We start from the raw sequence: 230,686 nt of genomic DNA on the forward strand, positions 1-230,686 counted from the left end.
AATACCAATTACCATATAGGCGGCTTTATTGACGATAGCTCCGTCCTGTTTTACCTTAAAGTGAATGGCGTCAAGGAAAACAACAGCATAAACCGCTTGCAAGGGGCGATTTTGCCACTCTTTGATCATCGGTACAATCTTATTGGTTACATTCGTTCCAGCATTTCTTGGATTGTGTCTGCGAATAGATCCTTTAACGCTGACTGTACGTCGTCCACTGACTTCATGTTTTTCTCTTTGATCCACTGCTTGATCTGCTCTTTTGACATCATAAAAATCTCCCAACCTTTCTACTCCTAATTGTAGTTTAGAGGTTGAGAGTTTACACAAAATATTTTACAGACTCTCGTGAAGCCAATGTGCAGAAAATTTGATCTACTGTACATCAACCCCAATTAGGCCTTCCAATTCCGTATCATATTATTTTACGAACGCCAGTATACCGGTCTTACGCTCCCCCAATGATACCGCCTATAAACGTTCACAAGACTGCCAGATTCCAGCACAACAAGAGGAAGTTTGATCGAGATGGTCGGAGATGGGAGCAATGATTGAACTTAACTAGGAACGCCTTCGGTTCGAGGAGTTTGGATTTCAACAAACCGCATTGATTCTGGATTAAGGAGTAAGTTAAAGACTGACTACATATCTTTCTGAAAATTAAGAGGTAACTAGAATTTTCTTCTTTATTATATCCCATCATGAGACAATACCTGAAGTGTAGCAACAAAAATCATTAGAGCCATTGGTTTTTTATTCAAAAGGGCGGACCAAACAGCGAATCGTAGTAGTTGTAAATGGATTGTAGTGGTATTTTTGGGAGATTCTATTATAAACTTTAGGACTAACTAATTAGGATTACAAAGGAGAGAAAACTGTGAAGAAAAGATATATGATAAGTTTTATTGCCTCTATTCTTATGATTATTTCTTCTTTAATAAGTTTGCTTCTAAGATTATCTATGTCTTTATCTATCGCTTTACCAACCCTTTTATTAGTGGGAGGAATCTGCTTCTTTATATCTGCCTTCGTATCCATGAAGAAAGAAAAGGAATAGACGAGTTTGATCGCGGAACAGAGAGTCGGAGAGCATTTGCCACAGTTCGATATACCCCCAGTCCACTTTGTCCCCCATATCCATATTTCACCAAGCATCCTCTCTGTACGGCTAGAATTGCCGCCAAGTATCCACAGGATCTGTGATTTCTTCTTTTGCAGCAATTACTCCCTACTTAATTGAGCCATCCACTTCCCAAACCCTTAAATTTTCGCAATGGTTACCATTGCGATTTCTCATTTTTTCATAAATTTCAACTATGATACTGTAAAGCAAAGAACATCGAGAGAGGAAAGGAGTGCTGCGCGTTGTTGCCATTTCGCGTCATCAACCAGAAAACGACTGAACAAATTTTGGACATGGCCCGCGTCATCGAGACGGTGGAACAAGCCTATACGCTGAAAGCCCAAAAGGAGGCTACCCTGTTCCCCATGGTTTTCTACGAATTCGAGCCGGGCAAAGCGGATATGGACATCAAGTCCGGCCATCTGACAGGCGCCAACATTTTCGGATTGAAGCTGGTCTCCTGGTTTGGAGAAAACACGGAGAAGAATCTGCCTCAGCTGATCGGAATGGTCATGGTGCTGGACAGCCGTACAGGCGCTCCACGGGGAATCCTCAGCGGCGAGCATATCACATGCATGCGCACGGGTGCAGCCGGGGGGATTGGCGCAAAATACTTGGCGAGACCTGAGTCTGAGCATCTGCTGATCGTCGGCAGCGGCCATCAAGCCCCTTTTCAAATTCTGGCCACGTTGATTGCCATGAAGCATGTAAAAAAAGTATCTGTATACAACGCCCGCTCTTACGAACGAGCCGCTGCGTTTTGCGAAAATATCCAATCCAGGCTGCTCAATATGGTCGTCTCCCAGTTTAAAGGACAGGATGATCTCTTAGGCGAGTACACGAAGCGCTGCCAGATCGAATTTGTTCCCGTAGAGAACATCGAGCAGACGACAAGAGAAGCGGACATCATCATCACCGCTACCTCCGCCCGTCAGCCGTTGATTCAGAAAGAATGGGTAAAGCCGGGAACGCATATCACCTGTGTCGGAGCGGATATGGAAGGCAAGCAGGAGATCGATGAGCATTTGTTTGCCGCAGCCCGCGTTTTTGTAGATGACGTCACGCAATCGGTGAACGTTGGAGAAATGGAGATTCCCGTAAAGAAAGGCGTCGTTGCGAAGGATGCTATCGTCGCGGAAATCGGCGAAGTGATCCTGGGCCGGACAGCCGGACGGACGTCGCCTGAAGAGATTACGATCTTTGACAGCACCGGCATCGCCCTGCAGGATTTGCTGACCGCCAATCTTGTGCTTGAGGTGGCGGAAAAGACGGGTGCCGGTACGGTAGTCGAACTCTAAAAAAGGGAGGAGTAAACAAAAGATGCAGGTAAAACCGTTTAAAGTCGAAGAGTGGATGAATGAATATGAAATGGATGCGGTCTACAACATCGCCGAGACATGCGTGGATTCTCTGACCGTGGAAGAATTGATCCGCCTGTCGGATGAGCCGGAGCGCTTTTTTGGCGAACTGGCAAAAATGAAGCTGACGTACGGTCATATCGAAGGATCGCCGGAGTTTCGCTCGCTGGTTGCGGGTTTGTACAAAACGATGAAGCCAGAAAATGTCATTTCGATGAACGGCGCCATCGGGGCCAACTTCCTGCTGCTTTACTCACTCGTGGAACCGGGGGACGAGGTCATCACCGTACATCCGACCTATCAGCAGCTGTACTCGGTGCCGGAATCGTTCGGGGCACAGGTGAAGCTCCTCGGGCTGCGTCCGGAAAACGGATTTTATCCCGATCTGGGTGAACTGAGAAGCATGGTCAGCCCGAAAACGAAGCTGATCTGCATCAACAATCCGAACAACCCGTCCGGCGCGCTCATGGGCGAAGAGATGCTGCGCGAAATCGTGGAAATCGCCCGCAGTGTGGATGCCTATCTGCTCTGCGACGAGGTGTATCGCGGACTGCATCAGGACCCCGAGGTCGTCGTTCCGTCCATTGCGGACCTGTACGAGAAAGGAATCAGCACAGGCAGCCTGTCCAAGGTGTTTTCGCTTGCCGGCCTGCGTCTCGGTTGGATTGCGGGACCGCTTGACGTGATCAAGGAATGTGTCAAGCACCGCGATTACAATACGATCAGCTGCGGCATGATCGACGACGTCCTCGCCGTGCATGCATTGAAAAACTACGACAAGATCATGGACCGCAACCTCGGAATCGTCCGCACCAATCTGCAAATTCTGGACGACTGGGTGCAAAATGAACCGCTTATCTCGTATGTGAAGCCGCAGGCCGGGACGACAGCAATGCTGAAATACGAGCTGGACATCCCGTCCGAGGAGTTTTGCATCAACCTGTTCAAAACGACCGGGGCCTTCTTGACGCCGGGAAGCTGCTTTGACATGGAAGGCTATGTGCGGATCGGCTACGCGTGCGCCACAGACGTGCTGCGCGACGGTCTGGCAAAAGTATCAGAATATCTAAGGGCCCGCCGCTAAGTGCTGGCCCTATAAAAATACAATTGATTGCATAAATATAAAAATGTTATTATTAAAAAAAGTTTAGGGAGGGGAAACTGCTTATGGCGCAACCAGAAATGAACACCAAGCCTTCGCTTTCCAAGGTGAAAGAAATAAACGTCTTCGTCTTGCTCTTTGCCGTGCTGGCGATCGCGGTCGTCTTGACCTATCTGATCCCGGCGGGCGAATACGGACGCGTGGACGTAAACGGCAGAAGCGTCGTCGATCCGCAATCATTCCAATTTATCGAATCATCTCCGGTAAAGCCGCTTGGACTCGTCAATAGCGTCCATACCGGCATGGAGGAAGCGGCGGGCATTATCTTTTTTGTTTTGATTATCGGCGGAACCTTCGGTATTTTGACAGCAACCGGGGCGATTGAGGCTCTGATCGTCACGCTCTCACGAAAGCTGCAAAACCAGGAAAAATGGCTGATTCCGATCATGATGTTCTTCTTTGCCATGGGGGGATCATTGATGGGGATGGCGGAAGAAACGATTCCGTACATAGCCATTATGATACCGCTGGCAGTCGCTTTGGGATTTGACGCGATCACCGGGGCGGCGATCGTCCTGGTGGGCGCCTCCGTCGGCTTTACGTCGGCGATCATGAACCCGTTTACGGTCGGGGTAGCGCAAGGCATTGCCGAGCTTCCGACGTTTTCCGGGGCAGCGTACCGCATTGCCGTCTTTGCCGTAATGTACATCGTCTCGGTCGGATTTGTCTACCGCTATGCGATGAAGGTGAAAAAGGACCGTTCACACGGGTTCTTCGGCAATTTTGAGGGGAAAGACGCCTCGGAGCTGCTGCGCGGCGATATTGTTCTCACGACGAGACACAAATGGATTCTCGGCTGTTTTGTGGTCAATTTTGTCGTTCTGGCCTTCGGCGTAATCAAATACGGCTGGTATATTACGGAAATTGCCGGACTGTTCCTACTTTTGGGAATTGTCATTGGGTTGATCGGGAAACTCTCGTCCAACACGATCGTAGAATCATTCATGAAAGGAGCCTCCGGCGTAATTGCAGGGGCGCTTGTGATCGGCGTTGCCCGCGCGGTCGTGGTCGTGCTAAACGAGGGCCACATTCTGGATACGATCCTCTACTATGCAGCAGCGTTGATCAATGAGATTCCGGCGACGCTGACCGCGTTTGGCATGCTTGTGCTGCAAACAATCATCAGCTTTATCGTGCCGTCCGGCAGCGGAATGGCCGCCTTGACGATGCCGATCATGACACCGCTCGCCGATCTGGTGGGCGTGACGAGACAAACCGCAGTGCTCGCGTACCAGTTTGGGGACGGGATTTCGAATATTTTCATCCCTACATCCGGGTACTTCATGGCGGGCCTGGCAATTGCCGGAATTCCGTGGATGCGCTGGATGAAGTGGATTCTGCCGTTGATCCTCCTTCAGTACGGCGTTGCCATCGCTGCAGTAGTCGTGGCCCAGCTGATCGGCTACGGGCCGTTTTAAGAAATATTGGAACAGGGGGATGTTTCGCGGACCAGCGAGCTTCCTGCCTGCATCATTTTTGCTAGGAGCGTGATTGCATGACTAGAGACTTGTGCACGCCAGAACTCGCCCAATGGGCTGTCGGCCACCGCCGCTACCTGCACCAACATCCGGAGCTGTCCGGGGTGGAATTCGAGACTGGCGAATACATCAAAAAATGTCTGCAGGAGCTGGACATCGAAATTCTCGACTTTCCCGCACCGAGCGTCGTCGGCTTTTTGAAAGGAACCGAAGGGAAAAAGACGATTGCGCTGAGGGCTGACATCGACGCGCTGCCAGTCCTGGAGGAAGGCGAGAAGGATGGCTATATTTCCAAGCGCGAGGGCATCGCCCATGTCTGCGGCCATGACGGACATACGGCCGTGCTGCTCGCCGCCGCCAAATGGCTGTCGGAAAACCGGCAGGAAGTGAAGCCGAACGTGCTGTTTTTGTTCCAGTCCTCGGAGGAAATGCTGCCGAGCGGGGCGGAAAAACTGGTGGCCCAGGGAGCGGTCGACCAGGCGGATGCGGTCTTTGGCCTGCACCTCTGGCAGCCGCTGGAGAAAGGAAAGATCGGCATCACCTACGGCGCGATGATGGCGTCGGCGGACGATTACCGCATCGTCATCGAAGGAAAGGGCGGGCACGGCTCGATGCCGCATGAGACCATCGATCCGATCTACATCGCCAGCCATGTGATCGGCGCTTTGCAGGGAATTGTCGGACGCCGGATGAACGCCATCGAGCCGGCGGTCATCTCTGTGGGTAAAATCGAAGCGGGGACGACGTACAACATCATTCCCAACCAGGCGGTCATGTCCGGCACGTTCCGTTCGCATTCGGAAGCGACCCGCCGGGCTCTGGCGGAAGAAATGAAGCGGACCGTCGAGGGAATCTGCGCCGCTTTCGGAGCAAAGGGGACGCTGGAGGTCGACTGGGGCACGCCGCCGGTGGTCAATGACAAAGAGATGAGCCAGTTCGTGGAGCAGGTCGTGACAGAAAAGCTCGGAAGCGAGCTGCTTGTTCACGTCGATCCGGTCATGGGCGGCGAAGACTTCTCCCACTACTTGCTCAAAAAGCCGGGCGCCTTTGTGTTTGTCGGCATGAACGGCGAAAAGAGCGCCTATCCGCATCATCACCCTCGCTTCGATATCGACGAAGACGTGATGCCGACAGCGATCAATCTGTTCATTCAACTCGTCAAGCAGTTTGCATAAGGACTTGCCGACAAAGGTGACCTAATAGGCTCGCCCGGCCGTTTGCACAAGGAGTTTGCCTAAGGAGGTTTTTACAGGATGCTATCCGTTTCATTTTTCGATATTGTCAAAGCGCACAAGGATTTGCAGGGCCAAGTGACGAAGACGCCGCTGCTGCGTTCGGACGCTCTGTCCGGGGCAGCAGGCGCGGACGTGTGGCTCAAGCTGGAATGCTTGCAAAAAACAGGCTCGTTCAAAGTCAGGGGAGCGCTGAACAAAATCGCTTCCCTGAGCGAAGCAGAGCTGGCCAAAGGCGTTATCACCGCTTCTGCGGGAAACCATGCGCAGGGCGTAGCCTATGCCGCGTCCCTGAAAGGCGTATCCGCCCTGATCGTCGTGCCAAAGACGGCTCCGGAGACGAAAAAGGCCGGAATCAAGAAGTACGGAGCGGAACTGATCGTTCACGGAGACAACTACGATGAAGCAGAGGCGCATGCATACCAGCTAGCGGAGGAAACGGGCAGAACCTTCGTGCACGCATTTGAAGACGACCAAATCATCGCCGGTCAAGGGACGGTCGGACTAGAAGCGCTGCTGGAGGAGCCCGATTTCGATACGATCATCGTTCCGGCTGGCGGCGGAGGCCTGATCTGCGGGATCGCGACCGCAGCCAAGGCGATCAATCCCGCGGTGAAGGTGATCGGAATCCAGACCCATGCGTCGCCGCCGTGGTACTATTCGTTCCGGGAAGGACGCCTGGTCGATGTGGAGTACAGCGACTCGCTTGCTGACGGCCTGCACGGCGGCATTACCCAGGGCAACCTGGATCTGGCGCTGAAGATCGTGGACGACATACTCCTCGTCGAAGAAGAGCACGTCGCACAGGCCATGCACTGGCTGGCAAAAGAGCATCACCTGATGGTCGAAGGCTCGGGCGCAGTCGGCGTCGCAGCCCTGCTGCAAGGGGCCGTTTCGGGCATCGCGGGCAAAAAAGTGCTGACGATCGTCAGCGGCAGCAATGTGGACGCAGGCAAGCTGGCAAAGCTGATCGCGAGGTACGAATAGGATGACGCGGATTCGGTCCATCGACATTTACGCGATTGCGCTGCCGTTGATCCGCCCGTTTATCATCGCCTACGATACGTTCCGCGAGATGCCGACGATCCTGGTCCGGCTGGAGACAGACGAGGGAGTCGTCGGATACGGCGAGGCTACTCCGGACGAGCATGTGACAGGGGAGACCTACTGGAGCACAATCGAGGTCATCAAGCATCATCTGGGTCCGGCTGTGCTTGGAGAAAACCCGTTTTCCATCGAGCGGATTCACGACAGGATGAACCAGAAGGCAAAGGGAGTCCCGGCGGCCAAGGCAGCGATTGACATCGCCTGCCACGACCTGATGGGCAAGCTGGCGGGCCAGCCGCTCTACCGTTTGCTGGGCGGCCCTTCTCACGACGAGCTGGTCATTCCTTATGTCATGAGCATTCAGCCGCCGGAGGTCATGGCCCAAGAGGCCCAAGCGGCTGTCGCCGAAGGGTACGGAACCTTGAAGCTGAAGGTCGGGACGGACGTCGCCTCAGATGTTGCCCGGGTGCAGGCCGTACGCCAAGCAGTCGGGCCCGATATCAGGCTCCGGGTCGACGTCAACCAGGGCTGGGGGTACGCCGCCGAGACCTTGCAGGCGCTGAAGCATATGGAGGCGTTGGGCATCGACTGGATCGAGCAGCCGGTTCACGCCGACGACCTGGACGGCATGGCCGATATTCGCCGAAAGACGGCGATCCCCGTGATGGTTGACGAAGGACTTTTGGGAGACAAGGAGATGCGGCAGATCACCCAGAAAAATGCCGCAGACTGGATCAACATCAAGCTGATGAAATGCGGCGGTTTGTACCCGGCAGTGCGATTGAACCACCAGGCGGAAATGGCGGGAATCCGCGTGCAGATCGGTTCGATGGTGGAGTCGGCCGTCGCCACCGCGGCGGGAGCGCATCTCTCGCTGGCAAAGAAGAATATCTGGTCCAACGAGATGGTCGGCCCCCGGATGTTTGCCAAAGACGTGGCGGATTTCCCCGTTACCGGCGACCGCATCCGGCTTGGCGAATCACCGGGGCTGGGAATAGCAGTAAACGAAGAGACTGTTGCGTCTTTGATGCGCATTCACGTGAAATTGGCATAGCATAAATGGGCTCCATCGGGTACACTTTGGGGAATAAGGAATGAGCGTTTGACGCCTTCCAATTCGGACAAAGCGAGTGTAGACGATGGAGCTTCGTAATTTAAGGACCTTTCAGGTCGTCGCCGAACATTTGAATTTGACCAAGGCAGCCGAGCATCTGGGCTACAGCCAGCCGACCATTACCCTGCAAATCAAGGCGCTGGAGAGGGAGCTGGGCCATTCGCTGTTGAACCGGGTGGGAAAGAAAACATTCCTCACCCCGGCAGGCAAGGTGGTCAGGCAGTATACGGAGCAGTTGTTTTCCGTCATGCAGCTGATGGAAGAAGAGCTGAACCACCTGAACAACCCCTTTGGCAATCTGGTTGTCGCCGCTCCTGAATTTTACTGCACCCAGTACATGCCGCACATGCTGAAGTCATATCTGGAAATGCATCCGCAGGTGAATCTGCAGGTCATTTCCTGCAGCAGCCAGGAGGCGCTGCGCAGGGTGAACAACCATGAAGCCGACATCGGCATCATCGCGGGAACATGCGATCTTTCGGATATTTATGCAAGTGTGGTGGATCTGGAGGAGTTCGCGCTGGTCGCTACGCCGGAAATGATTGCCGGGCGCAGCTTCTCCGAGGTGCTGGAGCAGTATCCGTTCCTGTCCTACCAGGAGGGCTGCAACCTCGACGGGTTTATCAGCCAGTGCCTGGCGGAGATCAACTACTCTCCCCAATCCGTCATCAAGTGCACGAGCGAAGAGACGATCAAGCGGTCGGTGCTCAATCACACAGGGGTCGCCTTTCTCAGTACCGCGCTCATCCAGGCGGAGCTGCGTTCCGGAGCGGTAGAGGAGCTGCACCGTTTTTCCCGGCGTGCCGAGACGTCGATTATTTGCCTGAAGCGGCGAAAGGACGAGGCGGCGATTGAGACCTTCGCCGAGCTGGTGACCGATGTGTGGCAAAGCGTTCGGGAAAATCAGTAGGGCTTCGTATAACGTAAAAGAGCATCTCATCCAGAGATGCTCTTTTCAGCGTCTTTGGGAGTGGGTTTTGGGGCGGGGCAAGGTAAGATCAGGTCAGGTAAGGTAAGCTAAGTTAAGCTAAGCTAAGTTAAGCTAAGCTAAGCACTGACAGCTAGCCTGTTTTACCGTAGTCCATCGAGAAAATCCCGCACTGCCCGATAGAAGCCATTCGGGTCATCAGAGTGGACACCGTGACCGCATTCTTCAAAAACTTCAAGCTTTGTATTGGGCCTGCGGGAAACCATAAGCTTGGCCTGATGAATATCCATGACAAAGCTTTTTTTTCCGTGAATAAGCAAAATGGGGCAAGTAGAGGACAGCCAGTCTTCCCACCAGACACCATTTATGTTTTGTGTAGAAATATTCATCCCTCTTAAGTCGGAGCGAAATCCCCAGCCCTGTTCATCCTCAAACACGCTTTCCGAAAAGTAATCAATGGCTCTAACCCCTGCGCGCTCCAATGATGCTCTCAGTTCCTCCAGTGACGCGGAACGGCTGGGGAGCTTTTCGGCAAAGGACATGTCGGCATTGATCTCGACACCGATGTCTTCCACAATAACGGCTCTGACGAGTTCAGGATAACGTGCAGCAAATTGATAGCCGTTTACTCCGCCTAAAGAATGCCCCAGTATGGTGACAGGCTGTCCGCCAAGCTCCGTGTCAATAAGGCTAAAAATATCATTCAGGTAGCTTTCTCTGGAGTAATCCAGATCGGGAGAGTGCTCACTCCAGCCATGTCCGCGTTGGTCCAAACCGATCACCCGCCAACCCTCGATTTTGGAGGCGAAGTCTGAGTAGGTTCTGGCATCGTTCATATGTCCGTGCAGCATCAGTAAAATTTCTTCACCCTCACCCCCGAAATCAAGGTATGAGAGCTTCATCTTTCCCGATTGAAAGTACTTTCTTGTTGGCAATCGATTGTCTTTTGCGTGAAGCATTTCCTTTCCTCCCTTTCCCATCCGAATTGAACGAAATTTGATGGCAAGTCAACTGTAACGGATAATAGTGACAACTTTTGTCATGATTTAAAAATTTGTGTACAGCTATTTGGCATATCGCTTGACTCTGCTTGATAACGAGAAATGTGCGATAACGTAAGAGCTCTTCCCTGCGATCCATGGAGCTGTTTTTGTCCCTACCGTCATATACATCTAAAGAGTTTGACTATTCAGCCTATGACAGGTATAATTTGGATAACTTTGTTAGTTAAATTAACTAACTCTTTGGTGGTGAATGGCAAAGCGTGCGTTCTTCAAAAAGAACAGGCAGCAGCAAGCTTGTCAAAAAGTGGAACAAGGAAGAGATATTGCAGCAGGTCATTTTGCATGGACAAATTTCCCGCGCCGACCTTTCCAAGGAGACGCAGCTCAGCCGTCCGTGTGTGTCGGCCCTCGTCGATGAAATGATTCAGGAAGGCCTCCTGCACGAGGTAGGCATGGGAGACTCGCGCGGCGGCCGCAAGCCGATTTTGCTCGAGTACAACTATCAGGCATACGCGATTGCCGGGGCTGTGTTCGAAGGCTCCACGCTGGATATGGCAGTAGCTGATCTGAAAGGACGGTTTTTGGGGCGTTATCAGAAGCGGCTGTCACAGCCTGGAAACGGGGAGCTGGTGATCGAGGATTTGGCCCAAGGGCTGGAGCGGCTGCTGGAGGAAAGCAGTCTTCCCGCTGACCGGCTGCTCGGGATCGGTGTCGGCCTGCCCGGCGTTACCCAGCGCGGGAGCGGTACGGTCAGCTTTTCGCCCAGCACAGGCTGGATGGGCTCGCCAATCCAGAAGACCATCGAGGAGCGCCTCGGGCTGCCTGTTATCATCGACAACGACGTAAACATGATGACCCTGGGTGAGTACGTCCGCGGCGTCGGGGTCGGCCACAGCACGGTCGTCTACATGTATGTAGGCACCGGGATCGGCTCCGGCATCATCCTGGACGGACAGTTTTACCGTGGGAGCCGGGAAGCGGCAGGGGAGATCGGCTTCATGATGATCGGTCCCGCCAATTCCAGAAAGGACGGAGCGTCGGGTGTTTTCGAGACGCATTATTCCGCTCCCGGCATCGCATGCAAGGCCAAGGGATTTCTCTCTGACCTTCAGGAAGGGTCGAGTGTCATAAAAGAGCTGATTCGGTACGCCGAGAAAGGACACGAGGAAGCCGTCCGACTTCTGGACGAAGTGTACCTCAACTGGGCATACGGAATAGCCAATATTGTCAGCATCCTGAACCCGGAGCTGTTGATCCTGAGCGGGGAGATGGTCCATATCGATGATAAAGGGGTGAAGCGGATTTCCGATTGGCTAAGTGAGTGGGTGCCCGTAGCGCCTCGTCTGGAGAAGGCTGCTCTTGGCGAACAGGCGGGCTTGATCGGTGCCGTCCACAGCGTTTTAGAGGCGTTCCCGTCCACGAGACTGCTGGACAGGTAACAGAAAAAAAGGGGGAGTTTGTTTTGAAACAGTCCAACAGCACACTGAAAAAATGGATGCGAGGCGTGTTTGCCAGCTCGCTGGCCCTGACGGTTGCGGCGTGCTCCGGCGGCGGACAGGAGGCGAAGCCGGCAGACAGCAACAATACTGGCGGGCAGCCGTCTGGCGAAGCGAAGCCTGCCGAACCGGAAGGCGACCAGAAGCTGATCATTTACACCGCACGCGACAAGAACATCTTCGAAATCGTCCTGCCCAAGTTCAATGAAAAGTATCCGAATATCGAAGTGGAGACGCTGGAGATGGGAGCGCAGCAGATTCTGGAACGCGTACGCGCCGAAAAAGCCAATCCGCAGGCCGATTTCTGGTGGGGCGGCACGCAGTCCGCTCTGAGCACGGCGGCGGATGAGGGCTTGCTGGAGCCTTACAAGCCGACGTTTGCCGACAAGATTCCGGATTTGTACAAGGACCCGCAGGATCGCTGGTATGGAGAAATGCTGCTGCCGGAGGTCATCATGTACAACTCCGAGGCGCTCAAGCCGGAGGAAGTTCCGCAAGACTGGGATGAGCTGATTGATCCCAAGTACAAGGATAAAATCGTAATCCGCAACGTTCTGCCATCGGGAACGATGAGGACCATCTACTCTGCCATGATCTACCGACAAGGACCAGACACCCCGGAAAAAGGCTACGAGTGGCTTAAAAAGCTTGACGCCAACACCAAGGAATACACCCAGGACCCGACCAACCTCTACCTCAAGCTGGACCGCCAGGAAGGCGTCATCTCTCTGTGGAATCTGCAAGACGTACTGATTCAGAGCAAACAGAACAACCATCCATACGACTTCGTCTATCCAAAGAGCGGGGCACCGATCCTCGTAGACGGCGTCGGCTTGATCAAAGGCGCGAAAAACGCGGACGCGGCCAAGAAGTTTTACGAATTCCTGTTCAGTCCGGAAATTGCCGCCCAGCTTGCCAAGGAGCGCTTCCAGTTCCCGTCCCGCACGGACATCAACAAGGACGATCTGCCTGACTTCATGAAAAACCTCGAGCTGAAGCCGCTGGAGCTGGATTGGAAGGTCATGGCGGAAAAAGAAAAAGAATGGATGCAGCATTGGGACGAAAATATCAAAGGAAAAGGAAAGAAGTAACCGGTTTCACGGACAGCGACCAGACGGGGAGGCACACAAGTCGCTCCGTCTGGCTCTTGCATAGAGGTGGTCTTTATGCGATCACTTCCGGACCGGGCCCATTTTTTTTAGGGAGGACACCTGATGAGCAGCGTAACACTGGATCACGTACACAAGCGATTTGGAAAGGCCAAAGGGGTAGAAGATGTCCACATTCATATCGAATCAGGAGAATTCTTCACGTTTTTGGGCCCCAGCGGCTGCGGGAAGACGACTACCCTCAGAATGATCGCCGGCTTTTACTACCCGACGGAAGGGCGCATCTCGTTCGGCAGCCAGGATGTGACGATGCTGCCGCCCAACAAGCGCAATACCGGGATGGTTTTCCAAAACTACGCCCTGTTTCCGCATATGACGGTGTTTGAAAATATTGCCTTTGGCTTGCAGGTTCGAAAAATGGCGAAAGCCGACATCAAAGAACGCGTGGAGAGGATCATGAAGCTGGTCCGTCTCGATGGGTACGGAGAACGCCGGATCGACCAATTGTCCGGCGGACAGCAGCAGCGTGTCGCTCTCGCCCGTGCCCTCGTCATCGAGCCGCAAATCCTGCTGCTCGACGAACCGCTGTCCAACCTGGACGCGAAGCTGCGGGAAGAGACCCGTTATGAAATCAAGCGCCTGCAAATGGAGCTGGGCATCACCACCATTTACGTGACGCACGACCAGGCGGAGGCGATGTCGATGTCAGACCGCATCATGGTCATGAACAGCGGAGTGGTGCAGCAAATCGGCACGCCGCACGAGATCTACCACCGGCCGGTGAACCGCTTCGTCGCGTCCTTTATCGGCGAAACCAATCTGTGGGAAGCGACAGTGACAGGAATTGAGGGCCAAAACGTCTATGTGCAGGTGACGCCCGACATCTCCCTGTGCGGCTCCTTGCAGCAGGCATCCCCGCAGGTTCGTTTGGCGGTCGGAGAAAAGGTAGCGCTTTCGATTCGTCCCGAAGCGGTTCGGGAAAGTGCGGGAGCGGACGGTGAGAACGTGGTGAGAGGAACCGTGGCGCTTGCCGAGTTTACCGGTGCATGCGTCAACTACGTGACCAGCGTCGGACCCCACCAGTTGAGGAGCATGTTTATCAATGAAGGAAGCGCTGTCAAACAGCCCGGGGAGGCCATTTCCCTGCACATTCCAAAGAACAGCATCTATTTTGCCGGATAAGGAGGAAAAGCGATGAGAGCAGAACTGCAGCCAGGATCGGCACCCGCAAGGCGAATGTCGTTTACCTCTTCGCCGGCATTTGTGTATGTACTGGTTTCGCCGCTGTTTTTGATCTTGCTGGCGTATGTCATTTACCCGCTCTGGGAAACGTTTGTCGCCAGCGTCCACATCGATGGCGAGACGACGTGGAAAAACTACGTCCGCTTCTTCAGTCTGGAGCATACGGCCAATCTGGAGGCGTTGTGGACCAGCATTTATATATCCGTCCTGAGCGTCATCAGTTGCGGAATTGTCGGAGTGACGATGGCTTTTTTGCTGGAGCGCTACGAATTTCCGGGGCGAAAAATCCTGTCGGTGCTTGCCTTGGTGCCGATGGCCCTGCCGCCGCTGATCGGGGTGCTCTCGTTTACGTTTTTGTACGGTGAGAGCGGCATTTTCCCACGGGCGTTCAAGGAATTGTTCGGCCTGGCCCAAGTGCCGTTTTCCTTGAAAGGGATCTGGGGTGTTGTCGTCGTTCACACCTTTACGATGTACACGTATTTCTTCATGACCGCGTCGGCGGCGATCAAGGGGCTTGACCCGTCTCTGGAGGAAGCAGCCGCAAGCCTTGGGGCAGGGCGTTTTACCGTTTGGCGGAGAGTCATTTTGCCGATGCTCACCCCTGCGCTGGTCGCCTCGTCCCTGCTGGTGTTCATGATTTCGATGGCGTCCTACACGGCCCCGCTCATCTTCGGAATCGACCGGACGATGACGATGCAAATTTATCTCTCCCGAACGAATGGAGACCTGGACATGGCGGCGGCGCAATCGACGATTTTGTCGATCGTGTCGGTAGCCTTCCTCCTGTTGATGCGCTGGTATCAGGGAGCGCGGAATTATCAAAACCAGAGCAAGGGCGTCAGCGTGCACAGAACGGAAATCAAAAGCAAGACAGGCCGCTATATCTCGATCGTGCTGGCTTTTATCGGCATCGTCATCCTGATGCTGCCCATTTTGGTGCTCGTTTTGATTTCCTTCTCCGTGGACGGCACGTGGACGGTCCAGATATTGCCGCCAAAGTATACGGTGGATCATTATCTCGACTTGTTTACCGACAAGAAAACCTGGCGTCCGATCATGAACAGCTTGGAGCTGAGCGCGATTGCCACAATCGGGATCGTCCTGTTCGGGGTGGCGGCAGCCTATGCGATGGTAAGGCTGCGTTTTCGCGGAAAGACATTGCTGGACGTCCTGATTATGCTGCCCTGGGCACTGCCTGGGACGGTCGTGGCGGTCAACCTGATCGCAGCCTTCAGCGAGCCGACCGTGTTCAGCTTCAACCAGGTGTTGATCGGCACCTTCTGGATTATCCCGCTTGCCTACTTTGTCCGCCATCTGCCGCTCGTGTTCCGTTCGACGTCGGCTACGCTGATGCAGATGGACCCGTCTGTCGAAGAGGCGGCGCGAAACCTGGGGGCTACGTGGTGGTACAGCTTCCGGCGGGTTGTCTTTCCGATGGCGTTCGGCGGGATACTGGCCGGGACCTTGCTCGCGTTTGTCCAGTGTATCGGCGAGTTCGTGGCATCTATTCTGATCTTTACCCCGCGGACTACGCCTCTTTCCGTGGCGATTTTCCAAAAGATGTACTCCTTTGAATTCGGTACGGCATGTGCATACGGCGTCTTGCAAATCGTCGTGATCATCATCGTGCTGTTCGTCTCCAGAAAACTGACCGGCGACAAGGCGGGAACGGCGGTTTAAACAGGCAAGATGCCTAGCAAGTCCGCCGTCAACTGTTGGCGCTTTGATTACTCGTGCATTTCCGTTTTGCTTCTATGGGTCAATCCGTGGCGACAGCATGAACTCCCCTGCATGAAGGCCATGATTGATAATGCAGGAATTTCCTGCAGATAGATCATCTTACAGAGGAAATGGAGGAGGGTTCATTGAAAAAGGGGACTTTTGCCAAGCTGTTTTCCGTCACTACAGCCGTCGCGCTGGCCGGCAGTCTCGTCCTGCCGCTGGCGCCCCAGACCGCTCATGCCGACCGCGGTGTCGTCGACCTGTGGAAAGCGATCAAGCCGCTGACCACGATTGCCAGCGCCATGAACACAGGCGCGCATCCCGACGACGAGCACAGCGCAATGCTGGCGTACCTGTCGCTGGGCAAGGGAGTGGACACGTCCAGCATCATCGCCAATCGCGGCGAAGGCGGACAGAACGAGATCGGCAGCGAGCTGGGCAATGCGCTCGGCATCATCCGCACGAGGGAGCTGCAGGAGGCGTCCAAGGTCACCAATGTGACGCTGGGCATCCTCAGCGAACAGATTGATGATCCCGTCTACGATTTCGGCTTCTCCAAAAGCCCGGACGAGACCCTTTCCAAATGGGGAGAAGAGGAGGTCTATGAACGGCTGATCCGGAAAATCCGGGAGCTGAGACCTGACGTAGTCATTCCCGCTTTCCTGAACGAGCCTTCTACGCACGGACATCATCGCGCCATCAATGTCATCACGGTCAGAGCGTTTGAGGACGCAGCCGACCCGAGCGTGTTTCCCGAGCATCTGGCCCAGGGGCTTTCGCCGTGGCAGGTCAAAAAGCTGTACGTCCCGGCGTCGGCAAAGGACTATGACGTCAGAGTGCCTGTAGGCGAGTATGACGAGATTTACGGAGCCTCGTATCTGCAACTGGGCGAGGAATCCCGGTTTATGCACAAGAGCCAGGGGATGGGGCGGCACTATGATGAAGGCCCGAGCTACAATTACTACAAGCTGGAAAAGTCGGTCGTCCCGGAGAATACAGGGAACACAGCAAAGGAAAAAGAACCCGATTTCTTTGAAGGCATTGCCTATACATTTGACGATCTTGCCGAGGAAGTGAAGAAAGCCGCAGGCGGTGGCAAGCTGGCAGCGGAGCTGTCCGCGCTGCAAAAGGATGCCGACCGGGTGATCGCCGCCTATCCGAGCTTCGCCAGGGTGGCAGAAGAAGTCCACGCGATGCTGGCCGACGTCAGGAAAACAAAGGCGGTTGTGGAGGCATCCGGTCTGGAGCGTGCAGTGAAGCAGGATGTGCTGCATCGGCTGGAGGTAAAAGAAAACCAGCTCAGCAAAGCGAGTGCGGAAGCGTTGTCGCTCGTAGCCAAGGTGCGCCCGGAGACGGGCGAGCTGGTCGCGGGACAGACGGCCAAAGTAACCGTAACGGCTTATAATGGCGGCCAGGTGAAATGGAGTCAGGTGAAGCTGAGCTTGCATGTCCCGGAAGGATGGAAGGCGCGGGCAACAGGTCCGACCAGCGTAAACGGTCTCGGATATAACCAGACGGCAAAAGCCGAATTCGAGGTGACGGTGCCAAGCAACGCGTCTTTGTTCCAGCCGTATCAAGAGCCTTTGATCACGGCGGATGTTGCGGTCACTGCCTTTGAAACGGCTTCTGTCACTCACGTCGTTCCTGCTGACGCGGTGGCCGTGCTGCCCGGCTTTGCCCTGTCGGTCAGCCCGGGCGCGACCGTGCTGAATACGCTCAAGCCGGAAGAGCCGATCTCGGTCAAGGTGACAGTCAAAAACTACAATCCGGGAGCAGCCAATTCCGCCATTTCGCTGGAGCTGCCGGATGGCTGGTCTGCTGAACCGAAGTCCGTGCCTGTTTCCTTCGCGGCCAAAGGTGAGACCAAATCGGCAGCGTTTACGGTGAAGCCGGGATCTTCGGTAAAGCCGGGCCAATACAAGGTAACGGCTGTCGCCCGCGGAAACGGAAAGGAAAGCCGCCAAGGCGCCCAGGTGATCCGCTATCTGCATATCGGCACCACATACTTTGTCCAACCGGCAGAGGTTGCGATCCAGGCCTTTGATCTGAACGTGCCGGAGGGCTTGAAGGTCGGGTACGTCTCCAGCGGCTTTGACAACATCGACCAATACTTGCGCCAAGTCGGGGTGGACGTCGTTTCGCTCAGCGCCAAAGACATCGAATCGGGCGATCTGAGTCAGTACGATTCGATCGTGCTGGGCATCCGCGCCTACGGATTCCGGCCGGAGCTGATTCCGAGCAATGCCCGCCTGCTCAAATACGTGGAGGACGGAGGCAACCTGGTGGTGCAGTACCACAAGCCGGAAGACAAATGGAAGCCGGAGCTGACGCCGTATCCGATCACCATCGGGACGCCGCTGATCCAATGGCGCGTGACGGACGAGAATTCCAAAGTGACGATGCTGGCGCCTGAGCATCCGATCTTCAACACGCCCAACAAAATCACGGACGAAGACTGGAATCATTGGATTCAGGACCGTTCCGCCTACAATCCGTCCAAATGGGCGAAGGAATATGTGGAGCTGATCAAAAATGGCGATCCGGGCGAGAAGGAGTTTACCGGTACGTTCCTCACCGCCACATACGGAAAAGGGACGTATACGTACAGCTCGCTCGTCTGGTACCGTGAAATACCTGCGCTGGTGCCGGGGGCGATCCGGCTGTTTGTCAACATGGCCAGTCTGAAGCAATAAATATACAGCAAGCGATCGCAAAGAAAATGCGGGATACCCGACGCAGACAAGAAAGGCGAGAGAAGCGGGAGGCTGCCGTTTGCCGGCTGTCCTCCCTGTTTCCAGCCTTGGGGAAGCTTTAACCGAAGAACGTATATCCTCTAAAAAATAAAGAAATGGCCGGAAGGAGAAACACCGATGGATACCAAAGAACGGATCTTTCAGCAGGAGGGGGACCACTTCCCTGGAAAGACGTATGTCGAAGCAGTATTGGAGCCAGCCTTTACGGAAGCCAAAACCCATCTTTTGACGCCGATGATGGCGATCAACAAGGCCCATCTCATCATGCTTCGCGAGCAGGAGCTGATCACGGATGGAGAGGCCAAACAGATCGCCCGTTCGCTGCGCGGCATCGATCTGGAAGAGCTGCGTCGCTCCTCGTACACGGGACAATTTGAGGATTTGTTCTTTCAGGTGGAGAGCAAGCTTCTGGAGCTGGCGGGTGACGTCGCGGGCAATCTGCATCTGGCCCGCAGCCGCAATGACATGGGTGTCACCATTTATCGCATGGTACTGCGCGAGAAATTGCTGGTGACACTATCGTCAGCTATCGCCCTGAAAGAGCAATTGCTCCGGTTTGCAGATGAACACGCGGAAACGGTCATGATCGGGTATACGCATACACAGCAGGCTCAGCCGACGACCATGGCCCACTATATCATGGCCGTGGTCGATTCGCTGACGCGGGATATCCGCAGGCTGATCAGCGCGTATCGGACCTGCAACCGCAGCCCGATGGGGGCGGCAGCACTGACGACGTCCGGTTTCCCGATCAGCCGGGAGCGGGTGATGAAGCTGCTGGCCTTTGACGAGCTGGTAGAGAATGCATACGATGCGATCGGAGGCGCCGACTATTTGGGTGAAGTCGCTACGGCTGTGCAGCTGGCATCGATCAACCTGGGACGTACCGTTCAGGATATGCTGCAGTGGTGTACACAGGAGTTTGCCGTATTGAAAGTGGCAAGCCCCTATGTACAGATCAGTTCGATCATGCCGCAGAAGCGAAATCCCGTCTCTTTCGAACACATGCGGTCCCTGCTGTCGTCGGCGGCTGGCAACGCCAGTACCGTTTTGACGATGATGCACAACACTCCGTTCGGCGACATCGTCGATACGGAGGACGACATGCAGCCGTACGCATGGCGCAGCCTGTCTGTCCTCGATCAGATGTACCGGCTGATGGCCTGCGTGGTAGGGACGATGGACGTCAACAAACAGGGCTTGCTGGAGCGGGCCAAGGGCAGCTTTGCCACGGTAACGGAGCTGGCTGATACCCTTGTTCGGACGGACCGCCTGTCTTTCCGCACCTCCCACCACATCGTCAGCAGAGTGGTAAAAGAAGCGATGGCACGCGGACTTCGGGCCGATGAGATCGGGCTCGATCTCGTTCAGGAGGCGGCACAGGCCGTTATCGGAAGAAACATGAGTCTGACCGAGCAAGAGCTCAGGCAGGCGCTTGATCCCGTTCATTTTGTGGCGATCCGCAAGCTACCCGGGGGTCCCAGCCCAGATGAAATGAGACGCATGATCACCCATCGCAAGCAAGAAGGCCAAACCGACTCGGCCTGGCTTGCAGCGGAGAAGGAAACAGTTCGGCAAGCTATGAGCTATCTTGATCAGATCACGTCCGAATGGAGTGAAGCATGATGACCGTGACACGCATTCCCCTCTTGGCCGTAGACGGCGGGGGAACAAAGTGTCTGGCCGTATTGGTTGACGACTCGCAACAGATCGTGGCTACGGGTCGTGCGGGCTCCTGCAACTACCAGGGGATTGGCAAAGAGCTGGCAGCCCGGGAGCTGGAGGCGGCGATACGGGCAGCGCTGCAGGAAGCCGGAGTCCGGCAGGAGACAGCGAGCGCAGACGAACCTCCATCGACTCGCCGCTCCAGCGATCGCCAGACTCGGGAGAACAGCCCTGCGCTTGGGAAGGAAACGCTGGAAATTGAATGCGCGGTGTTTGGACTGGCCGGACTGGATACCGAATACGACCGGCGCGTGATTACGGAAATGGTGGTTGCCGTCTTGCAAAAGCTGCAAGTACATGTGCGCCATTTGCTGGTGGAAAACGACGGCTTCGCCGCCCTTTTGGGGGCCACAAACGGGGAGCCGGGAATTCTCGTCATTGCTGGTACCGGTTCGATCGCCTTCGGTGTCAACAAGGCTGGCGAAACGGCCCGATCAGGCGGTTGGGGCCATCGGGTCGGAGACGAAGGGAGCGGCTACTGGATCGGCAAACAGGCCGTTACGGCTGTGCTGAGGGCAGCGGATGGACGCGGAAGCCAGACTGTACTGACAGACCTGCTGCTGCCGCATATCGGTCTTGCTCACGTAGAAGAGCTGTTTAACTGGACATACGGTTCGGAATACTCCGTCGACAAGCTCGGGGAGCTCTCTCTTCTCGTCAGCCAGGCAGCCGACCGTGGAGACTCTGTTGCCCTCGGCATTTTGGAGAGGGCGGGAGAAGAGCTGTTTCTTGCGGCCAAAGCAGTGATGGAGCGGCTGGGCATGGGCAGAGAGCCGTTCAAAATGATCCTTCAGGGAGGCGTCTTGCAAAACGATGAGCGGGTCCGTTCGATCGTCATGCAGCGAATCCGCTCGGCGGCTCCCCAGGTTGTGATCGACAAGGCTCAAAACGAACCTATTTACGGTGTAATCGCCAAAGGATTGGCATATCTCAAAGGGAGAACCGAGAGACATTGAGGTGAAAAGTATGAAACGATGGATGTTTGTGTTTCCCCATCCCGACGACGAATCTTTTGCATGTGCCGGAACATTGGCAAGGTGCCGGGACGCTGGACATGAAACGTGTCTCGTTTGCGTCACGTCCGGCTGCAAGGGGCGTCCTGGTCCGTTTCCCATCAACTGCCGGGAAGAGCTGGCCCGGCATCGGGAGCAGGAGCTTGCGCGTGCAGCCGACGTTTTGGGGATCGGAAAGCTGGAGCTACTCCGTTATCCGGATGGCGGATTGTCAGCAGTGGAGCCGGAAGAGCTTGCAGAGCGCATTTGCCAGTTGATCGTGGATTGGAAACCAAACGTGATAGTCACGTTTCCGCCGGACGGCGTGACCGGGCATCCCGATCATATCGCCGCCTCCAATGCTACCGTTGCCGCAGTGGAACGGGCGGAACAGCAACTGCAAAACGGGGAATACCCCTCGCTCTATTTCGTATCCATTCCGCATTACTACGACCATTGCCCCGACAAGGGACCGAGGCCGGCCGTCCCCATTACAGGAAAGGTGGACATCACGCTATACCGTGAACAAAAAGCGGAAGCGCTGCGTGCCCATCAAAGCCAGGAATACTCGGTCAATCGGGCTTATCCGGGCGTAATGAACGGAGACAGCAGCGTAATCGGTTGTTACGAATACTATACACTGGTGCGAGAGAGAGGCAGGGCCGTCACTCCGGTTTCCCCCGAGAAAGAGATTCCCTTGATCCACCTGTAGACTTATACTAAGGGAAAACAAATTGGTGAAGGGGGAGCGGGCTAATGAAGACGATTGGATTGATCGGCGGGATGAGCTGGGAGTCCTCCGCGGTGTATTATCGTTTGCTGAATGAGGCCGTAAAGGCGGAAAGAGGAAATTTGCATTCTGCCAAATGCCTGCTGTTCTCCGTTGATTTCGCAGAAATTGCGCATTTGCAGCATCAGGGAGAATGGGCGGAACTGGGCCGGGAAATGGTGCGTGCAGCCCAAAGACTGGAGGCCGCCGGTGCCGATATGATTGTGCTTTGCACAAATACGATGCACAAGGTCGCGGAGAAGATCGAGACACAGGTCCCGCTTCCCTTTATCCATATCGCTGACGCTACGGCTCACTCCATCAAGGCTGCCGGTTTAACGAGAGTGGGCCTGCTTGCCACCCGTTTTACGATGGAAGAGGAGTTTTACACGGGAAGGCTGAGGGACAAGCACGGCTTGGACGTGCTCATTCCTTCTGCGGAGGAACGGGAAGCCGTGCATGAAATTATTTACACGGAGCTATGCCAGGGAGTAATCCGGGAAGAGTCGAAAGGCAGGTATCTGGAAATAATCCGACGCCTGATCGAGCAGGGGGCCGAGGGAATCATCCTGGGCTGCACGGAAATCGGCCTTTTGATCGGGCAGCAAGACTGTGCCGTGCCCGTTTTTGACACCACCCGGATTCACGCGGAAGCCGCTGTCCGCTACGCTCTCGGGGACGATGCCGAATAAAAAGGAGGGGATGACGCAATCCCCTCCTTTTTTGTGGCAGCCGATTATGGAGAGTCCGCGTTTTCGACCTGTTCGAAAAGCGGCTCAGGCTTTGCTGACCTTATCCGGCAGCTTATGTAACCGATTTGGAGTGTTTTTTGGTATGGGCGATCGCTGTCTGGATATAGGCAGTCAACGTATCGATAAACGTTCGGGCTGCAAATCCCATGTATCTGTCCGAACGATGGACGATACAGATGTCCTGGCAAGGCGTCGGATCCAGAAGCGAGATGATCGCGATCTCTTTTCGGTTGAGATTTTCCAGCAGCAGTCGGGGCAGTACGCATGCACCGATCCCCTGCTCCACCAGTGTGAGCAGAGAGGACAGGGTGGTCGTTTCGATATGCGGCTGCAGACGGAAACCTTCCTGGAGACAATAACGGCTGATCACTTGCCTGACTTGATGATCCGGGGGAAACATCACCATTTTCAAGTGCTGCAGCCCGGCAAAGGGGATCGCTTTTTCCTTGGCGAGCGGGTGGTCTGCACGGATAGCCAAGGCAAATTCTTCGTGAAATAACGGCAGCACGGTCATTCGTTCAGCGGGGGGAGGCGTGGTCGTGACGCCAATGTCGATAGTGCCGCTGATGACCTGCTCCAAAACCTTCGTAGATTCGATGACGGATAAAGACAATTGCGGGTAGGTTCGGTGGAATTCCACAAGCAGAGCATCAAAGAGAAGATCCGCATCTCCGGGCAGAACCCCGATCGTGAGCGTTCCGCCTTGCACATTTTTCATTTCGGCAATGGCGTCGCGGGCATAGGCAAGATGGGAAAAAACATGGCGGCTTTGTTCCAGCAACACTTTCCCTGCTTCTGTCATCGCGATTCTTTTACCCATGCGATCAAAGAGCGGGACGCCTAACTCGCTCTCCAAAAGCTTGATCTGTTGGCTGAGATTGGACTGTGTGGTGCAAAGCTTCTCGGATGCCCTGGAAAAATGCATCTCCTCGCAAACAGCGATAAAGTACTCCAATTGTCGCAGCTCCATGTATCCCTCTCCCCGCAGTTATCATCACTTTCAGTAATCATTATAATCGGAAACTGGCGATTGTAGAGTTTTTTTGAAAAGGGTACAGTTGTTTTGACAGGAAGCACACAGTCAATAACGGAGAATGAATGGAGGAATGGTCTTATGTCTCAAAACATTGTCAACACCGCAAAATCTGTTCGGCAAATCGTCCTGCACCAGGTTCAATCCATCCCCGAGGAGCTGTTCGATGCTCAACCTCCACAGTTTACCAATACGATCAGATGGAATGTCGGCCATATCGTCTTTTGCCTGGAATCCTTTCTCTCCCTGGGCTTCCCGGACACCTCACGCCTTCCGGAGTCGTATGCTGCCTTGTTCAATACGGGGACGAAGCCGTCCGATTGGACCGCTGAGCCTCCAACAAAAGAAGAGCTTGTCGAGCACTTGTCCGAGCAGCTTGCCCGCATCGCAGAGATAGCTCCCGGCAAGCTCGAGGAACCGCTGAAGTCGCCGGTGGAAATGGGACCGCTCCGTTTTACAACAGTCGGCGAGGTCGTGAACTTTGCCATCGTCCATGAAGCGATGCATTCCTCAACCATTTCCAGCTTGCTGAAAGTCGTGCAATACGGGAAATAAACGCAAGAAAACGCTTGGATGGTCTCCAAGCGTTTTTCCATGTCATGTTCATATGCTTCTATAACGAATGGACGTGTTGCCTAGACCTCGGAAGCATGGATCTGTTGCTTTAAATCCGCCATCCGCTTTTTTCCCCATTCATACATCATCTCGACGATCGGCAGCAGCGTCATGCCGAGCTCAGTCATGGAGTACTCGACCTTCGGGGGAACTTCCGGGTATACCTCTCTATGAACGATCCCGTCTTCCATCAGCTCGCGGAGTTGATTGGTCAACATTTTATGGGATATTTTCGGAAACAGCCTCTGGAGGTCGCTAAACCGATGCGGCCCCTCAACACCCAAGTGCCACAAAATGACGACCTTCCATTTTCCGCTGATGATGGACAGTGTAAGCTCCTTTTCACAATTGAAATCGCCATTTTTGAGCTTTTCCTGAATTTCTTTTCGCAATTTGTCTGACATCGCTTCCTACGCCTCCTTCTCCAATAGTAACATTTTTGTAACCATCGAACAAAAAAGTGCATGCTTCCCGCCATGGGTAAATGACGATAGGATGAGAGTATCTTTTGAACACTTGTTCACGATCAAGGAGGACATTATATCATGGCGAAAAAAGCATTGCTTATCATACCACCAGACCGTTTCAACGAGGATGAGCTGTTCAGACCGAAAGAAGAACTGCAAAAAGCCGGTATCGAAGTGACCGTTGCCAGTACAAAAACGGGTGTGATCACAGGAGACAACGCGGGAAAAGCGGAAGCCGAGGTCATCTTCTCGGAAGTGTCGGCAAGCGACTATGATGTCGTAGCGGTGATTGGCGGTTCCGGAACCATCGACCATCTGTGGGGAAACCAGGAGCTGATCAGCTATTTGAAACAAGCGTATGACCAGAACATTCTCGTTTCCGGCATCTGCGCAGGTTCGGTAGTGGTCGCAAAGACAGGCTTGCTTTCCGGGCGCAAAGGTACGTGCTACCCTGTTGACGTGATGATCTCCGAGCTGGCTGCAAACAACGTAGAGTACGTAGCCGAGCACGTTGTGGCACACAAAGACGTGATTACGAGCGACGGTCCAGACGGAGCTGTGGAATTTGGACAAAGCCTGGTGAAAGCATTGGCCTAAGCTGGCTAGTCCAGGTTTGTGTCGAAATCCGGTTAAAAACGTAAAGACTGTCTCCCGAAAACCAGATAAGGCAGCAAGCTATCGGCCAGCTTCAAACATGTTTGTGCATGTTTGGGGCTGGTCTTTCTTTAATTGGCCAACTAAGTTACAATAAAAAACAACAAAAACAAAGTAAAAACAATTTCTTAATACTTGATTCACACGTGATTTACAAACAGCCCGTATCATGAGAGGTGATGAAAGGTTCTGAAAAGAGAGGGAGAGGTTCATATGAAGCGTTGGTTCCATCCTTTGCTTGCGTCCTTGTTGCTGCTTCCTGTCGCCGCAGGTTGCGGACAGGCTTCAGGGACACAAACACAATCACAGCAATCCACAGTCTCTGCAGGAGGTGCAGCATCAGGCTCATCCGAGCTCACCGTCTACACGGCGTTAGAAGATGACCAGATCAAGTCGTATCTGGAATCCTTCAAGCAGAAGCACCCGGAGACAAAAATCAATATCGTCCGCGATTCTACCGGCGTGATTACCGCCAAGCTCCTGGCGGAAAAAGACAATCCGCAGGCTGACGTGATCTGGGGAGTAGCGGCTACCAGTCTGCTGGTGCTGGATCAGCATGGCATGCTGGAAGGGTACTCGCCGAAAGGAATCGAGCGGGTCGCTCCCGAGTTCAAAGACACGCAGGAGCCGGCCCATTGGGTAGGCATAGATGCCTGGGAGACTGCGTTTGCTGTGAATACGGTTGAGCTGGCGAAGAAGAACCTCCCCATTCCGCAGTCCTACGAAGACCTGATCAGGCCGGAGTACAAGGGAATGATCGTCATGCCCAATCCGGCATCGTCGGGCACCGGCTACCTGACTGTTTCCGCCTTGCTCCAATTGAAGGGCGAGGAAGAAGGCTGGGCCTATCTGGACAAATTGCATGAAAACATGGCTGTCTATACCCACTCCGGCTCCAAGCCGGCAAAAATGGCTGCTTCCGGCGAGTACCCGATCGGCATTTCGTTTGGCTACCGCTCCATTACCGAAAAGCAAAAGGGAGCGCCGGTCGAAGTCGTCTTCCCGAAAGAGGGCTCGGGCTGGGATGTGGAAGCAAACGCCCTGGTGAAAAAGCAAACGATCAAACCGGCAGCAAAGCAATTTCTGGACTGGGCGATTTCTGATGAAGCGATGAAGGAGTACAACAAGAACTTTGCCATCGTCAGCGTCAAAGGGGCAAGCAGCCAGATTCCGGAGGGCTATACGGTCGATCCGCTGCAGCAATTGATCAAAAACGACCTGAAAAAATCGGCTGAGAACCGCGACAAGGTGCTGGCTGAGTGGGAGAAGCGTTTCAACCAAAAAAGCGAGCCTGCGAACTAAGAGGAGTGCGAACATGACACAATCCTATTTATCCATCCAGGGCGTGAGCAAGCGTTTTGGATTGTACACCGCGCTCGAGCATGTTTCCTTTGCCATCAGCCAGCATGAATTTATCTGCCTGCTCGGCCCCAGCGGCTGCGGAAAATCAACGCTGCTGCGGATTTTGGCCGGACTGGAGCAGCCGACGACAGGCCGCATCGAACTGCACGGACAAGATATTACCACCCGCCCCCCGGCGGAGCGGGGAACCGCGATGATGTTTCAATCCTATGCCTTGTTCCCGAACCTGACCGTTGCCGAGAACGTCGCGTTTGGCTTGCGGGAGAAAAAATGGACGCGGACCGCCATCAAGGAAAAGGTGGCGGAGGTACTGGCGATGGTCGATCTGGAGCAGGCGGGAGGCAAATATCCGGCCCAGCTCTCTGGCGGTCAGCAGCAGCGAGTGGCTTTAGCCCGGGCCATTGCGCTCGCCCCCGATGTGCTGCTGCTGGACGAGCCGTTGTCCGCGCTGGACGCCAAGGTCCGTCAAAAGCTCCGCCGCGAGATTCGGCGTCTTCATGAAGAAACAGGCATGACTACGATCATGGTTACCCACGATCAGGATGAAGCTTTGACCATGGCCGATAAAATTGTCGTGATGGACCACGGGGAGGTGGTTCAGATCGGGACGCCGGAAGATGTGTACAATCGGCCGGGCAGCCCGTTTGTCGCCGATTTCATCGGAGCGATCAACTTTTTTGAGGGAACCCGTTTTGTCGGTCATCTCCCGGATGCAAACGCGCTTTTGGCGATTCGTCCCGAGCATGTTCGTCTGCTGGATCACGAGACGGAGTGCGGTATCCCTGCCGTCGTCGAAAGCGTAGAGTTCCGCGGTTCGTTTTACCGCTTGTTTTTGCAAGTGCAGGATGAGCAGGAAGCAACAATTCCTCTTCGCCTGACGATTGATTTGCCTGCCGCATCGGCGCAGCGAATGAGAGTAAAGCGTGATCAAAAGGTACTGCTGGAGCTTCCCCTGGAAAAGCTGCTGGTATTTGAACGGGACGCTTGGAAGGGTGCAGGGTGAGGAAAATGGAGACATTGCTGCACGCAAAAAGGGAAGCGGACAAGGCCAAGCAGGAGGGGACCCGTGAAGACCTGCGCATGGATGTGGACAGCAGCGCCCGCAATAGCGCCAGCAAGGAAACGATCTTCGATGCGGGGAGCCAGGGGAAAGCGATAAAGAGGGGCGGGATCGACAAAGCCTGGCAAAAGGGCGTCCTTGCCTTGCTCGTTATGGTCCTGGGGGTCGTTGTGCTGTGGCCCTTGCTGACATTGTTTGTCCGAGCCTTTTGGGACGAACAGGGACACTTTGCAGGCCTTTCCAATTTCATCGCCTATTTTTCCACACCGTCGCTCGTCCAGTCTTTTACCAATACGCTGTACATCTCATGCATGACGACGATTTTGGCGGTTGCGCTCGCTTTTTTGTTTGCCTACGCCTTGACACGCACCAGGATGAAGGGCAAGGCGTGGTTTCGTTCCATTGCTCTCTTGCCGCTGTTTGCCCCGACGATGATGCACGGGATCGGGCTTACCTATCTCTTTGGCAATCAAGGGTTGATCACGACCGGAATTTTCGGGCTGCTGCCGTTTTCCTGGGATATGGAGCTGTACGGTGCCACCGGGATCGTGCTCGCGGAAATCGTCTACGTGTTTCCGCAAGCCTACCTGATTTTGGCCGTCTCGCTGGCCTTTGCCGACTACCGCCTGTACGAGGCGGCCGATACCCTCGGAGCGCGAGGCTGGCGAAAGTTTTGGACAGTTACCATCCCCGGCGTCAAATACGGCTTGATCAGCTCGGCTTTTGTTTCGTTTACACTGTCATTCACCGATTTTGGGGCGCCCAAAGTCGTAGGCGGGCAGTATTCCGTATTGGCGACAGATGTGTACAAACAGGTGATCGGCCAGCAAAACATGACGATGGGAGCGACCGTCGGCCTTTTGTTGATCGCGCCTGCCCTGCTGGCCTTTGTCGTGGACCGGATCGTGCAGCGAAAGCAAAACGCTGCTGTCACGTCCAAGTCGCTGCCCTATCAGATCAAGGAAAACAAGCTTCGTGACACGCTATTCTTTCTCTATTGCCTGGGAGTCACCAGTCTGCTGCTGCTCTTGATGGGAGCGGTCGTCCTGGCGTCGTTTATCAAGGTATGGCCGTATAACCTGACCTTTACTCTCGGCCATTACGACTTCTCGCAGGCAGCGGGAGCGGGGATGGAAACCTTGTACAACAGTGTGAAAATCGCCCTCTGGACGGCCGGAATCGGGACAGTCTTCACCTTTGTCGCGGCTTACGTCCTGGAGAAAATGCAGGTATGGAACAGGCTTCGCCAGGCAGGCTACTTTTTGTCCGTGCTGCCGCTCGCTTTGCCGGGCCTGGTCATTGGGCTTGCGTACATTTTCTTTTTCAACAATCCGGCGAATCCTTTGCACAGTATGTACGGAACGATCTGGATACTGGTGCTGGCCAATGTCGTTCACTTTTTCTCCGTGGCCTTCATTACGGCCACGACTGCACTGAAAAAGCTGGACCCGGAATTTGAAGCGGCTGCGGAATCGATGGGAATTCCCCAGTACAAAACATTTTGGCGAGTCACTGTGCCGCTGTGCCTGCCCGCTATCATCGAGATGGCTGTCTACTTTTTTATAAATGCGATGGTCACGATCTCGGCGGTGGTCTTCCTCTACGCGGCAGACTTCAAGCTGGCCTCCGTGGCGATCGTCAATATGGACGATGCCGGAGACGTTGCCCCGGCTGCGGCCATGTCCGTTCTGATCGTCGTGATCAATATCATTGCCCGCGGCTGCGCAGAGTGGATTTCGTTTCTTTTGAAAAAGCGGACAAACAAATGGCAGGAAAGATAACGTGTAAAAACATGCTGTCCACAAAGGCATTGCATCCAGCAGCGCCGTTCGGTTGACAGGACTTATATGTACGAGATAACGCGAGAAAGCTGGTGAACATGTGTTGAAAGCAGTTGTGTTTGATTGGGCGGGAACGATGATTGACTACGGTTGTTTTGCACCGCTCGCTGTATTTATCGAGGTATTCAAGCGACGGGGGATCGATGTCACGCCGGAGGAGGCCCGCGTGCCGATGGGCTTGCTGAAGCGCGATCACATCCGGGCGATCTGCCGGATGGAGCGGATTTGCACGCAGTGGGAAAAGCTCTACGGCAAGAAGCCGGACGAGACGGATGTGGACGCTCTGTATGCAGAGTTTGAGCCGATGATGGTTACCGTCTTGGAAAAGTATGCGCTGCCGGTCCCGGGAGCGGTGGAATTGGCAGAGCGGCTGCGCGAGCGCGGCTTGAAGATAGGCTCAACGACTGGTTATACCGCCGAAATGATGAAGATTGTGGCAGCAGCAGCCCGGGAGCGAGGATATGCGCCAGATGCGATTGTCGCTTCCGACGAAGTTCCCGCTGGCCGGCCGGAGCCATGGATGTGTTATGAAAATGCAAAGCTGCTGGGAGTCTATCCGATGAGCGCAATGGTAAAGGTAGGAGATACCGTAAGCGATATACGGGAGGGCAAAAATGCCGGCATGTGGACGGTCGGAGTCGTAAAAGGCGGGAGCGAGCTGGGCTGGTCGCGTGAACAGGTGGCAGCAGCCGATCCGGTCTTGCTTGCACAAAAAGCCGCAGAAGCAGCAGAGCGATTCAGACAGGCGGGTGCACACTTCATCATTGATGAAATCGGCAAATTGGACGAGGTGCTGGATGAAATCGTAGATCGTCTGGCGGGTGGTGAAAAGCCATGACAGCCAAGAAAAGCAAACTGCTCGCCAAAACAGAAAGCGGACCGGATAATCCATACCTGCTGCTGACGCCGGGACCGCTGTCCACCTCGCCAAGCGTCCGTGCCGCCATGCTCCGAGACTGGTGCACCTGGGACGACGATTACAACCAATTGGTCCAAAGCATCCGCCGCAGGCTTGTTTCTCTGGCTGCCGCGAAGCCGGACGGCTATACGTCTGTCCTGATTCAGGGCAGCGGAACCTTTTGCGTGGAAGCGGTGATCAGCTCGGCTGTCCCAAAGGACGGCAAGCTGCTTGTATTGACCAATGGCGCCTACGGAGACCGCATCGCCAAAATCGCAAACGTGCACGGGATTCCGATGGCGAGGATGGCCTTCGGGGAAATGGAGCCGGTGAACCCGGACAGCCTCGCGGAAAAGCTGGAACAAGATACGGCGATTACGCATGTAGCCGTCGTTCATTGCGAGACGACGACGGGGATGCTCAATCCGCTTGAACAAATGGCGCATGCCGTGAAGCGTTTCAACAAGATCCTGATCGTCGATGCGATGAGCAGCTTCGGCGGAATACCTCTCGACGCGGCAGAGCTGGGGGCTGATTTTCTCGTCAGCAGCGCTAACAAGTGCATCCAGGGCGTCCCCGGATTTGGCTTTGTCATCGCCAAAACGGCGTCGCTAGAGGCGTGCAAAGGACAGGCGCGCTCCCTCTCGCTCGATCTGTACGACCAGTGGGAAACGATGGAAAAGCAAGGCGGAAAGTGGCGGTTTACCTCTCCGACCCACACCGTTCGGGCTTTTTATCAGGCGCTCGTGGAGCTGGAGCAAGAGGGAGGCGTCGGAGCGAGAAACAAGCGCTATGCGGACAACCAGCGCCTGCTCGTTGAAGGAATGGAGGGCCTCGGCTTTTCCTGTCTGCTTCCGGCTCGCTGGCAGTCGCCGATCATCACCTCGTTTCGCTATCCCGATCACCCGGAGTTCCGCTTTGAAACGTTTTACGAACGCTTGAAACAGGCCGGGTTTGTCATCTATCCGGGGAAAATTTCGCAGGCGGAGACCTTCCGCATCGGGAATATCGGAGAAGTGTACGCCGAAGACATCGACAGATTGGTCCAGGCTGTTAAAACCAGTATGTATTGGCGGTAAGAAGAGAGAGGCGGCCGTGGCCGCAATAAGGCAATGACTTGGCGAGGCTCCAGGAAATCGGCGGGACAGGGCCAGGAATCCTTGATTGTATCGCCCAATTCCTCTACAATTCTCAGAGAGGGGAAAAATGGAACTGAACGGGTACGATTCAATCGCGAGAGGGCCAAGGACGGAGAAAGGCTGTGCTGGCTTGTCTCGCAGAATCTGATAGAACGGGACAACATACAAAAAGAATTTCCGGATAAATGGTAGAGCAGGGCAGGGGGCGTAACGGCGTGTCGTTGAACGGAGAAGAACGGAAAAAAATCATACTTCAGCTGCTGGATGCACAGGGCAAGGTGCGCACCAATGATTTGGTGGAGGCGCTGCAGGTGTCTTCGGAGTCCATCCGTCGCTATCTGGAAGAGCTGGAGGCGGAAAAGAAGCTGAAGCGCGTGTACGGAGGGGCAGTGAAGCTGCGGCAGGAGAGGGCTGAGCCTTCCCATCTGTCGCGAGAGGTGCTCAGAGCCGAGGAAAAGAAGCGGATCGGACGAGCGGCGGCAGCTCTGGTGCAGGATCAGGATACGATCATTATCGATGAAGGAACGACGCCATTGCAGATGATCGAATTCCTCGTGGATAGAAAGGAGCTGGTCATTATCACCAGCTCGGTCACTGCTCTTTCCATGCTCGTAAGCTATCAAAATCAGGGACTTCTGTCCGCCGAGCTGTTTTTTCTCGGAGGCAAAGTGAACGCCAAGCACCACCGCGTTGCGGGCCCCTTCGCCGAGAGCATGATGAGCAATTTCTACGTGGACAAAGCCTTTTTGTCCGTTGACGGCATCATGATGGACAGGGGGATCACCTGCTACGAGCTGGAGAGGGCTTTGCTTGCCAAGCGGTATATCGAGCATGCCAGTGAAGTGATCGTCATGGCCGACCATTCCAAAATCGGTACGAGCACCCTGTGCCAGGTGTCCGATCTGTCTGCGATCGACATGGTGATCTGTGATGAAGCGGCGCCGGAGGAATGGCTGTCCGACCTTGAGATGAACCGTGTAGCATGGATAAAAGCGGAATAACAGGTAAACGAAATCAAAGAGACGTGGTATCCTGAAACTAGGAGACTTCGTCTTTTTCTTTGGGCCACGAACCGCGATGGGAGGAAGAGAGATGATAGACAGACTGGACCATCTTGTGCTTACCGTAGCAGATGTAGAGGCAACCTGTGCATTTTATGAAAAGGTGCTGGGCATGACGGTTGTGACGTTTGGCGGTGGGAGGTTTGCGTTGCAGTTTGGACGGCAAAAAATAAATCTGCATCAAGCCGGGCAAGAGTTTGAGCCCAAGGCCAACAAAGCTGTTCCGGGTTCTGCCGATCTTTGTTTGATCGCTTCTGTTCCGCTGGAGCAGGTCATGGCACATCTGGAGACGTGCGGAGTCCCGATATTGGAAGGGCCGGTAGACAGAACGGGTGCTGTCGGGAAGATCCGCTCGGTCTATTTGCGCGATCCCGATCAAAATTTAATTGAAATATCGGTTTACATAGAGGCCTAGCTGCAGGTCATTACGATCACAGCAGGACAGACAGAAAGGAACGGCTTGTAACCGGGGTGGAGTATGATCGTCCCAGCTCTATTACCCATGTTTTTCAGGCTGCATGAAATGGAGGCTTGAATCAAATGGTGGACGGAACAAACAGGAATATGGACAAAACGATTGCCGAAGTGGAAGCGGTACTGGGCAAGCACAGGCCGGGAATTATGGGAGAACAGGATTTCTCCCGTTTCAGCGTACTGGTCCCGCTGGTCAGAGGGGAAGATGGGCAATTGTGTGTGCTGTTTGAAAAACGGGCTGCAACGATGCGCAGACAAGCCGGGGAAATCTGCTTTCCCGGCGGCCGGATCGACCCGGAGGATGCGTCCGAGTGGGATGCCGCACGCAGGGAGACGAGCGAGGAGCTGGGATTGCCTCTGGAACAAATTCATTTCGTCGGCATGCTCGATACGCTGGTCACCCCTGCATCCTGTATATACCCCTTCGTTGGATTTCTGGATTCCCTTGAGGAGCTGCATCCGAATCCTGCGGAAGTAGGCGAAGTGTTTTTGGTGCCGCTGGCAGAATTGCTTGCAACAAGCCCTGATATCTACCAGGCGAAAATACGGGTCGAGCCTGGCCCGGATTACCCCTACCACCTCATACCGGGCGGAGAAGACTACCCGTGGCGGTTTGGCTCTGTCTCCCACTACTTCTACCAGCTTAAGGGACGGGTCGTGTGGGGGATGACAGCACGGATTCTGACTCATTTTATCGATTTGCTGCGACGGGCAAAAGAGCTGGAATGACCAGAGAGGAGCGAGCATGTATGTGGACCGGCAACGAAGTGACAAGCAAACTCGGAATCAAACTGCCGATCATCCAGGCGGGGATGGCGGGAGGAACGACGACTCCGCAGCTGGTTGCAGCCGTCTCTCAGGCTGGCGGACTGGGCACGCTGGGAGCGGGCTATATGAGCGGCGAGCAGATTCGCACAGCGATTCGGGCCATTCGCGAACTGACCGACAAGCCATTTGGCGTCAATCTGTTCATTCCGGAAGAAGAGACAGGCAAAACAGTCCCGGGCGAAGCAGTCCGGCAGATTATGAATGAAACGAGGCGCCGTCTGGGCATCCCCGAGGACCCGGAGCTGGGAAAGGTAGCAGAGCCGTTTGAAGAGCAGATGGCCGCTGTGCTGGAAGAGCGGGTGCCTGTGTTCAGCTTTACCTTTGGCCTTTTGGACAAAAGATGGATGGCTGCGTGCAAGCAGCGCGGAATCGTCGTCATCGGCACAGCCACGACAGTACGGGAGGGCGTGGCCCTGGAAGCGAGCGGCGTGGACATGGTGGTGGCCCAGGGAAGCGAAGCAGGCGGGCACCGCGGCTCGTTTTTGCCGGATTCGCCGGACAATCTCGTCGGATTGATGGCGTTGGTTCCGCAAATGGCAGACCGGCTTTCCATTCCAGTCATTGCCGCTGGCGGCATTATGGACGGAAGAGGAATCGCCGCTGCCTTCATGCTGGGAGCGCAGGCCGCCCAACTGGGAACAGCGTTTCTGTTGACGGAAGAGAGCGGCGCCCATCGCTTGCACAAGCAGGCGGTGCTGTCGGCCAGTGACGAGGCAACGGTCCTGACCATGGCCTTTTCCGGAAAGGCGGCCCGCGGCGTAACCAATGAGTTCATGCAGCTGCTCGCCCCGTACACGGAAGAAATCCCGGCGTATCCGGTGCAAAACGCTTTGACCCGCGATATCCGCCAAGCGGCATCCAAGCAGGAGAGAAGCGAATTTCTCTCGATGTGGGCCGGGCAGGCCGGGGCGCTGGGCAGAGCGATGAGTGCGGAAGAGCTGGTGCGCAAGCTGGTGGAAGAGACGGAAGAATTGTTGGGGAAGCGGTGAGCCACCCTTTTTTGAGCTGTCAGCCGGCGGCGGATGCAAAATTGTAAGGATGGTGGCCGGTGTCCCGAAAGTCTCTCGGGTTCTCACTGTTGGACCTATCGGGCAAGGATTTATCGGACAACGAATACAATGGCTTCGCCGATTGACCAGGCGAAGCTTTTTTCTACTTTGTAAAAGTCTAATTTCGCTAACGCGATAGAGGGTGAAAGTATAAGTGCAACTAAGACCACGCCAAAAAGCTTGGCGTAGCCAAGTTTTCTAATTCCCTGCCGGCAAATCCGACATACTCTCAGCCATCGGTCAATTGTTTCGCGGATGGTTATTGGTTACAATGGATTCGTTCTTGTGGACAGATTTACGGGAGACAAAGGAGACAAAGTCGATGAAAAAATGGCTCGGACTTATTCTTGTAGCTGGATTGGCCGTTTCGGCAGCGGCTTGCACGCCGGTAGAGAAGGCACCGGAGGCAGCCATGCAAGTGAAGCCGGTCGATTTATTTGCAGGCGATGCGCAAAAATTCAAACCGTTCTTGGGACTGATGTCCGGCGCGGTTCAAGTAAAATATCGCGGAAAGAGCAACGAGATCAAAACTACGCTGGAAGTATGGGAATACGGCAAAAAGACGCAGACCCTCGGAGAGCTTGGGGAAAGCATCAGGGACAAAGATGGAAAAGAGGGCAAAGAAGAGCAATACAGCTTTGACGGGGAAGCGATCTTTTCCGTAAAGGGCAGCCAGGGAGAGGACCCGAACAAGACGCATTATGAAATCACGGTTGCCCTCATCGATAAAAACGGCTCAACCAGCAGTCAGCTTGATTGGGTCGTGGATGCCAAGCAGGTCGCCAGCAGTCCGATCGAGCTGGCAGAAGAGCTGAATTTGCAGGAAGGCGAGCGTGCCGCGGTATGGGGCATGCAGGCGACTGATGAACAAGTCATCAAGACCGTTGATTTTACACCGGAATCATTAAAAAATGCGAAATGGGCATTGCTCGTTTTCATGTCGGCCGGGTCTGAGGAAACACCAGCGCCGTAGAGTTTTTTCCCCCTGTTTGTAAAGAAATTTCGACCTACCTGCCAAAAATTTTCAAATCTATAATGATCGTACAAAGGCAAAATCAGGAAAAAAGGGGGGTCTGAAGTGAAACAGGCAATGAAACATGCATGGAAACAGGCGGGAGCCCTGTTGTTGATGTCATCGATGCTGGTCGTCGCCGCCTGTAGCAGCGGCGGCGGTGCCAGCACAAGCACACAGCCGCAGGCGCCGGCAGGTTCGACGACACCTGCCGACAATTCTGGAAGCGCTGTCAAAAAGGAAGTCACCCTTTCGCTCAGACATACGCAAATCAAGGAGACCAGCAAAACAAGACTGAAGATTCTGGAAGATGTCGTCAAAAAGACAGAAGAAAAAAATCCGGGTCTGAAAATCGAGCTGGAAGGCATGGATGAAAACGTCAACCGCGATCAAAAGCTGAAGGCGGAGATGGCGGCAGGGAATCCGCCGAAAATCTTCGAGATGTTTGGCGGAGCCGATACGAAGCTGTACGTCAAGGCAGGAAGACTGCTTGATTTGACTGACTTTCTGGTCGAATCGGGCTTGAAAGACAAGTTTGTCAACCTCGAAGAGTTCACGGTCGACGGCCGCGTCTACGGTCTGCCGATAGGCGGGTACGCCGAAGGATTTTTCTACAACAAAAAGCTGTTTGCCGAGCTGGGTCTCAGCGTCCCGAAGACATGGGATGAATTTATCGCTGTAAATGAAAAGCTGAAGGCAGCGGGAAAAGTGCCGCTTGCCCTGGCGGCCAAGGACGGCTGGGTCAACGCGATGCTGTTCAACACGATATTGGAACGAAATGCCGGGATGCCGGCCATCGAAGGGCTGGTCAGCGGCACCCACAAGTGGACTGATCCGGAAATGGTGAAGGCACTTTCCGACTATGCCTCCCTGGTGAATGCCGACTACTTTACCAAAGGGGCGCTCGGCTTGCCATACTCCGATCAGGGAGCCCAGTTCCTGCGCGGAGAGGCCGGCATGGTCTTCACCGGAAGCTGGGATGCCACTCGCTACAGCGGCGACGAGGCGGGCGATCTGAAAGGGCAGATCGGTTTCTTCCCCTTCCCGGCGGTCAGCGGAGGAAAGGGCGACCAGACCTCGATCAACGCTGGTTACTCCAACGGCTTCGGCTTCTCCAAAGACCTGACCGAGGAGCAAAAACAGATGGTCTATGCCTTTATCAAGGAGCATTTCAACGAAGAGGTGCAAAAACGGATGCTGGTCGAGGATCGGGTGCTCCCGTCGATGAAGCTGAGCGATCTGTCCGGTGCCGATCCATTGATTACCGAGGTCATCCAGACGATCAACAACGCCAGCAGCACCTGGAGAGCGTATGATGCTGTCGTGCAGCCGCCGGTCAAGCTTGCCGTGGAAAATTCCCTGCAGGAGCTGATCGGCAAGGTGAAAACGCCGGAGCAGGTAGCAGAGCGTCTGCAAAAAGAGCAGGACAAGGCCAATCAGAGCAAATAAGCATTCCAAAAGGCCATAAATCAGCATGAAAAGAGGAGCCACTTCGCCCAGTCAAGTGGCTCCCTCTCTTACCCGATCATGCTTACTGGTGAATATGGAGGCATAAAATGAACAACGTGTTGACAAGGCCGTGGCTTTTTCTTATGTTTTTGCTACCAGCAATTGGGTTGTACGTTGTATTTATGGGAATTCCGCTGGTACAGTCTCTCTATTACGCCTTTTTCCAATGGGACGGCGTGACGGAGATGACCTTTGTCGGACTGGACAACTTCGCCGGGCTGCTCGAAGATGAAGTATTTCGACGCTCCTTTTACAACAACGTGTCCTTCATCCTGTTCAGCACCTTCATCTCCATGCCGATCATCGTGGCTGTCGCTCTGCTCTTGAGCCAGGTGAGACGGTTTCAAACCTTTTACCGTACCGGCGTCTTTCTCCCGACCGTTCTCTCCACGGCGGTGGTAGGGGTCCTGTGGCTTTACATTTACCATCCGGACGCAGGGCTGCTGAACAATTTTCTGCGCCTGCTGAAGCTCGACTCCCTGACCCAGTATTGGCTGTCGGATCCCAAGTGGGCGATGATCAGCGTTTTGGTCGCCAATGCCTGGCAATGGACCGGTTTTTACGTCGTGCTGGTGCTGGCGGCGATACTGGGAGTGCCGCGTGAGCTGACGGAGGCGGCGGAGATTGACGGGGCCAATGCCTGGCAAAAAACGTGGTTTATCACGCTGCCGCTGATCCGGCCCGTCCTGGTGGTCATCTTCTTGCTCAATGTTTCCGGCTCGATGAAGGCGCTCGACATCATCATGGTGATGACAGAAGGCGGACCGTTTCAGACGACCGATGTGCTCGCCACCTACATGGTCACGAAGGCATTCCGCGAATACGAATACGGCTATGGAAGCGCGATTGCCGTCGTGATCTTTCTGCTCACGCTGCTGTTTGCCTGGATCATCCAGCGGGCCAACAAAAAAGAGCAGGAGGTGGAGCTCTGATGCGCACCTGGCTGTACCGCCGGAATGTCATTCCCCACATGCTTTTGACTGTATACGTCCTCGTCACCTTGTATCCGCTCGTCTGGCTGGCGATCTCGTCATTGAAGACGCAGCGGGAAATTACAGAAAGCCCCTGGGGACTGCCGTCGAGCTTTCAGTGGCAAAACTACGTGGAAGCGTGGAAGACGGCGAAAGTGAGCACGTATTTCTTCAACAGTCTCTACATCAGCACAGTCTCCTGCATCTTGATCGTCATCATCGGCTCGGCGGCGGCGTTTGCCATCACGCGGATGAATTTCCCCCGGTTGAGCAACTGGGTCTATCAGTTTTTTCTGCTCGGTCTGGTCGTTCCGGGCGGGGCGCTGCTCATCCCGCTCTACCGGCTGCTGCAGGAGATGAAGCTGATCGACACGCACTTGTCCCTGATTTTGATCAACGCCACATTCGCTCTGCCCGTCACGATCTTTATCCTGTCGGCTTTTATGAAGGCCATCCCGAGGGAGCTGGAGGAAGCGGCGATTGTAGACGGCTTGGGCGCGTTCGGCTTGTTTGTGCGGATCATCCTTCCGGTGACGATGCCGGCGATCGTGACCGTATTTATTCTCAACTTTATCAATGTGTGGAACGAATTCATCATGGCACTGCTGTTTCTCTCCAAGGAAACGCTGCGGACCCTCCCTGTCGGCATGTCCGTGTTCAAGGATGCGTTTCAGACAAACTACGCGCTGCTGTCCGCGGCGGTCATGTACAGTGTCGTGCCCGTCGTGATCGTGTACCTCTTTTTGCAGCGAAAAATCATTGAGGGGGTAACGGCGGGCAGCGTGAAAGGATAAGCCGTATGCTGCGTAACCTGCGCCATAAATTGATTGTCGCGTTTATCGGATTTATCATCATCCCGCTCTGCCTGCTCGGGGCAGTCACGTATGTTCTCTCGCAAAACGCCATTCAGCAGCGCTACGGCGAGCATACGGAAGAGACGCTGAAGGCTTTGGGCAGAAATCTCCAGTACGTTTTATCGGAGATTGGCAATGTCTCCGATGCCGGGATCACCAGCCCTGCCCTCCAGCCGTTTCTCACGGCCAACTCAACCTCGCAGGCCAACGAGCTTCTGGAGACGAACGAGGCGGAGATGGCACTGCGCCGCGTTTTTTTCATCCACCCGGCTGTGCAGTACGTAGCGTTGTACCGGCTCGATGGGCGCATGTTCAAAACGTTTCGCCCGCAGGGGCAGACGATTCCGTACGAGACATTTATCCATCATCCGATTGTCGGGCAGGTCATCGAGAAAAACGGCCACCCCGTGTGGATAGGTCCGTATGAACAGCCTGATCTGAGCGCAAACGACAAGGTATTTACGCAGGTGCGTCTCGTCAAGGACATGAACAACTTTGACGACAGGGCCATTCTTCTGATGGAAGTGAAAATAAACGAGCTGCACCGGATGTTTTCCCAGACGCCGCTGTCCTATCGGCAGAACGGCCGCTATCTGATCGCGAACAAGCAGGGGGCGGTTCTGTACGATTCGCGAACGGAGCTGGGCGGCACCAACCTCTTGAGGTCAGCTCCGTTTCAGCCGGATCTGGAGTATCAGAGCTATCGGGGCATGCTGCAGGACGAGGACAGCCTCTTTTCTGTCTACAAGCTGCCCGCGAGCGAATGGTACCTCGTTTCCGTCGCTTCCTGGGCGACTGTCTCCCATGACAGTACGACGATTGCCCGCTGGGTCGGCGGGGTCTTGCTGCTTTCCCTGATCGCCGCACTCCTTTTCAACATGCTGTTCGTCAACAGAATCACCCAGACGATCATTCAGATCGTGCGTTTGATGAAGCGGGCCGAGCGGGGGGACCTCACCGTTCGGGCAAAGCCGTCCGGGGACGACGAGCTGACGAGGCTGGCCGGAGGGTTCAACAGCATGGTCGGAACGATCCAGCATCTGCTGGAGGAGGTGAAGCGGGAGCAGGAGCGAAAAAAGCGGGCGGAGCTTGCACTGCTTCAGGCACAGATTCACCCGCATTTCCTGTTTAACACGCTGGAGTCGATCAATGTACTGGCGATCCAGAATGAAGGGCACAGGGTAAGCCAGATGATTTACCGGCTGGGCAATATTCTCCGCATCAGCATCAGCGACCGGGAGCACATCCCGATCAGGCGCGAGCTGGAGCATTTGCGCAGCTATCTGGAAATTCAATCGTTCCGGTTTGAAAATCTGTTCTCCTACGAAATTCAGATACCTGTTCATTTGTATGAGTACTCGATCCTCAAGCTAACCCTGCAGCCGCTCGTAGAAAACAGCATCCAGCACGGCTTCGAGGGAATCAGCCGGCCCGGATTCATCTCCATTACAGCGGAAGAGAGACAGGACTCGATTGTTCTCACTGTCCGCGACAACGGCAAGGGAATGACCGCAGACCAACTGGCCCTGCTGGCTGAGTCCGGCATGAGGAAGCAAGCGGAAGGGCAGGCAAAGGGGGCTACAGACGGCCGTCTGGCGAGGGACCGGAACGCGGAAAATGTCTCTTTGCAGGGACGCTCGGACCGCCGGGGCCTGGGCGTGGCCAACGTCGCTGACCGGATACGGATTTCCTATGGAAGGGCGTACGGACTCTTTCTGTGCAGCATGCCGGGCGAAGGGACGACGGTGCGGTGCGTGATTCCGAAGTACAGTCAGGAGGAGTTGCATGAGGCTGAACGTCATGCTGGTGGATGATGAGATTCATATTCTGAAAAATTTGAACATGGTCATCCCGTGGGAGATGCTGGATATGCAGGTCGTCTCCCTGGCGCAAAACGGGGCCGAAGCATGGGCCGCCTTTCAGGAGCATCGGCCTGATCTGATTTTGTCCGACATTCGCATGCCGATCATGGACGGAGTCTCTTTGGTCAAGGAAATTCGCGACGCGGGAGAGGCGTGCGAGGTGATCATGCTGACGGGCTTCACCGATTTTGAGTACACCCGCTCGGCGATCCGCTACGGTGTCAAGGACTACATCGTCAAACCGATCAACTATCAGGAGCTGCATGAGGTGATCGAGAGGGTAGGCGGGGAAATCCGCCAGCGCAAGCAGGCCCGCTTGCTGGAGGAAAAAGTGTGGCGGGAGTTTACCGAGCTGGCCAAGCAAAAGTACTTGTTCGATGCGCTGATGGGGCAAGCGGCAGGGCATAGCCATTACACAATCACGGGGAAAACGCAGACGTGGGGGGAGAAATATGCAGTGTTCGTCGCCGATCTGGACGATTACCCGCAGCTTGCTCGTCACTGGAGCCATGAGGAACGCAACCTGTGGAATTTTTCCGTGCAAAACGTGCTCCGCGACAGCTTTTCCTCGGTTGTGGGAAAAGAGAGTGCCTTGGTCCTGACAATGCGCGAGGGCGAATGGTGTTTGCTGGCGTTGAGAGAAAGTCCACTGGAGGAAGCGGAGATACGCTCCTGGGCAAGCCGCCTGCAAAAGGCCGTCTCCCAACACCTCGCTTTCTCGATCAGCGTCGGCTACTATACGGAAATTGTTGCCGTGCCGGAGCTTTCCGCTGTCTACCAGCAGGTGAAAAAAGCGATTCACTTCGATCTCGCACGTCACGAGAAGGCGATTTTTGCTGTAGAGCCGGAGACATCGCAAGAAAGCGCCACCGGGTACAACTGGTGGAGTCTTCTCGAAGAGCTGCTGTCCGGTTTGAAGCGGCATGACCTGGCCTCGATCAAGCGGACGCTTTCCCGCATGCGAGATGACCTGCAGCCTACGTCCAGATATTCGCTGACGCGGACGGAGCAAATCCTGCGCTATTATCTGCTCCATCTGGTGCGGGAGATGAAGGACATGCAGATTATCACCGGACAGCTTGAGGAGCTGGTCTGGATGAAGCTGGAGCGGGCGCAGGGGATCAGGGAGCTTTTGCAGGTCATTCATCAGGTCCTGGAGGACAGCATCCGGGAAAGCGTAAAAAAGAAGACCGGCGACGTGCTGATGATCAGGGCGATGGAATACATCCAAAAGCACCTCACCCGGGATTTGGGCGTAGAAGAGGTGGCCGGGCATCTCGGCATCAGCTCCAGCTACTTCAGCCTTTTGTTCAAGCAGCATACGCGGCTCACTTTTGTCGAGTATTTGACACAGCAGCGAATGGAGCGTGCCCGTTTTCTCCTGTCCATGAGCGGAAAAACCATTCATGAAATCAGCCGGGAAGTGGGCTATCCGGACCGGCGGTATTTTTCCAAAGTATTTCAAAGGAACATCGGACTTACGCCGTCGGAATACCGCGAGCAGGCAGCACAAAAAGAATGAGGGAGTGGAGCGAAATGAGAACGATCGGAGATTTGAGCTTGCGAGAAAAAATCGGACAAATGCTGGTGTGCGGCTTTGACGGCCACCAACCGACGGACGGGATTCGCGACTTGATCCGGCAATACGGGCTGGGCAACATCATCTACTTTAGCCGCAATGCCGGCTCGGTAGAACAAGTGCACAGGCTTTCAAGCGAGCTAAAGCAGTGGGCGGCAGAGCACAGCGACATTCCGCTGGGCATCGCAATTGATCAGGAGGGCGGGATGGTAACCCGTGTGACGAACGGAGTCACGCCCTTGCCGGGAAATATGGCCATTGGAGCTACCCGGGATGAGTCTGCCGCTTTTGAATTGGCCAGGATTAGCGGAAGTGAACTTCGTTTATTAGGCATAAATATAAACTTTGCTCCCGCAGTGGATATCAACAATAACCCGCTCAATCCCGTGATCGGCGTCCGCTCCTACGGGGAAACGCCGGAGCTGGTGAGCAGGATGGGGGTTGCGGCGGTTCGCGGCTTCCAGTCGGCGGGGATCGCGGCGACGGTGAAGCACTTCCCCGGACATGGGGATACGAGCGTGGACTCGCATTTTGACATACCAGTTCTCCCGCTTGATCGCAAGCGCTTGGAGCAGCTGGAGCTGGTGCCGTTCAAAAAGGCGGTGGAAGCGGGAGTAGACATGGTGATGACAGCGCATATCGTGCTGCCTGAAATCGAGCCGAAGAAGCTGCCGAGCACGTTGTCTCCCGCAGTCATTACCGGTATTTTGAGAGAAGAATGGGGCTATGACGGCATCGTGATTACCGATTGCCTGGAGATGGACGCGATCGCCGCTCATTACGGTGTGGGGCCGGCTGCCGTCATGGCAGTCGAAGCAGGAGTCGACCTGATCATGGTCAGCCACCGGTACGACCGTCAGCGGGAAGCGTTTGAGGCCCTGCTGCAAGCCGTTATAGACGGCAGAATCTCTGAGGAGCGCATCGACCGATCCGTCACGAGAATCTTGCGGCTCAAGCAGCAGCGAAAGATGGAGGAGGCCATGCTTCCCTGGGAAGCTGTCGAACCCCGGCTGGAAGCAGCGGAAGAGCGGCGGACTGCCGAGCGGATCAGCGAGCAAAGCATCACGGTCGTAAAGGATGAAGGGAAGAACCTGCCGCTGCGGAGAGGAGCGGACACATGCGTCATCTGGCCGGTGGTCAGGGCGGCCAACGACGCGGACGAACGCTACGCGGACAAGGAGACGCTCGCTTCTTACCTGAGCAGTATGGGGATGCAGATTGTTGAAAACGTCGTAGCGACGAACCCGACACCCGAAGAGATCGCACAGGCAGTCGCCTCCAGCAAAGGCTTCGGGCAGGTCATCGTCGCCACGTACAATGCCGCCTTTTTCCCCGGGCAATCCAAGCTGGTCGACGAGCTGCTCGCCGTCCACGGAAAACGGCTGATCGTCGCAGCCATTCGCAATCCGTTTGATTACTCCCTCTTTCCCGAGGCGGGGACGTATGTATGCAGTTATGAAAGCAGACCGCTCGCCATGCAATCGCTGGCACGGGTGCTCACGGGCCGCGTTTCGCCGACGGGAAAGCTGCCGGTCACGCTGTCGACAAACTTTGCCTTCGGCTGGAGAGGGTAGTTGCGTTACAATAGAGGAGGACAAGGATCGATGAACGAATTTCAAGTCAGAGCGATTACACCGGAAGACAGGGGATGGCTGGCGGGCTTTTTGGAACAGCAGTGGGGCAGTCCGCAGATGGTCTACGGGGATCAAGTGTACCATTGCGACCAGCTTCCTGGTTTTGTCGCCCTGTACGGGGAAAAGACAGCGGGCTTGGTTACGTATACAGAGACAGGGGATGGTTGGCAGATCGTCTCCTTGGACAGCCTCCGCGAGGGAATGGGGATCGGCAGTGCCCTCATGCTCGCGGTAGAGCGGGCGGCTATGCAAAATGGAATAAAGCGGATATGGCTTTTGACGACCAATGACAATCTGAACGCGCTGCGTTTTTATCAAAAGCGCGGCTACGAATTGGTCGAGGTACGGCGAAACGCTGTGGAGCAGGCGAGAAGGCTGAAGCCCTCTATTCCCGTGATTGGCACGGACGGCATCCCTTTGCGAGACGAGATCGAGCTGGAAAAGCCGTTGAAGCTGGAATAACTGATAAAGCCGGAACAGCTCATGAAGCTGGAGTTACCGTTTAAGCCGGAACAGCTCATGAGGCTGGAATACCCGGCGAGGATTGGCAAACCGTTTGCTTCCCCGTCAGTCGCAAGTCGCTCACAAGGCAGAAATCGTCTCAACACTAGCAGCATTCGCATGGAGGGATACACAATGTCAGATAGATTTGCCCTGCGGGGAAGGGTAATAACAAACGGACAGGACATCCTGGACGGACTGGTCGTGGTGAATGGCTCTGTCGTTGCGTACGCCGGAACGGCAGACGGGTACGGAGAGGAATGGCCGGAGCAAGTGGAGCGGGTGGAGAACGGCTTTATTTGCCCGGGCTTTGTGGATATGCATATGCACGGGATTGCCGGCAGCGACACGATGGACGGGACCCCTGAAGCGCTGCAGACGATTTCCCGTGCGCTGGCGGGCTATGGCGTCACTTCGTTTTTGGCGACCACGATGACCGCTCCTTATGCTGATTTGGAAAAGGCGATCCGCAATGTGGTGGCAGTATCTCGGCAGGGAATGGACGGAGCATCCATCGTCGGAATTCATCTGGAGGGGCCATGGATTAACCCGAGGTACAAAGGAGCGCAAAAAGAGGAAAATATCGCAGTCCCCAAGCTGGAGGATGTTCGCCGTTTGTACGAGCTGGCCGATGGTCTTATGAAAGTAGTGACGATCGCACCGGAACAGCCCGAGGCGACCGAAGCGATTCGATGGCTGAAGGAACAGGGGGTCGTCGTTTCCGCCGGGCATACCGGCGCCAGCTTTGACCAGGCGGGGAAAGCCGTGGAGAGCGGCGTCTGCCACTTTACCCACTGCTTCAATGCGATGACGGGCCTTCATCACCGCGAGCCGGGAGTCGTCGGCGCGGCCATGTACCACGAGCAGCTGAGCACCGAGCTGATCGCTGATGGCGTGCATGTGCATCCAGCCGTTATGCGGATTTTGTACCGCGTCAAATCGGCGGCGCGGCTCGCGCTGGTCAGCGACTCCATGCGCGCGGCCGCATTGGGCGAGGGCACGTACGATCTCGGCGGACAGGAAGTGCATGTCCGCGGTGCGGAAGCCCAACTGGCAGACGGTACCCTGGCCGGGAGCATCCTGACGCTGAACCGCGCCGTGCAAAACATGGTCGTGCTGTCGGGAGTGCCGCTTGCAGAAGCAGTGGCGATGGCATCGGAAACGCCTGCCAACATCCTTGGGCTTGGCACGCAGAAAGGAAAGCTGCAAGCCGGGTTTGACGCAGATCTGGTCGTGCTTGGGGACGATTTTGAAGTGCAATCTACTTATGTAAGCGGAAGGCTTGTTTATCGGGTGCAAAAGTAGAGTGACTGGGCGCTGTTTCCCTTTCTGCTTGGTAAGAGATTGCAGTCCAGTGATTAGCTTAATAGATAACAGTGAAAGACCGCCTAACTTATTAAGCTAAAGGCGGTCTGTTTTTGGGTAAAAATAAACTTTTAGATTTATATATTAACATTAGTCCAATATAGCCTAACTTCGAATGAGTGAAAAAAACAAGACTTGTGCATTCTTGATTAAGGCTCTATTTCGTTTTCAGACGTAAATTGCAGTAGTGTCTGGGCAAAGGTTTCAAAAATCTTATAAAGGCTACTTTATACTCGGAGGGATGCGCGAAACGACTGAAATTGCAAAGTAATGACCAAATATGGATTATTATGTAACATTCTCTCTTTTGCAACGTTAATGTAAATAGGAGGTGGTATCTACTATGTAATAACAATATGTTAGAGAATTAAAAAATATTAATTACGAAAGGTGGTAGCAAGATTAATGAAAAAATTTTTATCGTTAGGTTTAGCTCTCTCACTTGCGGTTGTTGGTAATTTTACTTTAATTGAAGGTGCATCTGCTAAAATATGTGACAACGACCCTACGTCAAGTTCAGGTTGCACCCATAATTACGATGGTTCTTGGACCTATAAAAGTGGCCAGTCAGGTAGTTATAACAAGGATCATCGCGTAATTTCAGAGCGAGGAGGTACTTGGTATGAATGGGGGATGGGGAGTCTACCAGCAGGACGTGCAACATTAGAAGTATACTTAGCAAATGCTGATTTCACAAATAGGGAAGCTATGTACTATATATTGCACCAAGGTTTGACATATGAGGAATATGTTGGTTCAGTCAATCAATATTCAGCTAGATCGGGTTGGAATGAAGTGGGGACCATGAGGCTAGATTCGGGTAAGACATGGGTTATTTTATATGGTAAGGATGAGAGTGGAAGATCAAATACCCAAACAGGTGCTGACGCTGTTTCTCTGTGATAAAAACGAATATAAATGAAAGGGAGGTTTTAACAGATGAAAAAGAAATTTGTAGCCATTCTTGCAACTTCCTTAGTAGGTCTTGGATTGACTGGATTTTATACACTGAAAGGGACTGCAGCGGAATCTACATCAAACGAAAGTAGTCAACAATACTCTTCACTTGAGGCGAACTCCACTAGTCATTCCTTGGTTTCCGTTCAAAATAAAATGCTGAATGCAATTGATCATTATCAAAGTGCTACAGGTTCTTACAGGGCTATACTGACGCCAATTGGCGTGGATGAGATAGTAGATTTTGAGGTTTATCGGGGAGCAAATCCTCGAAGCCATGTCAAAGTAATGGACAACAAGAGCAAAGTACTTAAGGAAACAGCTTTTGACGGAAACATGTTCATGTCGATTAATCATACCAATAAAACATATTTACAAAACAAAACAGCAACTCAACAGCAGACTGTGGCACTCGGCCAAAACACTCCTCGCTCATATAAAAATGATCAAGGAGAATTGGTATTCGTAAAAAGGCAGGACCCCGCTTTCTCAGGGGTGGCAAATGATGTATTATTCCCTCAAGACTATGCGTTTTGGTTAACACCTGACAATCATAAAGTAGTAGGAGAAGAAAAACTGTTAAATCGTACTTCAATCGTCATTGAAGGGGAGCATGACGATCCAATTTTGGCTGAAAAACATCAATCTACCCATTTTAAAATGTGGATAGATAAAGAAACGGGAGTATTGCTAAAATTAGTAGAGACAAATAGTAAAGATGAAGTTACGAACTCCATAGAAGTCCTTTCTATCGAGTTTGATAAACAGCAAGATGTTTCATCCTTGTCCAAAATGCAAGCTGTTCCTTCTGACTATAAAGATGTTTCGAAAAAGTTGAGGGATCGTGAAAATAGAGAGCAGAAAAAATCCGAGAAGGAAAATGAAAATTGAGTACGGAGATCATTTAGTAGGGCAGTTCCAAAAGTCTATCTGATGTAGACGAAAGGGACTGCCCTTTCTTCAGTGCGTAGGAGCTAGGCTTCCCTAAGAGTAGTTAGCCAGTTTTTTAAATCAAAACTACATACAAAAACACTTTTAATCCACGCTTTGTTTTTTCGTTGATTCACTACTCCTCTCCCTCCAAACCTGCTCCAGCCCCATCACAATCATCGTCCCAAACAACAGCCCGTTGCCCAGCGTATACCGGATGACCGACGGCAGCTCCTGAAAGACAGACGGCGGGAAAAACATCGAGCCTACACCAAAGAGCAGGCCGATCCCGATGATGGTCAGGCGGCGCTGGTCGAGCTGTGTCTGGACGAGCGATTGCAGGCCGATGCCGACCATCTGGACAAAGGAGGCGAGTACCGCCGCATACGCGACCGGGCCGGGAAGCATGGTCAGCAGCCGGATCACGCCGGGGAAGAAGGCAGCAGCAGCCATGATCAGGCAGGCCAGGAGAAACGGAATGCTGCTCCTTTGACCAGTGAGCCGAACGAAGCCGGCCGAGCCGGATAGAGGCACCATTCCAACTGTCGAGAAAAGGGCGGACAGCAGATGGGAAAAACCGCCGACTACCGAGCTGCGGGAAAGCTCCGCAGGCTCCAGTCCGGGCGTTCCCGTTTGCACCTGCTTCATCGCCGCGATGCTGGCGAAGGTGTTGGACAGCAGGATCATGACGATCAATATACTCGATGCGGCCATGCCTGGATCCCACAGCGGAGCTCCCCAGGCGAGCGCTTCGGGAACCTGGAGCAAGGTCTCGGCAGGGGCCGGATGCTTCCATATGCCCGCTATGTAGAAGGCCACGCAGCCCGTCAGGATGCCGATCAGAACCGCATAGCTTTTCACCCAGCCCTTTCCGCGAAAAGAGAGAACGAGGACTGTGGAAAAAACGAGAAGAGCGAGCAGTGCCGACGTCCAATTCGCTTTCGCCGGATTGCCGCTCACACCGGCCATTCCCTGCAAAAACGTTCCGCTTACCTGCAAGGCGAGCAGAAGCAGGTATACCCCCGATACGAGCGGAGTAAACAAGGGAAGCATGCGGCGCACCAGTCCGGTCACCCCGAACAGGATGAGCAGTACGCCTGCCGCGATCATGCCGGATTCCAAAAGCTGGAGCGTTTCGGATACATTGGCGCCGGTACGGACAGCGGTCTCTCCCATGATGATAAAGACGACGAGCCAGGTGCCAGCCGGTCCATCCACGATGGGGAACCGGTGGCCGAGCCAGCCCTGCAAAAAGGAACTGATCCCGACGATAAAAAAGGTCCGCTGCATCAGTCCGGTAATGTCCGGATCGGGCAGATGAAAGACTTGGCCGATAACGATAGGAAGGGCGACTGCATTGGCCAGTAAAAATACCAGCCATTGCAGCGCCCCGATCCCGTGGTTTAATCCTTGTTTGTTCATGTTCACTTTAGCTTATCTCCGTTTAGTCGAATTTGATTATTCGAATCGTTCGGTATGTGATTCAGGTGATCGGGTGACAAAGAGGGTCCGACGTTATTTGCGATCCGTGAACTTCTCATGAAACACGCGATCGCTTAAAAGGAAGCGTCTCTTGTTAAAAGACGGACAGCAGATGATGAGGAATCTTCTCCGCATCCACGTCTACGCAAACTTCGATTTCATGGCCTTCGCTCGGCTTGGTGCGCAGATCGGCCACAACCGAACCGGCGCAGTACACACCCTCGGTCTCGATACTGACTTTCATCGTTTGCGTGCGAACCACCCATGGCATACGCGCTACGAGAACCGTAAGCGGATCATGCGTCGGGCAAGCGCCCATCAGGTTGTCTACTTGCCAATAGAAGCGGAAATAATGCTGCAGGGCGTCGTTCATGTACTGCACGATCGGCTTGTTTTCCGGGCGGCAGTAGCCTGCGGCTGCATCGAGGTGCTGCTGTGTCAGTCTGACCTTCATCGTAACGTCCAGTCCGACCATGGTGATTTTCAGGCCGGATTTCATAACAGCCGCGACTGCCTCAGGATCGCCGCGGAAGTTGGCTTCCGCTTTCGGCGTCACATTGCCGGGAGCAAAGACCGTTCCGCCCATGATATAGACGTGCTTCACTTTTTTCGGAAGCTCCGGATCGATCTCGAGCGCTTCCGCCAGGTTGGTCAATCGGCCGAGGGTGACCAAGGTCAATTCCCCGCCCAATTCATTTGCCTTGCGGACGATAAACTGAGCTGCCGACTCGGAGAGTGCCTGCTGCTCGGAAGCGGGCAGGTCCACGTCTCCGATCCCGTTGTTCCCGTGAACGTGGGAGACCGGGCCGGCCCATTCGCGGGTGAGCGGCTTGGCAGCTCCCATGGCTACCGGGACTTCATAGCCGGGATTGGCCAGCTTGATCAAGCGCAGAGTGTTGTCAGTTGCCTGCGCCACACTGGCGTTGCCAAATACCGTAGTGATGCCTTCTACTTTGACATCTGGCGCTTTCAATGCGTGAAGGATCGCGAGAGAATCATCAATACCGGTGTCTGCGTCGATGAGCATTCTGATTACGTCTGTCATGGAATACCTCCAAAAAGTTCATTCCCCGATCAAAAGGCGATGGGGAATGGAATGAATTTACGTAAATAAAGTTTTGCGATGCTTGCGGATGGCGTAAACAACGAGCGCGACGATTGTTACGATGTACGGCACCATCTTGATGAATTGGCTCGGAATGACATTTCCGGGTGTCGTTTCGATAATCATCGTCATCGCTGTTGCCAGCGCAAACACGGCGGAACCGGCTAAAATTCCAAACGGATTGCGGTTTCCGAAAATCACGACGGCAAGCGCCAAAAATCCGGTACCGGCTGTCATGTCGCGAACGAACATGCTGGTCATCCCCATCGAGAGATAAGACCCTGCCAAGCCGGCGAAGAAACCGCTCCAAACGAGTGCCGAATACTGAATCCGTACGACCGGAATCCCGAGTGAGCGGGCTGCGCCTGGTTCTTCCCCGGTGGCACGCAAATGGGTTCCATATGGAGTGTGGTACAAAAGGTAGTAGCAAAAAACAACTGCGAGAATAGAAACCCAGACCATCAAATTATGACCGCTCAACAGCTTCCCGATGAATGGAATTTGATCCAGAAACGGAATCACGACATTGGGAATGGACACTGGATTCTCTGGTACATAGCTTCCGTGGGAATCGTACAAAATGCTCATCATCAATACTGTAATGCCGGCACCGAAAATATTGACGGCAAATCCGGTGACGATGATGTCCACGTTCATTTTCAGCGAGAAGAACGCCATTGCGTAGCTGACAATCATTGCGGCAAGCACGCCGGCAGCCATCCCGATGATCCAACTGCCTGTAGCAGAACCTGCAGCGACCGAAGTAAATGCGGATACGAGCATCAGTCCTTCGATCCCGATGTTGATTACACCGGCACGGTCGGTCATCAGACCGCCCAATGCCCCGAGCAGAATAGGGGGCATCATCCGCAGGAGGATGACAAACAGCGTTAAGTTAATGGTTTGTTCCCACAGACTACTTAGCAACGCGCTCACCTCCACGGGACGACATCAGTTTGCGCTGTTTCAGGTAAGCGAAAATCGCTTGAGAAGAGACGAAAATCACCAACAATGCTTGAATAATGATTGCCAAATCTCGAGGAACGTCGCTGTTTGCCTGCATGATCTGGCCGCCTACCTGCAAATACGCATAGAAGAAGGCCGACAGCAAAACAGCGATAGGGTGGTTGCGAGCCAAAAGAGAGACGATGATTCCGTCAAACCCGAGGCCGGCAGAAAAGTTGTCTTTCAACGTTCCGTGAAGGCCGATCACTTCGACGGTACCGCCCAGACCGGCAAGCGCGCCGCTGATGGCGATGCTGAGTATCAGCACCTTTTTCGGCTTGATGCCGCCGTACTCCGCGAACAGCGGGTTTTTCCCTACTGTGCGAAGCTCATAACCGGTTTTGGTCTTGTAGAGCAGCAGGTATACAGCCAACGCTGCCAGCAGCGCAAGCAGAAAGCCCGCGTGTGTAGGGAATCCGTCAAAAATGGGTCCCAGCTTCGCGCTCTCCTGTACGAACGGGAGACGGGCAAAGCCGCCGCTGTCCGGTGCCTTGAAAACGTAGTTCAGCAAATACGAAACAAACAGCGTGGCGATAAAGTTAAACATCAACGTAGATACGATCTCGTCGGCTTTGAAATAGGCCTTAAGCACACCGGGCAAAAAGCCGTACAAAGCGCCTCCGATCAGTGACGCCAAAACTACGAGCGGAATGTGTATCCATGGAGACATTTCCGGCAGATAGACGGCCACCAAAGCACCGGTCAACGCGCCGATATACAACTGGCCTTCCGCCCCCATGCTGAACACGCCGCTTTGAAAGACGACGACGATCGCCAGACCGGTGAAGACGAGAGGAATCATCCGGTTGAGAATCGAACCGAAGCTGAACAGCGTCGTAAATGGTTCGATCAGCAATGCTTGCAGCGCCGCGACAGGCTCATCGCTCACGAGAAAGATGACGAAAATACCGATGACCAGCGCCGCGACAATAGCCAATAAGATACCGAGGAGATCGAGGTATACTGCACTTCGCTGATTCATGTGGCACTCGCCCTCTTTTCTTGCTTTTTAACGCCCAACATGTAGAAGCCGATTTCTTCTTCGGTCAGGCTCTCTGAATTTTCCAAAATAACGGCCAGCTCTCCATTGTAGAGAACCCCGATCCGGTCGCTCAGGCTCATCACTTCTGACAGCTCGGCAGAGACGAGCAGGACCGCTGCTCCTTCGTCGCGCTTTTTGACGATCTCCTTGTGGATGAACTCGATGGAGCCGATGTCGACGCCTCGCGTCGGCTGGGCGGCGATCAGCAGCTTGGGATTTTTGGAAATCTCCCGGGCGACGACGATTTTTTGAATGTTTCCGCCTGACAGTGCCCCCGCCAGCGTATCGCGGCTCTGGGTGCGAATATCAAATTCCTGGATCAGCTTGTCCGCATGCTCATTGATTTTCTTTTGATTGAGAAAGAGACCGCGTCGAAACGATTTGTCACGATACAAATCCAGGATCAAATTTTCCTTGATAGAGGAAGTCAGGCAGGCACCTCTGGTCTGTCGATCTTCCGGAATGTGGCCAATCCCGATGTTGCGAATTTCTTCGATGCTTTTTCCTGCCAAATCTTGGCTGAGAAAGGTAATGCGGCCCTTGAAGTTTTTGCGGAAGCCGGTAATGACTTCGATCAATTCAGTCTGGCCGTTTCCTTCCACACCGGCGATGCCGAAGATTTCACCAGCTCGCACCTGGAAGGAAATATCGTTCAACACCTGCTTGCCCGTTTCTGATACATAGCTGACCTCATCGAGTGAGAGAACGGTCTCTTTGGGCTTGGCGGGCTGCTTTTCGACCCGCAACAGCACATCCCGTCCTACCATCAAGCGCGAAATCTCTTCTTTGGAGGTTTCGGAGGTAATCAGGGTAGAGATGGTTTTTCCTGCACGCAAAACCGTGATTCGGTCGGAAATTTCCATGACTTCATTCAGCTTGTGCGTGATAAAGATGATCGTATAGCCTTGTGACACCAGCTTCTTCAAAGATTGGAACAGTTCATCCGTTTCCTGAGGGGTGAGGACCGCGGTCGGCTCATCGAGAATGATGAGCCGTGCTCCACGGTACAAAACCTTCAAGATTTCTACGCGCTGCTTCAGGCCTACGGAAATGTTCTCTACTTTGGCATTCGGATCGACCTTGAGGCCGAACTCTTGAATCAGACGTTGCGTTTCCGCGATGGCTTTTTGATGGTCGGACAGGACACCCTTTGTCGGCTCGGAGCCGAGCACGATGTTTTGGGCGACAGTGAAGGAGGGGACCAGCATAAAATGCTGGTGCACCATCCCGATTTCGTATTTGATCGCATCTTTTGGACTCTTCAGAACGACTTTGTCGCCCCGGTAAAAAATATCCCCTTCGGTAGGGCTCTCAAGACCGAACAAAATCTTCATCAGTGTCGATTTTCCTGCACCGTTTTCGCCTACAAGTGCATGGATTTCGCCTTGTCGGACGGAGAACGAAACGCCTTGATTGGCTTTTGTGCCATTCGGATACACCTTGTGTATATTGCGCATTTCCAGCAGGTCAGCCATGGCGTACCTCCTAATTCATCTTGATTAATCTTGTTTAATCTTGATTTCTCCGCTGACTACTTTTACTTGAAGCTCGTCCATCTTGTCGCGGATTGCTTGCGGAACATGCTCGTTGTACAGATCGTCCTTCGCCAGGCCTACACCTTCTTCGTAAATACCGAGAGACTCGTTTTGGCCGAATGGCAGGTCGCCTTTTTTGTACAAATCGATGGCGCGGTAGATCGAGTTTCCAACGTTTTTCAGCATAGAGGTAAGAACGTGACCCGGTTGTACCATGTTTTGGTTGCTGTTGACACCGATTGCATATTTGCCGGATTCTTTAGCCGCTTCCAGACCGCCGATACCTGCAGGACCAGCAACGGTGAAGATGATGTCAACGTTTTGGGAGTTGTATTGGGCCAGGGACAGCTCTTTGCCTTTTGGCGCATTGTTGAAGTCGCCGACAAAGGAAGAGATGACTTTTACTTCAGGATCGATAAACTGTGCGCCTTGCTCATAACCAGCTTTAAAGTCGTTGATGATCGGAATGTCCATACCGCCGAGGAAGCCGATGGTTTTATCCGGGTTGGCCGCTTTCAAATCTGTGCTCGTAGTTACCATCGCGGCAAAAGCGCCAGCCAGGAAGGAGCCTTCGCGTTGGTTGTATCTCACAGAGTAGATGTTTGGCACATCGGTAATGGTTTCATCAAAATAGATGAACTTTTGCTCAGGATAACGCTTGGCCAGATCGATCGTCGTTTCTTTCATTTGGCTTGTCCCAACGACAATGACCTCGTATTTTTTGCTTGCGACCATGGATTCCAGACCGGTAGGCCAGTCGGATTGGTTAGCTCCGCCTTGAACGGTTTTTACTTCGATGCCCAGCTCTTTTTCCGCTTTGTCCAGTCCTTCTTTCGCGGAGTCGAAGAAGCCGCTGTCTCCCAGGTTTCCGCTTACATAGTAGCCGACAGACAATTTCTTTTCTGCCGATGCATCTGTTTTTGCATCGCCTTTGCTCGCCTCTTTCGGCTTCGCAGCGTTGTCAGCTCCGGAACCTCCGCCGCAGCCGGTCAAGGCCATGGACAGAATCAAAAGACTTGCTCCAATTTTTCCCAACAGACTTTTCTTCATGTTGTTTCCCCCATTTTTTATATGAAAATTAGTGAAACCGATGGAATTATTCCGGCTGCAGGAGCTGCAATGCGAACGCTTTCACTTCATCCAGCGTTGGCATTCCAGCCTGTGCGCCAAATCGGGTAACGGCAAGTGCCGATACTTTTCCGGCAAAGCGGACGGCCTTGTCCAGCTCGTAGCCGATTGACAGGGCGTAGCCAAGGCCAGCGTTGAAAGCATCGCCGGCGCCGGTCGTATCTATGACCTGCACATGATGGGCCGGGACGGATACGAGATTTTTCCCCGACTCCTTGTACACAGAGCCTGCTGCGCCAAGTGTAGTGACCACACAGCGGGGACCCATTTCCAGGAGGGCATCGATTGCTTTTTCGAGGCCGTCTCCATAAGGGTCAATACCGGTGAGCAGGTAAAGCTCGGAGCGGTTTGGCGTCATGTAGTCGACAGACTGCATCAGGCCCAAAGGAAGCTTTTGAGCAGGTGCTGGATTCAAAATGACGGTTTTCCCGTGCCGCTTCGCCAGCTGTGCCGAAGCGACTACTGTCTCCAACGGTATCTCCAGCTGGAGGAGGACCAGATCGGCAGCGGCAATTGTCTCCTCGAGTCCTTCGATATTCTCGGGCAGGCAAAGTGCGTTTGCCCCAGGAACGACGACAATGTGATTGTCATCGTGAGCAATCATGATAGAAGCAAGACCAGTAGGAGCATCGGAAGTCTTGGTCACGCGCTTGGTGACGACCTGGTTGTCTGCAAGCGACTGTGTCAGCGCTCCTCCGAAAGCGTCGTCACCAACCATTCCGACCATGACGGTATGTGCTCCCAGCCTGGAAGCGGCTACGGCCTGATTCCCGCCTTTGCCGCCGGGGATGAAGTGAGCCCTGGTGCCTGTAATGGTCTCTCCCACTTGTGGAAAACGGGGAGCTTCGACGACGATGTCCATATTCAGACTCCCGATGACCACAATGTTTGGTTGTCTCATGGTGTTTTCATGTCCTTTCTCGTAGAGCCTCTTGCGATCAATTCCACATCGAATTCATAGATTTGATTGTCAACAGCCACTCCCTCGATTTTTTGAATCAATAAGCGGGTCGACAATGCTCCCATGTCATAAATCGGCTGAGAGATGGTCGTCAACTCCGGCTCGGTAATTACGGTCAGCTCGATGCCGTCAAAGCCGCACAGGGCGACTTGATTCGGAACGGACAAGCCCATTTGCTGCAATTTTTTCAAAGCCCCGAGCGCCATCAGGTCATTGCCGGCAAAGATGCCGTCCACGTCGGGATGACGGGCCAGCAGATGTTCGACGGCCTCCATCCCTCCGTTGATCCGGAAGTGGCCGGGGACCATCAGGCTCGGGGTAAACCACTCAAAATGACGGACGGAGTCCTCGTAGCCGAGCAGTCGCTCTTTTCCTGTCGCCGTTTCCTGCGGTCCGTAGATGTGGGCGATTTTTTTGCACCCGATCTCCAGCAGATGGCGGACAGCCAGGGTCGCTCCCTCGTAATTCTTGGAGCGGACGACATAACAGGAGGCTTTTGAAGGAGCACGATCGAGAAGGACGAGTGGAATGCCGGCTTCGTTCATGGCGCTGATATCGGCCGCCTTCAATGAATGCGTGGCAAACAGAATGCCGTCAACATACCGTTTTTTCAGCACGTTGATATACGTTTGCTCTTTGCCGGAATCGTTGTCGGAGTTGCAGATCAGTACGGTATACCCGTACAAACGAGCGACGTCTTCCACTGCACGGGCCAGCTCGGAAAAAAACGGGTTGGAAATATCGGGCATGATGAGTGCGATCGTTTCCGTTTTTTTGCTGGCCAAGCCTCTCGCCACTTTGTTCGGTTCGTAGTTCAACATTTTGATGGCCTGCTGCACGGCCTGTTCCGTTTCTTTGTTGACGTAACCGTTCTTGTTGATGACACGGGAGACAGTTGCTACCGAGACACCGGCGAGCTTAGCCACATCTCTAATCGTTGCCAATCAGCACCATCCTCTTTGTAATCAGGATTGCAATGAAAAACCGATTACATATTGATGAAAAAGGGTGAAAACCTAGATTTTTCAGGCGTTTGCGAGTGTTTTTGATCATTGTGTGTAACCGGTTACACATCGGATAGGTCTAATAGTAAGCGATTAAGGATAATCTTGTCAAACATAAGATTCAGAATTTTTTGTTTCCATTATTTAGAAAATTTATGTAAATCTCTCCTCTGGCAAGGATGGAGTCCGACAGGGAAAACGATCGGACTGATCGGAATCAAAGGAAACGAAGGGATGAGAAGCGAAAATGGAGAGAATGAGAAACAGGCGATGTTAGAAAGCGGGGAAATCAGAGATGAATATTGTTGTTGTCGGCAGTCTCAATATGGATCTCGTATCGCACGTCCCTCGCTTGCCGAAAGCGGGGGAAACGATTACGAGCACATCGTTTCAAACCATTCCGGGAGGGAAGGGCGCCAATCAGGCTGTAGCCGCGGCAAGGCTGGGCGCTAACGTGCATATGATCGGAAAGGTGGGCTGCGATACATATGGGGACATGCTGCTGGAAAGCTTGGCTGATTCACTCGTAAATACAGGAGGCATCGGGAGGGAGGGGACGACGGGAATGGCCTTGATCAACGTCAGCGGCCGCGGCGAGAACAATATTGTGCTTGTTCCGGGCGCCAATGGCATGATGGGAAAGGCGGACATTGATCGGCACATACGGCTGCTGGAGGGCTGTGACGTTCTGTTGGTTCAACTGGAAATCCCGCTTGCAGTCGTGGAATATGCAGTCAAACTGGCGCATGATAGGGGCAAACTGGTTGTTTTGAATCCGGCTCCCGCCCAATCGCTGTCGCCTTCGTTTTTGCGGCATGTCGATACGGTCACTCCCAATGAAACGGAGCTTGAGCTTTTGTCGGGAATGCCCGTAGAGACGCTGTCCGAAATCGAAGCGGCTGCGGAAAAGCTGCTCGGACTAGGTCCGAAGCGTATCGTTGTGACGATGGGAGAGAAGGGGGCGCTCATCGTCAATGCGGATGGAGCGACACACATCCCCGCCCTTAAAGTGCAGGCGGTGGATACGACGGCTGCGGGGGATTCCTTTACGGCAGCCTTTACCGTCGGAATGGCAAAGGGGATGACCGACGAAGAGGCGGGCACATTCGCCAGCAGGGTTGCGGCGATTGCCGTGACCAGGCACGGAGCGCAGCCTTCCCTGCCGACCCTCGCGGAGGTGGATGCCCTGCAGGCAGAATAAACATGAAAGACAGGGAACGGCTGCAGCGGCGCCACCACAATGGAACGCTGCAGCCAGGTCCAAGGACAGGCAGCGTAAATTAAGCCTGCTGATCCAGCAGCTCCATCACCCAGCGGCACCAGTTCAGCTCCTCGCGCATACTGCTAACTCCCCTGCTCAAGAGGATGTATTCGCCGAAATACGGTGAACCGTGGTCTTGAGGCGTACCGTCGCAAGCAAGCTTCAGCTCTTCCAAAAAGGTTTCATACATGTTCAGTTGTTCCAGGCAATGGGCTTCTCTTTCTTCAAACAGCTTTCGAGCGGTGTTGCGGTCAGTCAGCCAGAGGCAATACGTTTTCAGAAACAGCTCGTCGCGCAGGACCGGCTCGGAGGTGGACTGGGTCAGCCACTCGCGAAGTGCAGTCCGCCCTTTTTCTGTAATGGAATACACTTTCTTGTCTGGCCGATCTGTCTGCGGAACCCGCGTAAATTCCAAATAGCCCTCCTGCTCCATCTTGGCCAGCAGAGGATAGATTTGACTGTGTTTGGCCTGCCAGAACGGTTGCAGTTGGAGCATCAGGTCATAGCCGGAGCTGGGTGTACGCGCTACCAGTCCAAGCAATCCATACGCCAGAGTGTTCAAGGGTGTACCCTCCTGATTCCTATTAATAGCGTAATTATATAAAGAGAGGACAGGGGTTTCAACCGAGCCTTGAGCTGTTGAAAGCCTCTTTTTTTGACGTTTCGCTAAATTGCTGGTAGTAGTGTGTGTAAAGAATGGATAGGTTATTTTCAGCAGGTGGGCCGCAAAGGTCACTGAGCATGCTCTCTCGCGTTCTTGCAGGCCGAAATATAACCCTGGCCGGGTATCAGTTCCTTCGGTGTTTGAAACAATAAGGGGGAACATCAGGAGGGATGGCAGCATGGCTTGGGTTTATTTGGTGATTGCGGGATTGTTTGAAGTCGTTTGGGCGATCGGGTTGAAATACAGCGAAGGGTGGAGCAAGCTGGTGCCGAGTGCAATTACTGTAGTTGGCATGGGCATCAGCTTTTACTTTTTGTCTATGGCACTCAAAGCGCTTCCAATCGGGACGGCATATGCGATTTGGACGGGCATTGGCGCGCTTGGAACGGTCGTTGTCGGCATGATCGCATTTGGGGAGCCGAGCAATATCATGCGGATCGTCTTCTTGCTTTGCATCATTGCGGGGATTGTCGGATTGAAGCTGACAGCCGGAGGGTGATTGAACGGTCGGGAAGCATTTTTCTTCAGGAGCAGCAAGGTTTTCTCCTGTCGGCAAAAAAAGTTTGCGCAACCTTTCGAAACTGTTTACAAAACGTGTCATACACGATATATTTACCTAGATTGGTATGAGCAAATAGACATATTGTGAGAAGATGACCGAATGAAAACGATGATAAATCTGGAATCAATTGAAAAACACTTTTCCGGTTCTGTCGTGGTTCCGCCACTCTCCCTTTCCATCCAGGAAGGGGAATTTCTAACGCTTTTGGGGCCAAGCGGCTGCGGGAAGACGACACTGCTCCGCATGATTGCCGGCTTTGAGCAGCCGACAGCGGGGGAAATTTACCTGGACGGCAAGGCGCTGACCAGCATTCCTCCCTATCAGCGGGACATGAACATGGTTTTCCAGCAATACGCCCTGTTCCCCCACATGAATGTCGAACAGAACATTCTGTTTGGACTGAAGATGAAGAAAGTAGAGGCGGCGGAGCAACAGCGGAGGCTGGAGGAAGTGCTGCAGTACACGCAGCTTGTCGAGCTGCGCAAGCGTACGCCGAAGCAGCTCTCCGGAGGGCAACAGCAGCGGGTGGCGATCGCGCGGGCGATCGTGAACAACCCGAAAGTGCTGCTGCTTGACGAACCGCTGGGAGCACTGGATTACCAGTTGCGAAAAAGCTTGCAGCTTGAGTTGAAAAATTTGCAGAAAAATTTGGGCATTACATTTATTTACGTAACGCACGATCAAGAAGAAGCGATGGCTATGTCTGATCGCATCGCCGTCATGAACAAAGGGCGGATCGAGCAAATTGCCACGCCGGCAGAAATCTACAATCATCCCAAGACGCTGTTCGTCGCTACCTTTATCGGGGAGAACAATATTTTCAGAAGCGGCGATGCCAGCATTGCGGTCAGACCGGAGAAGATCAAGATCTATCCGAAAGATTCCGAGCTGGACAAGCATCGCAAAAACGGCACGATCACCGATATGGTTTTCCTCGGCAACATGAGCAAGCTGTTTATCCGCCTCGAGAGCGAGGAGATGACGGTGCTGGCTCATGAGTACGCGACAGAGAGCCGGGGCTGGCAGGCAGGGGATCAGGTGGCGATCGGATGGTCGCAGGCAGACGAGGTGATGCTCACTTGAAAAACGGAAAGCAGTTGAAGATTTTGGCGCTGCCGGCTTTCGTTTGGCTGGGGGCGCTCTTCGTCTTGCCGATGTTGATGATTACTGCGCTGTCTTTTATGAAGCGCGGAACATACGGGCAGGTCGTCTATGAGTTTACGCTGAACAACTACGCCCGGATGATCGATCCGCTCTACATTCAGATTTTTTTTGACACCTTTCTCGTAGCGGTGCTGACAACGGCCATTTCTCTCGTGTGCGCCTACCCGATGGCTTACTACATTTCCCGCATGGATCGGTCTGCCCAGAAGATCTGGCTGCTGCTCGTCATGATCCCGTTTTGGATCAACTTTCTGGTCCGTTCCTACGCCTGGGTCATCATCCTGCGTTCGCAGGGAGTGATCAACACGTTCCTGCTCTCGACCGGATTGATTCAAGAGCCTTTGCCCTTGCTGTACAATTTCGGCTCGGTGATGGTAGGGATGGTGTACACGCTGCTGCCGTTCATGGTCCTGCCGATTTACGTTTCGCTGGAGCAGCTCGACAGGCGGAAGCTGGAAGCCGCCTACGATCTGGGCGCAACGCCGTGGAAGACGTTTTGGCACGTAACCCTTCCCTTGACGAAATCGGGTGTCATTACCGGCTCGATTCTGGTCTTCGTCTCCTCGATCGGGATGTTCGTCGTGCCCGACGTGATGGGCGGAGCGAAGTCCGCGCTGATGGGAAACGTCATCCAAAATCAGTTCTTGTCAGCTCGTGACTGGCCGTTCGGGTCTGCTCTCTCGATCGTCCTGATGCTGCTGTCCATGGTGTTGATCTACCTCTACTACCGCGCGGTCAACGCCGCCGAGGCAAAGGAGGGGACGGCATGAAAGCGCTGAGACATCGTACAATGGCCGGATATTCCTGGGCCATGCTCGTCTTTTTATACTTGCCGATCGCTGTATTGATGCTGTATTCGTTCAACGACTCGCGGATCAATGCTGTCTGGTCGGGCTTTACCTGGAAATGGTACGTATCTTTGTTTGACAACAGGCAGGTCATGGAGGCTTTGTGGAACAGCCTGAGCATCGCCTTGATCAGCAGTGTGCTGGCGACTGTGTTTGGCACCGCTGCCGCGCTTGCGATGAAGCACTACTCGCTCAGATGGAGAAGCGTGTTCAACGGGCTGACCTACTTGCCCATCGTTATCCCGGAAATCATGATGGGTCTGTCTCTGCTGGTCTTGTTCAGCCAGATTCATCTCGAGCTGGGCAAACTGACGCTGATCATGGCTCACGTCACCTTCAGTCTGCCGTACGTGATCGTCATCATCAACACGCGGCTGGCCGACATGGGCAAGGAGCTGGAAGAAGCGGCGCAGGATCTGGGCGCGACTGCGTGGGAGACCTTGCGTCACATCACGCTGCCTTTGATTTCACCCAGTATTATCGCCGGGTTTCTGATGTCCTTTACCTTGTCGCTGGACGATTTTGTTATCTCGTTTTTCGTAGCGGGTCCCAATTCGACGACCTTGCCGCTGTACATCTACGGACTGGTCAAACGCGGTGTATCTCCTGAGGTAAACGCCCTGTCGACGCTGCTGATCGTCTTTACTGTACTGCTCGTTGTTGCGGCTGAGTTGTTCCGCCGCAAAGATTCCAAGTCGCTCACTTTTTAAGTGGACATACACCCAAACAAAAGACTGGAGGTTGAAAAAGAAAGATGAAAAAGTGGAAATCCCTGATGATTGGCGCCGTGGCCGCCGCTCTTGCCGTTACTGCCGCAGGCTGTTCTTCTTCTTCTACCGAAGAGGAGCAGGTGCTGAATATCTACAGCTGGGCAGACAACTTCAATCCTGACGTGATCAAGGACTTTGAACAGAAGTACAACGTCAAGGTAAACTACGATATTTACGGCAGCAACGAAGAAATGCTGGCGAAAATCCAGGCGGGCGCATCCGGCTACGACCTGATCCAGCCGTCGGATTACATGGTAGCCACCATGATCAAGCTGGGGCTTCTGGAAGAACTGAACAAAGAAAATATCCCGAACGAAAAAAATATTGTTTCTACCTTCCAAACGCCGCCGTTCGACCCGGGCAACAAGCATTCGCTCGTCTACACCTGGGGAATTACGGGAATCGCGTACAACAAAAAGTACGTGAAAGGCGAGATCACCAGCTGGCAGGACCTGTGGAATCCGGAGTACAAAGGCCGTGTCATCATGCTCAACGACCCGCGCGAGGTCATGGGCGTCGGGCTGATCAAAAACGGGTTTTCCAACAGCACCAAGGACAAGGGCGAGCTGGAAAAAGCATTTGCAGACCTAAAAACGCTTTTGCCGAGCGTAGTCGCTTTTGACACGGACAACATCAAGCAAAAAATGATCGCAGAGGAAGCGTGGATCGGTACAGTCTGGTCCGGCGACGCAGCGATCATCAACGGCGAGAACCCGGATGTCGAATACGTCGTGCCGAAAGAGGGCGCAACGATCTGGGCAGACACCCTGGCAATTCCGAAAGGCGCCAAGCACAAGGAGCTGGCGGAGAAGTTCATCAACTACCTGATGGACCCGGAAGTAAGCGTGAAAAACTACGAGTGGATCGGCTACAGCAATCCGAACGAAAAGGCCTATCCGCTGCACAGCGAAGAATACCGCGCAAACAAGATGATCTTCCTGGATAAAGAGGACATGGCTCGCGCAGAGTGGCTCGTTGACGTAGGGGATACCCTCCAGGAGTACGACCGCTACTGGACAGAGATGAAGAGCGGCCGCTAAGAGACGAGTGGCTTCGTTGTACAGGATGGGACATAAGGTTTGACAACAGCAGCAGCCGAGCAGAAAATTTGTTTTCTGCTCAGGCTGCTTTTTTCGTTGCGCGATAAAATTGTGAAAAATATATGCTCCTTCGATATTTTCTGGATATTTAACGGCATCTGTGAGATAGTGAAAGGGAGGTGACAAAAAATGGGAAAAACTTCAGGGAGAGCAGCGGGGTTTATAGAAGCAAACGGCACGTCTTTTTACTATGAAGCGTGTGGCGAAGGAGAGCCTCTTCTATTGATTCACGGTCTCAATTTGGACACGCGGATGTGGGCCGAGCAGCTTTCCGCCTTTTCCGAGCGGTATCGGGTCATCAGCTTTGACCTGCGAGGGATGGGACAGACACCGAATGCAGAAGAGCCGTTTACCCTCTACGATGATGCCAGAGCAGTGCTGCAAGGACTCGGGATAGCCGCGGCTCACATTGTCGGCCACTCCTTTGGCAGTGTAGTCGCACAGGAGCTTGTCCTGGCCTACCCGGAGATGGTGAAAAGCCTTGTGCTCGTATCTCCGACCTTGACAGGGTATCCGCGGTCTGAGCGAAGGATGCAGGATTTTGCCCGCTTTGTCGAAATCTATGAAACAGGTACAAAGGAAGAGACCGTAGAAATGTCGGCCCGGATGTGGTTTGACGGGCCAGGACAAGCAGCACGGGATGAAAGCCAGCAGGCGAGAGCAAAGTACCTCCAAATGACAGCGCACGCTTACGATCTGCCGCAGCTGAAAAACCCGCCGCTCTGGCTTGCGCCTCCTCCGATTGAGCGACTTGAAGAGATCGCTGTGCCTACGCTGGTGATCGCTGGGCAGAAAGATTACGAAGACTTCCAAAAGATGGCGGAGGAGCTTGAAGCGCGGATTCCAAACGCTGAAAAAATCCTTCTTCCAGACTCGGCCCATCTCCCGCCAATGGATCAAGCCCCTGTATTTAACCGGATTGTCCTGTCGTTTTTGGAACAGGCACGACAGTAATGAGCTGTTTCAATCGGCCTATCTGCAGCGTTTTGCAGGCGGACAAGCATGCAGTCAGGCAGTCAAGCATGCCGTCATCCTTTGGTCCGGTTGGCAATCAAAAAGTCAATAAATGTCTTTGTAATTCCGTTTATCGTCGCGTCTTTGTGGTAAATCAGCTCAAAATTCCGATTGATATGCGGCAGGCTCAGCACTTCCACTTCCTTTAAGTCAGCCGCTGCTACTTCCTCCTGAATCGAGAAACGCGGCAAGAAGGCGATTCCCAGTCTCTGCTTCACCATGCGTTTGACCACTTCGATATTGTCCGCTTCCATCACAACATTGTTCTCTAGCTGATAATGGCTGAACGCTCCATTGACCAGCGTCCAGTCCAGAGATCCCCTGTTAAACAAAATCAGCTTTTCTCGCGACACGTCCTCAAGCGTAACTTGTGTTTTGTTTTGAAACGGGTGATCCGGATAGACAGCCAGCACCATTTCGTCAGGCATGAGCTGGACCCGCTTGATTTGGGGATGATTCACTGCTCGCGCGATCCCGAACGACACCTCATGGCGCAGCACCATCTCCAGGACTTGATGGGAGTGACCCGTGAAAATTGTCAGCTTGATCTTGGGGTAGAGCTGCGTAAATTTTTCCACCAGCTCTGGCAAAATGTAAAAAGCGGCCACGAATACAGCGGAGATGACCAGCTCGCCTTCCAGACGGCCGAATGAACGCTGGATCGCCATCTGCCCGTCCTGCAGCGATTGCAGTACGCTCTTGGCGTATGGGAGAAAAACATCCCCCTCCCGCGTGAGAAAAACGGTATTGCCGGAACGCTGGAACAACTTGCAGCCCAGTGTGTTCTCCAGCGCTTTGATCCGCATGCTGACGGTCGGCTGTGACAAGTACAAAAGATCGGCTGTTTTGCTGAAGCTGCCGGTTAGTGCGACAAAAATAAAAGCTTCGATTTGCTCCGCATTCATGTTGAACCCCTCATTGAAAATGTTAATAACGCATATGGCATTATTCTATTGGATTCGTGCGAAAAAATACATTACTTTGAAAGGGAGGATGGCTGCTTGCCGCAAGCGGCCAGGGAAACACCGTTACTTATCTAACTGAAGGAGGATAATTGAGATGAGCGTAGCTTATTTTAACGGTACATTTGTTGATTCAAACGATCCGGTGGTTCCAATAGATGAGAGAGGACATCAATTTGGCGATGGCGTCTACGAGCTTATAAGGATCTATAATAGCAAGCCGTTTATGCTGGAAGAGCATCTCGACCGGCTGTATATGAGTGCAAAAGCGATCGCATTGCCGTTTGACCAGGAGCGCGAGAGCTTCAAGGAGATCATCTTTCAGTTGATCGAGCGAAGCGGTCTGGACAATTTGGATGTCTATATGCAAATTACAAGAGGCATGGCTCCGCGCAATCACCTCTTCCCGGATGCGCCTGTTTCAATTTCGATGACAGCCAAGCCTTTTCGCAGCATCCCGCCAGAGCTGAGGGAGAAGGGAGCAAAGGCAATCCTGCATCCAGACGAACGCTGGATGAATTGCTATATCAAATCGCTCAACCTTTTGCCGAATATTTTGGCGAAGCAGGAGGCGCACAAGGCAGGCTGCCTGGAGGCGATCCTCCATCGGGATGGAAAGCTGACCGAAGGAACCAGCACCAATGTATATGTCATCAAGGATTCCCGTATCCAGACCACGCCGCTGTCCCGCCATATTCTCGCAGGGATTACGCGAATGGCTGTTCAGAAAATCGCTATGGAGGCCGCAATACCCTTTGAGGAGAAGCACGTGGACATCGAGGAGCTGTACGAGGCAGATGAAGTGTTCATCACCAGTACAACCAACGAGGTGATGCCAATCGTCCAGGTTGGCGACAAGCTTATTGGAGATGGACAGCCAGGGCCGATGACCCGGTTGCTCCAGCGGCACTTCCAGGAATTGACGACGACAACGGTGTCTGCTGACGCATAACGATCTAAACGAAGCACTCCGGATGGTCGATTTGTTGAAAGAGCCTGATATACCTGCTCGGAAAGGAACGATAAGCGATGAACATCATAGATTTTCACTGTGATGCCCTTTATAAAATGTGGAAAAGCAAGGAACCTCTTTCATTCAGGGATTCTGCTGAGCTGCACACCAATCTGGAGCGTTTGAAGCAAGGGAGGGTAAAGCTTCAATGCTTTGCCCTCTACGTGCCGCCGCAATTGAAATCCGAGCAGCAATTTCAAGCAGTGCTGGACCAGATCGACTACTTTTACGAGGAGGTCCTGAAGCAGCCCGAGATGAAGCACGTCAAGGAATGGGCCGACCTCGACACTCTGGGGGACGGCGAGATCGGGGCGATGCTGACGCTGGAGGGCGTGGATGCGATCGGCAATGATTTGAAAAAGCTTCGCATCCTGTTCCAACTCGGCGTGCGTTCTGTCGGGCTGACCTGGAATTTTGCCAACCTGGCCGCCGATGGCGCATTGGAAAAGCGAAATGCCGGCTTGACAGCGTTCGGTAAGGAAATCGTCCGCTTAAACAACGAGCACAAGGTGCTGACCGACGTTTCCCATCTGTGCGAGCAGAGCTTTTGGGATGTCATGGAGCTGGCGGACTATCCGATCGCCAGCCACTCCAACGCCAGGGCGATTTGCGACCATCCGCGCAACCTGTACGATGAGCAGGCCAAAGCGATGTTTGACAAGGGCGGGATGATCCATATCGTCTACTACCCGCATTTTGTCAAGAAGGGCGGGCAGGCGACGATCGATGACCTGATCCGCCATATCGACCACTTTTGTTCGCTGGGCGGTGTCCGCCAGATCGGCCTTGGCTCCGACTTTGACGGGATTGAAAGCTTTGTGGAGGGGCTGGAGCATGCAGGGATGATTGACAACCTGCTCAACGAACTATTGAAGCGGTATTCAGAAAGCGAAGTGCGGGGCTTTGCCAGCGAAAACTTCCTGCAGCGGCGCCCGCGTTAACGAAGAGCAGACAGAGGGGCTTTTGGATATGAATCGGAAAAAAATTCGCGATCGCGGCATCGTCATCGGGAAGCTGCCGACCGGCAGGAAAAATTGCTTGACGGATGTGGAGGGCGTCCTGGTAGGACATGTGACGCTTGATTATCCGCTGGAATCGGGCGAAGGGGAGTACATCTGTACAGGAGTGACAGCGATCCTTCCGCACAGCGGCAGCCTCTTTCGCGAAAAGGTGACAGCAGCAAGCTATGTGTTCAACGGCTTCGGGAAGACGACCGGACTGGTTCAGGTAAACGAGCTGGGGGTACTGGAGTCGCCGATCATGCTGACCAATACGTTTTCCGTACCGGCTGTCACCCAGGGGACGCTCAGCTACATGCTGGAGCAAAACAGCGAAATCGGCGATACCACGGGGACGGTCAACATCGTCGTGGGAGAATGCAACGACGGCCATCTCAATTCGATCAGGGCGTGTGCAGTAAAGCCGGAGCATGCGATCGAAGCGATCAGACGGGCGTCGGCGGAGCCAGCGGAGGAAGGGGCCGTCGGCGCTGGAAAAGGAATGGTCTGCTTTGGACACAAAGGCGGGATCGGAACCTCCTCGCGGCTTATCCGGACGCAAGAGGGGGAGTACACGGTAGGCGTACTCGTGCTGAGCAACTTCGGCAAGCCCGAAGACTTCCAGTCTGAGCGGTACGAGTGGCTCCGTTCGTCAGGGGTCCGCCCGCTGGACAACCCGCCGGACGGATCGATCATCATCGTGCTGGGCACGGACGCGCCGCTCAGCGACCGCCAACTGCTCCGCGTGGCCAAGCGGACGGGCATCGGACTGGGCCGGACGGGCAGCCATTACAGTCACGGCAGCGGCGACATTTGCATCGCCTTTTCAACAGCGCATAAAATCCCCCATGCAGCGGAGCAGATAACGGAAGCGAGGACCCAGCTTCGCGAGGACCACCCGGTAATGAATCAACTGTTCGCCGCAGCCAGTGAAGCGACGGAGGAAGCGATCCTCAATTCTCTTTCTCAGGCCGTCACGACGACAGGGAGAGGCGGCCGGACGATTTATGCGCATCCATTCGCCGAACAGGGGGAATAGCCGTGAGTGCAGGCCAGTGGCCGCTTTTTGAGGAGTATATGTCCCGCAAAATGGAAGAGGAGAGAATCGCAGGGGCGGCGGTTGCCGTCTCCCGGCATGGAGAGCTGCTGTTTCAAAAAGGCTTCGGCGTGCGCGATCTGGAAACGAAGGAACCGGTCACGCCGGATACGGTATTTGGCATCGCATCCGTGACGAAGTCCTTTACGGCGATGGCGGTCATGCAGCTGGCAGAGGAAGGGAAGCTGTCCATCGAAGATCCGGTCAACGCTTATTTGCCGGAATTTTCTCTGGCATCGCTAGAGGACACCTCCAGCGTCTGCATTCATCATTTGCTGAGCCACACGACCGGCCTTGCGCCGATTCGCCGCAGAGAGGAATTGTGCAGGCTGTCGGACCATCTGGAGTACCTGGCCGGGGAGCCGCACGAGCTGCTGGGCAGACCGGGCGAGTATTTCAGCTACTGCAACGACACTTTTTTGCTGCTGGGGCTGATTGTCGAGAGAGTGACAGGGCGCCTGTTCCGCAGGCATGTGACCAGCAGGCTGCTTGACCCTTTGGAGATGAACCGCTCCACCTTTAGCCTGGAAGAGGTGAAACGGCTGTCCGACGTATCGGTTCCTTATGTCAAGGATTCGGACGGCAATGGCCTGAAGAGGGCGGACTGGCCCCTGCTGGGCAATTATGAGGTAGGGGGAGGCATCCGCTCCAATGTCCGGGATTTGCTCAAATACGGTCAGCTTTACATAAACGGCGGATATTGCCAGGGGGAAAACATCGTCAGCGAGGCTTCGCTCAGACGGATGTGGCACCCGGTCCACAAGATCGGCAGAAACACGTACTACGGGTACGCGCTGAAGTCGACTCTAGGCCGGGAAGGAATGACGCTTGTCGAGCACGGGGGCTCGCAGCCGGGCGTTTCGTCCCACTTCGGCTTTGTGCCCGAAGAGGGAATTGTCGCGGTCGTCTTGACCAATGTCGCGGATGTGCCCGTCCGGGATTTGTGGCTCGCTGCTGTCCGCAACGCCCTGGGCCTTCCGTTGGAGCAGCAGGAGAAAGAGCCGGAATACGAGGCATCTGTCGAGGAGCTGGAGCGCTTTGTGGGCACCTATGCCTGCGCGGAAGGCAGCAGCGTACGTATAACCTTTGCAGGCGGAATGCTGCAAGCGGAAATGGCCGGCGAACAGTTCGCGCTTCGGGCGAGTGACAGCCGTACGCTGGTCATCCGGAAGCACGAGATGCCGCTTCCGTTTTTCTGGAAAGAGGGAGAAAAAGCATGGGCTGTTCTCCTTGGTTCTCGGATGTTGACGAGAAAGAAATAGCGGTTCGCATGGGCTTGTTCGCATGCGGAAACAAGACCTCTTTGGAGGGCGAATGCAGGCACGAATGCTCTGTAGTCCGCTCTTTGAAGGGGTTTCTTGCTTTTATCAGGCGTGTTCGTTATAATGGGAACAAATGTTCTTGTGTGGTGGTGACATCATGAGAAGCGAATTGGAGCGATATTGCCAGCGGCAGCAGACGGTCGAGCTGATCTACTTGAGCCGCTCCGGCGAGACGACCAAGCGAGCTGTAAAAATTATTGCGGTAAACGGAGACCGGATAAAGGCGTACTGCTATACCCGCCGCGCATACCGGGTGTTTTGTCTGGCCAACATCCTGGCAGTTGCACCTCGCGACGATCAGGCAGCGGGCATGTGAGGAGGCCTGTCTGTTTATTCTGGGGAACCTATGCGTAGGCACGGTCATCCGTGTGCAGAATGTATGGTATATGGTATGGTAAATACGGCTACATTCATCTTTGCGACTACATTCATTTACTACAGGAGGCACATCGTTATGATTAAAAAAATTGCTACAGTGGCTGTTTACGTGGAGGATCAGGCGAAGGCTCGCGAGTTTTGGACCGAGAAGGTGGGGTTTGTCGTACATCGAGACGAGCCGATGACCCCCAATGCCTCGTGGCTGGAAGTCGGTCCAGAGGGAGCCGAGTCGCATCTCGTCATCTATCCCAAAGCGATGATGCCCGGATCTGAGCAGATGAAGGCCTCGATCGTATTCGAATGCGAAGACATCGACAAAGCCTATCAGGAAATGAGCCAAAGGGGCGTAATCTTTTTGGAGGAGCCAAAGAAAATGGCCTGGGGCAGCTTCGCCCGGTTCAAGGATGCGGATGGAAACGAATTTCTCTTGAAAGGCTGATACCACTGTTGCTCTATCGTTCTGTGACTTGCGGCAGCATGGCGGGTGCGGGCATTGCGTAAACCAGCATTGCGTGAACCAGAACTGCAACTCGTGCTATACTGTTAGGACAGGTAGAAAATAACAGAACGGAAGGAGAGCGATGGAGTGGAGATCTTTATTGGCGTACTTGTCGCATTTGTGCTGCTCATCGGATTTATGTCGCTAGCCTTTAAGAAAGAAGGACCTGGAAGACGTCATGCATCCGGAGGAGACTCAGGCGGAGCCACGTCGTTTTACAATGACAACGACAGAACCCGCGATTCCGACAGTTCCTGGGGAGACGGAGGGTCCAGCGACAGCGGCGGGGGAGATGGCGGCGGCGGTGGCGGAGATTAGGCCAGTGAAAAAATTTCTGGCTGCCGATGGAAGCTGTCAGGCATCCGTGTTACAATGATTGGGAAATCATGACGTACGGATCGGGGAACCGGTCTGAAAGGAGAGATGTTTTATGGTATGCATGATGATTGTCGAGAAGAGCATTGCAGCAAGGGTCACAGGAAAGATCCTCCTTTCAGTCGGGCAGTAACCGTTCTTTAAGTGAGGATTTCCTGTGGCCGGTTTTGGAAAGACATCCAAATCAAAACCGAATGCAGGAGGAATCCGCACGTGAACCAATATCTAAAGTCTTTGGGCTGGAACGATTTTTTTGCCGGCCATGTTTCCCCTTTTATCGAGCAGGGATTTGAAGTAGGGCGTATCGCTCTTGAACATAAAAGGCTGTATCGGATTTTAACCGAACACGGCGAGCTGTTGGGCGAGGTTTCCGGAAAGCTTCGCTATGAAGCCGCTGGCCGAGAAGACTACCCCGCTGTGGGCGACTGGGTAGTGATCAGCGCCCGGCCTCATGAACAAAAGGCCACGATTCACGCGATTCTGCCGCGCAAAAGCAAGTTTTCCCGAAAGGCTGCCGGCGAAGGCGTCGAAGAACAGATCGTCGCTACCAACGTGGATACCGTTTTTCTCGTGAACGCTCTAAACAACGACTACAATTTGCGCCGCTTGGAACGCTATCTGATTTTGGCTTGGGAAAGCGGAGCCAGTCCCGTGATTGTACTGAGCAAATCCGATCTGTGCGACGACCTGGAAAACAAGATCGCCGAGGTAGAGTCAGTGGCAGTCGGAGTGCCGGTCCATGCGATCAGCTCGGAGCAGGGAGAGGGGCTCGATGCCTTGGCACCGTATTTGGGAGAGGGGAAGACAGTCGCTCTTCTCGGCTCTTCAGGTGTGGGGAAATCCACCTTGATCAACCGCCTGTCCGGAAGGAATGTCCAGCTCGTCAAAGAAGTACGCGAGGGAGATGACCGCGGGCGGCATACGACGACCCATCGCGAGCTGTTTCAGCTGCCTGGCGGCGGCCTGATGATCGATACGCCGGGGATGCGCGAGCTGCAGCTCTGGGAGGGAGACGAAGGCTTTCGCGATGCCTTCGACGACATCGAGACGCTGGCCGCCCAGTGCCGCTTCAGCGATTGCCTCCACGCCAAGGAGCCCGGCTGTGCGATTCGGCTGGCGATCGAAGAAGGCACACTGGATCGTTCCCGTTTTGACAGCTACCGAAAATTGCAGCGAGAGCTGGCCCATCAGGCGCGCAAAGAGGATGCCAGGATGCGGGCAGCCGAAAAAGACAAATGGAAAAAGATCAACATGGCTCTCCGGCAAACGAAGCCAAAGCGGTAGCCGTCTGCCGCGTCTGCAATCACAATCGGATCGGTGCCTTTTACACACCGGATCACATTGGCCCCCTTTGCAAGGCAAGGGGGTTTTTTCTATGTATGGCCGTTTCATTTTCAGCACGGGCTCGTGCTTTTCCTGAATTCCAAAAAATACGCTTGCCCCTTTCATAGCGGATATGATAGATTTGTCAGTATCAATTGAACATAGCTGATGACTCGTATAATTTTGGGAATTGGCCCATGAGTTTCTACCGGGTGACCGTAAATCGCCTGACTACGAGTGAACGAGCGACCAGGAGTTAGTCCTTTACCCGTAGCGGGAAACAGCCTCCTGCTGTCGCTTGCACGTTTTCGTGACCCCTGAAGGGATGTGCCCGGAGGGACAGGTTTCACTTGGAGTCGGTTTGAAAGACCGGCGAGTGGACTGTCTCGTCTGGGCTTTTTTGTTTCCATATAGATGAAAAATGGATAGGAGGAAATCGTGTGAAAGAATTGCAAGAGCGAATCATTCGGGACGGGCGAGCGCTGTCCGAAACTGTATTAAAGGTGGATGCTTTTCTTAATCATCAGGTTGATGCGGAGCTGACGATGAAAATTGGGCAAGCATTTGCGGATCTTTTCCGTTCGGAGAAAGTGACCAAGGTCCTGACGGTGGAGGCGAGCGGTATTCATTTTGCTCTTGCAACGGCGTATGCGCTGGGGGTTCCATTCGTTTACGCGAAAAAGAAAAAAGCGGTGACACTCTCCGATGACGTGTACTCTGCGCCTGTCTATTCCTTTACCCGTAAGGAGAACTACCAGATCAGCATCGCCAAGCAATACCTCAGCGCAGAAGAGCGCGTCCTGATCGTGGATGATTTTCTGGCGACAGGAGCAGCTTTGGTTGGACTGACACAAATCGTCGCAGATGCCGGCGCTCACCTCGTCGGCGTGGGTGCTGTCGTAGAAAAAAGCTTCCAGGAAGGAAGAGGATTGCTGGAGAAAGCAGGCGTCCGGGTGGAATCGCTGGCACGGATCAAGTCGATGAAGCCGGGAGAAATTCATTTCGTAGAGACAACGCCGGTTCACACATCCTAAAAGCACCACATGATACATGCTGCTGTCGTGATCAATCGCGATTTACAGGTACTGTATAGCAAATCAACATATCCTGCGCAGTCAATAAAGGAGAGGAGTTACGTTCATGTTGTCCAAACAAAAAACGCTCACGCTGGGCATGCAGCATGTGCTGGCGATGTACGCCGGAGCGGTCATCGTTCCTCTGATCATCGGGGATGCGCTGAATTTGACCCCGACGCAGATTGCATACCTGATCGCCGCCGATTTGTTTACCAGCGGGATTGCGACACTGCTGCAGGTGATCGGTACGCGCTATACCGGCATCAAGCTTCCTGTCGTTCTGGGCTGTACCTTCACAGCGGTCGGACCGATTATCGCCATTGCGTCGTCCAGTAACCTGGCCACGGCCTATGGAGCCATTATTTTATCCGGATTATTTGTCGTGCTGGCCGCTCCGCTGTTCGGCAAGCTGCTTCGGTTCTTTCCTACCGTTGTACAAGGTTCCGTGGTTACGATTATCGGGTTGTCGCTGATTCCTGTGGCAATGAACAATGTGGCCGGAGGAGCGGGCAATCCCGATTTTGGACATCCGCGCAATCTTCTCTTGGCACTGGGGACACTGGTTGTCATCCTGCTTGTCAATCGCCTGTTTAGTGGCTTTATTCGCGCTATTTCAGTGCTGATCGGACTTGCAGCAGGCACGCTGGCCGCGTACTTCATGGGAATGGTCAGCTTTGAAAGCGTGGCATCCGCTTCCTGGGTGAGCGTCGTTCAGCCGTTTTATTTCGGCGTACCTGAATTCAATATCGTTGCCATCGTGACGATGATTCTCGTCAACATTATCAGCATGGCGGAATCAACAGGAGTTTACTTCGCATTGGGCAAGGTGACCGATAAAGAAGTGACGAAGCAAGATGTCGTCAAAGGGCTGCGCGGGGAAGGCGTGGCGATTGCGCTCGGCGGTATTTTCAATGCGTTCCCGTATACGGCCTTCTCGCAAAACGTAGGGCTCGTCTCGCTGACCGGCATCAAAAGCCGCGACGTCATGATCGGTGCTGGCGGAATCCTCGTCGTGCTGGGACTTTTGCCGAAGCTGGCCGCCCTGACGACGATCATTCCCGACCCGGTGCTCGGAGGAGCGATGATCGCGATGTTCGGGATGGTTGTAGCGTCCGGCATCAACATCCTGTCCCGCGTGGACCTGCGCCAAAACGAAAACCTCCTCATCGCGGCCTGCAGCATTGCTGTAGGACTCGGTTCCGCAGCAGTTCCAACGATGTTTGACCAATTGCCGAACATGCTGAAAATGCTGATGCAAAACGGCATTGTCACCGGTTCGTTGACCGCGGTTATTTTAAATATCGTGCTCATTCATACGAAGAAAGAGAACAGGCAGCCTGTTCCGGCAGCCTCGACTGTTCCAGAGGTGTGAATTTATGGTCGGTTTCGTTTCAAGAAAAAAAGATGCTCCCATGGTTTTACCAATGAGGAGCATCTTTTTTTCTTGGGACAGAAGAACGTGTGAAATTGGGAAATTACCCAAAAAGGGAATTCTTGGAGGTGAATTTAGGGCTAAATAAGTTCGACATTTTTTGTTCATTGCTCGAAAACCCAAACAGAAATAAATACCGTAGCATATTATCTTCTTAATAACAAATAACCCGTAAAGTAGCACTGTTTTTGATTGCCTTAAAATCAATGATAATTTAGTCAATTTCCATTAATGTTACTTTTTTGTAACCAAACATTACCTTTATTTTACTATTATGGGTTTTGGATATAGCTCACAAAGAATTGTCGAAGTGGCTTACTTCTTAGGTTATTACATCAGCTTATTAAATACAAATGGTAAGGAGGTGGCCATCTGGAAATATATCTAGTTAGGTTTTCTTGTTTTCAGATATCACCAAGTGAAACTAATGGCAAAAAAGTAAGGGACCATCGATCAAGACTTTTTAGTAGGTTATTTGTGTAAATAGGTAATTGCCTTAGGGTTAAGTAGAAAGGGGATTGTTAAAATGAAAATTGGAAAAATTAGTTTGACGATACTACTTACCTCATTTTTTGTCTTAATATTTAGTTCATCAAGTTTTGCCAAAACAAAAGAAGGCGGAGATTCTTTTCTATCACACTTTTACCATCCAGACTGGGGGTACAAAAATATCTATTATACAGTACATACTATTGAGGAATATTATGTCTATACAAAATATGATGAAGTTGAGTTGGATCATCATCATGCAGTAGCTATCGGCAAAACTAGCGGATACCCCTATAGTCTGGAACTTTATGTTTCAGGAGTATACAAAGATGACGCTGGAACAATTGGAAAAATTAATGCTTCTGATTGGAGATGGAGAGATCGGTTAACAGATTATATAACCGATCGTGGTGAAACAGTATATGGCGGGGGGAATACAAAAACTTTTTATAGTACCGTAACCGACAGGCCAAAAGTTACTTTTACCAGTGGTGCTGTTGCAGATGGAATCTATTATGGCAGTACAGATGAAATAAGAATGTCGTTATATTAAAAGGAGTGACAAGTATGAAAAAGACGTGGGTTTTGCTCTCTGTGGTTGCCGTTGTGTCGCTAGGCAGTATCTCATATTCATTAGCAAACATTGAATTAAATGACCATGATAAAGGAACTGAATTCGCCAAGTATTACAAAAAAGCTTTGGAGAAAAATAATGATAACAAAATCACTATAGATACCGAATCCGAAAAAATCAGCCAAGATGAACTAACAGATAAACTAGCAAGGTACCAAGCATATTCAAAAGCTTTTGGCATCAAGCTAACTGAAGAAGACGCTATGAAGAAATTAGAAGAAAGAACAGTTCTTGCGGAATATGCAAGAGAACATGATATTTACCCTACAGAAGAAGAAATTAAAAAGCATATCAAGGAAATGGCTGATTCCTATAAAGAGCATAAATATGATGTTGTTGCTGGTATCATTGAAGGACTGGATATTACCGAGGATGAGTTCTTCTTTGAATTCTCAAGAGACGGTTATGAAGAGGAGTTGGTACGGTTGAACATACTCAACAAAATAAAGTCGGAGAATGAAATGTTAGATGGGGAGGATGAAATCGAGTATCACAAAAGGATGTTAAGTAAACTTAATGATTTGATAGAAGAATTAAAATAGATCATAATGCGAAGCCCCTTAGAACAAGGGGAGCAATCAGTATGTGACTTCAACAGTTTCAAAGGTGTAAACGGACAACGCTCCAATTGGATAAGCAGAAACAAATACGAACACACAAAAAAGATACGAAGGGTGCCCCGCCGTGAAAACACGGATGGGCACCCTTTTTTTTTTTGAGCCTTTCATCTGTATGGATGTTCTCTCTCCTCCAAGAAATTTACAAACGCTTTGACCACGGAAATCTCCAGGGATTCGTTGCGAAAGATCATCCAGGTTCTGCGGACGACGGGGACGCCATCCTTCGTCGTGCAGCGGGTGACGTACAAATCTTCGTTGGGGTCCAGCAAAATGCTGGGCAGGATCGCATAGCCGAGGCCGTTTATCACCATTTCTTTGCAGGTCTCCATTTTGTCTACCTCCATGGAGATCAGGGGCGGGTCAGAATAGCGTTCATGCCACCAGTTGTCGATCAGCTTCTTTAAGGAAGTATCCGTGTTGTAGTAGATGCGGGACAGATTGGGCAGGTCCTCGATGTCGATTTCGTGCTTGGAAACGATGAAAATTTCTTCGTCCATCAGCAGCTTGCGCTGATCGGGCCAATTGTAATCGCCGCGAATGATGCCGAGATGCACTTTTTGCTTGTAGACGGAGTTGATGACCTCCTCACTCCATCCGGAGGTAACGTTAAATTCTACATCGGGATACTGCCGGTGGAAGTCCTTCAAGATAGATGGAAGCTTGTAGCGGGCAAAAATGCTGGAAACGCCCAATCTCAAGGTTCCTTGCACTTTGTCGCCCATGTTTTGCAGGGCTTCTTTTGTCTTGCGCAGATGAAGCGTCATGTCGCGGGCGTATTTGACCAAATGCTCACCCTGCGGCGTGAAGGTAACGCCTCTTCTGCTGCGATAGACGATGGTAATGCCAAACTCCTGCTCCAACTGCTGCAGCCGGTAAGTAAGCGCCGGCTGCGAGATGCGAATTTTCTCCGCAGTTTTGGTGATATTCTTTTCGTCGTACAGCGTCGTTAATATGACCCAATCTCTGTCATCCATATGGTTCCAACTTTCTTTCAATAAAAAAAGTAGTGAAATTGGCTAAAAACGGAATGGAAAAACTTATCGTTAATTGTACAGAAAAGTCATGAATGATCAACATTCTTTTTTCAAACGAAAAACAAAAACATAAAAAATACTTATGGATCTTTATAAAAAATAAGTATTTTTTTTATTGCTTTTCTTTGGCTACTATTGTTGTAGAGTTAAACGAATATTCATTCTCTTTAATCTGTACTATCATGAAGGAGTTGGAACAACAGATGTACGTTTATGGGCAAATCTATCGAATCCCAAGCACGTTGGTGCGCGGGGGTACCAGCAAGGGGCTCATCTTGCGTACGGTTGATCTCCCCAAAGACCCGGTTGCCCGCGACCAGGTGATCCTGAAAGTGTTCGGCAGTCCCGGAAACAACCAAATCGACGGGATCGGCGGGGGAACGCCTCTGACGAGCAAGCTTGCGCTCATCGGACCGCCTGCCAGCCAGGATGTTCACATCCATTACACATTCGGGCAGGTCAGTCTGGAGAAAAAAGTGATTGATTACCATGTCACCTGCGGGAACATGGCGTCGGCAGTCGGGCTGTATGCGGCTGAAGAAGGATACGTGGAATTGCAGGAGCCGTTTACACGAGTTCGCATCTTCAACACCAACACGAACAGAGTGATTGAAGTGGAGGTCCCGGTCGTAAACGGGCAAATCCAGTACGAGGGGGACTTTTCCATCGCAGGAGTGTCTGGCACCGGAGCGAAAATCATGGTGAATTTTCTCGATACGGGGGGAACCTTTTCCGGCAGGACCTTGCCCACCGGAAATCCGATAGACACCATCGCATTGGATGACGGCAGAAAATTCCCGGTGACGATCATCGATGCGGCCAACATCCTCGTGTTTGTTTTGGCACAGGATGTCGGAGCGACCGGAACAGAGCTGTCCAAGGACCTAAACGGAAATGCCCGCTTGCTGGAAACGCTAGAGAAGATTCGCGTAAAAGCCGGAGTGATGCTCGGAATCATTGAGGATGAAACGACGGTCACCCCTGCGACACATGCTCTGCCCAAAATCGCGATGATATCCGCAGCCTGCGATTATCAGACCGAGGACAAGCAAATGGTACGGGCGGACAGCCTCGACCTTTTGGGACGCTATCTTTCCATGGGGACGCTGCACAGGGCTTTTGCAGTCAGCGGTTCCATCGCTTTGGGAGCGGCCGCGAACATTCCGGGCACCCTGCCGAACCGGTTGGCGAGGGGCACGGAAGCCGGCCTTCGGATCGGCCATCCCACAGGGACTTTGTACGTAGAAGCGCAGGTAGAACGAGAGGGGGAGGACTGGAGTGTGAAGCGGGCCGCCGTTGGACGGACTGCGAGAAGGCTGATGGATGGGTATGCCTACGTTCCGGTCTCGTCTTTGACAAGCGTGGTTCAAGCGTAGCGGCGAAGGGACGGGGGTTTCCCCGCCTCCGCAGAAAACAGTCGGCTCTTTGCAGACGACTGGAAGCGGTTTCAGCATGATCGGTTCAACCCCGATTAGTTTCATTATGATTCATCAATACCCTTATCCCGATTTGGTTTATGAGGAGGACTGACATGAAACGAACAGCGATCTGTTTATCGCTTACACTTGCTCTTGCCTTTAGTCTTATCGGCTGTTCCAGCCAACCGTCGTCTACGGCTGGCGGTTTGACGGAAGGCTACCCGAAACAGCCCATCGAGATGGTCGTTCCTTTTGGCGAAGGCAGCGCAAGCGACACATTTGCCAGAAAATTCGCCGACTTGCTGAACAAGCAAACGGCTCAGCCGGTTCAGCCGCTCAACAAGGATGGCGGAGGCGGTCTCGTCGGACTTCTTTACACATACAAACAGAAGAATGACGGATACACCCTATTGGAAATCACGCCTTCGCACGTCATTGCCGATGTGCTGGGAAAAGGGAAAAACATCAAATTGATGGAAGATTTCGAACCTCTTGCCCGGATCCAGAGCGATATTTACCTGCTGTCCGTCCCGGCAAATAGCGGGATCAAGGACTTCGACGACCTGGTAAGGCAGGGCAAAGACAAGGAAATATCCTTCGCCGGCATCAGCCCGGGGGGGCTGGACGACTTGACATTGAGCGCTCTGGCTGATGCCACCGGAATCAAGATCAAGTTCATCCCTTACAAGTCCGGTTCAGAGGTCAAAGCGGCGGTTCTGGGCGGAGAAGTCGACGTGTACTTCGACAAGCTGATCTCAGCGGTGTCATACATCCAAAACGAGAAGGTAAGGCCGATCGTCGTGCTGCATGATGAACGGGTGACGCAAATCGAAGAGTTGAAGGACACCCCGACAACGGTGGAAAAGGGGATTGATTTGACGATAGGCTCCTGGCGCGGATTTGCCGTAAAAAAAGATACGCCAGCCGAGGTGAAGCAGTATTTGATCGACAAAATGAAAGCGGTTTATGAGACGGACGAGTACAAGGAGTTCGCCAAACAAAATCTGGCAGATATTCGCGAGGGGTTCCTCGGCCCGGATGATTTCAAAAAAGAGTGGGAAGAGCAGTATCAAATTTTTGACAAAATTGCCCAAAAAACCGGGCTGAAAAAGTAGGATAAGCGGTTTTCCGCCGCTCTTCTTCGGAGGTGACCATAATGGGAGAAATCGTGTTTCATGTTCTGCTGATTGGAGCAATCGGCTACTTTTTCAAAGAGTCGCTTTTCATCGATACGGCGCGGGCCAGCGATCCGATCGGCCCGGCAGGTTTTCCGCAAGGCATTTTGATCCTGGCGATTCTGCTAGCTCTTTTCTCGCTTTTCCAGACAATCCGAAAGAGAAAAAAGAGTACCGGGGAGCAGCATCGGCCGCCTGAGCTTTCCAAGGAGTTTGTCGGGCTGCTGGTCAGCATCGCCGCCTTCGTGCTCGCCGTGGATATCATCGGCTTTCTGATTGCCTGCTTTCTTCTGCTGCTTGTTCTTCTCTTGCTGCTCGGAGAAAAAAAGGTGGGAAAGGTAGTCGGCCTATCGGGGGTCATTTCGATCAGCTTTACGCTTTTGTTCGGCAATCTGCTCAGTGTTCCGCTGCCAAGAGGTGTGGAAGCGCTCAAAACGCTGAGTTACTACATCTACTGAGAACGGGGAGAATATCATGGACATCAATTTATTTGCCGAGGGTCTGGCGACGACCTTGTCCCTTGGCAATTTGGCACTCATCCTGCTGGGCATGCTTCTGGGAGTGCTGTTCGGGTCGCTGCCCGGCATCAGCTCCTCCATGGCCATCGTGCTCATGCTTCCGTTCACCTATTACATGGGAATCATTCCCTCTATCATCCTGCTCGTGTCCATATATGCAGGGGCAGCGTACGGCGGCTCGATTACCGCGATCCTGTTCAATACGCCGGGCACTCCCGAAGCGGTCGCCACAACGTTTGACGGTTATCCCATGGCCAAACAGGGCAAAGCGGGGCGGGCATTGGGTTTGTCTATCAGCGCTTCTGCTTTTGGCGGTATCTTTTCCGTATTTGTCATGCTGTTTCTCTCTCCGCCGCTGTCGCAGGTGGCACTCAAAATCCAGAGCGCCGAGTATTTTGCTCTCGCATTTTTAGGCATAACGGTCATTTCCGCCATCGGTTCGAAAAACATGACAAAAGCGCTGATTTCCGGTTTGCTCGGGATTGCAATTGCGATGATCGGGATTGACCCAATCGTCGGCACGGAGCGTTTTACGTTTGGCCAGATTGAGCTTTTGAACGGGATCGAGTTCATTCCGATCATGATCGGCGCTTTTGCGCTGGGCGAAGTGCTGAATCAGGTGGCGGAGAGAGCAAAGACACAGAACTTTACGACCACCGAAAAAATCAAGCTGGAAGGGTACAAGCTCAAAGATTTGTTCGTCCATAAGTGGTGCGTGTTAAAAGCCTCCGTGATCGGGACCTTGATCGGAATCCTGCCGGGGACCGGCGGTTCGATCGCTTCGATTGTGAGCTATGGAGAAGCGATGCGGTCCAGCAAGAACAAAGAGAAGTTTGGCAATGGAGCAGAAGAGGGCGTGATCGCGCCGGAAGCAGCCAACAACGCCGCGGCCGGCGGAGCGATGATCCCTACGCTGGTGCTCGGGATTCCCGGGAGTCCGACCACCGCCGTTATCCTTGCGGCGCTGACTCTTCAGGGCCTGCAGCCCGGACCGCAGCTGATGACGGAGCAGCCGCTGATGCTGTACTGCATTTTCTTTGCGATGCTGATCGCCAGCGCCATCACGTTTATCGGTGGGCGCGTAGGCGTCAGAAGCTTCGGTCTGGTTCTCAAGCTTCCGTATTCCATACTCGCCTCGATCATCATCGGCTTGTCCGTCATCGGTTCGTACGCGGTTTCCAACAACATGTTTGAGGTGTGGCTGATGCTCGCGTTTGGACTGATCGGGTATTACATGAAAAAGTACGAATTCTCCCCGGCTGCGCTGATTTTGGGGTTAGTTCTGGGAAAGATGATGGAGGAAACCTTCCGTCGGCAGCTCCTGATCACCGACGGAGACTTCACTTCTTTTCTCACGCAACCGATATCGGCGGTCATCTTGCTGATGGCTGCAGTGTCGCTGTTGTACCCGCTTCTCTCAAAATCATTTTCACTCGGGCAAAACAAGCGTAAACCCCAGGCAACTGAAGTGAAGTAAATGGGCTTCATCGCTGCCAGGACATGCCTATAAGCTGTCAGCCAACTCATCCAGGCACCGGATCACCGCTTCGGACACCTCTTCCAGACGGGAGAAAGCTGCTTGTGCCTCCTGGTGTCTGCCTTCCTTTACATGGAAGAAGATAGAGCGTACCAGCTCGTGAAATTGGCGATGCGGCTCCTCGAGCTTTCGGAACGTTTCCAGAGAGCCGAGCGAGCCGTTTTCTTTGGCCGCGTCGTACCATTTCCCCAAACGGCATTGGTGATGGTTGACCAGCTCATTTTCTTCGATCTGGTGATATCCGAGCATGAAGTTGTAGAGCCACCACTTCCACAGCAGGTGATCGGTCTTGACGATTCGCAGGTAGTGCTTGTCCCGCAGGGAAGAGGTTTGGCTGATGCTGAGTTTATGCAATTCGTTGACAGCGACGCCGATGTCGTACACGTTCTGGCCAGCGGTGGACACATTGGCTGCGATCAATTCCATGTTTTCCTGAACGCTGGAGACGCGCCTGGTTATGTCGGAGGTGGCGGCGGACTGTTCTTCTGCGATGGCCGCGATATGTTCCGTAGAGCGGCTGACCTCTTTGATGCTCTCCACAATCAGGTTGAATAGCTGAATGGCCTCCCTTGTATGGGCGACTCTTTCATCGATCTGTCCGGTCATCCGCTCAGCCGTTTGGCCTACCAGATTGGCATCCGACTGAACATTTTGAATGGTGGCGGTGATCGTTTGGACGGAGGATTTTGTCTGTTCCGCCAATTTCCGGACCTCCCCGGCCACGACCGCGAAGCCCCGTCCTTGTTCCCCCGCCCGCGCTGCCTCGATCGATGCGTTGAGGGCGAGCAGATTCGTCTGATCGGCGATGGAACGGATCATCTCCACGACCTGGGATACTTTGTCAATCGACTTTTGCAACTGGGCGATTTTCGCTTTGGTTTCGTAAAATTCTTCTGCCATGGCCAAAAAGTCGGTGAGGGAGGAGGCGATAATTTCCTTGCCCCTGTCCGCTTGTTCCATGGCGGACAGGGCATTTTCCGCTACCTCGGCTGACGATTGGGCCACCTTTTGAACGGACAGGGAGAGCTGCTCCGCAGCGGTGCTCACATTGCCAGCCTCGTCGGTGGTGCGGCCGAGCCTGTCCAGTACGTGTTTGATTTTATCGATCTGCATGACGAGCTCCAGCACATTGCCCAGCCGGTCAATTACCTTGAAGTCGTTGTCCGCCTGATAGGATTCCAGCACGATTTGAGAGTCGAGCGTTATGACCTTGAGCAGTGCGAGAAGGGCGTCAGACAGCTCCGCGGGACGTTTGGCGTAAGCGCTGACGATGGCTGGCACCAGATGTTCGTAGACACGCAAATACGAGCCCATGTACCACTCAGGGGCCAATCCGATTTTGCTATGAATGACACCGATTTTTTCCCGGCCGGCAATATAGTCCTCAGTCAGTTCTCCCGTGGCGAGCGATTGCAAGTAGCGGCGAAAAGAACCGGACAGCCGCTCAATCGTCGTGTTTTGGTCGATGATCGACAGAAGCTCGGGAAATTCGCCCAGCATGCGGTAATGCTGATCGGTAATGACAGGCGTTACCTCCTGCAAGAGTGGCTGCAAGCGACGGATCATCTCCAGATCGTGATTGGTCAGATGCAAAAATTTGACCTTGCTCTCAATTCGCTCGGGGGGCTCCACGTCGCTATCCTTGATCGGGAAGGCTCTGCTATTGGATGCGATTGAATTCGAATGTTTCCATAACATGAAAAATACCTCCGCTGTCGTAAAAATGACCTATTCCTGACAAGGAGATAGGCCGGTTTTTACACTGTTGTCTCTCACCGTTTTATTTGTGGGGAAAAAAGCTAATAAAATAGTTCTTTTGAACTAGTCTACCATGGATGACAAGCGGGAAAAAGGAAATTTCTCATGAATGGGAAGATTTTGCCACTAATTAGTCCGTAGCGTCTGGTATTAGTCAAAAAAAGTCATGTGAGGCTTGGTTTCCCGGTAGTAAGCCAGCCGATCCTCCCTGGTGCCGGTATGCAGCTCAAACTTGTGGCCATCCGGGTCTGTAAAGTAAATCGACAGCTTGTCCCGCTCATCCCGCTCGCGCCCGGGCAAAATGGCAGCACCCGACGCTATGAGATGATCTTTCCACTCTTCAAACTGGTTCTCCTCCACAGAAAAGGCGATATGTGTGTACGACTGGTGAATTTCATTGCGGGGGATGTCTGTCTCTTCATTTAGGGCGAGCCACAGGCCGTTTAAGTCAAAGTAGGCCAGCTTTCGGCCACGGACAAGCAGCTTGGCTCCAAGTGCGTCCTGATAAAAGCGGATGGAACGCTCCAGGTCGGAAACAGAAAAAAGCAAATGATTGATACCTTGCAGTTGCAACATGCGAATCCAGCCTTTCCAATAGGTTTGCTTCTGCTATTGTAACTGGGTGAACGTGCAGAAAGCAAAAAGACACCCCTGACTTATGCCAGGTCGGAAACGCGCTGATTATCGGTTGTTTCCTTGCAAAAAGCTCTTGGGTCTCTGGGAAAGGCAAAGGGCAGACCGCCACGGATCTGCCCTATTTTTCAGGCTTGCTGTCCTTGCTGTTGAGACTGTGTCTGGATCGTCGATTGCACCTGGGAGACCATCGTTTGCGCCTGGGCAATCTCTTCGGAAGCTTGCTTGAGTGCTTGCTCCGCCAATTGCGGGTTGGCGGCGGACTGTTCAATCGCCTGCGTAATTAGCGTTTTGGCAAGAGTAGCGGATACCTCCGCCTTTTTCAATTGGTCGGTGTTGATTTGTGCTGGCACGAGCACCATTCCTCCTGTTCGTCATCATCTGTCTCATTTAGATTGTCCGCCCGGAGGAAAATTATGTGGCATGACAGCAGCACAACCGTGCAGAAGGACAGATGCATACCTTTAAAACAGGAGGTGTTTGCGGATGAACAAAGCATGGATACGGGCGATTGCAAGGGCCGAGGATTCGTTTTGGACGATCGTCTTTTCGGCCAGGAAGCGAATCGGGGAAAGAGGAGTTTTGCTCCCGGAGCGCTTCAATTCCAAGGTAAAAATCAAGCGGTACTTGCAAAAAAGCATGTCTGCTTGTCTGGCGGAGCGAGTGATCCGGAATCTGCAATTGAGAAGGATTGGGGGACGTCTGGCCATACCCGTAGGGGACGGAATTGGAGCGCCGCCCATTCTCAAAAAGAAATTGCTCTCTCATGCAAAAGGCAGGGTGACGATCGCCGTCTGGTTTGGCTTTGACAAGGACGACCGGTTTTTCCGCGTGTATCAATTGCGCCGAAACGCAAAGGGACAATGGATTGTTTACGGACGCCATCCATTGGACTATCCGTTCAACCGATCTTTTCGAAAGGTATCGACGGGCTGCTGCTCTGCCTGTATCAATTGCGCGTAAATGAGCGGCAGCGGTCTTCCTGTACTCGCAAGCGAAACCTGCCTGTATCGGGGTGAAAAAAGCAGTCTTCCCGGGATGCAAGGGGAAGGAAATGAGGAGGTGGTAAAGATTTTACTTGCTTTTTTACATAAAAACATGTATATTATTGAATTGTCGCCTAGGTGCGACAAAATCAGACAAAATGTGCCCTTAGCTCAGCTGGATAGAGCGTTTGACTACGAATCAAAAGGTCGGGAGTTCGAATCTCTCAGGGCACGCCATTTGCCTCAAAAAGCTGGTTTTCCGAAAACGATATCTTTTCGGGAACCTGCACCACAGTCAATGTCGGGAAGTAGCTCAGCTTGGTAGAGTACTTGGCTTGGGACCAAGGGGTCGCAGGTTCGAATCCTGTCTTCCCGACCATCGAATTTCATACGTGCCGGTATGGCGGAATTGGCAGACGCGCGCGACTCAAAATCGTGAGGGAAACCGTGGGGGTTCAAGTCCCTCTACCGGCACCAATACATATTGTTTGCAAGGTGGGAAACAGTGATCAACTCCTGTTTCTCATCTTTTTTTTATCGAATATTTTCTGTACACGGCTGGTCGGCAGGGAGATGATCCGCTGCCTTTTCAGGAGCGCTTTCGACTTGAGCAGCTTCAGGTAGCAGGCCGGATGTGGGCCAGGACATCGTTCATGATGGCGGGCAGCGTTTTTTGTCTTGCGCACAATAACCTCTTGATATAGGCTTTCTCCGATTTTTTCAAGTATTTTTGCGGTACCTTGTTTATGGCTCTCTTGATATCCTGGGGAGACAAGGCTTGTATTTTTTCAACCATTTGCGAAACCAGTGAACGTTTGTCCGATGTGAAGCGTTTTAACCCGGCTGGAATGCGCAACTGCTTTTTTCTTCTGTTGGTACGGGGAAAGAGGGCCCCGCTTCTCTGCGGTCGGCGCGCTTTTTTGGTCTTCCACCTCTCCGGCGATCCAAACAGAGCAATGCCGTGATCGATCAGGTACCAACGGTAGCGATCATCGGCTTGATTGCGGTATAGAATCAGGTTTCGGTTGGTCCGATCCGGATTCATGATCCAGGCATCGAAAACCGCAAGCTGAGCCAACAGGTCTGATTGATGGACATGCTGCTCCGGGTTCCGGTGAACCTCTGGCGAAGCTTTCTTCCACGGGATCACTTCCTTTGCCGTGGCTTTCAAGGAAACAATCCCCCGTTTTTTCCATCCTCTTCGCCCTTTTACTCTGATCTCCTTTACCTTGGCTGCGGGGAGTCCGACAAGCTTGGCAAGCTCCGCTGCGATATACTCGTTTGCGAGCAGAATACGATAGTTTTTCCGCTGTCTGGTCACCGGGAATTTAAAATACCCCTGCGTTCCCTCTCGGTTTTTCACGATCCATATTTCTCTTCCGTATCTGTTGCGAAGAACCTTTTTGAACTTCCATTTCCATCGTCCCACAATGGTCCTCCTGAAAACATAAGTTTCATACAGTGTATGTGACGAAAGGTTATTTGGAGGTGAAAAAAGAAGGAAGGCGGCCAATAAGGGCCGCCCAAAATCGTTTGCTTCCATTTTTTCTTGTCGAAAAGGAGTTATACCCAGCCAAATGCATAGGCAATCTGTGTCGTTGCATACGTGACCGCAATGGCGATGCAAAGCGGAATGGCTGCCGAGAGCACCGTCCATTTGACGCTTTTTGTTTCTTTGTAAATAGTAAACAGCGTGGTTCCGCAAGGGTAGTGCAAAAGCGAAAACAACATCATGTTCAGCGCCGTAAGCCATGTCCAGCCGTGTGCCAGGAAAATATTCTTGATGTTCGCCGTGCTTTCCAGATCGACCATCGCGCCGGAGGAGAGATAGCCCATCAGGAGGATCGGCAAAACGATTTCATTGGCAGGCAGGCCGAGCAGAAAGGCCATGATGATATAGCCGTCCAGTCCGAGCGCGTGAGCAAATGGATCAAAGAACGAAGCCATATGTGCAAGGATGCTGGCATCTCCTACCGTGATGTTGCCCAAAATCCAGGTGATCACCCCTGCCGGTGCCGCAACAATAATCGCGCGGTTGAGAACACTCAGCGATTTGTCCTTGGAGGCGAGGAGGACGGTTTTCAGAATTTGCGGCTTGCGAAACGGCGGCAGCTCCAATGTATAGTGCGTCGGTACACCGCGCAGCGCAGTCTTGGACAAAATCCAGGAGACGGCAAGCGTCACGACGATGCCGATCAGTACCATTCCCATCAGGACCAGAGCTGTTACGAGCGTGGTGTACTGACTGGCGACGCCTGCAGCCATAAAGAGGGAGGCCAACAGGATCAAGGTAGGCCATCTGCCGTTGCAGGGAACGAAGTTGTTGGTCAGAATCGCGATCATTCTCTCGCGGGGCGACTCGATGATCCGCGTCGACAGAATCGCAGCCGCATTGCAGCCGAATCCCATGGACATGGTCAATGCCTGCTTCCCATGGCCCCCCGAGCTTTTGAACAAGCGGTCCATGTTAAAGGCGACTCGCGGCAAGTATCCGAAATTTTCCAACAGGGCGAAGATCGGAAAGAAAATCGCCATCGGCGGAAGCATGACGGAGACGACCCAGGAGGTCCCGCGATACAGCCCCAGAACCAGAACGCCGTACAGCCAATCCGGCGCATGAACAGCCTGGAATCCGGCAGTCAAATAGTCTTCGATTACGCCAAAGAAAGAGGCTAGCATCGAAGAGGGAACGTTGGCACCAGCGATCGTCAGCCAGAAGACCACGCCAAGAATGGCCAGCATGATGGGAAAACCCCAGATGGGAGAAGTCACGATGCGGTCGAGACGATACGTCTGCTCCAGCCTTTTTTTGTCCTCGTACTTTACGGCTTCGTGGCATATGGAATGAGTCGCTCTGTAGATGTCGCCGACGATCTCGTCGCGGATCGACTCTCCGTTTGCCAGCCTTTGCGCCATTGCATAGAGAGCATCTAGCGAATCCGGTTTTTCAGTGGCAAGAGGCGTTCCCAAGCTGCATCACCTCCCCGGCTTCCGCCGCTGGAGCGCCCGCAGGCGACTTCAGTGTGGAGATGAGATCCGTGTCGCCGTCTAGGAGGCGAAGCGCCACCCAGCGCGGAGGAAACCGGTTCCCTAAAAGGCGGACGACGTGAGGCTCCAGCATTTTGATTTTTTCCTCGATCTCCCGGCTGTACACGATTGGCGCAGGCTCAGGGATCAATTGTCCTGAAGCGACTTGCCCGACTTTTTCCAGCAGTCCGTCGATGCCGATTTTTTTGCGGGCCGAAATCGTTGCGACTGGTACGCCAAGCCGTTCCTGGAGCTTTGCGACATCGATGCGCACGCCCAAACGCATGGCTTCGTCGATCAAATTGATGCAGAGGACGACCCGATTGGTCATTTCCATTACTTGCAGCGCAAGATTGAGGTTACGTTCCAGCGAAGTCGCATCCAGGACGACAACAGTAACATCGGGCTGTTCCAGAATAATATAGTTTCTCGCCACTTCTTCGTCAGTGGAGTTGGAATACAGTGAATACGTGCCGGGAAGATCAATGATCCGATATGCCTGGCCTTGGTATTCAAAATGGCCGGCAGCCATCGTGACGGTCTTTCCGGCCCAGTTTCCCGTATGCTGGGACAATCCGGTCAGGGCATTGAACAGCGTGCTTTTCCCTGTGTTTGGATTTCCTGCCAGAGCGATTGTTTTTTCCATCATGTGATTACACCTCCAGCAATTCTGCGAAGATCAGACCGCTTTCCTCTTTTCTGAGGGCAATCGTTGTATTGTTTACGCGAAAGGCAGTCGGGTCTCCGAGCGGGCTTTTTTGCAGAACTTCCACCACGTTTCCGGGGACAAACCCCAGATCGAGCAATCTTCTGCGAAGCACCCCTGTGACTTCCAGCTTTGTCAATCGGAGCTTGGTGCCGGTTTTCGCGTCGAGCAAACGGATTGGTGATGACATGGACACCTGCCTCCTTCTAAATAAAAGGCAAATTGCTTCCTCTTCCTTACACTATGAGCAATTGTCTATATGTTTCTCTTTAAAATTTAGTATAGACCAATATTTTTCGCTCAGCAACAAAAAGTTTACCGAGTGCAACTTTTGGGCCGGGTCTTCTCCGTCATGCGTAAAATGGGGCTGCGAGCAGGGCCGCGAATGCTCATGAATGATACAGTCGCGGACGACACCTTGCGCGAATTTTGCTATACTGACAAAAGAGGGTTTATTGATGAGGGTGGTGTGTTGGATGGGTCAGAGCGAAATGCAGGAAGCATGCGATGATACGTGTCAAGGGTCGGAGGCTTTGGACGCCGCAAGACTTGAGGATAAAATGATAGATGATCAAACGGCTGTTGATTTGGCCGATCTCTTCCGCGCACTGGGAGATCCGACGCGGGTCAAAATCATTTACGCGCTGCTGCAGCAGGAATTGTGTGTCCACGATATTTCGACGGCATTGGGGATGGGGCAGTCGGCTGTATCCCATCAATTGCGGTATCTGCGGAATTTGCGGATTTTAAAGCGGCGCAAGGTGGGCAAGACGGTCTTCTACTCGCTGGATGATGACCATATGGAACAAATTTTTGTTCAGACCCTGCAGCATCTGAAGCACGAATAAGCAAAAATAGCAGATGTTTTAGGAAAACTCGGTATCTGCCGGGTTTTTTTATTGGGAAAAGGAAAGGACATGCACTCAAAAAAGCTGACGAGGCTATTTTGCGAAATCTTGCCATGGGAGAAAAAAGGGTGTTGACTTTTCGGACGATGGAAAAATATGATAAGGGTGAGATTTCAAATATGAACAATTAATCATATGTTGGGGTGTTGGAGATGTCCAGAAAACCTGGTTGTTGTGAGCCCCTGGTCCAGTCAGAGACGCTTGTCAAGGCAGTCTCACACGGAAGTGAAGCCGCTCCAGGCTCACAGTCTGCCTCATGCTGCAGTTCACATAGTCATTCGCACAGTCATCACGATGGGCATCATCATCATATGCACGATGGGGAAAAAGGTCCGGATGCCGCGGTAGCATCGGCCGATATCCAGGGGGACGGGCAGCGAACTGTCTTTCGCATCAGCGGCATGGATTGCGCAGACTGTGCCCGCGGCCTGGAAAAAAAGGTAGGGGCGCTCGCGTCTGTCTCTCAAGTGGTGGTCAACTTCGGCGCTGCCAAAATGACTGTGCTGCACGAAGAGAACGCTGAGGAGGCGATTGTTCGGACAGTCAAACAGGCCGGTTATGACGCGGTACTGGAGAAGGACAAGAAGCAGCTGGAAAACAAGAGCTTCTGGCAGCAAAACAAGAAGGCGTGGTCGACGCTGATCTCCGGTTCCATTTTTCTCGTGGCGTGGACGCTTGATCTATGGGCCGGGATTCCGGAGACCGTCATCACCTTGCTGTATGCGGCAACGATTGTCATCGGCGGCTTTCGCATTGCCAAGAGCGGGATATACGGCTTGAAGTCCAGGACGCTTGGCATCGATTTTTTGATGACGATTGCCGTTCTCGGCGCTGCGGCTATTGGTGAATGGGCAGAGGGGGCGGCTGTTGTCTTCCTGTTTTCACTTGGGGAGACACTGGAGGCGTATACGATGGATCGGACGCGTCAGTCTCTCCGCAGCCTGATGAAGCTGGCGCCGGAGGAAGCGGCCGTCATAAGGGAGGGGCGGGAAGTAAGACTTCCTGTCGAGTCGATCCATGTAGGGGAGATCGTCCTCGTCAGGCCCGGCGAGAAGATCGCGATGGACGGTACGGTCATCGAGGGTGTTTCCACGGTCAATCAGGCCCCGATCACAGGAGAATCCGTGCCGGTCGAAAAGAACGCAGGTGACGACGTCTTTGCGGGCACGATCAACGAGCAGGGCGCGCTGAAGATCAAGGTAACAAGGCGATTTGAGGAGAATACCTTGTCCAAAATCGTCCATCTGGTGGAAGAAGCGCAGGCGCAAAAAGCTCCATCGCAGCGGTTTGTGGATGTGTTTTCCCAGTATTATACGCCGGCAGTGATCGTGGTCGCCGCTTTGATCGCCGTCGTTCCCCCTTTGTTTCTGCAGGAGCCGTTTGAGCTCTGGTTTTACCGGGCACTGATGATGCTGGTAGTGGCTTGCCCGTGTGCGCTCGTCATTTCCACGCCTGTTTCCATCGTGTCTGCGATTGGCAACGCAGCCAAACACGGCATTTTGATCAAAGGCGGGGTCCATCTCGAACGGCTGGGCGCGATCAGCACCATCGCATTTGATAAAACGGGAACACTCACAGTTGGGAGGCCAGAAGTGACAACCGTCATCCCGCTGGAAGGAAGAGATGAGGCTGAGGTAATGGCCATCGCTGCTTCTCTGGAAGCGATGTCCGAACATCCTTTGGCAGCTGCGATCCTGCGGCGGGCACAGCAAATCGGAGTGAGGCCCATGCCGATCAACGGTTTTACATCAGTGACGGGGCGCGGTGTGCAAGCGACTGTGGACGGCAACGACTACTATCTGGGCAACCCACGCTGGTTCCAAAATGAGCTTCATTTTGCGCTCGACTCTGTACAGTCGAGAATCGAGGCGCTGCAGCAAAAAGGTCAGACACTGATGCTGCTTGGTTGCGGACAGCAAGTCATCGCCCTGATCGGATTGGCTGACCAGGTGCGGGAGGAGAGCGCTTCGGTCGTCGCCAAACTCCGGCAGCTGGGCATAAAACAGGTAGCGATGCTGACCGGGGACAACAGAGGAACGGCCCATGCCGTAGCGGAGCGGTTGGGGCTGACCGCGTACAAGGCAGAACTGCTCCCGGCCGACAAGCTTTCTGCGATTCAAGCGTGGCAGTCCACCTCGAAGGGCGTAGCCATGGTGGGGGATGGAGTCAATGATGCTCCGGCTCTGGCTGCGGCAACAGTGGGGATCGCGATGGGCGGAGCCGGCTCGGATACGGCGATGGAAACCGCCGATATTACACTGATGGCTGATGACTTGTCCAAGCTGCCATACGCGATTGGCCTCAGCAGGCGGACGCTTCGCATCATCAAGCAGAATATCGCATTTTCTCTGCTCGTCAAAGTTGTCTTTCTGCTGATGATTCTGTTTGGCTACTCGACGCTCTGGATGGCTGTGCTCGCCGACACGGGAAGCTCGCTGATCGTGATTGCCAACGGCATGAGACTCCTGCGCTCAAAGGATGGAGGATAAGACCGCGCCGCTTGCTGGAAAAACGCCTCGTATGCAGCGAGGTCGTCTTGCCGGGCATTTGGCCCATCCGCATACGATAAAAGACAGCAGCCGAAAGCAATAGCAAAAACAAAAGCCACCTTCCTGAAATACAGGGGTGGCTTTTGCCGCTTCAAAGGAATGGCTTATACACCTGCCAAGCGATCGCAAAATGCTTTTGCGTAAGCCGGCAAATCGGGCGGACGTCTGCTGGAAACAAGATGTCCGTCGACCACGACTGGTTCATCCAGCCAAATCGCGCCAGCGTTTTCCATATCGTCGCGAATGCCTGGCGTCGAGGTAACCCTGCGGCCATCCAGGATTTTTGCGGAGATCAAAACCCATCCTGCGTGGCAGATCTGTCCGATCGGCTTTTCCCGTTCGTTCATGCGGCGTACAAAAGCGAGCACTTCCGGATAGCGCCTCAGCTTGTCGGGCGCCCAGCCGCCAGGTACCAGCAGACCGTCGTATTCGTCGATGTTGATGTCAGCAAAAGCAAAATCCGCTTTTGCAGGCACGCCGTATTTGCCCGTATAGCTTTTGCAGCTGACGGGACCTGCCAGATGAACGACTGCTCCTTCCTCCTGCACTCTGTAAATCGGGTACCACAACTCCAAGTCCTCAAATTCTTCATCAACCAGGCATAAAACCTTTTTACCTGCAAGCCGCATCGAAAATACCTCCCCCAAGCGATGTTTCTGTATGCCATTATACATGAATCAAAATCAACTTGCGCTGTTCTTTGCAGGCTTCCCTTGCTCAGCAGGAAAAAAGGGGGAGGTCATTCCCCCTTCTGACCGGTGCTTCCATTTTTCCACGGCGGATCGCCATATTGGTGAAGCTTTTGAGAAGCCTTGTAGAACAGCCACGGGATCAAGATGGACAAAACCGCCCCGAAAAATGTCAAATAAGGCGGCAGAGTACCGAATATCTTTCTGAGCATAAACCGATCCTCCTAACGGATTTCCGTCCTGTTCACCGACCCTCCATTGCGGATGTAGACAACGGCCTTCACTTCAATCTCGCTGGAGGCAAACAGATTTCGGCCGTGGTCCCAGTCCTCTTTGAGTTGCTTCCACAGATCAGGATGGGTTTGTTTTACATATGTGCCCAGTTCCAACACGTCGGTTTTCATTTTCTTCTGCACTTTGCGGATGGCATCATGTGAAAGCCTTTCAATCTCTGCCGCGATTGTCTTTTGAAGGTTATCCATGATGCGACTCTCCATAAAGTCCAAGCGCTCGAAGGACTCGGCGATTACGCCCTCGCATTCGATGAAAAACTGAAAACGCATGCGTTTTTTATCCCGGACGTCGGCCTTGATCGTTCTTTTCGTTCCCTGAATATTGAAGATCACGAGATTGTCTTTCACTTTGGTTTTCAGCAGCCCTCCCTGGACGTTTCCCAAGAGAAAGTTCAATCCTTCCGTCTCCTCCTCTCCGAGAAAGCCGATCATCTTGTTTCCCTGGCCTTGAAATACGGCAGCGCCTGCTACTTTCACTTCATTGTTGGCGGCGACAATACGCGGGAGGACAAAGCTGAACTCGTTGATCATATCTTCATGTACTTCCCCCAAGCGAACCTCGGGGATCATGCGTGCTGTGCGGTCTGTATTTTCCGCAACAGAGTTGATGTAGAGGGAAGGGAGCTTTTCCGTTTTCGGTTTTACCTCCAGGACAGGCTTGGCCTTCCCTTTGGAGATCATGACCTTGCTGGTCCTCCTCAAATCAGGATCGCGCAAGAAGTAATCGAGAACATCGGCAAACGTATTGGGCGATTTCGCCACTTCCTCGGAGACGATGACAACCTTTAAATGTTGATAAAACGGTGAACGGCTTGTCCGGACAGCCAGCTCACGCGAGATTTCGAACAGAGAATCTCCCTCAGACGTCAGGTTCTGGAACGGGTCGCCCGTGCTGCTCTGGCTGCCGCCTCCTCCTTGCGAGTTTGAGACAAGTCCTCCCGGAACGACGAATTGATGCGTAACGAGATACCGCCGTTTCCCTTTCGGTTTGTCCGGAGCCTCCTTTTCTGCCTGTCTTTCCATCTCTTTGGAGGACGGCAAATCAATTCCAACGCCGACTACAAAGCCGCGTTCCTCGATTTGTACCTGGTCCCAGCAGCCGGAGAGGAGGGAGACGGATAATACCGACACTAAAAGGCGAGCCGAGCTTTTACTCATCTCCCCGCACCCCCCTCCATTTGGCGATCAGCAAGAGAAGAATCGGGACCAGGTAAGTGATGAATATTCCAAAATAGACGAGCTGGTCCCCCAGCGAGAAAAACTGAACCAGATTTTGCGGCCAAAGCGAAATCATGTAGACCAGAGGGGAGATGATCAAAAGCCAGGTGAACTTTCTGACGTTCGGGAAAATCGATCCCAGGTTGAAAATCGCCAGATCGAAAAAGACCGTGCAGGAATTGAAAATCGTCATGATCCAGATGGTGAAAAAGAGCGACTCCACACGTTCGATAAACCCTCCGGGCACTTCGACGTCTTTGGCCAGTTCAATCGTCGGGTAGGTCAAGTTTTTCACCACCTCAGCGGAGAATACGCCGATGACAAAAATGTAGATCGTCAGGTACAGGAAAATAGGGATCAACAGTCCTTTCACGACGGCCTTGGGAGCGTCCTCGGCCCGGGTCATCAGCAGCGTATAAAAAAGGACGACCTCGTAGCCGGAAAACGACAGATTGACTTCTTTTGAGCCTTGCAAAAGGGCACCTAATCCGGTAGTGAACAGCGGTCTGACGTTATCCAGCTCGAGCATTTGGATCGAATAGAGCTGCACAACGGCACTGATCAGCAGCACAATCGGAAAAAACAGCATGTTCAGCCGCAGCAGGGCGATCCGTGTGCCAGCCACAGCATATTGAACGATCAGCAAGAAAGCGAGCGTAATCACTTCAACAGGAGTAGTCGTAAACAAATACTGCTTGGCGATATTGCCGAGAGCCCTGGCTTCAAAAGAAACAAACAGCAGGAAGTAGATGCCGACAAGAAAAGTAATGACCTGTGCGACGGGCCGGCTTACGATCAGGGACGCATATTCAAAAAAAGAGTTTGCGGGAAAGCGACTGGCCAATTTGCCCAGCAGCCAGCCGATCACCGAAGCCACCAGACCGGAGATGAGGATCGAGATCCATCCGTCGATCGAACCCGTCTTGGCAGCCAGAGTCCGGGGGAAAGTGAGAATGCCCACCCCGATGACGACATTGGCGACAATAAACACCATCTCTTTTTGTCCAATCTTCTGATCCGCGTAGGGTAAGGTGTTCATTGCGATCTCCCTGCTTTCATGCGGGTTTTGTCTTTCGTTTGCAGCATGTCCGGCCGTTTTTTGAAGAACGTGATAGGAGCGCGCAGGATGTAATCTTTCCAGTCGGAAACAAGCTGCGGAGCAAGTGGTGCCAGGTAGGGCACACCAATGCTGGTCAGATTGGTGAGATGGATGACGATGAGGATAAAAGCCAGAACCACGCCGTAGAGGCCAAACATGGCAGCGGCAAGCATGGCGCCAAAACGGATCATCCGAAAAGCGATGGCCAGATTATAGGAAGGAATGGCGAAGGAAGCGATCGCAGTAATCGCCACGACAATGACCATGACAGGGCTGACGATCCCGGCGGAAACGGCTGCCTCGCCGATGACAAGCCCGCCGACGATGCCTACCGTTTGTCCGATCGGCTTTGGCAGACGCAAGCCCGCCTCCTGCAGCAGCTCCATGGTGGTTACCATGATCAGGGATTCGACGGCAGCCGGAAACGGAACGCCGTCCCGGGTGGCGGCGATGGAAAAGGCGAGATCCGAGGGAATCAGTCCCGGATGAAAGGTGACCAGCGCGATATAGAGGGCTGGAGAAAAGACGGCCAGATAAGAGGCCAGGTACCGAAGCACCCGCGCAAGCGAGCCTACCATCCACCGTTCGTAAAAATCCTCGGGAGAATGAAGCATGATGCCCAGTGTAACCGGAGCCAAAAGCACCATGGGGGTACCGTCCAGGATGATGGCAACACGCCCCTGAAACAGGGCCGATGCGACTTTATCCGGACGCTCCGTGTTTTGTACTTGCGGAAACGGCGACAAGAAATTATCCTCGATCCATTGCTCGATATAACCTGACTCCTCCACCTGATCGATGTCAATGGTGGAGATGCGCCGTTTGATTTCGTTTACGATATTCGGATGTGCGATGTCTTCGATGTATGCGACGATCAGGTCTGTTTTGCTCCGCCTTCCGACAGTAGTGGCGTCAAAACGAAGCTTGGGATCCCGCACACGGCGGCGGATGCGGACTGTATTGTCCCGGATGTTCTCGTTGAAGCCGTCTCGAGGTCCGCGTACGAGACCTTCCGAAACAGGTTCTTCGATGCCACGCGTCTCCCAGCCCCTGCTGTCAATCAAAATGGTTGTATGGGAACCGTCCACGAAAAAGGCGGTATCTCCCACCAGCATGGCGTCCAGGACTTCCTCCATGGTGGTTCCGGTTTTCACCTCAATAATGGACAGCACTTCATTGAGCATAAAAGCCATGATATCTTCGTCGGGTGCCGGGATAGCTTTGCCGGCGGGAGACATCAGCAGCTGTATATGTTTTACTACCTTGTCGTGAACGAGCTCGCTGTCTACCAGTCCATCGATGCAGGCTACAGCGCAAGCCCGTCCGCTATTGTCGATCAGAAATGGACGGATGATCAGGTCTTGCGGGTTCCCCAGGCGCTGTTTGATGATATCGAGATTTTCCTGCAAGCTTTCGGAAAGCGGAGTTTTATTGGAAGCCTGTTGATCAGAATGGCTGCTTTGCTGTTTCCGGCAAGATGCTATTGCTTCGTTTTTCCATTTTTCCCATACTCTGCGAAACAATCGGATTCGCCCCCCTCCCTTACAGGAAAAATGTGAAAGTTCTTATTGGGATTTTTTCCAATCTGCAGGAAAGTATGCGGGGCTGTCCTGAAGACAGATGCGTTTTCCTCTGTTCTCAAACAGTTCCAATGGAAACTTTCGCGCAAAAGAATTGATCAACCGGGGGAGGTATGATACATTCGGCATGGTAGAGTAGGAGAATGGAGAGGATGGTACAGGTGCAAAGTCACGTCATGGAGCGGGCAGCGGATTTCGCCCAGCTTGCTGATCGACTGGAACGGATGGCGTCGTCTATTGAAGAGACAAAGGACGATGCGACACCGGGGAAGCTGCTTCAGCTCGCGGAGAAAACACGCGGAGCGGAGTTGAATATCGCATTTTGCGGCCACTTTTCGGCCGGTAAGTCTACAATGATCAATACACTGTTGGGAGCCAGTCTCTTGCCTTCCAACCCGATTCCGACCAGTGCCAATGTTGTCAAAATCCGCGGCGGCGAAAAGGCGGCGCGTGTATACACGCATAATAACGGCGTGCTGACCTTTGACCCTGACACCGAAATGGAAAAACTCAAGCAATTTGCCGTCGACGGCGATACGGTTGAGTGGGTGGAGGTCTCCTATCCGGGGACTATGCTCAATGAGAAGGCCAGCTTGCTTGATACGCCCGGAATCGACTCTACGGACGCGGCTCACAAAATAGCGACAGAGTCGGCTTTGCACTTGGCGGATGTCGTCATTTACATGATGGATTACAACCACGTGCAGGCGGAAGAGAACTTCAATTTTACCAAAACGTTGAAAGACCGCGGAAAGCCAGTTTATCTTGTTATAAATATGATTGACAAGCATATCGATTTTGAACTCGATTTTGACAGCTACAAGGAGAGCGTGGAAGAGGCTTTCGCCACGTGGAATATTGAACCGGACGGGATCTTTTACACGTCGCTGGCGGAGCCTGATCACGAGGAAAACCAGTACGAAGCATTCCGGGCGTTGCTGGAGCAGCTGATCGCGGACCGCGAAAAGCTGGTCAGCAAAACGGTGGCGGACGCTGCCGAGCATTTGATCGAGGAACACGTTCAAGTGCTGCGCAGACAGAACGCTGCCGAGCGCCAGGAGTTGGAAAACAGGCTGGATGAGCTGCAGCTGCCCGCTTTGGACAGCCGGGATGCCGGTCGGGTAAAGAACGCCTTGCAAACAGCCGAGGAAGCAGCAAGCGAACTGGCGAGCCGGGTGGACAAGGCGCGCAAACAGATGGAAAAAGAGCTGGCGGCGCTGCTGGACAATGCCCGCCTCACCTATTACAGCACGAACGAGGCAGCGGAACAGTATTTGGAAAGCCGCAAGCCGGGCTTCAAGATGGGGTTGTTCTTTTCCGGGAAAAAGACAGAGGAAGAGCGGGCGAGAAGATTGGACGTACTGCTTGCAGACTTCCGCGAAAAGGTAGCGGCCAATCTCGATTTTCACTTCAAGGAGCTGCTCAGCAAATTTCCGGAGCAATTCGATCTGCGTGACGAGGCTTATCATGCCGCAGTCTACGCCACGACGATCGAGGTAACAGCCGAATTTCTCGCCTCCCACGTAAAGGATGGGGCGAGTACCCGCGAGTATGTCATGAATTACTGTTCGGACATTTCGAACGGTATCAAGACAGAATACCGCCGTGCCGGATTGGGCTTGATCGACCAGGTAGCAGCGCTCATCAGGAAGCAGACCGAACAGGAAAGCATGGCGCTGCAAAAGCAGCTCGCGGTGCTTCGTGAGCTGATGCAGATCCACACCCGCCTGGGGCAGCTTTCTGCGATGGAGCAGGCTGCACGGCAACGATTGCAAGCGATTTTGCGTGAAGGAGCGTAACTTTCAATCATGAACCAGCTAAAAGACAAACTGATCGCTGCGGCACAACGTCTGCAGCAGGCAAGCAGGGAGATTCAGTCAATACCGGGGATGCAGGCGCAAGCCGAGACCATGCTGGAGCGAGCCGAGCGCTTGCAGGCCAATCGTTTTACCGTCGCCCTGTTCGGAGCATTCAGCGCAGGGAAATCGTCGTTTGCCAACGCCTTGATGGGAGAGCTGGTCCTGCCGGTTTCGCCGAATCCGACGACGGCGGCGATCAATAAAATCATGCCGCCGACAGAAACGCATCCGCACGGCACGGTTCGCGTCGTGCTGAAAAGCCGGGAAGCCGTAGAGCAGGACGTCATTCGCTCGCTTGCGATTTTTGGCCTGGCTGCCTCCGATCTGGAGGAAGCGTTGGCAGAGCTGAACAAAATCGATGTTTCCAGCATCCCGCCGACGGCCAAGCCGCATTACACGTTCTTGAAAGCGGTCACCAAGGGCCTCGGCGAGATGTCCGCTCACCTGGGCGGCGAGCTGCTCGTCGACATGAAAGCCTTCAAAGGGTTTGTGGCAAAAGAAGAAAAGGCTTGCTTTGCCGAATATATTGAACTGTTTTATTCTTGTCCGCTCACCGATCAAGGGATCGTGCTGGTGGATACGCCGGGGGCCGATTCGATCAACGCCCGCCATACCGGTGTCGCCTTTGAATATATGAAAAATGCCGACGCGGTTCTGTTCGTTACGTATTACAACCACGCCTTCTCGCAGGCGGACCGCGAATTCCTGCTCCAGATGGGGCGTGTCAAGGACACATTTGACATGGATAAGATGTTCTTTCTCGTCAATGCCGCCGATCTCGCGGCTTCCGAGGAAGAGCTTGCCGGGGTTGTTGCCCATGTGGAGAAAAACCTGTTGAGCTGCGGCATTCGCCATCCGCGCATTTATCCGGTTTCCAGCCAGACCGCCTTGCTGGCCCGTATGCACGAAGCCGGGAAGCTCGCAGGCTCTGCGGAAAAGGTCTACCGTCAGCGCACAGGCACGCCGGAGGAGGAGCCGCTCGCTCCTGCAGAGGAAGCCCTTCGCCTGTCGGGCATGGCCGTGTTTGAACAGGATTTTCTTCGCTTTACGCTGGAAGAGCTGACGCAAATCGCTGTCAATGCAGCGATGGGCGAAATACGCCGGGCACACACCACCCTCGAAGAATTCATCCGCATGGCAGAGGCTGATGAATCGGAGCGCGACGCCAGAAGGCAGGCAGCCACGAAGGCTCGCGAAGCGGCCCTGGCTGCTGTGGAAGGCCTGTCGATTGCCTCGGCGGAACGCGATTTGCTGAAAGAGCGTGAAGAGCTGGTGTACTATGTAAAGCAGCGCCTGTTTTTCCGCTTTAATGAACTGTTTAATACCGCCTTTAACCCGGCCGTACTGAAAGAGGACGGCCGCAATATGAAGCAGGCGCTCCAAGGCTGCCTGGGCGATCTGCTCCGGTCGATCAGCTACGATCTGGCTCAGGAGCTGAGAGCGACGACCTTGCGTCTGGAGAAGTTTCTGGGCAAGCAGGGAGTGGCTCTCGTGCAGCAGTGGCAGCGGGACGTTCAGCAGTACGCATCCGGCTTGACGCTGGCGCCTTATCAGCCGCGAAAGGTGGAAACCTTGTCGTTTGCCGATGAGCTTCCGGTCTCTCTGGCAAGCCTCCAGCCATCCTTGTCGCTGTTCCGCAGCGCGAAAGACTTTTTTGAACAGGATGGCAAGGCCAAGCTGCGCGAGGATTTGGAAAAACGCCTGCAGGAACCGGTATCTGCCTACCTGAATACAGGAAGCGCCCAAGTAGGCGAGCAATTCGCGTCGCTCTTGACGCAAATGGTGGCCGAAGAACGAAGCCGCGTGGCCGGCCAGGTGGAAGCGTACTTCACCGGCATCTTTGCCGCTTTGGACATGAATCTGGACATAGATGAGCTGAAGGCCAAGCTGGAGCGTGTGGCTGCTCTCATAACAGCGGAAGAATAAAGTTTTTGATAGAGACTTTGAAACAGGAGAGAAGAAGTCAGGGCGATGGCGCGGAAAAAGCCGTCCCTTGACTTTTTTGCGCTGTCCCAAAAAAAAAGAAAGCCTTAGCCCCAAGCTCTCCAAAGCGGACCGCAAAACTGTCGAATTGCGCTCGCACGCATTTTCATTCTTTTGAAAAACGGGTGAGGATATTGAAAAGATCCTTCTTTTCTTCTCATCCCTGATCTACCCGCAAAAAAGCCAGGAATAGACCAACCGCTGTAGAGATGAAACAGGAGAAAAAAGCGAAGGGTCTTTGGGACACTACCCAGGCTCGCATGCAAAAGCAGAACCCGCATTTGCGTCCAACCTCTGAGATGCTGCCTGAATCGGCTGCTTTTGGACGCAGGTTCCGCTTTTGCATACGAGCCGGACAGTCAAACCTCCGAGAAGGTGTCCCACCGAACCCTGAGCGTTTTCTCCTGTTTCATCTCCTTCACACAAAGCACGATCTACTGGCTTTTCCGCGCCTCCCACTCTTCCCGCAAAATCCCCATCTTGATCGCATCGTAATACTCGCCGCGAACAATCCGCGCTTTCCGCACACGGGCTTCCTCAATCATCCCGCAGCGCTCAGCCAGCCTCATCATCCGCTCATTGCCGGACCAGGTGCCAATCCCCAACCGGACCGTATCCATATGCGTAAACAAATAATCGATCCACATCTGGAAGGCCTCGCTGCCGTAGCCGTTCGACCAGTAGCGGGAATCGTAAATGACGATGCCGATTTCAAACCAGTTGGTCACCTCCGACACCCAGTAACGCCCGACACTGCCCTTGAGCTCGCCGTCGATTTCGATGATCAGCTCGTGGCGGGGCAGTGTCGTGCCGACGACAGAGAGCGCTTCCTGATGTTTCGGCAGGTTGCGGTATTCCTCCAATGTCATCGGATCGGGATCTTTGTATGGGCCGTTCCAGCGGAGATGCTCGCGATCTTCGGCCTCGTAGGTCCAATAGTACGCCGTGTCCAAATCCTCTTTGCGTATATCGCGCAAGGTTACTTTTTTTCCCTGAAGCGTTATGTTCATCCGATTCTTCCTCCTGATGAGATGATTTGATAGACTAACTGTACAAAAAATCTGTGCTTGTCGATAGTGACAGTTTGAAAGAATATGATAGGGACAATAGATGATTCAGTAGGAAGAACGAAAAGGGGGAAATGCACGATGAACATGGCTCCTGTTTTACATGTAAGTGGAGACCAGCCCCTGTACCAGCAGCTTTATGCCTACATCAAGGGAGAGATCGTTTCCGGACATATTCCGGCTGGCTTCAGGCTCCCTTCGATCCGGCAAATGGCGGTGCTGGCCGGCGTGGGGAAAATCACCGTAGAAGCTGCATACCAGCAGCTGGTGGCGGAAGGCTACCTGATCAGCAGGGAGCGAAGCGGATATTTTGCCGCCGACATCGAAAAATGGGTGGAAGCGGAGGCAACTGGGACGGCGCCGATCATGCCCATGCCGAAGGAGTTAAAAAAGAATAAAGGGGAGCATCTTTCGTACCGGTACAACTTTCACGGGTCGGTCGTGGACACGGAGCATTTCCCATACGCACTGTGGCGCTCCTGTATCCAGGAGGCTTTGCAGCGGTACCCGGAAGACTTCGCGTTTTACGGAGACGATCAGGGGGAGTGGGAGCTGCGGTTGGAGCTTGCCCGCTATTTGAGGAGGGCTCGCACGCTCATATGCGAGCCGGAGCAAATCATCATCGGAACGGGGCTGCAGCAGGCCCTCAGCTTCCTCAGCCTGATGACAAGAGACACTCACCCTGTCGCGGCCGTAGAAGACCCCGGATATGCCGACGCCAGAGTGGTTTTTCAGCATCACGGCTTTACGCTCGCGCCCATCCCCCTGGAGGAGGACGGCCTGTCGATCGAGGCGCTGGAAAAAAGCGGAGCCCGCATCGTATACGTGACGCCGGCCCACCAGTACCCGCATGGAATGGTTATGCCTGCCGCCAAACGGCTCCGTCTCCTGCAGTGGGCGAAACAAACCGGCGGCCTGATCATCGAAAACGACTACGATGGCGAATTTCGCTACAATGCAAAACCGACCCCTTCGCTGCAGGGGATGGACCAAGCAGGCACGGTTGTTTACATCGGCAATTTTTCCAAAGCGTTTTCTCCTGCGCTGCGGATGGATTATATGGTGCTTCCCCCTATGCTGCTGCGCCGTTATCTGGAGGAGTTTCAGGCGTATCCCTCCCCGGTTCCTCGTCTGCAGCAGCGGGCGATGCAGCTGTTTATGGAAAAAGGGTACTGGGAGAAGCACGTCAGAAAAATGCGGACCTTGTACCAGAGGAAGCATCAGCTTTTGCTGCAGGCGATTCACACGCATATGCCGCCGTCTGTCGCGGTGCTTGGCCATTCGGCAGGGCTGCATATTCTCCTGGAGGTAGATACGACGCTTACGGAAGCAGAATTGATTGGGGCAGCTGCAGAACGAGAGGTGCGGGTCTATCCCACTTCCCGCAATTGGCTTTCATCCCAGGCTCCGCCTCGCCCGCGGATCATCGTCGGATTCGGGGGGATGAAGGAGGCGGACATCGAAGAGGGGATCAGGCGGCTTGCGTTAGCCTGGTTTTCGTAAAAGAGCATTTGGCAGGCAAAAAAGCCCCTTGGTGCGAGAGGCTGCCAAGGGGCTTTCAGGGAATACCTATTCCGTTACTTTTTGATAGCTGTCAAACTGCTCTTCGATTTCTTTCGCCGGTCTCTGCGTCAACAGGCTCACTACGACGATGGCGAGCAGACTGACGGCAAATCCCGGGATCATTTCATAGAGGAGATCTTTCAGCATATCGGATTGCGTCCAGAGAATAACGGTCGCTGCACCCGCCACCATACCGGCCAGCGCCCCCCATTTGTTCATCCGCTTCCAATACAGGCTGAGCAGGATCAGGGGACCAAAGGATGCGCCAAATCCGGCCCAGGCATATCCGACCAGATCGAGGATCGTATCGTTCTTGCTGTAGGCGAGAATCAAAGCGACCAAGGATACAATCAGAACAGACAGGCGACCGACAAAGACGAGCTCCTGATCTGATGCTTCGCGGCGGAAGAACGTCTTGTAAATATCCTCGGTCAAGGAGCTGGAGGTTACCAGCAGCTGGGACGAGATCGTACTCATGATCGCCGCCAGGATCGCTGCCAATAGGAAGCCGGTGATCAGAGGATGGAACAAAATTTTCCCCAGTTCGATGAACACAGTTTCCGGATCAGTCAGTGCAAGGCCCTTCTTGGAGTAAAAGGCGATGCCGACCAGTCCTGTAAACATCGCGCCCACGATGGAAAAGATCATCCAGCCCATGCCGATGAAGCGGGCCTTTTTGATTTCTTTTACCGAGGAAATCGCCATAAAGCGGACGATGATATGAGGCTGTCCGAAGTAGCCAAGTCCCCAGGCGAAGAGTGAAATGATTCCGAGCAAGCTGGTGCCCTTGAAAATATCGAGCAGTGCGGGATTGATTGCATGGATTTCCGTAAACGTAGGACCGATGCCGCCTACGTGGAAAATAGTGACAAGCGGTACCAAAATAAGTGCGATAAACATGATCAATCCTTGCACGAAGTCAGTCCAGCTAACAGCGAGGAACCCGCCGAACAATGTGTAAGCGATTACGACAACAGCGACGATCCAAAGGCCCGTGTGGTAATTCAGATGGAATGTGTTTTCAAACAGTACGCCGCCGGAGACGAGTCCGGAAGAGACGTAGAAGGTAAAAAAGATCATGATGACCAGCCCGGATACCAGACGCAAAATGCGGGAGGCGTCCCCAAAGCGGTTTTCCAAAAAAGCGGGAATGGTAATCGAGTTGTTCGCCACTTCTGTATAGGTTCGAAGGCGAGGGGCAACATACAACCAGTTGGCATAAGCACCCAGCGTCAGCCCGATGGCTATCCATGAAGCGCTTATTCCTTGGGCAAACATGGCCCCCGGCAAGCCCATCATCAGCCAGCCGCTCATGTCGGAAGCGCCGGCACTAAGCGCCGTGACAGCCGGACCGAGCGTTCGTCCGCCCAACATATAGTCGGTCAAATTGGAAGTGCGTTTGTAAGCAAAGTAGCCGATGAGCAGCATGCCAACCATGTAGACAACAATAGAAGAAAGAAGCTGCAGGTCCATTTTTTAGCACTCCTTGATCATTTTTAATAATTGTAAACAAATTGTGAACGATTTATACTTTACCACGGTCATGTATAAAAATCTACTGCTAAAATCAGAAGATTCGATAACGTAAGCGCTTAAATTTTTTTTATCGAGAAAAGCCTAGAAAGTCTGTACCGATCATCTTGTGACAACGCTTCTTGTAATTTTTTCCGCCGGGTCGGTTTCCATGAGAAAGAGACAAAAGAAACCTGCATCGGGTACGCAGGTTTCAAGTCCATACTGGTTTTATATTCGCCCCGCAACGGTTCGGTTCGGGTCATCAGCCAAGAGAAATCGATGCTCGAAAGCAGGCTCGCACAGGCTCCTTAGCTTTTTTTACTGCACCTGGATTTGTCCGTTCGTATCCAGCGAGACGTTAAATTCCTTCACCACCTGCGGTTCCTCGCCTGGATTGTTCAGGTTTTTCTTCAGGACCTTGAATTTTCCGTCGCCGGTCAACTGGCCGGTATATTCAACGCCGAACAGGTCCGATTTGTAAAAGCTGAAGCTGGCCAGCTCCGTTTTTTGCAGCTCTTCTGCCAGCAATGTCCCGTCACCGCTGAACATCGCTTTGCGCAAAGGCTCAGACGATTCGTATTTCTGCTGCAGGTAGCTCTTCAATTGCTGTGCGATCTCGGATTCTGCCAATTGTTTCCCCGCTTCGACGACCTGCTTGCCAGCTTCAATCGCTTGTTTTCCGGTCTCTACAGCCTGCTTTCCGGTTTCTATCGCTTGCTGGGCAGTCTGTACCCCTTCCGATACCTCGGAGCAAGCGGTCAGCAGCAAGCTGCTGAGCAGGACGATCACCATTTTGCGCATGTGAGGACTCTCTCCTTTTCTGTCGAATATTTATCTTGTGAAGCTCTTTTGCGCCTGACACTCCTTTCAGCATTGTAACATAGACGGACGGGGAAATGAGTCCGACTCTGGCCGGAGATTCACCTTGGTCCAAAGGGAAAGCCGCGCTGGACTTATGCCCCTTCTGGCACACGAAAAAGCGCTGTTTCGTTGTCTCCACTTTCTCCGCTCCCGCATATGCTATGGTATGAAACAAAGCTGTTCCGAAGACAGGGAGGAAACAACGATGCAGGGGAAAGTCAAATGGTTCAGTAAGGAAAAAGGCTACGGTTTTATTGAACGAGACGGGGGACCGGATGTGTTTGTCCATTACTCCGCGATCAGCGGCTCAGGCTACCGCAATCTGGAGGAAGGCGAGCTGGTTACGTTTGAAATCGTCAATGGCCAGCGCGGTTTGCAGGCGGCCAATGTAACCCGCGCCACCAACGGATAACCAAAACAACACGCAAATGAAAGCCGGTTGTTCCATCAGGAGCAAACGGCTATTTTTATGATCCGCGTCCAGACTTTCGATTTGCTGTGGTCCCCTGCGGACGTTCCGCGCTCTTTTGAATTCACCAGTCCTCTGCTATAATGATGATGGTTTTCTTGGCGCGTGAGAAGCGGCATTTGTCATGACCAGATTTTGAAAACGAGGTGGCTTATGAAGGCTTATTTGGAACTGCTTCAAGATATATTGGACAATGGTGTAAAGAAAGAAGACCGTACAGGCACAGGGACGATCTCCGTCTTCGGAAGACAACTGAGAATGGATCTTCGGCAAGGATTTCCGCTTTTAACCACAAAAAAGGTGCATATGAAATCCATTATTCACGAGCTTCTCTGGTTCTTAAGCGGGGAGACGAACATTCGCTATTTACATGACAACGGCGTTACGATCTGGGATGAATGGGCGGACGAAGAAGGCAACCTGGGGCGAGTGTACGGTGCTCAGTGGCGTACCTGGCTTGGTCCAAACGGACAAGTCGTCGACCAGATTGCAAACGTCATCGAGCAGATTCGGACCAATCCCGATTCTCGGCGTCACCTCGTCAGTGCCTGGAACCCAGCCGAGGTGGAAGATATGGCGCTGCCGCCTTGCCATTACGCGTTTCAGTTCTATGTGGCGAATGGCCGCCTGTCGTGCTTGTTTAACATGCGGTCGGTGGACACCTTCCTCGGATTGCCGTTTAACCTCGCTTCGTATGCCCTCCTGACCCACATGGTAGCGCAGCAACGCGATCTGGAAGTAGGGGAGCTGATCTGGACAGGCGGGGACGTTCATATTTATTCGAACCATTTGGAGCAGGTCAAGCTTCAGTTGACGAGAGAGCCTTATCCTCAGCCGACGTTGCAAATCAAGCGGAAACCGGACTCTATCTTTGATTATAAGTACGAGGATTTTGAATTGGTTGGCTATCAATCTCATCCCGGCATCAAAGCACCAATCGCAGTGTAAGAGAGACAATTTGGGAAGGGAGGGATCGGTATGATCAGCCTGATCGTCGCCCATACGCGCAATCGCGTAATTGGCAAAGACGGGGCCATGCCTTGGCATCTGCCCAATGATCTGAAGCATGTAAAAGAAATTACGACCGGACAAACCATCGTCATGGGGCGAAAAACCTTTGCTTCCATCGGCAAGCCGCTGCCATACCGGCGCAATGTCGTTTTGACGAGGAGCAAAGACTTTTTTGCGGAGGGCGCAGAAGTCGTCCATACCAAGGAAGACGTGCTGGCTTTGGGCGATGTGATTATTTTTGGCGGAGCCGAGCTGTACCGCCAGTTTTTGGATGTCGTCGATCGGATGTATATTACGGAAATCGATATGGAAACGCAGGGCGATACGTTTTTCCCCGAATGGGACCGGGAGGCTTTTGAGCTGGTATGGAGACGGGAAGGCGTCGTAGACGAGAAAAATCCTGTACCGCATACGTTCTTACTCTATGAACGGATCCGGAGCTAAATAAAAGACAATCGCGTAAAAAGGCGTCTGTCCCTATGTGGATATGGCGCTTTTTCCTTTGGGCAACCATAAGCTAGAGATGAGGACTTTTCCGAGAAAGAAGGTGTTGCCACAAGTGGACAAACGAATCGGCATCTTGGTATACCGGGGAGATAAAGGTTATGGAAATCCGGCTTTTTTGCGTCGTCTCGTGGAAGAGGGGACGTCAATGGGAGTGGAGGTCTTTGTCTTTTCCCCTCAGGATGTAGATAGGATATTCCACCAAATCAGGGGCTATGAGCCATACGGTGCGGGATGGAAGTGGAGATGGCGCGAGTGGCCGGACATCGTCATTGACTATTATCGCTATTATCCGTTAGCAAAGCATAGGCATTACTTGCCCATTCGAGAGGGGAGCATCTTTCGCTTTGCGAACAATCGTTTCGCCAACAAGTTCCGCGTCCATCAGATCCTAGAGCAGGAACCGGAGGTGTACCAATGGCTCCCGGAGACAGTGCCGTTCAGCAAGAAAAATCTCAGTGACATGATCAAAAAGCATCCTCGTCTGTACCTTAAACCATCAAACGGCACTGCAGGCCGAAGCATTCTGCGGATTGAGCGAAAGGGAGACCGCTTTCTTTTGTGCGGACGGACCAAAAAGCAAGGACAGAAGAACGAGATTCTGCCGAACACAGCCTCCTTGACTCAGCGTATCAAACAGTGGGTGGAGCAGGAAAAGCGGGGAGACGAACATTTTTTCCTGCAACAGGGGCTTGACCTCGGCTTGCTGTCTGACCGAACCGTAGACGCCCGCCTGCTGATTCAAAAAGACGGGCAGGGAGTCTGGCGGACGACCGGTATGGGAATGCGTGTCGGGCCGGCTCACTCCTCCACGTCGAATCTGCACGGCGGGGGTACGGCTTTGCCAGCTGGCCAATTCCTGTCCAGCCGCTTCGGGGTGGACCTGGCCGAGATCATCATACACCAATGCCAGGAGCTGGCCCTGGTCACCGCCGAGAAGCTCGAAAGCCATTTTGGTCAGATGATGGAGTTTGGCTTTGATCTGGGGATAGACACAGAGGGGCGCGTTTGGATCATTGAGATCAACCCCAAGCCGGGACGGGACATCTTCCGTAAGCTCGGGCAGCTCAGTCGTTACCGGCAAGCAGTACGCCGGCCGCTGGAATACGCCTTGCACCTTTTGGAAAAGGATTCGCTTGTTTCACAATAGGCATAATGAAAAGTAATAGGTTGAAAAAATCGTCATGGGAGAATGCAGCATGTACGGACGTTCCAGAGTGTATCAGGACGTCCGTATGTGCAAAAGATCCGTCAGGAAAGGAAAAACATTCGGGCAAAAATGGACAAGCTGTCTTCATTTCGGGACCGATACCACGCATAATTAATATAGAAAAACAAAATGGAGGTGTCAGGAAATGATGGAGTCATTTCGCATTCCTGTCGACGAAGAATTGGTGATTCGGGGAGATTTTCATGCGCAGGAAAAGGACGCAGGACAACCGCTGTTGATTTTCTGCCACGGCTTTAAAGGCTTCAAAGACTGGGGAAGCTTTCCTTATGCGGCAAATCGGTTGGCGGAGCTGGGTATGGCTGTGGTCCGGTTCAATTTTTCCTGCAACGGTGTGGGAGAAAGCGGAACAGAGTTTGTTGAGCTCGAAAAATTTGGGCGAAATACGTATGCTCGTGAAATCGCTGACCTTCGGGTACTAACCGAGTGGCTGCACAGCGAAGCTTGCCCGTTTAAAGCTGCGTTTGACAGGGAGAAGCTGTTTGTCATGGGACATAGCAAGGGGGGGGCTGACGCCATCCTGTTCGGGGCGAACCATCCGCTTGTCAAAGGGATCATCACATGGAACGGCACGGCTGATGTCGACCTGTTCGACGCCAGACTGCGACAGGAAATTGCCGAAAAGGGAGTCGGATACATCGCCAATGCCCGGACCGGCCAGCAGATGCCGATCACAAAGGCAGTCATCGACGATGTCGACCAAAACCGGGAAGCGTACAATCTGCTTGCCAAAGTGAGCTCCATGGAGCAGCCGCTCTGCATCATTCAGGGAACAAAGGATTACGAACGCCTGGTAAAAGGGGCCAAGCGTCTGCAGGAAGCTGCCAAGGACGTCCGTGTCCACTGGATTGAGGAGGGGGACCACACGTTTAACACGCGCCATCCTTTCGCCGGTCCAAGTCCGCAATTGGAGAGCGCGATCGAGCATGCAGCAGCCTTTGTCCACGCCCTGTGTACATAAGCAAAAGCCGCGAAATCACGCGTTTTCTTTCCCTCTGGGCTATGGTATACTGAATAGCGTCATAAAGATAAATTCAGTGACAATTCTGAAAAATGAAGAAACTCATGGGGTGGAGAAACGATGAAACCAAACGTATGCTTGTACGATACGACTCTCCGGGATGGCACCCAGGGAGAGGGCGTCAGCTTGTCAGTGGAGGACAAGGTGAAAATCGCCCTCCGTCTGGATCAGTTCGGTATCGATTTCATCGAAGGCGGCTGGCCGGGGAGCAATCCAAAGGATATGGCTTTTTTTGAGAGAATCAAAGAAATTCCCCTGCAGCACGCAACGATAACCGCATTCGGCAGCACCTGTCGTCCGAATGTGCCTGCAGCCGAGGATGAAAACCTGCGGGCGCTGCTCCAAAGCGGCGTGAGTGCCGCAGCGATCTTCGGAAAATCATGGGATTTGCATGTCACAGACGCACTCAAGACGACCTTGGATGAGAATTTGCGCATGGTTGCCGATTCCGTCGGATTTCTTAAATCAAAAGGACTGACTGTTCTGTTTTTGGCCGAGCACTTTTTTGACGGATATAAAGCCAATCCGGTTTACGCTCTGCGCGTACTGGAAGCGGCGGAAGGGGCGGGAGCTGATTGGATCGTGCTGTGCGATACAAACGGCGGCAGCTTGCCCCATGAAATCTATGAAACAGTAAAGACGGTAAAAGGGAGCCTGCAGACGCGGCTCGGCATTCACCCGCATAATGACTGCGAGCTGGCCGTCGCCAATGCGCTGGCTGCCGTTCAGGCCGGAGCGGAGCAGGTGCAGGGGACGACAAACGGCATCGGGGAGCGCTGCGGCAATGTCAACCTGGTATCCGTCATTCCCAATCTGCAGTTGAAGATGGGATACCAATGTGTCGAGCCGGAGCAATTGCAGCAGTTGACCAAGCTATCCCGCTTCGTCGCGGAGGTAGCCAATATGGCAATGCCGAACAATCAGCCGTTCGTCGGCAACAGCGCGTTTGCCCACAAGGGCGGAATCCATGTAAGCGCCGTGCTGAAGGACCCGAAAACGTATGAGCATATCGACCCTGAGCTGATCGGCAACAAGCGGCGCGTACTCGTCTCCGAGCTGTCGGGACAAAGCAACCTGCTCGCCAAGACTGATGAGCTGGACATCGATGTGGCGCTGGATAAGCAGGAAGCGCGAGAGATCATCCAGCGGATCAAAGAACGGGAATTCCAGGGCTACCAGTATGAAGGAGCAGAAGCTTCTCTCTCGCTGATGCTGCTCGATGCCGGAGGCAAGCTGGAGCAATTGTTTACTCTGGATTCCTTTAAAATTTTGATGGAAAAGTCAGCGGACCGGTCGATTCTGTCCGAAGCGACTGTAAAGCTGCATGTGAACGGACAGTTGGTTCATACCGCCGCCGAAGGAAACGGCCCTGTCAACGCGCTTGACAATGCGCTCCGCAAAGCGTTGGAAAATCACTTTCCTTGTCTGTCCGAAATGCATCTCACCGACTACAAGGTGCGTGTATTGGACGAGAATGGCGCCACCGCGGCAAAAGTCCGCGTGCTGATCGAATCAGGCCGCAAAGGGGAGAAGTGGAGCACTGTCGGCGTCTCGACCAACGTGATCGAAGCGAGCTGGGAAGCGCTCGTGGACAGTATTCGCTACCTGTTGTGGAAGGAAGGCTGCGAGCTTTCCGAACCGCAGGAGCAGGCAGAAGTCCGTGCGGGCATCGTCAATCACTAGTCTCTGACGAGAAGAATATAGAGCTTATTGTGAAGTCTATCAAAGCGATAGGCTTCTTTATTTTGAAGAAAGGTTATCTGACCCCGGCTCCTCAGTGATCTCCCTCTCCGGAATTCCTCTATGCTGATCTATTTGTCCGCCTCTTCGCATAGATTTGTAGCAAGAATTCCTATCTTTCAAAATCAAGGGAGGGGGATTGGGATGAAAAAAGCGTGGAGTGGGAATCTGATCACGCAGATCATGGTCGCATTTGCAATCGCTATCATTGTGGGGATCATCGCAGGCACGAGCGCGGAGACCGTCAAGCCGTTGGGAGATTTATTTTTGCGTTTGATCAAGTTCATTATCGTTCCGCTCGTGTTGGCTTCACTGGTCACAGGTGTTTCCAGTACGGGAGATGTCAGAAAGCTGGGGAGGATGGGCGGCAAAACCATTGCCTATTACCTGGTGACGACCGCTCTGGCTGTGATCCTCGGTTTGATCATCGCCAGCCTGATGTCGCCCGGAGCGGGACTGGAGCTGAAGCCGGAGGAGGCCAAGGTAGAGGCCAAGGAGACTCCGGGAATCATCGACACCCTGCTTGCCATCATCCCGACCAATCCGTTCGCCGCACTTGTACAGGGCGACATGCTGCCCATTATTTTCTTTGCGATTTTTCTCGGTATCGGGATTTCGCTGGCAGGAGAGAAGGCGCGGACCGTTCAACTGTTTTTCGAGCAGTTCGCCGAAGTGATGTACAAGATTACCGGCATCGTCATGCGATTTGCTCCGATCGGCGTTTTCGGACTCGTGGCGCCGATCGTCGGGAAATACGGTCTCTCCGTATTGCTGCCATTGTCCAAAGTCATTCTCGGTGTCGCGATCGGCTGTTTGCTGCATGCCGCGATTGTCTATTCGCTGAGCGTCAAGCTTTTTGCCGGGATGAAGCCGCTGCAGTTTTTCAAAGGCATTGCTCCTGCCGGGATGATCGCTTTTTCCACCTCCAGCAGCTCGGGAACACTCCCCATCACGATTCAAAACGTGGAAAGCAATCTGGGCGTCTCCAAACGGGTAAGCAGCTTCGTCCTGCCGCTCGGAGCGACGATCAACATGGACGGTACGGCGCTGTACCAGGGTGTATGCGCCCTGTTTGTCGCCCAGTTCTACGGGATCGATCTGTCTTTTGCCCAGTTGCTGACGATCGTCCTGACGGCTACGCTGGCGTCGATCGGAACGGCAGGAGTGCCGGGGGCAGGCTTGATCATGCTGACAATGGTGCTGACCTCCGTCGGGCTGCCGTTGGAGGGAATGGCGCTGATCGCTGGGGTGGACCGGATTCTCGACATGTTCCGGACCTCGGTAAACGTCATCGGGGACGCTTCTGCGGCAGTCGTAGTTGCTTCCTCTGAGGGAGAACTGGAGCAAAGCGTCCATGTCTGAAGCGTGAAGATGCCAGAAGACAGACATAGAAAAGGAATCTGACAACACGGATCAAAAAAGATTCTCACGAAGCACAGAAATCACCGTTCGAAAACGGTCGCCCGTACACAACAAAAGCGCCGCTCCCCAACGGATACGGCGCTTTCGCTTTGGACACATATGCTTACGACTGCTTGCGCATACCGCCCAGCTCTTCGACGATGGCAGTCATTTCATTGATGCTGAAGCTCGCTTTCTTCTGAACCATATTGTACAGGTACAAAAGGTCTTCGTAATGCTCGAGGTCAAAATCCTCCGGCCGCATAACGGCGGTGTTGGCCATGTTCAGCTTCGCTTTGATGCCTTCGATGATCGTAGCCAGGTTTTCTTGCGTTGGCAAAGTCAGGTCTGCCATGGGCTATTCTCCTCCCTGTATCGGAAATGGGCGTCCGTCGCACAATTTCCGTGAGATATACATCAATTGGACTTCCGGTTTATTTGATCAGCTGGCCGCGGGTTACACCCAATTGGTTGGTCGCTTTCAGCGAGCGCCATACGTGGGAGCCGCTGACTTCGCCGCGCAGCGCTTGGCGGTACAGGCGAATCACTTCTTGCACTCGCTCCGGCTCTTCCTCCAAAAATTCGATCCGGTAGCTGCCTACGCCCAGCTTGGTAAATTCGCTCAAGTACTCGGCGCCAGACTGGTCGATGGCGTTGTAAACGGTATTGCGGCAGCCGGTATCGACACGCACCGGATGGGAGAAGCCGACCCGGTCGCGCAGCGAAACGCGGGAGGTTTCGCAAGGCGTTCCGCAGTTGGTATGGTCGGTGCCGGGACTGAGGAACGTGCAATATACGCAGTGCTCGGTGTGGAACATCGGCAAATGCTGATGAATGACCACTTCCATCTTGGACGCGTCCGCGTTTTCGAGGAGATCGACCATCTGCTGGATGTTCAGGTCATAGGAAGGCGTTACCATCTCCAGCCCGCAATCCAGGAACAGCTCGACTGCCTTATGGTTGGCGATATTGAGCGAAAAATCCCCGATCAAGGGAATACCCAGCTCGTGTCTGCGGGCCATGTAATAGTGAAGCGCTCCCGTATTTCGCACAAGAATGGCATCAGGCTGGCTTCTGGCGATCAGGGCGAGGACCCCGTTCTCGTCAGGCATGTGGATGCGCATTGTTGCGATTGCGATCTTTTTGCCATAGCGATGCGCCAGTTTGACCGCATCCGGGTACTGCTTGACGAATTCAAAATCGGCGTACAGGAAATCGACGTCGGTCTGAGCAGCGGCTTCCACTTGCTCAAGCGAACGGCAGAGAGCAGTCAGCTTCGGTTTTTCCACTTGGCCGCGCTCTTTTACATCTGCGTACGCGTCAACAGTGCGTTTTTGATAGACGGGCGGCTTGGTCCGCAGGAAGAGCAGCTGTTCGACAGCTTCCCGGCGCATCCGGTTCAGCTCGCTGACAGGCACGATTACCTCGCCGTCGAGTGCTACCGTCAAGTCTGCCGCTTCGAGGCGGTAGATCGTGCCGCCGAGGCGTCCGAGCTGATCGAGCAGCAGCTCTGCAGTCAACGGGCGCTTTACGGCTGCTTCCAGCGGTATCTCCGATTGGCTCGTGACGGCGTTGTTCGCCATTTTGTCCACCCACGTGACAGACAGCTTTTCCCCGAGCTTGCCGCTCACATGTACGCTGAGCGGGAAGGTCCGGTACGGCTTTTCCGTTTCAAAGGTTTTGCGCAAACGTTTGTCCAGCTCCGGATCGCTCGTTTTCCAGACGCGGTCGCCGACATGAATGCGCTGCAGCTTGACGTCGTTTCGTCCCATGACGATCTCGTAGAGTCCGCTGTTTACTTCGCCCTCTACTTTTTTGCCGCGCTGGAGCAGATCGTACACGCGTCCGCCCTCTTCCTTCTGGGTCGGATCACCAGCGTCAAATACGATTCCGTCGCCGCGCTTCAATGGTGAAGACAGCTCGACGAGAACAGCGTTTTTGAGCACCTTCTTGACGGTTCCGAGGAAGACGCCGCGGCTTTTCGGGAAGCTGCCGTCCAGCAGGGTCTTGTTGTTGGTTCCCTCCAAAAAGCCGTGCGTAAAGCCGCGGGAAAAGCTTTGCTGCAGCTCCCGGATGTCCTGCTCGCTCACAGAGGCGTCCTGTCCGGCAAAATAGCGGTCGATGGCGGCGCGGTATTTGCTCACAACATTGGCCACGTATTCAGGCGATTTCAGCCGGCCTTCGATTTTAAACGAGGTGACGCCCGCTTCGATCAGCTCCGGTACCAGCTCGATCGCGGCCAAATCCTTTGGTGAAAGCAGGTAGGCGATATTGCCCATCTCTTTTTGAACACCGTCGACGATCAAATCGTACGGCAGACGACAGGCTTGCGCACACTCGCCGCGGTTTGCGGAGCGGCCTCCCCACATTTCCGAAGTCAGGCACTGACCGGAGTACGATACGCAGAGAGCGCCGTGGACAAATACCTCCATCGACAGCTTCGCTTTTTCGCCGATGACTTTGATTTCCTTCAATGAGTTTTCCCGTCCCAGGACGACGCGCTCGATCGAGAACGGCTTCGTGAATTCGACTGCCTCCGGCGAGGTGATCGTCATCTGGGTGGACCCGTGAATGGGAAAATCAGGGGAGATTTCACGAATCAGCTTGACCAGCCCCAGATCCTGGACGATCAGCGCATCCACGCCGGCGTCAATACAGGCCTCGACCAGCTTGCGGGCTTCGTTCATTTCATCTTCAAAAACGAGAATGTTAAAGGTCAAGAAGCCCTTGACTCCATACATGTGCAAAAAAGCCATAATCTCCGGCAGTTCCGCCATCTGGAAATTTTCGGCTCTTGCCCGTGCGTTAAACTTCTCCACACCGAAAAAGACGGCGTTTGCTCCGTTGGCGACTGCAGCCTTCAGACACTCCCAGTTTCCTGCGGGCGCCAAAAGTTCAATATCTTCACGTTTGATACCATTTCGCATTTGTGTATGTTACCTCCAAGGTCAAAAACAGGCTATCTTCATCATCATAGGGAAATGTCCCAGTCTCCGCAAGGAAAACCTCGATCCAATGTGCGTTTTCAAAAACTTCCCTTTCCGTTTGTACCGACAGACTATTTTTCAGGGAAGAGTCAGACAATTGTGAAGAGCCGAGAGTATCATGCTGATTGTAAAAACATCCTGTTCCAGTTGCTTATCATTATGGTGCCTGCCTGGCTGTTACAAGCATATGGTGGGACAGGTCCGTATGAATCTGTTGAAAAACGGCATGGAAGCGATGCAGCATGGCGGAATGGCGGAATTTTGGAAATAGGAGCGAAACGGCAGGACAGGGATGTGGTTGTTTCCATTAAAGACGAGGGAAAAGGCATGACACAGATACAGCTTGAGCAGGTGGGAGCTCCTTTTTATTCGACACAGGAAAAGGGAAATGGACCGGGGCTGATGGTGAGGTGCAGAATTGTGGAAACGATAGGGGGAACTTGACCTGTGTATGGGGGAACGGGGGCAGCTGTCAATGCCGCCAGTATGAGAGAAGGTCCGGACGTCAGATGTTATTCTGCGTCCAGGCCTTCAAAAACAATCGAGACCTTCTCTTCCATGATTTCTTCCAACGCCCAGGCACCTTCGTTGCGTACCCAATCGTAAAGCGCATTGTAGTAAATATTCTCCAGCATGTTGGCTGCCACCAACGGATTGAAGCGCGTTTTCAGCCGGCCTTTTTCCTGCGCTTCCTCGATCAGATCGGCAAACAACTGGCGCAGCTCATAATAGACGTTTTTTTCGTTCTCCAGAATCTTTCTGTGCTTCATGGAGGACTCTACCAGCACTTTGATGAAGTCGTAGTTTTGGATATTGACCTCATTCATGATTTTGTAGATGCGAAGTACTTTTTGCTTGCAGCTATCCCCGTAATCCCACTCTTCCCGGCGTTCCTCGATTTCATGCAACCGCTCATATCCCCAGTTGGCGAGGATTGCTTCCTTTGACGTGAAATGAAGAAAAATGGTTCCGCGGGCAACATCCGCTTCTTCAGAAATCATGTCAATCGTGGTGGCTTCAAACCCGTGCTGTTTAAATAGTTTGATAGCGGCATTAAAGATTTTTTCGCGCGTTTCCCGCTTCTTTCGTTCTCTGCGTGTCGTCAAAAGGAAGACACCTCCTTTTTGGTTATAGAAGATTATAGCACAACTAATTCCTGCAAAAAAATTCCTGATCGTCGAAAAAACAAAAAAGAGGGGCGAAAAAAGGATAGACTTCTCACGATACCGGATGTATATTTATATATCATAATGAATATTTATTATGCCATAGATGACTGTGAGAGCATGGAGTGGGGGAGAGTAAAATGGTTGTCACCAAAGCGATAGCGGTGCGAAAGGCAACGATGAAAGACGTAGATCAGATGCTGGAGATTATTAATCAATATGCACAACAAGGACTGATGCTCCCGAGGACAAAATTATCGGTTTGTGAACATTTGCAGTCGTTTGTTGTCGCTCACGACGGCGAATCGGTAGTCGGCGTGGCGGGGCTGCATATTTTGTGGGAGGATCTGGCGGAGATCCGTTCTCTGGCCATCGCGGAGCGGGCAAAGGGATTGGGGGTAGGCAAACAGCTGGTGCTTCACTTGGTTGATCAGTGCCGGGACCTTGGCATCAATCGGGCATTGGCTCTTACCTACCAGAAGGAATTCTTTGAAAAGTGCGGTTTTCATATCGTCGCCAAGGAAACGCTGCCGCAAAAAGTATGGAAGGACTGCATCAATTGCTCCAAACTTCCTATGTGCGATGAGATTGCCATGATTTGCGAAACGGCTGTGTAAACAAAAGAAAAAGAGTTTCGAGAGAGAAGAGTCGTTGGGTGTGAGGTGTGCCGCTCTCTGCTGCTTGCATGGTCCAATCCGTGCCGGCGGTTTAGAGAACGGTGCAACCTGAAACCGGCGGCTCTTTTTTGCCTTGAAGCTGAGCGGGATTGTCAAAACATGAAAAATAGTCATTTTTTCGTGAACCGGTTGGCTCACTCGCGCGTCTAGACTCATGTAGATGAAATTTTGGACAAAGGAGGCTTTCCCATGTGAACAGCGAACCGAGCATGCTGCAGGATGTCCTGCTTGCAAAAAACGGCGACAGAGATGCTTTCGGCAGGCTGGTTGTGGCCTATGAGCGGAGACTTTACGGTCTGGCAAAAATGTATCTCAAACGCGACGAGGATTGCGCTGACGCGATACAGGAAGCGATTCTCAAATCGTATCGTGCCCTTCGCAGTTTGAAAGAGCCTGCATATTTCAAAAGGTGGCTGTTTCGGATTCTGATTCGCGAATGCATACAATTGCTGCGCATGCAAAAACGGATGCGGATCATCCAGTCGGGATTTTGCGGTGAAACCGTGGTTGGTCTGCAAGAAACGGTTGCATTGAAGGAGGCCGTCGCCGGATTGGATAACAATCTGCGCGTTGTCGTCCAGCTTCATTACTTCAAGGATCTGCCCGTCAAACAAATCGCTGAGCTTGTAGGTGTCCCGGCAGGAACGGTAAAATCCCGCCTGCACCGGGCTCGCATGATTTTGGCTGAAATTCTCGAATCCCCCGATGAAAGAAGGATTGATTATGACCCGATTATCAGAGGGGAGCACTGGCGCAAACGCTCTGCTCCCCTGCCTATCCCCGTACCGAAGCGAGTCGTTCAAGCATCCATGAGGATTCTGTTGAAGCACTTGAAGGGCCGGGACATTCATGAACAAAGAACAGACGGGGGTTGCCTGCATGCCCTTTAGACGAAAAGAAAAGCCGAGCATCGGCAAGAAAGGAGCCTGGACGAGTGATTTTCAAACTGGACCGGCAGGATCATCGCAAGGTCAGGAGCCTGCTCCCGGCAACGGAGCAGATCTACAACAGAACGGTACATGCAATTATCGATGGCGTAAACAGAGGGACGATTTATGTTGACGACCTGAGCCAGCCGAAAACGGCGCTGGTCGATGTCACGGGAATCAGCTCCTTATTCATCGGCGATCCGCACAATCAGAAATTTATTGCCCCTCTCCGGGAGTTTATCGACACAAAGCTGAAAATCGACACCTACGAATCGTGCGGAGGCACCTATTTCATCGCGGTATTGAGCGATGAAGCGTGGGAAAAAGCCATTGAAGAAGCAATCTCACACAGAGACTACGAGCCGGATTTTGAATGCTACTTCACGTTTCATCCCGATCGCTTTTTGGTCGCGAAGAGCAGCTTCAAGCCATTGCCAAGCGGGTATAGCGCGAGGAAAATTGACGCTGCGGTGATCGAAAGAGATCGGGACGAGTACCTGTCGAACGCGATTGCGGAATTCTGGTACTCGGTCGACGATTTTCTGAAACAGGGTCTCGGGTATTGCATCATGAAGGGCGACGAGGTCGTCAGCGCGTGTTTCTCCTGCTGTGTATACGGCAAGCACCACGAGATCAATGTGGAAACGTACAGGGAAGAAGAGAGAAGCCAAGGGCTGGCGACAGCAGCATGCGTCTTGTATTTGGAGCACTGCCTGCAATTCGGGCTTACCCCGCATTGGGCGACAATGGAAACGAATGAGGCGTCCATCCGGTTGGGAGAAAAATTGGGGTTCCAATACGACTCCAGGCTAAAGACGCTGGAATTCGAGTTTTGAAGAGTTGCCGGGAACGTATCGATTGTCTGAAAGAGGAAAAGAGTAGATGCCAGTTGCCTCGGGTTTACGGAGCGGCTGGCATTTTTTGCTGCTTTCTCCGGTTGCATTCCTTGCTTGCCGATCCCTTATTTAGGAAAAATGGTATGCCTCTATGACATGTTTTCTGGTACTATGTTCTTACTAGTCATAAAATTTGAAAATATCTACCGGAGAACAAGAGAGACAAGGGGGCAACTCTATGAAACTGGGGGCTCGGATGTTGATTGCCTTGCTGTTGGCAGGAATTGTGCCGCTGACAGCTGCGGGTGTATTTGCCTATTCGCAAACGAAGCAGGAGCTGTTGGAGGGGAGCGCAGCCACACTGGAGGCGCTTCGCAACAGCAACAAGGAACAGGTGGAAAACTATTTTCGCGAGCGATCCAAGAACCTGGAGACACTGGCAGCATCCGGCTCGGTGATTGATGCCTTGCCTGCTTTTGAAGCCGTATGGAAACAGGGCAGGGAAGCCCCCGTTTATCAGGAGGTAGAGGAAGCGCGGGGCAAGGAGTTGAAGATGGAAGTGGCGAGATACGGCTTCGCCAATGCGTATTTGCTGAATGACAAAGGAGAAGTCGTCTTTGAGACAAAACCGCAGGCTGATTTTGGCACGAATCTCCTCAGTGGGCCATATAGTGGTACGACATTGGGGCAGACGGTGGCAAAGGCATTCAAAGGCTTGAGCCTTGAACTGTCAGATGTCAGCCGGTATGAACCGTCTGGCGGCGCTCCGGCCATCTTCATGGCAGTCCCGATCTTTGATCACGGCACCGTCATCGGACAATTGGCGGCAGAAGTCCCGCTCGATTACATATCCCGGCAACTGAACAGAAGAGAGGGACTCGGCGCCACTGGGAAGGTGTATTTGATCGGACAAGACAAACTGATGCGGACTGATCTTGGCGGCGGGGAGCCAACTCTGTTGCAGGTGAAGGTCGACACGGAGATTGCCGATCAGGTGTTGTTTTCCAATCAGACCGCTGCTACCGTGCAGTCGACAGACTATCGCGGAGAGGAAGTGCTGGTATCGTACGATCAGGTGAAGGTGGGCAAGCTGACCTGGGCGATCCTGGCGGAAATGGACATGACGGAAATTATGGCCGGACCGAACAGTATCCGCAATGCCATTTTGCTGTTCAACGGAATCGTCCTGATATTGGTGGTGGTTATTGCGTCTGTCACCGCTGCCTGGCTGCGCCGCTCTTTTGCCGGAATGCTGCTGGTAGCCAGAAGGATCGGGCAGGGCGACTTTACCTGTGCTGTTCCGCCTGCTCTTTTGAAGCGAAAGGACGAATTGGGAGAGCTGGCGCGATCGCTGTTTGCCATGCGGGATCAGCTGAGCGACATTTTGATCCAGGTCCGGCACGCCTCTCATTCGGTTGCGGAGTCGGTACGGGAGATCCACGGAAATACGGGGGAAATTTCCTCATCCAGCGGGCAAATTGTGCAGGTCGTCGACCATGTGGCAGCATCTGCAGATCGACAGGTCGACAAGCTGGCGCGCACGTTGCACTTGGCAGAGGATTTGACGGCAACGGTCTCGGGCGTAACGGGACACGTCGAGCAGGTGGCGATCTCCTCCAGGGAGATGAGAATTCACGCAGAGGAAGGGCGGCAGGCCATCGAGGCTGTCGTCAGCAGCATGGATCAGATTAACAGAGCTGTGGAAGCGACGACACAAGTCATTCACGGACTCGAGCTGCGCTCACGGGAGATTTCCAAAATCATCGCAGCGATTACGGAGATCGCCCGTCAGACAAATCTGCTCGCGCTCAATGCCAGCATCGAAGCAGCGAGGGCAGGCGAGCACGGCAAGGGATTCGCCGTCGTGGCCAATGAGGTTCGCAAGCTGGCAGAAGGTACGAATGAAGCCGCCCAGCAAATTGTCGCCATGATCAGCGACGTCCAGGCGAGCACGACTGCCGCTGTGGAGAAAATGGCCGAAGGCACGCGCACCGTCAAGGACGGTTCCCGTACAGCCCGTCAGTCCGGCGAGCTGTTTCAGCGAATCGAAGAGAATATCCGCAGAGTCTCCTCCGAAATGGAGGGGGTTCGGCAGGCTTTTGCCAGGATCGCTCCAGAGGCCCAGCAAGTCGTTGCAGTCGCACAGGAAGTATCCGCTGCCTCGACAGAAGCGGCTGCCGGTGTCCAGAGCATCTCCGCAGCGGTGGAAGAGCAGAGCGCAGCCATGGAAATGATCGCGGCTTCAGCCGATCAGCTCTCTGCACTTGCCGACAGACTACGAGAATCGCTGGCAGCCTTCCGGTTGGATGCGAAAAATTAAGAGACCCGCTGCGGTCTCTTTTCTCATGCAGGGGAGGATATCTCTAGCAAAATGTTGAATCATAAGGACGATGGAGTTTCGGGTCGGAGGGAACTAGCATGCAGAAACTAGACTGGGAACTATACCTGCTACCGTTCGAACAAGCCGTGGAAGAGATCAAGGTTAAGCTGAAAAACATCCGCAACGAGCTGCGGAAGCGAAAAGAGCACTCTCCTATCGAGTTCGTCACCGGTCGGGTGAAGTCGGTCCCGAGTATATACAACAAGGCGAATCGCCTTCAATTTCAAATCGATGAAAATATTTGCTGGGAGCTCCGGGATATAGCAGGAATTCGGATCATCTGCCAATTCATTGACGATATTCCAGCTGTGGTGGAAATGATCCGGCGACGCAAAGACATGCGGATTTATTTGGAGAAGGACTACGTGTCCAGGCCAAAGGAGAGCGGGTACAGAGGCTATCATCTGGCCGTAGCGTACGAGCTGATGACAGCCCGGGGTCAGGCGGTCATCCCTGTGGAAATCCAGATTCGCACACTGAACATGAATTTCTGGGCGACGATCGAACACTCTCTCAACTACAAATACGAAGGAATCATTCCCTCCGCGATCCGACAGCGCTTGATTGAAGCCGCCAAGGCGTCATCCAAGCTGGACAGCGAGATGAACAATATCCGCGAGGAAATCAAGGAGGCCCAGGTGGAGTTCACCGCCAAGGAAGTAGCGATGGAATCGCTGATTTCACTTGTGGAGCTTGATTTGGACGTGGACGATGAGGAAACGGGAGAAGGCATGAAGACCAAAGAAGGGAAGAAACATCTACATGACGACGATGAACTGGCTGCAGGAAGTTGAAAAGCGAAAAGACGACCTGATTTCCACGACGCAGGGATTTTTGCGGATCAAAAGCTTGCTGGACCCATCCACAGCACGGGAAGGGGCTCCTTTCGGCGAAGGCATCCGTGAAGCGCTGGACTTTGTGCTTGAACAGTGCAAGCAGGCAGGAATGACGGTAAAGGATGTCGGCGGCTATGCCGGGCATGCGGAGTTTGGACAGGGCAGCGAACTGATCGGTGTGCTCAGCCACGTGGATGTCGTTCCAGAAGGGGACGGCTGGACTTCGCCGCCATACGCTGCGGAAATTGTGGACGGGAAGATCGTCGCCCGCGGAGCGATTGACGACAAAGGACCGACGATTGCGGCGATTTTTGCGGCGAAGCTGGTCAAGGAATCCGGTCTGCCGCTGTCCAAACGGGTCAGACTCATTTTTGGAACGGACGAAGAGTCTGGTTGGCAGTGTGTCAAAACGTACTTTGAAACCGAAGAGATGCCGACCATGGGCTTCACGCCGGATGCCGATTTTCCTTTGATATATGCGGAAAAGGGGCTGACAGACCTGACTGTTTTGCAAACGCATGAAGCGTTCCTCGGGCAGCAGCTCCCGTCGGCCGACAGCCCGGCAGCTCAGCTTCTGGAGCTTGCCTCTGGCAGAAGGATGAACATGGTGCCGGACAAAGCGGAGGCCAGATTGTTGCCGATGGGCATGGGAGCCGAGGAATTGATTCAAGCATACGAGGCGTATTTGAACGATTCGGGCATGAAGGGCAAGGCCGAATGCTCAAATGGGCATGTGCTGCTCCATATGGAAGGCGTCTCCGTTCACGGAATGGACCCTGGCAAGGGCGTCAATGCAGGCACCGAGCTGATTCATTTTTTGGGAACACTGACGCTGGATGCCCGAGCGGATCAATTCGTCCGCTTCACCGAGCAGTACCTGTATCGGCAGCATTACGGCGAAGCGCTCGGCATCTCTCATCATGACGAGGAGATGGGACCGCTCACGCTGAATACAGGCGTAATTCAGTATGAGGCAGATGGCGATGCCCTGTTCCAGCTCAACATTCGCTATCCTCACTCCTTGCCGTTTGAAAAGTGGAGCGCCATTTTCAAGGAGCGGATTGCCCAGGCTGCATTCGTGTTCGAGGTGGTCGAGCATTTGCGCCCTCACCGGGTAGACCCGAATCATCCACTGGTGACGACTTTGCAGCGGGTTTACACGGAGCAGACCGGACTGGAAGCGGGAATTATCGCGATTGGCGGCGCTACTTACGGCCGTTCGCTGGACGTAGGCGTTGCCTTTGGCCCGCTTTTCCCCGGCCGTCCCGACTGCGCGCATCAGCGGGATGAATACATTCTCATAGACGATTTGATCAAAGCGACGGCTATCTACGCTCAAGCGATTTACGAGCTGGCGAAATAACCGGAAATGCAGGCGGTTCGAAGCAGCATGCACGCATGCAGCCGAGCCGCCTGTTTCATCCCTTTTGCGAAGCCAAAAAGGGGCATTCTGACCGTTTTGTTGTGTTTTTGAAAAGACTCCTATACTATAGGGAGACAGAACCAGCGCTCGTCGCTGAAAATGAAGGACGGATGCCGTTATCCGCTCGTCAGGCAGGGATGGCCGACAGACGGGGGAGGGCGGCTTCCTTTGAAAAGGAAGTGAGCATCATGACAAAGACATTTGCGTCGTTTGGCTTTCGCCCGGAACTGATGCAAGGCATACAGGATTCGTTTTACAAGGAACCGACGCCGATCCAGGCTGAAGCGATACCATTGATAACAGAGGGCAAGGACGTCATCGGTCAAGCGCAGACCGGTACGGGGAAAACAGCGGCTTTTGTGCTGCCGATCCTGAATCGTCTGCAAGCGGGCAAGAAGGATATCCAGGCTGTGATCCTGACGCCGACGCGTGAGCTGTCAATCCAGATCGCCAAAGAGGCTGAGAAGCTTGGCAAGCATATGGGTGTCAACGTTCTTTCTTTGCACGGCGGCACGGATATTGAAAAGCAGCTGAACAAATTGAAAGAAACGGTTCACATCGTCGTGGGAACGCCGGGACGGGTACTGGACCATATGAAGCGGGGCTCCCTGCACTTTGGCCGCATATCCACGCTCGTTCTGGACGAGGCCGACAAAATGCTGGAGATGGGCTTTCTCGAGGATGTCGAGCAGGTCATCGTGAACACGCCGCAGCAGCGTCAGATTCTTCTTTTCTCCGCCACGATGCCCGATCTGGTGAAAAAGCTGGCGCAGCAGTTCATGAAGCAGCCGCCGCATATCAAGATCGAATCGAAGCAAAAGACGGTTGAATCCATTGAGCAGTTTTACTATGTGGTCAACCAGACTGAAAAGACGGATGCGCTGGTCGATCTGCTGGAGCAAGAAAAGCCATATCTTTGCATTGTGTTTGCCAACACCCAGGTGCGCGTGCAGCAATTGACTGCGCGGCTTCAGGAAAACGGATTTTCGGCAAGCGCGCTGTATGGAGACTTGTCGCAAAACAAGCGGGAACAGCTAATGAAGCAGTTCCGCGATATCAAATTCCAGTTTCTCGTGGCTACCGACATCGCGGCGCGCGGGCTGGATGTGGAAGGCGTCACTCATGTGATCAACTACGACCTGCCAAATGACGTGGAGAGCTACATCCACCGCGTCGGACGGACGGGACGGGCCGGACAAAAAGGGAAGGCGATTTCGCTCGTCTCTCCTCGCCAGAAAAGCATGATGATCCGGTTTGCAAAAGCGACAAAGGCGTCGATCGAGGAAAGGCTGCTGGTAGTCGGACGCCATCTCGACGCGGGACGCCGCGAGCGCGCCAAAGAACGCGAAGCGTATTTTATTGAACTGCGCGAGCAGAAGGCAAAGGAAGAAGCGAAGGAAAAGGACAAGCAGATCGCTCCGGTCCGCGAAGCCATCAAAAAGAAGACAAAGGTAAAGCCGGGCTACAAGAAAAAGCTGGCTCGCGAGCTGGAAGAGCTGCAGACCAAATACGAAAAAAATCGCCGCCGCGCAGAAGCGATCGCTGCCCGCAAGGCAGGGAAATCGGGTGATGCGGGGAAAGCTGGCGGCGCTGGCAGATCCGGAAAACCGGGCGGAGCTGGCAGCCGTGGCGGAAACCGCTCAGGAAATTTCGGCGGGAAACGTCCGCGCGGTTAACAGTCGACGGGTAGAAGCAAAAGCACCCAGCGTGCCAGCCCAGAGTATGTGGCTAGCCTAAGTCTGGGGCAATTGATGCCGAAACAGCCTTAGTCCTGAATTTGCAGGGGCTAAGGCTGTTTGCTGTACAGATATTCTGGCAGCAGGATACCTTTCTGTTTCCAATGTCGGTATCATTTTCGTCACCTCAATCATTTGATTTTTTGATGGATAAGGGCGGCCAGAGACGAAGCGGACATAGGGCAGGTGGTCTTTGGATTCCATTTTGCGCATGCGTTTCCCAGCTTGGCAGACCAGATCGTTGATCGCTGCGAATAATCATTGTCTGCTGGAGCGAAAAGAGCTGCGAGATTTTTTGAAAGATAATCAATTGGCTGACAGAGTGCTGGTACCCGAGGACGGAGAGCGCTTTTCATTTTCGCAAGCCGGGCCGCAGGTCCGATTTCCTCTCCGCCTCTTGACGGATTTCCAACTTGGTTTCATCTGGTAATGTAGTCATCGACAACGATTGACGCAACCGCCTCAGGATGACCAGGAAAAGGAGTCTGTCATGAAAAGCTTATTATCCGTGCAATCTTTTCGGTTTTACAGCTATTTTTTATGTTTGTCCTTGATCGTCTCAACCCTGATTTTGCCTAGTCAGCATGCTTCTGCGGCACAGCAGGCGATTTCCGCCGAGCTGCAAGCCAAGCTTGATGAGATCGATGCCTACATCGATGATGCCGCCGCGAAGCTGGGTGCCCCCGGAGGCTCCATGGTGCTGGTAAAGGACGGGCAGATTGTCTACAGAAAAACATGGGGAGTGACCGGAGACGGGAAGACGGCTGTGACGGCACAAACGCCGTTTTTGCTCGGTTCTCTCAGCAAGGGCCTTACTGCCTATGGAATCATGCTGCTTGTTCAGGCCAATAAAATCGACCTGGATGCGCCTGTCCGGCAATATTTGCCTTCATTTACGCTAGAAAGCGAAGAGGACGCCGCAAAAATCACTGTCCGCCAACTGCTCACGCAAACGAGCGGGCTTGGTACGGAATCCGGCATGAAATTTGCCGACCAGGGAGCGGACGACAGCGAAGCAGTCCAGCGATACGTTCGTGAGCTTTCTACGGAAGCCACCACCGCACGGCCGGGTGAACGGCACCAGTACAGCAACGCAAACTACGGGATACTCGGAGCGCTGATCGAACGGATTTACGGCGTTTCGTTCGAGGAGTACATGGATAAATCCGTATTCGAGCCGCTTGGCATGTCCAATGCTGCAGCCAGTGTCCGGCAAGCCAAAGAAAAGGGCTGGATGTCCGGTTACCGCTCCTGGTTTGGTCTGTCTGTCCAAAGCGACATCGCATATGACAACGGGGGAGCTCCTTACGGGTACATTGCGGCAAGTGCCGAAGACATGGGACATTATCTGATCGGAATGCTGCAGCCGGATGCCGTGCTTTCTGCCCGCTACACCAGGATGATGATGGAGCCTGCCGTCTTGACAAGAGCCAATTCACAGACCTCTTACGGCTTCGGCTGGAGGATCACGCCGCTGGCTGAAGGCGGAGAACGCATCTGGCATGCAGGCTCAACCCCCGATTATCGCTCGGAGATCATGCTGCTGCCCGGGGAAGGATGGGGAGCCGCCATTTTGACCAATCGCAACAATTCGCTGGAGGAGATCAGGCTTACGCAAGTAATGAACGGGGTCCAGCAGATTTTGCTGGGAAAAAAGGCGCAGCCCGCAACCTTTTCAGTGCCGATGGAAAGATGGCTGTTTGCAGTTGTTTTTCTCGTCCTGCTCTTGGTAACGGCAATGGTGGTCTACAGATTGTTCCGAGTACGGCGGAAGTCAGGGAACAGGCGGATATGGGCCGGGCTTGCAACAGTCTTTATCCTGCTTGCCGTTCTCTTGCTGCCGGTGCTCCTGTACGGATTGAATGTGACCTGGCATACCTTTTCACTTTTTGTGCCCGATATGGCTGCTTTGGCTGTCGGATGCGTCGTTTTGCTTACCGCAAGCGGTCTTTTGTCAGTGAAAATGGCAGTGAACGGCTGAATCTAGTTCTATAGATGCAGGGTTTTCCTCTTACCCTAAAACGGGTACAATAAATAGAAGTACCAGAAAATATCGGCCACTTTGGACCTGGGTCCTGCTCAGGGGACAAATCAGGGTATGAGGAGAAAGCTGTCATGACTCAACTATTCTGTGAACAATGCGGTTTGCCTATTCCGGCGGCTGAATCGGCATGCCGTTCGTGCACACAGGAAGAACTGGATGAGTATCGGGTAGTTCGCGAGTATCTGCGAATGAACCCCAACTCCAATGCGATGCAAATCGCCAACGCAACCGGTATTTCCGTATCCAGAATCCTTCGTTACATAAAAAACGGCTCCTTGACGATGGTAAACGACGGGCCGAATCGGCGGAACCGCTAACAAAAACCCACCTGCGGGAAGAATCTGTGCTCCCGATGCAGGTGGGCTTTTTTCTTGCTAGCTGGATTACAGCCAGCGCAATCCCTTGGGATAATGGTTTTTCAGTTGTCCGTCAGCCTGCTTGCCCCAGCCGATGGGGAAGCCGTCCACACAGACCAGAGTCCAGCCAGCTTCTCCTTCCCGCGATAATGCTTCTCCCTTGAGATAGCGGATCAGGTCAGGATCGGCTGCAGAAAAGCTGGCGACGCGTGCTGCTGCCTCCGCACATACTGCCAAGGCGAGAGCGTGTGAGGGCTCCAGGCGATTTTTTTTCAGCGTTCCCAGGTGCAAGCCGGCCCGGTTGATGCGAAGGCCGTCCAAATCCAGTCCGGGTCGCGGGGTATAATAAAGCTGGTCGCCGAAGAGGAGAAGGGCAGAGTCGTCGGCGTACAGATCGCCAAGGTTCGGCAGGGCTTCCCGGACAAAGCTCTGCCAGATTGCGACCGCCTCCTTTTTGCCGGCGAATGAAGCAGGTTTTCCTTTTTTCTTCGGACGACTGCGAGACTGTTCTGCTGGGGTCGCTTCAGCCGACTTTCTCAGCTTGGCGACAAAGTGGCCTTCCCCTTGCAGCTTATGGGGCCAAAGGCGTGCGGCCAAAGCCACATCCGGCAAGGACGGGTCCGCCCACTTGGGCTCGCCGGGCGAATACGAGTCTGCGGAAGGAAGCGGGATCATGTCAAACTCGGGATGGCGCTGTAGAAAGGCAGCCAAGGATTGCTCGTTTTCCAAAGGGGCGAACGTGCAAGTCGAATAGACAAGCGTCCCACCGGGCTTCAGCATGGCGCTGGCCGCATCCAAAATATCCAGCTGCATGAGGTGGCACTCCGTCACTTTTTCCGGTGTCCACTCCGCGACTGCCTCCGGGAGCTTGCGAAACATGCCCTCGCCGGAACACGGCGCGTCGACCAGTATCCGGTCAAAGAACAGCGGGAATCGCTCTGCCAGCCGCTCCGGTGTTTCGTTGGTCACGATAGCGTTGGTGATGCCCAGCCGCTCGACGTTTTCCGAAAGGGCCTTGACCCGCGACGGGTGAATTTCATTGGCGATCAACAGCCCGCTCCCTTTCATGGCCGCTGCCAGTTGGGTTGTCTTGCCGCCCGGAGCCGCACATAGGTCGAGTACTGTTTCGCCGGGGAGCGCCTCCAGTGCTTCCGCAGGGGACATGGCACTCGGCTCCTGCAAATAGTACAGACCGGCTGCGTGGTAAGGATGCTTGCCGGGACGATCTCCTTCCCTGTAGCAGAAGCCATTTGGACACCATTCCACCGGCTCCAGGGAGAAGGGGGAGAGCGACAGGAAATCAGCCGGCGCAAGCTTCAACGGATTGATTCTGAGGCCGTGGCTCGCAGCCTCTTCATAGCTCGCGATAAAGGCTTCGTATTCGTCTTGCAATAGCGCCTGCATACGTGCCGTAAATGCAGCGGGCAAAGGGTTTTTCATGGTAGCCTCCGATGTCAGATTTTGTCTGGCCCTAAGAGGAAATTGGTGAATCATGGCGAATCCATTTGAAAGTGAGGTGAGAACAATTGAAAGAATCCCGTGCGGAAAGGTACCGCTCTCGCCGGCGCAACGATTCCGAAGTAAGCCGGTTTTGGATCATGGGTTTGCTCTTCTCACTGCTGGTACTCGCCTTTGAATTTTTGTTTGAGATTCCTGCCGATGCCACTTGGCTTCAGGAGATGGAAATGGCATTGTTCAGCGCGAGTTTTACTCTGCTTGCCTTTTATCTTTTGGGGCTGACGTTTGTTTTCTCGCGCCAGCAGGAGGCAGGCAAGGTAAACCACCATGTGATTATTTACGCATGGCTGGGGGCAATTTTGTTTCATCTGTTCTTGCTCATCAGCAACCTGGCAAACCAACATGTATACAAAGCAGGAATCATTTTGTTTTTGGGGCCTTTATTTTTAACTGTTTACCATTTTATCACGTACTTGTCCGCTTTGCGCGCCGCAAGACAGGAACAGGAACAAGCGACGGCCGCCTCCTATGAGCGCGCGGCTTATCAACTGATTCTCGAAGGTACCAAGGTATACGGTGAAATCAATCGGCTCAAAACCGCCTATCCGGAAGTGGAGCAAATGCTGCGGGCCAATGAATTTTACGGCAAGCTGGAGAGATACGCCCTGGAGATGCAGCAGTATTTGCAGACGAAGCAGTTTACCCGCAAGGACGTGGAAGTGCTGGAAGGCCATTATTACTACCTGGAAAACCTGCTTCTTTTGGCCAAGCAGCATCCGGGAATTATGGAATCGCGCGCTTTTGCGCACCGGGAGAGCCACACACGCTAGCCAGAAGAAAAAAGAGGAGAGTGACGTCAATGTTCTGGAAGAAAAAGAAGGACGAAGCCCAGCAGGAAATAGCTGCGACCGCCGTAGCACTGCAGGAGCCGGATGCGCGGGGAGACCGCGAAGAAATCAAGCGAGAGCTGATGGCGGTTTACGAGCAAATGGGCGCGATCATTCATCAGCATGGCGTTGTAAACGACCAGCACGGCTCCCTTGCCGAGCTGGCAAACCGGATGGAAGGCATTATCGCGAAAATTCAGCGGATCAGCACAGAGTCCGAGGAGTCGGCCGACAACCTTTATTCCCGCGGAGAGCGTTTGACGAGCATCTGCATGCAGTCCGTAGAACGGGCAAATGAAGGCAAGCTCTCAATGGCAGAGGTCGTCTCGGTGATGAGCGTGCTGGAACAGCAGTCTGCCAGCACGTCCGCATCCATGGGCCGTCTCGAAGAGCGTTCGTCGGAGATTACCAGCATCGTTCAAGTGATCAGCGATATCGCCAATCAGACGAACCTGCTGGCTCTCAATGCAGCGATTGAAGCCGCTCGCGCAGGCGAACAGGGAAGGGGTTTTGCGGTCGTGGCGGACGAGGTTCGCAAGCTGGCAGAAATGACAGCCAATTCGACCAAAAACATTGCCGAGCTGATCGGCAAAATTCAGGAAGAGACAAAAGAAGCGATCGCCAACAGCGAGAAGAGCGGCAGTGCGATCCAAAAAGGCTTGTCGACAAGCAAGGAAGCGGCTGAAAAAATGGAAAGCATCGTATCCGCCCTGCGGGAAGTGAGTGAAGAGACGGCGGGTGTCATGGAAACGATCCAGCAGCAAAAGCGCTACACGGACGAAAACAATCTGCAGGTCCAGGAAGCAAAACGGGCTCTGGAGCAGATGAATGAGGCGCTGCGCCATCACGTTCAGGAAGCGGGAGCAGTCGACAGGCAGCTGGAAGCCAGCTACCAAGACGTAAAACGATTGCTGGCTGAATAAAACAGCGCAAGCAAGTGAGCAAGTAATTATGTAAGGAAAAACCTCTTTGACAAAAAACGTCCCTCAACCGGCTGAAACAACCGGTGCAGGGACGTTTTTTTATTAGGTCGGGGTACCAGAGTGCCGGGGTGCCTGAGTGCCGGGGTACCTGAGTGCCGGGGTACCAGGGTGCCGGAGTATCGGAGTGCCGGGGGACCGAAGTGCCGAAGTGCTAATTCGCCGGGAGCGGCTTTTCGGACATATAGCGGTATATAGGGATACGGTCACCTTTTTGCACAGGGAGGTAGCTGTTCGTCACGAAGCTGTCCACGGACTCCGGCTCCAGCGCGAGCGCAATAAAGTTGGCGAGCGGCTGGTCCATCGCAAATACGTAGCTGTCTGCAGGAAAGGTCACCTGCTCCTCAGTGACCCAGGTCTCCACCCGGTTGGGAAAACGGCCGTTTTCAAGGCGAGCCTGTACCTTGTTATCCGTGACAAGATAGCTTTCTACAGGGAGAGCAGCAGGCTCGGACAATGTCGCGATGTTCACGCCCAGCCGCTCCAGCCGGTCAGCGATATGGTGATAAGCGGGAGGCATCAAATAGGCAGTCGGCCTTTTCCTCTCCAGGGTCGGATAAGCATTTGTCGCGCTCACCCACGCAACCGTGATGGAGACGCGCTTGGACTGTGCCAAATCAATCACATCCAGTGAGTAACCGGTCATTCGTTTGTTTTCGCTAGTGACGACAATCCGGTCGTCGTCATCAGCTTTTTTCCCCTGCTCGATCAACCGGCTGCGTGATCTGGCGACCGTCTGTTTTATTTTTTCTGCATGTCGGGCTGTGGCCTGGATAAAGGCGGCATGTGTCGTCACCTGTCCATATACACGGCGTTCAAAATCGGCCCGGCCGATGCCGATTCCCCTCGTCTCCACCAAAAAGGAAAGGCTGTTTTTCAATCCGAGGGCATTGCGGCCGATTCGCGTTTCCGTACTGCCTTCTGTCGCGATAATCTGCCCGTCCTTGTTCTGGGATAACGTGTAGTAGGGGTGATGCGTCAGTTTGGCCTCATCCAGCGCTTTTTCAACTTCCGGCAGCAGCAGTTGATCGGACATGCTCCGCAGTTCTTTTGGGATGTTCAAATTTTTGGCCGAAGAGATCAGCACATCATAGGAAGAAAGCGCTCCTTTTTTCCCTGTCTTCGCCAGGGAAGCGGACGTGACGCCATACTCATGAGCGTCCAGCACGACATCGGGCCGGAAGCGGTCGAATGCCTTGTGGATCGCCTGCACCTCGGGGTATTCGGCCTTCATGTAATCGCGATTGGCATCTTGACCGACAGCGATCGTTCTTTGAAACCGGTAGGACCCATCGGGGTTGATTCGCGGAACGATGATTACATGTACCTGGTCCAAAAGGTCTTTTCCCAGATGTTCTGTTGCCAGCCATTGCGCGATGACCAGAGCGGACTCACCTGAAGCGGGCTCATTGCCGTGAATTTGGGCCTGGAGCCAGACGATAGGTTTTGTCTTGTCAGTTTGGACCTGGTCAGGCTGGCGGGACAGGATCAAAAGCGGAATGTCCCGACCTTCGAGGGATTGCCCGATGATTTCCAGGCGGACGTGAGCGTGCTGACTGTCCAGCTTCTTGACGAACGCCATCATTTCTTCCTGACTGGTAAAGGCTTGGCTGGCCTTTTGAAAAGCAGGCGTATCGAAAGAAACAGAAGGGACGGGAAAAAGCGGGGCGATTGACCCGGGCTGCACGTAAACCTCTCCGGTCCCAAAATAGGGGAGAGGCTCTTTTGGTTCTTTGGCTGAAGGTGCTGCGGCAAGCGGCGGATGTGATTGGATTCCCCAAGCTGCCGGCGGGCAGGCGGCCAAAGAAATAAAGAAAAAGACGAGGGCAGCAGAAATAATTTTGTTTGTCATGACATCCCCTCCGTGTCGAATGTAATAGTCGCTTTCCCTACATCTTTATCAGATTGCAAGGCATTTCATCATGGTACTTTCTAATCATATTTGATAAATAATGGAGGAAATGCGAAGATAATGTGGAACCTATTACATCATGGCGTGGCAGTTACTCCGAAAACAGAGCGAGCGGGTTCGCAAACTTCTGAGCAAGGGGGATTACATGACCAAGGTAAGAAAGTCCGTATTGTTTTTTCTCGCATTGCTAGTCTCACTCGCAATGCCCCCTTCCGCCTCAGATGCTTTTCAGTGGGAAAAGCCGACGATCAAGGAAGAGTCTATTTCGGTAAGCGGTGGAGCTTTGAAACAGAAGATCTACCAGTTTAAAAATGGTGACGTGTTTCGCATGTACAGGCTGGAAGGGCAGATCGACAGCAGTCCGTATGTGCTGTCGGTGCCGTTTGCAGGCGAAGGGTCAACCTTTCGCCACGTTCTGAGCACGGATAATAATGGCCAGATCACGCGGGTATGGAATTTGCTCTCTTTGGCGGAGACAAATGAATTGCCGCTGGTTCCCGGCTTTATTGAATCACCAAGTCGTTACTTCTGGGTCGCCTCGCCGATTGTCTACAATCCTCTGGGGAGAACGACAATCGAGGAAAAAACGGAATTGGCTCTGCCCATTGCCGTGAAAAAAGAGTGGTATCGCATGCATCTGGAGGTACAGCTCCCGGTAAAGGCGGGAATGGTCAGCGAATGGTGGATCATGGAGTCCAGCTCCCCGCTGGTTCCCTGGGATAGTGAGCCGACAGCCAATCTTTGGCTGGGAGTCGATCTCTCGGATAAGGCCAAGTGGTTGTACGACGGCTATTACTACACGAGTCCGTCTACATACGTTCCCTACACCGTCAATGCGTTTTGGCGCAATCCGGAGAACTATGTAGTCCGCTCCTTCCTGGCGAATCCAACCAGCAAAGCGGCGCAAAACATGGCCTACGTCATGCTCGATACCGCTGTCCGCAATCAGGAAGCGGAAGGGCACTGGAAGACGTATCCACAGTCCCAGTGGCTGGCTGACGATTACGGGATCCCTGATGGCTTTTACGATACGCGGTTTAATACCGGAATGGCCGAGCTGCTGCTTGATGGCTGCAAAAAGTATAATGAGAGTGAATTTTGTGAATCGGCCAAAAGGTACGCCCTGTATTTGCGCAATCACGCCAGTCAGTATCACTACGTAATACCCGGTCCTACAGATGGATGGCTGGTTGCCGATTACGCCCACCCGACACCGCATAAGCCGACACATGTTTCGCTCAACCACCAGTTGGCGGAAATTAACTTTTTGTGGAAAATGTACATGCAATTTCAAGATCCGGCCGACCAAGCGCTGGCAACAGTGATGCTTCAGGGAGTCACCAATCTGGGAGAACGATGGATCACGCAAAATGGAGATCTGCACTACGCCTGGTTCCCTGATGACACCTTTGGCAGACCGGATTACCCTTATCTGACCTACAATGATTTGCGGGAAACCCAGCGACTCTATCGGTCGCTTTACGGAACGGAACAGCCCGTAATCGCACAACTGATGAAAAGCAAAGAAATGTGGATGGCAGCCAATAAAGTTGTCAATCCATTTCAGTAACAAAACGCCAAAAAAGGTGCCGGTCGCGGCACCTTTTTTTATGGCTGGCACGGGCGGGGCCGTTCTTTCTATCCTTTTTTCAGCACAAACAATGTCAAAAAGCTGAGGGCCTCGCGCAATTCCGCGGGTAACCGATTTGCCAGCTCGGCAGGTACGCCTTCTTTATAAACGGGTTCTTCCTCCAGCAGGACATAGCCATTTTCGCTGGCCAGTTGCTTCGCTTCCCACGGCATCATCGTGTTTTGGATCGTCGCCTCCCCGTACAGGCGGCGATAGCTGTGTCCCCGTGGTCCTGCCGTCGGGCCGAGTATGCCGAGGAGCAGGATGCCCCCCGGTTTGAGCAAACGATGGAACTCCAGGAGTGCAGCGAGTGGCGAAGGCGTGAATTCCGTCACGTTAATGCAGAGAATCCCGCTGAAGGTTTGATCGGAAAAGGGAAGGCTGGACACATCCCCAGTCTGAAAGCGGACAGCTATTTCACCGTTTTTTGCCCGGTCATTTGCCCGGTCTTTAGCCAGGCGAATCATTTCCCCGGCAATGTCGACTCCTTCCACAGTATAGCCGCTTGCGGCCAGCTTGCAGCTAGCGTATCCATCTCCGCAACCAGCGTCCAGAACAGGTCCATTTTCCGCGTGGACATAGCGGGTAAACAGCGGCAGGATCGTCCTGCGGCTGCCCGTTTCCCACATGGCTTCGCTGCGCTTATGCCAATCCGCCGAAAATTGGTCCCATTGCTCTTTTGCCATTTCACTCCATTGTGTCATTCGTATAGTCCTCCTTACCTTTCAGCAAGCATTTTACGCTTCATCCCTTGTTTTTCATCTATCCGGGCAAATATTCCTGCATCGTACCGGAAGACGCTGATGATGCGCACTTTATTGGAGAAAAGCTGTTGCGCGTTTTCGCGTTGTTCCGTGTTCTTGCGGGAGTAAACGCTTTCCATGTACTCTCAAGATAACAAACAAAATCATCCCAATCATGCAAAAATTTGAAAAAGTCGGAGGGGTAGGCAAATGAGCAACACCGATTTCTTTCCCATTCAGGACTGGGATTATGTGGAGTTCTATGTAGGAAATGCGAAGCAAGCCATGCATTACTTCACCAAGGCCTTCGGATTTCAGGCTGTGGCCTACGCAGGGCTGGAAACAGGCTCGCGGGAAAAGGTTTCCTATGTATTGAAACAAAAACACCTTACGTTTGTCTTGTCAGGGGCGCTTACTCCTGACAGCCCGATCAACGCGTTTGTGAGCAAGCACGGGGACGGCGTAAAGGACGTGGCTCTTCGCGTGGACGACTGTGAGCAGGCGTATCGCGAGGCCGTTTCCCGCGGAGCCGTGCCGGTCATGGAGCCGACCGAGTTTTCCGATTCCTTCGGCACTGTGAAAAAGGCAATCATCGGCACCTACGGGGACAACATCCACACCTTTGTCGAGCGGAAAAACTACAACGGTCCCTTCCTCCCGGGCTACCAAGCGTATGAATCTCCGGTTCAAGGAGAAGAAACCGGGCTGATCGGGATTGACCATATCGTCGGAAACGTGGAAGTCATGGACGAATGGGTGGCCTACTACCAAAAAGTCATGGGCTTCACGGCCGTGCAGAACTTCAGCGACGATGACATCTCGACCGAGTACTCCGCATTGATGTCAAAAGTGATGCAAAGCGGCACGGGGCGGATCAAGTTCCCGATCAACGAACCGGCCGAGGGGCGCCGGAAGTCGCAGATCCAGGAATTTCTCGAGTTTTACAAAGGGCCGGGTGTGCAGCATATCGCCCTGTTGACCAACGATATAGTAAAAACCGTTTCCGCACTGCGGGCAAATGGCGTGGACTTCCTCTACGTACCGGACACGTACTACGAAGAACTGAAGGAGCGTGTCGGAGAGATCGACGAAGACATCGAAACGCTCCGCAACCTGCGGGTGCTGGTGGACCGCGACGATGAAGGATACCTCTTGCAGTTGTTCAGCAAGCCGATTGTAGACCGTCCGACCCTGTTCGTAGAAATCATTCAGCGAAAAGGGGCGCGCGGCTTCGGCAACGGAAATTTCAAGGCGCTGTTTGAAGCGCTCGAGAGAGAACAGGAGCTGCGGGGCAATCTGTAAGAAGCGGCTTGGCTTTCTGTCCGTCGACAGCTATGGCTGTTGGCGGATTTTTTTGTGCGTCAATTCAGTCTAGACTGACGATTTGCTTGACCGCATAAGCACTCCGTGGCGATAATGATAACAACAGACTGGAAGAGGAGCGACAAGGATGAATTTGGCCCTCATGATCCCCTTGGCAGAACGAACTGCCGTACTGGTCGTAGCTGCCTTGCTGTTCACGCGCGTCAAAGCATTTCGCAGCCTATTAAACCAGCGAGCCACTTACAAAGACAAAGCAGTCATGGTTCTCATCTTTTCCGGAATTTCGATTTTAGGCACGTACAACGGCATCTGGTACCAGGACGCGATTGCCAACTCCCGCGTGATCGGCACCATCGTGGCGGGCCTTCTGGCAGGGCCGTGGGTAGGTCTGGCGACTGGGCTGGTCGCCGGCATTCATCGCTACACGCTTGGCGGCTTCACCGATCTGGCTTGTGCCATCTCCACGATCAGCGAAGGAGTTTTGGCCGGCCTTTTTTACAGGTTCCGGCGGACGCGGGAAATTCGCTGGACGACGGCAATGGCCGTCGGATTCGTCGCAGAGTGGATGCAGATGGCGATCATTTTGCTGGTGGCCAGGCCGTATGCGGATGCCCTGGCATTGGTGAAGGCCATCAGCGTGCCGATGTCGGTGGTGAATGCGCTCGGGATCGCCGTCCTGATCATCATTATCGATCTGGCAAAGACGGAAGAGGACCGGATTGGCGCTCTTCAGGCTCAGCGAACGATGCAGGTCGCGGACAAAACGCTTTCTTACCTCAGACAAGGGCTTACCTATGAGTCAGCCAAGCGCGTCGCCGAGGAAATCCTCCGCACGACCAGAGTGGCGGCCGTGGCGATTACGGACACGAAGACGGTCCTTGCCCATGTCGGCGCCGGCTCCTCTCATCATGTGGTCGGGCAGGAGATTACCACAAAAGCGACCAGGGAAGTGCTGGAGACCAAGGAAGTGAAGATCGCGGGGACAAAAGAGGAGATCGGCTGCCGGGAAAACAACTGCACACTGCGCAGCGCCATACTCGTACCGCTGATGCGCAAGCGGGGAGAGGTAGCCGGTGTGCTCAAGCTGTATCAGGATCGATCCCGCAAGCTGTCGGCGGTCGACCTGGAGCTCGTTCGCGGGCTGGGCAACCTGATCTCGACCCAGCTCGAGCTGGCCGATCTCGAAAAGCAGGCCCGTCTTTTGGCGGATGCCGAGATCAAGGCGCTGCATGCGCAAATCAATCCGCACTTTTTGTTCAACGCGCTCAATACGATTGTTTCCTTCATCCGCTTTCGCCCCGAGCAGGCGCGGGAGCTGCTCATTCATTTGGGAGAATATTTCCGCAAGAATTTGCACGACAGCGGTGGTTTTGTGACGCTGGCGGAGGAGCTGGAGCACATCGAGGCTTACCTCGCGATCGAGCGGGCCCGCTTCGGCGAAAAGCTGAAAGTGGAATATGAAATCGAGCCGGGCGTAGACCGCTATGTCGTTCCCGGGCTCGTCCTCCAGCCGCTCGTGGAAAACGCGATCAAGCACGGACTGTTGCCGAAGCGCGAGGGAGGCGTCGTCAAAATCAGCGCCCGCTTGAAGGACAAGCAGGTATTGGAGCTGAAGGTTGCGGACAATGGTGTGGGCATGGAAAAGGACCCGTTTGTCCCGCCCCCTCCGGCCCAGGACGGAAAACGCCGGCTGTCCGGCATCGGGCTGTCCAATGTAAGGAGCCGTCTGCAGGCCATCTACGGCCAGCCGTACGGGATCGTGATCGACAGCAAAAAGGGGCTGGGAACGACTTGTCTCATAGAATTGCCTTTAGGAGTGAAAGTTCATGCTGAAAGTGTTCATCGTGGATGATGAAGCCCCGGCAAGGGCAGAGCTTCGCTATCTCCTGGAACAATTTTCGGATGTAGCCGTCATTGGAGAAGCAGAGAGCGGGGAAGAGGCGCTCGAGCTTATTCCCGACGCGGAGCCGGATGCCGTCTTTCTCGATATTCACCTGCACGATCGCGACGGCGTCGATGTAGGGCAGGATTTGCTCGAATTGATGGTGCAGCCGCCCGTCATTATTTTTGCCAGCGCCTATGAGATCCACGCGGTCCGGGCTTTTGAGACGGAAGCGGTGGATTACATCGTCAAGCCGTTCAGCGAGCATCGATTGGAGAAAACGATCAACCGTGTCCGAAAGCTTCGTCCGCTGCCGGGAAGCGAAGCGGCCCAGCAGCCTTATCTGGAAATGCAACTGCAAAGCTTGCTCCAGACCGTACTTCAAGATCAGCAGCCGCGCCGGATACCGGTGGAGCGCAACGGGAAGATCATGCTGATCGATCCCAACGATATCGTCTACGCTACGGTGGACGGCCGATACGCGAGCATACATACGGAAGAGGAGCAGTACGCCACATCCTTTACCCTGCAAGAGCTGGAGAGCAGGCTGTCGCCCAAACAATTTTTCCGGACGCACCGGGCGTTCATCGCCAATCTGTACCGCACTGCAGAGCTGGTTCCCTGGTTCAAGGGAGCGCTCTATCTGGTCATGCAGGACGCTCAGCGGACGGAAGTCCCGGTAAGCCGCAATGTCGTGAAGGAGTTGAAGAAACGGCTGGGATTTTAGTTCCAACTTACTTTTTTTACTTTGACAAAAAAGCATGTATCCGGGAATATGGCTTTTGCTGCGGCAGCGGCCACTTGCCCGGATACATGCTTTTATCCTTTTATTGACATGGATTCCGTTATCTTTCTACATCATCTGGAAAGCCCAAAATAAGGCGGACAATGCCAATAATCCCGCCAGCCAGGTGAAGCTTTTCCGTGTCCACCAAAATAGCCAAATAGCCCCGATGCCTGCGATGATCAACAGAAAAGGCTCATTGCCCTTTTGCCACCAGGAAATCAGCAGAGTGGGAACAAGTCCAAACAGTGTAGAAAAGACGCTTTCATGAGCCATTTCGTTTCAACCCTGCATTTTCTCCTTTCGTGCTTGATTTTTTACTGTTCAGACAATTTTTGTTTTTTTGATGTACAACCGTGTGATAGGGTAGGTTGAGGTCTTATTCCTCATGTTCCTATTCATCATTTTACAAGGGGGAGAAAGGGATGAAAAAATGGCTTCTCTCAGTCCTGATCTGGGGCGGGGTTGCTGCGCTGGGGGCAGTTGGCTTCGGCTTTCTGGCACTGTCACGCGGTGAATCCGTCAACTCGTTCTGGCTGCTGACAGCTGCGATCTGTTCGTACGCTGTCGCGTATCGCTTCTACAGCAGGTTCATCGCCCGGAAAATCATGGGGCTCGATGACAATCGGGCGACACCTGCGGAAGTGAATAATGACGGGAAGGACTTTGTTCCGACCAACAAATGGGTCTTGTTCGGGCATCACTTCGCTGCCATCGCCGGTGCCGGGCCGCTCGTCGGGCCGACATTGGCCGCGCAAATGGGCTACCTGCCGGGGACGATCTGGATTATCGTCGGGGTAGTCATCGGTGGAGCGGTACAGGACTTTATCATCCTGTTCGGCTCGATGCGGCGCAATGGAAAGTCGCTTGGCCAGATTGCCAAGGAAGAGATCGGTCCTTTTGGCGGGGCGCTTGCCCTGATCGGAATCGTAGCGATCATGGTGATTTTGATTGCTGTGTTGGCCATGGTCGTTGTCAATGCGCTGGCTGAATCGCCATGGGCGACATTTACTATCTTTATGACGCTGCCGATTGCCATCTTGATGGGTCTTTACATGCGGTACATTCGCCCCGGGCGAGTCATGGAAGGCTCGCTGATCGGACTTGTGCTTCTGTTCCTGTCTCTCTGGTGGGGACAGGCGGTCGCCGACTCTCCTACCTGGGGACCTGCGTTTACCTTTAGCAAGGTTCAGCTTGCCTGGATGATTATCGCCTACGGATTCGTCGCGTCTGTACTGCCTGTCTGGCTGCTGCTGGCGCCTCGCGATTACTTGAGCTCGTTTTTGAAGGTCGGAACGATTGCCGTTCTCGCTGTAGGGATCGTGCTGACGCTGCCGCCGCTGGAGATGCCGGCTCTGACCAAATTTATCGACGGTACCGGTCCTGTCTTTGCCGGAAACCTGTTCCCGTTCCTGTTTATTACGATCGCCTGCGGAGCTGTCTCCGGGTTCCACGCGCTCGTCTCTTCCGGTACAACTCCGAAGATGATCGCCAAGGAATCGCACGCGCCGATGATCGGCTACGGCGGGATGCTGATGGAATCTGCTGTCGCGATTATGGCGATGATTGCGGCTTGCGTACTGACGCCTGGTGTCTACTTCGCCATTAACTCGCCGGCTGCGGTAATCGGGGTGGATGCGGTCGCCGCCGCACAGACGATTTCGAGCTGGGGCTTTACGATTACTCCCGATGTGATTACGACACTCGCACAGGACATCAACGAAAAAACGATCCTGTCCCGGACGGGCGGAGCACCTTCGCTGGCCATCGGGATGGCGACCATTTTCTCTACGGTGTTGGGCGGTAAGGCATTGATGGCCTTCTGGTATCATTTCGCGATCTTGTTTGAAGCCGTTTTCATTTTGACGACGATCGATGCGGGTACGCGTGTCGGACGCTTCATGGTTCAGGACATGCTGGGCAATATTTTCCCGAAAATGAAGCAGGTAGACTGGCTGCCGGGGAACCTGATCGGCTCCGCAGTCATCACGGCAGGCTGGGGATACTTCCTCTACCAAGGAGTCGTGGATCCGCTGGGTGGAATATATACCCTGTGGCCGCTGTTCGGTATTGCCAACCAGATGCTGGCTGCAATCGCCTTCGTTGTCGGTACGACGCTCATTATCAAAATGGGCAAGGCGCGGTACGCCTGGGTCACCTTGCTGCCGATGGTTTGGCTGACGTCAGCTACACTGACCGCTGCATGGCAAAAGCTGTTCCACGCCGATCCGAAGATCAGCTTCCTGGCTCACGCAGATGCATTCCAAAAGGCGCTTGATGCCGGAACGCTTCCTGCGGGTGTCAAGACAGTGGAGGCAGCCCAGAAGATGATCCTGAATGACCAGATTGACGCTGCCGTCTGCGCGATTTTCATGGCGATCATCATCGGGATTATTGCCGACGGGATACGGCTGTGGATCAGCATTTTGCGCGGAAAGAAATTCGAGCTTCACGAATCCCCGTACATTCAATCCAAAGGGGACAATTACTACGACGGCAAAGGACATTCCATCGCATGAGAAAAAGGTGGAGAACGATCAAAAAGTCCCTTCGTCAGATCAGCTCGATCATCAAGACCATCTTCGGCATGCCGGACTACGATCGTTATCTGCAGCATTGGTACCAGACCCACGCCAAACCTGGGTACTTTCCGATGACGGAAAGAGAGTACTATATCTACGCGCTGCGTGAACGCTACGAAAAAGGCGGAGTGACCCGCTGCTGTTAGCTGCTGTCGCTCATCACTGCAGGTAGCCGTTGCTTGCCAGCGCTGTTCCTTACTTACAGATGTTCCCTGCAGCATCCTGCAAGACCAGACGGGAGGCCAATCAACAGGCCTCCTATGACTTTTTGCCGGGCTTTCATCAGGTGGACAGCAGGGTGTATCAGCAGGGAAAGTATGGTACACTAGAGGCAAAGTCAAGATGTGGGTGGCGATACGTGTGCATGCAACAACCTTGGAGGCACTCAAGGAACTCGCTCTGGATTGTGCCAGAAGCGCAGGAGAACTCAGTCTCAGACGAATGAAGCAGCCTTTTACTGTCGAATATAAAACATCCGCTTCAGATCTTGTCACAGCTGTGGACAAGGAAGTGGAGAAGCATGTTATCGATGCGATTCTGCGCCAGTATCCCGAGCATGGCATACTGGGCGAGGAGCGAACGTTTACGGGAGATCCCGGCGAGTATGACACTTTATGGGTCATCGATCCGATTGATGGAACGACCAATTTTGTTCATCAGCAGATCAACTTTGCTGTTTCCATTGCCGTTTATCACAAAGGGGAAGGATTGATCGGTGTCGTCTATGATCCATCCCGGGATGAGATGTTTCACGCAGTAAAGGGGCAAGGCGCTTATTTGAATGGCCAAAGACTGCGTCTGGAAAAGACCGTTTCCTTGGAGGAAGCCTTGCTTTGTACCAGCGTTTTCTGGAACAAACAAGCGGAACAAATGGGGATTGACCTGATCGTGAAAAAATTGGCCGGCAAGGTGCGAGGCATGCGTCTGCTGGGCAGCGCTGCCCTGGAAATGGCGTACGTGGCGGCAGGACGACTCGACGGGTATGTCAGCCTCTCGCTGAACGCCTGGGATTTTGGAGCGGGGAGAATTCTGGTAGAAGAAGCAGGAGGCAAGGTGACCACAATGGACGGGAAGCCGTTGCCGTTTGATCGGAAAAGCAGCGTCATGGCTTGCAACACGACGTTTTACGAAGAACTACAGCACTACATCCAATCGGAGCAGGACGCCGATCCTTCCTGATTCCATCATACTGCTCATAAAAACTGCCTGTCGGGCAGTTTTTTTATTTTGCCTCCGTACCATTGGAGAAGCGGTTATAAAAGGTAGGGGGAAAGTCAACAATGGAGGAAAAAAGGAGATGCCGCATGATTTTCTCGAGATCATGGAAAAAGCGGAAGCTCCGCTCAGGGGGGCACTTGTCTTCCCTGTCTTTTCAGCCTGGCTCAGACGAGAGGGGACTGACGCCGCTGTCTTTCGAGCTGGAAAGCAATTTGCACATTCTCCGAAACATTTTCGCCGATTGCACGGATGTTCTTTTTCATGATTTTTGGATAAGTGGAAGCCGGAGAGCCATCCTGATCTACATCAATGGCACCGCCAATCAGGAGGAACTCAATCAACAGGTGCTGACCCCCTTGCTGGAGGGGCGGAGGAGATCGGCCGGGTCCCCTTTGTTTCACGGGATCATCCCCGTAGCCTCCGGAAGCGAGATCGGGACTATCGAGGAGACCGTCAGACACGTCATGGACGGCAATCCTGTCATTTTGACGGATGGAGAAAACACTGCGACCTCGGTCGGATTAACCAAGTGGGAGACGCGCTCAGTCGAGGAGCCTATCGCCGAATCTGTCGTTCGCGGACCAAGAGAAGGCTTCGTGGAAACCGTAGAAATCAACACCTCGCTTTTGCGGAAAAGATTGCGCACTCCGCTTTTGAAGATGAAGTCCTACAAATTGGGGAGCATCTCCCATACCGAAGTGGTAATCGCCTACCTTCAGGGAGTCGCGGAGAAAGCGCTGGTCGATGAGGTGGAAAAACGTTTGCACAGCATACGGATCGACGGGGTATTGGACAGCGGAGATTTGGAGGAGCTGCTGCAGGACAACCCGTATTCTCCTTTTCCGCAGCTTCTGTCGACCGAGAGGCCGGATATTGCCTGCTCTCAATTATTGGAGGGCAGAGTCGTCATCCTCGTCGAGGGCTCGCCGATCGCCGTGGTGGCTCCGACGACCTTTTACTCCTTTCTGCAATCTCCCGAGGATTATTACGAGCGCTATTTCTTTGGCACCGTGATCAGGTGGCTGCGCTATCTGTTCTTGTTTATTGCGCTGCTTGGCCCCTCCTTTTATGTGGCAATCGTTTCTTTTCATCAGGAAATGATTCCGACGGCGCTGCTTTTGACGATGGCCAACTCCCGGGAGCTTGTTCCATTCCCTGCGTTGTTGGAAGCGCTTTTGATGGAGATCACCTTTGAAGCGTTGCGGGAAGCGGGTGTCCGCCTGCCCAAGCAGGTCGGGGCGGCGGTCAGCATCGTAGGTGCCCTCGTTATCGGGCAAGCGGCGATTGAAGCAGGGCTCGTCTCTTCGCCGATGGTCATGGTTGTCGCAATCACTGGCATCGCGTCTTTTATCATTCCTCATTACACGCTTGGAGTGGCGATCAGAATTCTGCGTTTTCCGATCATGCTGCTCTCCGGCATTTTTGGCATTATGGGGCTGATGCTGGGACTGCTGATGCTGCTCACGCATCTGTTTACCCTGCGATCCTTTGGCGTCCCGTATTTAAGCCCGCTTGCGCCGTTAAACCTGCAGGAGCTGTCCGACGTGATGGCGAGAGTGCCTCTCTGGATGACGGATGCGTCGGTGGATGAGCACAGGGGCAAGAATACAGGCCGCGATCAAGAGCCCGATACTACCTAGCAGGTAGGCAGAAGGAGCGGCGAAGACGAGGATGAAAAAGGCTGTCGGATGAAGGAGGAGCGGCAAGGAGTGAAGGTGTACCGGTTGCTTGGAGTCGTTCTTCTGCTGCTTGGCTTGACCGGTTGTTGGGATCGCAAAGAAATTAATGACATCGCGATTATTACTGCAGCGGGTGTCGACCTGACCGAAGACAAAAAGGTAGAGCTATCGGTCCAGCTCTATGTCAATCACGCGGGCAGACAGCAGGAAGAGGCCGACCAAACCGTCGTGCAATCAGCGACAGGCATCACTCTGGCCGACGCGGTAGAAAGTCTGCAGGACACGCTTTCTGCACAAGTTTTTTGGGGCCATACGGAGGTGTTTATCTTTGGCAGGGACATCGCAAGAACGGGAATTGAAGGCCATGTCGATTATTTTTTTCGGCAGCCGGGTCCTCGCGGGCTTGCCTATTTGTTCGTGAGCAGAGGCAAGGCCAAAGATATTTTGAAGCAAAAGCCGCCGCTTGAGAGAAGCAGCTCCAAGTCGCTCGAAGAGATCGCCAAGGCCCAAAAAGGTGAAGGCGTGACCTTAAAAGAGCTGGCCCAGATGATGGAGAATCCGGCAAAAGTATCGATCATTCCCCTGGTGGCAACATTGCCGGAGCAAGATGGCGGGCCAGTTCCCTACATCTACGGAATGGGCGTGCTGAAAAAAGGGAAGTGGGCGGGGCAAATGGACGAGAGGGAAGCGCAAGGGGTGCTGTGGCTTCGAAACAGGATCAAATTTGTCATGATCACCATTCCGATCGAAAAGCATAAGGGATATGTTTCTCTGAAGATGGTCAGGGGCAGGGCAGTTCTCAGCCCGCAGGTCAAAAACAGCAAGTGGTCCATGCAGGTCAAACTGCACGCCGAATACGATGTCAGACAAAATACGACGAATCTGAATATGACCATACCGGCAGATGTCTCCATCGTAGAGTCCTACGCCGCCGCATATACTCGGTCGGTCATAAAAGCTTCCCTGAACAAAGCACAGAATGTCCTGCATGCGGACGTGTTCGATTTTTCCGGCGTCTTTCATCGAAAGTACCCGCAGGAATGGAAAAAAGCCGTAGCAGATTGGGAACGCACCTTCTCCGAGATCGAGGTGGACATTCAGTCGACAGCCGAAGTGCTGCGACCCGGGGTGTCCAATCCCCATCAATAAAAAAGGGGCTGGGGCATATTGAAGTGGGTGGGTGTAGCCGCGCTGACCGTTTTGGCACTCGTGCTTGCATGGTACGAGCTTCCGCGGTTGACGGCAGAAATGAAGCGGGAACGAACCGTATTTTTGGTCATCACAGTGACAGGATGGGGGCTGGGAAGCTTGCTGATTTTTTTTCCGGAAATGCCAGGACTGACCCAGCTCGTGGATTTCCTTTACAGACCGCTTTATCCCTTGATCGGGAAAGGGTCCGGTAACGCAGGGGAGTAATGGACATGCTGGATCGAGGCAAAATTTCTGTTCTGCAAATGTGCCTGTCGATGTATTTGATGGTCGGGGCTACGGCCATTCTTATCATTCCGGCGATTACAGCGAAGGAAGCAAAGCAAGACATGTGGATTTCTCCCTTTTGGGGGTCGCTGTCCGGTTTTTTGGCTGTATGGCTGGCTTGGTCGCTTTACAGGTTGACCCCCGGCAAATCGATCATTCAAACCGGAGAGGCGGTTCTGGGACCCCGTTTGGGAAAGGCAGCTGCTCTTCTGTACATTCTTTTTTTGGTGCACGGAGCAGGCCTGATTGTCCGTGAATACGGCGAATTTATCGTCGGTACGATCTTGCTGAAAACGCCGATTGTGGTCGTGATGGGCAGCATCGTGCTCACGGCAGCATTCGCAGTGCGCTCCGGGATCGAGGTGTTGGGGCGCTTTTCTCTCTTGCTCGGTCCGCTCTTTGGTCTCTTTTTGATCGGGATTGTTTTGCTGCTCATTCCGCGGTATGAGCCGACTCATATGCTTCCCGTTATGGAGAACGGGCTTAGACCTTCCCTGGCTGGTGCCGTAACGCCGTTAACCTGGTTTATGGAATTTCTCTTTATTTCCTTTCTCTTTCCGCATCTGCGTGCAGAGGAAACGCATAAAGCGTTGAGAGCGGGGATGTGGGCCGTTGCATTGATGCTGGTCACGATGGTCATCGCGAATCTGTCCGCTCTGTTTCTGTTTGGAGAAATAACCGGAAGGATGTTTTTTCCGGTCTTCAATGCATCCCACTATATCAGCATGGCAGAATTTTTGGAGCATCTCGATGCCATGGTAATGGCGCTGTGGGTCATGGGCGGTTTTTTTCAAATCTCGATGTGGTACTATGTGACCGTTATCAGTGTGGCTCAATGCTTTCACCTTTCGGATTACCGGCCGATCGTCTATTCCGTCGGCATTCTGATCATCGTGTTCAGCTTGTGGCTTGCTCCGGGATTCGCTGATCTGATCAATCTGTTTACCACCTCTGAGCCGTTTTACTCGGCGACCATGCAGATTTTGCTTCCTGCTCTGACCTTGATCATTGGGCTGATCAAGCGGCGGAGAAGGCCACTTTCAGCAGAAGCCGAAAAAGTGGTGAACCGAAAGGGAAATGGCTAAAGCGATGTGTCACGGGAATACAACGACGGGGGACTTTCCGATCCAGGAAAAGATCTGCGTCGTTTTCCTGATGTCAGGAAATCGGGCCACTCCCTTTCTGGCCTGTATAATCCTCCACTTTTTAACAAATAGTAAACAAAGAGATGGAGTACAGCATAAAAAATAACTAGGAATGACAAGGTTGACATATCATTATTCTATATAAATTTAACAATTATAAAAAGTAGTTAATATTTTTAATAAAAGTATATTCGAGAAAACTGTGATATGATTCATACGATAGTTGTCTGACATCTGGGAGGGACATCAATGGACGCAACTGTGAACTCACAGCAAGGGAAACAAAAACATCCTCCAGGATTGTATTTGTTGTTCTTTACGGAGCTTTGGGAACGCTTTAGCTATTACGGCATGCGCGCCCTGTTAACCCTGTATTTGACCACAGCGCTGATCAGCGGCGGACTAGGCTTTGAAAAGGGCTTGGCGTTGAGCATCTACGGCTTGTTTACCGGTGCCGTTTACTTTACGCCGATCATCGGCGGGTATTTATCGGACCGGTATCTCGGCAGAAGACTGGCGATTACCATGGGCGGTATTACCATGGCAGTGGGGAACTTTCTTCTGTTCGCCGTACAGAGCACAACTGGATTGTATCTGGGCCTTGTTCTCCTGATTATTGGAAACGGTTTCTTCAAGCCGAATATCTCTACGCTGGTCGGTGAGCTTTACCCCGAAAATGACAAGCGCAGGGATGCCGCGTTTACGATTTTCTACATGGGGATCAACGTGGGAGCGCTCTTCGCACCGCTGATCTGCGGCTATTTGGCGGAGGAGCACTTCAAGACCGCGCTGGACGGTGTGGAAATGTACGGCTTCAAGTACGGGTTTTTGGCTGCCGCCATCGGGATGGTGATCGGTCAGATCGCTTTCAACCTGCTTGGCAACCGCTACCTGGGGGATATCGGCAAACAGCCGCTCGGAAAGAGTGAAGCTCCGGGGCAGCAGGAAGCCGCCAATCGGCCGCTCACCAAGAAGGAGAAGCAAAGAACCGCCGTCATCGTCATTTTGGCCTGTTTTGTCGTCTTTTTCTGGGCAGGATTTGAACAGGCGGGGAGCTCTTTGACACTGTACACAGACCTGTTTGTCGATCGTACCATTGGCGGCTGGGAGGTTCCGACCTCTTGGTTTCAATCCTTGAATCCGTTGTTTATTGTGCTTTTGGCACCCGTTATCTCCATGCTGTGGGTGAAGCTGGCCAACAGCAAGCGAGGCGACTTGAATATTCCTACGAAGATGGGACTGGGAATGATCCTGCTCGGTCTCGGGTACATGATTTTGCTGCTGGCTGTCATGCAGACCGGAAGCGACGAAAACAACATCCTGACAAAGTCAAATATTATGATTATTGTGTTGACCTACCTCATGCATACGCTCGGTGAGCTGTTCCTGTCTCCTGTCGGGCTGTCGATGGTCAGCAAGATCGCTCCGGTCAAACTCGCCTCGCTGTTGATGGGCGTATGGCTGGCAAGCTCCGGAGTGGCAAACATCCTGGCCGGCCAATTGGCCGCTTTTACACAGTCGCTCGGATACTTTGAAGTGTTTGGTATCATCGGTTTGATGGCGATTGTACTGGGGCTGGTGCTCCTGCTCGTATCGCGCAAGCTGGTACGGATGATGGAATAACCTCATACAGAAGAAAGGACAGCTCGGGAGGCGGGCTGTCCTTTTTTGCTGTCTTCTTGTCCTTATCCGATTTCGATCCCGTGTGCGGCCAGCGTCTCCCGCAGGGCCCGGGCCATCAGGTCGTATCCGAGCACATGAGGATGGAGGCCGTCATCGGCGAGCTCCTCCCGCAAAGTGAGACCGTCTTCGTCAGTCATGTGCCGGTGGTAGTCCACAAAGATGATGTTTTCAGCGCGTGCGTATTCCTGCAAGGCTTTATTGATGCTGGCGACCAGCTCGTTTCGCAAGCTGTTTTTGGCGTAGCGCTCCATCCGGGTCGGAAGCAGGGAACAGAGAATCGGAGCAATCCCGTTTTCTCTGGCTTGCGTCAACATGGCAGCCAGATCGTCGACGATTTCTTGCTGTATGTGCTCCGGCTGCTTGCGGTCCTCTGGCAGCCACTCGTCCAGGGCCCACGTGTTATTGATGCCGAGAAGGATGATCGCGTAAGCAGGGCGGAGCTGCACCACATCAGCGGCAAACCTACGCAGGGCAAAAGCGGTCGTATCTCCGCCGATTCCCCGGTTGACTATGACACGGCCCGCACCGCCGAAATAGGTGTCGACGTCCCACCAGTGCGTAATCGAGTCCCCGAAAAAGACAAAATCAATTTTCCTTTGGTGATGCAGCAAGGCCTCATTGTGGAAATCAAATTCGTTGCGGCGTCTGTCGGCCGCAGCCTCGATGCCAAACAAGCCGGGCTTGAGCAAAGCTGGTCTGTTTTCTTTCACGTTCATTCTTTCCCTCCGATCCGAGACTAACGGGAGCTTCCGCAAGCTGTCCCCAGTTGCAACCGCACCTTCGCTATTTGAAAACGACAGATGGTGAGTAATGGCTTCAAGTCACGCACTTCCCTATCCTATCATGAGGTTCTGCCCTGTTTTGGCTTTTCCTGCTTGTGGTGCCCATAGGTCAGGGCAGCAAAAAAGCGGGCTTCCGGGGAAGCGCCGCATGTGGTCGGAAAAAGACCGCCCGTTGAAAGGGGGTCAACGGACGGCAATGGAGGACGATATGTCCATCGTAGGGTCTGACACCTCCCATCATAGGTTTTTCATGTTAAGAACAAATAGAGAAACGATAAAGGCTTTGTTAATTTTTTGGAAAGGGGAGGTCTGGAGCCTTTTTTGGCCTGATTTTTTGTCTTGTAGACGAGCATCCATACGAACAGGGAGACTCTCTCATATTCTGTGAAAAGGAGCGGCGTCGCCATTTCTGACGCCTGCTTCAGACAATCACAGAGGAGGCCATGCAAATGAGCGGAGGTTTTCACAATAACAATTTCATCTGGATCATCCTGATCATTGTTTTGATCTTCGCGTTCCTGGACGACTAATCTGTAAAAAAGAAAGAAGACCCTGCTTTCCAAGGAAGCGAGTCTTCTTTCTTTTACATAGACGATGCGGGAAAGCTATCACAAGATAACAGAAATCAATAGCTTGCACGCAGCGAATTATTTTTTCAAATGCTGGAGGAACTGGCGAGTCCGCTCTTCTTTCGGGCTCGCAAACAATTGCTCCGGCGCACCGCGCTCGACGATCACGCCCTGGTCCATAAAGATGACTTCATCTGCCACTTCGCGCGCAAATGCCATCTCATGCGTGACGACCACCATGGTCATCCCTTCGACAGCCAGCTCCTTCATGACCTTTAGCACTTCGCCGACCAGCTCGGGGTCGAGCGCGGAGGTAGGCTCGTCAAACAGCATTACTTTCGGGTCCATGGCGAGAGCGCGGGCGATCCCGACACGCTGCTGCTGGCCGCCGGATAGCTGAGCAGGGTAGTGGTCGAGCTTGTCAGCCAGTCCTACCTTGGACAGCAGCTGCGCCGCCTTGCCTCTTGCGGTCTCCGGTTTTTCTCCTTTTACGGTGACGGGGCCTTCCATGACATTTTGCAGCGCCGTCATGTGCGGGAACAAATTGTAGCTTTGGAAGACCATCCCGGTCTGCTTGCGCAGCTTCGGGATATCCGATTTTGCGACTTTGCGGGAAAAGTCAAGCTGGACATCGCCGATTTGCACGCTGCCCTCGGTCGGGATCTCCAGAGCGTTCAGGCAGCGGAGCAGCGTCGTTTTGCCGGAACCGGACGGCCCGATGATGACGACGACCTTTCCTTTCTCTACCGTCAGCGAGATGCCCTTGAGGACGTGCAGATCGTGAAATCGTTTATGAATGTTGCTGATAGTTATCATGCGTATGCTCCCCTCTAGGCGACGTAGCGGTCAAGCCTGTGCTCGATGCGATCCTGGATCGCCGAGAGTACCAGACAGATCAGCCAGTAGATCAGTGCCGCTTCTGAGTAGACCAGGAGCGGTTCATACGTAGCCGCTGCGATCTCCTGCGCTTTGCGAAACATCTCGGGAACGAGGATAGCCGCAGCGAGCGACGTATCCTTTACCAAACTGATGTACGAGTTGGACAGAGGCGGGACAGACACGCGCGCCGCCTGCGGCAGGATAATGCGCACCAGCGCTTGCCGATACGTCATGCCGAGTGAATAGCCGGCTTCCCACTGTCCCTTTGGTATGGACAGGATCGCGGCCCGGACCACTTCCGAAGCGTAGGCGCCGACATTGAGAGAGAAGCCGATCACCGCTGATGGGAACGAATCGATCGTAACGCCGATGCTGGGCAGACCGAAAAAGATGATGAACAGTTGCACCAGCAACGGCGTTCCGCGAATGATCGAAACGTACGTGCGGGCGACGCCCACCAGCACTTTGTTGCCGGAAATTCGGGCCAGCGCCGTCAGGATGGCGATGACCAGCCCGATGGCGAATGAAATCAGGGAGAGGGACAGGGAGTACGTCAGAGCGCCTTTCAGAAGCGGCCAAAAGGAGCTCTGCGCAATTTCTACCCATCTGTCAAAGCGTTCCGGGTTGCCAAACAGGTTACTTAGAAACATCTGCACCAAACCATTTCTCGGAGATTTGTTGGAACGTACCGTCTTTCATCATATCGTCAAGCGCTTTGTTGACCGCCTCTACGAGCTCGGTGCTGCCTTTGCGGAACAGAAAACCGTTTTTCGCCCCGTCCGGATGCTTGGCAATAATCTTGATCGGGGTATCCGGCTTTTGCTTCAGAAAATCGAGCAGGGACAAGCCGTCATTGATCGTGACGTCGACACGCTTGGAGACAAGTAGGTCGATCGCTTGGTTGAAGCCCTCCACAGCGACGATTTCTGCGCCGTTTTGCTTGGCGATGTCTGTCAGATTGCTGGTCAAGGTTTGCGCTGCTTTCAATCCTTTGATGCTGTCAAAGCCAGTGACGGTGTTGTTGTCCTTATGTGTCACCAGTACAGCAGTCGACACGGTGTAGGGGTTGGAAAAATCGTATTTCTCCTGACGATCCGGGCGGATGCCGACCTGGTTGGCGACGAGGTCAAACCGCTTGGAGTCGAGGCCGGCGAACATGGCATCCCACTGTGTTTCCTGGAAGACCGGTTCCACCCCGAGACGTTTGGCCACTTCGCTGATCACTTCTACGTCAAAACCGGTCAGCTTGCCGGATTGGTCGTGGAAAGTAAAGGGGGCATACGTCCCTTCCGTACCAATCACCAGTTTCCCTTCGGCTTTTACTTTATCCAACAGGTTTTGTTCTGCCTTTTGCTCGGAAGGGGCCTGTGCAGGAGCAGGGGCCGGAGCGGCGTTATTCGTTGTCGAAGCAGTGCCGGACGAGCCGCATCCCACGATGCCAAACATAAGAGAGGAGATGAGTGCGGAAAACAATAATTTTTTCATAAATAATCCCCCACTAAACCGATGTGATTTGTTTAGAACATACTAAAAGTCTTTGCCTGTTTTGTCAATAAAGAAATCAGCTCTAAAGGGCTGCGAAAAAGCGTCGGCTGTCAATCGGTTCCATCATGCAGAAGAAAAGTGGCAGATCTCTTCTCCGACGGGAAAAGAGACCGTGCCACCTGGTCAAGGGCAATGAGCTTACTTGGAAATGTCCTCGCCAAACCATTTTTCCGAAATCTGCTTCAGCGTGCCATCCTTATGCATGGCATCCAGCGCTTTGTTGATCTCCTCGATCAGTTCGTTGCTGGTGCCTTTGCGGAACATGAAGCCGCAATTGAGGCCTTCTTCTTTGACTTTGACGATTTTGATCGGGGTATCCGGCTTTTGCTTCAGGAAGTCGAGAACAGACAGGTTGTCGTTCAGCACCACATCGACGCGTCTGCTTGCGATCAGCTCGATGGCGTTGTTGAAGTTGTCCACCGCGACGATTTCGGCGCCCAGCTCGCGAGCCATGTCGGCGTAGTTGCTTGTCATCGATTGCCCGGCTTTGAGGCCTTTGATGTCAGGAAAATCCTTTACCGTCTCGTTGTCTTTATGAGCGACGAGCACAGCGCGGGAAACGGAATACGGGGAAGAAAAGTCGTATTTCTCCTGACGGTCGGGACGAATGCCGACCTCATTGGCGATCAGGTCAAACCGCTTGGAATCGAGTCCCGCAAACATGGCATCCCATTGCGTCTCCTGGAAGACCGGTTCTACACCAAGGCGCTTCGCTACTTCTGTAGCCACGTCGATGTCATAGCCGGTCAGCTTGCCGGACTGGTCGTGGAAGGTAAAGGGAGCATAGGTGCCCTCTGTACCGATCACCAGTTTGCCCTCGGCTTTCACTTTTTCCAACAGGTTTTGAGGAGCAGCCGCCGATTGGTCAGGAGCTGCGGATTGATTTGGGTTTGCAGGCGCTGAAGAGTTGCCGCATCCAGCAATTCCGAGCAATAAAGTCGAAATTAATGCTGTGAAAACAAGTTTTTTCATCGTGAATCCCCCACTAAGTTGATATGATTTTATGGATTCATACTAAAAGCCTTTCTTCTATTTGTCAATGAAAAGAGTGCGAGGGAGAAGAAAAGCACGGACAAGGAGAAAAGGAACAGAAACTCCCTCTTCTAAAAAGGATGTCCATTTGATATCCTGTTATAAGTCTACGAGACGCGAGAGTTCGGAATCCCCACCTCTCGTAAAACAAAACTAGGGGAGAGCAGTCGATTGCCTAAGGTCTGTTCTTATGGAAGCCGCTCTCCTGCATTTCGCGTGGAGGCGGCTTTTTTGCGTAGGTGAGCAGGATCGAGGCGGGCTGATTGCTCTTCGCTTTAGGAGGAACTGATCCGATGAATTTTCCACCGGAAGAGAAGCGTTTTCTCTACCTGACAGCGACGTTCATGACGTTGCTGGTTGTTGCCAACATCGTTTCGGCAAAGGTCATTGACCTGTGGGGCGTGATTTTGCCAGCCGCGGTGATTGGGTATCCGCTGACGTATCTGTTGACAGACGCGATCAGCGAGCTGTACGGGGAGGCACGGGCGCGTCAGGTCGTCTACGCAGGCTTTTGGGCCAACGCTCTGATGCTCCTTTTTGTCCAGGCGACGATTCTTCTGCCTCCTGCCGGCTTTTGGCCGCTCCAGGAGTCGTACGAATCCGTCATGGCTTCCTCCGCGCGCGTAGTCATTGCCAGCATGCTGTCCTATTTTGCCGCGCAAATGGCTGACGTCAAGGTCTTTCATTTCATTAAGCGGCGGACGGGGGAGAAGCATTTCTGGCTGCGCAAAAACGTATCGACTGCAATCAGTCAGTTGCTCGACACATCGATCTTTATCGTCATCGCTTTTTACGGGACGATGCCGACAGATGCCTTGCTGCAGATGATCATGTTTCAGTATTTGGTGAAAACGATGATTGCCGTCGTGGATACGCCGTTGTCCTATCTGGTCGTCAAAGGAGCGAGAAGGCAGCGAGCTGTCTCTGGCTTGGCCGGTTGAAGCGGGGAAAAGGCACAAGGAGCTTCCCGATCACGCAACAAAGCTTCCCGATCACACACAATAAAAATGGAAAGGACCGATGAAGGAAATGGCAACAGTGGAGCACAATCACAGCAAGTACAACAGCATTCGTTTTGATACACAGGATGAATCGGCGATTCTGGTCGACATTCTCGAGACGATTCCGTACGAATATGTGGGAAAGCGTACCGAAATCATGATGCCTACGAATGAATTTACATCTGTTTGTCCGTGGTCGGGTCTGCCAGACTTCGCAGACCTGAAAATTTATCTCGTGCCAAATGAAAAGCTGATTGAGATGAAGTCGCTGAAGTACTATTTGACCTCGTACCGCAATGTCGGAATATATCAGGAGCATGCGACGAACCGGATATTAAACGATCTGGTGGCGTGCTGCGATCCGCTGTACATGCGCATCGTCGCCGTCTGGAATGCGCGCGGCGGCCTTGGAACCGAAGTGGTAGTTGAGTATGTGAAGGAAGAAGCGTAAAATAAGGACGAGTATCATTGCCCCCGTTCGTTTTGCACGGGGGTACTGTTATATATGAACATCACTTTGTCGTCATTATTTTTGTCGCAAATAAAGGAGAAGAACAGCATGCTAAACGATTGGCGGATGTATACGGATGCGAGCGGCCAGGACCAGAATCACATGGGCTGGCATGAAGTATTGAAGGAAATCGCCCAGTTGAACGGTACGTCGAGGACGCTGGTCCATGCCGCATACGGCGATCATGTCGACCTGGTGGTAGCCGGCGGTAATCAGGGCCAAATTCTGGTCCAGTGGAAAGAGCATGAGCCTGAGGCGCGCCATTACGTTTTGACCGCCGACAAGCCGGCCGGAACGATGAGCACCTTGACGATCGAAGGGGCGGATGTTTCTTTTCCGGCTTCCTGGTGTATCGAATTGGAACAGGCCATACCTGTATTGGGCGATCTTTTGCGTACCTGCGAAAAAGGAGAGCCGTCGGGACTGACCTGGATATCGGTGGAGATGTAGCAAGGGAGGCACTCATATATGGAAATATCGCTGCTGCTCCAATCGATTCTGCTGATGGCGGTGATCATTGCGATTGGAAGTGTGATCGGATATCGTCAACCGCTGACGGGGGAATCCCGTCAGCTCATCATCACGATTATCGTCAACGTGGCTATGCCGTGCATCATTTTGGACGGGGTGTTCCAGACGCCGATCGACAGCCAGACGATGACGCAAATTGTTATCATTTTTGGTATTTCCGTACTATTGAATTGTCTCGGCATCCTGCTCGGTTGGCTGGGGGCGCGGACCTTGCCTTTGCCGGAAAAGAAACGGCGCGAGATGGCGATTCTCTCCGGATTGGGGAATACGGGCTTTATCGGACTCCCGCTCTGCGCGGCGCTGTTCGGGCCAAAAGGAGCGCTTTTGGCAGCCGTATTTGATGCGGGGGTGGACGTCGTGATGTGGACCGTAGCGGTAATGATGCTCCAGGAAAAAGGGGCCTTTAGTCTGAAAGGCTTGAAGGCGATGGTCAATATTCCGATGATCGCCATCGTTCTCGGACTGGGAGCGGCCATGGCGGGATTCATGCCTCCGGAGCCGGTCAAGCATCTGGTCGGCACGCTGGCAAAGCTGGCTTCTCCGCTTGCGATGATGTACATAGGGATGCTGCTGCCGCTGCTGCTCAGGAAAAAGCCCCATTTCTCACTCCCGGTTCTGGGCATGCCGCTGACCTTCAAGCTGATCGTCTTTCCGCTGTCCGCTGCTTTGCTGCTGTCCGTTCTCCATTTGGATGGGGAGATTACCCGTGTCGCGATCATCCAGGTAGCGATGCCGACGCTGACGATGGCATCGATCCTGTTCGCGCGATACGCGGCAGATGAAGAGATGGGGGCGATGACGACGGTTTTTTCGACCCTGCTGGCCCTCGTTTCCATCCCTGCTGTCATCATGGTGGGTAATTTTTTCTTGCGATAACGGGCACTCTCCTTCATGAAGATTGTTTTGATTGATTGTGAAACGTTTCATGGCGATACACAGTCAAACAAGGTAAACCGGCTGTATTAATGGAGGAATTGAACATGAGAGGAAAACGTGCAATCGCTTGTTTGATCGGGCTTCAACTTTTGATGGCAGTACCTGTGGGCGCTGCGGGGAATGCATCCGGCAACGCAGCCGCCAGTCCGGCAAGCAACACACAAATTTCCGTAAACGGGCAGGCTTTGCAGTTGAAGCAGCCAGCCATCATCATCGACGGCCGTACGTATTTGGCGATTGAAGACATGGCGGGCATCCTGCAAGCAAAGTGGCAAGCCAGCAACAATCAAAAAGAGGTCGCTGTCACTCTGCCTGACGGAAAGACTATCTCCTTTCAGATAAACACGAAGCGGGTCGCAGTTGACAACAAGTGGTCGGAGATCGACCAGGGCGCGATTCTCCACAACAAGCAAATGTATGTGCCGCTCAGATGGATGACGGAGAAAAGCGGGTACGAGTTGAAATGGAATCCCCAAACGAGGACGGTGGAAATCGTGGCGCCAGTGGGAAATGAAGAGTTCAAGCAAGTGGACTTCACTTCGCTGAGCGAGGACGAAAAAGCGTTTGTCCAGCAGGTAAAAGGGACGCAGGGCGTGCATCAAAAGGGTGATTTGTACGTGATCGCCCGCGGTCAGGCGCCCAACCCCGGTTACGGCATCGAAATCGTGAATACGGAAATGAGCTGGGAGCAGCTGAAGGTGTACGTGAAGCTGACCAAGCCGGAGCCGGGCCGGATGTATGCGCAAGTGATTTCGTATCCGTTTATCGTGGCCAAGGTTAAGCTGCCGCCGTATACAACGCTGCTCGTGCTGGATGCCAATACGAAAAAGCCGTTGTTTGAAGGGGCGCAAGGGATGTAATCCGGAATTCGGTCAAGCAATGGGTGTCAGAGCAGGCGATTGCCCCACACGGGATCAGCCGGCCTTGCCCTCTTTTTTGAAGCGAAAGGCGACAGGTTTGCCGTATTCAATTTAAGCGGCTGCCCAGTTGTCTTTCCAAAAAGAGTCGTGTATAGTGAAAATATTGGAAAATGCTCATCCTCAGGAAGGAGGTGCAGGTACGTGTTTGGAACCGTTCAAGCTTGGTTTGTTGTGGAAACCAGCAGTATGACACATGATTTTTTGCTCCAAGGGGGAAGTCTGCCCTTTTTTGGTCATACAACCGAACGGAACAAAACAGGCGTACCGTGCATCGATACTTGCAACCGCAGGTGACAAGGCGAACTGAATCATAGTTCGTCAACCACCTTATCTTCTACACGCAACCGATGCCGCAGGTTTATGCCTGCGGCTTTTTGCTGTTTTCATTTACATTTCAAGTGAGCCGACCTGAGGAGGAAAAAATCATGATCGTCGTTTCTGCACAGAACATTCATAAAGGCTATGGAGCAAACCCCGTACTGGAAGGGGTAACGCTGGAGATCAAAGCAGGAGAGCGGGTCGGCTTCGTCGGCCCCAATGGAGCGGGAAAAACTACGCTGTTCAAGCTGTTGGCCGGATTGGAGCAGCAGGATCAAGGAGAGCTGTTTAGGGCAAAGGGAAGTGTCTGGGCCTATTTGCCGCAAAACCCGCAGTACCCGGAAAATTGGACGGCACAGGACGTGATCGCCAGCGCTTTTGCGGATGGTCTCCGCTTGCAGCAGGAGATCCGGGAGCTGGAGCGGCAGATGAGCCTCGTGACCGCAGAGGACCGCGATCTGGAGCGGCTGATCCATCGCTATCAGCAGAAGCAGGAAGCTTTTGAGCAGTTGGGCGGATATACGTGGGAGGTCCGCATGGCGCAGGTGATCGAAGGCTTGGGCATCGAAGAGTGGCTGCTGTCAACGCCGTTCGTACAGTTGAGCGGCGGAGAGAAAACGAAGGTCGGCCTTGCCAAGCTGTTGTGCGAGAGAAGCGATGTGCTGCTTCTCGATGAGCCGACCAACCATTTGGACGTAGACGCCATGGAGTGGCTGGAGGGCTTTCTCAAAGACTACGCAGGGACAGTCCTGTTGATCTCCCATGACCGTTTTTTCCTCGACGCCGTCGTCACGTCGATTTACCATGTGGACGGGGGCGAGGTGGAGCATTACCTGGGCAATTACAGCTATTTTGTCACGGAAAGGGAAGAGCGGCTGCTCCGCCAGTTCGAGGCTTACCAGGAGCAGCAGAAAAAGATCAAGAAAATGCAGGAGACGATCAAGCGCTTGAAGGAGTGGGGAAATCGTTCTAATCCGCCGAATGAAGCGTTTCACCGCCGCGCCAAAAGCATGGAAAAAGCGCTGGCAAGGCTGGAGCGGATCGAACGTCCGCGGATGGAAGCAGAGCGGATGGGACTGTCCTTTCAAAAGACGGATCGCAGCGGCCAGGATGTCCTGATCGCTTCCGGACTGTGCAAGTCATACGGGGAGAAATGCTTGATGAATGGGGCCGATCTGCTGCTCCGATACGGTGAAAGAAAAGCTCTGCTTGGCCCTAATGGCTGCGGGAAATCGACGTTTATCAAAATGCTGCTCGGGGAGGTAGCCCCCGACAGCGGCACAGTCAAAGTGGGAGCCAGCGTCAAGGTCGGATACCTTTCACAGCAAGCGCTGGAAGGCGATCAAAAGCAGAGAGTGATCGACGTTTTCCGGGAAACAGCAGCCGTCTCCGAAGCGGAGGCGCGCCACCGTCTTGCCCGCTTTCTCTTTTACGGCGAGCATGTGTTTAAACGAATCGGCCAATTGAGCGGCGGAGAGCGCATGAGACTGCGCCTTGCCCAGCTTGTGCACCAGGAGATCAACCTGCTCATTCTCGATGAACCGACCAACCATCTGGACATCGAGGCGCGCGAAACGCTGGAGGAAGCGCTGGCTGACTTCCGCGGGTCCTTGTTCATCGTCTCGCATGACCGCTACTTTTTGCAGAAAATGGTAAACGGTGTTTTCTGGATCGAGGAAGGCAGGCTCATGCACTATGAAGGCACGTTCCAGGAGGCGGTCGAAAAGAGAAAGCTGGAGAAAGAAAAAGAGCAAGAAAGAGGCTCTTCGAGACAGGGCCGTCCAGGAGCGTCGGCGATAAAGGCGAATGAAGAAGCGAAGCCTGCCTTGGGCCAAACACCAGGAGCAGGAGCCAAAACCGAGAAGCAAGACACGTCCGCGATCGCTACCGAAACACGTCCGCTTCCAAATGAAAATACGATGCCCGAAACACCACCCTCTATGGCAAAACAGCAGCCATTGCCGCAGTCTTCTCCCAAGCGAATCAATACGTATAAGCTGGCGGAGCTGGAGCGGCGGATCGAGACTCTGGAAGCAAGACGGGATGAATTCTTGCAGCTTTTGTCGCAAGGCTCCGATGACTATACGCAATTGATGGAGTGGCAGTCCGAGCTGGAAGCAGTGGAGGCAGAAAGAGAACGGCTGTATCTGGAATGGCTGGAGATGCAGGAAGGCTGACTCCCTGATTCGGAAGAGAAGGGGCTTGTGAGTTCCCAGGTACGGAATCCATTTGGTTCCGTACCTTTTGCAACCTTTTGCCATACGTGCTGTAAGAGAGATTTGGAGAGGGGGAATGCATGTGTGGTATTCGCTTGACTTACATCCTCTTCAATTATGCTCACAAACAATAAAAAGCAAAGCACATTCCCGAAAAGGACGGCTTTGCTTTTTATTGTTTTGTAACTAATGAAATTCAGCCTGATCACGCTTCTGCCCGCTCCGGCAACCGGTGATACCTTGTTCGGAACAACACCAGCATGATGACCATCAGCACCCCTCCGATGATGAACGGCCCGCTGGCAAACCATCCGTAGACGGCGCCGCCGGCGAGCGGACCGAGGATGCGGCCGAGACTGTCCATCGAGCTGATCGCGCCGCTCGTTACGCCCTGGCCCTGTGAGGTGCGCTGTGTAATCATGGCAGTTCCGGTCGCCCGAATCATGCCTTGTCCGGCTCCGAACAGCGACAGTGTCAAAGCCAGTGTCCAGAAGCTGGCGGCGAGCGGAATCGTGAAGAAACCGATGCCGTACAAGGCAAGCCCGATCGTCAGGACGAGCGGCTCGCCCAGCCGCTTCACCAGTCTCCCGATCAGTCCGCCCTGGACAAACGCGGAGATGATCCCCATGACGAGAAACATGTACCCGAGGTCCTTCGAGGTAAATCCGTACAGGTGATTGATGTAGAGGGCAAAGGTGGTCTCCAGGCCGGAAAAGGCAAAGGAGACGACAAACATGATGCCGTACATCAGCGACAGGGGACCGAACAGGACGGAGAAGACATTTCCCTTTTTTTCGCGTGTTTGCCCTGTCCGCTTTTCCTTTGGCAAGCTTTCCGGGAGCGCGAATAAGATGATAAGGAACGTCAAAAAAGCCACACCGCCCGAAGCAAAAAACGGAACGGAGAAACCATACGGACTGAGGAATCCGCCGATCGCCGGACCGAATACAAAGCTCAGTCCGATTCCGGCGCCAATCACCCCCATGCCTTTGGCGCGTTCATCGGAGGGAAAGACATCGGCCACCATCGCAGTTACGGTCGGCAATGCGGCAGCCGAGACGATGCCTCCAAGAATCCGGTATGCAAGCATTTCTGTATAGGTATCCGCTATCCCGAACAGGATAAACGTGATGGAAAAGCCAAACAGGCCAAACGAGATCAGAGGCTTTCGTCCGATGCGGTCCGAAAGCGCCCCCCAGATGGGAGCAAACAGCAACTGCATGACGTTGTAGCTGGCGAACAAGATTCCGATTTGCAGGGAAGAAGCGCCAATGTTTTCGGCAAAGTACGGCAAAATGGGTATGATGATGCCGAACCCCAGCATGGTGAGGAAGGCGATCAGAAACAGTAAGGGGAGGTACTTCTTTTTCACAAACACTTACCTCTTTCCGGCAAAAAATGTGATGCTGTTTCCACCTTACGTGAACGGTTGGATGAAGTCAAGCAAGCCCAAGGGACGAGTGGGCCAAGACATGGTATACTGTTGAAATGACATGAAATCGTCATAGGAAGAGCAATCGACGTAGGAGTGTTGAATGATGTCTACCGCCATGATGGTATACCTGGCCTGGCAAGAGGATGACTGGCTGGATGAAATTCTCGACCGCTTCAGCGAGGTTCGGGCAATGGTCCCCAACGCCAAGACGTTTCGCTTGCTGAAGGAGGAGAAGGATTCGCAGCAGATCGACCGATATGTCATCGTCCTGAATGCCGCCTACGAGCAAGAGGAGTGCCGCCAGTTTTTGCAGCAGTGGGAAGCGGACGGCCGATCCGCCCACGACTCGCTCTACATCGTAGGGTTGAAGCTGGATGAACAGGAAAGCTGGCAACGTGCTTATCCGCAAGCGAACATTATCGTGATTACGGGATTTGCTGTCGAATTCGACTACGATTCCGTATTGTCGCAGATGGAATCCGATCTGGAGGGATCGCGTTGAACGGACGTGAAGGATTTGACCTGCAGTCTTTTTTGCGGCGGTTTAGCCTCTTCATCTATACCGGAGATCCGGAAGGTGATCTGATCTTGCTCGAAGATGAGATTCGCGAGCTGTACCAGCTTGGCATGATCGAGAAGGAAGAAATGTTCGAGGCTCTTGGAGCGCTAAAGCAGCACTACAAAAAACGGATATAGCCCTTGCTGCCTGCAACCGCCGCTTTTTTTGCCCTGCCTGCAGGAAAACGGCCATTCACTTTCGGATCATAGGAGCGTTTGTTGCGAGAAAGAGGAATCGGTATGGAAGAGCCGAGTCCTCTTTTTTGCTTGCTGAACATATCTTCAGAAAATCTTAAGTTTTTTCCTCTCTTTTTGCTAAGGAATTCCGGGTAGGATTAGGGCAGTGAGAGGAGTGACGGAAAGATGAAAAACACGTATGAAAGAGTAGGGTGTCTGGAGCCGATGCTTGCGCCGATTACCGACAAGCTGGTCTTTGCCGCCCGCTTCCTTTCTTCTCCGCAGACTGTGGGCAGCATTGTCCCAAGCTCTCGCCAGCTAACGGAACGGATATTGTCACCTGTGGACTGGGAACGTGCTGCCGCTGTAGCGGAGCTGGGAGCAGGAACAGGTGTTTTTACAGACGCGATTCGAAAGGCAAAGAGAAAGGATTGCCAGGCGCTCATTCTGGAGCAAGATGATACCATGCGGGAGAGGCTTGTCCGCCGCTACCCCGATCTGCTTTTCAGCGATGACGCCAGGAAGCTGATACAAGCGATGGAGGAGCACGGCATGGGGCAGTTGGACGCGGTGATCAGCGGCCTACCCTTTGCCAACTTTCCTCAAGGGCTTCGCGATGAGATACTGGATCAGGTGGAGGCTGCGCTGAAGCCGGGAGGCGTCTTTGTGCAGTTTCAATACTCCTTGCAAATGAAAAAGAAGCTGGAGAAACGCTTCGGAAGAGTGGCAATCCGGTTTGTGCCGTTTAACTTTCCATGTGCCTTCGTTTATGTATGCCAAAAGAGGGGGGGATAAGTCATGGAAACGGATATGATTACCAGCATGGTTGCCCAGTACGGGTATCCCGCGCTGTTTCTCTCCCTGTGGCTGGGGATCGTGGGAATGCCGATTCCCGACGAAATGATCGTGATGACAGCCGGAGCGATTACGGCTCAGGGCTGGCTCCAGCCGGTTCCGGCGTTCATCGCGGTCTATCTCGGAGTCGTCTCGGGACTGTCGCTCGGATATTTTCTCGGGTACCGGGTGGGAGCGCCGATTCTGCGGTGGCTCGCGCGAAAGCTGAACGGAGAAAAGTACCTGAAAAAGGCGGAGGGGCTGCTTGAGCGCTACGGGAATGGCGCGATATGCCTCAGCTATTTTTTCCCCGTCATTCGCCACGTCGTCCCTTATCTGGTCGGGATTCAACGGATGTCGCTGCGCCGCTATGCACTGTACTCGCTGCCTACTGGCTTTGTCTGGACGCTCAATTACTTCATGGCCGGCCGCCTGTTCGGCACTCATCTGGAATCGATCACAGAAGGTGTCCAAACCTACGGGTGGATTACTTTATGTGTGCTTGCGCTGTTCGCGGGGCTGTACGTGGTAATCCGCCAGCGCAAAGGGACACGCGTGTTTTGGGGGCAAAAGGAACAGTAACAGGAGGAAGAGATTGTGGAAGAGATAACGATTCTGGTCGTGGATGATGAGGAAGAAATCCGCAATCTGATCGCGATTTACTTGCAAAACGAAGGCTACCGCGTGCTGAAGGCGGCGGATGGTGTGGAAGCGCTGGAGATGCTGAGGCGGGAAGAGGTTCAGCTTCTCATCCTCGACGTGATGATGCCCCGCATGGACGGAATCCAGGCGTGCCTCAAAATCCGCGAACAGCAGCATCTGCCGATTATCATGCTTTCGGCCAAGTCCCAGGATATGGACAAGATATACGGGCTCAGCACCGGCGCCGACGACTACATGACAAAGCCTTTCAATCCGCTGGAGCTGATCGCTCGGGTCAAGTCCCAGCTGCGCCGTTACCTGAAGCTGAATCAAGTGAGCGCACTGCGGGAGGACGAGCTGGAGATCGGCGATCTGCTGATCAATACGGCTACCCGCGGGGTCAAGGTCAGCGGCCGGGATGTCAAGCTGACGCCGACCGAATTTGCCATCCTGGAGCTCCTCGCCCGTCACCCGGGAGTCGTCTTCAGCACGGAGCATATTTACGAACGGGTATGGAAAGAGTCCTTTGGCCAGTCAGACAACACGGTGATGGTGCACATCAGGAAGCTCCGCGAGAAGATCGAGGAGGATACGCGCAAGCCGAGGTACATCAAGACCGTTTGGGGAGTTGGATACAAAATTGAGAACGCTTTTTAGGTGGCTGTCGCCGATTCGCTGGATCAAGACGGCGTACAGGTGGACGAAAACGGGGTTCTTTTTCCTGGTGGAATACTGCGAGCGGAGTCTTCGCTTCCAGTTGATCCTGACCTTTTCCTTTTGCATATTGGCAGCTGTTCTGGCGTCCTCTGTTGTCAATTTGCTGACAGAGGATATGTACCGCAGGCCTTACGTTGATTACAGCTACAGCATGGAGTCCATGGACTGGGAGACACGGGATCTGGCGAGACGAATCCAGGAAGGGGAGGTTGAAGACAACCAGTACCTCCAGGAGCTGATGAATCGCGCGCAGGAGCTTCGCGGCGTGCAAATGCTGCTGGTCGATCTTGACGGCAAAGTGCTGATGAAATCGTCGAGAGCGACAGAAAGCCAGGTTGATCTCTACTCGGTGATCAGCAAAGCGATGGAGCTTCGCAGCGGCCAAAATTGGCAGGGGGAGCGCCAGGAGTTTACGGCATTTTACCCGGTTGAGCTGAACGGACAGAAAGGGTATGTGATCGCCCGGGGAATTCCGGAGGCCACGATTCAATATCAGGTCGAATTTAACGGCTTTGTGCCGTTCTCATTCGTTTTGGTCTTTTTTTATCTGTTTTACCGTTTTACAAAGCGAAAGACCGGATACATCGAAGAGCTGGCCGCGAGCTTGCTGGTCATCTCGCAAGGCAAGCTCGATCATCGGGTAAACGTACGGGGTGAGGACGAATTGGGTTCGCTTGCGCGGAACATCAATCGCATGACAGAAGAATTGCAGGAGAATATCGAGCGGGAGCGGCGGGCTGAGCGGACAAAAGCCGAGCTGATCACGAATGTCTCCCACGATTTGCGGACTCCGCTCACATCGGTCATCGGGTATTTGCGGCTGCTTCGGGACAACGCCGGAAGCGAGCAGGAGCGCAGCGAATACACCCGGATCGCGTATGAAAAAGCAGAGCATTTGAAGCGGCTCGTGGAGGACTTGTTTGAATACGCCACACTGAGCGGGCAGGGTGTCCAGCTACATCGGCAGCATGTCAGCCTGACGGGGATGCTGGAGCAGCTAGTCGAAGAGTACGTGCCTTTAGCGGAGGAGCAGCAGCTGACATTTTGCAAGAAGCTGCCGGCGGATCGCATCTACGTGAGCGTCGATCCGGAAAAATTTGTCCGCGTGCTGGAAAATCTGTTCAGCAACGCGATCAAATACGGGCACAAGCCTGGCAATATCGACATCTCTCTTATGAGAGAGGGAGAAGGAGTAAGACTGACGGTCGCCAACAAGGCAGACGATCTGTCCAATGAGGATCTCAGACGCATGTTCGAGCGTTTTTATCGGGTCGAAAAATCCCGCTCGCGGAAAACGGGAGGAACGGGATTGGGGCTGGCGATTGTCAAAAGCATCGTGGAATTGCACGGAGGAAGCATCCGGGCAGAGCTTCAGGAAGGGATTCTTTCCTTTCACATCTGGCTGCCAGCGGATGCTCAAGAGGCGCGGTAATCCGCGTCTTTTTTCAATTCCAGCCAAAGCTGTCAAACCACTGATTGTTCTGAAAGTTGGCGATAGCCTGTCGAACATACGGGATGACGTTGTCCGGCAGCTCGCCTGTATGGGCCCAGCGCAGCTCGTCGCATTTGTCCGGCTCAGCATTGACGATGGAGCCTGTCCATTTTTCTGCAGCGAGAAAAAAGTCGATCCTCTCGTCCAGCGACTTGCGGTGCATGACGCCGACGATGCGCAAATCCTCCGGGGCAATCTCGATGCCTGTCTCCTCCCTCGCTTCGCGAATGGCGGCAGACTTCACTTCTTCGCCGCCGTCGAGATGACCGGCAGGGACGCTGTAGTTGCCATCCTCGTAGCCCGTGTTGTAGCGGCGCAGCAGCAGGATTTCGTCACCACGGAGCAGAAACAGATGAACCGCTGCAGGCAGTGTGTAGCGTTCTTTTTTCATGCCAGTCTTCCTTTCTTTATTCCCTGGAATCATGGGTAGGTTGATGCGTTTCCGCCGCTTTTTGCTTCAGGTACTTGTCCCTTCGGCGCAGAGCAGGCGAGGTGACCATGGCGTACAGCAGCATGCCTACTCCGGCAAGGCCGAGAATGATCCCGATAGTCAAGTATCCCATATGCATGAAAATGCCCTCCTTTTTTCAGCCCCAGGCATGATTGTCTCCTTGAACTGTGATATAATTTGATGAGTTGTTTTTGGCAAGGGAAGAAGGTATTTCAGGCGATCTGCCGGCTTGTGCCGGACGCTTGGATCACCCCGAAAATCTCACATAAAAACGCAGGGAGGCTCCACTTGATGACTCAGCACACGTCTGTTGATCAACTGGCAATCAACACCATCCGAACGTTGGCGATCGACGCGATCGAAAAGGCCAATTCCGGTCACCCGGGCATGCCAATGGGTTCAGCGCCGATGGCTCATGTTTTGTATAGCCGTTTTATGAAGGTGAATCCGCGCAACCCGCAGTGGGTTGACCGCGATCGCTTCGTGCTTTCGGCCGGACATGGCTCTATGCTATTATACGCGATGTTGCACCTGATGAAATACGATGTTTCTCTGGAAGACCTGCACAATTTCCGTCAATGGGGAAGCAAAACGCCTGGGCACCCTGAATTCGGGCATACGCCTGGGGTGGATGCGACCACGGGTCCACTGGGACAAGGGATCGCGATGGCTGTCGGCATGGCGATGGCCGAAAAGCATATGGCGGCTGTCTACAACCGCGAAGGCTTCGACATCGTCAACCACTACACGTACGCGATTTGCGGCGACGGCGACCTGATGGAAGGCGTGTCCAGCGAGGCATCTTCTTTGGCAGCCCACCTTAAATTGGGCAAAATGATCGTTCTGTACGATTCCAATGATATTTCTCTGGACGGAGAGCTCTCCCTGTCTTTCTCGGAAAGCGTGGCGCAGCGCTATCAGGCGTACGGCTGGCAATACCTGCGCGTCGAGGACGGAAACGATCTGGCCGCGATCGAAGCGGCAATCGCAGAGGCGAAGCAGGATTTGGATCGTCCGACGCTGATCGAGGTAAAAACCGTCATCGGGTACGGAAGCCCGAACAAGAGCGGCTCCAGCAAATCGCACGGCGCTCCGCTCGGCAAGGAAGAGGCGGCATTGACCAAGCAGCAGTACGATTGGAAATATGAAAATGAATTTCACGTACCGGAACAGGTAGCCGATTTCTACAGCAAGCTGGCAGAGGCGGGAGAGCAGGCAGAAGCGGCTTGGCGCGACCGTTTTGCCGAGTATGCCAAAGCATATCCTGAACTGGCCGAGCAATTCCGGACGGCTGTGGAGGGCAAACTGCCGGCTGGCTGGGACAGCCAAATGCCTGTTTACGAGGCTGGTGCGAAGCTTGCTACCCGCGCGGCATCCGGTAGCGCGATCAACGCCCTGGCGAAAACCGTTCCATTCCTGTTCGGCGGATCGGCTGACCTGGCGTCTTCCAACAATACACTGATCAAAGAAGCAGGCAACTTCCTGCCGGGTACCTACGAAGGCCGGAATATCTGGTTTGGAGTCCGCGAGTTTGCGATGGGTGCTGCTTTGAACGGGATGGCCCTGCACGGCGGCCTGAAGGTATACGGTGCGACGTTCTTCGTCTTCTCCGACTACCTGCGACCTGCTATCCGCCTGTCCGCACTGATGAAACAACCAGTCATCTACGTCTTTACGCATGATTCCATCGCGGTTGGCGAAGACGGCCCGACTCACGAGCCAATCGAGCAATTGGCGTCCCTGCGCGCGATTCCTGACCTGACTGTACTGCGTCCGGCTGATGCTGTCGAGACGAACGAGGCATGGAAATACGCCGTATCCCGCACTGACGAGCCGGTCGTACTGGTCCTGACCCGTCAAAATCTGCCGGTCATGGCTGAAACGCTCGAAAAAGCGGCAGAAGGCGTAAGCAAGGGAGCCTACGTGTTGGCCGATGCGCCAAACGGCCAGCCGCAGCTGGTCTTGATCGCGACCGGTTCCGAGGTGTCTCTGGTCATGCAAGCCCGCGAAGCACTGGCAGAGCGCGGCATTCAGGCTCGCGTCGTTTCCATGCCGAGCTGGGAGCTGTTCGAGCGCCAGCCGCAGGAGTATCGCGACGCAGTCATCCCGCCTGCTGTCAAAGCGCGCTTGGCTGTCGAGATGGGCTCTCCGCTCGGCTGGGAGCGCTATGTCGGCGACGGCGGCAAAGTGCTCGGCATCAATATGTTCGGGGCGTCCGCTCCGGGCGAGCGCATCATGAAAGAGTACGGCTTTACTGTCGAGAACGTGGTGGCAGAGGCGGAAAAGCTGCTCAAATAACGAGAATCATACGAGGCTGATTAAACTCTTTTTGTACATTGCAAAAAAGGAGGCAGTCCCTTGTGTCTAAACAGACATAGGGCTGCCTCATTGATATTGAAACGAACCGAATCATATAGGATTGCAGTGCTTTTTGTACAACTTTCAACTATTCAATAAAGTAGTACATGATCTATAGTTTTCTTCTCCACCAATTCATTTAACAGTCGTTCCCGAACCTGAAACATTCAAGAAGCTTTATTTTGCATGTGCCAGACCCGCCTTTTCTTCCTGGGTGATCACAAGCCCAACCTTCCATTCACATTCATGCTTCTTAGCCAAATCTAGTCATTAGAGTTTATTTCTATATGTTGAAAACGGAATTACTATACAATAAGCTATTTTAATATGATTGAACTATGATTAAACTATTCGAGTCTTGCTATCTGATTTGAGAAAATCAAGTTGCAAGGTAAAACTTTTCTTCCCCTTGGCTAAACAAGGAATTTATTACCTAAAAAATTTTTTTGTTGCATAGTCATGAAGTAAAAAAATACTGACTAATGTAGACAGGAAACTTTTTTTGTTCCTATCCGTCTAAAAAGGTGGGAGAGAAAGAACTAGGAGGTCAATTATGGCAGCAAAGGCTAGACAACGGGTTAAAAAGAAAAATAAGATGCTATTGTTTGCCGTTTCCTTTGTCATTTTTTTGTTTCTGAGCGTTATTGGAGGCTACTTCTCCCTGCTGTATGCAGGGGAAAAAATGATCGATACAACGAAACTCGAAGATCTGAAAGCTGAACCGTCCATTATTTATGACAAAAACGGTAAAGAAATGATGAGCCTGGTAAGACAAAAAAATAGTGACTACGTTCCTTTTAGCCAAATTTCACCAATGCTGATAGATGCTTTGTTATCCGTGGAAGACAAACGGTTCTATGAACACAAAGGGATCGACATGATTAGGATTGGCGGGGCCATTATCAATGATATTCAAAAAGGATCATTGGCTGAGGGAGGAAGTACGATTACTCAGCAATTGGCTCGAAGAGTGTTCCTTTCTCTTGAAAAAACATTTTGGAGAAAAACGAAAGAAGTAAGCATAGCTATTGCACTGGAACGCAACTACTCCAAAGACCAGATTCTGGAGATGTATTTGAATCAGATTTACTTTGGAGAGGGCGTGTACGGTGTAGGAGATGCAGCTAAATTATACTTTGATAAAAAGCCTTCTGATCTAACAATTTCAGAAGCAGCAATGCTCGCAGCCATACCGAAAGCTCCGTCTACGTATTCTCCATTTGCCAATCCGGAAAAGGCAAAGGAAAGACGGGATACCATTCTGCGATTAATGTACGAAGATGGGCACATCACGAATGAGCAAAAAGAAAAAGCGCAAGCGGAACCACTCCCAAAAGAGCATAAAAATACAACGGAAAATAGCTCAAAAAACGTAAATCGGGCATTTATCGACTACGTCTTCCGGGAAGCAGAAGCCCGCTATAATGTCACAGAAGAAGAGCTTTACCGCGGCGGCTGGTCCGTCTATACGACATTGGAGCCCAATATACAGGACGCGATGGTCAAGGCGTACGCAAACGAGAAGAACTTCCCCAAACCGGGACCGAAGCGTGCTGTGGAGTCTGCAATGGTCGTCGTCGACGCCAAGAACGGAGGCATCGCCGCATTGATGGGCGGCCGCAATTACACGGCCAAGGGCTTTAACTACGCGACAGACATGGCCCGTCAGCCAGGTTCGTCGTTCAAGCCGCTTGCCGTCTATGCGCCTGCAATCGATACGGACATCCACAAATGGAACGCGCACTCTATGCTGTCCAACAAGCGCCAGAGCTTCAACGGCTATGAGCCGCGCAACTACAACGGAAAGTACAGCGAATCCATCAGCATGATGAGGGCGCTGATCAATTCCGACAACGTCCCGGCCGTCTGGCTGCTCAACGAGATCGGCGTGAAGACGGGGATGAACTACATCGAGAAGTTTGGCATTGAGCTGTCGCCGGATGACCGCAACCTGGCCATCGCCCTCGGAGGATTGAGCAAAGGTACCTCCCCGCTGAAAATGGCCCAGGCGTACACCACCTTCGCCAACGGCGGGGTGATGGCCGAAGCGCATATCATCGAGAAGCTGGAAAACAAGCGGTCAGGTGTGGAACACGTCTTTGAAGCGAAAGAAAACCGGGTACTGAAGCCGGAAGCGGCATGGGAGGTTCACACGATGCTGGAGCGTGCCGTCCAGGAAGGTACAGGACGCGCGGCAAAAATCTCCGGTCGCCCTGTAGCCGGGAAGACAGGTACGACGCAGTCCATCGCTGGAGACAGCGGCGTAAACAAAGATGCATGGTTCGTCGGCTATACGCCAGAGTACGTAGGGGCCGTCTGGATGGGCTTCGATCCTGAAGACAAACAGCACTTGATGCGGCAAGGAAGCAGTTTGACCGCGAAAATGTTCTCCATGGTGCTGGGAGAAGGCCTGAAAGGCGTCAAGTCCCGCGGCTTTGAGCCTCCGGCCGGTATCCAGAGGCAGCAGGAGGAAGAAAAAGAAGAAGTCCTGCCTGTGCAGCTCGCTGCCGACATGACGCTGGATGAAGATAAGCTGAAGGTCGTGCTCAGTTGGATCGGCGGAAGCCCGGATTACACGTATGATGTTTACCGGTTCACAGACAACCCGGAAAACCGGGAGAAGGTCGCATCGGGATTGCGTGAAATGTCCTATGTAGATACGCTGAACGGTCCGACGATGTACAAATATATCGTAGTTCCGCGCGATGCGGACGGCGAAGAGAAAACGCCGTCCAACGTCGCCGAAATAAACATGAGCCAACTGGAAAACCTTTTGCGGGAAGGCGAGCATCATGATGATGGCCAGATGCAGGACGGTGACATTCCGATTGACGGAGGCATGGATAACGGCGAGTGGCCTGGACAGGGCAATGGCAACGGAGGTAACGGCCAAGGCAACGGTAATGGCGGAAACAACGGCAACGGAAACAACGGACAGCCGGATGGCCAGCCGCCTGTGGCGCCGCCAGACATTGTACCGCCTGGGGAGGGGGACTCGCAGTCTCCGCCCCAGGGAATCGAGCTGCCGCCTCCTCCTGACCAGGGCCAGCAGCCGGGTTCTGACGGTTTCAACGGCTAGAATGCAGACACTTCCAAACAATTGACGCTCGTACAACTATTTTCACGTCATGGCACACGTGGTACAATACATGTAAATCGGGAGACAGGAGGGACTGTCCATGAAAGACTTCACACAGGAGAATTTACAAGTATTTTTCCGGGAAAAGCTACGTGGTGCCAAAGTGAACTTTGAACGTGCTCTCGACTGTAAACACACCGATTTTGACGACCTGTACCCATATATGAATGAGCAACCGCAGTTCTTCTGGTACAAACGCTATGTCGCTTGGTCGGAGCTATTGACAGTCGTTCGGTTGGCGGAAGAGCTGGGGATCGAGTGGAAGGATGAATTCAACGAGCAGCAGGTAGAATTCATCACCGGCAAGGTTCTGCAGGGCAAAGTGCTGGATCAATGGCATCCAGAGACCGAGCCGGAGGAAACCCTTAGCAACGTGGAAGAATAAGTACTGGTTGCAGCTTTATAAACAACAAAAGCAATATCCTTATAAATGAAGTACGCGCTCTCACAACGGGAGCGCGTCTTTTTGTGTGGAAAGGAATCGGTTGGCTCTTATACTTTTCTCAGCGTCCAACCTCTGAAACACTTCTTGAAATCGCTGCTTTTGGAAACGGCTTTCGCTTTTCCTCCCAATATTTGCAGCGTAACATTCCCATGCAAGCCCCGTCCTACTCAATGAAGCCAATGATAGGTGACCCCGCGTGTCTCTTCCTCCGGCCCTGCCGCCAGGACGTAAGGGCCCGGATTAGCCCATTGCGGTACGGTCGGAGTACGGTCGGAGATGATGACCTCAGTTCCTGTCGCGGCGAATGTGTACAGCTCCTCGACATCCGGATTGTGCAGGCGGATACAGCCCAGCGACATAGATTTTCCGATGCTGTCAGGCTGATTGGTGCCGTGAATCGCATAGCCGTCCGACTGAAATACGAGGCCGCGTGAACCGTATATATGGTCATGACCCTCGGGGCGGTTTATCTTTTTTTGAATCGTAAAATACCCCTCCGGCGTGCTGCCGTTTTTTCCGATGCCGATCGGATATCGTCTGACGACGTGCGGGCCGCTGGCAAGCGTCATCGTGTGCCCAGCCTGATGAACCTGAATCTGCAAGGGCTGAAGCGGGATGAAAGGCTCGGGGTAGCCCTGCAAGGGAAGGACGTTCTGCATGCTTTCCCAGGCCGATTCCGGGCGAAAAAGAGCAGGATAGTACGGCCAGGCTGTCAGACCGCTCGCGGGAGTCGGGACAGGCACCTCCGGCAGCGAGTTGGCCGGGTACGAACCGGCGAGACGGTCCAGTGATTCAGGCAGGTAGCCTTTTTGCTGATACGTACGGTACAGCGCATTCCGCAATATCAGCACCTGCTCCAGTGCCCGCTGTTCCTCTGCCAAGGCCGACCGGGCATTTTGCACGGCAGGCTTGTCCAGACAATCGCAAGCCTGATCGAACCAGACGTCCTGCAGTACCGTCCGGCTGACAGGGTCGTAACGCAACAGGCCGCGCACCTCAGCAGGCCGATAAAACAGAAGCGGAGTAAACAGCGGTGCTCCAGCCACCTCAGGAACAGCCAGCACGGTGTACGGCTGCTTCAAGGAGGGACGTCTTGCGGCCGCATAGGCTTCGACTTGACTCCGCAATTGCGAGCGGCTCACATTTCCCGGGACCGCAATCACTTCGACATGGGGCCGCTGCAGGTGAGCAGGCACAACACTCTCCGGGGAGGCGCTCTCCTTCGGCTCGGTGAGCGGACTTGGCGAATAGACAAACTGTCCGAATAAAAAAAGCAGGGAGGCGAGCAAAAGGCGCGTTGTTCGCTTCCACATGGTCCTTCGACGTTTCCGCAGCAAATCATGATACGCATCCCGGAGCTGCTCCGAGAAATCATCGGCAGGCAGGTGCAGCCCGCGCCGATACGCCTCCAGAGCCTGGTCCTCGTTTCCCAGGCGCTCCCGTTCCATTCCCAGGTGGTACCACCCTACAGCCAGGTCTGGATGGTTTTCAGTGAACCAGCGATAGAAGGAAAGGTCGGTCCGATCTGGATATGTAATATGGTATGAACTTTTTTCCTGGAGAAATTGAACCTTGTTCACGAAAAACCCTCCCTATTGGAAATATCGGCCAGTTCAGGGAAAATGGTGAGAGGGGGCGAGAAAATGATCTATCTGCGAACCATCTACTTGCTGAGAGAACGCTTTTTGACAAAGACAGGCTATCCGTTTTCACTGCCTGCCTACCGGGAGCTGGAGCGCATCGATCTGACAAGCAGTGTCACGTTTTTGGCAGGGGAGAACGGCTCAGGAAAATCCACTTTGCTGGAAGCGATTGCGTATCAATGCGGGTTTCATACGGCCGGAGGCTCGCGGGCCAACTCCTACCACGTCGATCGGGCGGAAGCGGCATTGGGTGATTATATCCGCCTTTCCTGGATGCCGAAAATGACGGACGGATTTTTCCTCAGGGCGGAGAGCTTTTATCAGTTTGCCAGCCATATCGACGAGGCAGAGCGCATCGAGCCAAACGGTTACCGTGCGTACGGCGGCCGTTCCCTGCACGAGCAGTCGCACGGGGAGTCGTTTCTTTCGCTGTTTGCAAACCGTTTCAACGGAAAGGGCATTTACCTTTTGGACGAGCCGGAGGCGGCATTGTCCCCGATGCGGCAGCTAGCCTTTCTGTACCTCATGATGGATTTGGTGAAAGAGGGGGCGCAATTTCTCATCGCGACACATTCGCCGATCCTGATGGGCTTTCCCGGAGCGACGATTCTAAGCTTTGACGAATCGCCGCTGGCGGAAGTTCGCTACGAAGAGACGGAACATTACCAGTTGACGAGAAGGTTTTTGGAGAATCGCAAAGCGTTCTTGGAGGAAACAAAACCGGATTAAAACATAAACATGCTGCAAATTCAACCGCCCTGCACGTCGCAAACCACGCGAGAAAAATCAAGCCGCTCCAGTGCGTCCTGCTCAATCCAGAAGTAGAGTCGGCCCACGTCTTCCCACATCATGCCGGTTTTGTCGTCTTCCGAATCCACCTGGAACAAAAGACGCCACTGCGAAGCGCGGGCCAGCAAATCCTCCTCGCTTTTCCGGTCTGCACCCTCAAGCAGGCGAACGCAGTGGACCTGCATGTCTCCCTGCATCGGGTCGGGGCAGCCCAGCAGACGGTTTTTCATATCATCGGGATGCTGAAATTTCTCGTCGAAGCGTCTGCCAAAAACATCCCAATACAGATCATAATCCTCCCGGTTAGTGCTCCAGCTCATGCCAAGCCCGGCGATGTCTGCCGACTCTCCGGGAGGAATCGTCCATTCTGTTAAAAACGATACGGAGGCGGGGGAGAAGACGGCTTCGGGATCGCAATCCTCCAGCTCTTCGGGCGGCGCTGTACGAATCAATTCGATACCGGCAGTATCAGGTACGTAAAGAACCTTTGCCGTTTGATGGGTATCGTAAAAACCTTTGACTCCATACATGGCGGATGCGGCGTAGAAAAACAGCAGCAGGCCCTGCTTGGGCAAGATCGGGTCAGCCAGCGGCGGCAGCTCGGCGAGATTGATTTGGGCGATAAAGGAGAGCGGATAGGACCTCCAGTACGGCCAACTCTCCCCGGCCGGTAGATCCGGCATGCCACATATTTTGGAAGCGCCAGAGGGGAGTGCATGCTCGTCCGGGACTTTCTGTGTGAATATTCGGTAAGATGGGCGGATCAACGGCTCGAATTTGTCGGCGTAAGCGTCAAGTCCGGATTCACGAAAGAGCGTGAGAATCTCGTGTTTCATCTTCATACATCCTTTCGGGGATAGGTAGATGCTCCCTTATGAGCAGATCCTCGCCTATGGGGAAGCGGCACTAACGGCTACTCTTTGCTGGACCGTTCCTTGAGCAAGTGGATGAGCATGTCCAGTTTCTCGTTTCGCGCCTGATCGTTTTTCGTCTTGTCCTTCATAAACCGGATGATACAAATAAGAAAGTATAGAATAAATCCGAACGATGCCAGCGTGATCAGCACGGGAATGAACGTAACAAGCGTAGGGACTCCAATAGTATGCATGTCTTCTCTCCTTTTCTCTGCATAAAATGGAAAATTGCTTCCATTATAGCATTTTAAGAGTTATGCTCCAAACGCCATATCGCTCTGCCATATAAAGAGGGGCAGCCTGGTTATCATCCAGACTGCCCCTTTTCACTATTAGCTGCGAAAAATCGCTTCGGTCCGATAGATTCGTTGACCGCGGGAAGAGAATCGCTCTTCGTATTCCGTCATCACGTTTTCCTCGGCCAGCGCCGATTGGTGCAGATCAAAAGTGATGTTGCGCAATTGAAAACGTTCGTTTGAAAACTGATTCAGCGAGAATTCAAACAGCTTCTCGTTGTCCGTTTTCAGGTGAATCTCCCCGTTTTTCTTCAATACCTGCTTGTACGTATTCAAGAAGCTGGCATAGGTCAGGCGGCGTTTCGCATGACGGGTTTTCGGCCAGGGATCGCTGAAGTTCAGATAGATGCGGGAGACTTCTTCAGCACCGAACAGGTCGGGAAGCAGCGCAGCGTTGTACTGGACGAAAGCCAGATTGGGAATCTCGCGCTTCTCGGTACGCTGTGCGGCACGGAGAACAACCTCCGCCTTCAATTCAATTGCAATGAAGTTGATGTCAGGGTGCCTCTCGGCCAAGGTGTTGATAAAACGGCCTTTGCCGCAGCCAATCTCGATATGGATCGGATGATCGTTTCCGAACCGTTCCTTCCAGCGTCCTTTCATGCCGGCAGGGTTGTCCACAAAGGTGGGATATTCGCGCAGGGCTTCTTCAGCACCTGGAATGTTACGCAGTCGCATAGGAACCTCCTTCAAACATAGCTCCTATTACTTTACGCCGTGTCGGGACAGGTTGCAAGCATGCAAATCATCCAAATAGACCAGTTCCATTTTTGACCTGCGAGCCTGCGTATCAAATGGGAAAATCTATGAGGTGAAATAGGCCATAAGTCGCAAAATACATATAAAATCCCGATTTTCCGCAGGCAAAAATTGGACCGGAATATTGGTAGATGATGGGGAGATAATTGACTGAAAATTTGACGAGATTCCCGCCGCTATGGGAACGAATGTGTCAACTGGAAATACGGGCCATTTGCGTTTGGCTGAGGTGGAAAGATTTTGGGAATTTAACAAGCTGTGGGGCGATGATAGAGTAAATGGCAAGCGAATAGTCAGCCAATTTGTTGACAAATAGGGAGGATGAACAGCATGAAACTTCGCAAATTACTCGTAGGAATTCTACTAGGGTCCGCTCTGGGCTTTACCGGAATCGTAGCACCAATGCCAGGAAACCACGAAGTAGCGGAAGCAGCATGGAGTCAGTCCCGTGCCGACAAAGTTATCAATACAGGGAAGCAATACCTTGGTACCCCGTATAAATTCGGCTCCAAAAGCAGCACGACTCGCACGTTTGACTGCTCGTCATTTGTGCAGCGAGTTTACAAGAAAGCCGTAGGGAAATCTCTTCCGCGTACTTCTCGTGCCCAAGCGAAGGTAGGAAAGAAGATTGCGAAAAGCAACCTGAAAAAGGGAGACCTGATCTTCTTCAAAGCGAGCCAGTATACAAAATCCACGCGCATCACACATGTAGCCATCTACGCCGGCAATAACAAGCTGTTACATACCTACGGAAAACCCGGGGTAACGTTCTCTACGTTCAAGGGGACTTCGTGGGAAAGAAGATTCGTTACTGCTAAACGCGTCTTGTAATCTCTACTATATCAATACGTGTCATTTGTCAAAAGGTTGCGCTAAGTCCAATTACACAAAATTTGTAAAAAGAAAGCTCTTGCCGGGGCTTTCTTTTTTTGCATGCAAAAATATTTTTCTGAAAATTTTATCTTTAGCTCTTTGACGCATAACTAGTTCGTGGTATAAATAGGATAATCTCTTTTGAAGGAATTTCTGCACCAAGAATAGTTCTATGAAGTAATTCATTCTGCAAATCCTGGGATGGGAGTGGATCCATGTCTTTTGAACAGCTCGTCAAGGAATCGTTTACCCAGTTGTCTTCCGGACAGAAAAAAGTAGCCGAGTACCTGCTGGAGAACATCGAGAAGGTAGCCTTCTATACAGCTGTACAGATCGGCAGGGAAGCAGATGTCAGCGAAACGACCGTGATCCGTTTTGCTTATGCGCTCGGATTCAGAGGTTTTTCCGACATGCAGGCGGCGATCCAGCAGTACGTTCTGGAAAGCAGCTCTTCCCGGTATGCAGAGCCCGCGCCGCAAGCGGGAGAGGAACCGAACATTTTTACACGGGTTATCGAACGGGACATTGTCATCCTGAGGCAAACGCTGCACCAGCTTAACCAGCAAGACGTCTGGAGAGCAGTGGACTGGCTGCTGGAGGCGGATCAGGTGCTGGTCGTCGGGTATCGTGCGTCCTATGCGGCGGCCCACTGGTTTACTTTCATGCTCGGGATGATCCGCAAGAATGTGCTCCTTATTCCCTTCAGCGGCGAGACGGAGGAGAGAATCGTCAGTCTCACGGAAAAATCAGTCGTCATGGTCATCTCCTTTCCGCGCTACACGAAGGACAGCATCCGGGTGGCGGAAGCAAGCAAGCGGATGGGAGCGAAGATTATCGCCGCTACGGATCGGCTCTTGTCTCCGGTCAGCCGCATCTCCGACATCGCGTTCACGACTGACATCAATATCGAATCCGGCCATTACTCCAATGCATCTGTCATCAATCTGTTAAATCTGCTGCTTGCCGGAATTGAAGAGAAATGCGGCGCGAACAACCAGACGAGAATGAAACAGTTGGAGCAGCTTTATTCCAACTGGGGCACTTTCGAGGAATAGTTTCCGATCTCAAAAAGGAGGAGAGCGCTTCTTCTTTTTTGTGATAAATAGACTGCCAATTCAAAATATTAAAAAGAGAGAGGGGTTTGCATGAAGAAGAAATGGTTGTCTGGTTTGTGGGCGGTCTTGTTGGTCCTTGCGCTTGGACTGAGCGGCTGTTCCCAGTCCTCATCCGGTACAGGGGGACAAAAAGAATTGGTTGTAGCGTTTGACTCCGACGTTCCGACGATGGACCCGCACATGCACAATGAGCCGAATGCGATCACGACCAACTGGCATATTTTCGACTCGCTGCTCTTTCTGTCCCGCGATTTGAAAATCGAGCCGGGGCTTGCGGAGAGCTATGAACAAAAGGATGACACGACGTGGATTTTCAAGCTGCGTCAAGGCGTTACCTTTCACAATGGAGAGGAATTCAATGCAGACGCGGTCAAGTTTTCTCTGGAGCGGGTGCTGAATGAAAAGCAAAAAAGCCCGCAGCGCGGCAACATCAGCGCCATTTCTGCCGTGAATGTACTCGATCCGTACACGGTGGAAATCAAGACAAAGGAGCCGTACAACTTGCTGCCGCATCGCTTGTTCTACCTCAGCATCGTCCCGCCGAAATACGTACAGGAGGTGGGGGACCAGGAATTCGCGCAAAAGCCGGTGGGGACGGGACCGTACAAATTTGCAGAGTGGGTCAAGGGAGACAAGATCGTTCTGGAAGCGAACGAAAATTACTTCAAAGGCGCACCGAAGATCAAGAAGGTCAGCTTCCGCGTCATTCCCGAGGTAGCGACGCAGATCGCGGAGCTGCAGAGCGGAGGCGTGGACATCATTCGCATGGTGCCGCCGGACATGCTCGCCCAGCTCGAGGGCAACCCGCAGCTCGCTGTCACTTCGACACCTCTCTTGCGGGTCTACTATATGGCCTTTGACACGAAGAAAAAGCCGTTTGACGACGCCCGCGTAAGACAAGCGATGAACTACGCAGTGGACATTGACACGATTGTGAAAAAAGTGCTGGCCGACAAGGCTGTGCGTACACCAGCGGGAGTGAACCCCAATCACTTTGGATTTGACGAGAGCATCAAGCCGTATCCGTACGATCCGGAAAAGGCAAAGAGCTTGCTGAAGGAGGCGGGGTACGAAAACGGTTTTGAGACGGAAATCCATTACTTTACGCCGGGGATCGGCCAGCAGATCACAGATGCCGTCATTTCTGATCTAAGCAAGGTCGGCATCAAGGCGAAAGCAAAATTTTACCCTGAATCCAGCTCGTTTGTGGAAAAACAGCGGGCGGGCGATCTGCCGTTCCGCCTGGGCCATTGGGGCAGCTACTCCGTTTACGATGCGGATGCGATTCTTCAGCCGATGTTTGACAGCAAGGGAGTATACGGCAAGTACTTCAACACGCCACAACTGGATGCATTGATAAACGAAGCGCGCTCGTCTGTCGACCAGGACAAGCGCAAAGCGCTTTACAGTCAGGCACAGCAATTGATTTACAAGGAAGCGCCGTGGATTTTCCTGTTCTCGCCGATGGACAACCAGGCGTACAATGCGAAGCTGCAGTTCCAGGCGAGGGCGGATGAACGCATTTACGCCTATGAAATTGACTTCAAGGAATAGCCGGGGGGAGATTCTCCCCCTTCATCTACCGGAAAGGAGGGAAGTGCAATGGGAGGATTATGGAAGCAATGCTTGCGGATTGTCCTCGTCTTGTTTGGCATCTCGACAATCGCATTTTTTCTCATCCATTTATCGGGGGACCCTGTGCTCCTGATGCTGCCGCCGGAGGCAACCCAGGAGGAGATCGATGCATTTCGCCATCAGATGGGCTTTGACAGACCGCTTTCCGAGCAATACGTCAACTTCCTGGTGCAAGCTGTCCAGGGGGATTTCGGCAAGTCGCTCAAATTCCACCAGCCCTCGCTCGATGTCGTTTTGGAGAGAATTCCGGCCACGCTGGAGCTGACGCTGTTTGCGACTCTGCTCAGCATTGTCATCGCCATTCCACTGGGCATCTACTCGGCGGTCAACCGCAACTCTCTGTCGGAAAACCTCGTGACCGTCGCCGTTTTTCTCGGACAGTCGATGCCGATCTTCTGGACCGGGATCATGCTGATGCTCCTGTTTGGGGTGAAGCTCCACTGGCTGCCCGTTTCAGGGAGAGGGACGTTTGCCCATTTGATCATGCCGGCCTTTACGCTCGCGGTGTGGGTCGCTCCGACAACGCTCCGGATCGTCCGCTCCAGCATGCTTGAGGTGCTGCAGCAGGATTACATCCGGACCGCCCGTTCCAAGGGGCTTGCAGAGAAGGTGGTCATTTATAAGCATGCCTTGAAAAATGCGGCGATCCCGATCATTACGGTCATCGGGTTTCAGATCGGGAAGCTGCTGGGCGGAGCCGTCGTGACGGAGACCGTCTTTGCCTGGCCGGGAGTCGGACAACTGGTCGTCAAGGCGATCTACACGGCTGACTATCCGCTGGTGCAGGCATGTGTCGTTATCCTGGCGCTGATCGTGGCTACGATGAATTTCAGCGTCGACTCGATGTACCGCTATCTGAATCCGAAAATCAAATCTGGCTAAGCGAGGTGATTGCGATGAGCAGCGCAGGGTTGCAAACCGCTGCTGAGCCGGTATTGGAAACCCCAAAACCGGCCGTGCCCGAATGGAAGCGGAAGTACCGGAAGTTTGTGAAAAATCCCATCGGCATCATAGGGCTGGTCATGGTTTTGCTGATCACCTTCATTTCGATCGCGGCACCGCTGTTGACCAGCCACGATCCGATCGAAGTCAATCTGGAGAAAAAATTGCAGCCGCCGGTCTGGCAGGAGGGCGGCACGTGGGAGCACTGGCTGGGAACGGATGAGGTCGGGCGCGATGTATGGGCTCGCCTCGTGTACGGTTCGCGCGTATCGTTGTCGGTCGGATTTTTTGCCGTCGTGATTTCCTTGGCACTGGGAACGGCGCTGGGGATTCTGGCCGGGTATTTTCGCGGCAAAACGGATTTTGCCATTTCCACCGTAATCGACATCATGATGGCGTTTCCCTTTATTCTCCTGGCGCTGGCGACGATAGCCGTTATGGGTCCGAGTCTTTTGAACATGATTCTCGTCCTCGGCCTGACAGACTGGACGCAGTACGCGCGTCTGGTCAGAGGTGATGTGATCAGTCTGCGGGAGCAGGAGTTTATTCAGGCGGGGTACGCGCTGGGAAGCCGGCACTGGCGGATTATTTGGCGGCATCTTTTGCCCAACTGTCTGCCGTCTGTCATCGTGCTGGCCACACTGGCCATGGCCCGGGCCATCCTGATGGAATCGTCGCTCAGCTTTCTCGGACTCGGTGTCAGTTCCCCTACACCTAGCTGGGGGTTTATGATGAGTACAGGCAGGCCTTATATCGCGACGGCATGGTGGCTGGCGACGCTGCCGGGCATCGCAATCCTGATCACAGTCCTCGGCATCAATTTGGCAGGTGACCGCATTCGCGATATGCTGGATCCGAAGGTCGATTAAACACCAGCAGCATAAAAAGGAAAGGAAGGAATTCCACATGAAAGCTGAAAAGGTTGTTCTCCGCAAAATGAGCATGACGCTGAAATCTCCGTTTCAAACGAGCTTCGGCACGCAGATCGTCCGTGATTTTATTTTGGTTGAGGTGCATACCAAGGATTTCGTCGGGTACGGTGAATGCGTCGTGTCCGGCGAGCCGCTCTACAGTGAAGAGACGGTCGGCACGGCATGGCATATGCTGGAAGACTTTCTCCTCCCGATGCTCTTTGAAAAGGGCGAGATCACCCACCCGGATGAGGTCGGGGCACTGTTTGCTCCGATTCGTCGCAATAATATGGCAAAATCGGCTCTGGATGCCGCCTATTGGGATTTGTACGCAAAAGAACAGGGCATTTCGCTGGCAAAAGCGCTCGGCGGGACAAAAGACAAGATCGACGTCGGCATCAGCCTGGGAATCGAAGCGGACATCAACGATCTTTTCCGCAATGTGGAAAAGTATCTGGAGCTCGGCTATCGCCGGATGAAGATCAAGATCGCTCCGGGCAAGGACGTCCAGGTCATTCGGGCACTGCGCGAGCGCTTCGGCAATATCCCGATGATGGCAGACGCCAACTCCGCGTATACGCTGGAGGACGTGGACATTTTGAAACAGCTTGACGAATTCGACCTGATGATGATCGAGCAGCCGCTGGCTCACGATGACATCATCGACCACGCCACTCTGCAAAAAGCGCTAAAAACGCCGATCTGTCTGGATGAGAGCATTCACTCCTACGACGATGCACGCAAGGCAATCGAGCTGGGCAGCACCCGGATTATCAATATGAAGGTAGGGCGAGTCGGCGGGCTCTCGGAAGCAAAGCGCATCCACGATCTGTGCCAGGAAAAAGGCATCCCGCTGTGGTGCGGGGGCATGCTCGAGTCCGGGATCGGCCGGGCGCACAACATCGCCGTGACGACCTTGCCGAACTTCACGCTTCCCGGAGATACCGCAGGCTCGTCCCGTTACTGGAAGGAGGATATCATTTCTCCAGAGGTGGAGGTGGACGCTGACGGAACGATTGCCGTCCCGGACCTGCCTGGGATCGGCTATACACCGGTGCCGGAATTGATTGAAAAATACACAACAGCCAGCAAGGTTGTGACGAGAGGGTAGGACAAATGAGTGTAAAAGCGGTTTGCGACTATCTGAGAGAGTGTCAGGCTGACATCGTCCGGACATATGAAGAGCTTCACGAGGTGGCCGAGCCGAGCTGGCAGGAAGAGAAAACCTCGCAGTACCTGGCACAGCGGCTGCAGGCGGCCGGGCTGACTGTACGGACGTACCCTGGCCATTTTGGACTGACCGTGGATATTCCGGGCGAGGAAGAGGGAGTCGTCGCGCTGCGGGCTGACATGGATGCGCTTGTGCAGGAAGTGGACGGAGTGGTGCGTCCGAATCACTCCTGCGGACACGACGGACACAGCACAATGGTCCTCTACGCCGCCCTGGCCTTCGCCGCAGCGGGTATACGTCCGAAAAAGACAGTCCGCTTCCTCTTTCAGCCGGCGGAGGAAAAGGTGGGCGGAGCGCTGCAGATGATGAAGGATGGGGCGCTGGAAGGCGTCGAAATGCTGTTTGGCGTCCATGTCCGGCCAGTCATGGAATTGGCCAACGGTACGGCTGCTCCCGCCATTTTGCATGGTGCCAGCGCGTCGATCCACGGCACCATTTCCGGGCTGCAAGCGCACGCTTCACGGCCGGAACGCGGGAAGAACGTCATCGAAACGGCATCTATGCTCGTTCAATCGCTGCAAAACATCCGCCTGGAGGCAGGCTGTCCATTCTCCGTGAAAATGACACAGCTGGCTGCCGGCGGGGATACCTCCAATGTCATTCCGGACAGGGCCACTTTCAAGCTGGATGTGCGGGCGCAGACCAACGAGGGCATGGAGGAGCTGCAGGAAAAGCTGAAGCACACTATGCAGCACGTAGGGAGTCTGATGGGAACCCCGATCGAATGGAGCATTCCCGGTGCGGTTCCAGCCGCAACCTTTAACGAACGTGCAGCAGGAATGATGCGTGAAGCGATCTCGCTCGTATTGGGGGAAGAGAACATTGCCGGACCTTGCGTTTCCCCGGGGGGAGAGGACTTCCACTTTTACACCTACCACAATCCGGGGCTGGCCGGAACGATGCTCGGCCTGGGATGCGGCCTGGCCCCCGGCTTGCACCATCCTGACATGTCCTTTGACACAAAGGCGCTTGTCGCCGGAGCGCAAATATTGGCGACATCGGTACTGATGGCCGCCAGCGGAAAGGAAGTGTGAACATGCAACCGATCCTTCAGGTAGAAGACTTGCACATCTCCTTTCGGGGAGAAGATGGCGACCTGAACCCGGTGAGCGGCATCGATTTTCGCGTCCATGCGGGAGAGACGCTGGGAATTGTCGGGGAGTCAGGCTGCGGAAAGAGCGTTACTTCTCTGGCGATCATGGGGCTTTTGCCAAAGGGGATCGGCCGGGTCAGCGGAGGGCGCATTTTGTTTCAGGACAAAAGCATTGCGGACATGAGCCAAACCGACCTGCAGAAGCTACGCGGAAATGAAATTGCGATGATCTTCCAGGAACCGATGACCTCGCTCAATCCGGTGTATACGATCGGCGAACAGCTCGGTGAACAGATCCGTCTGCACCTCGGCCTGGGCAAGCGGGAGGCCCGGGAGAGAGCGATTGAGATGCTCAGAATGGTCGGGATTCCCCGTGCGGAGGAGATCGTGAAGGAATACCCCCATCAGCTGTCCGGGGGGATGAGGCAGCGCGTCATGATCGCCATGGCGATGTCCTGCGATCCGAAGCTGTTGATTGCCGACGAGCCGACGACAGCCCTCGATGTGACGATCCAGGCGCAGATTCTGGACCTGATGCGAGAATTGAAGGAAAAGAGGGGTACCTCGATCATCTTTATTACCCATGACCTCGGGGTAGTCGCGGAGATGTGCGACCGGGTGGTGGTCATGTATGCGGGACAGGTGATCGAGGAGGCTGCTGTCCGGGAGCTGTTCCAAAATCCGCAGCATCCCTACACCAAAGGCTTGATCGCTTCGATCCCGTCGCTCCACCAGCAGCAGCGCCGGCTGAACTCTATCCGCGGGACAGTGCCTCACCCATCGGCCATGCCGGGCGGCTGCCGGTTTGCCCCGCGCTGTGACTATGTTCGCGACGAATGCAGCCGGATTCCTCCGCTTCTTGGCGTGGGGGAAGGACACAAGTGCCGTTGCTGGCTGGTGAAGGAAGGAGGGGAGGAGCATCGTGGAAGCTTTGCTGCAGGTACGTGATTTGAAGAAGTATTTTCCGGTGAAAGGGAAATGGTTTCAGCCGACGACCCACGTCAAGGCAGTAGACGGCGTCACCTTTTCCATACAGAAAGGAGAGACGGTCGGCCTTGTCGGCGAGAGCGGATGCGGCAAGTCGACCACAGGGCGAGCGCTCCTGCACCTGCTGCCTCCGACCGGGGGAGAAGTCATCTATAATGGAAGGAATCTGACCAAGCTGTCCACAAGCGAGCTTCGTGTCCTGCGCAGGGAGCTGCAGATCGTTTTCCAGGACCCGTACGCTTCGCTCGATCCGCGGATGAAGATACGGGACGTCCTGCTCGAGCCGTTGGAGATTCACGGCATCGGAACCAAGCAGGAGCGATTGAAAAAGGTGGAGGAAATCCTGGAGATCGTCGGCCTTGGCGGTCACTATGCCAACCGGTATCCGCACGAATTTTCCGGCGGACAGCGTCAGCGGATCGGAATCGCCCGTTCCCTGATTCTGCGGCCTTCCCTGATCGTCGCCGATGAGCCCGTATCAGCGCTGGACGTCTCCATTCAGTCGCAGATTCTCAATCTGCTGCAGGATTTGCAGGAGCAGTTTGACCTGACGTATCTGTTCATTTCGCATGATCTGAGTGTGGTCAAGCACATTAGCGACCGGGTCGGCGTCATGTACTTGGGCAGGCTGGTGGAGTTCGCTCCAAAGGAATCACTCTATTCGGCTCCTGCTCATCCGTACACGCAGGCATTGCTGTCGGCGGCGCCGGTAGCAAATCCGGATGCCAGGCCCCAGCGGATCATCCTCAAGGGAGATGTGCCCAATCCGGCGAATCCTCCGAGCGGCTGCGCTTTTCATACGCGCTGCCCGCATGTGATGGAGGCGTGCAAAAGTGTCAGGCCTGAGCTGGCGCCGGTCGATGGGCAAGGGCACTGGGTAGCTTGTCATTTGCATCAGCAATAGGCTTGGAACAGTACGCTTTCATGGATAGACACGGGAGAGGGTGCCTCCGTTTTTTAGAGGTGCCCTTTTGTGTTGTGTTCTCTGTTTCCCTTCTTGAGGTTGGTTCTTGGGACTGCTTCTTGGAGGACATCGCTTTTGGGCTTTTCACGCTTTATTGGAAATGCACTTAGGACAGGCTTTGGTGGGGGAGATGAAAAAGGGAGAAAACGCTGCAGGTTCGGTGGGACACTTCTTCGGAGCCAGGTCTGGCCGGCTCCATTCCAAAAGCGGAACCGCGTCCAAAAGCCGCCCATTCATGAAGTACCTCAGAGTTGGACGCTGAAAGCGTGTTCCGCTTTTTCCATTCCGCCTGGGTAGTGTCCCAAAGACCTTCGCATTTTCTCCCTTTTTCATCTCTACAGCTTCAATGGTTGTTCGGGTGTTTCTTTGAGCGAATCAATGAAGTGGAGTAAAATCGTCCTCGCAGCTTTAGACTGTCTTCTGATCCGAAAGCTCTGGAGGGCTCAACCTAAAGAAGGGAGTGCCAAGATGCGGTGCTCTATGCCGCTTCAGTACAATTAATATGCTTCTGGACAATAATGACTTGGCGTTATTTACATCCCTGGCCTTCCTCAGCTTCTTGTCATTCCTTCCCTCTCTTGCCTTGTAACCCTCCATGACCTTCATGAACATGCCTTCAATCAGTCTTCTTTCAAAAAGCCAGACAAAAGGCAAACAGCAGTAGAGATGAAAAAGCAGAAAAAACACGAAGGTCTTTGGGGCACCAGCCTAGGCGGAACGGAAAAAGCGGAACCGTTTTTAGCGTCCAACTCTGAGACGCCCCTTTGAATCGGCTGCTTTTGGACGCGGTTTCGCTTTTGGAATGCAGCCGGACAGTCATGTCCCGCAGCAGGTGACCCACCGAACCTGTAGCGTTTTTTCTGCTTTTTCATCTCCACCACCAAAGCCCCGGACAACGCTCTTTCCTAACGAGTCAAAAATGAATGAATGTACATTCACCAAAGCTGTGATATATTCAAGGAGAAAATTTCCTGAAATGTGAAACAGGAGGTTATGAAAAGTGGACGTGAAAGCAGGCGACGTGTTCAGGTGGGAAAGGACGTTTCGTGAAGAGGAGGTTTTGCAGTTCGCGGAGCTGACCGGCGACAAGGGGAGACATCATGTGGAACGTGATGAAAAAGGGCGGCTGATGGTTCACGGTTTTCTTACGGCCAGTATCGGAACAAAGCTCGGCGGAGATATGAACTACATCGCCCGAGAATTGGTCAGCGAGTTTCTGAGGCCTGTCTTTTCAGGAGATACCGTCTCATGTGAAATGACCGTGACCGAGGTAACGCAGCAGGAAGGCTACAAGCAGGTTTCAGTGAAGCTGATCTATCGCAATCAGGACGGAAAGGAAGTATTGACGGGAGCAAGCCGCGGAATTATACGGGACTGACATGCAGCCCCCAAAATCGAATGATCGGGACGGAATAGGCATAGGCATAGGCAAAGATTGCCCCCCACATACAGCAAAAACAGGCTGAGCGTTGGAAAAGCGCCCAGCCTGTTTTTGGATGATAGGTTAGATCTTCAAAATAGCGCCGTTGCTGGCGTTGGTAACCATCTTGGAGTAGCGAGCCAGATAGCCGGTCTTCACCTTTGGCTCAAATTCGGTCCAGTTGGCCTGACGGCGAGCCAGCTCGTCAGGGGCTACATGCAGTTGGATGGAGCGATCCTCCAGATCGATGCTGATGATGTCGCCGTCCTGGACGAAAGCGATCGGACCGCCCTCCGCTGCTTCCGGAGAGATGTGGCCGATGCTGATTCCGCGGGAGGCGCCGGAGAAACGGCCGTCGGTGACGAGCGCCACTTCCTTGCCCAGTCCCATGCCCACGATCTGGGAGGTAGGGGCGAGCATTTCAGGCATGCCCGGACCGCCTTTTGGCCCTTCGTAACGGATGACAACGACGTGGCCTGGCTTGATCTTGCCTGCAGCGATACCGGCAAGCGCCTCTTCCTGCGAATCAAAGCAGATGGCAGGTCCTTCGTGCCGCTTGATGGACGGATCGACGCCGCCGGTTTTGATGATGGAACCCTGCGGAGCCAGATTACCGAACAGAACAGACAGTCCGCCTGTTTCGCTGTACGGGTTGTCGAGTGTGCGAATGACCTGCGTATCCGTGATTTCCGCGTCAGCGATATTTTCCGCCAGCGTTTTGCCGGTCACGGTGATGCGTTCAGGATGCAGGGCGCCCGCCTTTTTGGACAATTCCTTCAAAATGGCGGAGACACCGCCCGCATTGTGGCAGTCCTCGATGTGGTAGTCGGATGCCGGAGCCAGCTTGCACAGGTACGGGATGCGCTTGGCTACCTCGTTGATCCGCTCCAGCGGATATTCAAAGCCTGCTTCCTGGGCAATCGCCAGCGTATGGAGAACGGTGTTGGTGGAACCGCCCATTGCCATGTCGAGGGCGAATGCGTCATCGATGGCTTCCAGCGTAACGATATCGCGAGGCTTGATGTCGCGAGCGATCAAATCCATCAGTTTTTGGGCCGATGCTTTGACCAGCTCCTTGCGTTCCGGAGAAACGGCGAGAATGGTTCCGTTGCCAGGCAGAGCCAGTCCGAGAGCCTCCGCCAGGCAGTTCATCGAGTTGGCGGTGAACATGCCGGAACAGGAGCCGCAGGATGGACAGCCGAATTGCTCGAGCTCGTCCAGCTGTTTATCGTCGATCAGACCGGCCTGGTACGCTCCGACTCCCTCGAACACGGAGGAAAGCGAAATGGACCGGCCGTCGCTTGTTTTTCCGGCTTTCATTGGGCCGCCTGTCACGAAAACAGTAGGAATGTTAACGCGCAGTGCTCCCATGATCATGCCGGGGGTGATTTTGTCACAGTTGGGGATACAGATCATGCCGTCAAACCAGTGAGCGGCCACGACTGTCTCCAGACTGTCGGCGATCAGCTCGCGGCTTGGCAGGGAATAGCGCATCCCGATATGGCCCATGGCGATGCCGTCGTCTACGCCGATTGTATTGAATTCAAACGGCACTCCGCCCGCTGCGCGGACTGCCTCTTTTACGATCTTTCCAAATTCCTGCAGGTGGACGTGACCGGGAATGATGTCGATGTATGAGTTGCAGATCGCGATAAACGGTTTGTCGAAATCCTCGTCTTTTACGCCGGCTGCACGCAGAAGGCTGCGGTGCGGCGCACGGTCAAAGCCTTTTTTGATCATGTCGCTTCGTTGTCTGGCCACTTGAAAAACTCCCTTCCGATTGAAACGATGCCTGTTTATTTTGAACTATCTTATCACTTTTTCATAAATAGAAACAACCGTAAAAGTCTGAACATTTGCTCAGGAAAGAGCTTCTCAAGGCGTCAAAAGCAGCGCCGCTTGCCTGTTCATAACAACGGAACTGGTGAAAAAGAAAGTACTTTGTTCTACAATAAGGTACATGAAATAAATAGAGCTGGAGTGAACAGGATGTGGGAAGAACTAAAAACGATCTGGGAACAGGGAACTGAGGAAGAACGACAAATCCTGGAGCTTGCCGTTCAGGCGATCCGGCAGCGCAGGGAGCGGGGAAGCGCGTTTTTGTCCGGCTTTCTCGGATTGAAGGGCGATTTCGTCGACGAGAACACCTATCGCTTTGAACTGCCGTTGACTGTGTTTACGCACAACTCGCTCGGTGTCGTCCACGGCGGGATTTTGGCTACGCTCATCGATTCGGCGATGGGGTCGCTCATTAACCGCTCCCTTCCGCCTGATCAATACGCCGTGACGACTGAACTGAAGACCAATTACCTGCGTCCGGGAAAGGGAGAAAAGCTGCGTGCGGAAGCCAGCTTCATCCATCGCGGACAAACATTGGTGGTCATGGATGGCAGGGTGTACGACGAACGCGATCGGCTGCTGGCTCACGGGACCGGGACGTTCATCGTCCTCAAGCGAAAGAGATAGGCAGTCTGTACACAAAAAAACCTCTATACGCAAATAGCGGATAGAGGCTTTCGGCCGTGCAGCGCAGCCACGTGCACCAGGCGAGGCGCATGTTTTTTACCCAATGGCTATGAGGCCGCTGTATTGGGCAATGTAGTCCAGCATCTTGCGGGAAAGTGGAACGATAAACTCCATGTTCTCCCGTTCGGTAATTCCGGAACGCGTCACAATCCGCGCCCATTTTACGGTGAGCTTGTAGTAGTCCGAGCCAAATTCCGAGCGGATCAGCTCGCTTTTGTGGCGGAAAGTAATCGGCGCGTTGTCAAGCTTTATCGGAACCATGCTGACGATGTCATGCAGGAACAGGTGATACGTCATATGAGGCTTGAAAAACACCAGCTCCTTGCTGGTTACGGAGCAACCCAGACTTTTGTTCAACTGGGTCAGCATCAGTTCGCCTTCCAGATTTTTCAGGCGAATAAAATCGCTGTTCATGTCTTTTCCCCTCCTTTGGCGGAAGCACTTGCCCGGATGCGCTTTTGCAAAGACCGGGCAGCCCCTTCAAAACACGGGTGTCTCCCTATCATAGGGATGAACCGGGTCCGGATGCAAGGGTAATCAATGGATTTACAGAAAAGAAAAGGAGAGACTCCCATGATCGAAATAGCCAAAGAAGCAGCAAAATACGCTGGAACCTATCTGCAGGAACGTTTTTTGCAACAGCTCATCCCCGATGAGGAGCTTCACAACGACGTAAAGCTTCCCGAAGACAAGGAGAGCGAACGACGGATCATTGAGGTTTTGCATAAGCATTTTCCGGACCATACCATTTACTCCGAGGAGATCGGAATGGTCGAACGCAAGGAAGACTATCTCTGGATCGTGGATCCGCTGGACGGTACAAACAACTATTTCATCGGCTATCCGTATTTCTCTATCTCGCTTGCCCTGCAGTACAAAGGTGATGTGATCTTGGGCGTCGTCTACAACCCGGTGGCCGGTCAAATGTTCTGGGCGGAAAAAGGCAAGGGAGCGTTCCTCAACGGGAAGCGGCTGGAAGTGAACAAACGCGATGATTTGACCCGGGCAGTCGGAACGTACATCCGGGGACGCAACTCGGTCACCAAGGAGCAGGAGCTCGAATTCACGCGTCCGTTCGTGCTCAAAACGAAGCGGCTCTTGCGCAACATCGCGCCAGCTCTGGACTGGTGCCTGCTCGCCAACGGGTGGCTGGACTACATCGTGATGCAGCGATCCAGCATCATGGATGTGGCCGCTGGCATTCTGATCGCACAGGAGGCCGGTGCCCTCGTCACAGATTGGAACGGAGAGATCTATCATCATGAAGACTTCGACAAAGAGCGTCTGCCGTCGCTAGTGGCGAGCAATGGCGTACTGCACGAAAAGGTGCGGGAACTGATCTCGGAATAGCAGAAGCGTAACCTTGAAAAGGGAAGCAACGTTGCTTGGCAGCCGGGAGACAGAAAGCGAACGGGCAGGTTAACTGGGTTTGGAGGAGTCCTCTTGTTTTTTCGGGTCATGTATGAAATTTTTGTCATCCTGCTGGTCATCACGTATGCGATTGTCGTCTTCGCCGATCCGGCCAGTCATCCCCGGTTGACCGAGGAGTTTATGAATCAGGCAGACGTCATCCTGATCAGCTTTTTGGCAGCGGAATACGTCATCCGCCTATGGCTGGCCAAAGATAAAAAGAAATTTGTCATCAGCAACTGGTTCGATCTCGTCGCCATGATCCCGCTTGATCATTATTTTTATCTGGCGCGCTTCATGCGTATCCTGCGCCTTGTCAGGATATTGAGAGCTTCTCCTTTTCTCTGGAGCATGCTGAAATCCAAGCCGATGCAGCGGGTGATTGGCGTGGTCACCTTGATCATGCTGTGGAGCTCGGGAGCCATTTACCTGCTGGAGGCCGGCATCAACGAAAATATCGTTCATTTCGGCGATGCTCTTTGGTGGTCCATCGTCACGACGACAACAGTCGGATACGGAGACATCTCGCCCGTTACGACGGGGGGCAGAATCATGGCTACGATATTGATGGTCACCGGTATCGGGACTCTTGGCGCTCTGACCGCAAACTTCGCCCATCATTGGACCGAGTTTCAGGAGGGGAAAGGGCAGACGCCGGAGGAACACGCTCATGCGGAAAAGAAGATGCGTGCGCTTCATCAATTGCAGCAAGTCGAGCAGTTGACGCAAAAAGAGTACGAATCGATGATGAAAACGATTGAGGAGTTGTATCGGGAAAGGAACGGGGAAGAACGTTAGTCGGGAAGCAGGCAACGTAATAGCCAGACTGCGGACTTGATCCATCAGGCAAACGGTGGATAAGAAAAAGGCATGGCGCACAGGGCGTCATGCCTTTTCTTCATGTAGCTTATTCTACAACTGCTTCTACAGCATCCATTTCCCAGCTTGGCTCAGTGGAGAGCGTTTCAGCAAAGGAGCGGAAGAAGCCTTTTTTGTCAAAAGCTTCGATTGCTTTCGGATCTTTCTTCAGATCTTCTACAGTCAAAGAAGCGTCTTTTCCAGGGATGTCATACTTGGTCGCTTTGCCGAAGTTGTACGATACGCTTTCTGCTTCCAGACCGACAGTCAACGGCTTTTGAGTTTTGTCAACCGCGAACGTTACGTTCAAAGCGCTCTTTTGGCGAATAGGCAGTTTTGCCTTGTCGATGTTGAAGTCCAGGGTCCAGTTCACACCGTGGAAGCCTTCTTCCTTCAGCAGCTCGACGACTTTATCAGGCGTATAGACTTTGCCCTCTGTTTCCAGCCATTGTTTTGCAGAAGCAATGCCAGCTGTTACCGCTGCTTCGGCAGTAGCGCGCTTCTCGGCTTCTGTCGTTTTCTTCGCGTCAGGAGTCATTTCTTCTTCCAGTTGTTGAGTCAAAACCATCAGGTCGACAGCGAACGCTTTTACGTCTTGGTTGGCAACAGCGTCATTTGCTGTGTAGTAGAACATTTGAATCAATTCTTTTGTGTCCAGAGTGATGGCGATGTGTGCCGTTTCCACTTTCTCGCCGTTAGGCAGTGTGACGGTTTCTTTGCCCAGGTCTTTCACATTGGACAGCTTGTAGCCGTATTTGGAGATGTACTTCTTCGTGAAGTCCATCGTCAGTTTGTTCATTTTGTCCTGGTAGTCTTTCAATTTCGCCGGATCAATGGCTGTTTCGCCAGCAGCGCCGAGTCCGGTCGAGTTGTCGATTTTCAAGTATTTTTTATCCAACGAAGATTTTGCATACAGATCGCTTCCACTTACGATCAGCTCCACGCCAGCTTTTTTATCGCCAGCCCAAACGCCTTTGTCCCGCAGCAGCTTGTCGTCGTTTACTACGACGTCCATCTTCGCGTTCTGAAGATCGAGCTGGGAACCTTTTACGGTTACTCCTGCTTTCAATGCATTCAGTACGGCGATGCTTTCAGCGTCCGCTGGTTCGCCCAGGGCTGCTGGCAGCTTGTCTACGTCACCAACCAGTTTGAGTGAACCCTGGTAGTCATAGTTGGGTTTATCGAGCGATGTAACGACGGCGTCCCGCACCAATGACGCTTGACCTGAACAGCCTGTGAGAACAAGCCCCAAAGCAAGCAGCAGGGCACTCCCCTTTTTCCACATGAAGTGTTCCTCCTCTATCATTCATTTCAGTTTCCACATCTTGTATTACGCATGAGCTGGCAAAAGGTTTCTCAATATCTAAAAAAAACACAACAGAGCAAAAACAACGGGGTGTTTCGTGGTAAGATTGTAGAAAGCGAAGGGTTACGCTAAGAGGTTATGCAAGAAAGGACGTTGCAACATGTGGTCGTGGCTTCACAAGCTGATGAGTTTTATTCGCGGAGACGAAAGTGAACAACAGGAACAAGGGCATACAGAGCAATACGTTCGTCCTTCAACAGGAGTGTCTGGCGGCAAAGTGCAGGCAAGAACGCGGAGCATTTACCCCAGAGAGCGGGAAATCGAAGAGACGGACGAGCCGTTCCGCAGAAGGAAACAGCGACAATTTAAATTTCCGGTCATACCGGATGAAAAACAGACCGAAAAACGGACAGAGCAGGCTCCGCCGACAGAAAATCCGGCAGATGCCGTGGCGAAAAGAAGGGCTGAGAGAGCGCGCGCGACTGCGGGAAAAGGTGAACCGGAGCGGCGGCGTGCAACAACATCTGACAGCAATGAACAGACCAGACAGGCGGAAGAGGCCGTTGATACGGTAAGCCGGACCGCCCAGCCTTTGGAGACCAAGCGCCCCTATAAACCTTCAGAGGTCATTTCACCTGTGTTTGGAAAGGTGACTGCTGAGACAGAGGACGCTGATCATCGGATACATACGACAGCCGGAGTCCATTCTTCCCGGGAGCTGATCAATGAACAACAGGCGAGGATGCGGGAGCTGACTGCCTCAAGCCACGCGGAAAGAGCAGAAGCGGATGACCGGTCGGAAGCATCTTCCGACCTTGTACTGGAGATGAACAGCGAGCCGGTGGTACAGCTTCCTGAAAATGAAAAGACCGAAACAGTAGTGAGCGAAGCCGCAGATATTCGGGTGGAAGACGGCATGCAAGAGGAAGAATCGTTTGCTCACAGCGTCCATAACCGGGCGCAAGCGCCGCACTTTTTGGACGTTGACAACGCTGGAGGTCAACCTGCCGATCCAGCAGCCTCCGGCCACATGCAGCCGGCAAGCACTGGTCAGCCGGGAGAAGAGTATAGCGTGACTGTTGGCGAGATGCTTGAAGCAGCAGCTGCACTGGACGAGGCGGAATTTGATTCAGGCGAGGCCGAGGATAATGGCGTGCGGGCTGCAGTTGATTCAGATGCGGAAGGATTTGCTGAAAAGCTGACCGCAGAAGAGCCAGTGGCGGAGGAGCCGGTTGGAAAGTTGACTGTGGAGGAGCCAGTGGCGGAAGAACCGGCTGAAAAGCAGACCTCAGAGGAGCCAGCGGCAGAAGGATCGATTGAACCAGCCGCAGTAGAACCAGCCTCGAAGCAATCGGGAGAAGAACAGCCGATTGTCTCTGTATCGAATGCCGGCATGCCGTTTATCGGGAAAGAGACCAACGCGGAACAGAAGGAAGCGGAACAGCCTGTAGAGGAACAGACTGCGCAGGAGATGAGCGCTTCTCCCCGGGCAACGATTCAGCCGGGTCTGGAAGGCAGCCGTTCCCAGGAGAAGCGGGAAGAGATCGGCTCCGCAAAAGACGAGTCTGTGAACAGTTCTTCGCAAAGCGTTCCGCCGCATTCCTTTGCGAATCCAGCCAACAATTTGCAAGGGGTCGCGCCAATTGCTTCAGCAGCCGAGGTGGCGGCCAGTCTGGCTGCATACGCTGCGGAAAAAAGCGAGCCGTCATCCGCACCGCAGAAAGAGACAAACGAAGCAAATCCACAGCAGCGGCAAGCTGCCGATGTCACCCCACAGCAGGGGCAAGTTGCCGTCGTCAACCCACTACAGCGGCAAGCTGAAGTCGTCAACCAACAACCGGCTCCGCAACCGGACGAGCAACCGTTATTGCCGTATGCGAGTCCGTCCCTTGAGCTGCTTGCCCCATCGCCAGAGCAGGATGACGATGACGACGAGCATACGCAAATACAGAAGCTGCTGCTGGAAGAGACGCTGAGCAATTTCAACGTAAACGCACAGGTCGTCGGCATTGTGAAAGGTCCTTCGGTCACCCGTTTTGAAATACAGCCTGCGCCAGGGGTGAAGGTGAACAAGATCACCAGTTTGATCGATGACATCAAGCTCAATCTCGCTGCCAAAGACATTCGGATCGAAGCTCCGATCCCGGGACGGAACGCTGTCGGCATCGAGGTCCCCAACTTGAAAAGCCAGCCGGTGCTGATCAGCCGCATTATCGGGTCCGAGAAATTTTTGCAGCATTCGTCGCCGCTGGCTGTTGCCCTGGGTATGGACATCGGCGGAGAGCCGATCGTCGCGGACATCAAAAAAATGCCGCACGGCTTGATTGCCGGTTCGACCGGTTCAGGAAAGAGCGTCTGCATCAACTCGATCATTGTCAGCCTGCTGTATAAGGCGACACCGGAGCAGGTGCGTCTGCTGCTGATCGACCCGAAAATGGTTGAGCTGGCTCCGTACAATCATCTGCCCCATCTGGTTACGCCGGTGGTGACTGACGCGAAGCAGGCGACGGCTGCGCTCAAATGGGCGGTGGAGGAAATGGAAAAACGGTATGCGCTGTTTGTGGATGCGGGAGTGCGCGATATTGACCGCTACAACCAAACGACGGATCAGCCGCTGCCGTACATTGTCATTGTCATCGACGAATTGGCCGACTTGATGATGGTTTCCCCTCAGGATGTGGAAGACTGCATCATCCGAATCGCACAGAAAGCACGTGCATGCGGTATTCATCTGCTTTTGGCGACACAGCGCCCATCCGTTGATGTCATCACCGGGAACATCAAGGCAAACGTCCCTACGCGTCTGGCCTTTGCCGTCTTTTCTCAGGTGGACTCACGGACGATTCTCGACCAATCGGGAGCGGAGCGCTTGCTCGGGCGGGGCGATATGCTCTTTTTGGAAAGCGGAACGACACCGATTCGCCTGCAAGGAAACTATGTGACGGACGAAGAGATCGAGGCCGTCACCCAAGCGATCAAAAGGCAGCGAAAACCGGCGTACCTGTTCAGCAAAGAGGATTTGGAGCAGCAGGTACAATCATTCGACATGGGAGACGATCCGTTGTACCACGAGGCACTGCTGTATGTGGCCGATCAGGGACAGGCTTCCGCTTCCGCCCTGCAGCGCCGTTTCCGCGTAGGCTACAACCGGGCGGCTCGTCTGATCGAAATGATGGAAGCCGACGGCTATGTAGCCGGACAGAGCGGCGGAAAGCCTCGCGCTGTGTTGATCACGCGTGAAGACGCTGAAGCGTTGACGGAAGGGACATCGCTGTTTTAGCAAGTTCATCAGGGGGCCTGGTGGCCGGGATGTTATTCTCGGTAACAGGCCGTCTTTTTTTATTGCATGGTTGCTCAAAGCGATTGTTCGTTGTATTCTGAAAAGTATGAGAAAAGGAGAGGCGGGGATTGCGATGGATTTGGTCCAGAAAAAATATCAACGCATGGATGAGCATACCGTCCTGTTTAACGAGGAGTATTACCTCCGCGTCATGAAGCTGTCCATAGACGGCCTGGATGCTGCTGCGAGAGAGGAGCTGTTTACGCATCTCTACTCCTTCGAAAGTGCTGACATCGAGCTGGAAATCGATATTTCGGAGGAGGAGCAGGGCAAGTGGTACTTGCAGCTTCTCGTCCCGCATGTCCTCACCTTGCCAGAGGCGGCAAACAAGCGCTTGACGCGGGGAGAGGAACAACTTGGCGAGCATCTGTCTGGACAATCTCAGGCGGCTTTCACTTTTCGTCTGGCAGAGGAGGAGCTGTATCATTACGTGAAGAGGTACAATCCGAATCTGAATGTGACCGCATGACCTGCATGATCTGATGTGGCACAGCTTTTTAACTTGTTTGGGGCTAAATCCTTGGGGGCTTGCCCCTTTTTTGTTTTGAGAACGGGGCCGGGGCGGGAAAAGCGTGTTTTTCTGCTTGGCTCCGGGCTCCGTTTGCATAAGAAGTGTGAACTGTCCGCTCCGGAGCGTTTCGCGGGGGAGCTGCCGGCTTGTATGTACAAAGTGGAAAAGGAGCTGCTAGTCTTGCGCAGCTCCTTCGTTGTTTATGAAACACTTCTTTTTCCTGGGAAGCAAAAATGATCATTTAACTACAATAAATTCTTCATGATTGAAAATCATTGTAGTTGCTGTACGTCCTTCCGCTGTAGTGCCTGACAGGGCTATTACAACGCCTTTCTCATTTTTACTCGTATCCCCCTCCATAACAACACGGAGCATGTTATTGCCGCGGAAGGTATTCGGTCCGGAACGCACTCTTAGAAATGCACAGTTTCCTGCGGGTATGGTAACCGTTCTGCGGAAAATTCTAATCTCTGGGGGTAGATGGGTATGATTGTCTCTCTCGACAAACATGAACCGATATATTTACAGCTGAACTAATGTTCGAAATGTTTTTTAGCCCGATTTGTAGAAACTTTATTACCCCCCTGCTATTCCGACGGCCGCGGCCCATATCGCGGATCATACAGGCTCTTCACCCCTTTCGCGAAGACTGTTCTTTGTGAAAGGGGTTTCTTTTATGTCCTTCTGAAATGGACACTTGTCTTTATGGGGTAAATAATTTAACCTATACTCATGCAGTTTGTGATCGTTATACACAGATGGAGGAGTCGGAGATGAAAGTTGCCAAATTTGGCGGGACCTCACTGGCGAGCGCCGCACAGATAAAAAAAGTATGCGAGATTGTCAAGTCGGATGAAGCGAGAAAGCTCGTCGTCGTTTCAGCACCCGGAAAACGGTACAAGGAAGATACGAAGGTTACCGATCTTCTCATCCGGTACGCGGAAGCGCGTCTGCAAGGCCAGCCCGCCGAAGAAGTTCAAAGCCGGATCATCGGCAGATATCAAGACATTATCCGGGAACTGGGCTTGCCTGTCGAGGCGGCGGAAGAGATCGCCGCACAGCTGAAAGAGGCGCTGCACTACATACCTGCCGAAGATCCCGGCCGGTTCATGGACAGGGTAAAAGCGGCGGGAGAGGATACGTGCGCCAAGCTGGTAGCCCGTTACCTGCAAAGCCAGGGCAGGAAGGCTGTCTATGTAAACCCCAAGGATGCCGGTCTGGTCGTGACTGGAGAGCCGGGGAACGCTCATGTATTGCCTGAAGCGTATGAAAAGCTGCGCAATTTGAAAAGTCAGTCCGGGATCGTGATTTTTCCGGGGTTTTTCGGATTTACGCCGGAGGGCGAGCTGGTCACCTTCTCCAGGGGAGGCTCCGATATTACTGGCTCCATTCTGGCTGCAGCCGTGCAAGCGGAGCTGTATGAGAACTTTACCGATGTCGACTCGGTGTATGTCGTGAACCCGAGTCTTGTTGAAAAACCGAAGGAAATCCAGATCATCACCTATCGGGAGATGCGAGAGCTCTCCTATTCGGGCTTTTCCGTCTTTCACGAGGAAGCTTTGTATCCGGCGTATCAGGCGGGTATCCCCGTCTGCATCAAAAATACGAATAATCCGCAGGCACCAGGCACCATGATCGTCTCAGAGAGACCGTTCCACGAAAATCGGGTATCCGGAATCGCGGCTGACAAAGGCTTTTGCAGTATTTATGTGAGCAAGTATTTGCTCAACAAAGAGATCGGCTTTGGCCGCAGGCTGCTGCAAATCTTTGAGGAAGAGGGTCTCTCGTACGAGCATACGCCGTCGGGGATTGACAATATCTCCGTCATTTTGCGGGAAAAGGATTTTACCCCGCAAATCGAACAGCGGGTAGTGAACAGATTGAAACAGGAGCTTCAGGCCGAAGACATCATCGTCGAGAGAGGCCTTTCACTCGTCATGATCGTCGGCGAAGGCATGCGCCGTTCCGTGGGTACTTCGGCGCGAGCAACATCCGCTCTCGCCAGAGCCAAGGTCAATCTGGAGATGATCAACCAGGGCTCCTCCGAGGTCAGCATGATGTTCGGCGTAAAAGAGGTAGATGCGGACAGGGCCGTGATCGCGCTGTATGAGGAGTTTTTTGCCCAGTCCGAAGAGGCATTGGCAGACATGGCCGTGACGCTGAAAGCTTGAGCAAGGACGTTTGCAGAAACGAGCCAGGCCATACAGTCGATTTGTTCAAGGTCGTCCGAAAATAAATAACAAGCCCCCTTCAGAAACTGATGAGAATCGGATCGGAGGGGGGATTTTCTGTCCAGGACAAAAGAAACGGGATGGGAAAAAAGTATCGGTCAAGTTTTCCTCCTTCCCGCCATACGATTGTACTAACTATATAAATGGTCTTGTGTCGATAGGTGTAAGTACGAAGGCGGAGCGGCGATAGAGCTCACCAGTTCCCTGCTAAACGATCGGGACAAGACGGAGGTAGATCCATTTGCATACAAGGCGACAACCGCCAGATTTGGCCCGCAGTCTCTCAGTTACGTGATCATCGCCGAGCAGGAGCAAAAGCGGATCGCGGAGCTTTTGCGGCAGGCTGTGACCACCAAAAGCGAAAAGTCTCAAAAAGAGACGAAAGAATCAAAATGAGTCAAATATAGTATCGTTTTGATTCTTGTACGAAAAATGAAACCGTTCACTGCCTCCCCTCCTCCATGGCATGAGAGTTGCACAGAAATAAGCTCTGAATAGTCGATTCAGAGTATCGAATCAGAGCATCGATTCCAACCAATCGACTCAGCAGCAATGGAGCATTCCTTTATTGCGGGCAAACAAGGAGGAGAGAAATCATGTCAATGGAAACGGGTATTCGCTATTTTCTTCAAGAAACAGGGAACCAAACGATAGGCCGACCGCGAGAAGCGGCGACATTTTTGGATGAGGCCAAAACGCAGGAGGTCATCCGGTTCCACCGCTCCATTCATGGCTACAAGCCTGCTCCGCTTCATTTCCTGAAACACCTGGCTGAGCGTCTCGGCGTGAGAGCCATTTTTATCAAAGACGAATCCTACCGCTTTGGCCTGAACGCCTTTAAGGTGCTCGGAGCCACTTATGCGATCGGCAGACATTTGAGCGCCCGGTTGGGGATTTCGGTCGAAGAGGCGAGCTTCGAGCTGCTTCGTTCGGCTGAGGCAAAGCAAAAGCTCGGAGCCGTAACGTTCGTCACTGCGACCGATGGGAATCACGGCAGAGCGGTCGCCTGGGCAGCGCAGCAGTTGGGACAAAAAGCAGTCGTCTTTCTGCCAAAGGGATCGGCAGAGCAGCGGGTGGAAGCGATTCGGCAGACAGGAGCCGAGGCGCATGTGACAGATGGCAATTACGACGAAGCTGTCCGCTTGTCGAGAAAAATGGCCGAGGAAAACGGCTGGCAGGTCGTCCAGGATACCGCATGGGAAGGCTATACGGACATCCCGCGATGGATTATGCAGGGCTATACGACGATGGCCAGGGAAGCGCTGGAACAACTCGAGGAGTCCGGAGAGCCTGTGCCGACACATGTTTTTCTGCAGGCGGGGGTTGGCTCGATGGCTGCAGCCGTGCATGGCTATCTGCAAAGCTGTTTGGGAGATCGGAGGCCGGCCACCATCATTGTCGAGCCTCATACGGCAAATTGCTTGTACCAGTCGGCACAGATAGGCGACGGTGCTCCGCATACGGTAGACGGTGATCTGGAGACGATTATGGCCGGGCTTGCTTGCGGAGAACCGAACCCGATCGCCTGGGAGATTTTGCGCGATCATGCCGCAGCTTTCGTGAGCTGTCCCGATTGGGTAGCGGCGACCGGGATGCGAATGCTGGCAGCTCCCCCGGGAGATGACCCCCGCATCATTAGCGGTGAGAGTGGAGCGGTAGGACTCGGCTTGCTTGCGGAAATCATGCGGTCAGGTGAGCTCTCTGCGCTGCGGGAACATCTCGGGCTGGGCAAAGACTCGGTGATCCTGCTCTTCAGTACCGAGGGAAATACGGATGCGAAACAGTACGAAGACGTCGTATGGGGCGGAAAGTATCCACTTGTTCCAGATCCTTCTTGTGCCTCCCGCCAGCTATAATGGAGGGAGACGGAAAACGAGAGGGGATGCGCTGTGTCATTGCGGGAAATAGCCGACTCGGTTCAACAGATTGCGGAGGCAGTCGCGTCCGTATTGCACGTGGAGGTAGAGATAGCTGACCATCAGTTGCTGCGAATCGCCGGTACAGGCAAGACTGAGCCGGGCAGATTGCAAGCGATGGCCGGAGAAGATTTTGTCTACCAGGCAGCGCTCAGGACGGGTCAGCCTGTCGTGATCGACAGCCCGGGTACCGATCCGCTCTGTCGTCCTTGCATGCATTACGGGAATTGCGCGGAAACCGGGGAGATTTGCTGTCCGATTCGGGTGAACGGGATTGGCGTGGGAGTGATCGGGCTGCTCGCCTTTGATCAGAAACAGCGGGATCGGCTTTTTTCCGATGTGGACTCCATTTTGCTTTTCTTGCAAAAAATGGCAGAGCTGATCGCGATGCAAATAAAAGAACATCAGATGTATCGGGAGCAGCAGCTTGCCCTGGAGAGACTGCAGGCGGCTATGCAGCAGGATGATGCGTTTGCCGAGATAACCGGAACCAGCGCCGTAATCACACGGGCGAAAGAGATGGCAAGACGTGCGGCAGAGAGTGATTCCACCGTCCTGCTTCTGGGGGAAAGCGGCACGGGAAAGGAATTGTTCGCACGAGCGATTCACAAGGCCAGTCCCCGCAGAAACGAACCGTTTGTTTCTCTCAACTGCGCCGCCATTCCCGATACTTTGATGGAGAGCGAGTTTTTTGGATACGAAGAGGGGGCGTTCACCGGAGCCCGCAGAGGAGGAAAAAAGGGACTGTTTGAAACGGCTGACAAAGGGACGATTTTCCTCGACGAGATCGGGGATATGCCGATGCATTTGCAGGGCAAGCTGCTGCGTGTCCTGCAGGAAAAGCAGGTCGTCCGCGTGGGAGGAGAGGCCCAGCCCGTCGGTGTCGACGTAAGAGTGGTGGCGGCGACCCATCGCGATCTCGCCCAACTGGTCAGAGAGGGCGCCTTCCGGCAGGATCTGTATTATCGTCTGCATGTCATCCCGATCCATCTGCCTCCGCTAAGGGAGCGCAGGGAAGATATATTGCCTCTGGCCCACCTTCTTTTGCAGAAAAACGCTGCACGTTTGGGAAAACAGCTAAACGGCTTTACGCCGGAGGTACAAGCCAGGTTCGTCCAGCATGACTAGCCCGGTAACGTACGGGAGCTGTCCAACGTCGTCGAGTATGCGTCCACGATGGAGCATCGCTTGTTCATTTCTCCGGAAAATCTCCCCGCCACGTTGTGGACAAGCCCATCTGCTGAAGGCAAGGCCCAGCCTGTCGTCGGGCCGGGAGAAGGCTCAAGCTGGAATCTAAAGCAGATCGAGCAGCGCACAATCAGGCGGGTCATGACTCACCTGGAGAGAGCAAACAGGCCGAAAGAGGAAGCGGCGCAGCTTTTAGGGGTCAGTCGGGCGACTTTGTTCAGGAAACTGAAAGAAATGAGAATATGTGAACGGTCTCACAGAGATCCATAATTTGGTATATTTTTGGCTCCGCCGCCATTTTATGCTATGATAGCTTTCGAGGAAATTTTGAAAATCGAAAGGCGGGGTTGCCGGTGAAGCTAAGAGAGATCTGGGAATGGGTCCGTTCATTGGCATTTGCGCTAGGACTTGCGCTTGTGCTCGGCATTTTTGTGTTTCAGCCGTTCAAGGTAGAAGGGCATTCGATGGACCCAACCTTGCAAGATCAGCAGCGAATCTATGTATCGAAGCTGTCCCATACGTTTTCGTATTTGCCGGACTACGGCGATATCGTGGTAATTGACAGTCGCGTGGATCGAGAGCGCAGCTTTCAGGATGACCTGGTCGGCCATCCGCTCATCCATCTGTTTTTGGGAAAAGAGAACGAAAATTTCATGTATGTAAAGCGTTTGATCGGCAAGCCGGGTGACGTCATCGAGATTAAGGACCATCAGCTCTATCGAAATGGCGAGAAGCTGAGCGAGCCCTACATCAAGGAAAAGATGGAGGGAGAAGACGGGAAATGGGCCGTGCCGGAGGGCCACATCTTCGTCATGGGAGACAACCGCAACAACAGCCTGGACTCCCGCGAGATCGGCTTTGTCCCGTTCGATCATGTCATCGGCAGCAAAATAGAATGGAAGGTTGGAAAGTAAAAGGGTTGCCATTTCGGCAGCCCTTCCCTTGTCTGACAGAATTTCTGCCGGCAAAGCCGGATTGCGAGGAATCCCATGCAGGGCATAACCCAGCTAGTCTCACGGAACAGGAGGAGATCGCATGACGACGCTTTTGATCGCGGACCGGGACGCCAATGAACGGACGGGCATCAGTTGGCTTGTTTCCACATGTGCCATCCCCTTTGACGAGGTTGTCACCGCCGGGACGGCTTCCGAGCTGTTCCGCGTCCTCGAAGGAACAAGGCCGGATGTCGTCTGCGTCGAGCTGGACATGGTGTCCAAGGAACAGTGGGAGCGACTGAAAATGCTGACCTCCCAATACCGGCCGACAGTCATTGTAACAACAGCAGAGGCCACCTTTGAGCGCGCCGTACAGGGCATCGAGCTTCACGCCATCGACCTGTGGGTCAAGCCGCAAACTCCCGAGCATATCCGGCGTGTCCTGACCCGCTGCTGCCAGGACAGGACGGTGGCCCGAAAAGCAAGCGAAGTGCAGACTGACCATTACGGATCGGCGGTATCGTACCGCAGTCTGTTTTTGCCTCTGGAAACGCCGGGAAGGGGACTTCAGCTGATGCTGCTGCAGCTCGAGGAGACAGCGCGGCACGGGGATTTACTGACATTTTTGGAGACATATCCGTTTCGGGACAAGCCTGCTCTTTTGCCGCTGAGCGACGTGATCGTCTGTCTTTTCGATCTGAAAAACGAGGCGCCTCTCGCTTCGCTGCTGGAAGTAGGAAAACGGCTGCTGATGGACTGGGAAGCGCAGCATTCGGAGTCGCTTTCGCTCGTTTTGTACGACGCCGAGGATCAAATGCTCAGTCTGCACCAGAAGTACAGGTATGCCGTCGAAGCGCTGGACATCCGCTTTTTCAAAGGATACCGGCAAATATCGGTGGTGGAGAACAAGGTGAACTGGGCGGTCATCGATCCTTTTCTGACTCCGGCGGAGCAAAGGGCGTGGATTGACATGCTCCACGACGGCGACCGCGAACAGGTGAAGCAGTGGATGTACCGGCAGTTCCTTCATAAAGAAGAGCCGTATCCCGAGCCGGGGCTGCTTCGTATCCGCCTGACCAGCATTTTGGCCCAGGTGAGAAGATTTATGAAGTCTCACTGTCTGGACGAAGGAGCGCTGGAGGATTGGTATCACCGCGTATTCGATACGATCTTATACACGCCGGTGCTCTATCGGATCGTCCAGGAGCTGCTTTTGTTCATCTACGAGCTGCTCGATTCCGCGACGACGAATCGCGAGGGAGCCCGCCTCGATATTATCGAGCAGGCCATCCGCTACCTGGAGGAAAACTACGCCCGCGCCGATTTGCGGCTGGAGGAGGCAGCGCGGCATGTGGACCGCAGTCCCGCCTATTTCAGCTCGCTTTTGTCAAAGCGTCAGGGAGTGTCCTTTCGCCAGATGCTGACGACGATACGCTTGCGCGAAGCAGAGCGGCTGTTATTGGAGACGCGCCTTTCCATCCAGGAGGTTGCCGAGCGGACAGGCTTTGTAAACGCCAATTATTTTAGCAAGATTTTTAAGGAAAAGCGGGGGACAACCCCTCGTTCGTTTCGAAATCAAAAGAAAAGCAATAAATCGTAAATTTTTTTCTTTTTCTGGTTGGAAGCGCTTCCGGTTATCCGAAATCTCCGAAAAAACCGAAAGGAAATCGAAATAAGGATGCCTGTTTTTCCCCGATTGGTCTCTTCTATACTACATATACAAAGACCTATTGGGGAAAGGGCAGGTGCAATGATGACGAAGACACAATCGATTCAAGAGTTGATCCAGCAATATTCAGGTACAAAGCTTCATGCCAAGGGATGGGTACAGGAAGCGGCGCTTCGGATGCTGCTCAACAATCTGAACGAGGAAGTGGCGGAGCGCCCTGAGGATTTGGTCGTGTACGGCGGCATTGGCAAGGCAGCCCGGAACTGGGAATGCTTCGATGCAATTGTCGAAACATTGAAAAACCTGGAGAGCGACGAAACGCTCCTGATCCAGTCCGGCAAGCCGGTTGCCGTATTCAAATCGCATGCGGATGCGCCGCGCGTGCTGTTGGCCAACTCCAATCTGGTGCCGCGCTGGGCGACCTGGGACCACTTCAACGAGCTCGACAAAAAGGGCTTGATGATGTACGGACAGATGACCGCCGGCAGCTGGATCTACATCGGCAGCCAGGGAATTGTGCAGGGGACGTACGAGACATTTGCCGAGTGCGCCCGTCAGCATTTCGGCGGTACGCTGGCAGGCACGATCACAGTAACTGCCGGTTTGGGCGGTATGGGAGGCGCTCAACCGCTCGCGGTATCGCTCAATGGCGGGGTGAGCATCAACATCGAAATCGACCGCACACGCATCCAGCGCCGTCTGGAAACGCGCTATCTCGATGTGATGACAGAAAGTCTGGATGAAGCGATCGAGATGGCGAAGGAAGCCAAAGCGGCCAAGAAGGACCTGTCCATCGGTCTTCTGGGCAACGCCGTAGACGTCCTGAACGAAATGCTGCGGCGCGGCTTCATCCCCGATGTACTGACTGATCAGACGTCCGCCCACGACCCGTTGAACGGGTATATTCCGGTCGGCATGACGCTGGAGGAAGCGGCAGCACTCCGCAAGGCTGATCCGAAAGCGTACGAGGCGAAAGCGGTGGCGAGCATCGCCGAGCATGTCCGCGCAATGCTGAAGCTGCAGGAGGAGGGTGCCGTTACCTTCGACTACGGCAACAATATCCGTCAGGTGGCGAAAAACGAAGGCGTGGAGGATGCGTTCCGCTTCCCGGGGTTTGTACCCGCGTACATCCGTCCGCAGTTCTGCGAAGGCAAAGGTCCGTTCCGCTGGGCGGCGCTCTCGGGTGATCCGGAGGACATCTACAAGACAGACGAAGTGATTCTCCGCGAGTTTTCCTATAACACGCACTTGTGCAACTGGATTCGCATGGCCCGCGAAAGGGTGTCCTTCCAGGGACTTCCGGCGCGCATCTGCTGGCTGGGCTACGGCGAGCGGGCACGCTTCGGCAAAATCATCAACGACATGGTGGCCCGCGGCGAACTGAGCGCTCCGATCGTGATCGGCCGCGACCACCTGGATTCCGGCTCTGTCGCTTCTCCGAACCGGGAAACGGAAGCGATGAAGGACGGCAGCGATGCAGTTGCGGACTGGCCGATCCTGAACGCCCTGATCAACGCGGTAGGCGGAGCAAGCTGGGTATCCGTCCACCACGGCGGCGGCGTAGGCATGGGGTATTCGCTGCATGCCGGCATGGTCATCGTGGCTGACGGAACGCCGGAAGCAGAGAAGCGCCTGGAGCGCGTCCTCACGACCGACCCGGGCATGGGGGTAGTCCGCCATGTGGATGCAGGCTATGATCTCGCGGTGAAGACAGCCAAGGAAAAAGGCGTCAAAATCCCGATGCTAAAGGAGTAAGCGCCATGAACAACAAACCTGTATGGATTCGCCGGGCCAGCCAATTGGTGACGCTGGCCGGCGGTTCTGCCGCACCGGTGACAGGCAAGCGAATGAATGAGCTGGGAATCATCGAGAACGGCAGCCTCTGGATCGAAAAAGGCCGGATTGAAATGGTCGGGACGGATGACGAGCTGCAAGCGGCGTATGAGGGGCGAGCCCATGAGGCAGAAGTCATCGACGCGTCCGGCAAGCTGGTAACGCCGGGTCTGGTTGATCCTCATACCCATCTCGTCCATGCCGGAAGCCGTCAAAATGAATTCAACATGCGCTTAAACGGCGCTACTTATATGGAAATCATGAACAACGGCGGGGGCATTCACGCGACGACAGCCGCGACCCGCGCTGCTGATCACGCGACCCTGTTTGCCGAGAGCAAGAAGCGGCTCGATCAATTTCTCCTCCACGGGGTCACGACCGTAGAAGCGAAAAGCGGCTACGGCCTCACTCTCGAGGATGAGATCAAGCAGCTCGAAGTGGCACAGCAGCTGGACCAAGCGCATCCGATTGACATCGTCAGCACTTTTATGGGAGCGCATGCCGTCCCTCGCGAATACAAGCACGATCCCGATGCTTTCGTCGAGCTGGTGATTCGCGAAATGCTTCCCGAAGTCGCCCGCCGCAAGCTGGCAGAATTCAACGACGTATTCTGCGAGCGCGGAGTGTTTACCCCCGAGCAGTCCCGCCGCATTTTGGAAGCAGGCGTGGAGTATGGACTCAAAGCAAAAATTCACGCCGATGAAATCGAGCCGTATGAAGGAGCCGAGCTGGCTGCCTCCATCGGCGCCGTATCGGCTGACCACCTCCTGCGCGCTTCTGACAAAGGCATTCAAATGATGGCAGAAGCGGGCGTCATCGGTGTCCTCCTGCCGGGGACCGCCTTCTTCCTCATGGCGGAGTCGGCCAATGGCCGGAAGATGATCGACGCGGGAATGGCCGTAGCGATCTCGACGGACTGCAATCCAGGCTCTTCGCCGACTGTTTCCACGCCGCTGATCATGAATCTGGGCTGCCTGAAAATGGGCATGACCCCTGCGGAGGTATTGACAGCCGCGACGATCAATGCGGCCCACGCGATCAGCCGCGGCGGGCAGATCGGCAGTCTTGAGCAGGGCAAGCAGGGGGATGTGACGATATTTGATGTGCCTGATTACATGACCCTGCAATATCGATACGGCATCAACCACGTTCACACAGTTGTGAAAAAAGGCATCACGGTAGTAAAAGAAGGACGGTTGGCGTAAAGCGTCATAACCCGGTCCAGAATAGAGAGTGCGAGGGGGCACTCTCTCCTCGATTGGGTGATGGCAGGCAGCCTGTGCCGTTTGAAAAAGAGAGATAGCAGTTATCTGGATAGGAAAAGGGAGAGGGACCGACAACTCAGCCAGAGGAGGACCCTTATGGACTATCATCCGCAAAACGGGCTTGCTGCAGAAACGAATCCGGCCACTGCTCCAGCTACGCCGGCCAATGTATGGAAGTTTCTCATTTTCAGCTTGATCGGCATTTTTATGTTCTTTATCCCGATAACGGTAAACGGAAATTCCTCCATCCCGCTGGACCATATCGTCACCTGGCTGCGGGGCACTGTCCCGGGCGTCATCCCTCTGTATGCTTTTGTGGTGATCCTGCTCGGAGCGATCTATCCGTTCGCTACAGGCACGTGGAAGAAAAACAAGGTGAACATTGTCTTTTCCTTTCTCAAGGTGCTGGGTGTGATCGTAGCGGCTCTGATCTTCTTTCAGATCGGACCAGCCTGGCTGATGGACAAAGACATGGGGCCGTACCTGTTTGAAAAGCTCGTGATACCGGTTGGGCTGGTCGTTCCGATCGGTTCCATTTTCCTGGCTTTGCTGGTCGGCTACGGCCTGTTGGAGTTTATAGGCGTACTGGTTCAGCCGATTATGCGTCCCGTATGGAAAACACCAGGCCGCTCCGCTGTCGATGCGGTGGCCTCGTTTGTCGGCAGCTACTCGATCGGCCTGCTTATTACAAACCGCGTCTTTAAGGAAGGCAAGTATACGGTCAAGGAAGCGGCGATCATTGCCACCGGCTTTTCCACGGTTTCTGCCACATTCATGATTGTGGTGGCGAAGACGCTTGATCTGATGGCCTACTGGAACCTTTATTTCTGGGTCACGCTTGTGGTTACGTTTTTGGTGACGGCTGTGACCGTCCGCATCTGGCCGCTCAGCAAGATGAGCGACGAGTATTACGATGGCAAAGGGGACCCGGAAAAGGCGGTGACCGGACGCAGGCTCCAGCATGCCTGGAGCGACGCGATGCACGCCGCCCAATCGTCGATGTCGCTTGGCCAAAACATCTGGGTGAATCTGCGCGACGGCTTTATCATGACGATGGGCATCTTGCCTTCGATCATGTCAGTGGGCTTGATCGGCATGGTGCTGGCCCAGTTCACGCCTGTTTTTGACTGGCTGGCCTATTTGTTTTATCCGGTCACGTGGCTGCTGCAGCTTCCTGAGCCGTTCCTCGCGGCCAAGGCATCCGCGATCGAAATCGCCGAAATGTTTTTGCCCGCGCTGATTGTGACCGGAGCGCCCCTGATCACCAAGTTTGTGATCGCGGTAGTCTCTGTCTCGTCTATCCTGTTCTTCTCCGCCACGATTCCGTGCATCTTGTCTACGGAGATTCCGATCAGCATCCCGCAGCTGATCGCGATCTGGCTGGAGAGGACGATTCTCACGCTTGTGTTTACGACCCCGCTCGCTTATTTGTTCTTGTCGTAGGACCGTAAGAAAACAGAATGACCGCAAAGAAATGAGCACAGGCTGGTTGCACTTGTAAAAGAGGCAGCCAGCCTTATTTTTTCAAGGCACGTGTACATGCGATTGGTTTTCAACCGCTGGGAGAGCTGTAGCCGGATTAGCCATATGGAGAAGGTTCATGATATTCTTGCTTTACATCATGCAATCTACAACAGGAGGACTCGATGAAGAAGCTGAAAAAAATGCTGAAGAACAAATTCGTTTTGTGTCTGCTTGTGCTGGCTGCATTTGTCTACATAAACAACAGCTCTCTGTTTACAAAAGCGAGCAATGAAGCTCCGCTGCTGCTGGCCCATCGGGGTATGGCCCAAACCTTTCATATGGAAGGAATTACAGGCGAGACGTGCACAGCGGAGAGGATTTACGAACCGGAGCACCCGTTTCTGGAGAACACGATCCCGTCTATGGAAGCGGCTTTTCAGGCTGGAGCCGACATTGTCGAATTTGACGTTCAGCCCACCAGAGACGGCAAGTTCGCCGTTTTCCACGATTGGACGCTAGGCTGCCGGACCAACGGACAAGGGGTTACGCGCGAGCATACCCTGGAAGAGCTGAAGCGATTGGATATCGGGTACGGCTACACAGCCGACCAAGGAAAAACATATCCGTTTCGCGGAAAGGGAATCGGCTTGATGCCGTCGCTGGAAGAAGTGCTGAACCATTTTCCCGAGCAATCGTTTTTAATCCACGTGAAGAGCAACGATCCGACCGAAGGAGAGCAGCTCGCCGCCTTTCTCTCTGGATTGCCCGCCAGCCAATTGGAGCGGTTGACTGTGTATGGCGGAGATGAACCGATAGCGGCCCTGAAGGAAGGCTTGCCCAGCTTCAGAGTGATGTCGAAAGCAACGATGAAAAGCTGTCTGATCCCTTACATTGCTGCAGGCTGGACAGGCTACGTTCCAGCCGCATGCGAGCATACGCAGCTGCATATTCCCGAAAAAATCGGCCCTTGGCTGTGGGGATGGCCGACTCGTTTTCTGGAGCGCATGGATAACGCCCACACACGCGTTATCGTGGTGGGAGGAGACGGAAGCGACTTTTCAACCGGATTTGATACCCCCGAGGATGTAAAGCGGCTGCCTTCCGGCTATACCGGCGGCATCTGGACAAACCGGATTGACCGAATCGGTCCTCTCTATCAACAGAAATAACATGCTTTGCGGGGAGTGCGGCTCCATTCAGAGCAATTGACAACGGTTACACGATCTGCTTAAATCAAACTAAGTTAATACGAAGTGACGGAGAGATGGAGACCCACTGTTGAATTCCCCGATGAAGGGGAGTTTGCAAAAGGTGGGTTTTTTTCTGTCTGCAAGCTGTTTTGCAGTAAGATGGAAATGATCGATGCATCCTAGTTGGAGGAAGGACGTTATCGGAAGAAAGGTGGATCTTGATGAATTTTAACGGCCAAAAAATACTTCCTGCTGCCCGCCATATGAAGGATTTTGATCATATTTTGGAATCCCCCTACGAATACGGGGTGTTTCTGGATACGCATATCGCGCAATTGAAAGGCTTGTATGACATGGCAGAGAAACATAAGAAGAAAATGTTTTTGCATGCCGACCTCGTGCAAGGCTTGAAAAACGATGAGTACGCCGCGGAATTTCTCTGTCAGCAAATCAAGCCGGCGGGATTGATTTCAACCAGGTCGAGCGTCATTTTAAAAGCGAAGCAAAAAGGGGTATTGGCGATTCAACGTATTTTTTTGCTTGATACCAATGCATTGGAAAAAAGCTATTTGCTTTTGGAAAAGACGCAGCCCGACTTTATTGAAGTCCTCCCGGGCGCCATGCCTGCGATCATAACAGAAGTGTTTGAACGAACGAAGATCCCGATCTTGGCAGGGGGACTGATTCGAACGATTGATGACGTGAACATGGCCTTGCAAGGGGGAGCTTCGGCTATTACCACCTCCAATCGGAAGCTTTGGGAGCATTTTGCTCCGAAAGGCTGAGGTGCGTTTCGGAGCTTTACAAGGCGGACGTTGTCCAAAAATGGTCGCCTCGTCCTTTGGTACAGAGGCATTCGCGGCCCTGGAAAAAGCTGCAGTAATGCAGCCGGGCTGGAAACGAGCGGTAATTGCAGCTATGGCTTTTATCGGAAGGCATATTATGTTATATTATTGTATAAGTTAATATTTCGTCTGGAGAATCGGAGAGACCTCAATGCATTATAGTTTAGCTATAGTGTTCGTTGGGGTCTCTTTTTGTTTTTCTGTACAACCTCGGGAGGGAATGAAATGGCAGAGACATTTTCAAGTGCGCAGAGAACAAAGAGATTGGAAGAAATGAACAATCAGCTCTTTGACCTCGTGGTGATCGGAGGAGGAATTACGGGAGCGGGCATTGCCCTTGACGCGACAACGAGGGGCATGAAGGTTGCCCTGGTCGAAATGCAGGATTTTGCTGCGGGAACGTCCAGCCGTTCGACCAAGCTGGTCCACGGCGGCCTGCGCTATCTGAAACAGTTTGAAGTGAAGATGGTTGCGGAAGTCGGACGGGAGCGGGCAATCGTGTACGAAAATGGCCCTCACGTGACGACACCGGAATGGATGCTGCTGCCGATCCACAAAGGCGGGACCTTCGGCAAATTCTCGACATCCATCGGCCTGCGAGTCTATGATTATTTGGCCCAGGTGAAAGGCTCAGAGCGCCGGAAAATGCTGAATGCCCAGCAGACTTTGGCCAAAGAGCCGCTGATCAAGCAAAAAGATTTGTTGGGCGGAGGGTATTATGTAGAATACCGTACAGATGATGCCCGTTTGACCATAGAGGTGATGAAAGAAGCCGCCGAGCGCGGGGCGCTGCCGGTGAACTACGCCAAGGTTGAGGAATTTTTGTACGAAAACGGCAAGGTGAACGGCGTCAAGGTCGTCGATCAGCTGGACGGCACCGAATACAAGCTGTACGGAAAGAAAATCGTAAACGCGACAGGACCTTGGGTAGATACGCTGCGGGATCGGGACAACTCCAAGAAAGGAAAATTCCTGCAGCTGTCAAAAGGGGTGCATCTCGTCATCGACCAAAGCCGCTTCCCGTTGAAACAAGCTGTCTATTTTGACACGCCCGACGGACGCATGGTGTTCGCCATCCCTCGCGACGGAAAAACATATGTAGGGACAACCGATACGTTCTACAAAGAGGAGATTTCCCATCCGCGGATGACGAGTGCCGACAAGCAGTACTTGCTTGATGCGATCCGCTATATGTTCCCTGCGCTCGATATCAAAGACGAAGACGTCGAATCAAGCTGGGCAGGCGTTCGCCCGCTGATTTACGAAGAAGGAAAATCCGCTTCGGAAATCTCGCGCAAAGACGAAATTTGGCAATCCGATTCGGGATTGATCACCATCGCCGGAGGGAAGCTGACGGGGTACCGGAAAATGGCCGAGATGGTCGTCGACATGGTCGCTGATTTGCTGCAAAAAGAAGGAAAAGGGACATTTGGACCTTGTGCAACGAAGCATATGCCTATTTCCGGCGGAAAAGTGGGAGGCAGTGCGAGCTTGCCCGCCTTTATCGAACGGAAAACCGAAGAGGGAACGAGATACGGCTTTACCCGTCAGCAAGCAGAGCGGCTGGCCCGTTTCTACGGCTCCAATGTAGATGAACTGTTCCGCTTAGCCGAAGGGCACGCCCAGGAGGCCGCGGAGTCCGGTCTGCCGCTTGACTGGTTCGTTTCGCTGCGCTATGCGATGGAAGCGGAAATGGCAGTGAAGCCGGTCGATTTCCTCATCAGACGGACGGGTGCTCTGTTCTTCCGGATCAACGAAGCGAAACAGTGGAAGGATGCCGTGGTCGCGTACATGGCCAGCCATCTGGGGTGGAGCGAATCGCAAAAAGATGCGTATCTGCAAGAGATGGACATGCATATGCACGATGCGGTCACGCCGCTGGAAGCGTAAAAACTTCAGGACACCATAAAAGACAACGGAACGAAAACACAAGAAAAAACCACGCGCTTGGCAGGTTCCTATGCGGAACGGTTGCCATGGCGCGTGGCTTTTTTTTTATCTGTTGAAGCAATAGGGAGCTGAGCGCCACGGGGCGGTCAAAAAGAGGCTTCCTTGGAAGCGGCTCTGCCCGACACCGCAAGCTTGAGCTTTTTTCGCTGAAACAGGTTGTTGCTGATCAAAGCCAAAATGATCAAGAGCGTTCCTCCGGCATCGTACATCGTGATCTGATAGCCTTGCCAGACGGAGATCAGAAAAGTGGTGACCGGAACAAAGTTGATAAACAGGATGCCGTTGATCGGTGTGAGCAGCTTGACACCCGCGTTCCAGCTGAGCAGAGCCAGGATTCCCGCGACTCCGATCATGAAGCCAAGCTCGTAGCCGACGGAAAATACCGACTGGAGCGATGGGGCGTGCAGGACATCCAAGGCTGTCAGCAGCAGGACGATCACCAGGGAGGTCCCGGTTCCCAGCACGCAGCTCAAAGTGGAATACCGCAGCACTGACCACGACGCGAAGTGGTTGCCCCCGATCGTATAGATCACCCAGCCCAGTACGCCGAGCAATATCAGCAGGACAGGCAGCAGGCTGTCTCCCCCCAAAAGAAAGGTGCGGAAGTCGCCCTTCGTAATCACCAAAAAGCAGCCGACCAGGGCGAGGGCGATGCAGCCGATGGTAAACGGTTGAGGCTTCTGGCCTTTATACATCCACAGCACGAGTACGGACAGCATCGGCATGAGCGCTTCCATGACGGATGCGAGGATCACTCCCGAGGTGCCCAACTGGTTTTGGCCCCAGAAGACCAACAGGTTGTATATGGTAAATGCCATGGTCCCGAAAAACCAGAGAGAGACTCCGCGGCCTTCGAGACGCAGTGCTTGTCTGCCTTCCTTGATCCAGAGAAAAACAAGCAGCAGCAGGGAAACAACCGAATAACGGATAACGGAAAAGTAAAACGGGTCCAGATGGGCAAACGCGCTTTCTGCGACCGGAAACATGGCGCCCCACGCCATGCTGGCGATCAGGCAGAGCAAGGCCCCTTTCATGATGTGCTCTTTGTTCATAGGTGACTTCCTTTCGCAATTCACTTTCGCTAACAAATTTTTCACGATGACTATCATATTCCGAAATTACCATCATGTAAAATGATTGAAAATGATGAAATGTATCATTGTCAGTGATACAATGGGGGTGGAAGATAAGCGGCGGAAACATAGAAAGAGGGAGCGAAAATGGAGATCAGCGATCTGCGGATTTTTCAGGCTGTGGCTGAGCTGGGCAGTGTCAGCAAGGCGGCGAAAGAATTAAATTACGTACAGTCCAATGTGACAGCCCGGATTCAACAGCTGGAGCTGAAGCTGGGGACCGAATTGTTTTATCGGCATCGCAGGGGAATGAGCCTCAATCCCGAGGGGAAAAAGCTGCTGGGGTACACGCAGAAGATCCTGGCGATGATGGAAGAAATGAAGCTCGCCTTTCAGGACGAGGAAGACCCGTCCGGTCCGCTCCTGGTCGGCTCGGTGGAAACTGTCAGTTGTTTGCCTGACATCTTGTCCGCCTATCACAAAAAGTATCCGCGCGTAGATTTGTCGCTGATGACCGGCGTCACGGAGCATTTGATCAGGGACGTCCTCCAGTACGAGCTGGACGGGGCGTTTGTCAGCGGTCCGGTCCAGCACCCGGAGCTTGTCCAGGAGCCCTTGATCGAAGAGGAGCTGGTCTTGATCGCCAGGGCCGAGGATGGGCCTGCGTCGCTGGAGGAATGCAGCACAAAGCCGCTCCTTGTGTTTCGCTCCGGCTGCGGCTACCGCTCTCGTCTGGTTCATTGGCTCGGCAGCCAGGGCATTGCGCCGACGAAGATCATGGAGTTCGGGACGCTTGAGACGATACTGGCCGTCGTCGCATCGGGGCTGGGCGTTTCGCTGGTTCCGCGGCCGACCGTGTCACGGTTGGAGAGAGAGGGGAAGATTCGCTGCTTCTCCATACCCGAGGAATATTCCACGGTCTCGACCGTGTTCATCCATAGACGGGACTCGCACATGACGGGAACGATGAAAAAATTTCTGGAGACGATTCGGGCGCTTCACGCAGGATGAGCCGTTCGTACAAGAAGCGATGATAAGCATGAAAACGGATGACAAGCATCAAAAGCGGCGTTCCATACGCGGCATTCAGGGCCGATGCGATTGCGCGCAGCACCGCAAGGAACGTATCGGCCCGCTTTTTGTCTCCTGGGGCAGCCGCCTCGTTCAGCAACGGTTTCGTGCAGGAACCGTCTTGTATAGCAACCGTCCCGTGGAGCAGCCGTCACTTGTGTCCCAGGGTGTACAGCCCTGTTCAAGGAGAGCACACGGAAAGCATATTCGAAGGGCGCAGCGCCTTTTTTTGGAATCGCCATTGTGCTACACTATCAAGCGAGATACATAAAACCGATAGAACGGGAGGAAATCGAATGGCAACGCATCTTGCTGATACCACCGTCTTAAACAACGGAATCAAAATGCCCTGGCTCGGCCTCGGCGTGTGGAAAGTGAAAGAAGGGGATGAGGTGCAGCGCGCGATCCTGTCGGCTATCGAGACCGGCTACCGCGCCATCGACACCGCTGCTGTTTACGGCAATGAGGCTGGCGTGGGCGATGCGATTCGCGACAGCGGAATTGCCCGCGACCAACTGTTCATCACGACCAAGGTATGGAATTCCGATCAAGGCTACGAGACGACGCTGAAGGCGTTTGACGAAAGCATGAAAAAGCTGCGCCTGGATTACCTCGACCTGTACCTGGTGCACTGGCCGGTACAAGGCAAGTATCTGGATACGTGGAAAGCGTTGGAAAAGCTGTACCGCGACGGATACGTGCGAGCGATCGGAGTCAGCAACTTCCACGTGCATCACTTGGAGGATTTGAAACAGAACAGTGAAATCGTCCCGGCCGTGGATCAGGTAGAGTACCACCCGCTCCTGACACAAAAAGAGCTGCTCGCTTATTGCAAGGAGAACGGCATCCAGATGGAGGCGTGGAGCCCGCTGATGCAAGGCAACCTCGACCAGCCGGTGCTGGTGGAAATCGGACAAAAATACGGCAAGTCTCCTGCCCAGGTAATCCTGCGCTGGGATCTGCAAAACGGTGTCGTGACGATTCCAAAATCGGTCACGCCGGAGCGCATCCGCCAAAATGCCGACGTGTTCGACTTCACGTTGACAGTTGAAGAGATGGAGCAAATCAGCCGCCTTAATCAAAACAAGCGTTTTGGTCCGGACCCGGATAACTTTGATTTCTAGCATAAACGACGAACGCCCCGACCTCTGCGAGAGCTGTCGGGGCTTTTTGCTTTCTGTACGGCAGAAGGCTCGTCTAGCCTTCCTTGGCTTCGCTCGTCCGATTTTGGATACTACCGTTTATAGGAGCGGATGCGGCGGTACTGGCTTTTGTCCTTCAGCTTCAGGAACAGGGAAATATCGGGCCGCAGGTTGGCTTCGATGATCCAGACCCGTCCCGAAGAATCCAAAGCCATATCCAAACCGTACACCCTCTGATTGGCATAGTAGGTGCTTAGCTGCTTGGCGGCTGCGACCGCCACCGCTTTCAAACGCTGAATCAGTTGATCGGCAGAAGCGGATCGAAGCGATGAGAGCTGTATCGCGGAACGCAGCGGCAATACTCTTCCTCCGCTCCGCTTGATGTTGGTGATAATGTAGCCGGCTCCAGCCACCTTGGCGAGCATTCCGGTCACGACCCACGAGGAGCCCGAACGGCGCTGGACCATGACACGAATGTCAAACGGACGGCCGTTGACGCGGGCGAGCGAGATTCCTTTCTGCACCAAGTACTGCGACTTGATCCGGCTGCGGATGTAGCGGTAGGTGGCTGATTTGCCGCGAATCGTACGTTTGCGGCAGCCGCGATGGACCTTGTAGTGGTTATCTCCCAGGCCGGTGATCAGGATGACACCGGCACCGCCGCTGCCTGCGATCGGCTTGGCAATAACTTTTCGATACTGTTTTAAAAAATGGCGGAGCGCATGCTTGGAGAAGAGTCGGGTGCGCGGAAGAGTAGAGGCCAAGCGGGAATTTCGACGCAAGACACGGTATTTTTTCAGCTTTGACTCATTGTATTTACCCACGAGCGGTCATCCCTCCATGAGCTGAAGTTATGGTTTCATTCCTTTTCAATCTATGTTTCTATCAGCGAATAGCGATGGGGAGATGTCCACTCAGGGGAAAATTAGGTGGATGGCGCACTTCAAGGCGCACTTCAAAAGGAATGGCCGCGTTGACAGCCTGACAGGACCGCGTCACATTCTGCTCTTTACTCTTCGCCGCTTTTTTTCGTATACTTAAAAATAGAACCTCATTTCATCAGGTGAAACGTACGGAACCGATTTTAATGAAGCAGGTGGAACGAATGGAAGAACAGAAAGCTAACGTGCGAGCCGTAGAGCGGGCGCTTGACATCCTGCTTTGCTTTACGGATTCAACCGACTTGGGGCTAAGCGAGATCGCCGGGCGGTTGTCGCTGCATAAAAGTACGGTACACCGCTTGCTGGCCACTCTGGAAAACAAGGGATTTTTAATACGCGACGCTCAGACGGAGAAATACCGCCTTGGATTTCGCTTGTGGGAGCTGTCCGTGAATCTGGCGCATTCCGATGACCCGGCCACCCTTTGGCTGCCGGAGATGGAGCGTTTGCGGGATGTCGTCGGGGAAACGATCAGCTTGTATGTCCGCGACGGCAATGAGCGGATTCGCATACAGGCAGTGCAGAGCAACCAGGCTATCCGGAGGGTCGCGCCTATCGGGGCACGCATGCCGCTGTCAGTAGGCGCATCGAGCAAGGTTCTGGTGGCATACGCGGAACCGGCTGTCAGGGAAGAAGTGCTAAGTGACCCGCTTTGGCCCGAATCGATCGACCGCGACGCATACCTGGAACAGCTGGAGCAGATCCGACGCCAAGGCTTTGCCACCAGTGTCGAGGAACGGGAGCTGGGAGCAGCAGCAGTAGCCGCGCCGATTTTTAACCGGAACGAAAAATTGGTTGCCGCGCTGGCGGTATCAGGTCCCTCCAACCGCCTCACGCTGGAAAGAATGATGGAGATTGCGGAGCCGATCATGGAATCCGCTTATCGCATGGGAAAAATGTTAAAATGAACAGGGAAAAGGGCGGCCCCTCAAGCAGGTTTTTCTACTTGGGGGATCGCCCTTTTTTCATTGCTTTCCACTCGTCCATGAGCAGATTCCAGAACGGTTTGACCGCGTTTTCCGCAAGGTAGTGCTTGCCCCGGCTTTTCACGTACTGGCACATCTGCTGGTAATAGTCCGGATCTGATAGCTTCCTGTAGCACTTGAGAATGTCGTGTTCGTCTTTGACAAAGAGCGGATACTTTTCTCCAAGCAGATGGATGTTGCCGACGGTTTTGGTGGTAAGCACAGGCACACCGAGCGCCATGTACTCCAGGACGCGGGAAAGATACGAATGAGACGGATTTTTGTCTGATGTGTTGTCGTAAATCAGGGCAAGGCCAATTCCGCTTTGCAGAATCATCCGCTTTGTTTCCCACATCGATTTTTGTCCGTGATTCCGCACACCTCGGGAACGGAGCAGCTCGTGAGCCTGTTTCCGGTAACGGATCACGATAGACGGGTAGAGCACATTGAGCTTTGCCCCCGGAAATTCCTTGCGAATCAGCCTGATGGCGTTCACGGCCGTTTCTAGTCCGTAACGGGGGCGAAGCACCCCGGCCATAATCAGGTCGAGCGGGGGATTCGGCTGCGGCTGGGGGTCCTGATCACCGGAATATCCCTCCACGAATTGAGGGAGGACCTGAATTTTGCGATCCAGCTCCCGAGCGGAATACCTCGTTTTCCGTTCCAGATATTCGCGGTAGCGCCTGGCATTGGGCACGGTTTGAAAAAAGACCATGCGGGAGTTGTCGAACAAGTGATTGACCTTGTTCATGATGATCGGGTCGTTCAGATTGTAGTGAATAGAGAGGAACAACAGCTTTTTGCCCAGGGAAGGCTTCTTTTTGATAAACTCGCGAGCCTGTGTCCGGTTGCGAATAAAAATAAAGTCGTAGCTGTGCTTCTGATCGAGACTGATAATTTTGCTGTTCAGCTCCGCGGCTTGATAAAAGCGAACATGGCGAAAGCGAAAGCCCCCCATCCCGTTTACATATCGAAACGGCAGGACGCAGTGCAGGACAAATCCCTCGCGCTCTTGGGCAGGGAGCCGTTCCACTTCCCGGTCAATCGCCTGGAGCATGATGAAAAACTGCAGGACATTCCCTTTTGGCTTGAATTTTTCTAGGTGGCAGGAAAAACAGATTTTCACGAAATTCTCTCCTTAGGTTCTCTCTCTTACAAGGTATGCAAATGCCTGGAGAGCGGGGAAGAGAAATTTTTGAGCCGGGTGGATGATGAGAGGGAGAGGGGGAAGTGAGGAATGGTTGACTTTAAAATTAACTCAAGTTAATTTATTAATATGAGTTTGTATTTATTTGCGAAGGAGCTGCTCCCATGGAACGAAGCATTCCGCTCAGGGAATGGAAAAAAGCGAAAACGAAGCAAGCACTGCTGCATGCGTGTCTGGAATTGATCGGAGAGAAATCCTTCCGCGAGGTGTACGTCGAGGAGATCTGCAAAAAAGCGGAGATTTCCAAGGTGACCTTTTTCAAGTTTTTTCCCCAGAAGGAGGACCTGCTGATTTACTACATGCGGCTGTGGGTGACCGATCGGCTGCTGGAGCTGGCCGATTCGCCCAAAAGGGGGCTGTCGGCGCTTCGTCACGTATTTCAAAAGGTGGATGAAAACGCGAAGCAGCATCCGGGTATTATGCTGAGCCTTATCGGTTTTTTAACTGAGGTGAAAATGCATCCATGCATGCCGGAGCTGACGGAGGCGGAACTCCATTTGTACTATCCCGGAAAGGAAGAACAGGCGGGTTCGCTTGTTCCTCGTCTCGACGATTTGTTCCGCCGTTGCATAGAGCAGGCCATGGCTGATGGCGAAATTGCGGCTGATGCGGATGTAAATGACCTGGTTATGGGACTGCACACGATCTTTTACGGTGCGTATTTGACCGCCCACATCTATCAATCGCAGGATTTTCTCGGATGTTACGAGCTTCATGCCAAACTTTTATTCAGGTAGGTGATCCAGATGGGGAAAATTTTAGCGGGGCGGTATACGGCAGAGATGGAAGGGCCGTTTGTCGTGTTTGTCATCGGATTGCATGTGAACAACTGGCTTGCCGTGAATCAATGGCTTCCTGTCGTAAAGGCGATGAATGGCATGCTGCAAGAATTGTATCGAAACAAGGAGCTGGGCTTTCTTGACGCCGCCTTTTTCATGAGCGCACGGGGCCCTGTCCAGATTCAGTATTGGCGCTCGTTTGACCAGCTGGAGCAGTATGCCAGAAGCGGGGAGCTGCACCTGTCTGCGTGGAGAGATTTCAATCAAAAGGCGGCAAAGTCGGGAGGGGTCGGATTTTTTCACGAAACGTATTTGGTGGAGGCGGGAATGTACGAGTGCATGTACGTAAACATGCCTGTGTATGGATTGGCCAAAGCCGGTCAGCACGTCCCGGCCGTAGGCAAAAGAGAAACCGCCCGGCGCAGGCTGGGAGGCGAAAATGCTCCTGCCGTTCCGACGCCGGATGCGTAATCGTTGCCAGTGTCCGTCTTTTTTTGGTCCAAATCGAAAGCGGACGTCTCGAAAGGGCTTATCGCATATGGGAAAACAGCGGCGGACTGGGGAGAGGAACGCAGTCCGCCGCTGTTGCGCCTGTCGTTTTCAACTATTGTTCCACGTTACATCGAGGATGTTAATCTTTTGGTTGCCGTGGCGACTTGATGATAAGCCGTCTTTAATTCTTCTATCGCTCTCGAATTGTTTGAGATTTGAGCGGTGATTGCTTCGATGCTCTGCATCATCAAAGATACCGATTTTGCGATATCCGTCAACTGAACCGAAATGGTTTCCGCCGACTGTTTGCTGGATGCCGCCATGTTCCGGACTTCATTCGCAACGACCTCAAAACCGCGTCCGTGTTCACCGGCTCGGGCAGCTTCTATAGCGGCATTTAGACCTAGCATATGGGACTGAGAGGCAATTTCTTTGACAATTTTCGTTACGGATTGGATACTTTTTACCTGATCGGTAACTGCTTCAGATTCAATATTCAACTTGGTCATCTGGTTCAAGATGAGCTTTGAGGCATCCAATACTTGATCCGTGCTGGCAGTCATCTCCTCGACCATAGCCATCAACTCTGCGGTACTTTGCTGAAGAACTGATTCACGTTTTGTGATATCAGTAGCCACCTTGACGACTGCTTCCACTTTGCCATTCTCAATAACAGGCATATAAGTTGCTTCCAGCGTCAGCTTTCGTCCATCCTTCGAAATCCGTACGATCTTTTCTTGGGATGCTCTCCCCTGACGCAAACCATCCCACAAATTTACATACGCTTTGCTTGATGCATATTCAGGCAAGCAAAACTGGCTGTGATGGAGGCCGACAATTTCATCGACCGCATATCCCATTGTGGAAGCGAAAAGTTGATTCGCCCAAATAACCCTTCCTTGCGTGTCAAACCTGATCATGGCTAAATGATTTTGAATCGACGATAAAATAGCGAATTTTTGATCGGTCACGGTTTGCATGTATGGAATTTCCTCTCCCTGTATATCAGTAGTTGGTTCGCTCGCAACTGCTTTCATTGCTGGATTCCAAGAGCTATTATCGCCTGATGCTCTGAATAAATTCTAAACAACTTGTAAACGGAAAAAACCGGAGCTCTCAATCGCTCCGGTTTTTCTACTGCCGTGCATGGTCGCTAATACAATTCGAATCCATGCTGCTTCCGTTTACTCGATCTTGCTCCATGGACAGAAGCGACACGGCTCCGCAGGTTTTCCGTGTACATTGGCTTCGCCAGCTCGCTTTTGGGCCTCTACTCGTTTTACTTGCTTTGCCAAAAGTCCTGCGGTTCCCGATGCTGACCGTCAGGCCACTTATCCGATCATCAAAATCTCGCGAATGTCCTGTTCCGTCAGGGACGACAACGCGGCCTCACCAGGCTTGACCACTTCCTCGATCAGATGCTTCTTTTTCTGTTGAAGCGCGTACATCATCTCTTCCACGGTCCCTTGGGCGACGAGGCGAATGACTTGGACGACATTCTTTTGGCCGATGCGGTGGGCACGGTCGGCTGCCTGTTCTTCCACAGCGGGATTCCACCACAGATCATAGAGAATGACGGTGTCCGCTCCCGTCAGGTTCAATCCGGTGCCCCCTGCCTTTAGCGAGATGAGGAACAGGTCTCGTTCACCCTCGTTGAACCTGTTGCACAGCTCAATCCGCTCTGCCGCTGGCGTTTTCCCGTCCAGATAAAAAAACGGCACTCCCTGACAGCCAAGCTCCCTTGCGATCATTCCAAGCATTTCGGTAAACTGCGAGAATACCAGAAGCCGCTTTCCCGCGCTGCGGCATTCCGCGACGATCTCCAGCAGCTGCTCGAATTTGGCCGAGCTTCCTGCGTAGTCCTCGATGAAAAGGGCAGGGTGGCAGCATAGCTGACGAAGACGGGTCAAGCCAGCCAGAATTTTGATCCGGTTTTTATCAAAGGTCTCCTCGTTCAGATGCTTGAGTGTCTCCTGCTGCAGCTTGGACAAATAGGCGACGTACAGCTTTTTCTGCTCCGGAAGCAGCTCGGAGGCTTGCAGCGACTCGATCTTGTCAGGCAGCTCCTTCAGCACGTCGGCTTTCACCCGGCGCAGCAAAAAGGGACGAACTCGCTTCGCAACCGCTTCCCTCGACATGTCGTTGAATGCCCGTCGTCCCGGAAACAGTCCGGGGAACACCGCATCGAAGATTGACCACAGCTCCTCCAGCGAGTTTTCCACGGGTGTTCCGGTGAGGGCAAAACGGTACTTGGCCTGGAGCTCTTTGACCGACTGCGCCGTCTGTGTGGCGTGGTTTTTGAAGGCCTGCGCCTCGTCCAGGATAAGCGTATGAAACGACTTTGACGCATACAGCTCGACATCTCTCCGCAGGAGCGGATACGAGGTAATGATCACATCTGCCTGGGCGGCATCCCGAATCTTCCTGCTGCGCTCTGTCTTGCTCCCGTCCGCGATGACGGCCTTTATTTCCGGAGCGAATTTCTTCAGCTCGTTTTTCCAATTGTACATAAGCGAAGCGGGTGAGATGATCAGCGCTGGGAGCTGCCGGCTTCTGATCTCCGGCAGTACGGAGACGAGAAAAGCAATGCTTTGCAGCGTCTTTCCAAGCCCCATATCATCCGCGAGAATACCTCCGAAGCGGTAGTGGGCCAGCGTCTTCAGCCATTGGAAGCCGTACTTTTGATAGACCCGAAGCACAGATGCCAGACTGTCCGGCACAGGGAAATCGAGATTGTCCGGATTGCGCATGTTTTCCAGGAGATGGCGGAACGATTTGCCCAGCTTGACGGCATTCCCTGGTCTGTGGGAATCGATCAGATGAAGCCCCCGGGCTACCGGAACGCGGAAGTCCGAGCCTTTCAGCTCTGCAATGCGGATGCCCATGTCGTCGATGAAGCGGCCGATTTCCCGAAACGCCTCATTCTCCAGCGGTACAAACGCTCCGTCCGGCATCCGGTAGTATTTGCGCTTTTCCTCGATGGATTGGAGCAGTTGGCGAATGTGCGACTCCGGGATCCCGTCTATATCAAACTTGAATTCCAGCCAGTCGGTTCGTTCATCCAGATTCACCGTTACCTTTGGCGGAGTGTACCCGGTATGCAGTCTTGTTTTCACGGCAGAGGTGGCGTATACCGTCAGCAGCTTCTCCAGCTCGGGAACGACGTGGTACAGAAATTCGTACTGAGCGTCCTCATCCTCCATGAAATAGCCGCTCTCCGTCCTGATAAAAGGGGATTGCTCCATCAGCTCCAGGATTCGCCGCTCCTGCTCTCCGTCCCGCATGAGGATGCGTTCGGCGCCGCGATGCTGCCCGTCTCCCTCCAACGGATTGATCACAATGTCGCCGTATTGAAACTCCAGACCGGCGAGCAGTCGATCCTTTACCCGGTCCAAATACAGCTTGGCTTTCAGTTGTGTTTGGATGATGCGCTCAGAGACGGAGCGGGCGATGCTGACGCTGCCGAGCTTCATCAATCCGGGTGCGACCGTAACCATGAATGGCTCCATCTGTCCTGCCGGAATCAGGATTTGCCGCTTGCGGGAAGCCTCAAGCATTTGTTTCAGCTCCGCCAGTCGCTTGCACTGGTCGGCTGGCAGCTTGATCAGCTTCCCTTCGGAAAGAACGACTCCGTACGATTCCATCACGGTGATTAAATCCAAGCCCTGGACGTCCAGTTGAAAGCTTTCCGAGTCGGCCTGGTCGAACGCAAAGCAAAGCGGGATCAGCTCATCGGAGATGTGGACTCCTGCGAATGCTTGCTCTTTGTCCATCACCTGCACGTTCGGGGCGGACGTGAGCAGGGGAAGAAGCGACTCCCACATGAAAGGGGGAATGAACAGCATTCGTTCGCCGCTTTTGTTCCTCGTTTGCAGGAGGTACGCGCTCACGGTTTCGCGGTACAGCTTTTCGTTGTGAAAAATGTGAATCAGCTGTCTGATGACGGCATCGTCTTCTTTTTGAAAACGGTGAAGCTCAGGGTCGTAGGTGAAGTGCTTGGAAAAGACGAACGGTTCTCTGCGCTCGATACACTCGAGGAACTCCTTTATTTTCTGGACGACGTACAGCCGTTTTGGCCCGACCTTGAGCTCGATGCCGAACATCTGCTTGCGGTAGCCGTACAGGACAGGCTTCAGAGTGAAAGACACATCGAGGGCTGTCCGGGTATCAAAGAGCGGCCGCACATGATTCGGGCGGGTCGGTTTTTCGCCGAACAGTCCCAGAACGCGGTTGGTCAGCTGTACATCTCCCGCAGAAATCCCGGAGGAGGGCTGGGTGGCAGAGAAGCGGGGTTCCCGCTCTCCGGAAGTCCCCGAATACGGATTTTCCAAGGCTTCTGATCGCCGTCCGGCCCCTTGCGAGTAGCGATTCATGAGCTCGTTTTTCTCCATATCCTCGATGCCGTGCAGGACGGCGGCAATGTGCTGGCAGAACTGATCATAGGAACCGAGCGAGGGACAGGTGCATTCCGCCTCTACGTTCCCGTCCGGATGAAACTCGACAGCGACCTTGTAGCTGCTGCCTGTTCCTTTGACCGTGGCTTCATAGACGGAAGCTTCGGGATCGTATTGCGTAAAAGTTACTTTTCTGGCCCGGTAATACGCTTTTCCTCTGTCGGAAGAGATCCGGCCGCACAAAGACGTGATGATCCCTTTAGTCAAATGAAAGCCCATGGATTTAATCCTTCCTCGATAAAATAGTCCTGTCTCTTATGATAACACACAAGAGAGCCCCTCTGGACTGAGTACCGGTATCGATACTGAGCCAGAGGGGCGAGTGGGGGATCAGGCGTATGTTTGTCCAGGGTTTAAAACGTAGGCAGGTTGTCCAGATTGTTCTCCTTGATTCCGTCCGGCTCGCTCCGCAAAATGTCACGGCCGTATTTGTGGAAGACGTCGACATGGGCAAGCTGACCTGCCTTTGCCTCCTGCAGGGCTGTCACATAGTCCAGCTCCCGTCCCGTATTTGTCTTGAAAGCGATCAGATCTCCGTCGTCATTTTTGCGGACGGCAACGATGCTCTCCTTTCCATCGGCGGATAGCGGCGCTCCTGTCCCACCGCCATTCTCCTGCCGGGCCTGCCGCTCGCCCTCTGCCTTGTAAGCGGCGTAAATCTGTTCAAAATCTCGTTGGTCCATTGCGCAGTCCCTCCTTTTTTATAGGGTGCCTTGCCAGGGAAGGAAGATACATTCGTTTTGCGCTAGAAAAAGAGATCGTGTATGAAGCTGATCAAAAAAATGAAAAAAACAATGCTCGAAATGATGCGAGTCATGTCGACCCGAAATTGTGAAGGCTCATAATCGCGCTTAGACAAAGCAGTGCGAGGATACAGAGCGGTAAGCCCTGTGATCGCTAAAAAGAAGAGGTAAAACAAGAAATCGAAAATAGACCCCATGGATAAAATCACCACCCGTTACTGGTCATTTACGGATTGGCTCGGGAGACGGTTTCACAGTCCATGAGTGACATTCTATCAAAGGGTGCGGTTTGTAAAAAAGGCAAATATTGCAGCAGCAGCCGTTAGCTCGCGCAGGATGGGGAAGCCGGTTGCACAAAAAAACAGGCAGAACACCGTCTAAGACGATGTCTGCCTGCTATGGGTGGGTGCTGTAATGGAAATATTGGGTAAAGCTTATGCGTTTACCGGTTTGCCTTCGTCGAGAAGCTGACGCAGAACGGTTTGCAGAATACCGCCGTTGCGATAGTAGTCTACGTCAACCATGCTGTCGAGGCGTACGATTACGTCGAATTCGAAGCTGCTGCCGTCTTGGCGAGTCGCTTTCACTTTGACGCGTTGGCCAGGCTGAACATTGTCAGAGAGGCCGAGGATGTCAAAGGTTTCGCTGCCATCGATGCCGAGAGACTTCCAGCTTTGACCGTCTGCGAATTGCAGCGG

204 protein-coding genes, 3 tRNA genes, 2 pseudogenes and 1 riboswitch (1 of these 210 cut by a window edge) are annotated in these 230,686 nt (G+C 53.4%); of the genes and pseudogenes, 150 read left to right on the top strand and 59 right to left on the bottom strand.

The window, feature by feature from the left end; all coding sequences use genetic code 11:
- Positions 1 to 272, bottom strand: a pseudogene (locus tag EDM54_RS04870) (transposase); the annotation flags it as partial.
- Between the two features lie 1,093 nt (positions 273 to 1,365).
- On the opposite strand from EDM54_RS04870, the gene EDM54_RS04880 reads away from it, so the two are divergent.
- The 7 genes from EDM54_RS04880 (at position 1,366) to EDM54_RS04910 (ending at position 9,424) form a co-directional block, all read left to right on the top strand.
- Positions 1,366 to 2,421: an ornithine cyclodeaminase family protein gene (locus EDM54_RS04880; protein WP_122957872.1), complete on the top strand. Its 1,056-nt coding sequence runs from the start codon at positions 1,366 to 1,368 to the stop codon at positions 2,419 to 2,421.
- A 22-nt stretch (positions 2,422 to 2,443) separates the two neighbouring features.
- Positions 2,444 to 3,565, top strand: coding sequence for an aminotransferase (locus EDM54_RS04885; RefSeq protein WP_122957873.1), 1,122 nt, complete (start codon positions 2,444 to 2,446; stop codon positions 3,563 to 3,565).
- Positions 3,566 to 3,648: 83 nt separating this feature from the next.
- Positions 3,649 to 5,061, top strand: a complete 1,413-nt coding sequence (locus EDM54_RS04890; RefSeq protein ID WP_122957874.1) for a YfcC family protein — start codon at positions 3,649 to 3,651, stop codon at positions 5,059 to 5,061.
- 77 nt (positions 5,062 to 5,138) lie between these two features.
- Positions 5,139 to 6,296 (top strand): M20 metallopeptidase family protein, encoded by a 1,158-nt coding sequence (locus EDM54_RS04895; protein ID WP_122957875.1) that lies wholly within the window; start codon positions 5,139 to 5,141, stop codon positions 6,294 to 6,296.
- Positions 6,297 to 6,374: 78 nt separating this feature from the next.
- The gene (locus EDM54_RS04900) at positions 6,375 to 7,340 is read left to right on the top strand and encodes a threonine ammonia-lyase (RefSeq protein ID WP_003388906.1); all 966 of its coding nucleotides are present in this window, start codon (positions 6,375 to 6,377) and stop codon (positions 7,338 to 7,340) included.
- 1 nt (position 7,341) lies between these two features.
- Positions 7,342 to 8,454, top strand: a complete 1,113-nt coding sequence (locus EDM54_RS04905) for a mandelate racemase/muconate lactonizing enzyme family protein (protein ID WP_003388907.1) — start codon at positions 7,342 to 7,344, stop codon at positions 8,452 to 8,454.
- Between the two features lie 85 nt (positions 8,455 to 8,539).
- Complete coding sequence (locus EDM54_RS04910; RefSeq protein WP_003388908.1) at positions 8,540 to 9,424, top strand: LysR family transcriptional regulator; 885 nt, start codon at positions 8,540 to 8,542, stop codon at positions 9,422 to 9,424.
- A gap of 161 nt (positions 9,425 to 9,585) precedes the next feature.
- On the opposite strand, the gene EDM54_RS04915 is transcribed toward EDM54_RS04910, so the two are convergent.
- A complete protein-coding gene (locus EDM54_RS04915) occupies positions 9,586 to 10,401 on the bottom strand; it encodes an alpha/beta fold hydrolase (protein WP_039070495.1) in 816 nt (271 codons plus the stop codon).
- Positions 10,402 to 10,706: 305 nt separating this feature from the next.
- On the opposite strand from EDM54_RS04915, the gene EDM54_RS04920 reads away from it, so the two are divergent.
- From EDM54_RS04920 to EDM54_RS04960, 9 genes are all read left to right on the top strand, one after another.
- Complete coding sequence (locus tag EDM54_RS04920) at positions 10,707 to 11,885, top strand: ROK family protein (RefSeq protein ID WP_003388910.1); 1,179 nt, start codon at positions 10,707 to 10,709, stop codon at positions 11,883 to 11,885.
- A gap of 56 nt (positions 11,886 to 11,941) precedes the next feature.
- Entirely contained in the window at positions 11,942 to 13,033 is a 1,092-nt protein-coding gene (locus EDM54_RS04925) for an extracellular solute-binding protein (protein WP_171506452.1), read from the top strand.
- Positions 13,034 to 13,156: 123 nt separating this feature from the next.
- Positions 13,157 to 14,233 carry an ABC transporter ATP-binding protein gene (locus tag EDM54_RS04930; RefSeq protein WP_003388912.1) on the top strand — a complete coding sequence of 359 codons (1,077 nt, stop codon included), beginning with the start codon at positions 13,157 to 13,159 and terminating at the stop codon, positions 14,231 to 14,233.
- Between the two features lie 12 nt (positions 14,234 to 14,245).
- Positions 14,246 to 15,973, top strand: a complete 1,728-nt coding sequence (locus EDM54_RS04935; RefSeq protein WP_003388914.1) for an ABC transporter permease — start codon at positions 14,246 to 14,248, stop codon at positions 15,971 to 15,973.
- A 185-nt stretch (positions 15,974 to 16,158) separates the two neighbouring features.
- Positions 16,159 to 18,708 (top strand): NEW3 domain-containing protein, encoded by a 2,550-nt coding sequence (locus EDM54_RS04940; RefSeq protein WP_122957876.1) that lies wholly within the window; start codon positions 16,159 to 16,161, stop codon positions 18,706 to 18,708.
- A gap of 177 nt (positions 18,709 to 18,885) precedes the next feature.
- On the top strand, positions 18,886 to 20,394 hold the full coding sequence (gene argH / locus EDM54_RS04945) for an argininosuccinate lyase (protein ID WP_003388917.1): 1,509 nt from the start codon (positions 18,886 to 18,888) through the stop codon (positions 20,392 to 20,394).
- Entirely contained in the window at positions 20,394 to 21,449 is a 1,056-nt protein-coding gene (locus EDM54_RS04950) for an N-acetylglucosamine kinase (protein ID WP_122957877.1), read from the top strand. Before argH ends, EDM54_RS04950 begins: the two co-directional genes overlap by 1 nt.
- A gap of 10 nt (positions 21,450 to 21,459) precedes the next feature.
- Positions 21,460 to 22,197, top strand: coding sequence for a PIG-L deacetylase family protein (locus tag EDM54_RS04955; RefSeq protein ID WP_122957878.1), 738 nt, complete (start codon positions 21,460 to 21,462; stop codon positions 22,195 to 22,197).
- A gap of 44 nt (positions 22,198 to 22,241) precedes the next feature.
- On the top strand, positions 22,242 to 22,946 hold the full coding sequence (locus EDM54_RS04960) for an aspartate/glutamate racemase family protein (protein ID WP_003388920.1): 705 nt from the start codon (positions 22,242 to 22,244) through the stop codon (positions 22,944 to 22,946).
- Positions 22,947 to 23,058: 112 nt separating this feature from the next.
- Here EDM54_RS04960 and EDM54_RS04965 read toward each other — a convergent pair whose 3' ends face one another.
- On the bottom strand, positions 23,059 to 23,976 hold the full coding sequence (locus EDM54_RS04965) for a LysR family transcriptional regulator (protein WP_024983904.1): 918 nt from the start codon (positions 23,974 to 23,976) through the stop codon (positions 23,059 to 23,061).
- Positions 23,977 to 24,120: 144 nt separating this feature from the next.
- Here EDM54_RS04965 and EDM54_RS04970 point away from each other — a divergent pair, with 144 nt between their 5' ends.
- The gene (locus EDM54_RS04970) at positions 24,121 to 24,594 is read left to right on the top strand and encodes a DinB family protein (protein WP_003388922.1); all 474 of its coding nucleotides are present in this window, start codon (positions 24,121 to 24,123) and stop codon (positions 24,592 to 24,594) included.
- Positions 24,595 to 24,674: 80 nt separating this feature from the next.
- On the opposite strand, the gene EDM54_RS04975 is transcribed toward EDM54_RS04970, so the two are convergent.
- Positions 24,675 to 25,058 (bottom strand): winged helix-turn-helix transcriptional regulator, encoded by a 384-nt coding sequence (locus EDM54_RS04975; protein WP_003388923.1) that lies wholly within the window; start codon positions 25,056 to 25,058, stop codon positions 24,675 to 24,677.
- 141 nt (positions 25,059 to 25,199) lie between these two features.
- Between EDM54_RS04975 and EDM54_RS04980 the strand changes: the two genes are divergently transcribed.
- The 21 genes from EDM54_RS04980 to EDM54_RS05075 all read left to right on the top strand — a co-directional run bounded on the left by EDM54_RS04980 (position 25,200) and on the right by EDM54_RS05075 (position 48,622).
- Complete coding sequence (locus EDM54_RS04980; RefSeq protein ID WP_003388924.1) at positions 25,200 to 25,718, top strand: DJ-1/PfpI family protein; 519 nt, start codon at positions 25,200 to 25,202, stop codon at positions 25,716 to 25,718.
- Positions 25,719 to 25,988: 270 nt separating this feature from the next.
- Positions 25,989 to 27,077, top strand: coding sequence for a putative 2-aminoethylphosphonate ABC transporter substrate-binding protein (locus EDM54_RS04985; RefSeq protein WP_031931879.1), 1,089 nt, complete (start codon positions 25,989 to 25,991; stop codon positions 27,075 to 27,077).
- A 13-nt stretch (positions 27,078 to 27,090) separates the two neighbouring features.
- Complete coding sequence (locus tag EDM54_RS04990; protein ID WP_122957879.1) at positions 27,091 to 28,140, top strand: ABC transporter ATP-binding protein; 1,050 nt, start codon at positions 27,091 to 27,093, stop codon at positions 28,138 to 28,140.
- A 77-nt stretch (positions 28,141 to 28,217) separates the two neighbouring features.
- The gene (locus EDM54_RS04995; protein WP_371862572.1) at positions 28,218 to 29,978 is read left to right on the top strand and encodes a putative 2-aminoethylphosphonate ABC transporter permease subunit; all 1,761 of its coding nucleotides are present in this window, start codon (positions 28,218 to 28,220) and stop codon (positions 29,976 to 29,978) included.
- Between the two features lie 100 nt (positions 29,979 to 30,078).
- Positions 30,079 to 30,876, top strand: coding sequence for a phosphonoacetaldehyde hydrolase (gene phnX, locus EDM54_RS05000; protein ID WP_024983908.1), 798 nt, complete (start codon positions 30,079 to 30,081; stop codon positions 30,874 to 30,876).
- Entirely contained in the window at positions 30,873 to 32,015 is a 1,143-nt protein-coding gene (gene phnW / locus EDM54_RS05005) for a 2-aminoethylphosphonate--pyruvate transaminase (protein ID WP_122957880.1), read from the top strand. Before phnX ends, phnW begins: the two co-directional genes overlap by 4 nt.
- A gap of 275 nt (positions 32,016 to 32,290) precedes the next feature.
- Complete coding sequence (locus tag EDM54_RS05010; protein WP_024983910.1) at positions 32,291 to 33,076, top strand: DeoR/GlpR family DNA-binding transcription regulator; 786 nt, start codon at positions 32,291 to 32,293, stop codon at positions 33,074 to 33,076.
- A gap of 91 nt (positions 33,077 to 33,167) precedes the next feature.
- On the top strand, positions 33,168 to 33,551 hold the full coding sequence (locus EDM54_RS05015) for a VOC family protein (protein ID WP_024983911.1): 384 nt from the start codon (positions 33,168 to 33,170) through the stop codon (positions 33,549 to 33,551).
- A 125-nt stretch (positions 33,552 to 33,676) separates the two neighbouring features.
- On the top strand, positions 33,677 to 34,339 hold the full coding sequence (locus EDM54_RS05020) for an NUDIX hydrolase (RefSeq protein WP_174768848.1): 663 nt from the start codon (positions 33,677 to 33,679) through the stop codon (positions 34,337 to 34,339).
- Positions 34,340 to 34,359: 20 nt separating this feature from the next.
- Entirely contained in the window at positions 34,360 to 35,427 is a 1,068-nt protein-coding gene (locus EDM54_RS05025) for an NAD(P)H-dependent flavin oxidoreductase (protein ID WP_039070493.1), read from the top strand.
- Positions 35,428 to 35,809: 382 nt separating this feature from the next.
- Complete coding sequence (locus EDM54_RS05030; RefSeq protein ID WP_122957881.1) at positions 35,810 to 36,460, top strand: hypothetical protein; 651 nt, start codon at positions 35,810 to 35,812, stop codon at positions 36,458 to 36,460.
- Positions 36,461 to 36,565: 105 nt separating this feature from the next.
- Entirely contained in the window at positions 36,566 to 37,948 is a 1,383-nt protein-coding gene (locus EDM54_RS05035) for an extracellular solute-binding protein (protein ID WP_051925342.1), read from the top strand.
- Between the two features lie 107 nt (positions 37,949 to 38,055).
- A complete protein-coding gene (locus EDM54_RS05040) occupies positions 38,056 to 38,940 on the top strand; it encodes a carbohydrate ABC transporter permease (protein ID WP_039070491.1) in 885 nt (294 codons plus the stop codon).
- Entirely contained in the window at positions 38,940 to 39,773 is an 834-nt protein-coding gene (locus EDM54_RS05045) for a carbohydrate ABC transporter permease (RefSeq protein ID WP_003388939.1), read from the top strand. The genes EDM54_RS05040 and EDM54_RS05045 overlap by 1 nt, the downstream gene beginning before the upstream one ends.
- 5 nt (positions 39,774 to 39,778) lie before the next feature.
- Complete coding sequence (locus EDM54_RS05050) at positions 39,779 to 41,647, top strand: cache domain-containing sensor histidine kinase (protein ID WP_031931872.1); 1,869 nt, start codon at positions 39,779 to 39,781, stop codon at positions 41,645 to 41,647.
- Entirely contained in the window at positions 41,619 to 43,217 is a 1,599-nt protein-coding gene (locus EDM54_RS05055) for a response regulator (RefSeq protein ID WP_031931871.1), read from the top strand. Before EDM54_RS05050 ends, EDM54_RS05055 begins: the two co-directional genes overlap by 29 nt.
- A gap of 14 nt (positions 43,218 to 43,231) precedes the next feature.
- Complete coding sequence (locus EDM54_RS05060) at positions 43,232 to 44,848, top strand: glycoside hydrolase family 3 protein (RefSeq protein ID WP_031931870.1); 1,617 nt, start codon at positions 43,232 to 43,234, stop codon at positions 44,846 to 44,848.
- A 30-nt stretch (positions 44,849 to 44,878) separates the two neighbouring features.
- Positions 44,879 to 45,370, top strand: coding sequence for a GNAT family N-acetyltransferase (locus tag EDM54_RS05065; RefSeq protein ID WP_122957882.1), 492 nt, complete (start codon positions 44,879 to 44,881; stop codon positions 45,368 to 45,370).
- Between the two features lie 174 nt (positions 45,371 to 45,544).
- Positions 45,545 to 46,714, top strand: coding sequence for an N-acetylglucosamine-6-phosphate deacetylase (gene nagA, locus EDM54_RS05070; RefSeq protein ID WP_122957883.1), 1,170 nt, complete (start codon positions 45,545 to 45,547; stop codon positions 46,712 to 46,714).
- Positions 46,715 to 47,179: 465 nt separating this feature from the next.
- Entirely contained in the window at positions 47,180 to 47,677 is a 498-nt protein-coding gene (locus tag EDM54_RS26200) for a carbohydrate-binding protein (protein ID WP_141334132.1), read from the top strand.
- Between the two features lie 36 nt (positions 47,678 to 47,713).
- Positions 47,714 to 48,622 (top strand): LolA-like protein, encoded by a 909-nt coding sequence (locus EDM54_RS05075; protein ID WP_024983923.1) that lies wholly within the window; start codon positions 47,714 to 47,716, stop codon positions 48,620 to 48,622.
- A 144-nt stretch (positions 48,623 to 48,766) separates the two neighbouring features.
- Here the strand turns inward: EDM54_RS05075 and EDM54_RS05080 are convergent, their stop codons facing one another.
- From EDM54_RS05080 to EDM54_RS05115, 8 genes are all read right to left on the bottom strand, one after another.
- Complete coding sequence (locus tag EDM54_RS05080; RefSeq protein WP_122957940.1) at positions 48,767 to 50,083, bottom strand: purine/pyrimidine permease; 1,317 nt, start codon at positions 50,081 to 50,083, stop codon at positions 48,767 to 48,769.
- A gap of 154 nt (positions 50,084 to 50,237) precedes the next feature.
- Positions 50,238 to 51,188, bottom strand: coding sequence for a nucleoside hydrolase (locus EDM54_RS05085; RefSeq protein WP_122957884.1), 951 nt, complete (start codon positions 51,186 to 51,188; stop codon positions 50,238 to 50,240).
- A gap of 57 nt (positions 51,189 to 51,245) precedes the next feature.
- On the bottom strand, positions 51,246 to 52,175 hold the full coding sequence (locus EDM54_RS05090) for an ABC transporter permease (RefSeq protein WP_122957885.1): 930 nt from the start codon (positions 52,173 to 52,175) through the stop codon (positions 51,246 to 51,248).
- Positions 52,165 to 53,235, bottom strand: a complete 1,071-nt coding sequence (locus tag EDM54_RS05095; protein WP_122957886.1) for an ABC transporter permease — start codon at positions 53,233 to 53,235, stop codon at positions 52,165 to 52,167. Before EDM54_RS05095 ends, EDM54_RS05090 begins: the two co-directional genes overlap by 11 nt.
- Complete coding sequence (locus tag EDM54_RS05100) at positions 53,232 to 54,770, bottom strand: ABC transporter ATP-binding protein (RefSeq protein WP_003388952.1); 1,539 nt, start codon at positions 54,768 to 54,770, stop codon at positions 53,232 to 53,234. Before EDM54_RS05100 ends, EDM54_RS05095 begins: the two co-directional genes overlap by 4 nt.
- A gap of 24 nt (positions 54,771 to 54,794) precedes the next feature.
- Positions 54,795 to 55,880: a BMP family lipoprotein gene (locus EDM54_RS05105; RefSeq protein ID WP_003388954.1), complete on the bottom strand. Its 1,086-nt coding sequence runs from the start codon at positions 55,878 to 55,880 to the stop codon at positions 54,795 to 54,797.
- A gap of 46 nt (positions 55,881 to 55,926) precedes the next feature.
- The gene (gene rbsK / locus EDM54_RS05110; RefSeq protein ID WP_003388956.1) at positions 55,927 to 56,859 is read right to left on the bottom strand and encodes a ribokinase; all 933 of its coding nucleotides are present in this window, start codon (positions 56,857 to 56,859) and stop codon (positions 55,927 to 55,929) included.
- Positions 56,856 to 57,863 carry a LacI family DNA-binding transcriptional regulator gene (locus EDM54_RS05115; protein WP_003388957.1) on the bottom strand — a complete coding sequence of 336 codons (1,008 nt, stop codon included), beginning with the start codon at positions 57,861 to 57,863 and terminating at the stop codon, positions 56,856 to 56,858. The genes rbsK (EDM54_RS05110) and EDM54_RS05115 overlap by 4 nt, the downstream gene beginning before the upstream one ends.
- 355 nt (positions 57,864 to 58,218) lie before the next feature.
- Here EDM54_RS05115 and rbsK (EDM54_RS05120) point away from each other — a divergent pair, with 355 nt between their 5' ends.
- Complete coding sequence (gene rbsK, locus EDM54_RS05120) at positions 58,219 to 59,124, top strand: ribokinase (protein ID WP_003388958.1); 906 nt, start codon at positions 58,219 to 58,221, stop codon at positions 59,122 to 59,124.
- A gap of 79 nt (positions 59,125 to 59,203) precedes the next feature.
- Here rbsK (EDM54_RS05120) and EDM54_RS05125 read toward each other — a convergent pair whose 3' ends face one another.
- Positions 59,204 to 59,746, bottom strand: a complete 543-nt coding sequence (locus EDM54_RS05125) for a PadR family transcriptional regulator (RefSeq protein WP_003388959.1) — start codon at positions 59,744 to 59,746, stop codon at positions 59,204 to 59,206.
- Positions 59,747 to 60,026: 280 nt separating this feature from the next.
- On the opposite strand from EDM54_RS05125, the gene sugE reads away from it, so the two are divergent.
- The 6 genes from sugE to EDM54_RS05155 all read left to right on the top strand — a co-directional run bounded on the left by sugE (position 60,027) and on the right by EDM54_RS05155 (position 65,246).
- Positions 60,027 to 60,347, top strand: a complete 321-nt coding sequence (sugE, locus tag EDM54_RS05130) for a quaternary ammonium compound efflux SMR transporter SugE (RefSeq protein WP_003388960.1) — start codon at positions 60,027 to 60,029, stop codon at positions 60,345 to 60,347.
- A gap of 162 nt (positions 60,348 to 60,509) precedes the next feature.
- A complete protein-coding gene (locus EDM54_RS05135) occupies positions 60,510 to 61,493 on the top strand; it encodes an ABC transporter ATP-binding protein (RefSeq protein WP_003388961.1) in 984 nt (327 codons plus the stop codon).
- Entirely contained in the window at positions 61,460 to 62,344 is an 885-nt protein-coding gene (locus EDM54_RS05140) for an ABC transporter permease (protein ID WP_171506418.1), read from the top strand. Before EDM54_RS05135 ends, EDM54_RS05140 begins: the two co-directional genes overlap by 34 nt.
- Entirely contained in the window at positions 62,341 to 63,132 is a 792-nt protein-coding gene (locus EDM54_RS05145) for an ABC transporter permease (RefSeq protein WP_003388963.1), read from the top strand. The genes EDM54_RS05140 and EDM54_RS05145 overlap by 4 nt, the downstream gene beginning before the upstream one ends.
- 44 nt (positions 63,133 to 63,176) lie before the next feature.
- Positions 63,177 to 64,232: a polyamine ABC transporter substrate-binding protein gene (locus EDM54_RS05150; RefSeq protein ID WP_003388964.1), complete on the top strand. Its 1,056-nt coding sequence runs from the start codon at positions 63,177 to 63,179 to the stop codon at positions 64,230 to 64,232.
- Positions 64,233 to 64,421: 189 nt separating this feature from the next.
- The gene (locus EDM54_RS05155) at positions 64,422 to 65,246 is read left to right on the top strand and encodes an alpha/beta fold hydrolase (RefSeq protein ID WP_031931863.1); all 825 of its coding nucleotides are present in this window, start codon (positions 64,422 to 64,424) and stop codon (positions 65,244 to 65,246) included.
- A 74-nt stretch (positions 65,247 to 65,320) separates the two neighbouring features.
- Here EDM54_RS05155 and EDM54_RS05160 read toward each other — a convergent pair whose 3' ends face one another.
- On the bottom strand, positions 65,321 to 66,211 hold the full coding sequence (locus EDM54_RS05160) for a LysR substrate-binding domain-containing protein (RefSeq protein WP_003388966.1): 891 nt from the start codon (positions 66,209 to 66,211) through the stop codon (positions 65,321 to 65,323).
- Positions 66,212 to 66,365: 154 nt separating this feature from the next.
- On the opposite strand from EDM54_RS05160, the gene dat reads away from it, so the two are divergent.
- The 12 genes from dat to EDM54_RS05220 all read left to right on the top strand — a co-directional run bounded on the left by dat (position 66,366) and on the right by EDM54_RS05220 (position 77,444).
- The gene (dat, locus tag EDM54_RS05165) at positions 66,366 to 67,220 is read left to right on the top strand and encodes a D-amino-acid transaminase (RefSeq protein ID WP_003388967.1); all 855 of its coding nucleotides are present in this window, start codon (positions 66,366 to 66,368) and stop codon (positions 67,218 to 67,220) included.
- 77 nt (positions 67,221 to 67,297) lie between these two features.
- The gene (locus EDM54_RS05170) at positions 67,298 to 68,221 is read left to right on the top strand and encodes a dipeptidase (protein WP_122957887.1); all 924 of its coding nucleotides are present in this window, start codon (positions 67,298 to 67,300) and stop codon (positions 68,219 to 68,221) included.
- 28 nt (positions 68,222 to 68,249) lie between these two features.
- Positions 68,250 to 69,317, top strand: a complete 1,068-nt coding sequence (locus EDM54_RS05175) for a DmpA family aminopeptidase (protein WP_122957888.1) — start codon at positions 68,250 to 68,252, stop codon at positions 69,315 to 69,317.
- 2 nt (positions 69,318 to 69,319) lie between these two features.
- Positions 69,320 to 70,636, top strand: a complete 1,317-nt coding sequence (locus EDM54_RS05180; protein ID WP_031931862.1) for a serine hydrolase domain-containing protein — start codon at positions 69,320 to 69,322, stop codon at positions 70,634 to 70,636.
- Positions 70,637 to 70,793: 157 nt separating this feature from the next.
- On the top strand, positions 70,794 to 71,012 hold the full coding sequence (locus EDM54_RS05185) for a hypothetical protein (protein WP_003388971.1): 219 nt from the start codon (positions 70,794 to 70,796) through the stop codon (positions 71,010 to 71,012).
- 138 nt (positions 71,013 to 71,150) lie between these two features.
- Positions 71,151 to 71,513, top strand: coding sequence for a VOC family protein (locus tag EDM54_RS05190; protein WP_003388973.1), 363 nt, complete (start codon positions 71,151 to 71,153; stop codon positions 71,511 to 71,513).
- A 147-nt stretch (positions 71,514 to 71,660) separates the two neighbouring features.
- Positions 71,661 to 71,891, top strand: a complete 231-nt coding sequence (locus EDM54_RS05195; RefSeq protein WP_003388974.1) for a YxzE family protein — start codon at positions 71,661 to 71,663, stop codon at positions 71,889 to 71,891.
- A 270-nt stretch (positions 71,892 to 72,161) separates the two neighbouring features.
- The gene (gene rsgA, locus EDM54_RS05200; protein WP_003388975.1) at positions 72,162 to 73,232 is read left to right on the top strand and encodes a ribosome small subunit-dependent GTPase A; all 1,071 of its coding nucleotides are present in this window, start codon (positions 72,162 to 72,164) and stop codon (positions 73,230 to 73,232) included.
- 192 nt (positions 73,233 to 73,424) lie between these two features.
- Positions 73,425 to 73,525, top strand: a riboswitch (purine riboswitch).
- 186 nt (positions 73,526 to 73,711) lie between these two features.
- A complete protein-coding gene (locus EDM54_RS05205) occupies positions 73,712 to 74,305 on the top strand; it encodes a xanthine phosphoribosyltransferase (protein ID WP_003388976.1) in 594 nt (197 codons plus the stop codon).
- A 106-nt stretch (positions 74,306 to 74,411) separates the two neighbouring features.
- On the top strand, positions 74,412 to 75,719 hold the full coding sequence (locus tag EDM54_RS05210; RefSeq protein ID WP_122957889.1) for a nucleobase:cation symporter-2 family protein: 1,308 nt from the start codon (positions 74,412 to 74,414) through the stop codon (positions 75,717 to 75,719).
- Positions 75,720 to 76,305: 586 nt separating this feature from the next.
- Positions 76,306 to 76,821 carry a hypothetical protein gene (locus EDM54_RS05215; protein WP_122957890.1) on the top strand — a complete coding sequence of 172 codons (516 nt, stop codon included), beginning with the start codon at positions 76,306 to 76,308 and terminating at the stop codon, positions 76,819 to 76,821.
- 14 nt (positions 76,822 to 76,835) lie between these two features.
- Positions 76,836 to 77,444: a SurA N-terminal domain-containing protein gene (locus tag EDM54_RS05220; protein ID WP_122957891.1), complete on the top strand. Its 609-nt coding sequence runs from the start codon at positions 76,836 to 76,838 to the stop codon at positions 77,442 to 77,444.
- A gap of 182 nt (positions 77,445 to 77,626) precedes the next feature.
- Here EDM54_RS05220 and EDM54_RS05225 read toward each other — a convergent pair whose 3' ends face one another.
- The gene (locus tag EDM54_RS05225) at positions 77,627 to 78,496 is read right to left on the bottom strand and encodes a LysR family transcriptional regulator (RefSeq protein ID WP_122957892.1); all 870 of its coding nucleotides are present in this window, start codon (positions 78,494 to 78,496) and stop codon (positions 77,627 to 77,629) included.
- A 263-nt stretch (positions 78,497 to 78,759) separates the two neighbouring features.
- Between EDM54_RS05225 and EDM54_RS05230 the strand changes: the two genes are divergently transcribed.
- The 4 genes from EDM54_RS05230 to EDM54_RS05245 all read left to right on the top strand — a co-directional run bounded on the left by EDM54_RS05230 (position 78,760) and on the right by EDM54_RS05245 (position 83,144).
- Positions 78,760 to 79,932 (top strand): 2-methylaconitate cis-trans isomerase PrpF family protein, encoded by a 1,173-nt coding sequence (locus EDM54_RS05230; RefSeq protein ID WP_122957943.1) that lies wholly within the window; start codon positions 78,760 to 78,762, stop codon positions 79,930 to 79,932.
- Positions 79,933 to 80,087: 155 nt separating this feature from the next.
- Positions 80,088 to 81,089, top strand: a complete 1,002-nt coding sequence (locus tag EDM54_RS05235; RefSeq protein WP_170208330.1) for a Bug family tripartite tricarboxylate transporter substrate binding protein — start codon at positions 80,088 to 80,090, stop codon at positions 81,087 to 81,089.
- A gap of 41 nt (positions 81,090 to 81,130) precedes the next feature.
- Complete coding sequence (locus EDM54_RS05240) at positions 81,131 to 81,607, top strand: tripartite tricarboxylate transporter TctB family protein (RefSeq protein WP_122957894.1); 477 nt, start codon at positions 81,131 to 81,133, stop codon at positions 81,605 to 81,607.
- A gap of 16 nt (positions 81,608 to 81,623) precedes the next feature.
- Positions 81,624 to 83,144 (top strand): tripartite tricarboxylate transporter permease, encoded by a 1,521-nt coding sequence (locus tag EDM54_RS05245; protein WP_122957895.1) that lies wholly within the window; start codon positions 81,624 to 81,626, stop codon positions 83,142 to 83,144.
- 27 nt (positions 83,145 to 83,171) lie between these two features.
- Here the strand turns inward: EDM54_RS05245 and EDM54_RS05250 are convergent, their stop codons facing one another.
- The 3 genes from EDM54_RS05250 to EDM54_RS05260 all read right to left on the bottom strand — a co-directional run bounded on the left by EDM54_RS05250 (position 83,172) and on the right by EDM54_RS05260 (position 85,948).
- Entirely contained in the window at positions 83,172 to 84,902 is a 1,731-nt protein-coding gene (locus EDM54_RS05250) for a protoglobin domain-containing protein (protein ID WP_122957896.1), read from the bottom strand.
- A 210-nt stretch (positions 84,903 to 85,112) separates the two neighbouring features.
- A complete protein-coding gene (gene fosB / locus EDM54_RS05255) occupies positions 85,113 to 85,538 on the bottom strand; it encodes a metallothiol transferase FosB (RefSeq protein WP_031931860.1) in 426 nt (141 codons plus the stop codon).
- Between the two features lie 185 nt (positions 85,539 to 85,723).
- The gene (locus tag EDM54_RS05260; RefSeq protein ID WP_003388981.1) at positions 85,724 to 85,948 is read right to left on the bottom strand and encodes a hypothetical protein; all 225 of its coding nucleotides are present in this window, start codon (positions 85,946 to 85,948) and stop codon (positions 85,724 to 85,726) included.
- Between the two features lie 133 nt (positions 85,949 to 86,081).
- Between EDM54_RS05260 and EDM54_RS05265 the strand changes: the two genes are divergently transcribed.
- The 4 genes from EDM54_RS05265 (at position 86,082) to EDM54_RS05280 (ending at position 87,058) form a co-directional block, all read left to right on the top strand.
- The gene (locus EDM54_RS05265) at positions 86,082 to 86,558 is read left to right on the top strand and encodes a hypothetical protein (protein WP_003388983.1); all 477 of its coding nucleotides are present in this window, start codon (positions 86,082 to 86,084) and stop codon (positions 86,556 to 86,558) included.
- A gap of 183 nt (positions 86,559 to 86,741) precedes the next feature.
- Positions 86,742 to 86,818: transfer RNA gene (locus EDM54_RS05270), tRNA-Arg, on the top strand.
- A gap of 65 nt (positions 86,819 to 86,883) precedes the next feature.
- Positions 86,884 to 86,960, top strand: a tRNA-Pro gene (locus EDM54_RS05275).
- Positions 86,961 to 86,975: 15 nt separating this feature from the next.
- Positions 86,976 to 87,058, top strand: a tRNA-Leu gene (locus tag EDM54_RS05280).
- A 139-nt stretch (positions 87,059 to 87,197) separates the two neighbouring features.
- Here the strand turns inward: EDM54_RS05280 and EDM54_RS05285 are convergent.
- From EDM54_RS05285 to EDM54_RS05300, 4 genes are all read right to left on the bottom strand, one after another.
- Positions 87,198 to 88,010 carry a HipA family kinase gene (locus EDM54_RS05285; RefSeq protein ID WP_024982838.1) on the bottom strand — a complete coding sequence of 271 codons (813 nt, stop codon included), beginning with the start codon at positions 88,008 to 88,010 and terminating at the stop codon, positions 87,198 to 87,200.
- Positions 88,011 to 88,144: 134 nt separating this feature from the next.
- On the bottom strand, positions 88,145 to 89,551 hold the full coding sequence (locus tag EDM54_RS05290) for a nucleoside recognition domain-containing protein (RefSeq protein WP_039071064.1): 1,407 nt from the start codon (positions 89,549 to 89,551) through the stop codon (positions 88,145 to 88,147).
- The gene (locus EDM54_RS05295; protein WP_003388986.1) at positions 89,529 to 90,257 is read right to left on the bottom strand and encodes a FeoB small GTPase domain-containing protein; all 729 of its coding nucleotides are present in this window, start codon (positions 90,255 to 90,257) and stop codon (positions 89,529 to 89,531) included. Before EDM54_RS05295 ends, EDM54_RS05290 begins: the two co-directional genes overlap by 23 nt.
- Before the next feature lie 4 nt (positions 90,258 to 90,261).
- On the bottom strand, positions 90,262 to 90,504 hold the full coding sequence (locus EDM54_RS05300; RefSeq protein WP_003388987.1) for a FeoA family protein: 243 nt from the start codon (positions 90,502 to 90,504) through the stop codon (positions 90,262 to 90,264).
- A 286-nt stretch (positions 90,505 to 90,790) separates the two neighbouring features.
- Between EDM54_RS05300 and EDM54_RS05305 the strand changes: the two genes are divergently transcribed.
- Together EDM54_RS05305 and EDM54_RS05310 are read left to right on the top strand one after the other, a co-directional pair.
- Positions 90,791 to 91,162, top strand: a complete 372-nt coding sequence (locus EDM54_RS05305) for an ArsR/SmtB family transcription factor (RefSeq protein ID WP_003388988.1) — start codon at positions 90,791 to 90,793, stop codon at positions 91,160 to 91,162.
- Positions 91,163 to 91,533: 371 nt separating this feature from the next.
- Positions 91,534 to 93,711, top strand: coding sequence for a heavy metal translocating P-type ATPase (locus EDM54_RS05310; protein WP_024984833.1), 2,178 nt, complete (start codon positions 91,534 to 91,536; stop codon positions 93,709 to 93,711).
- 164 nt (positions 93,712 to 93,875) lie between these two features.
- Here the strand turns inward: EDM54_RS05310 and EDM54_RS05315 are convergent, their stop codons facing one another.
- From EDM54_RS05315 to EDM54_RS05330, 5 genes are all read right to left on the bottom strand, one after another.
- Positions 93,876 to 94,400 carry a type 1 glutamine amidotransferase domain-containing protein gene (locus tag EDM54_RS05315; RefSeq protein ID WP_122957897.1) on the bottom strand — a complete coding sequence of 175 codons (525 nt, stop codon included), beginning with the start codon at positions 94,398 to 94,400 and terminating at the stop codon, positions 93,876 to 93,878.
- A 110-nt stretch (positions 94,401 to 94,510) separates the two neighbouring features.
- Positions 94,511 to 94,672, bottom strand: coding sequence for a hypothetical protein (locus EDM54_RS26375; RefSeq protein WP_003388993.1), 162 nt, complete (start codon positions 94,670 to 94,672; stop codon positions 94,511 to 94,513).
- Between the two features lie 12 nt (positions 94,673 to 94,684).
- The gene (locus EDM54_RS05320) at positions 94,685 to 95,911 is read right to left on the bottom strand and encodes a Ger(x)C family spore germination protein (protein ID WP_122957898.1); all 1,227 of its coding nucleotides are present in this window, start codon (positions 95,909 to 95,911) and stop codon (positions 94,685 to 94,687) included.
- Positions 95,904 to 97,010 carry a GerAB/ArcD/ProY family transporter gene (locus EDM54_RS05325; RefSeq protein ID WP_003388995.1) on the bottom strand — a complete coding sequence of 369 codons (1,107 nt, stop codon included), beginning with the start codon at positions 97,008 to 97,010 and terminating at the stop codon, positions 95,904 to 95,906. Before EDM54_RS05325 ends, EDM54_RS05320 begins: the two co-directional genes overlap by 8 nt.
- Positions 97,007 to 98,593 (bottom strand): spore germination protein, encoded by a 1,587-nt coding sequence (locus EDM54_RS05330; protein WP_003388996.1) that lies wholly within the window; start codon positions 98,591 to 98,593, stop codon positions 97,007 to 97,009. Before EDM54_RS05330 ends, EDM54_RS05325 begins: the two co-directional genes overlap by 4 nt.
- 209 nt (positions 98,594 to 98,802) lie before the next feature.
- Here EDM54_RS05330 and EDM54_RS05335 point away from each other — a divergent pair, with 209 nt between their 5' ends.
- Together EDM54_RS05335 and EDM54_RS05340 are read left to right on the top strand one after the other, a co-directional pair.
- The gene (locus EDM54_RS05335) at positions 98,803 to 100,449 is read left to right on the top strand and encodes a dynamin family protein (RefSeq protein WP_122957899.1); all 1,647 of its coding nucleotides are present in this window, start codon (positions 98,803 to 98,805) and stop codon (positions 100,447 to 100,449) included.
- Positions 100,450 to 100,458: 9 nt separating this feature from the next.
- Positions 100,459 to 102,435 carry a dynamin family protein gene (locus EDM54_RS05340; RefSeq protein WP_122957900.1) on the top strand — a complete coding sequence of 659 codons (1,977 nt, stop codon included), beginning with the start codon at positions 100,459 to 100,461 and terminating at the stop codon, positions 102,433 to 102,435.
- 491 nt (positions 102,436 to 102,926) lie between these two features.
- Here EDM54_RS05340 and EDM54_RS05350 read toward each other — a convergent pair whose 3' ends face one another.
- The gene (locus tag EDM54_RS05350; RefSeq protein WP_122957901.1) at positions 102,927 to 103,502 is read right to left on the bottom strand and encodes a GNAT family N-acetyltransferase; all 576 of its coding nucleotides are present in this window, start codon (positions 103,500 to 103,502) and stop codon (positions 102,927 to 102,929) included.
- 138 nt (positions 103,503 to 103,640) lie between these two features.
- Between EDM54_RS05350 and pdxR the strand changes: the two genes are divergently transcribed.
- Complete coding sequence (gene pdxR / locus EDM54_RS05355) at positions 103,641 to 105,062, top strand: MocR-like pyridoxine biosynthesis transcription factor PdxR (protein ID WP_122957902.1); 1,422 nt, start codon at positions 103,641 to 103,643, stop codon at positions 105,060 to 105,062.
- A 66-nt stretch (positions 105,063 to 105,128) separates the two neighbouring features.
- Here pdxR and putP read toward each other — a convergent pair whose 3' ends face one another.
- Positions 105,129 to 106,595, bottom strand: a complete 1,467-nt coding sequence (gene putP, locus EDM54_RS05360) for a sodium/proline symporter PutP (RefSeq protein WP_031931853.1) — start codon at positions 106,593 to 106,595, stop codon at positions 105,129 to 105,131.
- A gap of 360 nt (positions 106,596 to 106,955) precedes the next feature.
- On the bottom strand, positions 106,956 to 107,438 hold the full coding sequence (locus tag EDM54_RS05365; RefSeq protein ID WP_003389004.1) for a hypothetical protein: 483 nt from the start codon (positions 107,436 to 107,438) through the stop codon (positions 106,956 to 106,958).
- A gap of 265 nt (positions 107,439 to 107,703) precedes the next feature.
- Between EDM54_RS05365 and EDM54_RS05370 the strand changes: the two genes are divergently transcribed.
- The 7 genes from EDM54_RS05370 to EDM54_RS05400 all read left to right on the top strand — a co-directional run bounded on the left by EDM54_RS05370 (position 107,704) and on the right by EDM54_RS05400 (position 114,833).
- On the top strand, positions 107,704 to 107,910 hold the full coding sequence (locus tag EDM54_RS05370) for a cold shock domain-containing protein (RefSeq protein WP_122957903.1): 207 nt from the start codon (positions 107,704 to 107,706) through the stop codon (positions 107,908 to 107,910).
- Between the two features lie 210 nt (positions 107,911 to 108,120).
- The gene (locus EDM54_RS05375) at positions 108,121 to 108,915 is read left to right on the top strand and encodes a thymidylate synthase (RefSeq protein WP_122957904.1); all 795 of its coding nucleotides are present in this window, start codon (positions 108,121 to 108,123) and stop codon (positions 108,913 to 108,915) included.
- Between the two features lie 30 nt (positions 108,916 to 108,945).
- The gene (locus EDM54_RS05380; protein ID WP_122957905.1) at positions 108,946 to 109,422 is read left to right on the top strand and encodes a dihydrofolate reductase; all 477 of its coding nucleotides are present in this window, start codon (positions 108,946 to 108,948) and stop codon (positions 109,420 to 109,422) included.
- Between the two features lie 115 nt (positions 109,423 to 109,537).
- Entirely contained in the window at positions 109,538 to 110,632 is a 1,095-nt protein-coding gene (locus EDM54_RS05385) for a YheC/YheD family endospore coat-associated protein (protein ID WP_003389008.1), read from the top strand.
- Positions 110,633 to 110,837: 205 nt separating this feature from the next.
- Positions 110,838 to 111,671: an alpha/beta hydrolase gene (locus EDM54_RS05390; protein ID WP_003389009.1), complete on the top strand. Its 834-nt coding sequence runs from the start codon at positions 110,838 to 110,840 to the stop codon at positions 111,669 to 111,671.
- A 120-nt stretch (positions 111,672 to 111,791) separates the two neighbouring features.
- A complete protein-coding gene (gene cimA, locus EDM54_RS05395) occupies positions 111,792 to 113,414 on the top strand; it encodes a citramalate synthase (RefSeq protein ID WP_003389010.1) in 1,623 nt (540 codons plus the stop codon).
- 201 nt (positions 113,415 to 113,615) lie between these two features.
- The gene (locus EDM54_RS05400; protein WP_003389011.1) at positions 113,616 to 114,833 is read left to right on the top strand and encodes a dicarboxylate/amino acid:cation symporter; all 1,218 of its coding nucleotides are present in this window, start codon (positions 113,616 to 113,618) and stop codon (positions 114,831 to 114,833) included.
- Between the two features lie 163 nt (positions 114,834 to 114,996).
- On the opposite strand, the gene EDM54_RS05405 is transcribed toward EDM54_RS05400, so the two are convergent.
- Both EDM54_RS05405 and EDM54_RS05410 read right to left on the bottom strand, forming a co-directional pair.
- Positions 114,997 to 115,227, bottom strand: coding sequence for a DUF1128 domain-containing protein (locus EDM54_RS05405; protein ID WP_003389012.1), 231 nt, complete (start codon positions 115,225 to 115,227; stop codon positions 114,997 to 114,999).
- A 79-nt stretch (positions 115,228 to 115,306) separates the two neighbouring features.
- On the bottom strand, positions 115,307 to 117,799 hold the full coding sequence (locus EDM54_RS05410) for a U32 family peptidase (RefSeq protein WP_122957906.1): 2,493 nt from the start codon (positions 117,797 to 117,799) through the stop codon (positions 115,307 to 115,309).
- Between the two features lie 159 nt (positions 117,800 to 117,958).
- Between EDM54_RS05410 and EDM54_RS05415 the strand changes: the two genes are divergently transcribed.
- Positions 117,959 to 118,303, top strand: coding sequence for an ATP-binding protein (locus EDM54_RS05415; RefSeq protein WP_161785198.1), 345 nt, complete (start codon positions 117,959 to 117,961; stop codon positions 118,301 to 118,303).
- 68 nt (positions 118,304 to 118,371) lie between these two features.
- On the opposite strand, the gene EDM54_RS05420 is transcribed toward EDM54_RS05415, so the two are convergent.
- Positions 118,372 to 118,965: a TetR/AcrR family transcriptional regulator gene (locus EDM54_RS05420; RefSeq protein ID WP_003389015.1), complete on the bottom strand. Its 594-nt coding sequence runs from the start codon at positions 118,963 to 118,965 to the stop codon at positions 118,372 to 118,374.
- Between the two features lie 200 nt (positions 118,966 to 119,165).
- Between EDM54_RS05420 and EDM54_RS05425 the strand changes: the two genes are divergently transcribed.
- The 9 genes from EDM54_RS05425 (at position 119,166) to EDM54_RS05470 (ending at position 130,203) form a co-directional block, all read left to right on the top strand.
- On the top strand, positions 119,166 to 119,642 hold the full coding sequence (locus tag EDM54_RS05425; RefSeq protein ID WP_003389016.1) for an N-acetyltransferase: 477 nt from the start codon (positions 119,166 to 119,168) through the stop codon (positions 119,640 to 119,642).
- Positions 119,643 to 119,893: 251 nt separating this feature from the next.
- Positions 119,894 to 120,592, top strand: a complete 699-nt coding sequence (locus EDM54_RS05430) for a sigma-70 family RNA polymerase sigma factor (protein WP_122957907.1) — start codon at positions 119,894 to 119,896, stop codon at positions 120,590 to 120,592.
- Positions 120,593 to 120,636: 44 nt separating this feature from the next.
- Positions 120,637 to 121,467, top strand: coding sequence for a GNAT family N-acetyltransferase (locus EDM54_RS05435; protein ID WP_003389018.1), 831 nt, complete (start codon positions 120,637 to 120,639; stop codon positions 121,465 to 121,467).
- A 238-nt stretch (positions 121,468 to 121,705) separates the two neighbouring features.
- On the top strand, positions 121,706 to 123,787 hold the full coding sequence (locus EDM54_RS05440; RefSeq protein WP_003389019.1) for a methyl-accepting chemotaxis protein: 2,082 nt from the start codon (positions 121,706 to 121,708) through the stop codon (positions 123,785 to 123,787).
- A 98-nt stretch (positions 123,788 to 123,885) separates the two neighbouring features.
- A complete protein-coding gene (locus EDM54_RS05445) occupies positions 123,886 to 124,641 on the top strand; it encodes a GTP pyrophosphokinase (RefSeq protein WP_003389020.1) in 756 nt (251 codons plus the stop codon).
- Positions 124,610 to 126,046: a dipeptidase PepV gene (gene pepV / locus EDM54_RS05450; RefSeq protein ID WP_003389021.1), complete on the top strand. Its 1,437-nt coding sequence runs from the start codon at positions 124,610 to 124,612 to the stop codon at positions 126,044 to 126,046. The genes EDM54_RS05445 and pepV overlap by 32 nt, the downstream gene beginning before the upstream one ends.
- Before the next feature lie 248 nt (positions 126,047 to 126,294).
- Positions 126,295 to 127,782, top strand: a complete 1,488-nt coding sequence (locus tag EDM54_RS05455) for a DEAD/DEAH box helicase (RefSeq protein WP_031931847.1) — start codon at positions 126,295 to 126,297, stop codon at positions 127,780 to 127,782.
- Positions 127,783 to 128,332: 550 nt separating this feature from the next.
- Positions 128,333 to 129,823 (top strand): serine hydrolase domain-containing protein, encoded by a 1,491-nt coding sequence (locus tag EDM54_RS05465; RefSeq protein ID WP_003389024.1) that lies wholly within the window; start codon positions 128,333 to 128,335, stop codon positions 129,821 to 129,823.
- 134 nt (positions 129,824 to 129,957) lie between these two features.
- Positions 129,958 to 130,203: a hypothetical protein gene (locus EDM54_RS05470; protein WP_003389025.1), complete on the top strand. Its 246-nt coding sequence runs from the start codon at positions 129,958 to 129,960 to the stop codon at positions 130,201 to 130,203.
- Positions 130,204 to 130,269: 66 nt separating this feature from the next.
- Here the strand turns inward: EDM54_RS05470 and EDM54_RS05475 are convergent, their stop codons facing one another.
- On the bottom strand, positions 130,270 to 131,682 hold the full coding sequence (locus tag EDM54_RS05475) for an RsmF rRNA methyltransferase first C-terminal domain-containing protein (protein WP_122957908.1): 1,413 nt from the start codon (positions 131,680 to 131,682) through the stop codon (positions 130,270 to 130,272).
- An 86-nt stretch (positions 131,683 to 131,768) separates the two neighbouring features.
- Between EDM54_RS05475 and EDM54_RS05480 the strand changes: the two genes are divergently transcribed.
- Together EDM54_RS05480 and EDM54_RS05485 are read left to right on the top strand one after the other, a co-directional pair.
- Entirely contained in the window at positions 131,769 to 132,530 is a 762-nt protein-coding gene (locus EDM54_RS05480) for a hypothetical protein (RefSeq protein ID WP_003389029.1), read from the top strand.
- Positions 132,531 to 132,559: 29 nt separating this feature from the next.
- Positions 132,560 to 133,510 (top strand): methyl-accepting chemotaxis protein, encoded by a 951-nt coding sequence (locus tag EDM54_RS05485; RefSeq protein ID WP_003389030.1) that lies wholly within the window; start codon positions 132,560 to 132,562, stop codon positions 133,508 to 133,510.
- 211 nt (positions 133,511 to 133,721) lie between these two features.
- Here EDM54_RS05485 and EDM54_RS05490 read toward each other — a convergent pair whose 3' ends face one another.
- Positions 133,722 to 135,419, bottom strand: coding sequence for a M14 family metallopeptidase (locus EDM54_RS05490; RefSeq protein WP_122957909.1), 1,698 nt, complete (start codon positions 135,417 to 135,419; stop codon positions 133,722 to 133,724).
- Positions 135,420 to 135,624: 205 nt separating this feature from the next.
- Here EDM54_RS05490 and EDM54_RS05495 point away from each other — a divergent pair, with 205 nt between their 5' ends.
- A complete protein-coding gene (locus tag EDM54_RS05495; protein WP_031931843.1) occupies positions 135,625 to 137,049 on the top strand; it encodes a hypothetical protein in 1,425 nt (474 codons plus the stop codon).
- A gap of 68 nt (positions 137,050 to 137,117) precedes the next feature.
- Here the strand turns inward: EDM54_RS05495 and EDM54_RS05500 are convergent, their stop codons facing one another.
- Positions 137,118 to 137,813 carry a class I SAM-dependent methyltransferase gene (locus EDM54_RS05500; protein ID WP_031931842.1) on the bottom strand — a complete coding sequence of 232 codons (696 nt, stop codon included), beginning with the start codon at positions 137,811 to 137,813 and terminating at the stop codon, positions 137,118 to 137,120.
- A 249-nt stretch (positions 137,814 to 138,062) separates the two neighbouring features.
- Here EDM54_RS05500 and hppD point away from each other — a divergent pair, with 249 nt between their 5' ends.
- From hppD to EDM54_RS05515, 3 genes are all read left to right on the top strand, one after another.
- Positions 138,063 to 139,154 (top strand): 4-hydroxyphenylpyruvate dioxygenase, encoded by a 1,092-nt coding sequence (hppD, locus tag EDM54_RS05505; protein WP_003389034.1) that lies wholly within the window; start codon positions 138,063 to 138,065, stop codon positions 139,152 to 139,154.
- Positions 139,155 to 139,302: 148 nt separating this feature from the next.
- The gene (locus EDM54_RS05510) at positions 139,303 to 141,027 is read left to right on the top strand and encodes a sensor histidine kinase (protein WP_003389035.1); all 1,725 of its coding nucleotides are present in this window, start codon (positions 139,303 to 139,305) and stop codon (positions 141,025 to 141,027) included.
- On the top strand, positions 141,002 to 141,784 hold the full coding sequence (locus EDM54_RS05515) for a LytR/AlgR family response regulator transcription factor (protein ID WP_024983859.1): 783 nt from the start codon (positions 141,002 to 141,004) through the stop codon (positions 141,782 to 141,784). The genes EDM54_RS05510 and EDM54_RS05515 overlap by 26 nt, the downstream gene beginning before the upstream one ends.
- 126 nt (positions 141,785 to 141,910) lie before the next feature.
- Here the strand turns inward: EDM54_RS05515 and EDM54_RS05520 are convergent, their stop codons facing one another.
- Positions 141,911 to 142,117, bottom strand: a complete 207-nt coding sequence (locus tag EDM54_RS05520) for a hypothetical protein (protein WP_031931839.1) — start codon at positions 142,115 to 142,117, stop codon at positions 141,911 to 141,913.
- A gap of 149 nt (positions 142,118 to 142,266) precedes the next feature.
- On the opposite strand from EDM54_RS05520, the gene EDM54_RS05525 reads away from it, so the two are divergent.
- The 8 genes from EDM54_RS05525 (at position 142,267) to EDM54_RS05560 (ending at position 151,564) form a co-directional block, all read left to right on the top strand.
- The gene (locus EDM54_RS05525; protein ID WP_122957910.1) at positions 142,267 to 144,360 is read left to right on the top strand and encodes a carbon starvation CstA family protein; all 2,094 of its coding nucleotides are present in this window, start codon (positions 142,267 to 142,269) and stop codon (positions 144,358 to 144,360) included.
- Positions 144,357 to 144,569: a CstA-like transporter-associated (seleno)protein gene (locus EDM54_RS05530; RefSeq protein ID WP_003389039.1), complete on the top strand. Its 213-nt coding sequence runs from the start codon at positions 144,357 to 144,359 to the stop codon at positions 144,567 to 144,569. Before EDM54_RS05525 ends, EDM54_RS05530 begins: the two co-directional genes overlap by 4 nt.
- A 214-nt stretch (positions 144,570 to 144,783) precedes the next feature.
- Positions 144,784 to 145,602 carry an inositol monophosphatase family protein gene (locus EDM54_RS05535; protein ID WP_024983861.1) on the top strand — a complete coding sequence of 273 codons (819 nt, stop codon included), beginning with the start codon at positions 144,784 to 144,786 and terminating at the stop codon, positions 145,600 to 145,602.
- A gap of 125 nt (positions 145,603 to 145,727) precedes the next feature.
- Positions 145,728 to 147,281 (top strand): spore germination protein, encoded by a 1,554-nt coding sequence (locus tag EDM54_RS05540; protein WP_157211825.1) that lies wholly within the window; start codon positions 145,728 to 145,730, stop codon positions 147,279 to 147,281.
- Between the two features lie 48 nt (positions 147,282 to 147,329).
- Positions 147,330 to 148,469 (top strand): Ger(x)C family spore germination protein, encoded by a 1,140-nt coding sequence (locus EDM54_RS05545; RefSeq protein ID WP_024983863.1) that lies wholly within the window; start codon positions 147,330 to 147,332, stop codon positions 148,467 to 148,469.
- A gap of 18 nt (positions 148,470 to 148,487) precedes the next feature.
- A complete protein-coding gene (locus EDM54_RS05550; protein ID WP_003389043.1) occupies positions 148,488 to 148,736 on the top strand; it encodes a hypothetical protein in 249 nt (82 codons plus the stop codon).
- Positions 148,737 to 148,741: 5 nt separating this feature from the next.
- Complete coding sequence (locus tag EDM54_RS05555; RefSeq protein ID WP_157211826.1) at positions 148,742 to 149,881, top strand: GerAB/ArcD/ProY family transporter; 1,140 nt, start codon at positions 148,742 to 148,744, stop codon at positions 149,879 to 149,881.
- A 309-nt stretch (positions 149,882 to 150,190) separates the two neighbouring features.
- Positions 150,191 to 151,564, top strand: a complete 1,374-nt coding sequence (locus EDM54_RS05560) for a peptide MFS transporter (protein WP_003389045.1) — start codon at positions 150,191 to 150,193, stop codon at positions 151,562 to 151,564.
- Between the two features lie 62 nt (positions 151,565 to 151,626).
- Here the strand turns inward: EDM54_RS05560 and EDM54_RS05565 are convergent, their stop codons facing one another.
- From EDM54_RS05565 to EDM54_RS05585, 5 genes are all read right to left on the bottom strand, one after another.
- Complete coding sequence (locus EDM54_RS05565; protein WP_003389047.1) at positions 151,627 to 152,340, bottom strand: GDSL-type esterase/lipase family protein; 714 nt, start codon at positions 152,338 to 152,340, stop codon at positions 151,627 to 151,629.
- A 713-nt stretch (positions 152,341 to 153,053) separates the two neighbouring features.
- The gene (locus tag EDM54_RS05570; RefSeq protein WP_039071254.1) at positions 153,054 to 153,791 is read right to left on the bottom strand and encodes an amino acid ABC transporter ATP-binding protein; all 738 of its coding nucleotides are present in this window, start codon (positions 153,789 to 153,791) and stop codon (positions 153,054 to 153,056) included.
- Positions 153,792 to 153,805: 14 nt separating this feature from the next.
- Positions 153,806 to 154,504: an amino acid ABC transporter permease gene (locus EDM54_RS05575; protein WP_003389050.1), complete on the bottom strand. Its 699-nt coding sequence runs from the start codon at positions 154,502 to 154,504 to the stop codon at positions 153,806 to 153,808.
- Positions 154,491 to 155,339: an amino acid ABC transporter substrate-binding protein gene (locus tag EDM54_RS05580; RefSeq protein WP_003389051.1), complete on the bottom strand. Its 849-nt coding sequence runs from the start codon at positions 155,337 to 155,339 to the stop codon at positions 154,491 to 154,493. Before EDM54_RS05580 ends, EDM54_RS05575 begins: the two co-directional genes overlap by 14 nt.
- Before the next feature lie 198 nt (positions 155,340 to 155,537).
- Positions 155,538 to 156,371: a transporter substrate-binding domain-containing protein gene (locus EDM54_RS05585; RefSeq protein WP_003389052.1), complete on the bottom strand. Its 834-nt coding sequence runs from the start codon at positions 156,369 to 156,371 to the stop codon at positions 155,538 to 155,540.
- A gap of 353 nt (positions 156,372 to 156,724) precedes the next feature.
- Between EDM54_RS05585 and EDM54_RS05590 the strand changes: the two genes are divergently transcribed.
- From EDM54_RS05590 to abc-f, 6 genes are all read left to right on the top strand, one after another.
- Positions 156,725 to 157,372 (top strand): queuosine precursor transporter, encoded by a 648-nt coding sequence (locus EDM54_RS05590; protein WP_024983868.1) that lies wholly within the window; start codon positions 156,725 to 156,727, stop codon positions 157,370 to 157,372.
- A gap of 79 nt (positions 157,373 to 157,451) precedes the next feature.
- Positions 157,452 to 157,883, top strand: coding sequence for a preQ(1) synthase (gene queF, locus EDM54_RS05595; protein WP_003389056.1), 432 nt, complete (start codon positions 157,452 to 157,454; stop codon positions 157,881 to 157,883).
- Positions 157,884 to 157,991: 108 nt separating this feature from the next.
- The gene (locus tag EDM54_RS05600; RefSeq protein ID WP_003389057.1) at positions 157,992 to 158,393 is read left to right on the top strand and encodes a hypothetical protein; all 402 of its coding nucleotides are present in this window, start codon (positions 157,992 to 157,994) and stop codon (positions 158,391 to 158,393) included.
- Positions 158,394 to 158,411: 18 nt separating this feature from the next.
- On the top strand, positions 158,412 to 159,350 hold the full coding sequence (locus EDM54_RS05605) for an AEC family transporter (protein ID WP_003389058.1): 939 nt from the start codon (positions 158,412 to 158,414) through the stop codon (positions 159,348 to 159,350).
- Positions 159,351 to 159,454: 104 nt separating this feature from the next.
- The gene (locus tag EDM54_RS05610) at positions 159,455 to 160,270 is read left to right on the top strand and encodes a stalk domain-containing protein (RefSeq protein WP_003389059.1); all 816 of its coding nucleotides are present in this window, start codon (positions 159,455 to 159,457) and stop codon (positions 160,268 to 160,270) included.
- A 485-nt stretch (positions 160,271 to 160,755) separates the two neighbouring features.
- Positions 160,756 to 162,825: a ribosomal protection-like ABC-F family protein gene (gene abc-f / locus EDM54_RS05615; protein ID WP_122957911.1), complete on the top strand. Its 2,070-nt coding sequence runs from the start codon at positions 160,756 to 160,758 to the stop codon at positions 162,823 to 162,825.
- Positions 162,826 to 163,069: 244 nt separating this feature from the next.
- On the opposite strand, the gene EDM54_RS05620 is transcribed toward abc-f, so the two are convergent.
- Positions 163,070 to 164,236 carry an MFS transporter gene (locus tag EDM54_RS05620; protein WP_003389061.1) on the bottom strand — a complete coding sequence of 389 codons (1,167 nt, stop codon included), beginning with the start codon at positions 164,234 to 164,236 and terminating at the stop codon, positions 163,070 to 163,072.
- Between the two features lie 166 nt (positions 164,237 to 164,402).
- Here EDM54_RS05620 and EDM54_RS05625 point away from each other — a divergent pair, with 166 nt between their 5' ends.
- The 6 genes from EDM54_RS05625 to EDM54_RS05650 all read left to right on the top strand — a co-directional run bounded on the left by EDM54_RS05625 (position 164,403) and on the right by EDM54_RS05650 (position 168,659).
- Positions 164,403 to 164,801 (top strand): hypothetical protein, encoded by a 399-nt coding sequence (locus EDM54_RS05625; RefSeq protein WP_122957912.1) that lies wholly within the window; start codon positions 164,403 to 164,405, stop codon positions 164,799 to 164,801.
- Entirely contained in the window at positions 164,798 to 164,995 is a 198-nt protein-coding gene (locus tag EDM54_RS05630) for a YqgQ family protein (RefSeq protein ID WP_003389065.1), read from the top strand. Before EDM54_RS05625 ends, EDM54_RS05630 begins: the two co-directional genes overlap by 4 nt.
- A gap of 225 nt (positions 164,996 to 165,220) precedes the next feature.
- Positions 165,221 to 165,829 (top strand): class I SAM-dependent methyltransferase, encoded by a 609-nt coding sequence (locus EDM54_RS05635; protein ID WP_003389066.1) that lies wholly within the window; start codon positions 165,221 to 165,223, stop codon positions 165,827 to 165,829.
- 3 nt (positions 165,830 to 165,832) lie between these two features.
- Positions 165,833 to 166,450 carry a DedA family protein gene (locus EDM54_RS05640; RefSeq protein ID WP_003389067.1) on the top strand — a complete coding sequence of 206 codons (618 nt, stop codon included), beginning with the start codon at positions 165,833 to 165,835 and terminating at the stop codon, positions 166,448 to 166,450.
- Between the two features lie 15 nt (positions 166,451 to 166,465).
- On the top strand, positions 166,466 to 167,167 hold the full coding sequence (locus tag EDM54_RS05645) for a response regulator transcription factor (protein ID WP_003389068.1): 702 nt from the start codon (positions 166,466 to 166,468) through the stop codon (positions 167,165 to 167,167).
- Positions 167,151 to 168,659 (top strand): sensor histidine kinase, encoded by a 1,509-nt coding sequence (locus EDM54_RS05650; RefSeq protein ID WP_003389069.1) that lies wholly within the window; start codon positions 167,151 to 167,153, stop codon positions 168,657 to 168,659. The genes EDM54_RS05645 and EDM54_RS05650 overlap by 17 nt, the downstream gene beginning before the upstream one ends.
- A 13-nt stretch (positions 168,660 to 168,672) precedes the next feature.
- Here the strand turns inward: EDM54_RS05650 and EDM54_RS05655 are convergent, their stop codons facing one another.
- Positions 168,673 to 169,110: an NUDIX hydrolase gene (locus tag EDM54_RS05655; protein ID WP_031933145.1), complete on the bottom strand. Its 438-nt coding sequence runs from the start codon at positions 169,108 to 169,110 to the stop codon at positions 168,673 to 168,675.
- Positions 169,111 to 169,126: 16 nt separating this feature from the next.
- Entirely contained in the window at positions 169,127 to 169,288 is a 162-nt protein-coding gene (locus EDM54_RS26380) for a hypothetical protein (protein WP_003389071.1), read from the bottom strand.
- Between the two features lie 173 nt (positions 169,289 to 169,461).
- On the opposite strand from EDM54_RS26380, the gene tkt reads away from it, so the two are divergent.
- From tkt to EDM54_RS05670, 3 genes are all read left to right on the top strand, one after another.
- Entirely contained in the window at positions 169,462 to 171,468 is a 2,007-nt protein-coding gene (tkt, locus tag EDM54_RS05660; RefSeq protein ID WP_003389072.1) for a transketolase, read from the top strand.
- Between the two features lie 613 nt (positions 171,469 to 172,081).
- Positions 172,082 to 174,607, top strand: coding sequence for a transglycosylase domain-containing protein (locus EDM54_RS05665; protein WP_003389073.1), 2,526 nt, complete (start codon positions 172,082 to 172,084; stop codon positions 174,605 to 174,607).
- Between the two features lie 100 nt (positions 174,608 to 174,707).
- Positions 174,708 to 175,052, top strand: coding sequence for a hypothetical protein (locus EDM54_RS05670; RefSeq protein ID WP_003389074.1), 345 nt, complete (start codon positions 174,708 to 174,710; stop codon positions 175,050 to 175,052).
- Between the two features lie 227 nt (positions 175,053 to 175,279).
- Here the strand turns inward: EDM54_RS05670 and EDM54_RS05675 are convergent, their stop codons facing one another.
- Positions 175,280 to 176,692: a L,D-transpeptidase gene (locus tag EDM54_RS05675; RefSeq protein WP_122957913.1), complete on the bottom strand. Its 1,413-nt coding sequence runs from the start codon at positions 176,690 to 176,692 to the stop codon at positions 175,280 to 175,282.
- Between the two features lie 63 nt (positions 176,693 to 176,755).
- Here EDM54_RS05675 and EDM54_RS05680 point away from each other — a divergent pair, with 63 nt between their 5' ends.
- A complete protein-coding gene (locus EDM54_RS05680) occupies positions 176,756 to 177,484 on the top strand; it encodes an AAA family ATPase (protein WP_003389078.1) in 729 nt (242 codons plus the stop codon).
- A gap of 20 nt (positions 177,485 to 177,504) precedes the next feature.
- On the opposite strand, the gene EDM54_RS05685 is transcribed toward EDM54_RS05680, so the two are convergent.
- The 3 genes from EDM54_RS05685 to trmB form a co-directional block, all read right to left on the bottom strand.
- The gene (locus EDM54_RS05685) at positions 177,505 to 178,380 is read right to left on the bottom strand and encodes a YwqG family protein (RefSeq protein WP_170208329.1); all 876 of its coding nucleotides are present in this window, start codon (positions 178,378 to 178,380) and stop codon (positions 177,505 to 177,507) included.
- 77 nt (positions 178,381 to 178,457) lie between these two features.
- Entirely contained in the window at positions 178,458 to 178,652 is a 195-nt protein-coding gene (locus EDM54_RS05690; protein ID WP_003389080.1) for a hypothetical protein, read from the bottom strand.
- Between the two features lie 138 nt (positions 178,653 to 178,790).
- Positions 178,791 to 179,432, bottom strand: coding sequence for a tRNA (guanosine(46)-N7)-methyltransferase TrmB (trmB, locus tag EDM54_RS05695; RefSeq protein WP_003389081.1), 642 nt, complete (start codon positions 179,430 to 179,432; stop codon positions 178,791 to 178,793).
- A gap of 411 nt (positions 179,433 to 179,843) precedes the next feature.
- On the opposite strand from trmB, the gene EDM54_RS05700 reads away from it, so the two are divergent.
- The 10 genes from EDM54_RS05700 (at position 179,844) to EDM54_RS05760 (ending at position 190,642) form a co-directional block, all read left to right on the top strand.
- On the top strand, positions 179,844 to 180,344 hold the full coding sequence (locus EDM54_RS05700) for a C40 family peptidase (protein ID WP_003389082.1): 501 nt from the start codon (positions 179,844 to 179,846) through the stop codon (positions 180,342 to 180,344).
- A 257-nt stretch (positions 180,345 to 180,601) separates the two neighbouring features.
- The gene (locus EDM54_RS05705) at positions 180,602 to 181,441 is read left to right on the top strand and encodes a MurR/RpiR family transcriptional regulator (protein ID WP_003389084.1); all 840 of its coding nucleotides are present in this window, start codon (positions 180,602 to 180,604) and stop codon (positions 181,439 to 181,441) included.
- Positions 181,442 to 181,531: 90 nt separating this feature from the next.
- A complete protein-coding gene (locus tag EDM54_RS05710) occupies positions 181,532 to 183,055 on the top strand; it encodes an ABC transporter substrate-binding protein (RefSeq protein WP_052259732.1) in 1,524 nt (507 codons plus the stop codon).
- Between the two features lie 48 nt (positions 183,056 to 183,103).
- On the top strand, positions 183,104 to 184,018 hold the full coding sequence (locus EDM54_RS05715) for an ABC transporter permease (protein ID WP_003389088.1): 915 nt from the start codon (positions 183,104 to 183,106) through the stop codon (positions 184,016 to 184,018).
- A gap of 14 nt (positions 184,019 to 184,032) precedes the next feature.
- A complete protein-coding gene (locus EDM54_RS05720) occupies positions 184,033 to 184,947 on the top strand; it encodes an ABC transporter permease (protein ID WP_122957915.1) in 915 nt (304 codons plus the stop codon).
- Between the two features lie 37 nt (positions 184,948 to 184,984).
- Entirely contained in the window at positions 184,985 to 186,100 is a 1,116-nt protein-coding gene (gene menC / locus EDM54_RS05725; RefSeq protein WP_003389090.1) for an o-succinylbenzoate synthase, read from the top strand.
- 5 nt (positions 186,101 to 186,105) lie between these two features.
- Entirely contained in the window at positions 186,106 to 187,254 is a 1,149-nt protein-coding gene (locus EDM54_RS05730) for a M20 peptidase aminoacylase family protein (protein WP_122957916.1), read from the top strand.
- Positions 187,255 to 187,256: 2 nt separating this feature from the next.
- Positions 187,257 to 188,261 carry an ABC transporter ATP-binding protein gene (locus EDM54_RS05735; protein WP_003389092.1) on the top strand — a complete coding sequence of 335 codons (1,005 nt, stop codon included), beginning with the start codon at positions 187,257 to 187,259 and terminating at the stop codon, positions 188,259 to 188,261.
- A complete protein-coding gene (locus tag EDM54_RS05740; protein WP_024982894.1) occupies positions 188,233 to 189,204 on the top strand; it encodes an ABC transporter ATP-binding protein in 972 nt (323 codons plus the stop codon). Before EDM54_RS05735 ends, EDM54_RS05740 begins: the two co-directional genes overlap by 29 nt.
- Positions 189,205 to 190,264: 1,060 nt before the next feature.
- A complete protein-coding gene (locus EDM54_RS05760; protein ID WP_003389097.1) occupies positions 190,265 to 190,642 on the top strand; it encodes an FAS1-like dehydratase domain-containing protein in 378 nt (125 codons plus the stop codon).
- Between the two features lie 126 nt (positions 190,643 to 190,768).
- Here the strand turns inward: EDM54_RS05760 and ilvD are convergent, their stop codons facing one another.
- Positions 190,769 to 192,445 carry a dihydroxy-acid dehydratase gene (gene ilvD, locus EDM54_RS05765; RefSeq protein WP_003389098.1) on the bottom strand — a complete coding sequence of 559 codons (1,677 nt, stop codon included), beginning with the start codon at positions 192,443 to 192,445 and terminating at the stop codon, positions 190,769 to 190,771.
- A 228-nt stretch (positions 192,446 to 192,673) separates the two neighbouring features.
- Between ilvD and EDM54_RS05770 the strand changes: the two genes are divergently transcribed.
- Entirely contained in the window at positions 192,674 to 193,150 is a 477-nt protein-coding gene (locus EDM54_RS05770; RefSeq protein WP_003389099.1) for a PaaI family thioesterase, read from the top strand.
- Positions 193,151 to 193,246: 96 nt separating this feature from the next.
- On the opposite strand, the gene EDM54_RS05775 is transcribed toward EDM54_RS05770, so the two are convergent.
- Positions 193,247 to 193,624, bottom strand: a complete 378-nt coding sequence (locus tag EDM54_RS05775; RefSeq protein WP_003389100.1) for a hypothetical protein — start codon at positions 193,622 to 193,624, stop codon at positions 193,247 to 193,249.
- 159 nt (positions 193,625 to 193,783) lie between these two features.
- Between EDM54_RS05775 and EDM54_RS05780 the strand changes: the two genes are divergently transcribed.
- A complete protein-coding gene (locus EDM54_RS05780) occupies positions 193,784 to 194,560 on the top strand; it encodes an inositol monophosphatase family protein (RefSeq protein WP_003389101.1) in 777 nt (258 codons plus the stop codon).
- A 93-nt stretch (positions 194,561 to 194,653) separates the two neighbouring features.
- Positions 194,654 to 195,418, top strand: coding sequence for a potassium channel family protein (locus EDM54_RS05785; protein WP_003389102.1), 765 nt, complete (start codon positions 194,654 to 194,656; stop codon positions 195,416 to 195,418).
- 109 nt (positions 195,419 to 195,527) lie between these two features.
- On the opposite strand, the gene EDM54_RS05790 is transcribed toward EDM54_RS05785, so the two are convergent.
- The gene (locus tag EDM54_RS05790) at positions 195,528 to 196,763 is read right to left on the bottom strand and encodes a hypothetical protein (protein ID WP_003389103.1); all 1,236 of its coding nucleotides are present in this window, start codon (positions 196,761 to 196,763) and stop codon (positions 195,528 to 195,530) included.
- 181 nt (positions 196,764 to 196,944) lie between these two features.
- Here EDM54_RS05790 and EDM54_RS05795 point away from each other — a divergent pair, with 181 nt between their 5' ends.
- The 15 genes and pseudogenes from EDM54_RS05795 to EDM54_RS05860 all read left to right on the top strand — a co-directional run bounded on the left by EDM54_RS05795 (position 196,945) and on the right by EDM54_RS05860 (position 217,061).
- On the top strand, positions 196,945 to 200,064 hold the full coding sequence (locus tag EDM54_RS05795) for a DNA translocase FtsK (protein WP_122957917.1): 3,120 nt from the start codon (positions 196,945 to 196,947) through the stop codon (positions 200,062 to 200,064).
- 133 nt (positions 200,065 to 200,197) lie between these two features.
- The gene (locus tag EDM54_RS05800; RefSeq protein WP_003389106.1) at positions 200,198 to 200,593 is read left to right on the top strand and encodes a hypothetical protein; all 396 of its coding nucleotides are present in this window, start codon (positions 200,198 to 200,200) and stop codon (positions 200,591 to 200,593) included.
- An 815-nt stretch (positions 200,594 to 201,408) separates the two neighbouring features.
- The gene (locus EDM54_RS05810) at positions 201,409 to 202,806 is read left to right on the top strand and encodes an aspartate kinase (RefSeq protein WP_122957918.1); all 1,398 of its coding nucleotides are present in this window, start codon (positions 201,409 to 201,411) and stop codon (positions 202,804 to 202,806) included.
- 656 nt (positions 202,807 to 203,462) lie between these two features.
- Complete coding sequence (dpaL, locus tag EDM54_RS05815; protein ID WP_035979046.1) at positions 203,463 to 204,722, top strand: diaminopropionate ammonia-lyase; 1,260 nt, start codon at positions 203,463 to 203,465, stop codon at positions 204,720 to 204,722.
- Between the two features lie 33 nt (positions 204,723 to 204,755).
- Positions 204,756 to 205,910 (top strand): sigma-54 interaction domain-containing protein, encoded by a 1,155-nt coding sequence (locus EDM54_RS05820; RefSeq protein ID WP_255320247.1) that lies wholly within the window; start codon positions 204,756 to 204,758, stop codon positions 205,908 to 205,910.
- A 12-nt stretch (positions 205,911 to 205,922) separates the two neighbouring features.
- Positions 205,923 to 206,021, top strand: a pseudogene (locus EDM54_RS27455) (hypothetical protein); the annotation flags it as partial.
- A 90-nt stretch (positions 206,022 to 206,111) separates the two neighbouring features.
- A complete protein-coding gene (locus EDM54_RS26890; RefSeq protein WP_255320255.1) occupies positions 206,112 to 206,240 on the top strand; it encodes a helix-turn-helix domain-containing protein in 129 nt (42 codons plus the stop codon).
- Between the two features lie 83 nt (positions 206,241 to 206,323).
- Positions 206,324 to 206,884 carry a signal peptidase I gene (lepB, locus tag EDM54_RS05825; RefSeq protein ID WP_003389113.1) on the top strand — a complete coding sequence of 187 codons (561 nt, stop codon included), beginning with the start codon at positions 206,324 to 206,326 and terminating at the stop codon, positions 206,882 to 206,884.
- 121 nt (positions 206,885 to 207,005) lie between these two features.
- Entirely contained in the window at positions 207,006 to 208,505 is a 1,500-nt protein-coding gene (locus EDM54_RS05830) for a helix-turn-helix domain-containing protein (protein WP_024982885.1), read from the top strand.
- A gap of 153 nt (positions 208,506 to 208,658) precedes the next feature.
- The gene (gene hutU, locus EDM54_RS05835; protein ID WP_122957946.1) at positions 208,659 to 210,329 is read left to right on the top strand and encodes a urocanate hydratase; all 1,671 of its coding nucleotides are present in this window, start codon (positions 208,659 to 208,661) and stop codon (positions 210,327 to 210,329) included.
- Positions 210,330 to 210,334: 5 nt separating this feature from the next.
- Entirely contained in the window at positions 210,335 to 211,612 is a 1,278-nt protein-coding gene (gene hutI / locus EDM54_RS05840; protein WP_122957919.1) for an imidazolonepropionase, read from the top strand.
- 156 nt (positions 211,613 to 211,768) lie between these two features.
- On the top strand, positions 211,769 to 213,115 hold the full coding sequence (locus EDM54_RS05845) for a YjiH family protein (protein ID WP_003389117.1): 1,347 nt from the start codon (positions 211,769 to 211,771) through the stop codon (positions 213,113 to 213,115).
- A gap of 203 nt (positions 213,116 to 213,318) precedes the next feature.
- A complete protein-coding gene (locus EDM54_RS05850; protein ID WP_024982882.1) occupies positions 213,319 to 214,305 on the top strand; it encodes a glycerophosphodiester phosphodiesterase family protein in 987 nt (328 codons plus the stop codon).
- 242 nt (positions 214,306 to 214,547) lie between these two features.
- Entirely contained in the window at positions 214,548 to 215,111 is a 564-nt protein-coding gene (locus EDM54_RS05855) for a glycerol-3-phosphate responsive antiterminator (RefSeq protein ID WP_003389120.1), read from the top strand.
- Between the two features lie 285 nt (positions 215,112 to 215,396).
- Positions 215,397 to 217,061: a glycerol-3-phosphate dehydrogenase/oxidase gene (locus tag EDM54_RS05860; RefSeq protein WP_003389122.1), complete on the top strand. Its 1,665-nt coding sequence runs from the start codon at positions 215,397 to 215,399 to the stop codon at positions 217,059 to 217,061.
- Positions 217,062 to 217,207: 146 nt separating this feature from the next.
- On the opposite strand, the gene EDM54_RS05865 is transcribed toward EDM54_RS05860, so the two are convergent.
- Positions 217,208 to 218,173: a DMT family transporter gene (locus EDM54_RS05865; protein WP_003389123.1), complete on the bottom strand. Its 966-nt coding sequence runs from the start codon at positions 218,171 to 218,173 to the stop codon at positions 217,208 to 217,210.
- Between the two features lie 168 nt (positions 218,174 to 218,341).
- Between EDM54_RS05865 and EDM54_RS05870 the strand changes: the two genes are divergently transcribed.
- Both EDM54_RS05870 and EDM54_RS05875 read left to right on the top strand, forming a co-directional pair.
- A complete protein-coding gene (locus EDM54_RS05870; protein ID WP_024982881.1) occupies positions 218,342 to 219,205 on the top strand; it encodes a LysR family transcriptional regulator in 864 nt (287 codons plus the stop codon).
- A 356-nt stretch (positions 219,206 to 219,561) separates the two neighbouring features.
- Complete coding sequence (locus tag EDM54_RS05875) at positions 219,562 to 220,389, top strand: aldo/keto reductase (RefSeq protein WP_031933131.1); 828 nt, start codon at positions 219,562 to 219,564, stop codon at positions 220,387 to 220,389.
- A gap of 110 nt (positions 220,390 to 220,499) precedes the next feature.
- Here EDM54_RS05875 and EDM54_RS05880 read toward each other — a convergent pair whose 3' ends face one another.
- Positions 220,500 to 221,231 carry a YheC/YheD family protein gene (locus EDM54_RS05880; RefSeq protein ID WP_031933130.1) on the bottom strand — a complete coding sequence of 244 codons (732 nt, stop codon included), beginning with the start codon at positions 221,229 to 221,231 and terminating at the stop codon, positions 220,500 to 220,502.
- Positions 221,232 to 221,512: 281 nt separating this feature from the next.
- Here EDM54_RS05880 and EDM54_RS05885 point away from each other — a divergent pair, with 281 nt between their 5' ends.
- Complete coding sequence (locus EDM54_RS05885) at positions 221,513 to 222,256, top strand: IclR family transcriptional regulator (RefSeq protein WP_003389127.1); 744 nt, start codon at positions 221,513 to 221,515, stop codon at positions 222,254 to 222,256.
- 34 nt (positions 222,257 to 222,290) lie between these two features.
- Here the strand turns inward: EDM54_RS05885 and EDM54_RS05890 are convergent, their stop codons facing one another.
- Positions 222,291 to 223,439 carry a glycosyltransferase family protein gene (locus EDM54_RS05890; protein WP_003389128.1) on the bottom strand — a complete coding sequence of 383 codons (1,149 nt, stop codon included), beginning with the start codon at positions 223,437 to 223,439 and terminating at the stop codon, positions 222,291 to 222,293.
- 185 nt (positions 223,440 to 223,624) lie between these two features.
- Here EDM54_RS05890 and EDM54_RS05895 point away from each other — a divergent pair, with 185 nt between their 5' ends.
- Both EDM54_RS05895 and EDM54_RS05900 read left to right on the top strand, forming a co-directional pair.
- Complete coding sequence (locus EDM54_RS05895) at positions 223,625 to 224,257, top strand: TetR/AcrR family transcriptional regulator (RefSeq protein ID WP_003389129.1); 633 nt, start codon at positions 223,625 to 223,627, stop codon at positions 224,255 to 224,257.
- Between the two features lie 9 nt (positions 224,258 to 224,266).
- Positions 224,267 to 224,770 carry a DUF4188 domain-containing protein gene (locus EDM54_RS05900; protein ID WP_122957920.1) on the top strand — a complete coding sequence of 168 codons (504 nt, stop codon included), beginning with the start codon at positions 224,267 to 224,269 and terminating at the stop codon, positions 224,768 to 224,770.
- Between the two features lie 146 nt (positions 224,771 to 224,916).
- Here the strand turns inward: EDM54_RS05900 and EDM54_RS05905 are convergent, their stop codons facing one another.
- The 4 genes from EDM54_RS05905 to acnA form a co-directional block, all read right to left on the bottom strand.
- Complete coding sequence (locus tag EDM54_RS05905; RefSeq protein WP_228006791.1) at positions 224,917 to 225,828, bottom strand: methyl-accepting chemotaxis protein; 912 nt, start codon at positions 225,826 to 225,828, stop codon at positions 224,917 to 224,919.
- 294 nt (positions 225,829 to 226,122) lie between these two features.
- A complete protein-coding gene (locus tag EDM54_RS05910; RefSeq protein ID WP_122957921.1) occupies positions 226,123 to 229,464 on the bottom strand; it encodes a DEAD/DEAH box helicase in 3,342 nt (1,113 codons plus the stop codon).
- Positions 229,465 to 229,598: 134 nt separating this feature from the next.
- The gene (locus EDM54_RS05915; protein ID WP_003389134.1) at positions 229,599 to 229,928 is read right to left on the bottom strand and encodes a DUF3892 domain-containing protein; all 330 of its coding nucleotides are present in this window, start codon (positions 229,926 to 229,928) and stop codon (positions 229,599 to 229,601) included.
- A gap of 494 nt (positions 229,929 to 230,422) precedes the next feature.
- On the bottom strand, positions 230,423 to 230,686 hold the 3' portion of the coding sequence (gene acnA, locus EDM54_RS05925; protein ID WP_003389136.1) for an aconitate hydratase AcnA. It continues 2,466 nt past the right edge of the window; 264 of the gene's 2,730 nt are visible here — the last part of the coding sequence; its start codon lies off the right edge, out of view; it ends in the stop codon at positions 230,423 to 230,425.

It is taken from the genome of Brevibacillus borstelensis, assembly GCF_003710865.1.
Taxonomy (GTDB): Bacteria; Bacillota; Bacilli; order Brevibacillales; family Brevibacillaceae; genus Brevibacillus; species Brevibacillus borstelensis.

Excerpts from the sequence above, each read along its gene's own strand:
- EDM54_RS05640 (WP_003389067.1), top strand. The coding sequence starts at position 165,833 with ATGGAAACGGATATGATTACCAGCATGGTTGCCCAGTACGGGTATCCC.
- EDM54_RS05810 (WP_122957918.1), top strand. The coding sequence starts at position 201,409 with ATGAAAGTTGCCAAATTTGGCGGGACCTCACTGGCGAGCGCCGCACAG.
- EDM54_RS05455 (WP_031931847.1), top strand. The coding sequence starts at position 126,295 with ATGACAAAGACATTTGCGTCGTTTGGCTTTCGCCCGGAACTGATGCAA.
- EDM54_RS04970 (WP_003388922.1), top strand. The coding sequence starts at position 24,121 with ATGTCTCAAAACATTGTCAACACCGCAAAATCTGTTCGGCAAATCGTC.
- cimA (WP_003389010.1), top strand. The coding sequence starts at position 111,792 with ATGAAACCAAACGTATGCTTGTACGATACGACTCTCCGGGATGGCACC.
- EDM54_RS05575 (WP_003389050.1), bottom strand. The coding sequence starts at position 154,504 with ATGTTTCTAAGTAACCTGTTTGGCAACCCGGAACGCTTTGACAGATGG.
- EDM54_RS05400 (WP_003389011.1), top strand. The coding sequence starts at position 113,616 with ATGAAAAAAGCGTGGAGTGGGAATCTGATCACGCAGATCATGGTCGCA.
- EDM54_RS05465 (WP_003389024.1), top strand. The coding sequence starts at position 128,333 with ATGAAAAGCTTATTATCCGTGCAATCTTTTCGGTTTTACAGCTATTTT.
- EDM54_RS05730 (WP_122957916.1), top strand. The coding sequence starts at position 186,106 with ATGAGTGTAAAAGCGGTTTGCGACTATCTGAGAGAGTGTCAGGCTGAC.
- EDM54_RS05520 (WP_031931839.1), bottom strand. The coding sequence starts at position 142,117 with ATGGCTCATGAAAGCGTCTTTTCTACACTGTTTGGACTTGTTCCCACT.
- EDM54_RS04885 (WP_122957873.1), top strand. The coding sequence starts at position 2,444 with ATGCAGGTAAAACCGTTTAAAGTCGAAGAGTGGATGAATGAATATGAA.
- EDM54_RS05585 (WP_003389052.1), bottom strand. The coding sequence starts at position 156,371 with ATGAAAAAACTTGTTTTCACAGCATTAATTTCGACTTTATTGCTCGGA.
- EDM54_RS05170 (WP_122957887.1), top strand. The coding sequence starts at position 67,298 with ATGAACATCATAGATTTTCACTGTGATGCCCTTTATAAAATGTGGAAA.
- EDM54_RS05470 (WP_003389025.1), top strand. The coding sequence starts at position 129,958 with ATGACTCAACTATTCTGTGAACAATGCGGTTTGCCTATTCCGGCGGCT.
- EDM54_RS05320 (WP_122957898.1), bottom strand. The coding sequence starts at position 95,911 with ATGAGTAAAAGCTCGGCTCGCCTTTTAGTGTCGGTATTATCCGTCTCC.
- EDM54_RS05310 (WP_024984833.1), top strand. The coding sequence starts at position 91,534 with ATGCACGATGGGGAAAAAGGTCCGGATGCCGCGGTAGCATCGGCCGAT.
- EDM54_RS05325 (WP_003388995.1), bottom strand. The coding sequence starts at position 97,010 with ATGAACACCTTACCCTACGCGGATCAGAAGATTGGACAAAAAGAGATG.
- EDM54_RS04955 (WP_122957878.1), top strand. The coding sequence starts at position 21,460 with ATGAAACGATGGATGTTTGTGTTTCCCCATCCCGACGACGAATCTTTT.
- EDM54_RS05845 (WP_003389117.1), top strand. The coding sequence starts at position 211,769 with ATGGACTATCATCCGCAAAACGGGCTTGCTGCAGAAACGAATCCGGCC.
- EDM54_RS04930 (WP_003388912.1), top strand. The coding sequence starts at position 13,157 with ATGAGCAGCGTAACACTGGATCACGTACACAAGCGATTTGGAAAGGCC.
- EDM54_RS04925 (WP_171506452.1), top strand. The coding sequence starts at position 11,942 with ATGCGAGGCGTGTTTGCCAGCTCGCTGGCCCTGACGGTTGCGGCGTGC.
- EDM54_RS05265 (WP_003388983.1), top strand. The coding sequence starts at position 86,082 with ATGAACAAAGCATGGATACGGGCGATTGCAAGGGCCGAGGATTCGTTT.
- EDM54_RS05915 (WP_003389134.1), bottom strand. The coding sequence starts at position 229,928 with ATGGACCAACGAGATTTTGAACAGATTTACGCCGCTTACAAGGCAGAG.
- EDM54_RS04975 (WP_003388923.1), bottom strand. The coding sequence starts at position 25,058 with ATGTCAGACAAATTGCGAAAAGAAATTCAGGAAAAGCTCAAAAATGGC.
- EDM54_RS05850 (WP_024982882.1), top strand. The coding sequence starts at position 213,319 with ATGAAGAAGCTGAAAAAAATGCTGAAGAACAAATTCGTTTTGTGTCTG.
- EDM54_RS05770 (WP_003389099.1), top strand. The coding sequence starts at position 192,674 with ATGTGGGAAGAACTAAAAACGATCTGGGAACAGGGAACTGAGGAAGAA.
- EDM54_RS05885 (WP_003389127.1), top strand. The coding sequence starts at position 221,513 with ATGGAAGAACAGAAAGCTAACGTGCGAGCCGTAGAGCGGGCGCTTGAC.
- hutU (WP_122957946.1), top strand. The coding sequence starts at position 208,659 with ATGACGAAGACACAATCGATTCAAGAGTTGATCCAGCAATATTCAGGT.
- EDM54_RS05775 (WP_003389100.1), bottom strand. The coding sequence starts at position 193,624 with ATGAACAGCGATTTTATTCGCCTGAAAAATCTGGAAGGCGAACTGATG.
- EDM54_RS05525 (WP_122957910.1), top strand. The coding sequence starts at position 142,267 with ATGAAAAAATGGCTTCTCTCAGTCCTGATCTGGGGCGGGGTTGCTGCG.
- EDM54_RS05735 (WP_003389092.1), top strand. The coding sequence starts at position 187,257 with ATGCAACCGATCCTTCAGGTAGAAGACTTGCACATCTCCTTTCGGGGA.
- EDM54_RS05175 (WP_122957888.1), top strand. The coding sequence starts at position 68,250 with ATGAATCGGAAAAAAATTCGCGATCGCGGCATCGTCATCGGGAAGCTG.
- EDM54_RS05080 (WP_122957940.1), bottom strand. The coding sequence starts at position 50,083 with ATGAACAAACAAGGATTAAACCACGGGATCGGGGCGCTGCAATGGCTG.
- EDM54_RS05490 (WP_122957909.1), bottom strand. The coding sequence starts at position 135,419 with ATGACAAACAAAATTATTTCTGCTGCCCTCGTCTTTTTCTTTATTTCT.
- rbsK (WP_003388958.1), top strand. The coding sequence starts at position 58,219 with ATGAATATTGTTGTTGTCGGCAGTCTCAATATGGATCTCGTATCGCAC.
- EDM54_RS05410 (WP_122957906.1), bottom strand. The coding sequence starts at position 117,799 with ATGCGAAATGGTATCAAACGTGAAGATATTGAACTTTTGGCGCCCGCA.
- EDM54_RS05875 (WP_031933131.1), top strand. The coding sequence starts at position 219,562 with ATGGCAACGCATCTTGCTGATACCACCGTCTTAAACAACGGAATCAAA.
- EDM54_RS05215 (WP_122957890.1), top strand. The coding sequence starts at position 76,306 with ATGAAAATTGGAAAAATTAGTTTGACGATACTACTTACCTCATTTTTT.
- EDM54_RS05095 (WP_122957886.1), bottom strand. The coding sequence starts at position 53,235 with ATGAATCAGCGAAGTGCAGTATACCTCGATCTCCTCGGTATCTTATTG.
- EDM54_RS05235 (WP_170208330.1), top strand. The coding sequence starts at position 80,088 with ATGAAACGAACAGCGATCTGTTTATCGCTTACACTTGCTCTTGCCTTT.
- EDM54_RS05495 (WP_031931843.1), top strand. The coding sequence starts at position 135,625 with ATGACCAAGGTAAGAAAGTCCGTATTGTTTTTTCTCGCATTGCTAGTC.
- EDM54_RS05665 (WP_003389073.1), top strand. The coding sequence starts at position 172,082 with ATGGCAGCAAAGGCTAGACAACGGGTTAAAAAGAAAAATAAGATGCTA.
- EDM54_RS05295 (WP_003388986.1), bottom strand. The coding sequence starts at position 90,257 with ATGATGGAAAAAACAATCGCTCTGGCAGGAAATCCAAACACAGGGAAA.
- argH (WP_003388917.1), top strand. The coding sequence starts at position 18,886 with ATGGATACCAAAGAACGGATCTTTCAGCAGGAGGGGGACCACTTCCCT.
- EDM54_RS05350 (WP_122957901.1), bottom strand. The coding sequence starts at position 103,502 with ATGAACATAACGCTTCAGGGAAAAAAAGTAACCTTGCGCGATATACGC.
- EDM54_RS05565 (WP_003389047.1), bottom strand. The coding sequence starts at position 152,340 with ATGAACGTGAAAGAAAACAGACCAGCTTTGCTCAAGCCCGGCTTGTTT.
- phnW (WP_122957880.1), top strand. The coding sequence starts at position 30,873 with ATGACAGCCAAGAAAAGCAAACTGCTCGCCAAAACAGAAAGCGGACCG.
- EDM54_RS05145 (WP_003388963.1), top strand. The coding sequence starts at position 62,341 with ATGAAAGCGCTGAGACATCGTACAATGGCCGGATATTCCTGGGCCATG.
- EDM54_RS05515 (WP_024983859.1), top strand. The coding sequence starts at position 141,002 with ATGCTGAAAGTGTTCATCGTGGATGATGAAGCCCCGGCAAGGGCAGAG.
- hutI (WP_122957919.1), top strand. The coding sequence starts at position 210,335 with ATGAACAACAAACCTGTATGGATTCGCCGGGCCAGCCAATTGGTGACG.
- EDM54_RS05590 (WP_024983868.1), top strand. The coding sequence starts at position 156,725 with ATGAATTTTCCACCGGAAGAGAAGCGTTTTCTCTACCTGACAGCGACG.
- EDM54_RS05445 (WP_003389020.1), top strand. The coding sequence starts at position 123,886 with ATGCAGAAACTAGACTGGGAACTATACCTGCTACCGTTCGAACAAGCC.
- fosB (WP_031931860.1), bottom strand. The coding sequence starts at position 85,538 with ATGTTGCAACTGCAAGGTATCAATCATTTGCTTTTTTCTGTTTCCGAC.
- dpaL (WP_035979046.1), top strand. The coding sequence starts at position 203,463 with ATGTCAATGGAAACGGGTATTCGCTATTTTCTTCAAGAAACAGGGAAC.
- EDM54_RS05855 (WP_003389120.1), top strand. The coding sequence starts at position 214,548 with ATGAATTTTAACGGCCAAAAAATACTTCCTGCTGCCCGCCATATGAAG.
- EDM54_RS05025 (WP_039070493.1), top strand. The coding sequence starts at position 34,360 with ATGTGGACCGGCAACGAAGTGACAAGCAAACTCGGAATCAAACTGCCG.
- EDM54_RS05425 (WP_003389016.1), top strand. The coding sequence starts at position 119,166 with ATGGTTGTCACCAAAGCGATAGCGGTGCGAAAGGCAACGATGAAAGAC.
- trmB (WP_003389081.1), bottom strand. The coding sequence starts at position 179,432 with ATGCGACTGCGTAACATTCCAGGTGCTGAAGAAGCCCTGCGCGAATAT.
- EDM54_RS05800 (WP_003389106.1), top strand. The coding sequence starts at position 200,198 with ATGGATTTGGTCCAGAAAAAATATCAACGCATGGATGAGCATACCGTC.
- EDM54_RS04965 (WP_024983904.1), bottom strand. The coding sequence starts at position 23,976 with ATGGAGCTGCGACAATTGGAGTACTTTATCGCTGTTTGCGAGGAGATG.
- EDM54_RS05245 (WP_122957895.1), top strand. The coding sequence starts at position 81,624 with ATGGACATCAATTTATTTGCCGAGGGTCTGGCGACGACCTTGTCCCTT.
- EDM54_RS05140 (WP_171506418.1), top strand. The coding sequence starts at position 61,460 with ATGGTCGCAGGCAGACGAGGTGATGCTCACTTGAAAAACGGAAAGCAG.
- EDM54_RS05045 (WP_003388939.1), top strand. The coding sequence starts at position 38,940 with ATGCGCACCTGGCTGTACCGCCGGAATGTCATTCCCCACATGCTTTTG.
- EDM54_RS05375 (WP_122957904.1), top strand. The coding sequence starts at position 108,121 with ATGAAGGCTTATTTGGAACTGCTTCAAGATATATTGGACAATGGTGTA.
- EDM54_RS05030 (WP_122957881.1), top strand. The coding sequence starts at position 35,810 with ATGAAAAAATGGCTCGGACTTATTCTTGTAGCTGGATTGGCCGTTTCG.
- EDM54_RS05910 (WP_122957921.1), bottom strand. The coding sequence starts at position 229,464 with ATGGGCTTTCATTTGACTAAAGGGATCATCACGTCTTTGTGCGGCCGG.
- EDM54_RS05060 (WP_031931870.1), top strand. The coding sequence starts at position 43,232 with ATGAGAACGATCGGAGATTTGAGCTTGCGAGAAAAAATCGGACAAATG.
- EDM54_RS05075 (WP_024983923.1), top strand. The coding sequence starts at position 47,714 with ATGAAAAAGAAATTTGTAGCCATTCTTGCAACTTCCTTAGTAGGTCTT.
- EDM54_RS05560 (WP_003389045.1), top strand. The coding sequence starts at position 150,191 with ATGGACGCAACTGTGAACTCACAGCAAGGGAAACAAAAACATCCTCCA.
- EDM54_RS05685 (WP_170208329.1), bottom strand. The coding sequence starts at position 178,380 with ATGAAACACGAGATTCTCACGCTCTTTCGTGAATCCGGACTTGACGCT.
- EDM54_RS05050 (WP_031931872.1), top strand. The coding sequence starts at position 39,779 with ATGCTGCGTAACCTGCGCCATAAATTGATTGTCGCGTTTATCGGATTT.
- EDM54_RS05865 (WP_003389123.1), bottom strand. The coding sequence starts at position 218,173 with ATGAACAAAGAGCACATCATGAAAGGGGCCTTGCTCTGCCTGATCGCC.
- EDM54_RS04950 (WP_122957877.1), top strand. The coding sequence starts at position 20,394 with ATGACCGTGACACGCATTCCCCTCTTGGCCGTAGACGGCGGGGGAACA.
- EDM54_RS05510 (WP_003389035.1), top strand. The coding sequence starts at position 139,303 with ATGAATTTGGCCCTCATGATCCCCTTGGCAGAACGAACTGCCGTACTG.
- EDM54_RS05790 (WP_003389103.1), bottom strand. The coding sequence starts at position 196,763 with ATGTGGAAAAAGGGGAGTGCCCTGCTGCTTGCTTTGGGGCTTGTTCTC.
- EDM54_RS05545 (WP_024983863.1), top strand. The coding sequence starts at position 147,330 with ATGAAGGAGGAGCGGCAAGGAGTGAAGGTGTACCGGTTGCTTGGAGTC.
- EDM54_RS04960 (WP_003388920.1), top strand. The coding sequence starts at position 22,242 with ATGAAGACGATTGGATTGATCGGCGGGATGAGCTGGGAGTCCTCCGCG.
- EDM54_RS05055 (WP_031931871.1), top strand. The coding sequence starts at position 41,619 with ATGAGGCTGAACGTCATGCTGGTGGATGATGAGATTCATATTCTGAAA.
- hppD (WP_003389034.1), top strand. The coding sequence starts at position 138,063 with ATGAGCAACACCGATTTCTTTCCCATTCAGGACTGGGATTATGTGGAG.
- EDM54_RS05380 (WP_122957905.1), top strand. The coding sequence starts at position 108,946 with ATGATCAGCCTGATCGTCGCCCATACGCGCAATCGCGTAATTGGCAAA.
- EDM54_RS05015 (WP_024983911.1), top strand. The coding sequence starts at position 33,168 with ATGATAGACAGACTGGACCATCTTGTGCTTACCGTAGCAGATGTAGAG.
- EDM54_RS05135 (WP_003388961.1), top strand. The coding sequence starts at position 60,510 with ATGAAAACGATGATAAATCTGGAATCAATTGAAAAACACTTTTCCGGT.
- EDM54_RS26375 (WP_003388993.1), bottom strand. The coding sequence starts at position 94,672 with ATGCTCAGAAAGATATTCGGTACTCTGCCGCCTTATTTGACATTTTTC.
- EDM54_RS05100 (WP_003388952.1), bottom strand. The coding sequence starts at position 54,770 with ATGGCTGACCTGCTGGAAATGCGCAATATACACAAGGTGTATCCGAAT.
- EDM54_RS05065 (WP_122957882.1), top strand. The coding sequence starts at position 44,879 with ATGAACGAATTTCAAGTCAGAGCGATTACACCGGAAGACAGGGGATGG.
- EDM54_RS04895 (WP_122957875.1), top strand. The coding sequence starts at position 5,139 with ATGACTAGAGACTTGTGCACGCCAGAACTCGCCCAATGGGCTGTCGGC.
- putP (WP_031931853.1), bottom strand. The coding sequence starts at position 106,595 with ATGGACCTGCAGCTTCTTTCTTCTATTGTTGTCTACATGGTTGGCATG.
- EDM54_RS05600 (WP_003389057.1), top strand. The coding sequence starts at position 157,992 with ATGCTAAACGATTGGCGGATGTATACGGATGCGAGCGGCCAGGACCAG.
- EDM54_RS05570 (WP_039071254.1), bottom strand. The coding sequence starts at position 153,791 with ATGATAACTATCAGCAACATTCATAAACGATTTCACGATCTGCACGTC.
- sugE (WP_003388960.1), top strand. The coding sequence starts at position 60,027 with ATGGCTTGGGTTTATTTGGTGATTGCGGGATTGTTTGAAGTCGTTTGG.
- EDM54_RS05870 (WP_024982881.1), top strand. The coding sequence starts at position 218,342 with ATGGAGATCAGCGATCTGCGGATTTTTCAGGCTGTGGCTGAGCTGGGC.
- EDM54_RS05210 (WP_122957889.1), top strand. The coding sequence starts at position 74,412 with ATGTTGTCCAAACAAAAAACGCTCACGCTGGGCATGCAGCATGTGCTG.
- EDM54_RS05150 (WP_003388964.1), top strand. The coding sequence starts at position 63,177 with ATGAAAAAGTGGAAATCCCTGATGATTGGCGCCGTGGCCGCCGCTCTT.
- EDM54_RS05690 (WP_003389080.1), bottom strand. The coding sequence starts at position 178,652 with ATGCATACTATTGGAGTCCCTACGCTTGTTACGTTCATTCCCGTGCTG.
- EDM54_RS05605 (WP_003389058.1), top strand. The coding sequence starts at position 158,412 with ATGGAAATATCGCTGCTGCTCCAATCGATTCTGCTGATGGCGGTGATC.
- EDM54_RS05020 (WP_174768848.1), top strand. The coding sequence starts at position 33,677 with ATGGTGGACGGAACAAACAGGAATATGGACAAAACGATTGCCGAAGTG.
- EDM54_RS05860 (WP_003389122.1), top strand. The coding sequence starts at position 215,397 with ATGGCAGAGACATTTTCAAGTGCGCAGAGAACAAAGAGATTGGAAGAA.
- EDM54_RS05390 (WP_003389009.1), top strand. The coding sequence starts at position 110,838 with ATGATGGAGTCATTTCGCATTCCTGTCGACGAAGAATTGGTGATTCGG.
- abc-f (WP_122957911.1), top strand. The coding sequence starts at position 160,756 with ATGATCGTCGTTTCTGCACAGAACATTCATAAAGGCTATGGAGCAAAC.
- EDM54_RS05365 (WP_003389004.1), bottom strand. The coding sequence starts at position 107,438 with ATGCGCAAAATGGTGATCGTCCTGCTCAGCAGCTTGCTGCTGACCGCT.
- EDM54_RS05900 (WP_122957920.1), top strand. The coding sequence starts at position 224,267 with ATGGGGAAAATTTTAGCGGGGCGGTATACGGCAGAGATGGAAGGGCCG.
- EDM54_RS04905 (WP_003388907.1), top strand. The coding sequence starts at position 7,342 with ATGACGCGGATTCGGTCCATCGACATTTACGCGATTGCGCTGCCGTTG.
- EDM54_RS05895 (WP_003389129.1), top strand. The coding sequence starts at position 223,625 with ATGGAACGAAGCATTCCGCTCAGGGAATGGAAAAAAGCGAAAACGAAG.
- EDM54_RS05635 (WP_003389066.1), top strand. The coding sequence starts at position 165,221 with ATGAAAAACACGTATGAAAGAGTAGGGTGTCTGGAGCCGATGCTTGCG.
- EDM54_RS04995 (WP_371862572.1), top strand. The coding sequence starts at position 28,218 with ATGGATGTGGACAGCAGCGCCCGCAATAGCGCCAGCAAGGAAACGATC.
- EDM54_RS04900 (WP_003388906.1), top strand. The coding sequence starts at position 6,375 with ATGCTATCCGTTTCATTTTTCGATATTGTCAAAGCGCACAAGGATTTG.
- EDM54_RS04990 (WP_122957879.1), top strand. The coding sequence starts at position 27,091 with ATGACACAATCCTATTTATCCATCCAGGGCGTGAGCAAGCGTTTTGGA.
- EDM54_RS05225 (WP_122957892.1), bottom strand. The coding sequence starts at position 78,496 with ATGGATGACAGAGATTGGGTCATATTAACGACGCTGTACGACGAAAAG.
- EDM54_RS05530 (WP_003389039.1), top strand. The coding sequence starts at position 144,357 with ATGAGAAAAAGGTGGAGAACGATCAAAAAGTCCCTTCGTCAGATCAGC.
- EDM54_RS05300 (WP_003388987.1), bottom strand. The coding sequence starts at position 90,504 with ATGTCATCACCAATCCGTTTGCTCGACGCGAAAACCGGCACCAAGCTC.
- EDM54_RS04890 (WP_122957874.1), top strand. The coding sequence starts at position 3,649 with ATGGCGCAACCAGAAATGAACACCAAGCCTTCGCTTTCCAAGGTGAAA.
- dat (WP_003388967.1), top strand. The coding sequence starts at position 66,366 with ATGAGCGTAGCTTATTTTAACGGTACATTTGTTGATTCAAACGATCCG.
- EDM54_RS05040 (WP_039070491.1), top strand. The coding sequence starts at position 38,056 with ATGAACAACGTGTTGACAAGGCCGTGGCTTTTTCTTATGTTTTTGCTA.
- rbsK (WP_003388956.1), bottom strand. The coding sequence starts at position 56,859 with ATGAGACAACCAAACATTGTGGTCATCGGGAGTCTGAATATGGACATC.
- EDM54_RS05440 (WP_003389019.1), top strand. The coding sequence starts at position 121,706 with ATGAAACTGGGGGCTCGGATGTTGATTGCCTTGCTGTTGGCAGGAATT.
- pepV (WP_003389021.1), top strand. The coding sequence starts at position 124,610 with ATGACGACGATGAACTGGCTGCAGGAAGTTGAAAAGCGAAAAGACGAC.
- EDM54_RS05185 (WP_003388971.1), top strand. The coding sequence starts at position 70,794 with ATGAGAAGCGAATTGGAGCGATATTGCCAGCGGCAGCAGACGGTCGAG.
- EDM54_RS05340 (WP_122957900.1), top strand. The coding sequence starts at position 100,459 with ATGAACCAGCTAAAAGACAAACTGATCGCTGCGGCACAACGTCTGCAG.
- EDM54_RS05680 (WP_003389078.1), top strand. The coding sequence starts at position 176,756 with ATGATCTATCTGCGAACCATCTACTTGCTGAGAGAACGCTTTTTGACA.
- EDM54_RS05670 (WP_003389074.1), top strand. The coding sequence starts at position 174,708 with ATGAAAGACTTCACACAGGAGAATTTACAAGTATTTTTCCGGGAAAAG.
- EDM54_RS05540 (WP_157211825.1), top strand. The coding sequence starts at position 145,728 with ATGATTTTCTCGAGATCATGGAAAAAGCGGAAGCTCCGCTCAGGGGGG.
- queF (WP_003389056.1), top strand. The coding sequence starts at position 157,452 with ATGAAGGAAATGGCAACAGTGGAGCACAATCACAGCAAGTACAACAGC.
- EDM54_RS05105 (WP_003388954.1), bottom strand. The coding sequence starts at position 55,880 with ATGAAGAAAAGTCTGTTGGGAAAAATTGGAGCAAGTCTTTTGATTCTG.
- EDM54_RS05405 (WP_003389012.1), bottom strand. The coding sequence starts at position 115,227 with ATGGCAGACCTGACTTTGCCAACGCAAGAAAACCTGGCTACGATCATC.
- EDM54_RS05315 (WP_122957897.1), bottom strand. The coding sequence starts at position 94,400 with ATGCGGCTTGCAGGTAAAAAGGTTTTATGCCTGGTTGATGAAGAATTT.
- EDM54_RS05370 (WP_122957903.1), top strand. The coding sequence starts at position 107,704 with ATGCAGGGGAAAGTCAAATGGTTCAGTAAGGAAAAAGGCTACGGTTTT.
- EDM54_RS05830 (WP_024982885.1), top strand. The coding sequence starts at position 207,006 with ATGACGACGCTTTTGATCGCGGACCGGGACGCCAATGAACGGACGGGC.
- EDM54_RS26200 (WP_141334132.1), top strand. The coding sequence starts at position 47,180 with ATGAAAAAATTTTTATCGTTAGGTTTAGCTCTCTCACTTGCGGTTGTT.
- menC (WP_003389090.1), top strand. The coding sequence starts at position 184,985 with ATGAAAGCTGAAAAGGTTGTTCTCCGCAAAATGAGCATGACGCTGAAA.
- EDM54_RS05700 (WP_003389082.1), top strand. The coding sequence starts at position 179,844 with ATGAAACTTCGCAAATTACTCGTAGGAATTCTACTAGGGTCCGCTCTG.
- EDM54_RS26890 (WP_255320255.1), top strand. The coding sequence starts at position 206,112 with ATGACTCACCTGGAGAGAGCAAACAGGCCGAAAGAGGAAGCGGCGCAG.
- EDM54_RS26380 (WP_003389071.1), bottom strand. The coding sequence starts at position 169,288 with ATGCATATGGGATACTTGACTATCGGGATCATTCTCGGCCTTGCCGGA.
- EDM54_RS05710 (WP_052259732.1), top strand. The coding sequence starts at position 181,532 with ATGAAGAAGAAATGGTTGTCTGGTTTGTGGGCGGTCTTGTTGGTCCTT.
- EDM54_RS05335 (WP_122957899.1), top strand. The coding sequence starts at position 98,803 with ATGGTACAGGTGCAAAGTCACGTCATGGAGCGGGCAGCGGATTTCGCC.
- EDM54_RS05155 (WP_031931863.1), top strand. The coding sequence starts at position 64,422 with ATGGGAAAAACTTCAGGGAGAGCAGCGGGGTTTATAGAAGCAAACGGC.
- EDM54_RS05230 (WP_122957943.1), top strand. The coding sequence starts at position 78,760 with ATGTACGTTTATGGGCAAATCTATCGAATCCCAAGCACGTTGGTGCGC.
- EDM54_RS05250 (WP_122957896.1), bottom strand. The coding sequence starts at position 84,902 with ATGTTATGGAAACATTCGAATTCAATCGCATCCAATAGCAGAGCCTTC.
- EDM54_RS04985 (WP_031931879.1), top strand. The coding sequence starts at position 25,989 with ATGAAGCGTTGGTTCCATCCTTTGCTTGCGTCCTTGTTGCTGCTTCCT.
- EDM54_RS05305 (WP_003388988.1), top strand. The coding sequence starts at position 90,791 with ATGGGTCAGAGCGAAATGCAGGAAGCATGCGATGATACGTGTCAAGGG.
- EDM54_RS05580 (WP_003389051.1), bottom strand. The coding sequence starts at position 155,339 with ATGAAAAAATTATTGTTTTCCGCACTCATCTCCTCTCTTATGTTTGGC.
- EDM54_RS05085 (WP_122957884.1), bottom strand. The coding sequence starts at position 51,188 with ATGACAGACGTAATCAGAATGCTCATCGACGCAGACACCGGTATTGAT.
- EDM54_RS05475 (WP_122957908.1), bottom strand. The coding sequence starts at position 131,682 with ATGAAAAACCCTTTGCCCGCTGCATTTACGGCACGTATGCAGGCGCTA.
- EDM54_RS05780 (WP_003389101.1), top strand. The coding sequence starts at position 193,784 with ATGATCGAAATAGCCAAAGAAGCAGCAAAATACGCTGGAACCTATCTG.
- EDM54_RS05160 (WP_003388966.1), bottom strand. The coding sequence starts at position 66,211 with ATGAATGCGGAGCAAATCGAAGCTTTTATTTTTGTCGCACTAACCGGC.
- EDM54_RS05715 (WP_003389088.1), top strand. The coding sequence starts at position 183,104 with ATGGGAGGATTATGGAAGCAATGCTTGCGGATTGTCCTCGTCTTGTTT.
- EDM54_RS05655 (WP_031933145.1), bottom strand. The coding sequence starts at position 169,110 with ATGAAAAAAGAACGCTACACACTGCCTGCAGCGGTTCATCTGTTTCTG.
- EDM54_RS05485 (WP_003389030.1), top strand. The coding sequence starts at position 132,560 with ATGTTCTGGAAGAAAAAGAAGGACGAAGCCCAGCAGGAAATAGCTGCG.
- EDM54_RS05905 (WP_228006791.1), bottom strand. The coding sequence starts at position 225,828 with ATGAAAGCAGTTGCGAGCGAACCAACTACTGATATACAGGGAGAGGAA.
- EDM54_RS05220 (WP_122957891.1), top strand. The coding sequence starts at position 76,836 with ATGAAAAAGACGTGGGTTTTGCTCTCTGTGGTTGCCGTTGTGTCGCTA.
- EDM54_RS05720 (WP_122957915.1), top strand. The coding sequence starts at position 184,033 with ATGAGCAGCGCAGGGTTGCAAACCGCTGCTGAGCCGGTATTGGAAACC.
- EDM54_RS04980 (WP_003388924.1), top strand. The coding sequence starts at position 25,200 with ATGGCGAAAAAAGCATTGCTTATCATACCACCAGACCGTTTCAACGAG.
- EDM54_RS04910 (WP_003388908.1), top strand. The coding sequence starts at position 8,540 with ATGGAGCTTCGTAATTTAAGGACCTTTCAGGTCGTCGCCGAACATTTG.
- EDM54_RS05625 (WP_122957912.1), top strand. The coding sequence starts at position 164,403 with ATGTCTACCGCCATGATGGTATACCTGGCCTGGCAAGAGGATGACTGG.
- pdxR (WP_122957902.1), top strand. The coding sequence starts at position 103,641 with ATGAACATGGCTCCTGTTTTACATGTAAGTGGAGACCAGCCCCTGTAC.
- EDM54_RS05240 (WP_122957894.1), top strand. The coding sequence starts at position 81,131 with ATGGGAGAAATCGTGTTTCATGTTCTGCTGATTGGAGCAATCGGCTAC.
- EDM54_RS05555 (WP_157211826.1), top strand. The coding sequence starts at position 148,742 with ATGCTGGATCGAGGCAAAATTTCTGTTCTGCAAATGTGCCTGTCGATG.
- nagA (WP_122957883.1), top strand. The coding sequence starts at position 45,545 with ATGTCAGATAGATTTGCCCTGCGGGGAAGGGTAATAACAAACGGACAG.
- EDM54_RS05610 (WP_003389059.1), top strand. The coding sequence starts at position 159,455 with ATGAGAGGAAAACGTGCAATCGCTTGTTTGATCGGGCTTCAACTTTTG.
- EDM54_RS05705 (WP_003389084.1), top strand. The coding sequence starts at position 180,602 with ATGTCTTTTGAACAGCTCGTCAAGGAATCGTTTACCCAGTTGTCTTCC.
- tkt (WP_003389072.1), top strand. The coding sequence starts at position 169,462 with ATGACTCAGCACACGTCTGTTGATCAACTGGCAATCAACACCATCCGA.
- EDM54_RS05500 (WP_031931842.1), bottom strand. The coding sequence starts at position 137,813 with ATGACACAATGGAGTGAAATGGCAAAAGAGCAATGGGACCAATTTTCG.
- EDM54_RS04935 (WP_003388914.1), top strand. The coding sequence starts at position 14,246 with ATGAGAGCAGAACTGCAGCCAGGATCGGCACCCGCAAGGCGAATGTCG.
- EDM54_RS04915 (WP_039070495.1), bottom strand. The coding sequence starts at position 10,401 with ATGCTTCACGCAAAAGACAATCGATTGCCAACAAGAAAGTACTTTCAA.
- EDM54_RS05795 (WP_122957917.1), top strand. The coding sequence starts at position 196,945 with ATGTGGTCGTGGCTTCACAAGCTGATGAGTTTTATTCGCGGAGACGAA.
- EDM54_RS05190 (WP_003388973.1), top strand. The coding sequence starts at position 71,151 with ATGATTAAAAAAATTGCTACAGTGGCTGTTTACGTGGAGGATCAGGCG.